We start from the raw sequence: 229806 nt of genomic DNA, 5'->3' as shown, positions 1-229806 counted from the left end.
TCGCAGTGAGGATTTAGTTAGGGGTGTGACATACGCAACGCTCATGGTGAGCAATATCTCTTTAGTCCTGGCGAACCGATCTAGGAATCTACCTATTAGCCTATGCAGTGTGAAGGCATCTGAGCTCGAGAGCGAAAGGTCGGCGATAGTCAGCGGACTCACTCTCAATATCATGAGCACTCGCTTAATCTCCTTGGGAATCCGAAAAGGAGTCCATATCCAGAAACTTCGCAAAACGACTGGCGGAGGAATCCTGTTTCGGGTCGAAGACCATCGCGTTGTCCTTCATAAGAGTTTGGCTGAACTCGTTGAAGTTCGTGAGGAAGCCTAATTGTGCTCTGAGTGCAAGAACGTAGTTCATGGCTCAGTTCTTGAAGATCGCAAGAATCCAGTAGTTGCGGTAGTTGGTCGCTCAAACGTCGGCAAGTCAACTCTCTTTACACGAATCTCCGGCGTTCATCGCAAAATGGGAAATTGGCCAGCGACGACTGTTGAGGTGGGAAGCGCGGAAGTTTCTATCAATGGAGACGACCTTACCCTGTTAGATTTACCAGGCATCGCTTCGATTCATCCAGTTTCACCAGATGAAGTTCTTGCCGTCGATATTCTTAAAAATGGTAAGCCAGATCTCGTTTTATTTATCATTGACTGCGCAAGTATGGCTCGTTGCCTCTTCTTGCTTTCGGAACTTATTGAACAGGGAGAAAAAGTTCTCGTTGCTCTTTCAATGAATGACGTAGCCCAACGACGAGGCATTGATGTCTCCACGCAAAAGTTAAGCGCTGAACTAGGATTGCCAGTCGTAAAAGTTAATCCTCGCAAAAATGAAGGCATTGAAGAACTAAAGAGTGCAATTACCGCGAACTTAGGTCTTTCACAGAACCCAGTATTGATTTCCTTTAACTCCATTGAAGAGCGTGTTGATTGGGTTCACTCAATTACTCAAGCAGTAACTACTAAGCACGTTGCCAAAAAATCTCTGTCAGATAAATTTGACCGCATCTTTATATCGCCCATCCTTGGACCACTTGCACTTCTGACGATTTTATGGCTTGTCTTTCAAGGCACAACAACATTTGCTGCACCGATGCAGGATTGGCTAGATATTGCAATAAACCAGAAGTTTGGCTCATTTGTTTCCGCTCAATTAGGCAGCAATGCGATTATTAATGGCTTGGTTGTTAATGGCATCTTGGCTGGCGTCGGTCTCTTACTTACTTTCCTGCCGGTAATGTCAGTGATGTTTTTCTTCTTGAGCTTTTTGGAAGACTCTGGATATATGGCTCGAGCAGCAGTTGTTGCTGATCGCATCATGCGCTTTGCTGGCTTACCAGGGCGTGCAATTTTGCCTATGTTGGTTGGCTTTGGTTGCAATGTGCCAGCAGTTAGTGCGACTCGAGCATTAAGTGATGCTCGGCACCGCCTTATTGCAGGTTTAGCTGTGCCGTTTACAGCTTGTTCGGCTCGTCTTGCAGTCTATGTATTCGTAGGAACTATCTTCTTCAGTAACAAAGCTGGCAGCGTAATCTTTGCGATGTACCTCATCTCAATCTCACTTGTCATCGGTTTTAGTTTTATATTTAAGAGTTTATTTGCAACAGATGCTCCTCGCGAACCTCTTTTAATTGAACTTCCACCTTACAAGCTTCCAACGTCAATGCTCATTGTCTCAGATGCATGGTTGCGAGTGAAGGGATTCTTGCGAGAAGCAGGTGGCATAGTCATCATTACAGTTATTGCAGTTTGGGCGCTGATGGCTATTCCATTCTCGAGTGGCTACTCATTTGGAGAAGTTCCAGTGGAAAGGAGCGCTTATGGTTCACTCTCTAAAGCTATCTCACCGATATTTGCACCAGCTGGTTTTGGTGATTGGCACACCACGGGTGCGCTCGTTACAGGATTTGTTGCAAAAGAAGTTGTAATCTCTTCTTGGGCACAGAACTATGCCGTAGATGCGGGAAGTGATGAAACTCAGCGCGAATCATTGGGTAAATTGCTCATGCGGGATTTCGAAAAATCTAGTGGTGGTGCAACTTTCCCTGCAATTTGGGCGTTCCTAGTCTTTCTCACGGCATACACCCCTTGTGTTGCGACAATTGGTGCGCAGAAAAAAGAGTTTGGTACAAAGTGGGCGCTAATTGGAGTGGGACTTCAACTTGCTATTGCTTGGATTCTGGCAGTTGCAATCTTCCAAATCGGTAGGTTTTTTGTATGAGCATGAAGGCATTAGATCGCGTCCGTGATGCCCTTTCAATGGGCGCTTCAACTCGCAAAGAGATAAGAGTATTAACCGGTTTTGATGAAGGGATTGTTGATCTCTGCGTGGATCTGTTAATTAATAATGGCGAAATCAAACCAACAGATATAAAGGGTGCGTGCACGATAGGTGGTTGTAATAGTTGTGCCGAGTACAATTCCTGCAACAAAAGCTTTGATTGAAATGAGAAAGGTTGATTTAGTACTCTTAGAAAGAGCCTACTTAGGTACTTAGACAATAATTGCCATTGCGATAGTGAATTTCATGCCCAATGGTTCACCAGACTCTCATAATTTTGCGAAATTCAACGACACTAAGACCAGCCAAAGTTATAAATACGAAGAAGACTAAATTTACAAGAGGAAAACCAGGGTCATCAGCATTTACAAAAATTACAATTAACCAGGCAAAAAATGAAACCCAAACTATGGCAATTATTCGAATTATTATGGTCAAAATCGGAACCGTCTCAGAAGTAAAGAATGTTCCATTCTCTGCCTTTGACACGAGTTTCCAAATACACACGAGCACAAATTCAAGTGCCAGAAACCATAAGAAAAACAAAACCGTCAAGGGCCATCGAAGTGGCGCATCTGTCGGGTTAACTTCGGCCATATATCGAAATTGCCCTGGGAATGACAAGGTTTGCAGCACAATAAGAAAAAAGAAGAAAACAAGAATAGATAATTTTAGAATTGTTGCAATTGGCAGTTTTTCAAGCATCATTAAACCTGCAATCTACATCTCGGATCCAGCAACTTCGGTGGGTTTGTAAAACTACACCTTTGGACTCAATTACTCGTTGCAACACTTAGATGAATTCGCCCTCGAGACATCACATGGTGGAGCTGAGGGGATTTGAACCCCTGACCCCCTGCATGCCATGCAGGTGCGCTACCAGCTGCGCCACAGCCCCAACTTATTGAGAAGATGCAAACCTTACCGCATGAATTACGGGGCAGTCGCGCCGCTTTCTTCGCCATAGACAGGCTCTGGAATTGAACCGGCGTTATGCTCCATTAAATTCCATTGACGCGGATTGCGTTCAAGGATTGACCATGAAGCATTTGAAAGTCCACCGATCACACCCCAGTGCGTAAGTGGAAGTTGTAAAAGCTGACCTAAAACACAGCGCGCAGTACCACCATGAGTGGCGACAATTAAAAGTTGATTGCTCTTTCCTTCGAGCTCTCTATTTATTACTCCAACGGCACGATCGGCGACTTCACTGCGCTTTTCACCAGTTGTTCCAGCAGGATTATCATCGCCATCTATCCAACGAATAAAGTTTTGAAAATCTTCGGCGCGATTTTCCGCACCTGTTTTCCCCTCCCACATGCCGCCATTTGTTTCGCGTAAGTTTTCATCGGTTCTGACGCTAAGACCGACTAAATCTGCTAACGCCTGAGCAGTATCGCGCGCACGTCCTAAATCACTCGAAATAATTGCAGTGGGATTCATGCCGGCCAAAATTTCAGCGGCATGTTTGACTTGATAGCGACCAACATCATTGAGTGGAATATCGGAGTGACCTTGGAAGCGATTGACCATATTCCAATCGGTCTGTCCGTGACGCCACAAAACTACGCGATTACCGGCCATTTACTACGCTGGCTTTCACGGCATCTAACTCAATTATTGGGCAATCATTCCACAGTCGATCGAGCATGTAATATTTTCGAAGTTCGGTGCTCTGAATATGCACAACTAAATCTGAGTAGTCGAGGAGAATCCACTCAGCACCTTTTTCGCGACGCGCAGGCTTTTCTCCGATTGCGATTAACTGGCGTTCAACTTCGTCGGCGATTGAATCGACCTGAGCAACATTTTGTCCCGTAGCAATTAAGAAAACTTCACTGAGGACTAACTGATCAGATAAGTCAATCGCGATGAGATCCGTACCGATTTTCTCAACTATTGCAGCAGCAGCTACTTGAGTGATTTCGAGGGTGCGTGCGCTAATTGTCATAGAGCTTATTCTCGCTTATAAATGCGGCAACGATTTCCGGTACATCTGCGCTCAAACCTGTGCGAACTTCGGAGGCAGAGACATCAAGTGCTTCTATATCAATGCCGTGTTGAGCAAAACCCGGCCGATTTATACAGATAATCGACGTTAGTTTATGAAGCTCATCGGCCCGATGCCACTGATCAATCTTTGAATATGCATCCGAACCCATGATCAGAAAAATCTCATCTTCAGGATGCGCGTTACGGATCGCTTCAACTGTATCTATTGCATAACTAGGACCGTCGCGCAGAATCTCAATGGGATTGACTTCTATGTGCTGTGAAATGCTTGTGGGAAGTGTTGAAACTGCAAGTTCGCACATTTTTCGTCGATCCGAGCCAGATGCAATAGGGCTGTGCTCTCTCAGCAATGGTTGGCCGGCGGGAACAAGGATCAATTGATCAATGATTTTCTTCTCAATAAGTTGGGAAATAACCTTCAAATGACCATTGTGAATCGGATCGAAAGTCCCGCCATAAATTCCTACTCGGGACAAATTAATCCCGGTCTAAGCGCAACGCTAAATATAGAAATATCGAGAGTATTGCGAAAGTTACAACACCATAAGCAATAGCTGGCATTGGTAATTCTCGAAGATTTTCTGCGGCGAGGTTAATCATGGCACAAATCCTACTACGAGCCTGCGAGCAATTCTTTAAATCTCATCTCATCAATGATTGGAACGCCCAATTCTTGAGCCTTAGCTAACTTAGAACCGGGCTCGATACCGACCAAGAGATAGTCGGTCTTCTTTGAGACCGCTGAAGCCGCTTTGCCGCCATGAGCCGTGATCGTTTCGGCGATTGAATCTCGGGTGTAACTCTCTAATCCCCCAGTTACTACAAAAGTTAAACCTGTAAGAGTTTGCCGATTTTGCGCAATTGTCTCGGCCTTAACGCGTACCCCAGCTGCTGCCCACTTGCGAATAATTTCTCGGTGCCAATCCAGTGCAAACCACTCGATGATGGATTCGGCAATTGTGGTGCCAACGCCATCGATTTCGGCAAGTTCGGCCGCCGTTGATGAAGCGATCTTCTCTATTGAACCGCAGTGAGTTGCAAGAGCCTGGGCAGCAGTTGGCCCCACGTGTCGAATTGAGAGTGCAACTAAAATTCGCCATAAGGGAGCGCTCTTTGCTTTTTCAAGTGCGGCTAGAAGTTTTTCAACATTTAATCCCAGTTCGCCATCTTTTTTAGTAAAGAAATCAGATGTAGCTAACTTTTCTTTATCCACGTCAAAGAGATCGGATTCATCGGTAATAATTCGTGCATCAAGTAGAGCCGTAGCTGCCTCATATCCTAAAACATCGATATCAAGGGCTGCGCGTGAGCCGATGTAATAAAGACGCTCACGAAGTTGGGCAGGACAACTTTGTGCGTTAGGACAGCGAATATCTACATCGCCCTCCGACATTGCACGCAGCGCAGATCCGCACTCCGGACAGTGCGTTGGCATTACAAATGCGACTTCACTGCCTGTGCGTCGCTCAACTACTGGTGCTAAAACTTCAGGAATCACATCGCCGGCTTTGCGAATTACGACAACATCACCGATTAAAACTCCCTTGCGCACAATCTCAGAAGCGTTGTGCAAAGTTGCATTAGTAACTGTTGAGCCGGCGACTTTAACGGGCTCCATAAAAGCAAAAGGCGTAACCCGTCCCGTACGCCCAATGCTCACTTTTATATCGAGTAATCGAGTCGTGACCTCTTCAGGAGGATATTTAAATGCAATCGCCCATTTAGGCGCGCGCGATGTAAAACCTAAGTGAGACTGCTCGGCCATTGAATCAACTTTGATCACTACTCCATCAATCTCATGTTCGACATCGTGGCGGTGAAGTCCGTAATACTCAATGTACTTTTCAACTTCGGTTCGGGACGCACATACTGAGAATCGATTGCTAGTTGGTAAACCAAGTTTCTTCAATACGGCATATGCCTGACTTTGAGATTTAAATTCAATTCCATCTCTTGCTCCAACACCATGAACTATGAGGGATAGTGGGCGCGTAGCCGTGACACGTGGATCCTTCTGTCGCAGTGATCCTGCAGCGGCGTTACGTGGATTTGCGAAAAGAGTTTTGCCTGACTCTTCAAGGCCATCGTTGAGTTCGTTGAAGGCAGCTAATGGAAAAAATACTTCTCCACGTATTTCAATCAGTGAAGGAATTTTCGTACCAGTTAATTCATGGGGTAGATTCTTAATTGTCTTAACATTGAGAGTCACATCTTCTCCTGTGACGCCGTTACCACGGGTTAATCCCCGAATTAATTGGCCATCTTTGTAAGTCAGGTTTATTGCCAATCCATCAACTTTGAGCTCGCACAGATATGTAGGGTGCTCAATCTCTTTTTCAACTCGATCAAACCAAGCCTCTAACTCATCCAGATCAAATACATTGTCCAAGCTCATCATCTTCTCAATGTGGTCATGCTGGGCAAACGTCGTTGAAAATCCCCCACCAATGCCAAGGGTTGGTGAATCAGGTTCGCGCAGTTCAGGGTTCTTAGACTCTAGATCTTTAAGTTGCACAAGTAATTGATCAAATGCGGCATCACTAATTGTTGGGGCATCTAAAACATGGTATTTAAATTGATGCTCTCTTATTTGCTTAGTTAAATCAGAGATTTTGTGACGTTCTTGATTACTCATTATTGCGTCTCACAGATTGTTGCCGAGCCCACTACACGGTCGCCATCGTAAATCACCATCGCCTGACCCGTAGCAAGTCCGAGGAGCGGTGTTTCCAAAACCGCTACAAGTAATCCATTCTCAATAAAGTACGTGCAGGCCAACGCCGCACCATGAGCACGAATCTGAACAAAGCCTTGATGTTTTTGATCATCAACGGCCGGTCCACACCAAACCGGCCTTTCACCGCGCATAGTCGTAATTGCTAAATCTTCTCGGGCACCAACGACCACAGTATTTGTAACGGGTTCAATTTTTAAAACAAAACGCGGTGAACCATCAGGAGTTGGAATCGTTAAACCTAAACCTTTTCGTTGACCGATTGTGTAGGTATAAGCGCCTTTATGCTCGCCGATTTTTGTACCGCTTTGATCAACAATGGGACCGACATCACTTCCTAAACGATCACGGAGCCACCCAGCATTATCGCCTGAAGGAACAAAACAGATGTCGTGACTGTCAGGCTTTTGCGCGACCGCCAAACCACGAGCTTCGGCCTCTTTTCTGATATCAACTTTAGTTGTATCACCTAATGGAAAAACTGCGCCAGAAATTTGCTCGACGGTTAATACCGATAGTACATATGACTGATCCTTCGAGTGATCGACTGCGCGATGCAGAGTTTTCCCGCTCTCACTCACCTGGGTACGGGCATAGTGGCCAGTGACAACTCCATCAAAACCCATTGCACGCGCACGATCTAAAACCGCTGCGAACTTAATTTTTTCATTGCACCGAAGACATGGATTAGGTGTGCGACCTACAGCATATTCAGCTAAGAAATCTTCAACGACTCCGTCATGAAACTCTTCAGCCATATCCCAAATATAGAAAGGGATTCCGATCACATCGGCGGCGCGGCGAGCATCATGTGAGTCCTCGATCGTGCAACAGCCTCGGGCACCAGAGCGATATTTCTGTGGGTTGGCCGATAGCGCTAAGTGCACTCCTATTACTTCATGGCCTGCCTCAACGGCTCGCGCTGCGGCAACTGCCGAATCAACGCCGCCGCTCATCGCTGCAATTAATTTCATAGTGAGTGTGCCGCCCTTCCCCGAGCAATTACATCGGGAAGTACTGACACAACAAAGTCACAGTCCTGTTCGGTACTCGTTGCACCAAATGAAAAGCGAAGCGATGACTGCGCTGACGCTTCATTGTGTCCCATTGCAAGCAGAACATGACTGGCCTCATGCACCCCAGCGCTACATGCCGATCCAGTGGAACAGGAGATGTGTTCTCCATCCATAAGTAAAAGCAGCGTATCGCTTTGAGTCCCAGGAAAAGTTACGTTCACAATTCCTGGTAAGCGCTCTGATGCAAGACCATTAATGATTGCATCTGGAAATAAGCGTTGAACGGCCAAGATAAAGAGATCTCTTAGTGCGCTGACTACAGAGGCGTTGTAAATGGCACTAACCGCCGCAGTGGAAAAACCCACAATTCCAGGGGCGTTGAACGTACCGCTTCGAATCTCTCGCTCTTGTCCGCCACCGTGTAATAGCGAAGGAATTTCAACAGTGCGTTTTAAAATTAGCGCACCGATTCCTAGCGGTCCACTGATTTTGTGCGCACTCAAACTCATTGCAGTCAGACCTAGTTGAGAAAATGAGAGTGGAACTTTTTTAAAACTCTGCACGGCATCACTATGGACTGGAATTTCACCGGCAATTGAAACAACATCCGAAATGGGTTGGAGCACGCCAGTCTCGTTATTAGAATGCATCACAGAAATAACGGCAATCTCGTTACCGCGTTTATCGACTAGATTCGAGAGAAACTCTAAATCAATGGTTCCGTTGTGATTGACTGGAATCTCAATTACTTCGGCCGCCTCGTGAGTTGCCAGCCAATGAGCCGGATCTAAAATCGCATGATGCTCAATGCTTGAAATTACAACAATATTTCGCCCGTTAACTCGCCCAGCCCAATACAGACCTTTCAGAGCAATGTTGTTTGCCTCAGTCCCTGATGCCGTAAATATGATTTCGCTGGGCAGGCATCCAATCTCTTTAGCTAAAATTTCGCGCGCATCCTCTAAAGTTTTTCTCGTTGCGCGACCATGCGTGTGCAGACTTGAAGGATTACCCAGTGCCGCAGCCTGATCTGACATGGCGGCAAGGGCGCGCGCATCAATTGGCGTTGTCGCTGCATGGTCAAGGTAAATCGATGGCATGTGGCTAATTCTAGGCTTTACGTGCGTTAATGCCCTCCGTGGCCTTTGGTAAGACCGAAAAGAGATCACCAACTACGCCAAAATCGGCGATTTCGAAAATCGGTGCCTCAGGATCTTTATTGATAACAAGGATCGCTTTACTAGTTTGCATGCCAGCTCTATGTTGAATCGCACCGGAAATACCGCAGGCGACATATAACTGTGGACTTACCGTCTTACCAGTCTGACCAACTTGGTGAGAATGTGGATACCAACCGGCATCTGTCGCCGCACGTGATGCACCAACTGCCGCGCCTAGTGAATCGGCAAATGCCTCTACTGCGGAGAAATCTCCATTTGTTCCACGCCCACCCGAAACTACGATGTCGGCTTCAGTCAACTCTGGACGTCCGCCTTCTTCGGGTGGCTGCACCGAAGTAACAACACTCTTTTTAGCATTATCCCCAATTTCCATTATGAGAGTTTCAATTATTGGATGAACCTCTTGCATATCTGGAGTGATGGAGTTTGGGCGCACAGTAATAATTGGTACTCCGTGAGAGATTTTGGAGTGCACTGTAGTAGAGCCACCAAAAACCAGCTGGGTGGCAATTAATTCGGCGCTAATGTCGACGGCATCGGTAATTATTCCAGAGTTACTTTTTACTGCTACTCGACCTGCGACTTCTTTTCCAAATGCATGCGATGCAATTAACACTGCACGTGGGGCTTTCATTGTAATTATTTGATTCAGAACATCGGCCGAAGCTGCTACCCCATGAGTTTCGAAACTATCTGATTCCACGACCAAAACTTTAGCAATTGGACCGTGAGAAACTGCGGCTGAATAAGAAGAACCTTTACCAACGGGTGCAAGTACTACTGCAGTAACCTCTGCAATTCGTGCAGCGGCGGTAGCAAGCTCGGCTGTGGTCCTACTCAATTTTGCACCGATAAAGTCGGCGAGAATTAATACATCGCTCATATCAGCTTTTTTTCTACTAGAAAGGCAACAATTTGATCTCCAGCGGTACCATCATCGGTAATTATGACACCCGCGGCGCGAACCGGTCTAAGTGATGCATCAACGACGACGGACCATTGGTTTTCAATTGAAATCCCAAGGCTTGCAATGTTTACCGTTTCAATTGTTTTTTTCTTTGCGGCCATGATGCCTTTAAATGATGGGTAACGTGGTTCATTAATCTTTTCAACTACCGATACAACAACTGGAAACTCCCCGTACATCTCTTCAACTCCAGTTTCAGTGACGCGAGTAATGGTCACTCTTTTTACCGAAGGGTCGACTGTTACCGCTGAGGCAAAAGTAAGCTGAGCACATCCAAGGCGTTCGGCAATCATTGCTGGTACAACACTCATTCGCGCATCCGTTGATTCTGTTCCGCAGATAATAAGATCAAACTCGCCCTGTGAAATAGCGGTAGACAAAACTTTCGACGTCATGAGCGCGTCGGCTCCTGCAAGCGCGGAATCGCTAATTAAGATCGCACCATTTGCCCCCATTGAGAGCGCCTTTCGAATTGATTCGCTTGCACGCTCTGGACCCATTGAAATCACAGTTACGGTATGTGGTCCGCCCTCATCGTTACCGCCATGTGCTTCGGCGATACGCAACGCCTCTTCAATGGCGTACTCATCGAGATCATTGAGGACTGCATCTACATGTACTCGATCTAGTAATCCATCAACCATCTTCTTCTCTGCCCATGAATCTGGGACTTGCTTAATGCAGACAGCAATCTTCATGGCGGATATGTTACTGATGAGTAACTGGATTGGCCAACCCATTCAATTACCAACACTTTCAATCTCCAATAGATCCAACCAATTAGGGCAGTATTGCCCCGTGCTTCCAGCAGATCCTCGAACCCTTGGCGCCACTGTTACCGATGGTGGAACTAATTTTGCTATCTGGTCCAACGCCGCCGATGCCGTGGAGCTCTGTTTATTCAATGAGATTAACGGCAACTGTGTTGAGACACGCTTTGCGATGTCGCATCGAAATGGGCCAATCTGGCATGGGTATTTAGCCGGAGTCCGTCCTGGGCAGTGCTATGGATATCGAATGTATGGGCCTTGGCATCCTGAAAACGGTGTTCGCTTTAACGCTGCAAAACTATTAATTGATCCCTATACCCATCTCTTAGATGGCGGTCTGACCTATGCACCTGAAATCTATGGACATGTCGCACACAATGGCACGGGCGGTGGCGATTTAAGCGTGCGCGATGGCCGTGATAGCGCCGGTTTTGTTCCGTACTCGGTCGTTACTGATCATCGAATTCGCGAGATAGTTCGCCCCCTAGTGCCATGGGCTAAAACAATTATTTACGAAGCTCACGTAAAGGGATTAACGGCCAAGAATCCAGATATTCCTGAGAATGAACGTGGCACGTATAAAGCGTTGGGACATCCCAGCACGATTGCACATTTAAAATCAATTGGAATTACCGCACTTGAACTTTTGCCAATTGCCGCATCGCTAACAGAGCCAGCAATATTTCATCGAGGTCGAATAAATTACTGGGGATATAACTCAATTGCATTTAGCGCACCCCATGCGGCGTACGCATCTAGCGTTGATCCAATTAGTGAACTGCAATGGGCAGTTGATCAATTACACGAAGCGGGAATCGAAGTTATTTTAGATGTTGTTTACAACCATACTGCCGAAGGTGGCGTTGGTGGACCAACGCTGTCTTACAAGGGAATAGATAATAAGGCTTACTACCGTCACGACAGCCACGGTAATTATGTCGATGTTACGGGTTGTGGCAATACATTTGCCGCAAATAACCCTCACTCGGTGCGCCACATAATAGATTCCCTTCGTTGGTGGATTGAAGTAATCGGTGTCGATGGATTCCGTTTTGATTTAACTACTGCGCTCTATCCAAATAAGAGCGCCTTTAACTCATCTTTGTTATCTGCAATCGGATCGGACTCTGTCCTTCGTAATTTTAAAATGATTGCAGAGCCATGGGATGTCACGCGTTATTCATTGGGTGATTTTCCGCATCCGTGGCGGGAGTGGAACGATGTCTATCGCGACTCAGCACGTCAGTTCTGGCTCGGTGACCTTGAACGCGGCTTCGGTGATGGAGTTTCCGATATTGCCAATAGTATTAGCGGTTCCAGCTCAATTTTTTATTATCGAGGTCCGACATCTTCTATTAACTTCATCACCGCTCACGATGGCTTCACGCTCCATGACTTGGTGACATATAACGAGAAAAATAATTTAGCAAATGGCGAGAATAATGCCGATGGAACTGGCTCCAATAGATCCTGGAATGTAGGAAGAGAGGGTGAAAGTGATGACCCAACTATCCAAGAAACCAGGCATCGAATAAAGAAATCACTTTTAGCGACTTTGATGCTCTCGTCAGGTGTTCCGATGCTCAATATGGGCGATGAGGTCAGCCGTACTCAAGCAGGTTCTAATAATGCCTATTCTCTTCCGATCGAAATGCTTCAGGATAGTGCCGCAGATTTCAATGGTGGCTGGGCGCTACCGTGGGAGTTAAATAGCCAGGCCGAAGATATTTTGGCAACAGTGCAGTCACTTGCCCAGATTCGTCAAACGTATTTGGCAGATGTTGCCTCTGAGTTCTTTACTGGGATGGTCGATCAAGGAACGCGCCGTAAAGATATTGCTTGGTTTTCTTTGGATGGCCGAGAAATGAGCAATGACCACTGGGCCGATGAGGAGAAGCGAAGCATTACCGTATTTGTTGAAGCCGATCCAACGCGAGGCCTATTGCTATTAATGAACTCGTCAAAGAATGAAACTCTTTTTACTTTACCTGATGCACAATGGGGTGAAACTTTTCGATGCATTTTTGATGCAAGCAAGAAAGTTGCAACGTATGAGCCTGTCATCGCTGCGCCAAATGCGAAGATTTCAGTTCCAAAGCACAGTGCCCAAGTCTGGCTGGTTTCGCGTACTAGGTAGTAAACGTGATTTATGGGTAATATTTAGAAATCATGTTGGCACTCATCGCACCCGGTCAGGGCTCTCAAACTCCCGGAATGCTCAACTCCTGGATTGCAGAATCGAGCTCGAAAAATTTATTGAGTGTCTGGTCAAAGGAGATTGATTTAAATCTCGAGCACCTAGGCACATCTGCTAATGCCGATGAGATTAAAGATACGACGAATGCCCAACCTCTAATTGTTGCAAATTCTTTATTGGCCGTACATGCGTTGGCTTTAGAAAATGTAGCGGTCACATCTGGTCACTCTGTTGGAGAACTTACTGCCGCCGCGATAAGCGGTGCCATAAGTGCTAGTGATGCACTCATGCTGGTCAGAGCCCGAGGTGTGGAAATGGCAAAGGCCGCGGCACTCATACCTACTGGAATGTCGGCAGTACTTGGTGGAGAGCGAAATGAAGTTGTCGCCGCAATTGCGGCGTTGGGATTAGTTGCTGCAAATGAGAATGGCGCTGGACAGATAGTCGCCGCTGGGGATCTGACTGCTCTGGCCGTACTTGGCGAAAATCCCCCGCTTGGGGCGCGAGTGCGCGCACTTTCAGTCGCTGGCGCTTTTCATACCCCATACATGCACTCAGCAGTTGCACCGCTGAGCGATTTAGCGGCCACAGTAACCACCCGCCAACCATTAATACCATTTATCTCAAATAAAGATGGTGTAGTAGTAAGAACTGGAAGTGAAATCGTGGCTCGAATAGTAAATCAGATTACTAATCCAGTTCGATGGGATCTTTGCATGCAGAGTCTAAAAACAATGGGAGTTACGGGTGTCATTGAACTGCCGCCGGCTGGAACTCTGGTTGGCTTATTTAAACGCGCATTTCCTGAAATTGAAAGCTTCGCCTTAAAGAGTGCGCTCGATATTGACGCTGCTCGAGAATTTGCAGGAAGGCACATATGAATTTAAAACTTCCCGCGATGGGTAACAGTCAAATTCTCTCAGTGGGTTCGTATCGCCCTAAACGACTTGTACCGAATAGTGAAATCGTGGATCGCATAGATTCCAGCGATGAGTGGATTCAACAACGCACCGGAATTCAATCCCGCCGCTTTGCTGGTCCTGATGAAACAATAATTACAATGGCACAAGCTGCCTGCGAAATGGCACTTAAGCGTGCAAATTTAACGATTGCTGATATTGATACTTTGATTCTCGCCACAATCACATATCCATTCCAAGCACCTAGCGCGGCAACAGATTTGATAAATCTTTTAGGTAACCCAAAAGCCGCGGCTTTTGATCTCAGTGCTGCTTGCGCCGGTTTTTGCTACGGAGTTGCAATGGCAAGTGACCTTGTTCGTACAGGTACTGCAAAAAATGTATTAGTCGTTGGAGTTGAAAAGCTCTCAGATTTTACCGACCCAAATGATCGAGCAACGGCATTTATCTTTGGAGATGGCGCTGGCGCAGTGGTTATTGGACGCAGTGACGAGGCACGTATAGGTCCAGTAGCGTGGGGCTCAGATGCCGATTCGCGAGATGCAATTTTGTTGAGCCCTGCTTATACAGAGTTTAGATATTCACCTGATAAAGGCGTTTCTGAAATTGGTTGGCCAAATATTTCACAGCAAGGTCAAGCAGTTTATCGATGGGCGGTATTTACCGTAAGTAAAGTAGGAATAAAAGCGTTAGAAGCCGCCGGTGTGCGTCCCGATGAACTTGGCGCTTTCATCCCTCATCAGGCAAATATGCGCATCATCGAATCCATGGCCAAGGAGATAAAAATCCCATCACATGTTGTGATCGCAGATGATATTCGGGTAAATGGAAATACTTCTGCCGCCTCGATTCCCCTTGCCATGGAAGTACTTCTAGAAAAACATCCGCAACTTCACGGCGAATTAGCACTACTTATCGGCTATGGCGCAGGCCTAGTATTTGCCGCTCAAGTAGTGCAATTGCCCCCAAAACCTTGAGATTTCCGCCACTCAAGGGCGCTATTACTCGTAAGTATCGTTTTTTTCATAGAGAATAACGACCTATTAGTATCAGTACTTAAACCAGCTAACGGATGGAAGAAATAAAATGGCACTTGCACAAGCAGATGTACTTTCAGGATTAAAAGAGATCGTTGAAGAAGTAGCTGGCATTCCTGCTGCATCAATTGAATTGGACAAGAACTTCACGGAGGATTTAGAAGTTGACTCACTGAGCATGGTTGAAGTTGTCGTTGCCGCAGAAGAGCGTTTTGGTGTGAAGATTCCAGATGAAGCTGTAACAGATCTCGTCACTGTTGGCGATGCCGTTAACTTCATTGTCAACGCAGCTAAGTAGCAAGTAGAAAACTTTCCTATGTCTGCCCGTCGGGTTGTCGTTACCGGACTCGGTGCGACTACGCCTCTAGGCGGTGATGTAGCAACGACATGGTCGGCGCTCTTAGCAGGCACTAGCGGTGTTCGATTACTCACTGAAGAGTGGGCACAAACTATTCCAGTTCGCTTTGCCGCTCGTGTTGCAGTTGAACCAAGTGAGCAGATGGAGCGCGTTGAAATGCGCCGCTTGGATAGATCTGAGCAGTTTGCCATTATTGCATCCCGTGAGGCATGGAACGATGCTGGCTCTCCCGAGATGGATAAAGAGCGTTTAGGTGTTGTCATTGCATCGGGAATTGGTGGCGTAACAACAATGCTCGACCAATATGACATCTTGCGCGAAAAAGGTGCACGTCTAGTGAGCCCGCATACCGTTCCGATGTTAATGCCAAATGGACCTGCGGCAAATGTCGGTCTTGAACTACAAGCAAAGGCTGGCGTTCATACACCGGTGAGTGCTTGTGCATCAGGAGCCGAGGCAATTGGTTATGCGCTTGAGATGATTCGACATGATCGCGCCGACATAGTCGTTAGCGGAGGCGTTGAAGCTGCAATTCACGTAATGCCGATGTCAGGTTTTGCCGCGATGAAGGCTCTCTCGACACGAAACGATGATCCTGCCCGTGCATCACGGCCCTATGATCTAAATCGAGATGGCTTCGTTTTAGGTGAGGGTGGCGGAGTATTAGTTCTTGAAGAGTACGAACATGCGCGCGCTCGCGGTGCGAGAATTTACTGTGAAATAGTAGGTCAAGGTTTAACCTCAGATGGATATCACATCGCAGCTCCTGATCCAGATGGTGCTGGAGTACAACGTGCGATTAAATTTGCGCTGCGTGATGCCGGTCTTTCCACGAAAGACATCGTTCACTTAAATGCACATGCAACTTCTACCCCTGCAGGAGATGTTGCCGAGGCCAACGCGCTGCGCGCAGCCCTTGGCGATGATGCCGATCACGTTGCGGTATCAGCTACAAAATCGATGACGGGCCATCTACTCGGTGGCGCTGGCGCAATTGAATCTGTCTTTATTGTTAAAAGTTTGCAAGATCGCCTGGCTCCCCCAACTATTAACATCGATGATTTAGATCCAGCAGTCACTATTGATGTCGTGCGCGATAAGCCCCGCGCATTGCCAGCCGGTGACATCGCCGCACTCAATGATTCATTTGGTTTCGGTGGACATAACGTGGTATTGGTATTTAAGAGCATATAGATGTCACTGACGGAAGTTGATCCTCGAGATCCAGAGATACGTATTGCACGTTTAGTCGATGATGGAAAATTTGAATTTCTGATTCCACGTACTGCATGTGGAATGATTGCGGTAACTTCCTTCATTAAAGGAAATAAGGTCGTAATTTTCGCATCCGATGCCACAATTAAAAGTGGAGCTCTCGGTATTGATGGCTCAAAAGTTATTGTCACTGCATATAAAGCGGCAATGGGCGCGCAAGTTCCAGTCATTGGTATTTGGCACTCCGGTGGAGCACGCTTAAGTGATGGAGTTGCATCTCTTGATGCATTCGGTGAGGTTTTCCAATCGATGATTTCTGCGAGTGGCCGAATTCCTCAACTTTCTCTTGTACTTGGACCAACTGCAGGTGGAGGTGCATATGGGCCAGCTCTGACCGACGTCGTAGTCCTTGCTCCAGAGGGTCGCATATTTGTAACCGGTCCCGATGTAGTAAAAAGCGTTACAGGTGAAGATATCGATATGGCATTGCTCGGTGGACCTGAAGCCCATAAGAAGAACAGCGGTCTTGCCCACATCATTGCAAGTAGTGAAGAAGCAGCTTTTGAAGATATTCGCGACTTAACTGCACTCTTTGCTAACCAGGGTTTTATGAAGCCAGATGTTGAAGATATAGATCTATCGGTTTTTGTACCAGATTCTAAGATTCGAACTTACGAAATTCGCCCTTTGATCAATGCCATTTTAGATACCGAAACCGAACACATCGAACTTCTATCCATGTGGGCGCCGAATATGACGACAATAATCGGGCGATTGGGCGGAGCAACTGTAGGTGTACTTGCAAATAATCCAGCCCACATCGCCGGAGTTTTAGATGCTGCCGCAGGTGAAAAAGCGGCACGTTTTGTTCGAACATGTGATGCATTTGGAATTCCATTAATCGTTATCGCAGATGTTCAGGGATTTTTACCTGGGGCTGGCCAAGAGTGGGAAGGTGCTGTCCGACGTGGCGCAAAGTTGTTGCATGCATTTGGCGAATCCGTTGTGCCTCGAGTTACGTTGATCACTCGGCGAGCATATGGTGGCGCTTATGTTGCAATGAACTCAAAGGCTTTAGGTGCAACGCGAGTCTTTGCTTGGCCACACGCTGAAGTCTCTGTCATGGGCGCAGTTGCTGCAGTTCGTGTTCTGCACAGGCGAATTCTTGCAGACTTACCTGCCGAACAACGTGAATCCATGGAGTTAGAGTTAGCGGCCGAACATGAAAAAGTTTCGGGTGGAGTAATTCGTGCAATTGAAATCGGCGCCGTTGATGAAATGGTCGAACCGCGATTAACGAGAAGCGCACTTGCAAAGACAATTGCCGATGCTCCGCATCGCCGTGGAAGCCACGGCAATATTCCGCTGTAAATTACTTAGTTGTACGGCGAAGAGTTAATGAACCTGCTCCGAGCAGAAATACCAAGAAGAGTGAAATTATCAAAAAGTCGCTAGTGATTGAACCCTGACCAATCAAAACCTTCTTTGTAGCATCTACAGCATATGACAATGGCAGGAAGTTCGAAATCTCTTCTAAAATTCGTGGCATAGTTTCCCTGGGTGCAAGCAGGCCGCTGAGTAGTAATTGTGGCAGGAGAACAATTGGTAAGAATTGAATTGCCTGGAACTCAGTTTTAGCAAAGGAGCTAACAAAAAGTCCCAGAGCCAGGCCGAGTAATGCATCGAGAATGGCAACACAGATTAATCCCGCCTGCGATCCGATAACGTTTAATCCAAGTGGTCCAATGGCGTAAGTAGAAACGATGACGGCCTGAACGGCACTCGCAATTCCAAAGGCGACTGCATAGCCAAATATAAATTCAAATTTTGTTACAGGTGAGATAAGAACGCGTTCGAGAGTGCCCGATGTACGCTCACGCAAAGTTGCAACTGAGGTAATTAAAAACATAACTAGCATTGGGAATACTCCAAGCAAAGAGCCTGCAACGTTTTGAAAAACCTGCGGTTGTGACCAGTACACGAATTTAAGAATGGTCATAAGTAGGCATGGTGCCACAATGATGAGTGCCATACTGCGTGGATCATGTTTTAACTGCAAAAGGATGCGCTTGGCTGAAGCAAAAGTGCGTACTGGGTTCATGGCTTTTCCACCAATGAGATAAAGACGGCATCCATATTTTCTACTCCCGTTTGGGTGCGAAGTTCGCGAGGCGTCCCTTTGGCTAAAATCGCGCCATCACGTAAAAGAACCAGCTCATCACAATGATCGGCCTCTTCCATCATGTGACTACTCACCAACAAAGTTTTGCCCTCATCGGTAAAACGATGAAATAAACTCCATAAATCTCGGCGCAACAATGGGTCTAATCCCACCGTTGGCTCATCCAAAATCAAAATCTCTGGTCTTCCCACTAACGCAGTTGCTAAAGCAAGACGCGCTCTTTCTCCACCCGACAATGTTGCGGCAATTTGTTTACGATTTCTACTTAAATCAACTAGCTCGAGAATCTCATCCGTAGAAGAGCTCGCACGCCCTTGAAGCGCGGCAAAATAATCGACGTTTTCACTGCATGTTAAGTCTCGATAGATGCTTGCATCCTGTGTCGAGTAACTGATTCGACTTCGTAGAGATTTATCCCCAGCCGGGTTTCCAAGAACTTTAATTGAACCGCCCGTTAACCTTTGCAGGCCTGCAACACTGCGCATAATAGTTGTCTTGCCACTGCCGCTTGGTCCAAGTAGGCCAAGAATCGCTCCAGATTCGACCTCTAAATTGAACTCACTCAAAATTCTCGTACGACCACGAATAACAGTTAAATCTGTTATCGAAATCGCCGATATCATATTAGTTAGTTTTAAATGTTACCGAAACCGTTGCAGTAACTGTTTTCTCAATTGTGCTCGTGTCGTAAGCACCATAATCTGCAGTCATAGTTGAATCAGGTGTTGTGATTTGAATTGGTCCGGCCTTGACATTGACGAGTGAGCCAAGATCACTGCCAACGGCCTTAGTCAACGCTAGCGCACGTACTTTGGCATCCTTCATAGCATCGCTCATCAATGCTGGGCGAAGATCCGGCAAGTTAGAGATGTAGTACTGAGGTCCGTAGTTATTAACGTTGATTCCGGTTTCAAGGAGCGCGCCGATTCCCTGACTTAGCTTTGATACTAATGAAACATCTTTAGTACGTACCGTGACATCGCGATTTGCGCGATATGAAAGGATCCTTCCAGTTGAATTTCCATTGACATACTCTTCGTTGGCATAGGTTGATACCGCACCCAGAGTTAATGCGTCGGCGGGAATTCCACCTTTAGTCAAATACTTAGATAAGGCAGCAACATCGGCATCGACTTTTCTAACGGCCGTACTTACTGCTGGTGATGAAAGACTTACTGAAAGCGTCCACACGGCATTATCTGCAGTGGCACTAGTCTTTGCCGAACCTGTAACGGTTATTCCATCGCTACTTCGTGATGCAAAACCCGAACCAACTTTGGTTAAACCAACACCGAGAGCTAATGCAACGATGACTGCTGAGATAATAATTGTTACCGCTTTGCGACGTTCAACGGTGATGATGGGAGATTCATGTAGTTGGCTCATGCTGCAACTATATTCGCTTAAATTGCGCGAAGGTGGGAAAGCTCCTGGTGATTGACCCCACGAAAGCGTTCAAGTTCAATTTCCCAGTCATTTCCAATAATTAAAGCTAATCCAGCACGAATTGACTCTTCATCAAAACTATTGGCTAAAACTGAATTAATTTGATTTTCACTCATGACAACAGCGCCAGTTAAGTCGGTCAATGCTCGATGAATTCCTAGATCAGGAGTAAATCGAAAGAGCTCTCCCCCATCGTTAGTGTCCTCAATAACTTCAAAGTAAATGTAGTGCCAACTTCGAAGCGCACTTGCAATCGCCGCCGCGACACCTTCACGATCTCGCCATGCGATAACTGATTTGAAAGTTCCGGCTTTGAGTATTTGCGGTGTCCAGTGAGGGGCGAGGGTGCTACCAAGCAGCTCTGCCAATGCCCAATCAATATGGCTGCGCAGCGCTGAAGGTGCGCTGTGAATGGTTAGTTGACCCCTGACGGCTAAAGCCTTCGAGGTGCGAGTTAATCGTTGCATTAAAAACTCCTAGCAAGGACGCCGATTGCGACCTTCCCCGGCCGCCTTATGCTCCTGCTAGTACCTTAATTAGACACCCGCACGACTCAAACTGTCCACTCCCACTTTAGGTATCCGAGCCTATAGGCGCTACAGTTGGTCTCAGTCCGACGCTTAATCAGTACCCGTTTCATGTAATACATATTCGGTATCGCTGGCGCAAGAGGAAGACCGTGGTCGAGGATCTCTCGAACACCCACATATCGAAGGAAAAGTAAAAACATGGCAACAGGCACAGTTAAGTGGTTCAACTCTGAAAAGGGTTTTGGTTTCATTGCAGTTGATGGTGGCGGACAAGATGTATTCGTTCACTACTCAGCAATTCAAGGAAACGGTTACAAGTCTCTTGAAGAGGGTCAGGCAGTTTCATTTGAGGTCGTACAGGGTCCAAAGGGTCCTCAGGCCGATGCAGTAAACCCTGCCTAATTAACACCGCTTTATAAATAACCCTCACTGGTGACAGTGAGGGTTATTTTTTTCTACTTCGGAACCGGTGGAATCTCACCAACTTTTAATTTTCTAGAGTCAACCTCTTTTACAGGCGATAAATCTCTGCCTTTTTTCCAGGCATCTAAATATTTCCAGGGCATAACCTCTCCACGACGCACCCACCATGTATCAGCGGCAGTCGGCCACGAGATTCCAAAGTGTAAGTGCGGCGAAGTTCCGCGAGCGCTACCGGTCGCCCCGATACTCCCCAGCCGACGGCCTGCAACCACTACTACCCCTGGCTCAATGCTGGCATGTATGGAACGCAGATGAGAGCCGTAGTAACGCACGCCATCTTCGCCAATGATAGAAACATATAGTCCGCCACGATCTATACCTAGATTCGACTTGCCACTCCACCGATCGACTCGATTTACCTCATCAATAACACCATTAATCGGAGCGACAAACTTGCACCCTGCCTTTGCCAAAATATCTGTGGCGGCGTAATCATGGTGGGCGCGCGCGTAGTTAACCGCGCAACCAGCGACGGGGAAAACATAGATTGGAGCAGCTACGGCGTTCACTGTTTGAGATATTACGAGGCCGCCCAAGAAAGTGAGAATAGAAAACCGTCTTAAGAACCTTGTCATAGGGTCGAGTTTAGTGGCATATCAAGATGAAGATCGCTCTTTTTAGTGCCATGATGGAGATATGGCGCGTGCAATTGTAGTTATGGGCTCTGGGGAAACCAGCCCAACGATGGTCACACCTCATCAGCGCATGATTTCGGATTTGAAGACCTCTAAAAATTCAGTTTTAAACGTTCTTGATACTCCATTTGGCTTTCAAGAAAATGCCGAAGTTTTAACCTCCAAGTTAAGTGAGTACTTTGAAATCTCAGTTGGTCACCCAGTTGGCGTAATCTCTTTACGAAACACTCATATAAGTAGCGCAGAATTAGCTAAAGCAGTCAACGCAGTTCGTGATTCTGACTGGCTCTTTGCCGGCCCTGGTAGCCCTAGTTATGCATTGAAAGTTTGGCGAGAGCTAGGGCTGACTCCGCATTTTAATGAAGTGCTAACTCGTGGAACTTTAGTTTTTGCCTCTGCCGCCGCTTTAACTGTTGGATCTCACACAATTCCGGTCTATGAGATGTACAAAGTTGGGCAGGACCCCCATTGGCTTGATGGACTGAATCTTCTTGAACATCACACTGGAATGTCAGCGGCAGTTGTCCCACATTTTGATAATTCCGAAGGCGCAAATCACGACACTCGTTTTTGTTATATCGGAGAAAAACGTTTGAGAGTGTTAGAAAGTATTTTGCCTTCAGAAACTTTTATCATCGGTGTCGATGGTCATACTGGAGTCAGTTTTGATTTAGATACACGTGTTGCCAGCGTTTTTGGTCTTGGTCAAATGACAATCCGCCATCACGGTGAATCATGGATTGTAAACAGCGGTGAATCAGCTACTTTTGAAGAGATAATCGCTCACACCGGAAGTTCTATTGTTCAAAAGACTCCAGCACAATTATTTAAGGTCAATCCCCGTCAAGTTGAAGCGCTCCTAGAATCTGGTGAAGTCAATGCCGCAGTTGAGGCACTTCTGGATTTAGATGAGTTAGATCGCGACATCCAGACTCGAGTTGCAGTGCACTCTTTAATCACCCGCCTTGGCAATATTGCCGCAAGTCCACGCGTTGACATTATGTCCGTAGTAGGTCCATATATCGAAGCACTTCTGCAAGCTCGACAGGCCGCGCGCACTGCTGGGCGGTGGGATGACGCCGATGCCATTAGAAATCGCCTTATGGAGTTAAAGGTCACAATCAAGGATTCAGAGGTTGGCTCGGACTGGAAAATCGAATCCTTTTAGAAGTTAATTCACGAACCTTATAAAGTACTCCCCTGTAGTGGCGGTAGCTCAGTAACAATAGAACTTATAAACGACATTATAAAAAGGAAATATTAATCGCTGCTGAAGTGGGCGAGGTATTTGCCTTCTTAGATGATCACACCCGTCTTTCGTCACACATGAGCAAGTCATCGTGGATAATGGGTGGCGGTCATATGGATACTACAGTCGATGCAGGACTCGGGCAAAAAATTGGATTGTAACTCAAATGATTGGAGATACCTCGGATTATTTCAAGAATTCCTCAAACCATTAGAATTCAATGGTAAGTGGGATTTGAATGGACTAGGTATCTATCTTTTTGTACCTACTCTTATTGTCGAATAATTTTGAACTTTAAATCGGGTTGCAATCCTTCAGTGCGCTCGGCCAAGATTTCCCCAAGCTTGCGGATAATTGATTAAAACGGACCTCTAATTGCTTTATACGGACCGCTTGGCCTCTGCTGGTCACAGATATGTTATTAACGACTTTCTTTAGCTCCTGATTGAGATAATTTAAATTAGTTCGAATTTTTGTGCAAGCCGACTTACCATTTGAAGGTGGTATAGGTATCGGGATAAAAGTTCCATCAAATGCCACCAATGATGGAGCCGTACCACAGGCTAAATTAGCATTCGTTTTATCCGTCTCTCGCATATCCGATACTTCACTCATCCATTCCGAATACCATGCTATTTTGGCTTTTAGTTTTATAGAAGGGATTTTTTCTTTCTTAAATTCTGTTTTCAACTTTTCGACTTCCATATTTATACCGGCAACTAAACGATTGCCAAGAGTTATACGGCTGCGAAGTATGAGACAAGGTACTGAGCCATTATCAACAGGTAACTTCATGGATGCAAGCTTCTCGAGATTAAAAGAGGCAGAGCTTGTCAAGGTAGTCAGTTGCACGACTGAGACGGCCGAATTCTCCCACATTCGTGTGCTTGGATATGGATCTTCATTATAAGTCTCAACCTGTACATAATATGTTCCGTCAGGAAATCGAACTGGATCTAGTGACTCAGAAATGAAAGTATATGATTCGGCATCTGGAGCGACCGGTAATGTCCATCGGATTAAACAGTTAGATTTTTTATTACAGTGCATAAAATCCCCATAATAAGTGTCTTTGATGGGGGCTGGAGCGTTCAATGGGTTATTATCTAAATAAACCTTTCCGCCATAGGTAAGGCCATCATCGGCTTTGTACTGCACTTTGAGTCTTCTCTGTTCATCAAAAACCGCGGATATAATCTGCGGTGGATGACCAGAGCGATACGCTTCAGCAGCCGATGCACTCACGCTCATTGAGGGTCCCATCGAGATAATGAGCACAAGGGTGATGAAGATTGTTCGACACTTTCTCGCCATTGCTACCATAGCGCTTCCCTGTCAATGCTTTCCCTATTTATGCCAAAGTACTCTTAAAACCATGGACCTGCAAGGTCACATTACCAACTATATAACTACTTAACAGAGGCCTCAAAGTTGCTCTGAATAGAACTATCTAGTAATTGATTAAACTCCTTCTCGCTCTGATTTATGTTTAAGCCCTCTGTCAAAACCCGCCAAGCCGCTCGCACTGGTGGGCGAAGGTAAGAGGCCGATGCCATTAGAAATCGCCTTATGGAGTTAAAGGTCACTATCAAAGATTCTGAGGCCGGTTCGGATTGGAAAATCGAATCCTCTTAAAAGTTAACTCGCGGAGCTTAAGAGCTTTTATTTATCAACGCGTGAAAATCGTCCAACCAATCTTTTCCGTAAACCTCTGCGCCATATGCGATGTTTGCTTTCAGCCATGATTCGGCAGACCCTAAGTCATGACGCATTCCTTGAGTAATTAGGCCTGAGAGTTTGCCTTGATGAGCCAATCCACGTAGAGCATCAGTCAACTGGATTTCTCCGCCTGCTCCTGGCTGAACTTTCTCCAAAAACGGCCATAGCTCTGGAGTAAGTACGTACCGACCGGTGACAGAGAGATTTGAAGGTTCCGTTCCGCTCGGTGGTTTTTCAACGAGATCTGAAATTTGGACAACACCGCCTTCGTTCATACCCGCTGCCACTCCATATAAATGTGCCTTTTCCTGGGGTACTTCAGTAAGAGCCAAAGTGGACTTGCCTGTGCTTGCAACGTGTTGAACCAATCGAGTCAATATTGGATCGCCCATCACAAGATCATCTGGAAGTAAGAGCGCAAAGGCGTCATCCTCACACCAATCACGCGCAACTTGCACAGCATGACCTAAGCCCTTGGGTTTTGATTGAATTAAATACGTGACCTGAATCGGAAGATCTTCGGTGTGGGCATACAGCGCGGCAAGTTTGTTAGCGCTCGTGACAATACATAGTTCTTCGATACCGGCCGACGTCGCTTCTTTAACAATCCAATCAATTGCGGGACGATCTACGAGGGGAATGAGCTCCTTCGCATTTACTAAAGTGATGCGCTCCAGTCGAGTTCCACGACCGGCTGCTGGAATGACCGCTTTCCGTATATGCATTGCACAAGCCTATGGGCACTTTCGGTCATTTACTAGATATTTATTGCTGAGCCCATCTATAATTGTGACAAATCTTTTTCCGCCATTTTCGAAAAGTCGCGTTCATTCTCTAATCGCCGGTCGAGTTAAAAAAGGACCTAAATATGAATCGAATGTTGGCGCTCCGAATCTCCATTGTCGCGTCGGCACTCCTTGGAACCACATACGTCACATGGAGATGGCTATTTTCTCTGAATATGAGCGCTTGGTGGATTGCGGTTCCGCTCGTCATCTGTGAGACATACAGCATCATTGATTCACTATTTTTCAGTATGACTGTATGGCGTGCAAAAACGAGACCTGCGCCGCCAGCGGCACCCATCGACCTTACTGTCGATGTATTCATTACCACATACAACGAGCCGATCGAAATGGTCATGAATACCGCCATCGCAGCTCAAAAAATTCGATATCCGCATAAAACTTGGATCTTGGATGACGGTGCACGTGAGGAGTTGCTCCATCAAACGCAGGCCCTAGGCATTGGCTATGTCTCTCGCGGCGCCGAATGGAAAAATCGCCCGCGGCATGCAAAAGCTGGCAATGTAAATAATGCGTTGATGCAAACAAGTGGTGAATTCATTCTTATCTTGGACGCCGATCAAGTTCCAGCACCTGAAATCCTCAATCACACTTTGGGCTACTTTCTTGATGATCGTGTAGCACTAGTCCAAACTCCACAAACTTTCGGCAATGTTTCAATCTCAGATCCTCTGGGCAGTCAGGCGCCTCTTTTTTATGGTCCTATTCAACAAGGTAAAGATGGTTGGGGTGCTGCCTACTTCTGCGGCTCAAATGCCGTTCTGCGGCGAGAAGCTCTCATGCAACTTGGAGTCAAAAGGTATGTCATCGAGTTGGAAGCTGCCATACAGAGGTCTCTCAACGATTCGGGGAAAATAATAAAGGCAGCGAAGAAAAAACTAACTCGATCTGATGAACAACTTCGCCAGGCGCTAGATCAAATTCTCGGAGCCGTAGTTGAAGCGCAAGAAAATATCAGCAATGGAAAAACTCTTGGAGAGGCAACTTTTATTCTGCGTGATCGAGTTGAATATATTTCTCATGCACTGGTCTTCGCCGACTTAGACCAGATCAAGCGCGACTTAGACATAATTGGAATTGAACAAAGTAGCGATGCAAACTGGGCCGCAGAGTGGATCGATGACTTAGAAAATACTCTCGATGGACTGCCAGCAGAAGCTTTGAGCCCACTCGCTGCTCTAAGTACCGTCATGGAGCTACTCAAGTCATTAGATGTTGACAGATCACACGAAGCGATTCCAATTATGCCAATTGCCACAATCTCCATTACCGAAGATATGGCGACTAGCATGCGCCTTCATGGAATGAAGTGGAAGAGCGTGTATCACCATGAGACTCTGGCGATTGGATTAGCTCCCGAAGACATGAGTTCGATGCTTACGCAAAGACTCCGATGGGCGCAGGGAACTATGCAAGTTTTCCTGAAAGAAAATCCAATTTTTCAAAAGGGTATGTCGGTGCCTCAAAGACTTATGTATTTTTCTACGATGTGGAGCTACTTCAGTGGATTTGCGGCTCTTTTCTACTTTGCCGCCCCAATCATTTTTCTATGTTTCGGCATACTGCCAGTTCGCACAGATCCGGTGGAATTCTTTTTACGATTTATCCCGTTCATGATTGCCAACCAACTGATTTTTCTCTTCGCCAGCCGTGGCATTTCAACGTGGAGAGGGCAGCAGTACAGCTATGCGTTATTCCCAGTGTGGATAAAAGCAACTACTTCCGCGTTCGCGAATGTTTACTTCAAAAGACCCATGACCTTCGTGGTTACTCCAAAAACTCGGAACGAAAACTCACCAAACTGGAAACTTATCTACCCGCAACTTGTATTTATTGCAGCATTCGTGATTTCTCTATTCGTAGGTACTGCACGATATGCCACAGGTCGAGCACCACTCCTGGCTACTGTCATTAACGTCATATGGGTACTATTCGACTTATCGTTACTCAGGGTCCTATTCCCGGCCATTTTGTACAGAGGTTCCGATTCGCAAAAGGAAGGTAGTCATGGAAATAACACATAAGGCTATTTCAGATGGAGTAGTCGTAGTAACTCCTGTTGGGAAGTTGAACATGGTTCATGCCCACCGTCTGCGAGAAGAAGTTGATGTAATTTTGGCCAAGGGTCAAAATCGCATAGTCGTAGATCTAACCAATGTCGAATTCTTAGATTCTTCTGGTTTGGGTGCTCTAATCGGCTGCCTTAAAGCTGCGCGCCAAGCGAATGGAGATTTACGAATCGCATCTCCCACGGAGCAGGTCAAATTGGTATTGCAACTTACTAATTTGGATCGCGTCCTGACTCCATACACAAATGTAGAAAGCGCGTATGTGATCGAATGAATGTAAAATCGCACACACTCTTAATCGATACTCCTCCAGATACTTTGGATGCGGTTCACAACCTTCTGCAAGCCATTTGGGTTAATTCTCCTGAAGTTGACATCCAAGATCAAATGAGATTTGAGACTGCCCTCATTGAATTGGCTTCGAATATCTTCCGCCACGCAGGTGATGGAAGTGGCGTCTCATGTTCGCTTTCGGTGCACATTTCAAGCGACAAGATAGAAGCAAGTCTGCGTGACACTGGACAACCCGGCGATATAGAAATAGTCGATGTCGAGATGCCAGATGTTCTCGCCGAGAGCGGAAGAGGACTTGCTCTTATTAATGCTCTAGTCGATGAATTCACGTATGAGCGGATTGACGACCATAATGTGTGGCACATTGCAAAAAAGACATCTAAGTCATGAAAAAATGTCAAAGAAACCGAAAATTTTGAAGTGAAGTTATTCGATGAAATTCTCCCAGAGGAACTTTTGTTAAGGCGAGATGCAGAATAGGAACAACGTCTTGAACACTTCACGACTGTGCCATTTAGTTCCATTTGGCTAATCACCCTACATATGCAATAAACTCTCCCCGCACGGGGCGGTAGCTCAGTTGGTTAGAGCCCAGAACTCATAATTCTGTCGTCGTCGGTTCGAGCCCGACTCGCCCCACTACAGTTAACCATGATTGCGACTCAAAGAGGTTGGAAGATAATTCTCGTTGCAGTTTTCGGCGGCTTAGTTTTAGGAGTTACTGCACGCCTCTGGATGAGATGGATTTCAACTGAACCAGATTTTACGTGGAGCGGGACAATATTCATAATTCTCGCTTTTACAATTTTTTCTTCTGCGCAAGCCACAGTCTATGTCTTAAGAAGGAGAATTAAAACTAGACGATTAACTTCAGTAATTAGAGGTGGTGGATTATTCCTTACCATTCCACTCTTTACCGGAGCAGGTGCAGGAATGTTTCCGACCGTCATTTTGGCGTCAATTGCACTTTGGCAAAAAAAGATAGATAGAAAAATACGTATTGCTCTCCTAATAATTAGCTTAGTAATACCCGTAATTGGAATCAAGGGAATTGGTTCTGATTTTGGTTGGAATATTCCGACTTTCGGAAGATCCTTGCTCGTCATTCTTATCTATTCCGTAGTAATTCTTCTCATGAAACCTACGGTCACCCCTTATATTGGCTCTGATTCAAGCATGTTGCCAAATAGTCGCCTCAAAAAAACTCTGACCTTCTTTTCCATTGTTTTGGTAGCGTTTCTCTTTCTCACAGCTATTGGAATATCTATTGACTTTTGACATACAAATAATATTTAAAACTGATTCAAGGATAGAATTAATACTGTGACGTACACTAACAAGACGCAACCAACTGCAATTACTCCTGAAATTTATTTGGAGGAAAACTTTGCCCAGGATTCGCAACTGCGAAAAGAAGCATTGGCACTAGTTGATTTCTATGCCAAAGTTACTGGCTCACCATGTGTAATGTGGAATAAGCTCTTCGGTTTTGGAAAATATCATTATTTTGACAGTAAGGGAGGGGAGCATGAATATATGATGACCGGTTTTGCAATTTCCTCAACTGGATTTACTCTATATAACTTAATGGGTTGGGAAGAATATAAAAAAGATCTCGAAAACCTTGGCAAGCACAAGTTCTCCGGCAAGTCTTGCTTGGCTATAAAAGGCATAGAAGATATTAATCTTAAGATACTCGGACTGGTGATAAAGCGATCACTTACCGACATGAAGAAAAGATACAGAACAGAGAAGTAGTATCAATCGGTATTTTTGTGTTTCGACTAATGTTCATTTTTGGTGTGGCCGATTTTCGGTCATATGAAATGCTGATTGCGAAAGTATAAATGAACGAGTGCCACTTCTTGCATTGCAGTCTGCATGAAAAAGAAACTCCCCTATTGTCTACTCACCTTCCGCAGAACCTAGAGAAATCATGCATTAACTTTAATTGTTGAGGCGTCAAATATGCTTTGAATAGATTCATCGAGAACTGAGTCGAATTCACTTTCACTTTGGTGAATGTTTAAACCCTCAGTCAAAGCCCGAGAAAAACTGGCCACCAGGCCATGATTGTGGGCTAATAGCTCGTTTGCTTTCAAGCGCGAATACCCTCCAGAAAGGGCTACGACTCTTAGAACGCGTGGGTGCGATACCAAATCCGAGTAAAAGCCATTTATGCTAGGAAGCGTTAACTTAAGCATCACACTTTGTTCCCCAGTAAGTGAATCTAGTTCAGATATCAAAGAATCCTTAAGAATGGTTTCTGCTTCAGCTTTTTCCGGGCTCCAGATATCTACCTCTGGCTCGATGATTGGTATTAGATATTCATCAAGAACCTCGGCAGCAATTTCAAACTGTTGTTTTAAGCAGGATTCAATACCTTGCCTATGTGCCAATTTGATTACTGAGCGCATCTTCGTCCCAAAGACCTGATGGGATTTAGCATGTTTGAGCCTTTGACTTAATTGTGGGATTGGTTTCATTAACTGAACGCCATTCACCACTTCAAGAAGTCCACTATCAATTTTGAGAAAGGGAACGATTCCTTTCCGATTCCATAGGAATTCGGCAGCCCCCATTCCATCGATTTCTCTATTCATGGTCATTTCAAAGAGAATGACACCAAGAATTCGATCACTGGTAAAAACTGGGCTTTTGATAATTCGGGAGCGCATCGCATGAACGAGGTCAAACATTTCCGCTTCGTTTGAGTAGGAACTCTCCTCAATACCATAAAGTTTTAACGCCTTAGGAGTACTCCCGCCACTTTGATCCAAGGCTGCAATGAAACCGTGACCTAAGCGCATTACCTGTAATTGATTCACATTCATATTTTCCTCACTTTCAAGAGAAATACAATCCCCTAGATGCTGTTTTTCCAATTAAAAATATGAGGAGGAGCAGAATTATCACTAGGATAAAAACGAAAAGCAATGATACTTCAATGAATTATGGTTTCGAGTACTTGTAGCTAATCGCTCGTTGCTCACTTGGTGCTTGGTATCCGCCACACTCCCAAGGATAGGCAAGAACTCCTTTTTCAAATACTGCATCTTTTGAAAAGCACTTCCAATAGAAGAAGACATCCCCCTGAACCCAATGTAGATTCTTGTCTCCGTTTTTTATTGTTGGATTGATACTATTATGTGGAACTTTCATAGTAATCGGCGCCTGCGAATGGGTGTCCACTCTCCCCGAATAAGCAATGACTTCGCCACGTTTTACCGTGCGACCTAACAGTGCTTGGCAACTAGCCGAGACTGCATCGCCAATCTTGTTATCGTCATTATTTGTGAAAAATTGCCACCCTTGCGCGCGTAAAGGACCTGGCCACTCCTTTGCATTTGAGCACAATGGAGACTTATCAATTCCCAGTAGAAGTGGTGAATTCTTCAGATGGTAGAAACAGAATATTAATCCCGGCCAGTCGGGATGGGTAGACTCAAAGCACAAAGCAAGATCATCAAATGGTTGACGTAATGGACCTAAAGCATCGGCGGCTCGGTAATCGGCATTACGATTATTGAAACCTATAAAGCGTGCATCAATTGGTGCCAAAATAGGAAGCCCATATCCGATCTCAATATTGACCCCGTTTTTTGAATCGTAGGTACCCATCTCGGGATGTGTACCAGTCTTTGGTCCTAAAGTTACGTAGTTAGGATCCATGCCGCCACTAAACTGTGCATGTTGATCGTTAATGCCCACCATACTTATAGGTGGTTGCGTGATTGCCGAAGCTGAACTCTCAGGAGGAAAAACTACTGTTGTTCGTGTTTGATTCGGCTGAGGGTTCGGTTCACTTGAAAGTGACGGAGTCGGCTTTACAATTTTTTTACCCTTACTCCACATGAGTTTCTTTCCAGATTTTATGCAGGTATAAATCACTCCGGCTGATTTTGAAGTTGCTCCAGCTTTAAGACATACCGCTCCGGGGATTGGTTTTGCCACCGCCGAGGTTGCAACAGAGTCAATCACAAACAAAAGTACTAGCAGAATAGCCATGCGGCGCTTCATATTTACATGTTACTCGTAAAGTTTAAAAATTTCGAAACTTTCAAAACAATGAGAGTTAGCCTTAACTTCCAGATAGGCCAACCGTAAAGATAAAGAAAATCCCGCCGATTGCTAGTATCGCCACGACTAAGAGAATCTTCTTGCGTTTGCTCAATTTCACCACTTCTGATGCTTCATTTCGATATGGTGACAAAGTAGGTTTAGTTGAGGAGATAACGACGGAATAAATAGATACAAAAAGTAGGATTCGGCCTATTGTGGCAAAACTCCATCCGAAATCGGAGATTATATCTCTTGAAATTATTACCGGAATAACTAGAGCTAGTAGGAGTAGTACTCCCCTTGTGCGTTTGCCAAGTGCAGTGTTCCATGTAGCCACTGATGCCAATGCCACAGCGGGAAACATCATTCCGCCAGCGGCAGTAAAGATGGGTAGTGAGAAAATAACACCACTTGTGCGAATGAGGAGCACGCTACGCCTGCCCTTAAACCGTTGACGAAGTAATCTCACCAAAGATTGATTGACCATAAAAATCATAAAAGCCATTACTATAAAAATCGATCCACTCCATGAGAACTCAGGATCTGTTGAAATCCATCTCATCCATGCCCGGGCGACTACACCTACAACAAAGCCCTTCACGAGAGCAGCGAGAATTATCTTTATTGTGCTTTTAACGGCCCCCGGTTGCATGGGGAAATCATAATATCCAGAAATGTGATTTACAACACAGCAAATCTGAGCGTAGTTTGTGCCTTAAATAAAGAGTAGTTGAGCGTTCGCTGATATCTCTATGAAATCTGAGGCACTAATAATGCCTTCGACGTCATCGCGCAAATCAAGTTCACTCACTTTGTTCATATCGGCAGATAAACGGCATGCCCACAAATGCCCTCCGGATGCCACAATTTGATCTAAGAAATCGGGGACATCGGGGATATGTAAATCTTCTAACTGTTTTTTCAACATCTTGGTTGCCATCGCAGTCATACCTGGTGCCGGCATAACAGCTTGAGGGATATGTAGATTGGTGCCTGGCAAATGCATTGCAGTGTTACCAGCGGGTGAGAATTGCAGATCGTTCATACGGGATTTAATAATCATGTCAAAGCCCCAGAAAGTAAAGAAGATATGTGTTTCAATACCTTCGCCTAAGGCGGCATTGCCCAAAATCAAACCTGGGTATGCCATATCAAGATTTCCCTTTGAACAGATAATTGCTAATTTGCGGTCAGTTTCTTCCCCGCCAAAATTTGGAACAATTGCAGGTGTAGTCATTTCATTCTCCTTTAGACGCAGCCCTTAGGCTTTGGAAGTCCAGCTATGTAAGACATTTTCTTGGCAGGTTTCTTTGGAAATAATTCAAACTGTTCTTTAATCGGAAAACCACCGACAGTTTGGGTATGGCGAGATGTGGATGATTCACCCTCTTTTTTAAAGTCATCTCGCAGAAAATGGATGACCTCCCAATGGCGGGGAGTTAATTCGATTTCTACTTGTGCAGCAAGTACTTTTGCAATTTCATCGTTCCATTCGTCATAGACGGTCATGAAACCCTCATCGTTGACGGTGACTTGCTTGCCTGCAATTTCAATTGTTGGCATTTAATCTCTCCTTTTCATTTTTGGTTACTTGGACTTTTCCAGCCATTGACATCAGTGCCGGAATTGGTAGATAACGACCTTTGAGCAAAATGTTCCAATAGATCCATCGGAAGGCTAACTTCCCGATGTGATTGAGGCGACTCTCCTTCAGCAATGCTAATGGACCAATCACTGGGATTGGGAATTTTCCAGTTAAGGGTTCCACCTCGTAATTAAAGTCAATTAATAAGCCTTTACCGTTTCCCGATTCTATAAAGCAGTTGGCATGGCCATCGAAGTTATGATTCATCGGGCGGCCATTGACATAGTCAACAAAGTTTTCTGAGAATAAGTCGACAGCAAAGTGCGCTACCGATCCAGCTTTAGATGCGGGAATATTGGAGGCATCACCTAAAACAAAGATATTGGGATATGCATCTGAAAGGAAATTACGCTTATTAACTGGAACATAGTTGAGTTCATCGCCCAATCCAGAGCGTTCAATAAAATCAGCACCCATATTAAGCGGAACAGTTACGAGTAAATCAAAGGCAATCTCGCGTTCATCCATTGAGACCATCGTCTTGGCTTCAACATCAATATGCTCGATTACAAAATCTGACTCCAATGATATTTTACGATCATTGAGCATCATCCCAAGCTGCTTAGAAGCAACGGGTTTCGTGAATGCACCTTCTAGAGGAGTCACAAAAACAATCTCAACCTTGTCGCGGATTCCGCGCTTTTCAAAGTATGCATTGGCGAGGAATGTAAATTCTAGCGGAGCAACTGGACACTTAATCGGCATCTCAGTGATATGAACAACTAAGCGGCCACCGTTAAAATTCTTAAGTGCGTCACGCAGCGCAGTTGAGCCTGCCAATGTATAGAAATCAAAAACGCTCTTATACCAAATGGCAGGATCACTCATGCCAAGAGTCTGATCCGGGCGTGGAGTCGTACCAGATGCAATTACTAAGTAGTCATACCCAATTTCACGTCCATCTTTCAAGAAGGTTTTATTGAGTGTTGGATCAACTTTTTCAATCTCGGCTTGAATAAAGTTAACACCCTTAGGAAAGAAACTTTGGCGTTTTTTAATTAACTGCTCAGGTTCATACGTTCCAAAGGGCATTAACAATAACCCTGGCTGATAAATATGTTCAGTCTCTTGATCGACTACTGTTATTTCCCATGCATCATTAGGAAGCTTTTTTCTAAGTTTATTCACGACCATCGTGCCAGCGGCGCCTGCACCTAAGACGAGTAATTTTTTCATTTATTTCCTCTCCGTCATGGCCCAATATACTCTTGGGTAAAAAGAGACATTGAGAAAAATTAGTGATTTAGGTCGCCTGCTACTTTTGCGCTCAATATCAATGGATTTTTATTGATTTTCGAAGGGCTATCTCTCAATAGTCAATTTGTGGGATAGTTGAGCATGAACCAAAAGTTACTAGTAAACAAAAAATGGAGTGCGCGTGATGCAAAGCGTTGCATTGTTATTCCGACGGATTTAGATCATAAGTATTCACGTGGAACTCTTGGAGTTATTACTGGCTCAGCTCAGTATCCAGGTGCGGCGGTACTATCAACGTCGGCCGCTGCTGCAAGCGGAGTTGGCATGGTTCGATTTCATAGCTCATCTGGTCTGGCACATCTCGTCCTACATGCAACTCCATCGGTGGTTGTACAACCCGGCAAAGTTGCAGCATGGTTAATTGGCTCCGGGATACCGTCTAAAAAATATTCAGATGTGTCTACCTGGCTTCGCCATCGTTGGTTCACACTTGCAAAATCTCAATCAGTTCCTACTGTTCTTGATGCTGGAGCACTCTTTTTGGCAGGATCATTGGAACAACCAACGCTAATTACTCCGCATAGCGCCGAACTTTCGGCCTTACTAACAGCGCGCGGTGTCCCTGTGTCATTGGAGGCAATTGAGGGTGATCCCAAGAAGTGGGTACAGGGAGCTGCAAAAACTTTAGGGGTAACGGTTCTCTTAAAAGGAGCAATAACTTTTGTAGCTAACGATCAAATTTGTATCGAACTTCCCGTTGCTACTCCATGGTTAGCAACCGCCGGAACTGGTGATGTGCTCGCTGGCATTATTGGAGCTTTGGTCGCAACAAACACAATTGAAATACTAAATGATACAAATCGTTTAGCCGAAGTTGCTGCAACGGGTGCGCTCATACATGCACAATCGGCGATGAATGCATCTAGGGGTGGCCCTATTTCGGCAGAAATGATTGTGAAAGAGATATCTGGTGCCATCTCTCAAATACTTAATTAGCATCTCTAAGTCGAGGTAAGAGTTTTCTTTCTTGTTACCCTGTTTAAATGAATGAGCGCGTGCTTGTTGTTATTGATGATGGGTTCGAACTTTCTACCTTAGTTCCTGCTCTCAGATTGCACGAGATGGATATCATCGGTGAAGCAAGAAGTGAAAGCGTGGCACTCAATCTCCTCAATAGGCTCCAGCCCGATGTAGTTCTGTTAGATATGCATATCGCCGGAATCTCTGCAATTCAAATTGCCGTGAATATTCGTAAATCAAAACCCAAAGTGGGGATTGTTATTTTAGAGAGTTGCTCAGATGTTCGCCTTCTAGGTGATCGCCACATTGATATACCTGTCGGCACAAAGGTAATCCTCAAGAAATCGGCCACGGATCTCTTAGTTTTATGTGCAGCAATTGCCGACTCCAAGGTTTCGGCCGATGAAAGCCATGAAGTTTCTTGGATAAATGGAAGTGTTTCCATAAAAGAAAACTCTCTGCACGGCTTGCTCGCACAACTCACTGATGTGCAAGTTCAAACGCTTCGATTGGTGGCCGATGGTTTAACAAATGCCCACATTGGTCGAGTTAGATATGTCAGTGACAAATCGGTTGAGCAGATCATCTCCCGTGTGGCTCAGGAGTTCAATATTCAGCAAGATCACAATAAAAACATGCGTGTTCAGTTAGTTAATGAGTATTACAAGTGGTTGGGCGCGCCTCACCACTAACACCGAAGGCTCACAGAAATGGCGGGTAAGGTCGCCCACTATGGAGCTAGAAGAGATGCGAGGGCGTTGGAACGAGGTTCTCGATGCGCTTTTGCTTCAAGATCGTGTTGCCTGGCTGGCTTTTTTCGATGCTCGGCTAGCCGATTTTGATGGAAAGATTCTCACTCTGGACTTTTCTGATAGTCGAAAACTAGGTGGGGCCCACGAGTACTCTGAGGCAAGAATTAGAGCACAGCAATTACTATCCCTCACCATACATTCTCTTTATTCTCTTGACGTTACAATTATAGAGAAATGAAAATTCGAGCAGCTATAACTGCGATCGCCCTTGGCATAGTAACTATTGGGATTCCAAGCACACAGGCGTCAACGGCTCAACTCTCACTTACGGTGCGACAAACACCATCGACTAGTGAGGCGCTTTTAACTTTTTATGGAACTATAAAACCTGCAAGAGCGGGCACTGCAGTAACGATTCAAATAAAAAATACTGGAGTGTGGGAGAACACTCGATTTAGTACTAAGACCACCAAAGCTGGAACTTGGAAGATTGTGGCACTTGCAACTGCACTTGAATCAAAAGTATCTTACCGAGCCAGTGCGATTGCGCGCGGAAATAGTATCTACTCACCGATGCGCACCATCATTATTAAACAGATGGACGTATTTTCAGAGAGTGACCCCGCACTTGTGATTGGTCAGTTTGGTCCTGGTGGGCGTATTCATGGCGCAGATATTAGCCGTTGGCAACATCCTGAAGACAAAGCTATTGACTTCGAGAAGATGTATAGCGCTGGTATTCGATTTGTCATGATTAAGGCCTCAGATACGCGAGATGAAGCCGATGCCCTTGCTTTAAAGTATTTGGTGATGGACCATAGCGCTGCGCAAGCTGCCGGAATTTACACAGGTTTTTATCACTACACAACTCTGCCCGATGTTGAAGATGCCGATGCGATTATTCGAGATGCCACCGCACAAGCGCAAAAGGTTATCTGGCGTTTAGCATCTATCGGCGGATATACCGAGCGCGATTTACCGTACGCCTTAGATCTTGAAAATAAGTGTGTTCGACTATCTTCTACTGGGGCTTGCCAAAAATACGCCTCACGTAGCGCCGTAACTCTCTGGGCGACTACCTTTCTAGCTCTTCTTAAAGAGAAGACTGGAAAAACCCCAATCATGTACTCATACGCCAATTTCCTTGAGGGTTCCATGATTCGAAGTGTTGAACTCGCACAGTATCCATTGTGGTTAGCCCACTATGCAATTGATCCAGCAAATCCCGTGAACCAACCGGGACTTAAATCCAATGGTTGTTACGTACATTCATGGACAAGTGCAAACTGTGATTCGCAGTGGACCATGTGGCAGTACTCATCATGTGGCATTGCACCTAAATATGGAGTACCCGGGTCACGTCTTGATCTAAATGTATTTAGAGGTACTGCGCAGGCATTCTTGGATCTCATTCAAGGTAGTTGGACGCCAACGCAAGTTGATTTAATGCCCATGTATGAGCCAACTTTCATAACTCTATTAGGACAGTCGGCTACAACCACTAATAAACCGGTGAGCTTCAATGTCAGCGTTGTGCGCCCAGATTTAACTCCAGTTGTGACAGGAGGCGTAAAGTTAGTCTTTGATCCACTGATTGCACCCCTTGAGAGACCAAAACAAAACCTTGTGCGTGCCACTAGCGGGCTTTGGACACTCTCGGTTAAGGGTCTGGCTGCAGGCACATATGTAGGAAATATTCTCTTTAATGATGTATCTAAAACACATGCACAAAGTTGGCTACCAGTAACTTTCACTCTTGAACAAGGAGCGATACCGACAATTACTCCAACTCCAACTGTGAAACCAACTCCTAAGCCTTCAGTTGATGGATGCAGAAACCAGATTAAGAATTAACTTTTTCGTTAACTTTTAAGATTTCATCCATCGCAGTTAGCTCGCGCTCAACGAGTGATTCGTAGGCTGCAACTGAACTCTTGCGCTCTTTTGTAGACCAACCCAAAACCGGAGCAATTATTTCAGAGATAGCCTCGGCAAGGTTTAATCCATGATTGTGGGCTTCGAAGGCGATACGAGTACGACGAGAAATCACATCGTCAATACTTTGAGCTCCCTCGTGGCTAGCTGCGTAGTAAATCTCAGCTCTTATATAAGGCAATTCGGGTGAGAGTCTCTTGCCTAAGGCTGGATTTCCCCTAATTAACTCTAAAACTTCGCTAATCATTGAACCATAACGGTTGAGAAGATGAATAATCGATTCAGCCAATAAACCGCTTTCTTCAGCAAGGCGATCAACTTGTTGCACTAAAGCAAAGTAACCATCAGCGCCAACGAGTGGAAGTTTATCTGTAACCGACTCTGGGATCAGTTTGCGAAGCTCAATTGCTGCAAGGTCAATTACATCCTTACTCATAATGCGATATGTGGTGTATTTTCCTCCAGCAATACTGACGAAGCCTGGTGCAGGTCTATCTACCGTATGTTCACGCGAGAGTTTAGTGGTAACAGAACCCTTGTTATTTGCTACTAACGGTCGAAGTCCAGCATAAACTCCAATTATCTCGTCAAATTTAATTTGTGGAGTAAGAACGCGATTGGCTTGATCCACGATGTATTGGACATCTTCACGATTAGCGAAAGGCTCAGCGCGATCTCCTGTATACGGAGTGTCGGTTGTTCCAACAATCCATTTATCACCCCAAGGAATAATGAAGAGAACTGAAACTGGGGTTTTAAGAATAATACCGGCGTCGGATTTAATCGCCGAACCAGGTAAAACGATATGGACACCTTTGCTCATTGTGACGTTATATCCAGCTTTTAAATCAAATTTTTCGTGAAGCGAGTCGCTCCAAATTCCAGCGCACATAACCGTCACTGTTGCTTTAATTGCAATGCTTTTCCCACTCACTAGATCCTTAGCATTTACGCCAATAATCTGCTTTCCTTCTCGAATGAGTGATTCGGCGCTCATGCGAGTTGCAATAATTGCTCCATGGCGCGCTGCAGTGCGAGCAACACTGAGTGTGTGGCGGGCATCATCTACTTGTGCATCAAAGTATTTTATTGCTCCCAAAATAATATCTGGCCGTAACGAAGGTGCGATCTCATTAATCTGTTTCTGGCTCAAGTGTTTGTGCCATGGCAAAGTGCGTGCAAATCCACGGAGCGCGTCGTATAGCGCTAATCCTGCCCCAACGTAGGTGCGTTCTTTAAACTTTTCGGTGAGCGGAAAAAGAAAGCCAACGGGTTTTACTAAATGTGGGCAGAGTGTCGAGACGAGAAGTTCTCGCTCATGTAGCGCCTCTCGAACTAATTTGAAGTCATACTGCTCGAGATAGCGAAGGCCACCATGAATTAATTTACTCGAGCGGCTGGATGTTCCTGCGGCAATATCTTGGGACTCGATTAATGCAACTTTCAATCCTCGAGAGGCGGCATCTAGAGCAGCACCAACGCCATTTACTCCCCCGCCGATTACCAAAACATCAAATCTCTCGCTGCCTAATGCAGCGATGGCGTTTTCGCGTTGTATTGGGTTTAAATCAAATAAAAACATATGCGTTGCATCTCCATTGCAGCCTTTGTAGAGTTAAGCCTAACCGAATAGAGACGGGTTTGCCTTATTGTGAGATACATCGGCAGTTTGGATCAAGGCACAAGTAGTACACGATTTATGATCTTTGACCATTCTGGAAAAGTTGTCGGACAGCACCAAGTGGAGCATCGTCAAATTCTTCCCCAAGCCGGCTGGGTCGAGCATAATGCCGCCGAAATTTGGGAGCGTACCCAGGAAGTAATATCTGCCGCATTGAGACAGGCCGATGTTTTGGGCTCGGATTTAGTGGCGATAGGAATCACAAATCAGCGTGAAACAACGGTCGTTTGGGATGCCGACACTGGGCGGCCCTTATCCAATGCCATCGTGTGGCAGGACACACGAACTACTAATTTTTTAGAGTCCCTGAGTGAGGGTGAGCGAAAACTCATCGTTTTCAAGACGGGCTTAACTATTGCGCCATATTTTGCTGGAAGTAAAATGAACTGGCTGTTAGAAAATGTTCCGGAAGCTCGCGGTGCCAGCGCTCGCTTTGGAACTATAGATTCCTGGCTACTCTGGAACTTAACCGGAGGAGTGCACGGTGGTGTTCACGCTACTGATGTCACGAATGCAAGCCGTACTTTGCTCATGAACCTTGAAACTCTGGACTGGGATGATGAGCTACTTTCAATTTTTGGCGTTACACGAAAGTCACTACCAGTTATTAAATCTTCATCGGAGACGTATGGGTTCACCGATCCCCACGGAGCCTTTGGTACAGCAATCCCAATCGCTGGAATTTTAGGTGATCAGCAGGCGGCAATGGTTGGCCAAGTTTGTTTCGAGCGCGGTGAATCAAAGACTACCTATGGCACAGGCAACTTTGCATTGCTCAATACTGGTACTGAAGTTGTGCGATCCAAAAATGGATTATTAACCACGGTTTGTTTTAAATTTGGCGATGAGCCGGCACGTTATGCTCTTGAAGGATCGGTTGCAGTTACCGGATCTGCCATCCAGTGGCTTAGAGATCAATTAGGCGTTATATCTAATGCAGCAGAGACTGAGACTTTAGCCTCCTCCGTTGCCGACACTGCAGGGGTTTATTTCGTCCCCGCTTTCTCAGGATTATTTGCTCCGTACTGGCGCAGCGATGCTCGCGGAGTCATTGTGGGTCTCACACGTGCGGCAACAAGGGCACACCTTGCACGTGCTGCTCTCGAGGCCATCTGTTATCAGACTCGTGATGTCATGGATGCGATGGTTGCCGACAGTGGCACGCCTATGAGTACGATGCGAGTAGACGGTGGAATAACAGCAAACTCTCTCTGCATGCAGATGCAGGCCGATATTATGGGCGTAGAGATTTCTAAACCATTAATTTCAGAGACAACTGCGCTTGGAGCTGCATATGCCGCTGGTTTAGCAGTAGGTTTTTGGGAATCAAAGGATGAAGTTCGCCGACAATGGCAAGAATCTCGTCGTTGGTCTCCAACTAGCACTTTTGAAACGCGTGAAATTGGTTATTCTCAGTGGAAAAAAGCCGTCGAACGCACGCTTAATTGGAGCGATTAAATCTCTGTAATCTCTATGAGAAATGCATTTGCCGGAGCAAGAATAGGTGCACTGACGCCAATGTGTGCCAATGCAGATCCTGAAAGTTTTATACCCTCCATCCAAAGCGGCGGAGAGATGAGCATAAAGCGAGGCTTTCCTGCCGGATAAACCGCCTTGATTGAATATGTAGCGCTCTGATTTAATCCGGGAAATTTCAATGGCGAAGGGTGAATGGCAACCGTTGGCGTTAACTGAACAAATGCAAAAATCCCTTGGGATTGATCGCGTGCGATTACACCATACAAATTACCGTGGACATCTGGATAATCGACACGAACCATTCGACCACTATGTAAGAGTCCTCGTTTAGTTTTGTAATAGGTCGCCCACGTCGCTAGATGTTGGAGTTCTTCATCCGTGGCCTCAGTAATGTTCCATTCAATTCCAGCATGGCCAAAAAGTGCAGTCGTCGCCCGCATTGATAATTCGAGAGTTCGACCAGTTTGATGGCCATGTGTGGGACCAATATGTGTTCCTAGCATTTCAGGGGGAATAACCTGAGCAGTCCATCGTTGAATTGTTTGACGTTCGAGCGCATCATTATTATCACTTGTCCAAAAGCGATCAACTAAATCTATAACACCTAAATCAATGCGTGCTCCTCCGGATGCACAAGACTCTATTTCTAATCCTGGATGGCGCGATTTTAACTCAGCAAATAAGCGGTAAATTGCTTGAGTTTGAGTTCGCACACCAGCATGACCTACGTGCCCAGCATCAACTAAAACTCGATTGTGATCCCATTTAATATATTCGATATTATGATTTTTTAAAATCTGCGATGTTTGTTCTAGTACATGGTTATAAGCACCCTCATGAGCTAAATCTAAAACAAGTTGGTGGCGCCATAAAGGTGGAATGCGATCGCCTTCATGCAAAATCCAATCCGGGTGAGCACGATACAAATCAGAGTCTTGATTGACCATTTCACCTTCAAACCACAAACCAAATTCAACTCCCTTCGAGTTTATGTATTCAATTATCGGGTTTAATCCGTTGGGCCAAACTTGCGAATCAATAACCCAATCGCCTAAACCGGCTCGATCGTTACGTCGAGAATGAAACCACCCATCATCTAAAACAACACGTTCAACTCCGATTTGAGCGGCCACATCAACTAACTCTCTTATAGCCTTCTCTTCATGATTAAAATAGAGGGCTTCCCACATATTGAGAGTGAGTGGGCGAGGACGTTTAGGGTGCATAGTCCGAGCACGAATGTGCGAGTGGAAAGCGGCACTAATTCCATCCAGGCCAGCATCTGAAAATACTGAAACTATGGACGGTGCTTTATATGTTTGTCCAGACGCTAAAACAACTTCGCCGGGCAGCAAAAGTTCGCCGGCACCAATAGATTGCTGCCCATCGAATCCGCGTTCGATTAAGTATTGAGAATTCCCACTCCAAGCAATGCTTGTTGCCCAAGCTGAGCCATTGTTGAAGTTAGTTTGCTTAGTTAAGGCGATTTCGGCAATTGAAAAATTGTGACCGCTTCTACCTTCTCGCGATTCGCGTATCCACGTGCCAATAGAGATATCGCGACGTTGGGGTTGACGTTCATTTGACCATCGACCAGCAAAATCTAAACTTTGATCTGCCTCTTGCGGCAATGGAAGCCAATGAATATATTCATTAAGGCAGTAATCGTTTTCACCGATATTTTTTACTGTCGCACTTTGGGTCAAAACACCGAATATATCTAAATCGAAGATAATAATAACTTCAAGTTCAGCGAAAAAATCGCGAAAGGTTACTGAGCAATGATTGTCAATATGGTGGAAATCCGTGACCTCAAACTTGGTTGACCATGCGCTCCCGCTTCGATGACCACTGAGTGTTGGCCGACCTAGGAATCCGCGTGCGCTCTCACGCATAATCCCTGAATTCGGCGATTGATCCCACGAGCTATTGGCAATTGAATGCTTCTGGGCAACTCCGATATCGGATATATTGCCAATGAGAGAGTGACCCCAATGGGCAATAACTAATGCGCCATCTCGCACTTCAAGAAGCAACGAACTGGTATCTGCGCTCAGAAGTGCCGATTGCTTAGTCACACAGGTAGAGTAACGACACTATGGCACAGAGTAAAAGACTCACTGCAGGCATCACGCGCAATAACCGAGAGATGGCCGATGGCCGAACAATTCGCTACTACGACACCGCAGGTCAATCACGTGTAGCAGTTGATCGACGCCCCGTCGAAGAACAGCCCGCTATTGGTGAACTTCGACTTGACGCTTTAGTTAATGAGTGGATTGCAATGGCTGCTCACCGTCAAGGGCGAATCTTTTTACCCCCCAAAGAACTCTGCCCACTGTGTCCATCAACTGGCGAGCTTTTAACTGAAGTACCGGAACAAGATTTTGAAGTTGTCGTCTTTGATAACCGCTCTCCTTCGCTTCGACCACCCTTTGGCGATTGGGCATTGCCTGATCTAGTAGGACCCGATACCGATACAGGAACAGCTGCTGGCAAATGTGAAGTAATTTGTTTCACGGCAGATCATGGAAAATCATTTAAAGATTTGACGCCTGCACGAGTACGGGTCTTACTCGAAGCATGGATTGATCGAAACGAAGAGCTATCACAAGTACCCTATATTGCACATATCGCACCTTTTGAAAACCGAGGCGAAGAGATTGGTGTCACTCTCTCCCACCCGCATGGGCAGATTTATGCATACTCTTATCTTCCACCCCGAGTTGAAAAAATGTTGGCCGCTGCAGTTGCGTATAAGAATTCAACCGGCAAAATCTTATTTGACGAAGTTATAGCCCGCGAAATTCGAGAGAAAGAACGCATTGTTGCTCAGAACGATCGCTGGATTGCATTTGTTCCGTATGCAGCACGCTACCCATTCGAAATTCATGTGGCGCCTCTCAATCCAGTGGCCGACTTGACCGGTCTAACGCAAGAGGACCGAACCGCCTTTCCTGAATTAGCGATAGAAATCATGAAGCGACTCGATGGCGTATTTGGAATCGAGATGGCCTACATAGCAGCGTGGCATCAAGCTCCTGTACACATTGGGCGCGATGTCTTGCGCCTACATTGGCAGATAACAAGTGTGCATCGGGCACCGGGAAAACTTAAATATCTGGCCGGTTCAGAGTCTGCGATGGGAGCATTTATTATGGACCTGCGTCCCGAAAAATCTGCAACTCAGCTTCGCGAAGTGGAGCTCTAATTATGCGCGTACTTGTAACTGGAGGAGCTGGCTATATTGGTTCGACGGCCGTTGAAATTATGCGCCACCAAGGATTTGAAATCAGCGTCTTGGATGATTGCAGCACGGGCCATGCCGACTCCGTACCTTCAGGCGTGCGCTTTGTTCAGGGATCACTCTTGCATGAAAACGAGATTGCCGAGGCGCTGATGGGTGTAGATGCCGTAATTCACTTTGCTGGTAAGTCGCTCGTTGGCGAGTCTGTAGAGAAACCTGATTTGTATCAAAGTGTAAATGTCGGTGGAACACGAAATCTACTTGATGGAATGCACACGGCGGGCGTTAAGAAAATAGTATTTTCATCTTCGGCGGCAACATATGGAGAACCTGCAGTAATTCCAATAAAGGAAAGTGCGCAGACTTCACCAACTAATCCCTACGGTGCAACTAAATTAGAGATCGATCACATGATCCATACTGAGGCAGAACAACACAACATCGCCGCGGTTTCGCTTCGTTATTTTAATGTCGCAGGCGCGCTCAAATGTGATAGAGGATGGTTAGCAGAGCGCCATAATCCTGAAACTCACTTGATTCCAAATGTACTTCGAAGTTCAAGTGATAATCCGGTAAGAATCTTTGGAGGCGATTGGCCTACACCAGATGGCACCTGCATTCGTGATTACGTTCATGTAATTGACTTAATCGATGCCCATATTAAAGCGCTCAACTCCCTCGAAAATGGCGTACACGAGATTTATAATCTAGGAAGTGGTGATGGATATTCAGTTCGACAGGTTATCGCTGCGGCAGCAAAAGCCAAGGGGCAAGAGATACCAACTATTGATTCACCTCGGCGTGCCGGAGATCCAGCGGTTTTAATTGCAGATATTAGTAAGGCTAGAAAAATTCTTGGGTGGAGCCCATCGAGGGGAATTAATGAGATGGTTTCTGACACTTTGGCTTCATTTGACTAGTATGTCGAATTCAAAAATTGAAAGGGAGTTTGTTCGTACTTTCGGTAAGGCACCGGAGGTTATTGCGGCAGCGCCAGGCCGAGTTAATTTAATTGGCGAACATATTGATTACAGCGATGGCTATGTCCTTCCCTTTGCGATTGCAGATCGAACGTACGCAGCTATCGGTAAACGCTCAGATAACTTAGTGCGGATTGCATCTGTCCAACGTAGAAATTCAACCATCACTATTAAAGTTGATGAGATTCAACCTGAACGTAAAGGCTCGTGGGAACGTTATGTTTTAAGCGTTATGTGGGCGATGGAGATAAGACATGGGGTCGATGTCATGATCGATGGACATGTGCCTCTCGGTGCCGGTCTATCTTCTTCAGCGGCACTGGAGTGCAGCGTTGCAACTGCCCTCAACGATTTATTTTCGTGCGGCTTTGATTTAGAATCTTTAGCAAGACTGACCCAAAGGGGCGAGAATGAATATGTAGGCGTTCCATGCGGAATTATGGATCAATCCGTCTCCTTAATGGCCAAAAGTGGTTCAGCGCTCTTGTTAGATTGCCGCGACTTAACATCGCGAAACGTTGCATTCGATGTCGCATCGCACGGACTTGAACTTCTTATTATCGATACTCAAGCCCACCACTCCTTAACCGATGGTGGGTATGCAGAGCGTCGCGCATCATGTGAGCGAGTTGTTACCAAACTATCCATTAGGTCTATGCGTGAATTAACTTTAGAAAAACTTGAAGAAGCCAAAGATGTACTGACTGAGGTTGAATTCATCCGGGCACGTCATGCAGTAACTGAAATTGCGCGTGTTTTAGATGCAGTTTTCGCTCTGGAGGCCAAGAATTTTAAGCGACTCGGAGAACTTCTCAATGCATCGCACGCATCTTTACGCGATGATTATGCAGTTTCTTGTCCAGAACTTAACACAGCCGTTGATGCATCTCTGTCTGCCGGTGCACTTGGTGCTCGAATGGTAGGCGGGGGTTTTGGTGGGAGTGCAATCGCATTGATTGAAGCAAAAAAAACCCAAGCAACGATTCAAGCCGTTGAGAGCGGCTTTGCCAGTAAGAAATTTAAAGCCCCACGTTTTTTTACTTCACTTCCAAGCCAAGGTGCAGAGATTATTCAACGGGGTTAATAGAGATAACTTCAACGCCACCGATTGAGTTAAGTAGCTCAATTAAGTCAGTTGGATCACTGCCAGGAACAGCAACAGTAATATCATCAAAGCCACGTCCCCCTTCGGACTTAAGAACAACGAGCTCTCTTATATCTCCACCTGCAGCACCAATGGCAGATGCAAGTAGACCTAAAGATCCAGGGCGATCCGGAAGAGCTACGTTAAGACGAAATAGAGCCATGGATAGATACTATCCTGACCCTATTTCGTCTACGTTACAGATTTCTTACAACTGGAGTTTCCACCTTAGTTTGATGGAGCTGAGCCGAGAAGAACTTTGAAGCTCTTCGCTCCCCCAGTCGGTAAATCAACAACGACGGTGACGGTAGTTCCAGGTGCATATGAACGTATTCGAACGATAGCTCCAACGGGATCGGCGATCTTTACACCATCAATCGACCTAATTACCGAACCTGCTGGAATGCCCGCCTTTTCAGCGCCCTCCCCAGGACTCAATCTTAGAATTCTTGCACCAGTGCCTGTGAAGGTTGCATCAAAAAAGATTCCCAAAACCGGTCTCGTTGATTTACCTGTCTGGATTAACTCATCAACAACACGTTTGGCCTCGTTAATGGGTATAGAAAATCCGAGTCCAATATTTCCGGCAGTACCATCGTTCGATAGAGATGCAATCGCGGAGTTAACTCCAATGATTCGACCCGAAGAGTCAAGAAGTGCGCCACCTGAGTTACCTGGATTAATCGCGGCATCGGTTTGAATCGCATTAACGTAAGACTCAGCGCCTAAAGTTCCTGCTGTTACAGGGCGATTGAGCGCTGAAACGATTCCGCTGGTAACGGTGCTAGCTAACCCAAGTGGAGAACCGATGGCAACGACCGCCTCACCCACACTAATTTTAGAGGAATCACCAATGCTAATAATGGGAAGATTTCCTTTGTCTACTTTTAGGACGGCTATATCGTATGTTGAATCGCGACCTACAATTGTTGCCGGAGATGTATCTCCATTTGAAAGTTCAACTAAGATTGTTCCAGTCGTTGCCGCATTTTCTATCACATGACTATTGGTAATAATGTAAGAAGTTGTTGAGTTGCTCTGATAAATAGAGCCAGAGCCCGTGCCTGAACCATTAATCGATGTGACTTTTATTGATACAACCGATGGAGTTACAAGAGCTGCAATTGACTTAACATCAATGGTCGACCCACCTAAAGTAACTAGAGTGCGAGATGCGGGGCAAGTTCCATTGCTTGATAAATACAAAACTTGAGTCCTTTTATCGACACAGGCCTTGGTTCCAAGTGGCTCACTTGTAGCCGCCGTTGCAACCCCGCCAACTACGGTTGCACCTAATAAGAAACCAACCCCTAGTTTGGCCATACTTGACTTCATGATTTATCCTCATTTCTTTGCCACCGATTGTATAAAGAGATTGTGAGAAGCGCTTTAAAGTTTACTGAGACTTAGGGTAAAAAATTAAACGAGTACTACCCAGGCTCCTTCGATTACCACTTTAACAGAGGGCAGCTTAGAAGTAGCAGGACCAGCAATTACATTGGCAGATTTAAAGGGGTCAAATTTAGAGCCATGACATGGACACTTGAGTGTTTTACTCGAAGGAAAGTAGGAAACAGTGCAACCTTGGTGTGTACATATGGCAGAGTATGCAAAGACACCGGTCTTGGTTCTAAATAGAATTGCGGGTGCGCCATTTGCCAACGCGAAGTTTTTGGTGGCCCCTACTTTAAGTGCAGTCAGTTTCACAATTCTTACCTTAGTTGCCGCCGAGGCGTTATCTTGATTGGAATTTGGAGTAAAGAACTTTCCAACACCAGCAAAAGCAATAGCTAGAGTTCCGATGATTCCAACGCGCATAACGCCTCTACGCTCAAGCGACATAGCAAAACCCTTTCGATTATTTTTAATGAGAAGTAAGTAGGACAACCAGAGAACTGCATATGCGGTATCACTAGCCAAAAAATACGGATCCACATAGAAACTACTGGCTAGCCACAATCCAACTGACATTGAAAAGCCTCCAAAAGCGGCCATGGTTGGAACTACCCAAAAAATCGTCGCCAATCCAATTGCGAACTCGGATATCATCACGAAAATGCCGACCTGAACTGAGTTTTCAATGAGCCTTTCAAGTACAAATCCAATGGGTGATTGAGTTGAATAGCCAGTGAGTTGAGTGCCTATGAAAGTCGTGGAGCCAGCCTTTAAAAAGCCAGGATCTGTGGCCTTATTCCACGCGGCAAATAACCAGGTAAATCCAAGCCAGAAACGTATTATTCGAGTAGGCCATAATTGAGATTGCCATGAAGCCGCAGCCGCCCTAAAGAATCTAAGATTCATGGAGGAAATAGTAAGGGCAAGGGGACGGTCCCGCGATAAATTGCGCTCCCTGACTTGGATTCGAACCAAGAACCTGCCGGTTAACAGCCGGCTGCTCTGCCATTGAGCTATCAGGGATCAATGAGTACGAGCGCAAACTCTAGCGCACGGGGGGCGTTCTTCGAAAATTGAGAGTAATTAAAGGCTTCCAAGGGCTAAATCATGCAACGAACGGCGTTTACTCTCAAGGGCAACTAGAGCGCCAAATGCTGCGCTATATTCGATTTCATTCTCAACTGGATTAAGCCGTTGGAGGCTCGATTTTAGTTCAGCGATAGATCGAGAGATCGCAACTTCACGTAAGCGAGCAATAATACTTGCAACATACATGGCCGTTGGTTTGCCATCGGCGCGAATCGGCTCAACTGTTAATTCAGTGAAAAGCGTTTTAATTTTTTCATCGGAGATTGAATCCATTGAAAGAGTTGGTTTCTTATCGATTGTTTTTCTCATCTCGCGGTATGCCGGGTGAGTAAAAGCATCTTGCTCAATATCGCTCCAAAGGCTCTCGGTGAAAAGCTGGGGCTCTTGCAAACGGGCTTTGAGAACCTCGCGCTCTAAAATTAATCGAGCATCATTAGCATCTGGCCGCCAATTATTATCTTCATGAGAATTCCCAGATGCGGCTTCAGCGCGAAGAGGTAATTTTACTCCTTGAGAAACCGCAGCTGAAACTATTTCGACTTCCACACCTAACCATCCGGCCAGCAAACGTGTGTATTCGGGACGAAGAGATTTATCGCGGATTTGAGCCACTAAAGGCGCAGCGGCGTTGAGTGCATTGATGCGGCCTTCCGCTGAATCTAACTTGTGATGTGCTAGTTCGCTGCGAATCGCAAACTCAAATAATGGGACGCGCCTGGCAATTAAATCCCTTAGTGCTAAATCACCTTTTTGCTGGCGTAGATCACACGGATCTAAACCATCGGGTTCGATAGCAACAAAAGTTTGAGTGACAAACTTCTGATCTTCGGTAAAAGCACGAAGCGCCGCTTTTTGCCCAGCTGTATCACCATCAAAGGTAAAGATAACTTCGCCTCTAAATGAATCATCATCCATTAACAATCTACGTAAAATTCTTATATGGTCGGCGCCAAATGCTGTCCCGCACGTCGCAACTGCCGTGGTTATCCCAGCAAGATGGGCAGCCATAACATCGGTGTAGCCCTCCACTATGACGGCTTGGCGCTTCTTTGCAATCTCTTTTTTAGCAACATCTAAACCATACAAAACCTGACTTTTTTTATAGACAGGCGTCTCTGGAGTATTTAAATATTTAGGCCCTTGGTCTTCGGTATCACTTGCTAATTTGCGTGCACCGAATCCAACAACATCACCTGAAATATCACGTATCGGCCACGTTAAGCGATTTCGAAATCTATCAATGGGGCCGCGTTGACCCATCTTTGATAATCCAGCGACCTCTAACTCGTCAGTTGTGTAGTCCATTGCTCGCAAATGCTTAGTGAGCGCATCCCATTCATCTGGGGCAAAACCAACACCGAACTGTATGCAGGCGGCTTTATCGAAGCCGCGCTTGGTTAATAAGTCGCGACCGTGTTGGGCGTTAGGGCTATTGAGTTGTGTTTGGTAAAACTTAGCGGCCTCGGTATTAACGGCGATCAAGCGTGAGCGAGCTCCGGCTGAATAAGTTGGAGAATGGCCGCTTCCTTCTTCATATCGAAGCGTGTAACCCAAACGATCGGCCAAGCGTTCAATTGTCTCCGTAAATGTTAAGTGATCTATTTTCATTAAGAAGGCGATGACATCACCACCGCTCTGGCAACCAAAGCAGTGAAAATATCCCTTACTTGGGGTTACATGAAAAGAGGGTGATTTCTCGTCATGAAAAGGGCACAGACCTTTCTTCTGTCCGCCGCCGGCGCTTTTTAACTGAACATAATCTCCAACAATCTCATCTATGGGTGCGCGATCTCGGATATATGCAACATCTTCGTCTCGAATACGCCCGCTCATAAGCTCACTTTAGCAATTTGCCAATAGGCGTGCATGTAAGACATACGCCCCAGGGTCGGTTAAGGCGGCGACTTGGTCGATTATTACACGCATGCGTGAGGTTTCATCAGCGGCCTCATTCCATGCTTTTATGAAAATCGAATCAAGTTCGCGCGGAGCACATTCTGTAAGCATCTCCACTAATTGCGCGATGATGATTTGTTGTTTTGCATATCGATCTTGTGAATGCGCGGCGTTAATTAAGTAATGCCCAGCTATAGCTTTGAGGAAATCAACCTCCACAACTTGATCACGTGGGATTTCAAGATTAGCTGAGTATCGCGAGAGGGGGCCATCACCATAAACTCTACGTGTTTCAACTTCGGCGGCAAGTACGAATCGACCAATTAACTGTGAAGTGGAGTCCTTTAACCTTGCTAAAGAGCGAAGAGTTCCATCGTAGTAATGTGGCCAGGCAGAAAGTGCCGCTAGACGTTTATGTGCATCGGCGGCCTCTTGCTCGGTTGCATCACTTCCGTAATCTTTTATCATCACGTCGTAAATTTGCGCCAAATCTCCTTCAAAGTTTTTGACCGAAATTTGGTCGACAAAGATCGCATCCTCTAAATCATGGACAGAATAAGCGCAATCATCCGACCAATCCATAATCTGAGCTTCAATACACTTCTTACCTACCGGTGCGCCAGTGCGCATCCAGTTAAAGACTTCAATATCATCTTCATAGACACCGAATTTTCGCGGGTTGTGCGAACGTGGCCATGGGTATTTTGTGGCACCATCTAGTGAGGCTCGAGTTAGATTTAAACCAATACTTTTACCATCTCCATCAACGGTCTTTGCCTCGAGGCGGACTAATAATCTAAAGCTCTGTGCATTTCCCTCGAATCCACCGAACTCTTTAGATATGTGCGCGAGAGCTTCTTCCCCATTGTGGCCGAAAGGTGGATGTCCTAAATCATGGGATAAACAAGCAGTGTCCTGTAAATCCGGATCGGCCCCAAGTGACTCACCTAATTCGCGTCCAATCTGTGCGCACTCTAGTGAATGAGATAGGCGTGTACGTTGAAAATCATTTTCCCAAGGCACTGCAACTTGGGTCTTGGCCGCTAATCTTCGTAGCGAAGCCGAGTGAATAACGCGCGCGCGATCTCGCATGAACTCAGTGCGTCCTGGACGTTTTGCCGGTTCATTTAAAAAGCGTTCCTTATCCTCTTCTCTATACGTCACGGCTTAACCTTAGTGAGGATATCTACGCCCGGTAAATGATCACTCACTTGTATGCCTCGACGCCCAAAGGTTATATATACCAAATATGCCCCAGCTTCACGAAGTAAATACTTGTATCCTGAGTTTGAAATCGTATTAGGACCGGTCTGCACCGGCGAGCAAGTACTAACTATCCCTTGATCATTTGCCATTGTCATTGCGCGTTGGCAGTGAAATGGATCGGTCACGATAATGACATCGCTAACCATTTCTTTTTTCATTTGCGCTGCGTAGGCCTTAGTACTCACTAAAGTGTCACGTCCCACTTCAATCGCAATAATTTTCGATGATGGAACTCCATGTGTTCGTAGCCATGCTTTACCTGATGCCGCCTCAGTCGTGCGATCTCCTGGGGCACCCGCACCAACGGTAATTATTCTTGGTGCAAGACCTAAATCAAAGATTCGCTTAGCTTCAATTAAACGTGCCTCTAAAGCATCCCCAGGTCTTCCATTCAACTGTGCAGCCCCTAAAACAACGATGACATCGGCGCTTCGGACAATTGGATTGTGTGCAGCTCGCCAGACTTTATTAACGGCGTAGCCAGGTGCGATTAGAGCGATGATAATTATCAGAGTCAATAAGCGGCCGATCCAGCGAAATAAAAACATCTATCCCCCTGAAAACGCATCTTCGAGTTCGACATGAACTAGCTCATCGGGATCATTGAGCCATCCATCTGGCAATGTTGGTGGGCGAGAATGGGTTGTTCGCCCCCGTGGCTTATCTCCAACTTCAGTTGGATATGGCTGATCTTCTAATTGATCGAGCAAGCCACGCATTTCCTCTAATGAACTTACCATCCCTAAATCGTGACGAATTTCGCGTGGAACTCGAAAGCCCTTTAAGTACCAAGCCATATGTTTACGCATGTCGCGCATTCCTCGATCCTGCGACTCTAAATACTCAACAATTAAATTTGCATGGCGAAACATTACTTCTCGAACTTGATGAAGTGTGGGCGTCATCTCTTTATCGCTGCCTTGCAAAGCCGATACTAAATCGGCAAATAACCATGGTCGTCCTAAGCATCCTCGCCCAACTACTACGCCAGCACATCCTGTTTCGGCCACCATATGCACGGCATCTCGGCCGGACCAGATATCGCCATTGCCTAAAACTGGTGTTCCACTTGGCTTTAAGTGCTCTACGAGGCGAGTTATCGCCGACCAATCAGATTTACCCTCATACATTTGAGCGGCGGTCCGTGCATGAAGTGCGACCCAAGCCACACCTAAATCTGCCGCCGATTGCGCCGCCTCTAAATAAGTATGGTGATCGCTATCGATTCCGATACGCATTTTTACCGTAACTGGGATTCCAAATGGCTTAGCCGCCTCAACTGCGGCTTGAACTATATGTGAAAATAGTCTTCTTTTATATGGAAGTGCTGCGCCGCCACCTTTGCGCGTAACTTTTGGAACAGGGCATCCAAAGTTCATATCGATGTGATCGGCAAGGTTCTCTTTACCTATTATTGTTACCGCCGCTCGCATCGTCGTTGGATCAACGCTGTATAACTGAACAGAACGGGGCCACTCACCTTTACCTGGCACAATCATTCGCAAAGTTTCAGGGCGACGCTCTACTAGCGCGCGTGCCGTAACCATTTCAGAAACAAATAACCCGGCACCTTGTTCACGACAGAGTGTACGAAATGGTGCATTTGTTATTCCAGCCATAGGTGCAAGAACAACCGGTGGATCAATGTAATGATCTCCGCTTGCCAGAGGCAGTAGAAGTGGTTTTAGCAACCTAGTAAACGTGCTGCAAGCCAAGCCTCGACATGGTCTATGCCGATACGCTCTTGTGCCATCGTGTCGCGTTCGCGAATTGTGACTGCATTATCTTCTAAACTTTCAAAGTCGATGGTAATGCAGTACGGCGTTCCGATTTCATCTTGTCGGCGGTAGCGACGACCGATTGCACCGGCATCATCAAAGTCGATGTTCCAGTTCTTGCGCAACGCGGCCGCCAAATCACGGGCTTTAGGTGATAAATCGGCGTTACGAGAAAGCGGTAAAACTGCGACTTTGATTGGCGCTAAACGATAGTCGAGCTTTAAAACGGCTCGCTTTTCCATCTCACCTTTGCTATTTGGTGCCTCATCTTCAGTGAAGGCATCCATCAAGAAGGTAAGCGTGCAGCGATCTACGCCGGCTGCGGGTTCGATGACAAATGGTGTCCAACGTTCACCCTTTTCTTGATCAAAATATGAGAGCTCTTTGCCTGAGGCAGCAGAATGCGCCTTTAAATCAAAGTCCGTGCGGTTAGCGATACCCTCAAGCTCGCCCCATTCGGTACCTGTGAATTCAAATTTGTATTCAATATCAGAAGTGCGCTTTGAGTAGTGCGAAAGTTTTTCTTGTGGGTGATCATAGATGCGTAAGCGCTCCGGATTAATTCCAAGATCTACATACCAGGCCAAACGGGTATCGATCCAGTATTGATGCCAATCCTCATCGGTACCTGGCACCACAAAAAACTCCATCTCCATCTGCTCAAATTCACGAGTACGAAAAATAAAGTTTCCTGGAGTAATTTCATTGCGGAATGATTTACCAATCTGGCCAATTCCAAATGGTGGTTTCTTGCGCGATGTTGTCATTACCTGATCAAAGTTAATAAAAATACCTTGCGCAGTTTCTGGACGCAAGTAAGCCAGCCCTGATTCATCTTCAACTGGTCCAAGGTAGGTTTTTAACATTCCGCTGAATTGTTTTGGCTCAGTGAACTGGCCTTTATTGCCACATGCTGGACAGTTAATCTCCGCCAACGAGCTGGCCTCTTTTTTATGCTTGGCCTCAAAGGCCTCCATTAAATGATCTGCGCGATAACGTTTATGGCATGCGGTGCATTCGGTCAGAGGATCGCTAAAGGTTGCAATGTGACCAGACGCTTCCCACACTTCTTTAGCTAAAATTATGCATGAATCAATTCCAACTACATCTGCTCGCCCAGTAACCATGGCTTTCCACCACTGACGCTTAACATTATTTTTTAGCTCAACACCTAAAGGGCCATAATCCCATGATGCTCGAAGTCCGCCATAAATTTCAGATGATGGATAGACAAAGCCTCTACGTTTTGCGAGGGCTACGATATTTTCTAAGCGATCCGTTGCCATGAATTCTGCTCCGTCCGGCTGGATGTCGGCGAAAAGCAACGAGCGTTACTTTGCGTAGCTCAAAGTTTACTCGTACGCGCCAGGTTCATCGATTGCACGGGCTAAAATTGGAATTGCCTCTAGCTTGGCACGGGTTGAATTAAGCGCTCTTCGATATGATCCGACATTTTCCCACTTAGTTAATAAGTGCCAGAGCGTTGGGTCATCAAGGTTTTGGCCGATTACTCCATCGATAAATCCAGGTGCTTGGGCTAAAACACTTTTGAGCCCTTCCAATTCAGAGCGAAACTCTCGTGCTTGGCCAAGTGGAATAGAGAAACGGGCGATTGCATGCATGGTGTGAGCCTAGTGGTGGGTGATTTGGTCAATTGAAAATGATAATCATTTTCATTTGTGCTAGGGTCAGGCTATGAATATTGCAATCGGACTGGCCGCCCTGACGGCTATCGCTACCGCTGCTGGTGGATTCCTAGCTATACGTTCACGAGATCGACTCCATCTAGTTCTCGGTCTTTCAGCTGGATTACTCCTTGGACTAGTCGCCTTCGATCTCTTACCTGAAGTTTTCGAACTCAACACCAGCACCTTTGGCAATGTTCGTGTCGTTGCAATTGCATTTGTTCTTGGTTTTCTCGCCCTTCACTTTGCTGAGCAGATTTTTGGTTCCCACGAACCTGCAGAGTCTGATTACGGGCATGAACACAATCACTCTGTAAATATCGCCGGAACTCTCGGGGCATTGGCGATGGGTGGACATGTCTTTTTGGATGGCGTTGCATTGGGACTATCTTTCAAGATTAGCAATTCGCTAGGGCTGGCCGTATTTATCGCAATTTTGTCCCACGCATTTTCCGACGGCCTCAACACCGTCTCTCTTTTAATTAGGAGCCGGCACTGGACCAAGAGGGCAATTGCATTATTAGCCCTCGATGCCATCATGCGAGTTAGCGGTGCCGCCCTCGGAACATATCTTGTAATTAGCGAAGCCTCATTAGCCCTCTACTTAGCAATGTTTTCAGGCTTTGTTATCTATCTGGCAACATCACACATTCTGCCCGAAGCTCACTCGCGTCACCCTTCCAAGATGACGATGTTAGCAACGGTAATTGGAGTGGTATTTATGTGGCTCATTGTTGGGAATATTGGTTGAGTCGATCTAATCCTCGAGTTCTACATACTCTTGAAAACGCAGGCGGATTTGCAAGCGCTCAAGAGGTATATCAGCTCATGCAACGTGAAGGTCAAAGCATTGGACTCACAACTGTTTATCGTACCCTTCAATCACTTGTTAATGAAAAAATCGTAGACATCTTGCGACGTGAAGATGGAGAAGCGATCTACCGATTATGCGGAGATACCCATCACCACCATATTGTGTGTAAAGGCTGCGGAGATACCATCGAAATTGAGGGCGGAGCAGTTGAAAAATGGGCACAGTCACTGGCGGCAGAACATGGTTATAGAGATGTAGGGCACTCTGCAGAGATTTTTGGTCTCTGCCCTAAGTGCTAAATTCTACGCTTTTCCGAATCTACGTTCGCGTTTTGAATACTCTTCGATAGCTTTCCACAGAGTTTTACGTGTGACATCGGGCCACAAAACATCCATGAAAACTAACTCGGCGTAGACCGATTGCCATGGCAAAAAATTACTGGTGCGTTGTTCGCCTGAGGAGCGCAAAAATAGATCCACATCGCTCATGGTTGGTGAATCTAAATACTTTGCAAAAGTTTTTTCGGTTATTGAATCAGCCATCACTTTTCCACGCTTTACATCACGAGCAAGTTCTGTTGCAGCATCAACAATCTCTGAACGGCCGCCATAATTAACGCACATATTTAACGTCAGAGCTTTGTTCCTCTTAGTTAACTCTTCTGCCGCTTCAAGTTCATTAATAACGCTGCTCCATAGCCGCTTTGGCCGCCCGACCCAGCGCACTCGCACGTCCATCTCGTTCATCTCATCGCGACGACGTCGAATAACATCACGGTTAAAACCCATTAAAAATTTAACTTCCTCGGGTGATCTGCGCCAATTTTCAGTTGAAAATGCGTATGCGCTAATCTCTTTTACTCCGTATTCAATTGCACCGGCCACCACGTCAAAGAGTGCCGCCTCCCCTGCCTCATGACCTGCAGTGCGAGCCAATCCCCGTTGTTTAGCCCAACGACCATTTCCATCCATAACTATCGCTACGTGATGTGGAATATGTAGGCTCATGCGCGTTCCACCATCGGCAAACTCCTTAAACCCCGCTCAAGATGCCATTGTAAATATGCCGCGATTAAACCACTAGCCTCTCTGCGAAACTTTCCAGCAGTTGCAGAGGCAATCTCCCAATCACTTCTAAGCAATGCATCCATGTGCAGCAGAGTTTCAGCTGCAGGAGTTGCGCAGGCTGAAGGTCTGCAATCTGCACAGACCGATCCGCCGCCGATCAATGAAAAGTAGCGATGCGGTCCAGGCTTTCCGCAATTTGAACATGCAGTCATAGATGGTGCATACCCTGCGACATCTAATGAACGTAACAAGAAAGCATCCAGAATGAGCAAAGGTTCGTAGCGATTTTCGGCCAAAACTTTCATTGCTCCGACAACTAATCCGAACTCTTTTACTGCAGGTTCGTGTTCATTGGGACTAAATCGTTCGGCTGCTTCCAAAATCGCTGAGGCCACCGTCCAGCGCTGATAATCATTTGTCAAAGCTTCTCCGTAGTTCATCATCGCTTCTACTTGCGTGATGGTGTCAAATGTTTTTCCAACGTAGAGTTGAATATCGATATGACTTCCAGGTTCAAGGCGGGCACCAAACTTAGACATTGTGCGTCGTACGCCCTTAGCAACCCCGCGAATTCTTCCGTGATCGCGCGTTAAAAGTGTGATGATGCGATCGGCTTCTCCGAGTTTTTGGGTACGCAGAACAATGGCTTCATCCCTATATAAACTCATACAGGTAAAGGTAGTGCCAAGACGTCGAAAACTTAGCTTAGCGAATCGCTCGATTAATGGCAGATACAACAGCCTTTAATGAGGCAGTGGTGGTGTTCGGGTCGATTCCAACACCCCAATAAACATTGCCGTTAATAGTGCACTCTAAATAGGCCGCTGCCGAAGCATCTCCACCTGCAGAAAGTGCATGTTCGAAATAATCCAGTACAAAGACATCAACTCCATGGCTTTGTAAGATATTTGAAAATGCCGCTATTGGTCCATTGCCCTGACCTTTGAGTTCGTGAACTTCTCCTCGATCGGTAATGGAAACCGTTAAGTGAACATCTTCACCCAGAACCGATGTTTGGCTCAAGCCCTTTAGACGAAAACGCCCCCACGGCGCGTTCTGTGTCGGAAGGTACTCATCTTCAAAAATGGACCACAACTCTTCGGCCGTGATCTCCCCGCCTTGAGTATCAGTTTTGATTTGAACGATTTTTGAAAATTCAATTTGGAGACGGCGTGGTAAGTCAAGGTGGTGCTCGCTTTTTAATAAGTAAGCGACCCCGCCCTTCCCGGATTGAGAATTTACACGTATAACAGCTTCGTAACTTCGACCAATATCCAGCGGATCAATTGGTAGATATGGAACGGCCCACGTTTGATTACGGACATCTTTGCCAGCTTCATCTGCATCTATCTCCATAAGATCAAAACCTTTCTTTATTGCATCTTGGTGAGAACCAGAAAAGGCGGTGAAAACTAAATCACCACCATATGGGTGACGCTCAGGGACACGAAGTTGATTTGCATACTCAACTATACGACGGACGACCTCAATATCTGAGAAATCGATATGGGGGTCAATTCCGTGCGTAACTAAGTTAACTCCAAGCGTTACAAGGCAGACATTTCCGGTCCGCTCCCCATTTCCAAAGAGAGTTCCTTCGATGCGATCAGCGCCGGCTAAATAGCCGAGTTCTGCTGCAGCAACACCTGTACCACGATCATTATGCGGATGGAGTGAGACAATTACACTGTCACGATTGTCTAAGTTTCGACACATCCACTCGATTGAATCGGCATAAACATTTGGCGTCGCCATTTCAACCGTTGCCGGCAAGTTCATAATTGTTTTCCAGGCTGGCGTTGGTTTCCAAATCGCATTGACAGCATTACATACTTCAACGGCGAATTCGAGTTCTGTGCCGGTATATGACTCAGGTGAGTATTCAAAAGAGACTCTAGTTTCGGCAACCGTTGGTACTAAATCCAAACAGATTTGAGCCGCATCGGTTGCGATCTTCTTTATGCCTGCTTTATCTAAACCAAATACAACGCGGCGCTGCAACGTCGATGTTGAATTATATAAGTGGACTATCGCCTGTTTTGAACCTTTAATTGATTCAAATGTGCGACGAATTAATGGTTCGCGAGCAGGAGTTAATACTTGAATTATTACGTCATTCGGAATTAAATCTTCTTCAATAATCTTTCGAACAAAATCAAAATCAGTCTGTGAGGCACTCGGAAATCCCACTTCAATCTCTTTATAACCCATCTCAATTAATAGTTTGAACATCGCTAACTTGCGGGGTGTGTCCATTGGATCAATCAAGGCTTGATTGCCATCGCGCAGATCTACAGAACACCACTTAGGCGCTTGGGTAATTTTCTTATTTGGCCATGTGCGATCAGGAAGATCTATGGGATGAAAAGGCTCATAGCGATGCACTGGCATTAACGATGGTGACTGCTTCGGAAAGTTCATTTACTGCTCCTTATGTACTCGGGGATTGTCATCTATGTACCGATACGACAAACCCCGCGGCGAGGAGATCGGTTAATTGACCCCGCCACGGCAGCTTAGGAGAAGACTGCGCAACATGGCTCTAGGGTAACGCGTAAACCTTTTATTGAGCAAACTTGCGCATTAAACTTACGATATGAATGACTACGAATCCCAAATTATCGCCCTGACTGAGTCGACCGATCGCTTAACCAGATCTGCCAAGGAGTGCACATTCAACGGAGAGGGTTGGGCTCCTGCAATCACCATTGGTCATATTTCTGATGTGGATACCGAAGTGTGGATGGCTCGATTTGAGTTGATGGTGAATGCTCAACTTACTGGACAGACACCTCCTGCCTTAGCGTGGTGGGAGCCAGATGGAGAGAAAACCGCGGCTACATATGCAGATTTTACATTAGATGAATCATTAGCTCTTCTGCATAAAAGCCGTACATCGATGGTAGTTTTTTTGAAATCTCTCACTGAAGCCGAACGTAACGCCCCTGCTATTCATAAAACCTTCGGCACAATAACTATTGAATCAATGCTACAAATTATTTTGAATCACGACGAGGAACATCGCGCCACTTTCAATTAAATTAAAGTACTGGTAAATATCTATCGAGTTCGTAAGCACTCACCTGACGACTGTAATCCTGCCATTCGGCGCGCTTATTTCGAAGCACATATTCAAAGACATGTTCGCCTAAAGTTTCACGTACCAATTCACTCTTTTCCATCTGAATTATTGCCTCATTAAGATCAGTAGGAAGTGAGATTGGGTCATTGGAATCACTCAATACATAGTTTTCTTCAACACCTTTCAATCCTGCCGCCACCATAACGGCATAGGCAAGATAGGGATTACATGCAGTATCGGGTGATCTAAATTCAATACGCGTTGAGTTTTCTTTGCCTGGCTTATACATGGGCAGACGAACGAGTGCGCCACGATTACTTGGGCCCCAGTTGATAACTGCAGGTGCCTCTCCCCCGCCATGGAGGCGCTTATACGAGTTCACCCACTGATTAGTAATTGCAGTGATCTCTGGTGCATGTTTAAGAATACCTGCTATAAAAGATCGGCCGACGTTAGATAAGTTGTACTGAGCGTTGGCATCATAAAAGGCATTTTCTTCGCCCTTAAATAGTGAGACGTGCGTATGCATTCCACTACCCGGATGATCGGTAAAGGGTTTAGGCATAAAGGATGCATGGAAACCTTGATCCATTGCGACCTCTTTGATGACATGTCGAAAAGTCATGATGTTATCGGCAGTTGTTAGCGCATCTGCATCGCGCAGGTCAATCTCTTGCTGACCTGGGCCACCCTCATGATGTGAAAATTCGACGGAGATTCCCATCGCTTCGAGCAGAGTGATCGCCTGACGTCTAAAGTCGTGTCCGACAACGGCTGGAGTATGATCGAAGTAACCACCTTGATCAACTGGTATCGGTGCAATACCAACTTCTGGCATTGATTTAAATAAGAAAAACTCAATCTCTGGATGGGTGTAACACGTGTAACCCATTTCGGCCGCTTTATCTAAAATTCGACGCAAAACATTGCGAGGATCGGCCGGCGATGGGCGTCCATCTGGCATCGTAATATCACAAAACATCCTCGCTGCCCCAGGGGATTCGGTGCGCCATGGCAGAACAGAAAAAGTTGTTGGGTCAGGCTTAGCTAACATATCGGACTCAGTGACACGGGCAAAGCCTTCAATCGCCGAACCATCAAAACCGATTCCCTCATCGAAGGCGTTCTCGAGTTCGGCCGGCGCTATGGCTACAGATTTAAGAAAACCCAAGACGTCGGTGAACCATAAACGTACGAAACGGATATTGCGTTCTTCAATCGTACGTAGAACGAACTCCTTCTGCTTATCTGTGTCTATGGACATGCAGGATATTATTCCAAATGCAGGTTACGGCTGTGTTAACTGATTAAATAACGAAAAACTCGCTACTTTCAAGCATACTTTGCGCCGGTATGTCCTTTGTAATGACAACATTTGCGCTTATACGCGCACCGTGCCCAATTGTGATATCTCCGATTACTCGAGCTCCAGCACCAATAACAACGTTGTTTTCAATTGTTGGATGGCGTTTACCCAGCACATATGTTCGGGCTCCTAACGTTACATCGTGGTACATCATGACATCATCACCGACAATTGCAGTTGCCCCAATGACAACTCCCATTCCGTGATCAATAAAGAATCGCCTCCCGATTGTCGCGGCTGGGTGAATCTCGATCCCTGTTGCAGCACGAATCCAGTTCGAAAAAATCCTCGCGATAAGTTTTAAGTTATGTCTCCACAGAAAATTAGCTGCGCGATAACCCCACACGGCATGTAGACCAGGGTATGCGAGTAATACCTCAAGACGATTTCGTGCCGCGGGATCCTTCACCAACGCGTTATCGAGGTCCTCTATTAATCTGGAAATCATCACATGCCTACTCTGTAATATCTTCGTAGAGAATCGTTGATAAATAGCGCTCACCAAAGGATGGAATAATTACCACGATATTTTTTCCAGCAAACTCTGGGCGGTGTGCAACAACAGATGCTGCCCACAGCGCCGCCCCCGAAGAAATACCAACCAATATTCCCTCTTCGACCCCTGAGCGGCGAGCATATTTAATTGCATCGGCGGCAGTCGCATCCAAAATTTCATCGTATACGGTTCGATCCAAAATCTCTGGAATGAAGTTAGCTCCGATGCCCTGGATAGGGTGAGGACCCGGTTCTCCACCATTTAAAATCGGAGATGCTGCGGGTTCGACACCGAATACTTTTATTGCAGGGTTGCGCTCCTTTAGCAACTGACCTGTACCTGTAATTGTGCCACCCGTGCCGATACCTGCGATTAAAACATCAACTGTGCCATCGGTGTCACGCCAAATTTCCTCACCAGTTGTAGCACGGTGAATCGCTGGGCCTGCTTCATTTTCAAACTGGCGAACCATTACGGCACCAGATGCGGCTAGCTCTTCAGATGCTGCAACTGCACCTTTCATTCCAAGCGCGGCAGGTGTTAAAACGAGTTCTGCACCAAAGGCCTTAATTAACTTGCGACGCTCTTTGGATACTGATTCAGGCATCGTTAATATCGCTTTATATCCGCGTGCAGCTGCGACCATTGCTAGTGCAATTCCAGTATTTCCAGATGTAGCTTCAACAATTGTTCCGCCAGGCTTTAATGCACCGCTTTTTTCGGCGGCATCGACCATAGCAATGCCAAGTCGGTCTTTAACCGTGGATGTCGGATTGTAAAACTCAAGCTTTGCAAAGACATTGGCTGGTGCGCCATCCATGATCTTATTGATGCGCACGAGTGGGGTGTTGCCGAAAACCTCAGTAATGTTGTTATAAATCTTCATAAATCTCCCTAGAAATAAAGTGAAATGGTCGATTGAAATTTAAAGCGGGCGAAGGTGCAATAAATGTCAGCAGCTGCAAGAAGTAGACAAGCAAAAATCAACTATCCGGTTGCGTGTAAAAAACCAGGTGATAATCGATTGCATGATCCCAAGTTTAGCGAGAATGCCGATTAAAGCCAGTTGCAAATGGTTTGCAAAGTTAGGACTGGGACCAACGAGAAGTCATCGGCAATCTTCGATCTTTTCCAAAGGCGCGTGCTGAGGTTTTGGTGCCGGGTGGATATTGGCGACGCTTATATTCGGCTCTATCTACAAGCGCAATGACGCGGGCGACGAGCGCTGGATCAAATCCATCTTTTATTAGTACTTCATAGCCATGATCTTCATCGACGTATAGGCGCAAAAGTTGATCCAGAAGAGTGTAATCAGGCAGAGAGTCGCTATCTTTTTGACCCGGTCGTAGCTCAGCGCTGGGCTCTTTAGTGATGGAGCGCTCTGGGATTGGAGGCGTGAGGCCCTCACTATGAGCCTTCGAATTGCGCCACATAGCTAATCTCCAGACATCAATTTTATAAATATCTTTAATTGGTGCAAAGCCGCCCACGGCATCGCCATACAAGGTTGAATATCCAACTGCGAGTTCACTCTTATTTCCAGTGGCTAAAACAATGTGTCCCTCAGAGTTAGAGATGCCCATCAAGGTTGTGCCCCGTACACGCGCCTGTAGATTCTCTTCAGCAACTCCGCGCAAATTTAAATTCGCCATATAGGAATCGACCATAGGAGCTATAGGGACTGTACGAAAGTTAATCCCTGTCGCATCGGCTAAAGCCTGTGCATCTTCAACTGAGTGGTGTGACGAATACTTACTTGGCATAGCAACTCCATAAACATTCTGAGCACCGAGAGCATCGATAGCGATGGTGGCAACCAGCGCTGAATCGATTCCGCCAGATAAACCTAGTACAACTGATGTAAAACTATTCTTAGCAATGTAGTCACGTAGACCAACAACGAGTGCCTGCCAGATTTCGGCCTCATCGCTCAATCGTTCAGCCACCGTGCCAGAAATTTCCTTTGTATAGATTGCTGCTTCACTTGAAATAATCACATCCGGATTGGAGGTACCAACTGCGCAGTCAACATCTACAATCACGATTAAATCATCGAACTGTGGTGCACGAGCAAGAAGGGCACCATTGCGATCGACCACAATAGAGTCACCATCAAAAACTAAATCATCCTGCCCACCAGTCATATTGACATAGGCAAGAGGCGCAGCGATTTCTTGCGCCCGCTTCTGTACAAGGGCCAAACGCACATCGTCCTTGTTTCGCTCGTACGGCGAACCATTAGGAACGACAAGTAAACCTGGAGTGCGGGCGGCGATATCGGCAACTGAGTGCCAGATGTCTTCACAGATTGCAACCGCGACATCGACGCCATGAATTCGCACCACAAGGCTCTGGGTGCCGGCTTTAAAGTTTCTGAACTCATCAAAGACACCGTAATTAGGTAGATCTCTTTTGACATATCGGGACAGTATGCGGCCCTGATGAATTACTGCAACGGCGTTTTCAGGTGCACCCTCGCGTGAGGTATCTAGATAGCCAATAAATGCAACGAGATCGCCATCTATGCCCAGTGCAATCTCGGCAATCGCCTCCTGGCTGGCGAGTTGAAATGAGCGACGTAGCGCTAAATCCTCAACTGGATATCCCGTAACTACCATCTCCGGAAAAACCACAATATCGGCCCCGGATTTTTGGGCGAAAGAAATTGATGCTGCTATCAAGGCGCTATTACCTGCAAGATCTCCAACGGTTGGGTTTATCTGAGCAAGAGCCACACGCAGCTTCATTTTTCAAGAGTAACAGGAGTATCCTTATCTCAAGTTAATCGGCGAGTTTACGAGCCGGTCAATCTAAATGGCCCGGGGACCAGCATTGTGCGGCACCGAGGAGAGGAAATCAGATGGAAGCCTTATATGGCGGTGCGATGCATCGACGCGTGACAATTCTGGATTTAGCTGCGGCGAAAAAACGCGGCGAAAAGTGGATAATGCTCACCTCATATGAACAGATGAGCGCTGAGATTTTTGATGAGGCCGGTACGCCAGTCTTGCTCGTCGGCGACAGTGCTGGAAATAACTTTCTTGGTTTCGAAAACACAATTCCTGTAACGGTGGACGAGCTAATCCCATTGACCCGCGCAGTAGTGCGCGCATCACACCAAGCATTGGTGATTGCCGACCTTCCCTTTGGTTCGTATGAAACTTCACCCGAACAGGCGTTAGCGACCAGCACTAGATTCTTCAAAGAGGCCGGGGCCATGGGAGTAAAACTAGAGGGCGCGCATATTAAAACTATTGAAAAACTGGTTAGTTCAGGAATTCCAGTTATGGGTCACGTTGGACTTACTCCTCAAGCCCTACATCAACTCGGCGGCTATAGAGTTCAGGGCCGCAGCGATGGTGATGCGATTGTAGAGGCGGCACATGCCATTGAAAAAGCTGGAGCATTTGCCATAGTTTTAGAGCTCATGACTGCGGAGCTCGCAGCGAGAATAACTGCGGAGTTAACGATTCCAACCATTGGAATCGGTGCCGGAATAAACTGCGATGCTCAAGTATTGGTGTGGACAGATCTGATGGGAATTACGAAGAATCCACCAAAACTGGCAAAGGCATATCGCAATTTGCGGGCAGAAATGTTGGCAGCGACAATTGAGTTTTCCCAAGATGTAAAAAACGGAAATTTCCCGGGTCCAGAGCAGATTTTCAACTAATCTTCCCGTTGTGGCTCGAATTGCGATAGATATTTCGCCTCTTAAAAAGTCGGCAGATTTCAGATATCTGTGGGCTGCAGGGCTCATTACCTACATGGGCTCGATGATTACTTATGTCGCTGTACCATTTCAGATTAAGGAGATGACCAACTCCTATGTGGCGGTAGCACTGAGCGCTACTGTAGAGATTATCCCCCTAATTATTTTCGGGCTTTATGGCGGAACTTTGGCCGATTATGTGGATCGCAAAAAGATGGTCTGGGCAACCGAAGCCGCATCTCTCATCTTGACCTCAATACTTTTAATTAATGCTCTCCTTCCTGAGCCGAATCTTGTTTTGATTTATGTGGTCTCTGGATTATTTGCCGCAGTAAATGGACTGCAGCGACCTAGCATGGATGCAGCCCTTCCTCGATTGGTGGAACATGAAGATTTGCCTGCAGCCAGTGCATTAATGAGCCTGCGTTGGCAGTTAGGTGTAATAGTGGGTCCGACTATTGGTGGGATTCTCATCTCAACTTTTTCGATTTCAGTAGGTTATGCCGCCGATGTTTTTACGTTTTTAATCTCATTAATTTTTCTCTCTCGAGTACGTTCAATTCCTGCATCTAAAGAAGGAGAAAAGCCATCTCTGGCTGCGTTATTAGAAGGAATCCGATATGCATTTAGGCGACAGGATTTATTAGGTACTTATCTCATAGATCTAGCTGCGATGTTTTTTGCGATGCCAACTGCCTTGATTCCTTTTTGGGCCGATCAACTCGGTACCCCATGGGCCTTAGGTCTGCTCTACGCCTCAGTTACGGTGGGTTCTGTCATCGTGACATTGACATCTGGTTGGACTAAAAACTATTCACACCATGGTCGAGCAATCATGTGGGCAGCTATGGGGTGGGGCACTGCCATCGCCCTGTCTGGTATATGGAACTCTCTCATCTTAGTTCTGCTCTTTCTGACCCTTGCCGGTGCATTTGATATGGTCAGTGCAATATTTCGATCAACAATGTGGAATCAAACAATCCCAGATAATTTAAGAGGTCGTTTGGCTGGAATTGAACTGCTTTCTTACTCGATTGGACCTCTAGCAGGGCAGATGCGCGCGGCCACCATGGCCGCTGCCACAAGTTTGACCTTCTCCGTAACATTTGGCGGGATTGCCTGTGTAATTGCCGTCGGATTTCTTGCCTTAATTTTGCCTAAATTTCGTCGATATGATGCTAAAACCAGTGAATTTGCTCTGGCGAAGATTCGGGAAAATGAATTGCGAGAAAATACTCAATAGTTTTACTTTACGATTTTCCATGAATGCATAAAAAAAGAAAAAAAGAATTTGCGACACGCACTAAATTATTTTTCGCACAATGTGGCATTTTCCCTCAAATAGTGTCACGCTTATCCACGAAAAGGTTTGGGTGACGGATCCGAACCATTCCGATAGGAGAAGTACGTGGCCGCAGCAAAGAAAGCAGCACCTAAGAAGCGCAAGAAGGCAGCTGTGAAAGCAGCAGCACCAAAGAAGCGCAAGAAGGCAGCTGTGAAAGCAGCAGCACCAAAGAAGCGCAAGAAGGCAGCAGCTAAGAAAGCTGCTCCAAAGAAGCGCAAGAAGGCAGCCGTTAAGGCAGCAGCACCAAAGAAGCGCAAGAAGGCAGCAGCTAAGAAAGCTGCTCCAAAGAAGCGCAAGAAGGCAGCAGCTAAGAAAGCTGCTCCAAAGAAGCGCAAGAAGGCAGCAGCTAAGAAAGCTGCTCCAAAGAAGCGCAAGAAGGCAGCAGCTAAGAAGGTCGTAGCTCCAGCAGCTGCACCAAAGAAGCGCCGCAAGAAGGCAGTAGCTAAGTAATTAGCAATTAAAAAACCCGCCACTTTATGTGGCGGGTTTTTTTATGAAGTTTTTCTACTCTTCACTTACCTCAGAACGAAATGACTCTTCAATTCGAGAAAAGATTCCTGCTAAAACTACTTGCTCCTGAGTTGATAAGTGATCAACAAAGCGAGAGCGCACACTTGCAACGTGATCTGGAGCGGCGGCGACAATTGCCTTCCATCCCTTAGGTGTCATCACCGCAAAGAATCCGCGTTTATCTGAAGGACAGGCTTCGCGCTTTACCCAACCAGCCTTTTCCATAACCTTCATTCGATGAGAAAGACGAGAGCGAGACAAGAGTGTGATTTCTGCGAGTTCACTCATTCGCAAACGCCGCTCAGGGGCATCACTCAACTGTGCCAAAATCTCATAATCTGGCATAGATAAATCGTGGCCAACTAAATCATTATCTAAAGCTTCAAGCAGATGGCGACTAGCAATTATGTAGCTTCGCCAAGCCTTCATCTCGGCTGGGCTAAGCCACTTCGGTGCGGTAGCGTTTTGGTCTGGCATAAGGAGATTGTACGCTAACAGTTGAACTTTCAACTACATTTATTAAGGAGTTGCGCATATGAGCATAGGTACCAGCGGCCTAGATGTGAGCCACATCGACCCAACAATACGTATTCAAGATGATCTCTACCGCTACTTCAATGGGGGTTGGCTTAGAACCGCGGTCATCCCCGCAGATCGCGCCAGCGATGGTGCCTTCATGAAGCTTCGTGACTTATCTGAAGAGCAGGTCCGCGCCATAATCGAAAGCGCCACTGGATCGGCTGAAGCTACAAAGATCAACGACCTCTACTCATCATTTATGGCAGAGGAGGTTATTGAGAAAAAAGGTTACTCACCTATTTTAGAAGATTTAGCCTTGTGTGATTCGATTAATAATGTGTCGGATTTTATTTCAACGATGTCGTGGCTTGAGGCTCGGGGTCTCGGAGGCATCTTCGGCTCTTTCATTTATGCCGACCAAATGGATGCCTCAACGAATATTTTGTATCTAGCTCAGGGCGGTATATCCCTGCCAGATGAGTCGTATTATCGGGAGGACCAGCATGCACACATTCGTACTGCCTTCTTAGCCCATGTTGAAGATATGTTTTTATTGGTTGGTATAAAAGAGGCCGCAGATTTAGCGGCGAAAATTCTGGCACTTGAAACCACCATTGCACGCTATCACTTTGATGCGGTAAAAAATCGAGATGCGACGCTGACATATAACAAGATGAGCCGAGCAGAGGTGTTTGCACTGATGCCCGCCTTTGATTTTGAGCTTTATTTAACAGCCGGAGAAATTCCATCTATAGTTTTAGATTCACTGATTGTTCAACAGCCGCCATTCTTTGCAGGTCTTTCCACAATTCTTTCAAACTTTGATCGCGATTCGTGGGTTGCCTGGCTCAAGTGGAAGATTATTAGTGGATCAGCCCCTTACCTATCTAGCGATTTAGTTAATCAAAACTTTGGGTTTTACGGCAAAACTCTCTCAGGTACTCCCGAGCTTCGCGAGCGCTGGAAGCGTGCCGTCTCACTCGTTGAAGGCAGCCTCGGCGAGGCGGTAGGTAAGGTCTATGTCGAGAAGCACTTCCCGGCAGAGGCAAAAGTGCGCATGGAGCAACTTGTAGCAAATCTGATTGAGGCCTATCGCATCAGCATCAACGCCATCGACTGGATGAGTGATGAGACAAAGCAGAAAGCCTTAGAAAAACTCGGCAAGTTCACGCCAAAAATTGGTTACCCAGATAAGTGGCGCGATTATTCGGCGTTACACACTGACCCTAGTGATCTCTTTGCAAATATTGGCCATGTAACTAAGTTCCAGCGCGATTTTGAGTTAGCCAAGATTGGAAAGCCGGTAGATCGTGAGGAATGGCATATGACTCCTCAAACGGTCAATGCTTATTACAACCCGGTCATGAATGAGATTGTCTTTCCTGCCGCGATTTTACAGCCTCCATTTTTCGGACTTAACGCCGATGATGCCGTCAACTATGGTGGAATCGGTGCGGTAATTGGCCATGAAATCGGCCATGGCTTTGATGATCAGGGCTCAAAGTACGACGGAGATGGCGCACTCAATAATTGGTGGAGTGATGCCGATCGCGCCGCCTTTGAACTTCGATCTAATGCGCTGATCGCTCAGTACAACGAACTACGGCCTGAAGAAACGCCTGACATCACAGTTAATGGTGCCCTCACTGTGGGTGAAAATATTGGTGATTTAGGCGGATTAGCAATTGCCTATAAGGCTTACCAAATTTCATTGGCCGGCAAGGCTTCGCCAGTAATTGATGGGTTAACCGGTGAGCAACGATTATTTCTTGGATGGGCACAGGTTTGGCGAGGAAAGGTTCGAGTTGAAGAGCAGCGTCGCCGTATCGCAACTGATCCGCACTCCCCTAATGAGTTTCGCTGCAATACTATCGTGAGTAACTTCACTCCATTTTATGAGGCCTTTGGCCTCACACCAAGCGATGCGCTCTGGTTGGATGAAAAACTCCGCGTTCAAATCTGGTAGCTAGTGAGTTTTTCATTTGAAATCACACATGCCGTAAGTAATTCTTTAGCGCGCGTTGGAACAATTACAACACCGCATGGGCAGATTCAAACGCCGGCGTTTATTCCAGTAGGCACTAAAGCCACCGTTAAATCAGTTCTGCCTGAAGCAATGGCCGATCTCGGTGCGCAGGCTCTACTTGCAAATGCTTATCATCTTTATTTACAGCCAGGTTCAGATATTCTCGATGAAGCTGGCGGGCTTGGCGAATTCATGAACTGGCCCGGGCCAACGATTACCGATTCCGGTGGCTTTCAGGTCTTATCTCTCGGCGTTGGATTTAAAAAAGTCATAGCGATGGATACTAAAACATTTCGCCGAGATGATGTCATCGCAGATAATAAAGAGCGCTTAGCTCATGTCGATGACGAGGGTGTAACTTTTAAATCTCACCTCGATGGTTCGATGCATCGCTTTACCCCCGAGGTATCAATGCAGGTTCAACATCAGATCGGTGCCGACATCATCTTTGCCTTCGATGAGTGCACGACTTTGCACAATACTCGCAAATATCAAGAGTCGGCTGTAGATCGTACTTTTGCATGGGCGATGCGTTGTTTGGATGAACACAAACGCTTGACCGATGAGCGAATTGGTAAGCAGTATCAAGCCTTATTCGGAGTAATCCAAGGCGCTCAATACGAAGATCTGCGCAAGAAAGCGGCATGCGATTTAGGGTCGATGAAATCATCAGGTCAGTCCTTTGATGGCTTCGGGATTGGCGGGGCCTTGGATAAGAGCGCTCTCGGCACCATCGTTTCTTGGGTCAATCAGAACTTGCCTGAAAATAAACCTAAACATCTATTGGGCATCGGTGCCCCCGAAGATTTATTCGTCAGTGTTGAAAATGGTGTCGATACTTTTGACTGCGTTTTAGCATCTCGAATCGCCCGCACCAGCGCCGTGTACACGATGGAGGGGCGTATTAACCTATCTAACAGCCGTTTTAAGCGCGATTTCACGGCGATAGATGATGAATGTGACTGTTATACCTGTACGCACTACACACGGGCGTATATGCACCATGTATTTAGAGGAAAAGAGATTATTGCCGCAACACTTGCAACGATCCATAACGAAAGATTCATTGTGCGCTTAGTCGATCAGATGCGCCAGGCGCTAATAGATGGAAACTTCGTCGATATGAAAGCCGACTTCCTTGGCCGCTACACGCATCGAAGCGGCCAAGCAAGCGACTAATACGCGGTTATGGGTTTTTATCTGCAGCTTTACCGCAGATAGCCCAACCCCCTGGCACTAAATCCAGGGCTTCGTCCGGACCCCAACTGCCTTCAAAATAGGGCTGCAACTTTGATGGAGATTTTAAGACATCATCAAAGATTGCCCATGATTGCAGTACGGCATCAATTCGAGTAAATCGGAAGTGGTCTCCGAGTATTGCTGCATCGAGCAGGCGTTCATAGGCCTCTTTGCGCTCTCCCAAAGCTGCGGCAAATTCAACTGTTAAGTCAATCGTGTTTGTAATCAAAGCAGAGCCTGGAGACTTTGCTTGAAGTGAGAGATCTACTCCATCATGGCGACCCATTCGAAATCGGACAATATTTGGCTCAGGCAGTTTCGAACTATTGAGTGAAAATAATTGACGTGGGGGTTGTTTAAATTCGACAACTGCCTCCATTGTAGTTTCAGACATTTTTTTGCCAGTACGTAAGTAGATAGGAACTCCAGCCCAACGCCAATTATCGATATATAATTTCATTGCAATAAAAGTTTCTGTCTGTGAATTTTTTGCGACACCGGTTTCTTCCAAGTAGCCGACGTACTGACCGCGAATTACATCATCTGGAATTTGTTTTCGCACGGAAGATAAAGTTTTTAACTTTTCATCTTGCAGAGCTCGAGAGCTCATGTCAATAGGTGGCTCCATAGTTAACATTGACAGAACTTGCAATAAGTGATTTTGCACAACATCGCGAAGTGCACCAACCTCATCGTAAAAATTGCCCCTACCTTCAATTCCAAATTCCTCAGACATAGTTATTTGAATATTTGAAATATAATTACGATTCCATACAGGTTCGAATAACGTGTTAGCAAAACGAAAAGCCAGAAGGTCTTCTACGGACTCTTTACCTAAGTAGTGATCGATACGGTAAATTTGATCTTCCGGCAATAGTTTTTTAAGTGATTCATCTAAATCGATGGCACTTGATAAATCCCGTCCGAAAGGCTTTTCGACCACCACACGTGCACTGGCAGTTAGGCTAACATTGGCCAAACCTTGAGTCACATCCGTAAACAGCCCAGGAGCAATAGCTAAATAGATCACGGGAAGTTTATATCCAGTGAGAGCCTGGCTCAGCTTTGTGAATGTCAGTGGATCTTTGTAATCTCCTACAACTAAAAACAGCTTGACTAATAGCTTACTTAAAACATCTTCATCGACAGGTTCCTCTAGGGCCTCTTTTCGCTCACGAATAGAGGAACTGGCGCGCATTTTAAACTCTTCCTGCGTCCACTTTGAGGAAGCTACTGCAAAGACGGGAATTTCTAACTCACCAGTCGCTTCCATTTCGTACAGAGCTGGAAATAACTTCTTCTTAGCTAAATCACCGGTAGCTCCAAATAGAACTAAAACATCGGCGCGTGACAATTAATGTCCACCAAATTTGCGACGCATCGCACTTAATACTCGGTTTGAAAAATCTCCGTTATTTCGAGAAGCAAAGCGGGAAAATAGAGAGGCACTTAATACATGTGCTGGTACCCCTGCTTCAACTGCGGCTTGAACTGTCCATCGACCTTCGCCGCTATCGCTAACTTCTGTTGAGTAAGCATTGAGATCTTTACTTTCATGCAAAGCTTGAGCAGTTAAATCTAGAAGCCACGATGAAATAACACTTCCACGACGCCACACTTCGGTGATTTCTGGCAGATTTAATGTGTAGGCCGGATCCAGTGTGTGCGCGGCATCAAAGATTGCTAAACCTTCGGCATACGCCGCCATCATCCCGTACTCAATTCCATTGTGAACCATCTTTACAAAGTGACCACTGCCTGCTGAACCACAGTGCAAATATCCACATTCACTTGGTGTTGGTTCACCTGATCGCCCAACGCTTCGCTCCACAGCATCAAAGCCCGGTGCAAGTGCTTTAAAGATAGGCTCCAAATCCTTAACTACGGCCTCCTTCCCGCCAATCATCAAGCAATACCCGCGCTCTAATCCGTAAATTCCTCCACTCGTTCCGACATCAACAAAATTAATTCCCTTTTCTGCGAGCAAGGCCGCATTGACAATGTCATTCTTGTAAAAAGAGTTGCCGCCGTCGATGACCGTGTCACCTGGCGATAAATAGCTGGCAATATCTGCAATAGTTGAATCAGTTACCCCTGATGGCACCATTATCCAGACCGTACGTGGGGTCGAAAGGGCTCCAACCAACTCAGCAAGAGTATTGGCGGGCGTAAAACCCTCATCGGCCAACGATTTAACCGCATCAGGGTTTACATCATGTACGACGCAAGTAATCCCAGAATGGGCCAAGCGACGAACAATATTGGCCCCCATTCGCCCTAGGCCGACCATTCCAAAGTTAATGTCGCGCTGCATGTGGCACAGTCTACCTGCTTAGATTTTCAACTCACCCGTTGGAAAAGGCTTCAGAATCAAGGAATAGGCGAGTTAATCCAGCGGCTTGTACGTGTCCAGCTGGTACGGATGTATCGGCCTCTAAAACCGCTTTAGCTGCAACGGCTTTGATTTTTCCGCTGGCAATTATCCAAACCTGGTCTGATGAGTTAATGAATGCCATTGAGAATGAAACGCGTTCAGGGGGCGGCTTCGGTGAATCAGCAACTGCAATAGCCGCTTCTGTTTCTTGCGAATTCCAGTGCATGGGGAAAAGAGAGGCTACGTGGCCATCGAAGCCGAGGCCTAATATGCACAAATCCATCGTGACATCTCGAAGTTGAGCTTCATACGAGTTAGCAGCTTCATAAACGCTCACGCCTTCATCAGATGACATCACTTCATGAACCGTAACTGAGAAGTTAATTAAACCATCCCGAACTGGCCGTGAATTACGCAATGGGCTATCTGAGGTATCGAAACGCTCATCGCTAAACCAAATATTTAAACCCGTTAAGTCGCCTGCGTGGTTTATTAATTTAACTAATTTTTGGGCAAACTCAGTTCCAAGTGGACCTCCAGTTAGAGCGATATGAAAAACTCTTTTTTCTGCAAGCCGGCTCGCAATCACTTCTATTGCTTCATTGGTTGCGCCAACAACTAATTCAGCAGAATCCTCATACAGAGTGAGCTCAAAGTTTTTGCGCACAAGCTGAACTAATTTTTAGCAGCTAAACGAGCCTCACGACGAATGCGCTGTTCGGCAGGATCAGGTACCGGAACGGCTGAAATTAATCGACGTGTGTAATCATTTTGTGGACGCAGCAAAATATCATCGCGATCGCCCTCTTCTACAAGTAGGCCGTTCTGCATCACCGCAATGCGGTGAGCTAAAATATCGACAACGGCTAAATCATGGCTAATGAAGAGACAGGCAAACTTTAATTTTTCCTGAAGCTCTGTAAGAAGATCTAAAAAGCGCGACTGCACCGATACATCAAGGGCCGAGGTAGGTTCATCTGCAATCAAAAGATCTGGTGTCAAGGCAAGTGCACGGGCAATTCCCACGCGCTGGCGCTGGCCTCCAGAGAGTTCATGCGGGTAGCGGTTTCGGTAGCTACGAGGAAGCTCTACTTGATCAAGTAGCTCCTCAACCATTCGTGCGAGGTCGGCGCCTTTTGCTATTTTTGCTAAATAGATTGGTTCACCAATGGATTCCCCAATAGGTAATCGTGGATTGAGAGAAGATGCTGGATCCTGAAAGACAATTCCTGTGTGGCGGCGAATGGCAGATAATTGAGCTTGGTTAGCGCCAGCGATTTCATTTCCGACGATTTCAATACTTCCCGTTTTTACCGGCAATAAACCAATCGCTGCGCGGCCGACAGTTGTCTTACCAGAGCCCGATTCGCCAACCAGGCCAACGATTTCACCAGGATAAATCTCTAGATTGAAGTTCTTGACCGCAGTAAATGCTGGAACACGTCCGCGTTTTGGGTACTCAATTGTGACATCGGTAAGTTTTAAAACAGGAGCTGGCTTTGCATCCTCCCTATAGGCAAGAACGCGTTTTACACTAGAACCTAATTTTGGTACTGCGCTTAATAGCTGCTGCGTGTATGGGTGTCGTGGCTTATTAAAGATTTGATCGGCGGTTCCATGTTCGACGGTAATTCCATCCTTCATAACAAGAATCTCATCGGCCATATCGGCCACAACTCCCATGTCGTGAGTGATGAGCAAGATTGCGGAGTTGAGTTTATCTTTGAGCCCCCGCATTAAATCGAGAATTTCAGCTTGAACCGTTACATCAAGGGCGGTAGTCGGTTCATCGGCAATGAGCAATGCAGGATCGCATGCGAGTGCCTGTGCAATCATTGCCCGCTGCCGTTGCCCACCAGATAGTTGATGGGGATATTTATTTATTGATTTCTCTGGTTCTGGAATATCAACCATTTCTATTAACTCTAGAGCTCGTTTTTGAGCTTCTTTTGGTCCCATATCAAAGTGATTCCTTAGGGTCTCAATTATTTGAAAACCTATCGTGTACAGCGGGTTGAGCGCGGTCATTGGCTCCTGAAAAATATATGCTACTTCACGCCCACGAAACCTATGTAGGATAGCGGATTTTGCATCGACCATCTCTTCGCCCTTTACCTTTACACTGCCATTAGTCCGTGCATTGGAGGCTAGTAAAGACATTAAACCAAGTGCAGTTGTGGATTTTCCAGAGCCTGATTCACCCACAATTGCAGTTACCTTGCCGGCGGCTAATCCAAGATTCATATCGATTACAGCTGGATACCAAACACCATCTACCCAAAAATCAACATTAAAATCCGATATCTCAAGAACATTTTCAGTACTCATATTTATGAACCTGCCTTTACTTCGAACTTAGCTTTAAGGCGATCCTTTTTAGTAATTCGGCGTCGCTGACGTGGATCAAATGCATCTCGCAGTCCGTCCCCAATAAAGTTAACGCATAAGGCAATTGTAATAATGAAGAATCCTGGCCACCAGAAAAGCCAAGGTCGCGTAGTAAATGAGGACTCGTATTGGCTAATCAGTAAACCTAATGACACATCTGGAGCAACTACTCCGAAGCCAAGGTAAGAGAGCGCAGTCTCTGTCAAAATAGCACCAGCCATCAATAAGGTCACAGAAACGATTATCTGACCAACTGCGTTAGGTAGGATATGTTTAAAGGCAATTCGAGCATTTGATGCACCAGCAACACGAGCGGCATCGACAAACTCCATTTCACGCAGAGACAAGAACTGCGCGCGAACCAAACGAGCCAGTCCAGTCCACACGAGTAACCCTAGGAAGAGCGCTAAAAAAACTGGACCAACCCGACCAGAGGCCTTGCCGATAACTGCCGCCATGATAATGATTGGGACGGTTTGGATGAAGTCAACTAAGCGCATAAGTACTGAATCGACACCTTTACCGTAAAAGCCGGAGATAGATCCAACAACGACTCCAATGAAGCCTGCGAGAATTCCAATAATAAACATAATCATGAGTGAGCGCCGTGCGCCATTCATCACTAGTGCAAAATAATCGCGGCCAATGTCATCTTGGCCAAATGGGTGAGTTCCCATTCCAAAATTTGAGAGAGGATTTATCGACAGAGTCGGGCATCCAGTTGTTCCCCCAGGGCAGTCTTCAAAACGTAGATCGGGAATATCCTCGACCGTCCATCTCCACCAGCCCGGAATCCTTAGCGGACCGATCTTGGTATCAAGGGCCGACATAACAAAAACAATGACGCTGGAAAGAAGGAAAAGTGCAATAACTGCAGCTCGATGTCGAAAGAAGCGGCGTCGAACAATCTGACCCAGACTTAATCCCTCTACCTCTTTATTTGCAATGGCGCTTTCACCACCACTGAGAATTTCGCCCATTGGCTTCTCTCTGCGACTAAATAGCTTCATTATTCTTTGACCAATCTAATGCGAGGATCCAATGCTGAATAGACCAAATCTGCTAACAAATTCCCTAATACAACTAATATGGACAAAAGTAAGTTAACGCCCATCAATAGATTCAAGTCGTAACTATTAATCGCCCTAATTCCTAGAGTTCCCATACCTTGCCATCCGAATACCCGTTCGGTAATGACCGCCCCGCCAATGAGACCGACAAACTCGCCAACGAATAAGCTTGATAGCGGGAGCATCATATTTCTAAGTGCGTGGCGAGTAATAACTGTACGTTCATTTAAACCTTTAGCTCTTGCCGTACGAATGTAATCTTGGTTGAGAACCTCTAAAAGCGCTCCGCGTGAGTATCTAATCCATCCAGCAAGAGAGATGAGGATTAGGGCTAAGGTAGGCAAGATTAAGTGCATAATAATGTCGAGATTATTTAGCCAGAAATCATCTGTGACTAATTGATCCTTGCGTTGGCCATACGTTGGTACGGGACGCCCATTGACAGCATCGGTTAGAAAATATGGCTGCCAACTCTGCATTACTCGGTCGATGAAAATAAGAAAACCCGAGATTACCCCTGTTATTATCGCTGTCCGGGCTATTGGGCCACGGTCAACTTTACTAAAGATCGATGCACAGATAAATCCTGTCCCGACAATTAATACCAGCATTAGAAGAGTAACAAGATAAGAGCCGTAGTTATTAAATACCCATTGCGCAGGGTAGTACCAGAGCACAGCTAACCCCGCCATGGTAAGTGCAGCGTTTCGAGCGGGAATATTTGTAAGGCCAGTTGAAATCGACGCAACACCCATGGCAATTCCAACGGATAGAAACCCGATAAGTATTGGACCAAGTCCCGGATGTAGATACCAATCCGTTAAATCAATTGCCCATAAAATCACAAAACTCGTTGCAAAGGCGCCAGCAAAGACGCTCCAAAACCGCTTGCGTTCACCGCCAAAGAGGGAGCTCCAAAAAACTCCAGTAAAGCAGGAGAAAATTAACATCCACTTGAGAGGGATATTTGGTTCACTCAAAAAATTGTTAAATTGAATCGCCATAAACTCTTTTAAAAGCACTGCAACCCAAAAAATTGGGAGGGAGAACAAAAGAAAGGCTAAAAAAGTCATTCCATAATCAAAGCGACTGTATTGACGCAGAGCAGAGATTATTCCAAGTGCGAGTCCCAGCAGAAGTGCGGTAATTGAGGCGACTAGGACCAATCGCAGGGTGACTGGGATAGCAAATGCCAGCTCTTCTTGAACTGATGAGGCATCACGAGTCATACCCATATTTAATTTTCCAACAAAGAGACCAAGAATGCCTTTTAGCCAGAGAAAGTAGCGAAGCGGGGGTGGAACATTGAGTTGTAGGTCACGAGTTAATGCGATTATCTGCTGTCGAGCGCCATCGTCGACGCTCAGGCGAAGCTCAGCAAGTGGATCACTAGCGTAAGCGGCTAAATTGTAAACTAAAAAACTAGATCCAAATAAAATCATTATGGAAACACCAATTCGGCGCATGATGTAGCCCAGCATCACTTCTCCTTCAAATCATCTTTTCTTGGAGTAATCAAACTCATTATTTCATCCAATCGTAGCGGAAGTGGCACCCGTATTTAACTTAACGAGTGCCACTCCACTTTTACGAATCTGGTCCTTACATAATCTCTATGCTCGGATAATAACTATTGAATAGTTATTAGTAGGCCCAATCCCAATAGTTCCACACGAGAGTTGGGCTTAGTGGTGCTGGCTTTACTCCCTTGAGTTCCTTGTTATAGGCGGTCACTGCTGGGAACTGGAAGACTCCAACTGTCAGTCCCTCACGGTGAATAATGCGCTCTGCTTGAATCATCAAAGAGACCATTTGGCGGTTCTCCAGAGGAAATTGCAATTTGTTGAGAATTGCATCCAACTCTGGCAATGCCACTCCGGTACGGTTATTTCCTCCACCGATGATGAAGTTAGCATTTGTGCCTGCCTGTGAAACAGCTGTCTGGCAGTATGCAAAGAACATTGCATCGTACTCAGAAAGCTGAATTCTTGGGCTCCACGCTGCTTGAACATCTCCTTGAAGATCTATGCCTGCCTTAATTGCATTTGCCTTAGCAAGAGCAAACTCTGCAGCACGGCGAGCGTTGTTTCCAGGAACAAGTACCTTCACCTTTATAGGATTACTTGGACTTGCCGTTGGGAAGTGCCTCTTAATTAAACGAAGTGCCTTGGCATTCTTTCGGTCCTGATCTCCATCATAGAAATTAGATCCATTTGTCGCCTTAAGGCGATCGTATCCCTCTTGACCTGGTGCAAGGAAAGTTGATCCAAGGACGACTGCATCAGAGTTGATTGGACGGATTAACTTCTCAGTGATCTCTTCACGAGGAATAGCAAGAAGGAATGCTTTACGAAGATCTGCACCCTTTCCTCCGTGTCCCTTGAAGATTCCGTTGTAATCAGGCTGCCCTGGGGCTGCATTTACGCGAGTGTCCCAGTGCTCGTAGCAGGATTGAATTCCACCCTTAATGGTGACGTTCGTTAGCTTCTTTAGCGCAGCAACAGCATCGGCCGTTGCTTGGCCTTGATAGATATCAATCTCACCGTTGGCTAGCGCTTGTGCTGCCGCAGTTCCATCTGAGATGAACTTAAAGATAACTGTATCTATTCCTCCGCTTAACGCAGGACCTGAGTTGTACTTAGGGTTGACCTTCAAGGTAACCGAAGACTTTGTCACTGCGCTTTCAACTAAAAATCCACCGTTACCGACAAAAAGAAGTGGGTTAGTAGAAGCATTTACCTCAGTGATGTTGTAAGCCTCTGACCAGACCTTGCCGATTGCCTTCAAGGTTGCAGTGTTCTTTGTGTTGTACGCTGTCAGGAAGCGATCACGTGCTGCATTGTTTTCAGCAACTGATCCAAGAGCTTTCTTTCCTTCAGAGATCAAGACCAGTGTGTGAACTGGTGATGGTCCAGGACCAAATAGATCCCAGTTTGCAATTCTCTTCTTGTATTGCAGTGTCACTGACATTTTATCGGAAGAGAGAACTGGCTCTCCAACGATATTGTCGCTATATGTTCCACCATAACCATTTGAGTTAAATGCTGGAACTGCATCACCGTCAGGATCGCCTAATCCAGCAGCCTTTGAATAGGCGTTACTACTTAGTACATGTGATAGTAGAAGATCCACAGCTGTAATTGGTGTTCCATCTGACCAGACACGTCCAGGCGCAACTGTGTACTGGACACGGAAATCATCGGACTTATTCTTGACTATCTTGTACGAACCGAAGACCTTATTCTGAACCACATTCTTCTGATCATTATAGTAATTGAAACCTATTCCTGAAAGATAACCAACAGCCGCATTGATTGTGAGGTTGGTATCAGGAGTGCTTGAGTTAAATCCAGTTAATGAGTTTGTATCATGAACAACTACGGTTGAACGAGTTGCCGCATGTGCTGGAGTTAACAGTGATAACGCCAACGCACTTGAAGCAGCAACAGCGAGTGCAAACTTTGCACTGCGTGTTAGTTTCATTTGATCTCCTCGAGGGTAATTGAGGCTTGATGTGGAGAGTCGACCCACCCCACACCTTTGCCTTTGGTGGAATGAGTCTGCCCTAGGTTAAGCGTGTTTTGCAAGATATACGAGCCTGTTATGAGGCTACAGTTCTGTAACGATTTCGCTACAGTTCTATAACGATTTCGCAAGTAGTTACTCCTTACTTAATTAATTCTCAGAATTGACCCTGGATGCATCAATTTTCGCCGTGGTCAGACGGGGGGAGGCTATGACAAGTAAGACCAAACCCAATATGGCTGAGGCGAAAAAGGGCGCTCGTAAGGCGCTCTCGCGAGAAAAGTAGTGAGCTAAAACCGTGACCATTCCACCACCAAGAAGCATTCCAATTGGAATCGATCCCCATGCAAAAAAACGATAGACGGAGTTCACCCTCCCCAGTAAATGCGTTGGAATGATGCTTTGGCGAAGCGAAACGGTGATTGTATTCCAGAGAACAGCTATGAGAGTTTCAAAGGCGGTCACTACCCAAACAACCTGCCAAGAAGTAGTCATGCCGATAATGAGATTACCAATTGGCCCCGATGCAAGAGCGAGAGATAACGAAGGGCCACTACCTAATGCAGCAGAGATTTTAGGAGCAAAAATTCCACCAAGGATTCCGCCAATAGCAGCACCTGTTCCAAGAATTGCGAAAATGAATACGGTGGTATGTAAAACCTCTTGAGCATAAAGAATAAAGACGGCACCGACCATAGTTCCTAGTCCATTTAAGCAGCCCAGAATAATTGCCATGGGACGCAGAAGTGGATGTGCCCATAACCATGCAAAACCCTCCTTAATTTCAGCTTTAAAATTAATTTTTTCCCGAGGCTCATCGCTTTCAATTGGTCTAAAGCTTCCAGCAAGAGATGCGACTAAGGCCACTGCAATAAAGAAAGAGATTGCATCAAAGAAGAAGGGCAGGAATATCGCTACACCAATTAAGAGTGAGCCCAATGGTGGACCGATAAAACTATTGGTCAGAGCTTCAGCCGACCACATTCGACTATTAGCTTGTTCTAAATTCTCTTTATCAACCACTGCTGGCATCAATGTCTGTGCGCTGTTATCTCTCAAAACTTCGGCAAGGCCAAATAGAAATGCAGTAAACACAAGCGTTAAATAGAGAGACCAGTTAGTTTCCAGATCGGTAATCGTCGTTAAGTCATTGAGTGAGGGAAGTGTGTCTTTATTACTCCACACAATTACACCAACAAAAACCGTGAGAATCCCCCGCATGAAATCCATACCGACAATGAGTTTGCGCCTATCAAAGCGATCGGTGAGTACACCTGCATGCAAAGTAAATATCAGCCACGGTAAACGGGAGGCAAAACCGGCGGCGGCAATTAATAATGGCGAGCGCGTAACGGCGGATGCGAGCCAGGGGTAGGCCACCATAGACACGCCATCACCCAGGTTTGACACTGCAGTGGCGATCCACAACTTCCAGTACGAAGCTCCGAGAGGTTTAGACATCCTCGGATTTTAAGGCCACGCAAGTAAAAATATAAGTAGGGATTTAAAAGGTTTCGGAGTTATTTGTCCTTCAAAACCGTGAGTGCCCAGAGAATGGCGACTACATCAATGAGCTCTTGAGCAAGTGCACCTTCGCTAGCTGTTGCAAAGCCAAAAGCTCCCGCAAGCATGACCAGAAAGGAAAGTGACATACCTATCGACGCGGCTTCAATGGCTTTACTTCTCGAACGTTGAGCAATCTCAACTGCCTGAGCAAGATTTTCAATTGAATCATCAACAATGACCACATCAGCGGCTTCACTTGCTGCCGTTGCACCACGTGCCCCCATTGCAACCCCAACATGAGCCATCGCTAATGCAGGTGCATCATTGATTCCATCGCCCACAACAATCACACTTCCACGAGAGTTCTCCATCAATTTTTCAGTTAAATCTAACTTGCCCCGTGCGCTCACATGTGAATACACCTCTGTAATACCCACCGAGGTCGCAACTTCCTTGGCGGTCGAATCTTTATCCCCAGTCACAAGTGCGATTCGCTGCACTCCCATGCGCCGAAGATGTTCAATCACAGATTTAGATTCTGGACGAAGCGGATCGTTTAGTCCGATTGCACCAATTAATACGCCGTCACGTCTGACTGCTACCACTAAAGGATGTGTCAGAGTCAGCCAGTCGGGTGCAACCACGGTTAATTGACCAACAGTGATTTCAGATCCATCGATAACTCCAGAAATATGGTGACCCGGAACCTCCTTAACCTCGCTGACCACTAAAAGTTCTAACTTCATCTCTTGTGCAGAAAGCACCAGTGCCTTAGCAACAATATTTTGACTGTACTGATCCACTGAGGCAGCTAACTGCAAAACCTCTTGACTGCGTGATCCAGCTGGAACAACGATCTCATCGATAATTGGACCACCGTGGGTGATGGTTCCAGTCTTATCAAGTAAAACAACTTCAGCGCGGGCAAGGGCTTCAAGAGTTCCACCTCCCTTTATTATCGCGCCGTGCTTGGCCGCCTTAGATAACCCTGAAACAACTGCGATTGGCACTGCCAAAATTAACGGACATGGCGTTGCGGCAACCAGCACTGCAACTGCTCGGCTTACCTCACCAGTTATCGCCCACGCCAAACCTGCAGTAATAAGTGCAAGTGGAATGAATGCCATGGCCCACTTACTTGCAATCCTTACACCGGGAGATGTTCGAGCTTCGGCCGACTGCACCATTTTGATTATTCCCGCATAAGTACTTTCTTCCGCCGTATTTGTTGCAAGGTACTCGAAAACATCTCCTGCATTTACAACTCCACTGAGAATATGTGCATCCACGTGTCGAACCACTGGCAGTGGTTCGCCAGTTAAAGCCGCCTCATCAAGAGTGGCGGAAGTAAGCAACGTGCCATCAACTGGTGTGATTTCACCTGCACGCACTAATAAGTGGTCATCAACTTTAATCTCACGGATATCAATCTCTTCAATTGCACCAGTTAATGTAAATCTGCGAGAAAGTTGTGGAACTCTTGCGAGCAACGATTTGAGTTGTCGTTCAGCCTGGCCTTCTGCCCAACTTTCCAAAACGCGACCAGTGGCTAACATTAGTGAAATCACTGCGCCTGCGAAAAACTCTTGAGTTAACAGCGTTGCCCACAGAGAAAGAACTGCAAGCAAATCAGAGCCAAAAGTTTTTCTACGTAAATCTATTAATACCCACGCAAATGCGGGAACTAACCCAAGAATGGCAGCTATCCCCCACAACACTTCATTGAAAAAACCAAGTGATAACAAGGTCAATGCTATGAGTAATAGCCCTCTATTTAGAACTCCCGCCCTCATAACTACAGACTACTTCCTAGGTCAAGGGATAGGCTTAAAACCATGAGTGATGTAACAATCACATTTTTAGGAGCCACTGAAACAGTCACAGGTAGTCGCTTCTTAGTTACTACGTCGTTAAGTAAAATACTTGTGGACTGTGGAATGTTTCAGGGAACTAAAGAGATCAGAAAGAAAAACTGGGAGGCATTTCCAGTTGATGTGAAAACGATCGATGCAGTTGTGCTCACTCATGCGCACTTAGATCACTGTGGCTATCTACCTTTATTAGTGCGACAAGGGTATAGAAATCCAATCCACTCGACACATTACACCAATGAGCTTGCAACAATAATTTTACGAGATTCTGCCCATCTTCAGGAGTTAGATGCAAAATTTGCTGCTGAAAAAAAATACTCCGAATATCTCGATCCAAAACCGCTATATGGTAGCCAAGATGTAGAAGCGACACTTAAGCTTTTCAGCGAACACCAATTTAGAATCTCGGTGCAAATTACTCAAGATGTGACGGTTACATTTTTCCCGTCAGGACATATTCTCGGCTCTAGTTTTATCGTTCTGAAAGTCGGGGATAAAACCATCCTCTTCACAAGTGATCTTGGACGCGACAACCATCCGATTCTCTCTGTTCCAGATAAACCTCCTGCTTCTGGAATCGACGCGGTTGTAACCGAGTCAACGTATGGAGATCGAGTGCACGATACAACGGCCGAAAGTTTTGCCAATGAGATTAATGCCGGCATAAAACGCGGTGGCAAGATTCTGATCCCTGCCTTTGCCGTTGATCGCACCGAAGTAATTTTAATGGCCCTTCGTGCACTTATTGAAGAGAAAAAAATTCCATCACTTCCTATATATGTTGATTCACCAATGGCAATCGCTGCACTCGAGCTTTACAGGCGGGCAATTGCTGAAAATTCCCAAGAGATTCGTCCAGGTGTTAGCCAACAATGGAGCAACCAAGATCCATTTGATGCAGGTGCGCTAAAACAGTTAGCCACTACCGAGGATTCTAAATCCCTCAAAGATCAAGAGGGAATAGGAGTTTTGATTGCCGCAAGTGGCATGTCATCTGGCGGTCGTGTAGTTCACCATCTTAAAAATCTTTTGCCAGATGAAAAGAACACCGTCATTTTAGTTGGATTTCAAGCTTCAGGAACACGGGGACGCCAATTAGAGGATGGTCAAAAAGCGGTCAAGATTCATGGTGGATGGATTCCAGTCAATGCCCACATCTGTAAAGTTGAGAGTTTTTCAGTCCATGCCGATTCTGACGAACTAATCTTATGGTTGGGTCAGATTTCCAAACCTACTAATACTTTTATAGTCCACGGTGAGGCGGATTCGCAGGCGACAATGAAGTCGCGGATAGAAAAAGAACTTGGGTGGAAGGCAACAATTCCCAAAAGCTCACAGGTTTTTACAGTCTAGTCAATGAAAGGGCGGCCGCATCGCTGCGGCCGCCCTTTCATTATCAACCCTCGAAAGTTAAAGAGTGTAAACCTCTTACTTATTCATCTTTGCAATGAGTGACTTCGCCTTAGCAAGGAAAGTACCTTGGATAACAACATAGCCAAGCTTTGGATCACTAGCTGAACATGCAGGAGAAAGAATAAATTCAGCCAACTCCTTAACTGCCGCCCCTCTTGCTTTATCTGCATAAGAGGTTTCAATTAACATATAGGAAACGATTCCTAGTGTGTATGCGCCAGCAACCTTGGTTGAGTAATCGTATGTAACGATTCCGTTTTCATCTTGATTGGCTTCACCTAAAAATGCAGAGACAGCGGCAGAATCTGGGAAAACGAACTGACCTGTTGAGTTACTTACATATGCTGCTCGAAGACCATAAGCATCGCCCCAGTTCTTCTCTGCATAGGTTATTGAATAAGGTGTCTTTGCTGCGAGAGTTGCAATACCCTGAGAAGCATTTGCCCCGACTATTCGACCGATATTTGAAGGAGCATTAATGTCGCCAGGGAATGCAGTGGTAAACGCATCATTACCCTTTTTAGTCCAAACAGTAGGTGCCACACCATTTAACCAAGTCGTGAAGTTATTTGAAGTTCCAGAGCCATCGGCACGAAAGACCACCTTGATTGGCTTGTTAGGAAGTGTGTAATAAATAGTCTTTTTACCAGTTCGGAGAACTATTGGATTTCCTTTGCTGTCTTTTTTGACGTTTCCAGTTGAGTCTTTGCGATAAATAGTAGTTGTAACGGAACGGTTATTATCGGCAGCAATTTCTTGATCATTCCACTTTGTAATTTCACCCGCAAAAATCTTTGCAACTGTTGTAGAACTCAAATAGATATCTTTCTTTCTTGGAAGATTAACCAGTACTGCAATAGGTGCAGCGATGATAGGCGCATGGAAGACTGTTGAACGCTTTGTTGATGCAGTGTGAGCTGAGTCAGAAAACCAAAAATCTCCTATTTTAGAGTCTGCATTTTTCTTACCAGTGCCCGAACCAGTTGATGAGTAAACATATGAATGGCCAGTTGCCTTGGCAAAATCTGCCTTACATGCTTGCAAAAGCGGATCCACAAATGATGCACCGGATCCAGTTAGATCAATTGCATGTGCAGGCTGAGCAGTTGCGACTGCAATTAAAGCGGCAAGAGCAAACGCTTTTGCTTTTGTAGAAAACTTCATAGTGAACCTTTCGTTGGAGGGTAGATCATTTACCTCTATAAAGGTATTGAGCGCTGGTGACCAAAGAGTGAGAAGCAGGTTAAATCTGAGTATGCCTTAAGTGAACAATTAGAGTTAACCAAAACGACCAGTGACATAGTCCTCAGTACGTTTATCAACAGGTGCCGAGAAAATTTTGCTGGTCGGTGCCACTTCAACCATGACCCCCGGGCCGCCATCTGAGAGGAAGAATGCTGTGTAGTCAGAGACTCGGGCGGCTTGTTGCATGTTGTGGGTTACGATGATAATCGTCATCGTTTTTGCTAGTTCAGAAATCGTCTGCTCGATTCTAAAAGTAGATCCTGGATCAAGAGCCGAGCAAGGCTCATCCATCAATAGAACTTGTGGTTCAACTGCCAGTGAACGAGCAATACATAAGCGTTGCTGTTGACCGCCTGAGAGAGATCCGCCATGCTCGTGGAGTCGATCCTTAACCTCACTCCACAATCCTGCCCGCTCCAAACAAGACTCCATCAAATCATCTGTGTTGCTTCGCTTTATCTGGGCAAGTTTGAGGCCTGATAAAACGTTTTGACCAATTGTCATTGATGGAAATGGATTGGGCTTCTGGAAAACCATTCCAACGTTAAGGCGAATCTTCGTCACATCGGTGCCAGGTGCATAAATATCTCGACCATCAAGTAATACCTGTCCTGCAAGGGCGGCTGTCGGAATAAACTCGTGCATTCGATTGAGAGTCCGTAAAAAAGTTGATTTTCCACAGCCTGAAGGTCCAATTAATGCAGTGACAGTTCCAGCGGCAAAATCTAGAGATACATCTGCTAGAACGTGCTTTTTCCCAAACCAGGCATGTACTCCCCGGGTCTCAAGCCCTATTCCAAGCATTTCACTGCCTGGAATTCTCGCTTCACGATTTCCAGCAACCGTTGCAAGGGAGCTGGGAGTTACTTGAGTTTGCATATTTTTCTCCACTGCCTTGTCATTGTTGTGTTCCTCTTGAATTGCATTCTCATCAGTACTCTCAATACCCATGTCACATAACCTTTCTTCCACTTATTAAGCGCGCTGAGCCAAATAAAATAAAGATGAAGGCAAGGAGAACTAAAAGTCCTCCCCATGCTCGAGCGAAGGCCTCGTCGGTGCCACCAGTTAGAAATGCCTTCCAGATGTAATATGGAAGAGATCCCATTGCTCCGGAGGTCGGATTCAAGTTAAGTGAGTCTCCACCACCAGAGACCAGGAGAAGAGGCGCAGTCTCACCAATAATTCTCGCCATGCCCAAAATAACTGCCGTTACTAGCCCACTTTTTGCAGCAGGCAGCACAACTCCTGCAACTGTTCGCCACTGAGTTCCGCCAAGTGCTACACCTGCCTCACGAAGTTCATGGGGAATCAAACGCAGCATCTCTTCTGCGGTGCGCGCAATTGTTGGAATCATTAAAATCGACAGCGCAAATGAGCCCATCAATCCAGAGAGAGATTTTGTTACCGGATATACAAGACTCGAGAGAATAAATAACCCTGCCACAATGGAGGGAACTCCACTCATTGCTTGAACTAAAAACTTAATCGGCTTAGATAACTTGCCTTGGATTTCAGTTAAATACAATGCGGTTAAGACTCCAATTGGGAAACTAATTATTAGAGCACCGCCGACCATAATGATTGTTCCAACCAAAGCGTGAAGCAATCCACCTTGATTTATTGGATCGTTAACTGAGTTCAAAGACATATCATTAAAAAATAGACCGAAGTGAATTCCTTTGTAACCTTTCACGATGACTGTCGCGACGATACTCACAATTGGAATTACGGTAATCACCATACCGAGGAGTGCAAAACTGCTAAGTAGTGAGTCTTTCGCCGCTGCTAAATTGCGTAATCTCAGTTGCTGAATAAAAACTAGTGTGGCTGCAGTGACGAAAAATGCAGAAAAATATCCCGCCTTTCCGTTTAAACCCGTTACAGCAATTAGTAACCAACTCAACGCCGCAGCAATAGCAAGAAGCGATGCGGTAGAAGCACGTTGTTTGTTGGTTGTTTCCCAAGGTTTTTGTGGTTGGGGTTCAACATTTACACTCATCGTCCCTTACCTCCAAAACGGGTTATCAACAGGTCCGCGGAGGCATTAACAAATAATGTGAGAACAAAGAGAATCAGTCCGGCCGCCATGAGAGCGTCTACCTCATATGGACCGGCCTCACCAAATTTAAGCAAGATAAGTGAAGCTACATTTCCTCCAGCGCCAAAGAGCACCTGCCAGTTGATTTGATAGACAACATTGAGGACTGTATATACAGCCACAGTCTCACCCATCGCTCGACCCAGACCAAGCATCGCACCACCGATAACTCCACCCCGACCATAAGGAATCACAACTGCACGAATCATCGCCAATTTTGATGCACCGAGTGCGTATGCCGCCTGAATCCGATCAAGAGGTGTTTGATCAAAAATCTCTCGTGATATCGATGTCACGATTGGAATGATCATGATTGCCAGAACTAAGCCTGCAATAAAGGGTGACCGCTCAAAGATTGGTGCCGGCACTTTGAAAAAAGGTATGAAATCAAAGTATTTATTTAAAAGTTTTGCCCAATATTCAGCACTTGACATAAAGATAAAAAAGCCCCAAAAGCCATATAGCAAGGATGGGAAGGCAGCCATCAGGTCGATAAGTGAGACCAGAATTTTCTTGGCAGCCCCTTTTGCATAAAAAGTAAGGTAGAGCGCACTCAATACTGCAATTGGGACGCCAACGATTATTGCAATGAGTGCACAAAGGAATGTACCAACCAACATCGCACCAATCCCAAATGAGGACTCTGCAATGGAACCCGTGTCATCAGTGATGACTTCCCACTTAGAGCTAGTGATGAAATTAAATTTCTCCTCACGGAGAATGTGAATTCCTTTGAGTGAAAGAAATAGCGCAATCAAGCCAAGAATTACTAAGGAAGCCATTCCCCCAACAGTTACAATTCCACGGAAAATCTGATCCGAGCGCCGGGGTTTTGTTGTTAACTCTCTTGGAGTCGGATTGACTAACTCTCGAATTGACATTTATGAGGCGTACTTTCCAGTCACAAGGAAGTACACTCGGCGAGAGATCGATACTGCATGATCTGCATATCGTTCGTAATACCGACCCAACAAAGTTAAATCGATAGCGCTTTCTATACTGTGCTTCCAATTAGGTTCGATCAAATAGCTAATGAGTTTACGATGAAGGTCATCCATCTCGTCATCATCGCGTTCAACTTCAAGAGCCATGTCAGTATTTCTCGTTGCAATTACCACGCCTGTCTTATTAGTAAGCGCAACTGCAACCTTACCTTTTTCAGTAACTAACTGAATTAACTCAGACGGAATAGCACATTCTGGATGGCGAAGTCTTGCGAGCTTAGCAACATGATGGGCAAGATCTCCCATTCGCTCTAAATCCGAACCCATACGCAGGGCGGTGACAAGTGCACGTAAATCTGAGGCAACAGGCTGCTGGCGCGCGATAATATCAATGATTCGTGAATCTATTTCATGCTGGTAATTATCTATTTTTTCATCATTTGCAATTACTTCTTCAGCTAGTTTTAAATCGCAGTTCAATATTGCCGAAGTTGCCTTTGACATTGCAGTTGATACCATTTCGGTAAGATCTACAAGTGATTGGGAAACATTGTCGAGTTCGTCTTGGAAAACCGATCTAATAAGTGCCATAGAGCAAAACCTATGTGTAGATAGTGAATAGCGGGCCACGCTTCGGTGAACGGAAGGTAAACTGGCGTTTTTAGCCTATAGAGTTGCGGCATGAAGTTCTTGCGTAGGGACTCAGTTGATTTTGACCCGCGCGCCTTACCAGAGATGCTTCTGGAAACACTTAATCTGCTCGACGGCGACTCAATGATTTTAGCCCCTGGCGAAATCCCAATCTTCACCACCCCAGGTATAGAACTTCTTGGGGTACTCAAGGATGAGCGGATTCAGAGCTCTGAACTATTGGCCACTATCCGTGTAGTTCGTCGCACTCATAGCCAACAAGTTGGAAAGATTGATTTTCCCCGCGGCCCAATTGGTGAAGGTAAGCACGAATTGACTGTAAAGGTTTTACCTCTAACAAAAGATGACTTAGTTTTAGTTTTAGTTAGTGATGAAAGTGAAGCCCAACGTGTGCACGATGTGCGACGTGACTTCGTTGCAAATATTTCTCATGAGTTAAAAACCCCCATTGGAGCATTATCGCTTTTGAGTGAGGCAGTCTTAGGGGCCAAAGATGACCCTGATGCAGTTGCTAAATTCGCTACACGAATGCAGTCTGAAGCTAGACGCTTAACAGATCTGGTTCAAGAGATAATTAACTTATCACGCGTACAAGACTCTGACCCATTACAACTCGCTCAAGAAGTTGGCGTGGAGTACTTGATTCGCGAAGCAATAGATCAATGTCAAATATCTGCTGATAATCGGAGTATAACAGTCACTTATTTAGAGTCTACATCGGCAGTAGTTCTCGGAGACCGAGATCAATTGATCATGGCGGTTCATAACCTGATTGAAAATGCAATTAACTACTCCCCTGAGGGAACTAAAGTCTCAATATCTACAAATATTGAAAATGGAATAATTGATATTTCAGTTACTGATCAGGGAATTGGAATTTCGGAGTCTGAGCAAGATCGAATCTTTGAGCGTTTTTATCGAGTTGATCCGGCACGCTCACGACAAACTGGTGGAACAGGGTTAGGGCTTTCGATCGTAAAACATGTCGCCTCTAAGCATGGTGGCGAGGTAACACTGTGGAGTGTTGAAAATGTGGGAAGCACTTTTTCACTTCGATTACCAATTTATGATTCACAAGCAGAAGGTACACAATGACAAAAATACTGATCGTTGAAGATGAGAGTTCGTTTTCGGAGGCGTTGGCTTTTCTACTTGGTAAAGAAGGCTTTGAAGTCAGCGTTGCCGAAGATGGACGCGCCGCACTCAATACCTTCGCCAAAGAGGGCGCTGATTTAATTCTCCTTGATCTCATGATTCCTGAAATCTCAGGGGTCGACGTATGCCGTACTATCCGGACAACCTCACAAGTGCCAATAATTATGTTGACGGCCAAAGATGCTGAAATAGACAAGGTGGTTGGGCTCGAGCTTGGTGCCGATGATTATGTAACTAAGCCATACTCTTCACGCGAGTTAATAGCACGTATCAAAGCCGTACTTCGCCGCGGGATTTCAGATGCTGATTTAAATGGTGATCTGGAAGTAATTACTGTTGGAGCGATTAAGTTGGACACCGCTCGCCACCAGGCTTTTAATCATGGCATACCTATCGCGCTTCCGTTAAAGGAGTTTGAGCTTCTCGAGTTCCTGATGCGTAACTCTGGACGCGTTTTAACGCGTTCGCAGTTAATTGATCGCGTGTGGGGTGGAGATTACTTTGGAGATACCAAGACTCTAGATGTCCACATTAAACGTTTGCGCTCGAAGTTAGAAGTTGACCCTGCCAATCCAGTATTGATTCAGACAATTCGAGGACTAGGGTACAAATTAGAGAGTTGATGTTGAGCGCCAACACTCTCTGAAGCGCTTCGCATCGTGAATGAGTGCTATTTCTAGCGTTTTATCATTGATTTGAACTTAAAATAAAAGCATGACATCGCTAGAAGATATTCGTTCAATGGTGACAAATCCAAAATTTACATATCGCCAACGTGTTGCAGGACTTGCAAACTTAGCTGAGAATCTCTTGGATCCACCCGCGGTTCGAAAACAGTGTAGTGATGCACTTTCGAGTCGAATTATCTGCGATATGTATGAGGGAAGCGCGCCGTACAGGCCACGTTATTTACTGCCAGACTACAAAAAAGTGTTAGTCAGTGGCTCGGAGTTTTTAGAGCTTCCACCAGCTAAAGATTTAGATGATGCGTTGGCTTTTTTACTTATTATGTACTCGGCTACACCTTCAATTACTGGATATCCAGTTTACTTTGGCGATTTAGACACGTTATTGCTGCCCTATGTTGAAGGTGTTGTTGATGAAGATTTGTATTCAAAATTGAAGCGCTTCTGGATCAGCCTTGATCGCATGTTCCCCGATGCATTTGCGCACACGAATTTGAGCCCCGTTTATAACCGTGTTTCAAAGATGATACTTACTCTGGAAAGAGAGCTCTTACAAGTTGTTCCAAATATTTCTCTTAAAGTTGATCCTGTTCTTACAAGTAATGAATACATTCTGGATGCGGTTAAAACCGTCTTTGCATGTGGAAAACCTCACTTCATCAATGACCCCATGATGCAATCTGATTTAGGCCCCGATTACGCTGCGGTGAGTTGCTATAACTCACTTAAAATCGGAGGCGGTTCGCACACTCTTGTCCGAATAAATCTAAAAGCGACGGTCGACGCCGGAGAGGGCGGAGTTGAATCTTTTTTTGCCACAACTCTTCCTTACTACCTAGATTTGACGGCCGAATTGATGGAATCACGAATTCTCTTTCTCGTTGAAGAGTCGCACTTCTTTGAATCTAACTGGCTCGTTGCAGAGGGTTTACTTGAATTAGATAAGTTTTCTGCAATGTTTGGGATCTTCGGCTTAGCTGAAGCAGTTAATGCGTTAATGGTGCGCGATGGCAAGGAGGGTACGTATGGACATAGTCTGCTCGCCGATGACTTGGGCTATCGAATTACATCCTTTATATCTGCTTGGGTCGCCGAGCGCAAAATGCCTTATTGCAAGGGCAACAACGGTTTCGCCTTCTTGCATTCACAATCGGGTATTGATTTAGATATTGGTGTTACGGCAGGAACACGTATTCCTATCGGCACTGAGCCTTCGCTAATCTCCCACTTAAAAACCGTCGCTCGCCACCATCACTTATTCCAATCGGGAATCAGTGATGTTCTATCCTTCGATGAGACTGCTGTTAAAAATCCACAGGCCGTCGTCGATGTTATTCGTGGGGCATTCAAAAGCGGGATGCGTGATTTCACTTTCAATTTAGATAGCAACGACTTCATACGTATAACAGGCTATTTAGTACGCAAATCAGATCTTGCGAAAATGCCGAGTGCGCGCCATTCAAGTACGTATTTAGGCGCTGGTTCGGTTGCAGATTCACATGTTGATCAACGCATAGTGAAAAGGGTGACGAGTGCTGAGAGCTCACCAAGCACAAGTAGCTAGCATCATCCCTTTTTCCTGGGTAGATGGTCCTGGAAATCGATTCGTTCTCTTTCTGCAGGGGTGCAACTTCAACTGTTTACCCTGCCATAATCCACAAACAATTCCACTTCACACGCCACAGGCACGAGTGATGGGCGTGTCCGAAGTCCTCGATGATATTCGAGTAGCGATGCCATATATCTCAGGGATAACAGTTTCAGGTGGTGAGGCAACAGTCCAACATGAGTTTGTTCTCGAACTCTTTACAGAGATTAAGAGTTCACCGGAGTTTGCCCACCTAACAACTTTTATTGACAGTAATGGCAATGCACCAGAATCTATTTGGGAGACACTCGCACCTTTTACCGATGGTGTCATGCTTGATTTAAAGGCGCTCGATAATGCTAGTCACATCGCCTTGACGGGAAACTCAAATGAAGTTGTTCTGGAGTCAATTAAATTTCTTGACTCAATCAATAGACTTTTTGAAGTGAGATTACTGCTTGTGCCAGGCCACAATGATTCAGATGAAGAGTTAATTAAGACCGCGGTCTGGCTTAAAAGTATCAATCCTGATATGAAAATCAAAATAAACGCTTTCAAAAACCACGGAGTCCGAGCAGCCGCTCGTGATTGGCCCGAAGTAAGTGAAGAGGATTTAGCCCGATACCACTCACACTTGGATTAACTCCAAATATCGTCCCCGCGTAAGGTGACATCTGAGCCACCATCGATATAAATTGTCTGTCCGGTTGTATGTGTATTCTCTAAACTTGTAAGCCAGACCAAGAGATATGCAACTTGGCGTGGCTTTAAGTAGTGATTCAATGGCATAGGCACCATGGTGTCGATTGCTGCGCGCGCCTGCGCCGTTGCAATCATGTTGGCAACCATTGGAGTCTCTACGATTCCAGGGCCGACAGCATTTAGTGGAATTCCTGCTCCTGCCCACTCTGGCTTAATAGATTCTCGACGAACCCAGCGACTCACGGCTCGCTTTGTAGATACGTAAATCAGGGATGCCTCAGAATGGCCTTTATCAACTAAGCCCTGAGCAATGGCAACTGCTTTGTTCTCATCGAGTGTCAACATGGCATCAACTAGTTCAGATGAGTTAGGCATCAGCGATGCCATTGAAGATGTAATTGCTACTCTAGGCGAGGAGCTCTTAGTTAACGCTGGTAATATTTCTGTCAGATATTCGCTTACGCCGAAGAAGTTAACCGATACGGTCTTTGCAATTGGATGCACCAATCCAGCACATGCGATAACCGCATCGATTGTTCCACCACAAATTTCAATTGATTTTGCCGCAGCATCCAAGCGGCCTTTTTTGGTACTTAAATCAGCATTAATATCGGCGTTATGAATATCTATGCCAAAAACGATTTCGTTTCGCTCTTTTAATAAAGCAACGGTCGCTGCACCGATTCCTGAAGCTGCACCAGTCACAATATATTTTCTGGTCATTTCAAACCCCCTTCAATATGTGTATAGTTTCTGCACAGTTAAATTCTCCTCTCACCGGTTGAAAGCGCTAGAGGATGATCAAGAGATATCAAGCACAGAACTAATGATTAGAGTGAGGCAAAGCCCTCTTCAAGGACGTTGAGCGCATCTTTTAGTAGTTCGTCGGTAATGACAAGCGGTGGTAAGAATCGAATCACATTTGAATACGTTCCAGCGGTTAAAACTAAAACGCCTTTACTCTGGCAGTATTTAACAACTGAGTTCATAGCTGCAGTATTTGGATTCTTTGTCCCAGCCTCGACTAATTCAATTGCCTGCATCGCACCACGTCCGCGAACTTCGCCAATAATTGGATATTTCTTTTGCAGAGCCCGCAATGAATCACCCAAGATTTTCCCAATGTGTTGGGCACGAGCGACGAGGTTATCTTCCTCCATCGTTTCAAGTGCCCCGAGGGCTGCGGCGCATGAGATTGGATTTCCACCAAAAGTTCCACCGAGTCCTGCGGCATGTACTGAATCCATTATTTCGGCCCGACCAGTGATGCCAGCCAGCGGAAGTCCGCCGGCAATTCCTTTAGCGGTCACCATAATGTCGGGTACGACGTTTTCATCTTCGACGGCAAACATATGACCAGTACGGGCAAATCCTGTTTGCACCTCATCGGCGATAAATACGATTCCATTTTCCGCCGAGTACTTGGCGAGCGCGGGCATAAAACCCTTAGGTGGAACTATGAACCCACCTTCGCCCTGAATTGGTTCAATTAAAATTGCGGCAACATTGTGTGCACCAATCTCTTTATCAATTTTATGTGTAACCATTTCGATCGCATCGTGGGCAATCGTTGCGGAATCGCCAACCCAGTGAAATGAATACGGCATAGGCACGCGATAAATTTCAGGGGCAAATGGACCGAAGCCCTCTTTGTAAGGCATGTTCTTGGCAGTCAATGCCATCGTTAAATTTGTTCGTCCGTGATAGCTGTGTTCGAAAACGACAATGGCCGGACGCCTAGTGTAATGACGCGCAATTTTGACGGCATTTTCGACGGCTTCAGCACCTGAGTTAACGAGAAGCGACTTCTTCTTATGAGTTCCCGGTGTAATTGCATTTAATTTTTCGCAGACTTCTATGTAGTTCATGTAAGGAGCAACGGTGAAACATGTATGCGTAAATGCCTGCACCTGTTCTATAACTCTATCCACTACGCGGCTAGCTGAGTTGCCGACATTTACAACACCGATACCTGAGCCCAGATCGATAATTTGATTGCCATCAATGTCGAGCAGGATCGCATCACTAGCCCGCTCGATGATGACAGGAATAGCCATTCCCAATCCTCCAGAAGTCGCCTCACTGCGACGCTTAAGCGCCTCAATAGATTTTGGTCCCGGTATTGCAGTAACCAGACGACGTTCTTGGGTCAGATTAGTCAATGTGTTCATGGTCAAAGTCTAAGGCCATATTTCCCATGCATCGCCCTAAAAGTTAGGCTAGTGCCATGAGTTCACTGAGAGTTTCGGCACCGTTATTAGATGCCTATCTTTCATATTTCGAACACAAGCGCCTTCCTTTCACAATTCCGGGACACAAGCAGCGGGCGGCACGCTTAGATGAGGGGTTTGGTTTAGTAGTTGATGGCGATACTCCTTTATATGGTGGTCTTGATGAAATTAAGTTGACCAATCAGGTATTACGACGAGCAGAAACATTAGCTGCCGCACTGTGGGGCGCTAACTACGCTCGATTTTCAACGGGTGGATCCACTCATGCAAATCAAGCGATTATTTTGGCCCTTGGAAAACCTGGAGATAAAGTCGCTTTATCTCGCACCGCCCACCGCTCAGTCTTAAGCGCACTTGTGTTAGCTGGACTAGAGCCCATCTGGTTATCACCTGAAATCGATGTGGCAACTGGCATACCCATTGGGATTCGAGTTGCCGAGTTTGAAAGAGTAATTGAACAAAAACCAATCGCACTTTTATTAACCGAACCTGGCTACTTAGGTACCTTGTCAGATCTTCCATCACTAATTACTGTGGCACACTCCCATTCAATCCCAGTCATAGTCGATGCAGCATGGGGCGGCCACTTTGGTTTTTCTACCTCCGTTCCTGCACACTGTTTAGCTATGGGGGCCGATGCGTTAATTACAAGCACACATAAAGCACTACCCGGCTATAGTGCATCGGCGCTTCTAATCGCACAAGGAAAATATTTAAATCTTGATCGAATCGAGCAAAGTTTCGAAACAACCCACACAACTTCCCCAGCCGGTGCTCCTTTGGCATCCATTGATGGCTGCCGAGCGCTCTTGCAAACTCGTGGTCAGGAGTTAATTGCACAACTTGTTGCAGATGTTAAAGCTTTCAAAAACGAAGTTCAGTCGCACTTTGACCTTCCTATCTTTCTCAACCCTAGTGACTTTCCGATTGGCCGCTTTGATCCCACAAAAGTTGTCTTACGCGCTAATCAATTAGGTGCCTCAGGAGTTGAGATAGAAAAAGCACTTCAGCTGCACAACATTCGAGTAGAAATGGCAGACAACGACACCATTGTCTTTTTAGCCACCCTTGCCGATTCAATGCTGGAATTCGATGAACTAGCCAAAGCGCTGATCCCAATCTTAAAAGCAGAGCAAAAAGCCCCTCGCACTTCAGCTACATCTCTTAGCTGGTCAGTCGTTCCCACCGTTGCACTGTCAATGCGCGATGCATACTTTGCCGACACTGAAATGGTGGCTGCTACGCGGGCCATTGGCCGAATATCTGCCGACTTAATTGCGCCATATCCCCCAGGTGTTGCTGTGGTAGCGCCAGGTGAATTATTAACTAAAGTTATAATTGAAGGTTTAGCGGCTACAAACGCCGCTGGAGTGCGAATTGCCTACGCCAGCGATCCAACTTTGACTACTTACCGGGTCACGAAAAGTTAACCAAATAGCCACACGAACTATGCATTGAGTTGTAGACGAACTCATCCTTTGCGGATAGGTTATGTCAATCTCATCTCCAGATCTCTTGCAGTCAACACGTGTATTGCAAGAGAGAAAGATAAATGAGCTAACAAAAACCCCTTACATTTATAGGAGGAACTGAGTGAAGTTTTCAAAGTTTACAAGCGGATCTCTTGCAGTTGCACTCGCAGTTGCAATTTCAATCCCTGTACTAAGTATTTCAACTGCATCGGCAGCCGGACGTGATTACAGTAAAATCAAAAACGCCTCTGCCGGTGGTGGTATGGCAGCTTTAATTGCCGCTTGCCAAAAAGAGGGCCAACTAAATGTCATCGCACTTCCACACTATTGGGCAAACTACGGGGAAATGATTGATGGTTTTAAAAAGACTTATGGAGTAAAGATTGATGAAGCTAACCCAGAAGGTTCTTCTCAAGAGGAGATTGATTCTGCGATTCAACTTAAAGGTACAAATCGCTCTCCAGATGTTTTTGACATCGGCTTAGCAATTGCCGTTAAGTACGCAGGTACCGGTACTTTTGCGCCATACAAGGTAAAGACATGGAACTACTTGTTAAATGCCGCAACTACATCACCTACGGGTGAATTTACTCCTAATTACACTGGGACTCTGACAATTGGTTACAGCGGGGCGCTAGGAACGATCACCAAGATCGAAGATCTTCTTGATCCAAAGTTCAAAGGTAAAGTCGCACTTAATGGAGATCCACTAGGTTCTAGTACTGGCCTTAACGGAGTCTTCATGGTTAACAAAGCAGTCGGTGGAACTTTTGACGATGTCTCTAAGGGAGTCGCCTTTTTTAAGAAGTTAAAGGATGCTGGAAACTTCATTAATGTGAATCCAACTGCCTCAACAATCGCCTCAGGTCAAACACCAGTTGTAATCGACAATGGTTATGTTCAAGCTGGAGTTGTCAAGCAGTTCGCAGCGGCTGGTCAGGTATGGAAAATGTTCACTCCTGCATCAGTTGGATCGACATACAACAGTGCAGTCTCTGCTTGGGCTCCACATCCAGCCTGTGCCCGTCTCTGGTTGGAGTACACACTTGGTGAAACTGGTGCAAGAGTCTTTGCAATCGGTGGAGCAACACCAACGCTCTGGGTGTGGCTTGTAAAGACTCGACGTGCCCCGGCTGATGGAATTGCCTCAATCGGCAGAAGCAAAGTTAGTGCAGAGGCACCAACAGCTGCACAGGCTGCTGCAGCACGTGTTTATCTCAAAACCGCTTGGCCTGCCGCAGTTGGAGGCTAACTAAAGCGATCGCGAGTTAAACAATTGACTCAGATACCTATCCAAGGAACTGGTCCTACCGTTGGTAGGACCAGTTCTAGGTATTGGCGCAGCAAGTCTGCTTACCTTGGCGTCCTTCCTTTTATACTTTTCTCAGGTCTTTTCCTTATCTATCCAACATGGAATGTCATCTCTGGCGCTTTCCAAGATGAGTCTGGAAAATTTGGAACAAGAGTTCTCGTAGAGGTTTTTAACTCTTCATCTGCCCGAGCTGGATTTAGGAATTCACTTGAGATCTCTGCTCAAACAGCCATTGCTGGTTCGATACTAGGTGGGTTATTTGCATGGGCGATGGTCTCGGGCAAACAGGGGGGTTTTTTTTATCGCTTCTCAGTTGCTTTAAGCTCAGTACTTGCACAATTTGGTGGAGTGATGCTTACGTTCGCATTTTTAGCAACTTTTGGCTTCAACGGTCTGGTATCAACATTCGCCATTAAGTTTGCTCCAGGTAGTTTTTTAGCGGAGTCATCCTGGCTTTATGGAAAAGCGGGCATCGCTGTGCTCTATACGTTTTTTCAGATCCCGCTTATGGTTCTCGTCTTTTTACCAACTTTAGAGAACATGAAAACTCAATGGCGTGAGGCATCCGATGCATTGGGTGGAAAAACTTATGAGTACTGGCTACGTGTGGGTATTCCTATTTTGACGCCATCATTTGCTGGAGCGGGACTTTTACTCTTTGTTAACTCCTTCTCTGCTTATGCCACTGCGGCCACACTTATCAATCTCTCAGATTTTTTAACTCCTCTAGCGATTGCAACAGCTTTAACTAGTGAAGTTGGTGGTGCAAATCCTGCGGAGGCGAAATCCCTGTCGGCTTACATGGTCATTGTGGTGATTATTGCTATGAGTTGCTACGCACTACTACGGCGCAAAGTAAGTAAGTGGGAGCAGAGTCGATGAAAAAATCTATTGGGGTTCGGATCTGGCGCATTTCAATTATTGCAGTAGTCTCTTTTTACCTTTTAATGCCGCTCTACGCGATGTTTGATTTTTCGACCAAACAATTTGGCTTAGGTGGGAAATCTAGGAACTTAGATTCCTGGAGAATCATTCCATCACAACCTGATTTAGCAATTGCAATCACTCGCTCTTTGTTAACTGCATTGATTGTAATGGCTCTTATTCTCTTTCTCATAGTACCGACGGCAATTTGGGTGCATTTAAAACTTCCTCTTCTTCGGCGCCCTTTTGAACTCTTGTGTCTCTTGCCTCTTGCAATTCCAGCCATTGTAATTGTTGTGGGAATCGCACCTTTGTATCGCTGGATTTCAATAAATTTGACTGAATCTCCAATAACTCTTTCTGGAGTCTATTCGATGTTAATTTTGCCGTATACATATCGATCACTCTCGGCCGCTTTAGATGCGGTAGATATTCACACTTTAGCTGAGGCGGCAAGAACGCTCGGTGCATCAATCGGAAGAGTCATTTTTGGGATAATAATGCCAACCATTAAGACTGGAATTATCAATGGCTCTTTCATAGCGATCGCATTAGTGCTTGGAGAGTACACAATTTCTAATATTCTCAACTATAAGACTTTCCAAGTTGTAATCGCTCAAATTGGAAGAGCAAATGGAAATGTTGCTGTTGCGGTATCCCTTGCATCACTTCTCTTTGTTCTGTTCTTGCTCTTACTCATCCCAAACAAAAAACGTCTTGGTACAGTCCTTGATGTTGATGTAAAATGATACGAAAGGATTAATACATTGAGCTCATCACCCTATGTACAATTGAATAACCTTGCAAAGCATTTTGGCAAAGTTAAAGCACTCGATGGGTTGAGCCTTGATATTGCTGAGGGCGAACTTGTAGCACTTCTTGGTCCTTCGGGTTGCGGTAAGACAACTGCATTACGTGCTTTGGCGGGATTACAAGAGCTTGACCGCGGTCTAATGATTGTCGACGGCAAAGATGTAACTTTCCAAAGCGCTAACAAACGTGGGATGGGAATGGTTTTCCAGGCTTACTCACTTTTTCCTCACATGACCGCGCGAGATAATGTTGAATATGGATTGAAGCTTAAAGCTCACAGGACATCAAAAGATAAACGCAAAGCACGTTCATCTGAACTATTGGAACTTGTGGGTTTATCTTCCCATGCCAATCATTACCCACATCAACTTTCGGGGGGCCAGCAACAACGAATCGCTCTAGCCCGCGCGCTTGCAATTTCTCCAAAGGTATTGCTTCTTGACGAACCGCTTTCAGCCCTTGATGCAAAAGTTCGCACACAATTGCGCGAAGAGATTCGCAGAATTCAATTAGAACTTGGCACCACTACGCTGTTTGTAACCCATGACCAAGAAGAGGCACTGGGGATCGCCGACCGGGTAGGTGTAATGAGAAATGGCCAACTTGAACAGATTGCAGCGCCGGACGAGCTGTATGACCGCCCTGGCACTGCATTTGTAGCTGAATTCGTTGGGCTCACAAATCCAATCTCCGGTGTCGTCTCAAAAGGCGCAATTGAATTACTTGACTCAACTGTTAAGACTCTCAAAGGGTCAATCACAATTGGTCAAGGTATTGCACTTGTGCGTCCAGAAAATATTGAAGTTGTTGCAAGCGAGTCAGGAAATGCAACGGTTTTTTCAGCTAGTTTCCTCGGTGCATCATGCCGCTTAAGTATTACCTTAAATGATGGAACACGTGTTACTGCGCAACTTCCTAGTTCTGATGCCGCTGGGTTGAGTGCAGGCGCTCTCGTAAAGGTATCACTTTTAGATAGGCCTGTTTTTGTAAAACCAACAATCTGATGTTGGTGTTTTTCACTGATTTCACATAGATTCATCTCATGACAACGGAGTCAGCTTTCGAAACTGCGCGCACGCAATTACGCACTGCAGTTGATCAATTAGGCCTTTCAGAAAATGATTGGCAAACACTTTCAACCCCACGGCGAATTTTAGAAGTAGCCGTTCCCTTACGACGAGATAATGACAAAGTCGAAATGTATAAGGGATACCGAGTCCAATACTCAACCACAAGAGGACCTTCTAAGGGTGGAGTTCGTTTTCACCCACAGATCGATCTCGAAGAAACTATCGCCCTTGCCATGTTAATGACATGGAAATGCGCGCTCACTAACCTGCCATTCGGTGGTGCTAAAGGCGGAATAGCTGTCGATGCTTCTACTTTATCGGATCGCGAAAATGAGCGCTTAACTCGTCGATATACATCAGAGATTTTGCCAATCATAGGACCAGAGCGCGACATTCCAGCACCCGATGTTGGAACCGATGAACGTAACATGGCCTGGATGATGGATACCTACTCAGTTAATGCAGGCTTCTCGGTCCCAGGAGTTGTTACAGGTAAGCCAATCGTTTTAGGTGGTTCACTTGGTCGAAACTCAGCAACAGGCGATGGTGTTGCAATCTCAACGCGGGAAGCGCTGCGGATGAGAGGGATTAATCCAATTGGTGCAACTGTTGCGATTCAAGGCTTCGGAAAGGTCGGCTACTGGGCCGCCATAGCACTTGAAAATATGGGGCTAAAAGTTGTTGCGGTAAGTGATGTGAATGGCGCAGTTATTGGCTTTGAAAACGCGACTGCGCTATGGTCACATTTCTTAGTGCACAAAAATCTAGATGCACCGGGCACCGATCGCCTCAGCAACGAAGAACTCCTTCACTTAGATGTAGATGTTCTCATTCCCGCCGCGCTCTCAGATTCAATCACTGGGTATACCGCCCGTGGCATCAAGGCCAAGATTGTCGTGGAGGGTGCAAATGCTCCAACATCTCCTGAAGGTGATGCGATATTAAATGACAAGGGAATACTTGTAGTTCCCGATATTTTGGCGAACTCAGGGGGTGTGATTGTTTCCTACTTTGAGTGGGTACAAGATAAGCAGAACTATGCCTGGGATGCCGATGAGGTTAAGACAAATCTCAACCGTATTCTGATGAAAGCCTTTAGTGAGGTTGAAGAAATGGCTACTGGTCGAAAAGTGACTTGGCGCGAGGCTGCGCATATGTTAGGTGTAGCTCGAGTGGCCGAGGCGCACCATCTGCGAGGTCTCTATCCATAGAAAAATTGAATAAAAAAAGGCAGAGGTGAGAAACTCACCTCTGCCTTTTTTATAAATAATTATTGAGCAACGGCCTTCTTAAGCTTCGTGCCGGCACTTACCTTGACGCCAGTGCGGGCAGGGATCTGTAGAACTGCACCTGTCTGTGGGTTACGGCCTGAGCGTGCCGCGCGAGCTACCGCCTCAATTGAGATAAAGCCTGGAATTACCAGCTTCTCCTTGCGCTGGAGCATTGAGATAGCAAGGGCTTCAAGGGCCTCCAGCATTGATAAAACTGCGCTCTCGCTCTGCTTTGAATCTGCAGCTAACTTTGCAACGATCTCTTTTTTATTCATTGTTAATTCTCCAGTACTTGTTTGGTGTTAATACGGGTAATCCTGCCAGCAATGGCTTGGTAACGTGGCTAAACCACGCTACTTTGACCATAAATTCATGCAATTCCCGCCTTTATTTGCCGGTTTTCTCGTCTTGAGCGGTGATTCGACCCGCATGAGCATGTGCCGTTGGATCGGATTTACTCTTGATGATGCTCGCAATTGTTGCAACGGCCAGAATTGACGCAATTACACCGAGGCTAAGAACCGTTGGAATCTTAGGAATTTGAGCGAACTCCTCGTGGGCGAAAGTCAGGATTAACTTGACGCCAATGAACATCAAAATTATTGACAACCCCAGGGATAGGTATACCAACTTATCAAGCAAGCCTTTGAGTAGAAAGTAAAGGGCGCGAAGGCCAAGAAGTGCGAATGCGTTAGCGGAAAAGACTAAAAAGGTCTCTGAGGTGACACCAAAAGTCGCTGGAATCGAATCGAGGGCAAAGAGCAAGTCAGTTGAGGCGATAGCAATAATGACTAAGAACATAGGGGTCGCAAATCGTTTGCCATCAAACTTAATAAAGAGCTTAGATCCGTGGAACTCATCGACCATGGCAATAGATGATCGAAGTTTGCGAACCAAAAAATTATCATTTGGATTCGGATCCTCATCCCAGTGCTTGAATAGACCTATTCCGGTCCAGATAAGAATGGCTCCGAAGATTACGAAAGTGAATGAGAATGCAGCTATCGCTGCAGCTCCAATTGCTATAAAAATCGCGCGTAAAATTAAGGCGAGAATTACACCTATAAGTAGGACTCTCTGCTGGAAGATACTTGGCACGGCAAACTGAGCCAAAATGATGACGAATATAAATAGGTTATCAATTGAGAGTGAGTATTCAACTAAGTAGGCGGCAAAGAACTCGGTTCCGTATTTGGAGCCATATGAGCTAAAGACCCAGATTCCAAATCCAATTGAAATACCTACATAAAACAGCGTCCACAAAATCGCCTCTTTGAACTTCACATCATGTGGTTTTCTACTGGCCGTAAACAAATCTATGCTGATTAATAGCGCCACCAAAGAAACTGTGACAACCCATACTGTTAGTGAAACTTGCATTAAAACTCCCTTGATTGCCATGAGTAGTACATGGTCAAGGTCTCCCTAACCGAATGATCGGCCAGCGCCCCGGGTTTTTACACCGTATTGACGAGGTAGCTGTAGCGAGGTACTCCCCTTTAACTGGATAAGAGTAAGTGCGTAGCAGTAAATCCACAAATCATTAGACTCGTGCCCATGATGGGGTTATGGGTTCGGGTCGTAATCCGCCACCGCTTAATCATCATCGCTGTGTGGATTGCACTATCGGCTGCTGGTGCATTTGCTAGCGCCAATATTGATCAGCACTTGACTACATCTCTTGAAGTTCCGGGTAGTCAATCAGCTCAAGCCGATGAGATTCTTACAGCTCATTTTAACGAGAACATCCAAGGCACATTTACAGCGTTGTATAAGTTCAAAACCTCCACCCCAGATGAGATAGAGGGGTACAAATCCTCCATCGAAAAAGCCACTGCGGAAATTGCCGGGGCAGAGGTGGTTCAACAGCGAGCAATGAGTGGGATTCTCATTGCGAGCATCACCACTCCATACTCGCTGCTAAATGCCGCCGCTCAAACTGAAGGCCTTCGCGCCGCCATAGAAAATGCGGGATTGCACGGTGTACTGGTAACTGGTCCCCCAGCGATCAACCATGATGTCTCACCAGTACTTGCAAGTGATTTACATCGTGGCCGATTTGTCGCTATCGCAGTGGCACTATTACTTCTCCTTCTCATGCTTGGGTTTTCGATAGCTGCGATTATTCCGATTATTTTTGCGATGGCATCGATCTCTCTGGCAATGGCCTTGGTATATCTGTTAGCACAGCAGATGCTCATGGTTTTGTATATTCCAAATATCGTAGAACTTATTGGTCTTGGACTTGCAATCGATTACTCACTACTTCTACTTCATAGATTTCGTCGCGAGTTACGCAAAGGTTCTGAAGGCTCTGTAGATAATGCAATTCTTGCCACAATGGCAACGGCAGGCCGTACGGTTTTAATTTCAGGAACAATCGTGTGCATCGCCTTGGCAACTTTGCTTCTAGTTCCTGTTCCCTTTGTTCGCTCACTTGGAGCTGCCGGTTTAATTGTTCCTATGACATCGATGCTGGCGGCCATCACCTTGGCACCTGCACTACTTTCTCTTCTCGGCAGAAAAGCGGTTTCAACTGCAGGTTTCCATGGTCTCATCGGTCGCAGGGATGTTTTATCCGGTTCATGGGCAAAGATTGCAGGTTTTGCAGTTAAAAAACCTAAGAGTGTCTTTTTCGGTTCGCTGCTAACACTAGCAATAATGGCATCCTCCATCTTTTGGCTCGCAATTACCCCTAGTTCGTTAACGGCGATTCCAACCAATCTTGAATCCTCACAAGCATTGTCGTTAATCACTAATCGCGCCGGTCCTGGTGTCATCACTCCTCATGAGCTTGTCATTGATCTTGGCGCCGAAGGGCAAGCAAATTTACCGACTGTAATTACGGCTCGCATGAAGTTAGCAAGAATGTTAACTAAAAACTCCGAAATCTTTATTGTTGCAACTGACAATAAAGCTCCTTTTATTGATGACACTGGACGGTACCTTAGAATTTTCGTAGTCGGCCAACACGCCCTCGGTCTGCCCGAGAGCGATGAATTAGTCAACACTCTTCGCACAATTGATTTAGAGGCAGCAGGATTTTCTCCTCAATCCACTTCCTATTTGGGTGGAGCACCCGCTCAAGGCGTTGATTTAATCAGGGCAGTTCTTGACTCAATACCTTGGATTATTGTGCTTGCACTACTTTTGACGTACATCTTATTAACTCGTGCTTTACGTTCTTTAATATTACCGATTAAAGCAATCGCTCTGGACTTGATTTCGATTGCCGTCGCTTTTGCTGCCTTAGTGGCGGTCTTTCGCTTTGGATTTGCATCGTCAATTCTGCAAACGTATAGGCTCGATCAGATTGAAGTTTGGGCACTTATCTTTTTGAGTGCAGTTCTCTTTGGTTTATCGATGGACTACGAACTCTTTCTTGTCTCCCGAATGCGCGAAGCACGAGAGCGAGGAGCAACAAATAACGATGCAATTGTGGAGGGCATGGTACAGACCGGAGGTGTGGTGAGCGCGGCGGCGATTATTTTTGTTGCTGCAATGAGTGGTTTTGTTATGGGTCATTTCGCAGGCTTGCAGCAACTCGGTATTGGTCTTGGTGTTGGAGTTCTCATTGATGCAACGATTATTCGAGGCCTTCTTCTACCCAGCACAATGCTCTTACTAGGACGCTGGAATTGGTGGCTTCCAGTTTGGGCGGCTCGATTACTAAAAACTAAAGCCTCCCCCCTCGAGATCCGAGAGGTGAGGCTTTAGCCTCTTAACTTTCTCTTACTTAGTTACAGTAATTGCGAAGCGAATAGTTGGAACTGTATATCCAAGTGCTAATCCAGCAAAGTCACGGTCGGCCGACAAAATCGGGACCATTCCATATGGAGTATTAGCAAATGATGGCTGTTGTGTATAAAGGATTGGATGTAAATCAATTATGTGAGTACCTGGTGCACCTGTTGCCGTTATGTGAATGACCATGTATCCATTTGAGTTAAATCCGCAACCATAGCCCACGTAGCTATTGTCATATGTGACAGCCATTGTGTTATCTAGTTGAGTCCAACCAACACCTTTGATGCTGATTGTTATTTCTTCGCCTGCCTTGAAGGTGGTTGAAGGAGCTCCAGCGCCACCTTTAGCAAATGCTTCTACTGAACCTGAGTTATCAGCTTTGGCAAGTCCCATTCCAATTACTTTGCCGGCCTTGTTATAGAAGGGCATGATGCTGTGCTTTACATAGAACGCAGCTTGTGCCTCGATAACGTCGCCCTGCTTTAATTGGATTACATGCCATCCACCTAAATTATCTGGGATTGTAATGTCGCTGCTCATAGAACTTCCAGTAACGTTCACGGTTGCAAGTGGGATGGAGTTATAAACCCAGCAAGTGCCGGTGCAGTTCACACGGTTACCGACAACAGAGGCCCACACTAGTTGGTGAGTTCCAGTTGAAGTAAGCCCTGTTGCGCTGAACGTTGTCTTTGTAAGTACTGGGCCACTGTTCTTTGACAATTTGGCAACAGCTTTTGTATTTGGATTTAAGCCAACGTTTGAAAGCGTTGTACGAAGTTCAACCGTTGGTTCTACAACTGCAGGCCAAGAGATGTAGGGTTTACCTGGACCCTTATCAGCTGTAACTTTAAACATTGCGCGACCACCATTTGCATATGGAACTGGCGACTGCAAGATATTTAAGTATGCAAAAGTGATTGCATCCTTAACATCTATAAAGTGTTTTCCGACTGGTCCTGCCGCTCTAATAACTACCTTACCCGTGCCCCGAGTCCAGAGAGCTTGAACTTCACCGGCATAAGAACTATCCCAGTGAACTGCCGCTCCTGCGGTGTAAAGGCTTGCGCCCATACCTGTGTAAGTGATCGTGATTGGTGTGCCGATTGGACCGCTTTTTGGTGAAATCTTCAACTCACGAGTGGTTTGGAAGCCACCGTGTGCGACTGCAACACCGCTCTGGACAGCATAAATATCGTGTACTCCGCCGAAATCAGATGGGACTTTAGTCTTATAGACGAAAGCTCCAGTTGAATCGGTCGTAACAGATGCAATGTTCACGTTGTACTTAGTGTATTTGGTTCCAAGATAGTTAACGCTATTAGGCTGGATATCGGCTACCCATGTGCCATCGAGCGTTGACCATGTTAGAGGCAACGTTGTGTTTACCGGTAGACCTTTACCTGTAATTGTTATCGGAGTTCCGATAACTCCCTGACTTGGAACAACATCTAAGTTGATCATCGTCGAAGGTGTAGTAAAGACATCTGACTTAACGCCAGTAAATGGTAGAGCCGGAATTCCAGGTAACCCAGAAGGTGCAACTAAATTTATTGGCGTAACTGGATTAGTATCGGCCGCATTTGCTGGTGAGATTGTCGTTGCCGCCAGTGCTGCGACTGCGATTGCACATGCAATCACAGACCCACTTCTGCGGGATTTAATCTGTATTTTCATTTCTAGTTCCTCTCTCCGATTGATTTCTTAAGCTTTTGGTAGTGCAAATAGTGTTAGAAGTGAAGCAGCAGTCCAGTTTGGAACATAGGTTGCTGTTGCACCTTTTAGTGCAGGTGAAACCAGCCTTGTGCGGTAGTAGCTGACGCGCTCATAGACGGTACGACCATCATCGCCAATTACGCGTTTGCCATCAACTTTTTTAGGAACTAGCTTTGTAGATAGAACCTTCATTGAGTTCTGATCTTTAGCAATCATTGTCACCTTGTAATTGATAACTCCAAGAGTGTTGTAGAGAGGTGCAGCACCAGTTTTTAAAACTGCAACCCAGAATGCAATTCCAGCGTGGTTTCCATAGGAAAGCGGAAGTGGATCTTTTACTCCAGCGATTTCAATATATGCCTTAGCAGTGTTATTGGTAGTCATCGGCTCACCACCTTGGTCGGCATTATTAGCATAGATACGGAAAACAATTGTCTGTCCAACTAAATACTCATTAGTGATGGCGCAACTTATTCCAAAACGTGGTGCAAGTGGGCCTGAAGTACCGCTAGCTAGGACAGTATCCACATAAATATGAATTGGAGATACAACTCCTTGGCCTGGAACACCCACCTTGGCGATGAGTTGAGCATCCACTACTGTGAAATTAACTGCATCGGTTGGCGTAAGAGTTCCAGAAAGAACCGTTGGCCCGCCTTTTGTCGGAGTCCACGAACATTTTGCAATAAATGGCGATACCGTGGTGGTAGCCACTGCTTCACAACCTTTAATGACTAGTCCAGCCTCTGAGAACTTAACATTTCCTGCGGTGCTGGCTGTTGCTGTGATGAACACTGGCCCCATATCAACAACCGCAGCTCTTTCAGCAAGTACAAGTGTTGGGGTAACCGCTGCATAAGCAGTTGAGCCTCCGACGAATACGCTGCCAAGTAGTGCAACTGCACCAATGACCGCGGATGAGATCTTTTTATTCATTGCTTGCTCCTTCTATCGTTTATTTCGCGTGGGTTATAAAAATTATTTGGTGACAATATTTCCTGCAATTGTGAACTTAAAGGCATTGATCTCCTTAGCGCCAGCTGTTGTTGATTTGATGCTAAATGAACCACCAGTAACTTTTAGTGTTCCTGTCGCGCCGGCATATTTACCTGTACCGCCGTTAATAATTGCATTGCCTGTAAAAGTGATAGTGGTGGGTGCATCTGCATCTTCAGCACATGCTTTAGCCGATGAATCAAATGTGACCTTCAAAGTATTTCCGCCACCACTTAATGTGCCAGAACCATTGAAATTATCGCACTGATTTGCTGGGGCAGATGATCCAGTTCCCGCCAGATCAGTAAGTCCTAGAACATTTCCAGTTCCTGTACCATCCACGGAAGTGGCTTGTACGAAACTATCTCCCCAGAGAAGACTAATCTTTCCACTGTATGTTCCTGAGAATGCAATGGTTTCTACAGTAGTAGGTGCGGTTGAAGTTGGCTTGACTGTTGGCTTGACTGTTGGCTTTACAACTGGTTTTTTAATTGTAAATCCTTTAGGGCACTTTGGTTTGACTGCAGTAACTTTCTTTACAATCTTTCCTTTGTAGCATGTGATTGTTTTTGTGGCAGCATTTGCAGTGGGTGTAACAACTGTAATTGCTGTTAGCGCCATCAGTGCAACCAAAATCCTTGCGAATTTCGATTTTTGTGTTGATTTCATTGTAAATCCCCATCTCTCCCTGAAGTCATACCGTTTGCTTACATGCGAATCCTTTCAGTCTGGCTATTTGTAAAGTAAGGAATCCTGAGGGGTACCCCTAACGCTTGTATTACCTCAATCACGTTCGTAGGCTCAACTATTCCCTGTGTCACATTTGCCCCACTCTTGCCACTTATTCACCTCAAATTTGTCGAGAATTCAAAAGTTACTTGCTAGAAATACGCTCACAATCGCCCTAGGGGGCTTAGGGTTCTAGGGTGAATAAAACCGTAGATGCAGATTTCTTAGCCCTTCCACTTTCGAAGGTTACCGATGCAGCGATCAGCACGGCCAAAGACGCCGGCGCCTCACATGTTGATGTTCGAATCGAGCGTACTCGAACTGGCCTGCTTTCTTTACGCGATGCAAAACCTGAAACGCAGAGCGATGAGACTATTGCAGGCCTAGGTGTTCGGGTAATTGTTAATGGCGCGTGGGGTTTTGCATCATCACCTGAAATAACTGTCGAAGTTGCGAAAAAATTAGCTTCAACTGCGGTGGCAATGGCCAAAACATCGAAACCACTGTCGACTGAATTTGTTTCACTTGTAACCGAACCTGTCTATGCCAATCAAATGTGGGTATCTGATTATGAGATAGATCCATTTACAATTTCAGATTCTGAGAAAAAGGACCGGCTTGCACATTTGAGTAATGAGTTACTAAGAAGTGAGATTGTAAATCACACATCGGCTCATTCTATGTATGTCAAAGAACAGAAACACTATGCCGACTCTTACGGAACTAGTACGACTCAACAGAGAGTTCGCATCCAGACTCAGATTGAAGCAATTTCAATCGGTGCACACGGTTTTGAATCTATGCGTACATTGGCTCAACCTGCAGGCTTTGGTTGGGAGTGGATGGGAAATAAGCATTGGAACTGGGATGCAGAAATTGCGGAGCTTCCAACTTTATTGGCCGAAAAGGTTGTTGCGCCTTCAGTTGAAGCTGGTCGATATGACATCTTGGTTCATCCTTCTAATCTCTGGTTAACAATTCATGAATCGATTGGTCATGCAACTGAGTTAGATCGTGCAATTGGATATGAGGCCAACTATGCAGGCACATCTTTTGCTACGCCAGATAAGTTAAATTCTTTAAAGTACGGTTCATCTCTCATGAACGTTACTGGAGATCGCAACACTGCACATGGCTTGAGTACCGTTGGCTTTGATGATGAAGGCGTCGCAGCACAAAAGTGGGAGCTCATAAAAGACGGAGTATTGGTTGGTTACCAGCTCGATCGTCGCATAGCTGCCCGTGTTGATCGCGATCGCAGTAACGGTTGTGCCTTTGCTGACTCCCCCGCACATGTGCCTATTCAACGAATGCCCAATGTCTCATTAGCTGCTAACCCAACTGGACCAACTTACGATGAGATGGTTTCATCGATGGAGGATGGGATAATTATTAAAGGTGATAAGTCGTGGTCGATTGATATGCAGCGTTATAACTTCCAATTTACCGGTCAGCAGTTCCATCGAGTTAAAAATGGTGAAATCGTTGGCCAATTGAAAGACGTGGCTTATCAGGCGACAACAACAGATTTCTGGGGCTCAATGAAAGTCGTTGGTGGCCCATCGACCTACGTTCTTGGCGGTGCTTTCAACTGCGGAAAGGCCCAACCTGGACAAGTTGCTGCCGTGAGTCATGGCTGTCCGGCGGCGATTTTCGACAAAGTAAATATTCTTAACACCGTAGCGGAGGCTGGCAAATGATTTCTGCGCAAGATTTAATTGAAAAAATTACATCGGCTGCCACGTGTGATGACTGCATCGTTGTGATTAAGGATAAAACTCAAGCAAATTTACGGTGGGCGGGTAGCACTTTAACAACTAATGGAGTGATACAAGAGCGCAATGTCACCGTAATTGCATTTGTTGCAACCGAGGGAGGAATGGCCTCTGGTGGCGTATCGCGAACGGATGTTGGCCTTGGCGATGTTGCACCGTTACTAGCTGAAGCAGTTGCTGCGGCTAAAGCTTCTGGTAAGGCCGAAGACTTCGCGCCGTTAGCTACGAATGTAGCCATTGGTGATTGGAGTACACCCCATACTCCAACTGGCCCTGAAGTTTTTTCTACTTTTGCACCTGCACTTGGTGATATGTTTTCACGATCAGTTGCCGATGCAATTGAACTCTTTGGATATGCCGAGCACACTCATGAAACTACATGGATAGGTTCAAAGGGTGGACTGCGCTTGCGCAAAGACACGCCAATTGGCCGAGTAGAGATGACTGGAAAATCGCACGCACGTTCACGTTCAACCTGGAACGGTGTTGAAACCCGTGATTTTAAGGATGTTTCTGTGGCTTCAATCGATGCTCAAATTCGTCAACGTTTAACATGGCAGGGCACCAGAGTTGATCTACCTGCAGGTCGCTATGACACCGTGCTTCCTTCGGGATCGGTCGCTGATTTATTTATATACATGATGTGGGTATCGGCAGCCCGTGATGCACATGAAGGTCAATCGGTATTTTCCAAAAAAGGTGGCGGTACCCGTGTCGGGGAGAAACTGTCGAATGTTGGTTTCCAGTTCTTTAGCGATCCCGATTACAAAGCCCTGCCGGCGGCTAACTTCGTTGCGACATCGGTTAGCTCTCCATTTTCCTCAGTCTTTGATAATGGCCAACCGATAAAGCGCGTTGATTGGTTCAAAGATGGAGTGTTGCAGGCGTTAATTCAGACACGTGCAACAGCGGAGTTAACAAAATTAGATTTCACACCTATTGGCGAGAATGCAATTATCAGCGTCGATTCAGGCGCAGGCGGGTTAGAGGATTTAGTAAAGAAGGTTGACAACGGTCTGTTGCTAACCACTTTCTGGTACATCCGCATGGTTGATCCAAACTCTCTACTGCTCACTGGACTCACCCGAGATGGTGTTTATCATGTGAAAGGTGGCGAAGTAGTTGGTGCTACCAATAACTTCCGCTGGAATGACTCTCCAGTTTCTGCCCTCAACCGAATACTTCATGCAGGTGCAACTGAATGGACTCAGCCTCGCGAATGGGCTGGCGATATGGGAAATATGGCAGTTCCACCTTTAGTGATTAAAGATTTCAATATGTCTACTGTGAGCCCAGGAAGTTAAAGCTCTCTACATAGAGAGAGCTATGGGTTAATCACTCCAGTTGATAGGAGCAACAAAAGAGTTGACCCCAAAACAACACGGTAAATTATAAATGGCAAAAAACTCCTTGTTGTAACGAATTTCAGTAACCAGGCAATAACTGCATAACCAACTACGAAAGCAACGCTGGTTGCAATAAATGTTTGAGAAAGTGAGTAGACCTGAGTTCCAGCGTCCTCGCCCAGCGCACCTTTAAGTTCATATAAGCCACTTCCAAAAACCGCTGGTATCGCTAATAAAAAAGAGTATCGAAGTGCTGCTTCGCGGTTGTAGCCCAAGAACCGTCCCATTGCAATTGTTGCACCTGATCGTGAAACCCCTGGAATCAGAGCAAGTGATTGAGCCAAACCATACAAAATACCGTGTGAAAAATTTAAATCCTTAAGCTCACGATTATTTTTTCCGTAATGATCTGCCAACCCAAGTACGATGCCAAAAACGATTAAGACAGTGGCTATCAACCAGAGTGAACGAAGTTCAGTTGTAATAATATCTTGACCTACGTATCCAAGAATAGCTATTGGAAGCGAACCGATAATTATTAACCAGCCCATACGAGCCTGTGGTGTTTCGTCTGCAGATAGTGTAACGCGAAAGACGTTTTGTCGAAACCAAGCAACAATGATCTTTTTGATATCATTCCTAAAGAAAATAAGTACAGCTAATTCAGTTCCTATTTGTGTGATCGCAGTAAATCGCGCGCCGGGATCCTGGGCATTTGAAAAAAACTCTCCAGCAATTCTTTGGTGAGCACTTGATGAGATCGGTAAGAATTCGGTGAGGCCTTGCAACATCCCTAAGAAAATCGATTCAAACAGTGAAACCATCTTCTCTCCTTATCGATCGAGTTCCAATACTAACTTCCACCAGCCTTGTACAAGTCAGAAAGAGCACAGCGCCTATACAGAGTCGCAGAGATTCTTTTCAGACATTGGTCAATGTTGGCTTTCTCATAGGAGGGCTGGCCTTAGGCATTTAGGTAGAAACGAGAGCATGAAAGTACTATGGTGTGAATCATGAACTTGATGCGACGCAGTATCTTGGCGCTAATGTCAGCATCACTCCTGTCGGTATTTGGACAAAACGCACAAGCAATGGTCGGGCCAACAATCAAGTGTACGAAGGTTGGCCAAAAGGTTATTTTTCGTGGATACATTTATAGCTGCGTTAAATCAAAGGGTAAACTAACCTGGAAGCGTGGTGCTAAGGTTGTAAAGCCAGCGGCTGGCGAATTGAAAACTTCAACCGTGATTACATTTGTGGCTAAAAGCGATGAAATTATTGAGGGCGAGATTAAAATTGTAATGGTGCAGCCAGACCTGGTTGCCAGTTTTCCAGTCTCAGTTGTGCGAATTAATGGTGCGGTAATAGTGCTTAGCGCAATTTGCACCCATAAAGGTTGCATTGTTGATGCGGATCAGGGTCGGCTGGTTTGTCCGTGCCATAACGCAGCCTTTAATGCCATCAATGGCAATGCAACCCGTCAACCTCATGCGGGGCATGCATTGAAACCATTACCTAAATTTATTGCCAATGAAGATGCAGGATCTATCTATATTAAACACACCATTAGTTCATAGCTGAATTCGGCACTGCCTGAGACTATTCTTTAATACATTCTCACTTAGCAACACTATCCCTGACCATATGAATGTAAAAACGGCCAGGTTGACGTTGACTAGCCTGCCTTTCTCCGACTTCGTTAAATCCAATCGATTTGTATGCTGCAATCGCACCGTCATTATCAGTCCACACACCTAAACCTTGTCGTGTCCAGTCTTTAATGAGAGCTTGCTCATCAAGGAAATCAAACATTGCTCTCAGTGCACCTTGTCCTCGATATTGAGGATCACTCCAACACCCACCAATCCAGCATGTTGCGCCGTGATCACCGGTTAAAACCTCTACCGACATTATTGCGATATCTTTTTGACCCATTGAGACAATAAGAAAATCAAGGCTATTGAATTTGGCTTCCCATTCGCCCTGTGTCATCTGCGCTTCGACCTTAAAAGTGCCGCCAAAAGCATCTGGGCTATCCTTCAAAGAGTTTAAGCGAATTTCACGTAACCTCTGCCATTGATTTGGTTCAAGCAGTTCAACTCTCAATTTCAAACTCATAGGTGAATTCTGCCGTATAGATAGTCATTGCCGTGCAAAGAAATTTAATAATATCCCCGTTATACACTTGGCTCGTGGGTGAGGATTTCAATCAGGTGATTACGGCACGTAGAGCAATTACTGAATTGCGTGCATTGGGCAAGCCCGCGAGGGTTCAGGCTTTACAGAGTTTCTATAAAACAGCACCTGGTGAATATGGAGAGGGGGATGTTTTCTTAGGGTTATCCGTGCCTCAAAGTCGATCAATCGCGAAGGCTTTCCGTGCAATGGAGTTGTCTGAAATTGAGAAACTATTGGCCTCAAAATTCCATGAAGTCCGCCTCTGTGGATTAATAATTCTTACGAATCAATTCAAAGCAAGTAAAGAAGTGAAAAAGAAGAGAGAGCTTTTTAACTTCTACGTGAAACAGTTGAAATTGGGGCGGGTGAATAGTTGGGATTTGGTTGATGTCAGCGCTCCAACAATTGGCGAATATCTTCTGGAAATTGAAAATCCGCGACCCACGTTAATTAAACTGGCAAAAAGTAGATCTCTGTGGGAGCGTCGATCGGCAATACTATTTACTTTCCCCTTCATTCGAGCGGGTTATTTTGCTCCGACACTTGAAATCTCTGAACTACTACTGAAAGACGAGCATGATCTCATTCATAAAGCATCGGGGTGGATGATTCGCGAGCTAGGAAAAAGAAATCCCTCTTTGCTTCGAAGTTTTCTCAGCGAACATGTTGTAGAAATGCCTCGAACAATGTTGCGTTATAGCATCGAAAAACTTCCCGAAACTGAGCGTCAGAAATGGCTTAAAAAGATTAAGTAGAGTTTTCACTTTACGAAATCATCGGTTCAGATATCTAATCGCTGCCAATACTCTTCGATGGTTGTTTTCTTCATTAATTAATCCAAGTTTGCTTAAAATATTGGATATGTGTTTTTCAACTGCTCCTTCAGTGATAAAGATTGTTGTAGATATTCCTACATTTGATTTACCTTGTGCCATAAGCGCTAGGATTTCTCTTTCTCGAACGGTCAAGGATTGTAGAGCTAAGTCCTTGGCACTATGCATGAGAGAACTCACAACTTCGGGATCTAGGACGGTTCCTCCATTAGCTATTTCATCAAGGGATGTCATGAATTCATTGATGTTTGTTACTCTGTCTTTTAAAAGATAGCCGACACCGGATTGATCATCATCTAATAAAAGTGATGCATAAAAAGATTCAATATATTGCGACAAAATGAGGACTGGGATCTTTGGAGATATCTTAGTTCGAACTTCTATTGCCGCACGAAGCCCGTCATCTGTGTGGGTCGGGGGCATACGTATATCTACAATCATGAGGTCGGGGTGAAGTTCTTTAGCGGTTTTTAGTATTTCGCGAGCATCACTGATTTCTGCTACGACTTCGTGACCCCGTTCCAAAAGCAAACGCACGATTCCTTCTCGAAGAAGCGCGACATCTTCGGCAATAACTATTCGCATGGCACAATAATCTTGATTTTTGTAGGCCCACCCTCTGGACTCATGAGGATGAACTCACCTCCAAGAGAATCGGTGCGATCTTTCATGTTTTTAAGTCCGGTGCCATTCGACTCTTTCGCCCCGCCTCGACCATTGTCCACAATATCCAACGTAATAAGTTTCCCATTACTCTTAATATCTATAGACATCGAGCTCGCTTTAGCATGGCGGCCGACATTGGTCATTGCTTCAGAACAGATTAAATACAGAGCAGATTCAATTTCTGCCGAAGGTCGTTCAATTTCGGCGTTGATACTAACCGTGAACTTTTGCTGAGCTCCTAAAGAGTTCAGAGCCGCTGCCAGACCACCCTTTTCCAATAACGCTGGCCTTAAACCCTTTACAAGATTTCGAATCTCCTGCATGGCATGTGATGTCTGCAATGCCGCCCGTTCTAACGTCTCTGCTAACTCTTTATCCTCAGCTTTCTCAGCTAACTGCCGAGCACGATCGATTTCCATTCCTGAGATGGTGAGCCTTGCTTGCACTCCATCATGTAAATCACGCTCAATTCTGTTTCGATCTTGAGATCCAACATTGACCGCTGTCTTTCTGCGTCGATCTGAACTGTAGAAGATTTCAGCTATTGAGCGTGCACTTAAAAACCTGACCACTAACTCTTTTTGCCATTTGGCAATCACTGGGACCAGAGCAACTGCAGCAACAATTAATAGTATAGAAAGAAAGAGGTAAAGTGGTGATGAGTAAGTCCAATTAAAACTTCCATCGATTGGTCCCTCTTGTATATCAAAACCCAAAAAGTGTGCTTGAAAATTCTTTGAATCAAGGTTGATATTGAGATCTCCGCTAAAACTACCCTGGTTAAGATGGAACGTTCCGCTCGTTGGATTCAAAATAATCACTCCTACTACGACCAATACACCGGCAACTGCAGTGAGGGCTAGGAGAGCAACAACTAACCCCAAAATTGAAAGACCAAAAGCCAAAAAGACATAGGCAACTGCCAGCCAGCTACGTGCCGAAGTTGCTCGCTCTTTAGCGCCCTCCCACGAGAAGAATTTCTCCTTGAACCATGAATCATGTGAAGGCTCAATACCGCTCTTTAGTAGCCAGTTAGTTCTCTTAACCTCAAAGCGCGCTAAAAACTCCATCGCTGTGAGCAAGACCAAAATCACCAGTACCGCCAGGGGAATGAAGCCTCCTGTCGATAAGGCTGTAGTCACGATAAGAAATAGGGCTAAGAGAATGGGGAAACTTGAGAGGATGTAAATTAACTCTCGGAGCCTTCGAGAAACGAACTGGTATGCACGCTTAAAATAGTGTTTTTCATCTGTTTTCATGGGTTAAGCATCCCTTGAAACTCTAGGTGCTTCCAAGGGTGCTAGCAGGTGTTTCTCACGTGACTGGATGCAGTTTTTTGACATAGGCAAAGAATGGAATAGGAATCAATACTCCGATCACCATTAATACGACCCACAGCTGCTCGAGATTGGCACCAATGAGGATTCCAGCCATAGCAGGGCCAACTATCCCTGATAACCCCCATTGCAGAGAGATTAAAGCGCTGGCGCGGCCACGAATGTGTTCGGGAGTCAACTCTTGAAGCAGAGCTGGACTAGTGGGCGCATGAACCATTTCTCCGAAAGCAAAAATAAGTTGACTCACACATAGAGCAATTCCTCCAACAAAGAGAGGAACATATGGCGAGATTCCTACGGCAAGCCAAGAGAGCGCCCAAATTATTCCAACCGACATAAGTGCTGAGTATTTTGAGTATTTTTCGAGAACTCTAAGTACAAATGGTTGGAATATAACGATTGAGATTGTATTGACGCCGAAAATTACACCTAGCCATTTAGGTGAGAGACCAAGATATTGGGTTGCATAAATTGGAATTCCAGATTGAAGTGGTCCATAACCAAAAGTCAAGAGAATTACTCCAGCAAAAGTAAGGATAGTCAGATCTTTTCTGGAAAATATTTCACGATAACTTCCACTTTTAGGTTCATGGTCCTTCGCAATATATTTACCTGCATGCGGGGTCTTAAGCCCTAGAATAATTAGGAAATACAAAAGATAAGTGAGTGAGTCCACCCAATACATAAGCTGGAATGAGATAACAGAGCTTTCTTTAATAATCAGAGATGAAAGCAGACCTCCAATACCAAGGCCTAAATTAAGAAACATAAAATTAAAGCCAAATATTTTTGCGCGATCTGTCTCTGGTGTTACGCGCGTTAAAATAACCATTTGGGCGGGCCAAATACATTGACCTCCAAGAGAAAAAAGCGTCATTGAAATTATTGCTTGGCTATGAGTTGTGACCTCTGAAAATGAGAGCGCCGCATATGAAGCGATTAACAGACCCGGAATAAGTACTTTTTTTGGACCGATTCGATCGACTAGGGCACCTAATGGTCCTGTGCCGATAATCCCCGTAAAGGCACCCCAAGCCATCAGTAATCCGCCGAAAGTAGTTGTAAAGCCCCGAATATCGTGAAGATAGACCATTAAGAGCGAAAGCGTCATGCCTCCCCCTATAGCGTTCAAAGAGATTCCTAGAATTATGCGGCGAGAATGGGGATTGAGAATTGAAGTGAACTCTTTAAAAGGAGTGAACTTGATGGGCATCACCCAAGTCTAACTTGCTGAATCAGTGGCAGGCTGAGCAATAACTTTCCGAAATCTTTATAGAAACAACATCAAATTCACGCGCTCGCTAGCGAGAATTAGCCCATGGAAGCGATGTACAGGTCTCAAAAGGGAGAGAGATGAAGCGAAAAGCCTTAGTAACAGCCGTAATTGTGAGTTTAATAGTTGTGGTTGGTGTGAGCATCCAATTGAACCGAACGGCCAAAGACACAGGCGCATTACATGGATCCGATGCGCCTGCCGTCCTGGTGGGAGGTGATTTGCACACATTGACGATTAACAATAGCGAGATGATAATTTCAGGCCACGAGAGCACTGCAATCTCGAATGATTCCGGAAAAAGTTGGACGGCTATTAATGCGCTAAACAACGCCGACATCATGGCATGGGCAACGAGCTCATCAATGGTGCTAGCCGGTGGACACGATGGCTTGTACTCATTGCTACCAAATGAGAATACATTTATGAGAACCGATTTTTATAAAGAGCTGAGCGATGTTCATGCACTTGGAGCCTCTGGAGAGTACGTCTATTTAGCTACCCCTGAGTTCGGAGTTTTTGCCTCCTCAGATGGTGGACGTAGTTGGGAGGCACGCAATTCTCAGATTGGTAAGGGATTTATGGGAAGCATGTTGGTCGATCCCAAGAATCCCATGCGAGTTTTAGCACCCGATATGCAGATGGGTCTTTTGCAGAGTCTTGACGGTGGCACAACCTGGGAAACTTTAGGCGGTCCTTTAGGCTCTATGGCTATCGCTTGGAACCCAGTAAACACAAATGAAATCACAGTTATTGGAATGGGCGAGAGTGGAACAACTTTTGATGCGGGTAAGACGTGGCGTGAAATCTCGCTGCCCGACGGGGCGGCCGTTGTGGCTTACTCCTCTGATGGAAACTCCCTCTTCACCGGAGTTTTAACTGAACCACCTTACGCGCAAGTTTTCAAAAGCACTGATAGTGGAGGGAGCTGGTCAACAGAGATAATTTCTTCATCTACTAATGATTTAGGTCTAGGTGATGCGCACACAGAGGAAGCAGATGCGCACACAGAGGAAGCAATGGATCCAGAAATGCCAGGAATGGATCATTCAAACCCACAAGTTGACGAAACTGATGCAGATCGTCCCCTAAAGGCAACATTAGGCACATTCGGAGTTGCTACATCAATAGTTCTTTCTGGAGCGCTAATACTCAGACGAAGAGATAACAACCAGCGCAAGAACAAAATTGAAGCGAGGAAAGGCCGTGGTGAATCACTATGAAAGTAATCGAGACGTCACAAGAGATAGAGGATCAGGGAATTGAACCAAAGGGATTTGATTTACTAACAATTCCTCCAGTAAAAGCAATGTTGAAGAGCAAATATTTCCCGAAAATATTTCAAATCCCCGTAGCCGCAGTATTTGGTCTCATTGGATATCAACTCCTGGCTGGTCCAAGTAGTGCCCACGATAATCCAGGCACTGCCTTAATGTGGGTTTTGTGGTGGCCGCTAATACCAATAGTTTTTCTTTTTCTGGGTAGGTTTTGGTGTGCAATCTGCCCATTTGCGACGTTATCTGATTTTGTACAAAAGTTAGTTGGGGTAAATCGTCCAGTTCCAGTATTTCTAAAAAAATATGGAATTTGGCTCATCGATGCAATGTTTATCATAATTACTTGGGCCGACCATGTCTTTGGAATTGTCGCTTCTCCTTGGGGTTCAGGAATTCTCTTACTTCTCATCACTTTCGCGGTTATTGTTTCAGGGGCATTCTTTCAACGACGAACCTTCTGTCGTTACCTTTGCTTTCTAGGTGGCCTCTCAGGTAACTACGCGCGAACAGGTATGATCTCGCTCCGAGCAAATACCGACATCTGCCAAACCTGTGCATCTAAAGCCGCTTGTTTTAATGGGACGGATAAAGCACCAGCCTGTCCCCTCTTTATGTTTCCTCGAACAATGGATTCAAATGCAAACTGCACGTTGTGCGCAAACTGCATTAAAAACTGTCCAAATGACGCAATTACTTTAACGCTTCGCCCACCTACAAAAGAGCTTTGGTTTATTCGAAACCCAAAGATTGAAGAGTCATTTCTTGCTATGGCAATTATGGGAATTGTGCTCATTCAAAACATCACAATGCTTGAAATTTGGGAGAAAATCTTAAATAGAGTTGAAAGCTTTACTGGGATAACTAATACAGCATTAATCTTTACCGCTGTATTCGCTATTGGCGTCATGTCTCCCGTTCTACTTCTCTCGCTCAGTTCGAAAATAGCAGCGCGACGAAATACGGAGAACTGGGTCAAAAATTTCGCGCGCTTTGGATACGCCTTGATTCCTCTAGATATAGCCGGGCATGTTGCACATAACCTCTTCCATCTTCTTGCAGAAGGAAAATCAATCTATTACTCAGTGGCATCAATGTTTGGGAGCCAGGCATCAGGTTCAGCTGCACTTGTTGGAAATGGAACAATTCAAATTCTGCAGTTTGTAATCCTAGCTTTAGGGTTATGGGGCTCGCTATATACCGCCTACCGAATCACTAAACGTCGTTACAGTGCAGCTAAAGTCCGTACAGCAACTCTTGCGCCTTTTGCAGTTTTGATTTGCGTACTAACAGCACTAAATGTTGTGCTATTTCTACTGCCTATGGCCCATCGCGTATAGAATAACCAATCACGAGAGGTAAATATGAGCTCTTCCGATCTTGCAGTAATCTCAATAAGTAGTGCCCTGCTACTCTTCATTGCTTGGTTTTTCTTTGGTCCACGTCGCATCACTCAAACTAAAGAGAGCGAATCAGAACAAAGCATTCTCATAACACTCAAAGGTGGATATTCACCTGACACTATTGAGGCAATTTTGGGTGTTCCATTACACATTACATTTGACCGTCAAGAGTCCGGCTCCTGTACTGAAAAGGTTGTTTTTTCAGACTTTGGTATTGTTGCCGATTTACCCGCCTTCAAAAGCACTGTTGTGACTTTAATCCCTAATAAAGAGGGCGTTTTTGATTTTGCGTGTGGAATGAATATGGTGCACGGAAAACTAATAGTAAAATCTGGGAGACACTCGGTTCCCGCTGATTTGGAAAATAAGAGTTTAAATACCATTGAAATCCAAGAGCTGGAACATCCAAAGGATTCGAATGTTGAAATAAACGATAATTCTATTGAGAGATTAACTGAAATTCGCGGGCTCAGGCGCCGAGTACTTGCAGGTTCAATTTTAACATTGCCAATATTACTGGCTATTACTGGAAATGCCATTGGAATTTGGACTCCCGCATTTCTCGTCAATCATTGGACACAATTCATTTTGATTACACCAGTGATGTTCATTGTTGGGGCTCCAATTCACAGAATTGGGTGGCTCACTCTCCGCCATCGTACGGCGGAAATGAACACACTTATAACCATTGGAACTAGCGCAGCCTATGCATTTAGCACTTTTGTAACATTTGCTCCAAACCTATTACCAGCGAATATGAGAGACGTTTACTTTGAAGCTGTCGGAGTAATTATTACTCTCATTCTTTTGGGTCGTTATTTAGAGGAAAAAGCAAAGGCTGGGACTGGAGAGGCGATTCGACTTCTGCTAAATCTTCAACCACAAACAGCCCGTGTAATTCGAAGTGGTGTTGAAGTCGAGCTTGCTATAGATTCAGTAGTCGAAGGTGATGAGATCCTTGTGCGGCCAGGAGAGAAAATTCCAGTGGATGGAAAAATTATTTCTGGTCACTCATCGGTTGATGAATCTATGGTTACCGGTGAGTCAATACCAGTTGAAAAAATATTGGGAAACTCCGTTATTGGAGCAACCATTAATGGAACAGGAGCATTGCATATTCGCGCGACGAGAGTCGGTTCAAATTCTGTCCTCTCGCAGATAATTGGTCTGGTCCGCGCAGCTCAAGCGTCAAAAGCGCCAATTCAACGCTTGGTTGACTCAATTAGTTCAGTGTTTGTGCCTCTCGTAATTGCAACATCAATAGTTGTGTTTGCCATTTGGTATGTAGTTGGCCCTAGGCCAACATTTACTAGCGCTCTCATTGCTGCGGTTTCCGTATTAATTATTGCCTGCCCTTGCGCCTTAGGGTTAGCGACACCATTATCAGTAATGATTGGAACAGGCAAAGGCGCAACTTCTGGAATTCTCATTAGATCAGCTAAAGCACTTGAAACGTCTCTGAAAATATCAGCGATAATTCTCGATAAAACGGGAACAATAACTTATGGGAAGCCGGTTTTGACAGATGTAATCGTCTTAAGCGGATTTAACGAGACTGAAGTTTTATCCCTTGTTGCAAGTGCCGAATTTCAGAGTGAACATCCTCTTTCCACCGCCATTGTCCATACAGCACGCGAACGGGGACTTACATTTTCAGCTGTAACGGATTTCCAATCTATAACAGGTCAAGGTATACGAATCAAGATTGGAATCGATGAAATCCTGATCGGTAACCAGTTACTACTGACTTCAAACTCAGTAGAAGTTAAAGAATTGTTAAAATTCTCCGACCAACTTTCGCGAGAAGGTAAGACTGCAATGCTAGTCGCGGTTAACGGTATTGCCGCTGGAGTTTTGGGAGTGGCAGATGTGGTTCGGCCGACAAGTTATGCATCAATTGCAGCTTTGCACCGTCTTGGTATTCGAACTCTCATGATAACGGGTGATAATCAACTTACGGCAAATGCAATCGGTGCACAGATTGGAATCACTGAAACCGATATTCGAGCACAAGTACTTCCAGCAGGCAAAGTTGATGCGGTCATTGAGTTACAAAAACTTGGGCTCTCGGTGGCTATGGTCGGTGATGGAATTAATGACGCGCCTGCTCTTGCGCAAGCCAATGTTGGCTTCGCAGTTTCTTCTGGAACTGATGTCGCCATTGAAGCCGCCGACATAACTCTCATGTCTGGTTCGATTCAAGGCGTCGTCACGGCTATAGCACTGAGTCGAGAGACAATGAAGAACATTAAGCAGAATCTCTTTTTTGCTCTTATTTATAATGGCATTGGAATTCCAGTGGCTGCAGGAGTTTTTTATCCCTTCTTTGGATTAAGACTTAGTCCAATGATTGCAGCCGCAGCCATGGCGCTAAGTTCTCTTTCAGTGGTACTTAATGCGAATCGACTCCGTGGATGGAAACCGGTGAGCTAAGAGATTATCTGTGTAAGTATCGGCAATGAGAGTGTAAATGTTGACCCTAAATCACGACCTTCGCTCATCGCAGTTAGTTCGCCACCATGGCTCTGGGCAATACTTCGCGCAATTGTTAAACCTAAACCTGATCCAGAGTCACCGGAGTGTCTAGCGGCATCGCCTCGATAGAGGCGATCGAAAATATGGGGCAACTGATGTTCTTCAATTCCCTGTCCAGAATCAACGACGGTAAAAAGAACTCGGTCAGTAGTTCTTACTACAGTGAGTTCAATTTTTCCTCCGATTGGCGTGTATCGCAGGGCATTTTCTACAAGATTGGATAGCACTTGCCCAATTCTTTGAGGATCAACATATATTTGAGGTAAATCCGGCTCTATTTCCAACTCAAAATTGATTCCCTTTCGTCCAATTCGTGGATTCCAGGCCGCGTATGCCGCCCTGGCCATATCGCCTGGATTAGCTGCGCTGCTCATTGTGCTAAGGAGCTTCTCAGAATTTTGGGTTACTTCGCGAACATCGTGTGAGAGCCTATTAACTCTCTCCAGTTGATCACGAATCGTTTTCCATGTGCGCGCATCAGGCTGTATTACTGAATCTTCAATTCCATCGACGATAGCGAGAACAGTGGATATCGGAGTTCGCAACTCATGCGCTAAATCACTCAACAGTCGTGACTGTTCTTGCCTGCTTAACGCCAAATCTACTGACATTCCTGCCAAGGCTTCAGTTAAACGATTGAGTTCGGGAATTGAGTTTTCAATGGGTGCTTGAGCATCTAAATCACCTGAAGCCAAGATTTCAGCAAAATCGGTCACTTCCTTTATTGGTTTAACGATTCTCACCATGAAATACCAAGCTAATCCACCCGAAATAACTATTGAAGAAAAAGCGGCGATAAGTAAGGATGCGTTAAAGGAGCTGATATAGGCCTCCAACACATGCGTACGTGCATTTGCCGACACCACACCAGCATCATGAAGGTGCTCATTAAATATTGAGGGAGCAACAGCGAGGGCGGTAACTACAAGAATTAAGCCGTTGACGATAATAAGAAAAGATTGTCCCACCAACATTTGAGTCATGACACTCTTCTTTTTAGAGGCACTCACCCTAAATCCATTCCATAACCAACTCCACGAATTGTTCTAATTGCAGATTCACTTGCCCCTGCATCGACAAGTTTCTTGCGCAGATGGCCAATATGGACATCCACAACGTGGATTTCACCATACCATTCGCCCCCCCAGACCGATTCAAGCAGAGCGCGGCGTGAGAAAACAGATTTTGGACTTTCCATCATAATTTCAAGGAGATCGAATTCGGTTTTTGTTAAATCGACAAGAAGATTTTTGCACGTTACGGTACGCGAATTTGAATCAAGTGTAATGTCTCCGAAGTAAATCTCACTGGAAGAAGATTCCGCAGCATCAACCGATCCCTGTGCGCGCGGTCTACGCAGGATTGCCTTGGAGCGAGCAATTAATTCTCGTGGTGAAACAGGTTTCACCACATAATCATCAGCGCCAACTGCAAAGCCGACAATTTTATCTATCTCTTCTTCTCGAGCGGTCAGCATGAGAATATATGCATCTGAAAAAGTACGTACCTGTCGGCACACTTCAATGCCATCAAAGCCTGGCAACATCAAATCCAAAATTATGAGATCCGGTAGCCCAACACGTGCTTTTTCTACGGCACTAGGTCCATCTACTGCACTATCAACTAGATAGCCTTCTCGCTCAAAATAACTGATGACGACAGCTGCAAGTTCGATTTCATCGTCAACTACCAGAACCCGTAGGGCATCACTCACGACCAGCCATCCTCAACTCCACCTATAGTAGAGCTAAGGTTACTGGATTTTATCTGAATCTATTGAGTGGCCATCAATTAATCGTCGAGCTTTAGCGTATTCACTTGCATCAATTTCACCTGCCGCGAATCGCCGATCCAAAATCTGGCGTGGTGTCTCTTTACTCCCGCTTGCCTTATCTCTTTGCGTAAGTCGAGTAACAAACCAGATTCCAAGCCCAATAATAATGACCCAGAAAAACCACATGAATACCATCCAACTGCCGTTCATTCCACCTTGATCATACCAATCCATCATTTTGAGACCTCCATTGCTTTGTGATTGAAGAGTACGCTTTGAAAGCATAGAAATACCCTTATAAATCCTAAAGATTGAGTAAAGAATTTTTCTTTATCGAAACTTCACAAAAAATTTGCCCTTCCTTTGAGAGTTTTGGGAAGAATGTCCTTATGAATCAAATTAGCAGAAGAGCACTCCTCACTGGAATTGTTGGCGCTGGACTAGCCACTGGCCTTGCTGGCTGTGGCGTCGGGGAAACTAAAAAATATTTGGGAGCATCCTCAGTCCAATTTAGAGAAGACTCGCTCATCAAAAGCGGAAAAGTCAAAGCATTTGACTTAACGGCACAACTAAATGAAATTGACCTTGGTGGTGTAAATGCTAAAACATGGACATACGGGGATTCATTTCCTGGCAAAATAATTAGAGCCAATGTAGGCGACCGAATTACAGTAAATTTTAATAACAAGCTTCCGAAACCTACAAGTGTCCACTGGCATGGACTGGCCATTCGAAATGATATGGATGGCGTCCCCGGTTTAACAACTCCAGAGGTATCGCCGGATGGAAAATTCAAATTCGACTTTACACTTCCCGATTCAGGAACCTATTGGTTTCATCCTCATAGTGGTTCTCAACTAGATAGAGGGCTGTATGCCCCCCTCATCATCGATGACCCAAATGAAAAGGTGAGATACGATCAAGAGTGGATTGTGATTTTAGATGACTGGAGTGATGGAGTTGGAAAAAGCCCTGACGAAATTCTTGCATCTCTTTTAGAAGGGACTGGAAATTCCTCAGGTATGGGTGGTATGGGCGGTATGGACCATGCTGGTGGAATGGATTCTGGTGATGTTACTTATCCTCTGTATTTAATAAATGGAAGACCAATTAATGATCCAGAGGTCTTTACTTCTAAGCCCGGGCAACGCATTCGAATTCGAATAATTAACGCCGCTGCCGATACTATTTTTAACGTTGCGATGTCCCAACACACCATGACCGTAACTCATACCGATGGTTTTCCTGTAAAGGGTTACCCAACTGCCTCACTTCAAATCGGCATGGGAGAGCGTTATGACGTAATAGTTACTTTGGGAAGGGGAGTATTTGCTTTTGTCGCCGATGCCGTTGGTAAATCAGCTATTGCCAGAGCACTCATTCGAACTAGTAGTGGCGCCGCCCCTACACAACTATTTAAGCCTGCCGAACTAAATTCAAAGCCACTAACCTCCGATATGTTGCAGGCTAGCGAGCAAGCAAAACTTCCATCTAAAAAACCTGATCGAACACAGGACCTAATATTAAGTGGAAGTATGAAGCCTTATCGATGGAGCATAAATGGTCGCACCTATGACAAAACGGAGGCCTTAGTAGTTCGGCTTAATGAAATGGGAACTCTAAAGATTAGAAATCGAACTATGATGGCGCATCCCATGCATTTACACGGCCATACTTTCCAATTAGGTTCGGCCGGTGGCAATGGAGCTCGTAAGGACACTGTTTTGATTCCACCTATGGGTGGAATAAACGTCGATTTTGCCGCAACTAATCCGGGCAACTGGATGATTCACTGCCATAACGCTTATCACGCTGAGGCAGGAATGATGACACGTTTAGAGTACATCCTCTAAAAAATTAATCGTTCGCTTCCAAGCAAGCTCTGCCGCTATCGAGTCATAAACAGATTCGTTGCCCCATTTTCGAGAATCCTCACTTCCTAACCGTTAATTTGTTTGTTTGGAGGGACATAATGCATCTGCATAGGAACAAAATACGCAACAGTCACCCGAGAGAGGTTTTAAAATCTCTTGGCATTTGGTGCAGGTATAGAAAAACTGGCAGGCATCAAGCGGCATTATTTCGCTTTTCTTATGACCGCACGTAGGGCAAGAAATAGTGGCTTCGAGAATCATTCTATTTAACGCCGAAGATATGGCAATAGCACCCGTATTGAGTAATGGGTAAAACCTGCTCGGAACTTCGACTGGTTACCATGTTAATTAGCCTCTATTCCCGTTCTGCCATTTCTTTAAGTCGAACCAAGGTTTTAGCAACTGCAATTTGTGTCCAAGGGTAGGCTTTTCTTGCTTTCAGCCAGAGCTGTGAAATTGAGGTAGTTCCATCAAATGATTCAGTAACTTCAGTTTGGGTGGGAGAAATTGCTTTAAGTTCATATCTCCATCGCCAACGTCCTAAGTGTCGCCATGCAATCAATCGATTCTCTTCGAACTCAACTACTTTGTTTAGGATTTTATAATTAATGCCAAGTTTCATGTGCATACCAAATTTCGAACCAAGCTCTAATCGCTCGGGACCGCTAAAATTACTTTGAATTGTTTTTGTACCATCAAAATCTACATGTCGTTTTGGATCCGTTAACAAATTGAATATCTTGCCAACTGGGGCATTAATGGTTATTCGGGCAGATTTAATTTTCGGATTTCCAGAATTGATAATTTCAGCTCTAACAGGATTAGGAGTGGAACTCATTCTATAATTCTATCCTTAAATCTCCATCTCGCTCTTTTTGTAAACTTAGCCCACACATTCATAAGTAAAGCTTTTAGTATGAGTGAAGGCACTCACAATAAAAGAATTTGGATAAATTTATTGGATACACATTACTACAAATACTCCGGCAGGCGTAGAGTCATGGGCGAAACCATATTGTGTGGTTCACTCTGGAGCACATCATGTTTACCAAACCAATTTCTTCAAGAGCCAAAAGTAAATCTCTCTTAATTTTGAGTTTAGCTCTCTCATTTACACTCACGGCTTCGCTGTCATTCGTACAAGCCTCGTCCGCAGATTCAGGATGGAGACTAATAAAAGAGAGTTGTGCCTGTAGTTTTGCAGCGATGACTCCCGATGGCTCAACAATTATAGGAGCCGAAGCGACTGGGTGGGTCGGCGGTGGTCGATTGCTGGTTTCTAGCGACCACGGAAACACATGGACTGTCCGAGAGACATTTAGATACTGGACCGGAGTTGCAATTTCCAATGATGGATCTCGAATGGTGGCAGTTGCACAAGATAGCCAAATAATGACTTCAGCTGATTCCGGAAAGACTTGGAACGCTCATGAGAGTAAACGGCCTTGGTCTGGCGTTGCAACTTCTGCAGACGGTTCAAAGTTAGTGGCAATTGTCGAACCTGGCCAAATCTTTACATCTTCTGATTCGGGAAACTCGTGGTCTGCTCATGCATCAACTTTATTTTGGCGCTCAGTTGCATCATCCAGTGACGGAACGAAATTAGTGGCGGTTACACGTGACAATCAAATCTATACATCTTCGGATTCTGGTAGTTCATGGATTGCAAGAGACCAAGTTCGGCTTTGGTATGCAGTTGCCTCAAATCCAACTGGTAATCTCTTAGCCGCCGTCACATATGCAAACCCTGGATATATATTTACATCTGTTGACTCAGGAGCAACCTGGGTTATGCGTGCACCAGAGTTAAACAAGTATTGGCAAGGTATTTCGATCTCGACTGATGGGAAATTTCTGATAGCCGGGGCATATAACGGAAATGTCTATAGTTCAAATGATTTTGGAGCTTCATGGTTTATAGATAGCCCGGTTACTAGCACTTACCAAGTACTAATTAGTGCTGATGGAGCAAAGAAGGTTGTAACTTCTCAAACTGGGATTTATACATTTGGAATGCCAGAGGCGGCTAAGCCACTTCCAAGTAGTTCATCTACCAAAAGTACTACTCCTGCCCCAACAAAAGAAGATTCAAATTCTGCGACTCCTAAGGGAACTGTGACGGCTAAGAAAATCACTTCTTCAATTTATATCTTAACAATAAATTCAAGTGCAAAAAACTTTCGATTTAAGGTGATTGCCACGAAGAAGGGTTCAAAAACTATTTCAATTGCTGGTAAAACATCCTTAACAGGGAATGCATCGATATCAGTCAAGAAAAATCTCGCTGGATATACCTTCAAACTTATTTTTTAGATTAAAGGCGGCCGCACAACTACAAATTATTCAGCATGCACGCGATCCATCCAGAATAGCTCGCAAGTGTGAGCATCGAGATCCTCGAATCCCGCCTAGCAATTGGCTTGTTAAGAATACTTAAAAACTTCTCTTCTAAATAAGCATCGCACAGATGCTTGGCCCAATTATTATGTTGAGGGAATTAACTTTGCGCTGACAATATATCTTTTAGGGGCATTACCAATATATGAAAATGGAAAACAGGTAGAGAGAGTCAAGGTTGCATCAGGGGTTGGAACAATTACGGTTCGATCATTTTTATCTACAATGCGAATTGCTGACACTTTATAAACAAAACTGCCTTCACGTACTCTTATTTTAATCAATTCGCCAAGTTTTACTTTACCTAACTCCGCAAAAACTGTGTCTCGGTGACCCGCTAATACAGAGTTGTCTGCGACTCCAGGCATCACACTTTTTACGTAATGCCCAACACCTTTATCCAGTTGTTTCGATTCTGTACCCTCAAAAATATTGAATGTTTTATTGATAGTGGGGATATTTATTGTGCCTAAAAAAGTTCCGGTAGTAACGCGTGATTTAACAGCTAACTCTTCGTTTGCTTCTTTTATCCAACTCAACTCGGCTGCATCAATGTAAGTTTTGCCAATTTCAGCCTTAGTGGATTGAATTTGATATCCAGCATATGCCGAGACCGCAACCCCTGCAGTTAATGAAATAACTGAAAGGGTTACGATCAATCGGGCATACTTTTTACGAGCCATCGGCGTAGGTTTATAGATTACTTATTTGACCCAGATTTTACGTGAAGTAAAACCAGCGCCACTTAGCAAAATTAATCCTCCACCAGCGAGTAATAGATTCCCCCATGGTGAAGACGTTGCTGGGAGTTCTCCACCCGTTGTTGTCTCATCCACAGGTGTTGGTGTTGGTGTTGGTGTTGGTGTCACAACTGGTGCAGCACAGGAGTTATTGACAATTGTAGTGCCTCCGAGAGTGACAGCGCCTGTAGTTCCAATCAGTTGACCATTCACTGTAGTACTTGTACCTGTGGTTACCGATGCAGAGGCGATTACATGTCCAACAATCGATGAACTAGTACCAAGTGTTGCAGAACTTCCGATCTGCCAAAAGACATTACAGGCTTGTGCGCCATTTGTTAGTAGAACGGAACTTGATGAACCAGTAATTAATGTCGATGCTGAACGAAATATAAATACCGCGGTCGAGTCGCCCAGTCCATCTAGTGTTAATACACCATTGATTGCAAGTGTTGGATTGTTATATGCACCAGGTGTAATCGTTCGACCTGCACCTAGTTCAACTCCAGTTACAGTTCCGCCACGACTTTCGGCCAAAGCTCCAGAGGCAGCCGTGAGTGCTGCAAGTGATGCTCCTCCAAGAACAGTTGATCCAGTTAAAGCGATGGTGCCAGATGGCGCAGTTGCATTACCCACGCCTATATTTCCTCCTGCGGTACCGGAAATTCCTGAAGCGGTAGCGCTTGTAATTCCTGCACTAGCTAGGACCGCATATGAAGAAGCTGTGCCCATATTCAAAGGTGTCTCTGCTGCACTTGCAGTGCCAGGAAAGAAGCCTACAAATAGAGCTGCAGTGAAACCTATGACAGCAAATATTTTAAATTTAGAAATTCTTGTTTGGGTATTGCTCATTTTTTTTCGATTCTAAGAATGATGCTTGATGCACGCGATGGCGCTGTAATTTTCATGATACACCAAAAAGCTGTCTATATGGTGTTTTCTAAGGTAATGCAAATTCTAAGCAGGTGCTTGAGTCTCAAAGTCACATATCCGCAAAGAAAGATACAAAAACTCATGAAAGATTCATATAATTGACACGGTATTCGCAATTTTAAGCCCTCTTAATTTACATTACTCGATGAATAAGTTTGATATCCAAGATATGCCACGACCGCAACCCTTGCAGTTAAAAAAATAACTGAAAGGGTTACGATCAAGCATTCCTTCTTTTTGCTAGGCATTACTTTGGATTGATAGATTGTTCACTTAACCCGGATCTTTCGTGAAGCAAAACCAATCCCGCTTAGCAAAATTAGCGCTCCTCCAATTAGCAATACATTTCCCAGAGGAGTTGAGGTTTTTGGAAGTTTTCCACCAGTAACAGTTTCAACAACTGGTGTTGGTGTTGGAGTCACCACTGGTGTTGGTGTTGGTGTTGGTGTTGGTGTTGGTGTTGGTGTTGGTGTCACAACAGGTGTTGGTGTTGGAGTTGGTGTCACGACTGGTGTAGGTGTAGGTGTTGGTGTAACTATTGGGACAATGACTGCAGGTTTAATGCAGTCAAAATACTGGAAAGCCATTACCGGTGCTCGACCATTAAAGATTCGAACGAAAAAGGATTTCTTGGAGGTCGGTGGAATTGTTATCACTACTTGCGAAGATGTCTGCGTCCATCGACTCGGAACGATATTTATGCCGTCAACACCAATGTTCGTAATTTTAGTTGGGAAGAATCCATTCACCAACACTTTGTATCCAGCAGTGGAGCAAATAATCGGTGTAACTGAAGTAATTTTTGAGTCCTGAGGTGGAACCGGTATCGGTACAAATACCGAAGTGCCCGATGAAGTTGGTGTTGGTGTTGGTGTTGGTGTTGTACAAGAGTTATTGACAATTGTTGTGCCGCCGAGTGAAACACCGCCTGTGGTTCCAATGAGTTGCCCATTAACTGTAGTGCTTGCACCAGTGCTTACCGATGCTGAGGCGATGACATGACCGACTATTGTTGAACTAGTTCCAAGTGTTGCCGAACTACCAATCTGCCAAAAGACATTACAGGCTTGTGCGCCATTTGTTAGTAAGACTGTACTCGATGCTCCAGTAGTTAAAGTTGAAGCCGCACGAAAAATGAAGACAGCAGAAGAGTTGCCCAGTCCATCTAATGTCAATGCGCCATTGATTTCAAGAGTCCCATTGGTATAAGCGCCAGGTGTGATCGTTCGACCTGCACCAAGTTCTACGCCGCTTACCGTTCCACCACGAGTATCTGCCAAAGCATTAGATGCTGCTGTGAGTGCAGTAATTGCTGCCCCACCAAGAATGGTCGCTCCAGTTCGAGTAATAGTTCCAGTTGGTGAGATTGCATCACCGGAACCTAAATCTCCTCCACCTGTTCCAGATATTCCGGATGGAGTAGAACTTGTAACTGCAGTTTTTGCTAACACCCCATACGTGGAAGCTGTGCCCATGTTTAATGCTGTCTCTGCGGCAAGTGCAGTGCCAGGGAAGAAGCCTGCAAATAGAGCTGCAATGAAACCGATTGCTGTAAATATTTTAAATTTAGAAATTTTTGTTTTGGTGTTGCTCATTTTTTTTCGTTTCTAAGAATGAATCTCGATGCACTCGATGGTGCTGTGATTTTCAGAATACATCTAAAAGCAATGTATATTGGGTTTTCACAGTACAAACAAAATCAATTAAAGTTCTTTATATTTAAAGTCACGTTTTCGCAAAGAAAGGTACTAAAGGCCATGAAGGATTCATCTAATTCACACTGTATTTGAAATTAGAAGCCCACTCATAACTATATAAATCAGGATACTCAAAGCCATAACTCCAACTACCCGATACGTAAGTTTACCGATTCTAGTTATGCGCCAATCTTTGGCACCTTCTTTTCCAAACAAAGCCAAAATCTTCAGAGTAAATCCGGGGAGACTCAGAATGACAAAACTAGTAAGCACATATGTACGTGCATTTGGGTATCGATCCTGAATTGCAATTGCTATGAAATATCCACTTATCGTCATCACAAGCATTTCAATAATACCTGTAGGCATCCATCGCTCTATCTTTTCGGATTTTGGGAATCTGTCTTCAAATATTCCCATAAGAAGAGGAAGGCTAAATAAAATAACACCAATAACAAGTGCAATGGAGATTCCGATAAATTTTCCTGCAACTACGCCAAATACTATGACTTTGAACATTGCAGCGAAGCCCTGCTGGGCAATTGTTCTTTCTCTGTATGAAGGCTGAAGCGCTATTAAGCGAAGTGGGAAGAGAGTTGTTGACAAATCTTCTAGAGCAAATCTTACGATTACTAAACCTGCAGCAAAAAGTGCAAGCGTACGAGCATGAATTGTTAATGGTAGTTGTAAACCAGCAAGTCCCGGGAGTCCCAATACGATTTGTTGTACTACCCAGCCAGTCAAGACACTCGCCACCACATAGTCGGTTCCACGTTCCCAAAGAGAAGTAAAATCCCATACAGTTCTTCTGAACGGCCGAAATGCACCAGCAAGAAGTGCTGGGCTAAAAGCTAAAAGGCAAACACCGGCAACAGTTAAAACCGAGTTGAGGTCCGTGTAATGACCTCCCATCAATACAGATAAGGCAAATGTGGTGGATGCTAGGAGCCCAGCCAAAGCATCTAGTGTTCCTACAATCATCATCATAAGTATTAGTCCGAGACTTGGTGGTAATGCGTCTTGTTGAAGACTCAGACTAGAAAATATTCCTAATCCAATAGCGAAGGGATAGATTAGTAAGGAGTATGGACCAATGAGTGAGCGCTGATAGTTTCCATCAGAGAGAATTCGAGTTGCTAAGGGAGAAAAACCAGAGATGCGATTGCCGATCCTGGTTACGAGATTATCCATCTTTTGATTTATTGGCTTGGTCCACAGTTTTGACTTATCACCACGACCCAAATGGGTAGTTGCAATAAGAGCAGCCCCTTTTGAAAGGCCAGTTAAGTATCCTTGTGAATCACTCTCCGATGGGGTTATAGGTGTTGATCTATCCAAAATCTGTGTAGCTAGAGCTCCGGCCCCAGTTACAACAGACAGTGCAGCAAAAGCAACGATTGCGGTATTCGTGGTTTGTTTTGGATTTTTAAATGGATCATATTTTGGAAGTTCACTTCTTTTACTTGCATTCTCTAGCGAAGTTTGCGCAGCAAGTGCTTTTAAGTCCTCACAAATATTATTCCAGTGAATTACACCATCAATATTTTTACAAAACAAAATTCTCTTGAACTGCGCCTTCTTGCCCATTCCGGAAATTTGTACTTCAAGGCTTTTATAGCCTGAAGGTTCATTCGATGGGATTTCAATATTGAGTTCCTCAGCCTCTGCCTGAGTGATACTTTGATATAAAATTTCATCAGGGTTCTGAGCAGCTTCTGCGACAGTTGCAAAATTAAGAAGAAAAAATGCCCCAAGGAGGATTTTCCTAATCATGGCTTTACCGATTTCAAAGTGATTAATATCTGTTGCCCCGGGACCAAGTTATTCAGAATTATTCGAAGCGAGTCCTTATCCGTAGGGGTTATTGACGCAATTGATGGCAGTTCTAGGATCACAAACGTTGGCGTTGGGGTTGGCGTTGGCGTTGGCGTTGGCGTTTGAGTTGGCGTTGGGGTTGGCGTTGGCGTTGGAGTTTGAGTTGGCGTTGGAGTTTGAGTTGGGGTTGGCGTTGGCGTTGGCGTTGGGGTTGGCGTTGGCGTTGGCGTTGGCGTTGGGGTTGGCGTTGGCGTTGGCGTTGGCGTTTGAGTTGGCGTTGGCGTTGGCGTTGGCGTTGGCGTTGGCGTTGTGCAAACAAAATTAATTGGGGCTAGCACCGGTGCCCGGCCATTAAATAACTGGATAGTAAAAGTCGTTTTGCTGCTTGCGGGAATGCTAACCGCTATCTGGGTAGGAGTCTGTGACCAGGTATTTACGGCGACGTTGATGCCATTAACGCCAATGTTATTTACTGGTGAAAGAAAATTTCCGCTGATAACTGCTGTGTAACCCGTAGATATTGAGCATTCGGCTGATGTTATTGAAGTGATTGTGGAATTTTGTGGAGGATCCGGAACGGGTATAAAAACTTGAATGCCAGCTGCTGGAGTAACCGTTGCTGCTGGTTGAGGTTGCACTGCATTATGAACGATTGAAGATGAAGCACCGATATTCACATCTCCAAGCCCTAAGACCGATCCGTAAATTGTTGATGATGCACCAGTTGAAATTGCCGCACCCGATATGAAATTGCCGGGGATTACTGTATTTGCACCGATAGTGGTTGCGGCCCCAGATACCCAATAGATATTAGATGGCTGCGCGCCATTTATATATGAAATCGTCAGATTTGCCGCAACATTAAATGCGGCAGTGGTTCTAAATATGAAGACCGAGCTATAGTTGCCGCCTCCATCTAATGTCAGAACCGTCGCAATACTTAGCGCCCCGTTACTTGGAGTGTCATAAACCCCGGGAGTAAAAGTTTTTCCACCTATTTCTGCCGTAGTCGTAGTTGCCGTCAAAGAGTTAATCAAGTTGCGCGCCGTTGTTATATCGGCGAGAGCTGTTGCGGCGGCAGAGGTATTGTTTTCAAATGCTATGAGACCTGCAGTAGTAAATGCACTTACGATTGCAGGGCTCGTAGATCCAGGAGAAATAGCACCTTTTATAGGCGCAACCCCAGTAAATGAGGTGGAAACACCCAGAACAATTACCCCACCCGAGACAAGTGAATAATTTGCACTTATTCCGAGTGTTACATCTGCCGACGTGCTCGCAAAAGTAGGCATCAGAGGAATAGCTATGAATAAAGCAAATCCTGCTATAGCTGTGATGGCAACTCTCTTAGTTGCACTTCTTGTATTCATCTGCTGATTCAGGCAGATAGTTTCTAAGGTTTGGTTACTGGATCTTTCTTTGTAACTTCTTCATGAACTTTGTCAGCTGCGGCACCCACCGAGGCCGCGATATTTCCTACTACTTCATTTACCCTATCTTTAGCTTGATCAATTCCTGCGTTCAAATCTGCCTTAGTGATCTCTAAAGCACCTTCGGCTGCATTTTTTAACTCTTTTTTCGCTTTATCTAAGTGACCTTGAATTTTTTTTTCTTTGGGATCCATTGTGTGTTCCTAATAACCATTCACGATCGCCCTTCAATGAGCTATCTGCTCGAACGCCGTAACTAATCTTTTTGAGTGTAGCACTTGCTTAGTTCAAGGGATGCAAATAATTTTTACAGAATATTTAATGTTTAGTAATGATTAGTAATGATTCTCGTTGAACTTTAACGACCAGTTGTGCGATATGTAAACTTCATTATTCGCACGCGCCCTACTCGAAACTCACTTGAGTTTTGTAGAACTCATCCTTTTCTTCTTCAACCTCCAAGGCGTGATTTGGAAGTTGCATCTCATCGTCTAAATCTCCACATTTGGTACATTTAACTTCTTTTGTATCTTGATCTAAGAGGAATTCATGCTCGCACTGTGTCATTTTAGGAACCAACCTTCTTGGAATTACCTTGAAAAACTTATGTTGGCGAGCAAGTTCTCGCAAAGGTATTTCAAAGGCTTCACCAAATGTCGGAAAGGCATGAACTACATCTTCTAGAACTGCTAGCGAAATTTCTACTCGAATAGCTAACGTTGCCTCAGCCATCCACTCATCTGCATGCGGGCCGATGGCGGATGCACCAATCAAAGTGCCTTTAGCTATATTTGCGGCGAGGATGAGCAATCCGCCATTTTCGCCATCTGTAGAGTTTCGAGAGACTTCCGAAAGTTCGATTTTTGAAATAGCAATCTCTGGATTCATCTCTTCATTGGTGAGGTCACCCACACTGGCAACAGGTGGATCGGTATAGATAGCACGTGGGATAGCCGAATAGTTTGCTTTTCGTGATCTCCCAAGAATATTTTCGGTAATTACTCTCGCTTGGTAATTTGCAGTGTGAGTAAATGGCGCAATTGCAGTCACGTCTCCGGCGGCCCAAATATTACTTTTTCCAGCCACACGGCACTCATCATCTATAAGAATTTCATTCTTCTTTCCAAGTTTAATTTTCAAGAGATCTAGATTTAATCCGATTGTCTGGGGGTGACGACCCGCAGCGATGATTACACGATCACACGTAAGAGTCTGGCCATTCGACAGTGTAAGGCGAGTACTCTTCTCTACGGTGAGTTCTGCCTTCTTAACTTCAGTGCTGAGAAAGATAGTGATGCCATCTTTTCGCAGGTTTGCAGCAAGTCTTGATGCGACCTCGGGGTACTCCTTGCCTGCAAGTTGCCCACCAAACTCAATTATTGTTACCTCAGAACCAAAGCGAGAAAATATCTGAGCCAATTCGCAGGCAACCGGCCCGCCACCAATTATCGCTAAAGATTTGGGAGCTTCGGATATCGAAAGGGCCTGATCGCTACTCCAATAGTCGATCGAGGAAAGACCAAGGATTTCAGGAATAGTAGGTGCAGATCCCGTTGCAATTACTAAATCGCGCCAACTCAAAATCTCGTCATTAACACTCAAACTCTCTGGACCAGTAATAACTCCTTCGCCACGAAATAGTTGAATCCCCGAGTTTTGTAACTCTCCAGAAGCAGACTTATCGCTTCTATGAGACACGATTTCATCCCTGCGTTGCGCGGCAATGTGAAAAGCCTCAAACGCATCGCCTAGATCAGGGGCTTTTATGGCAGCGCCAAGAGTGGTCAAATTTTCAGCTAAAGATCTAACGTGAGCACTTCGAAGCATCGCTTTGCTCGGCATGCACGATACGTAGGCACACTCTCCACCAACACGAAGTTTCTCAACAATTGCAACAGATTTACCTGCGGCAACTAAACTCTTGGCAACGGCTTCTCCTGCGGACCCAGCACCTAGAACAACTACATCAAAAACCGTCATCTTTTCACCATACGCTTAAAGGTTCGCAATCACAATAGATTTTATATATAGATTAATCTGTTCTTAATCAAAACGGTAATAAGAAGGTCGCCTACCTTTGCGGGTAAGCGACCTTCTATGGGAACGATTCAGGCTGAACGATTAATTGATCTCGATTTGACGAGGCCTCTTCTCTTCAGGAAGGTCTCGCTCAAGTTCTATAGTCAGGATCCCATCCTTCAATTCAGAGCTGACAACTTTCACATGGTCTGCAAGTGCAAAAGTTTGACGGAATTGACGTCCGGCGATTCCTCGGTAGATAAAACCATTTGCACCGGAATCTTCATTTGTTTGCTTGGAGCCCTCAATCGAAAGTTGATTGTTATGCAGTTCGACTCGAAGCTCTGACTTTGAAAAGCCAGCAACTGCCATCTCAATTTTGTAGTTGTCCTCTGAAAGTTGCTTGATGTTGTATGGTGGATAAGAGGATGTTCCGCCCATCAATGCATTCTGCATTTCTTCTAGTAAGCGCCACTCACGATCAAACCCAACTGACCACGCTTCCAAGTTTGGAAAATAGTCAGTGATGGAAGTAAGCGCAGTAGGACGTTCATTTTTTACTACTGTGTAAGCCATTTTAGATTTCTCCTTCTTTGCGAGATACCTAGTGACATCGGTTTCACACCGTTAACAGCCGGTAGATGAACCCGATGTTTTCGGTGAACCCCCACTTTGGCAGGTTCGCTCCAAGTAACGGCTAATGCCAAATAAATATTCCCGTCCCGGGTGGGTTTTTTTAAAAAAAATCCTTAAAATTTCCTGAGAATAAAATGGCGAGAGAAGGCGCCGAGTTCAGTATCCCAGTGCCAGATTGAAAATTATTCCTACTAATACTATTCCTAGAGTAACTACCCCAAAATAAGCTGCGAGCAGTTTTGGCTTCATAACTTTTCGGAGAAGCAACGCTTCCGGAAAAGAAAGTGCAGTTACGCTCATTGCAAAAGCAAGCAGAGTCCCCATCGGCAATCCCTTTTCAGAAAGTGCCGTGATGATCGGAATCACCGTTGCAATTCCCGAATACAGAGGGACTCCGATTGCCGTTGCAGCGAGAACTCCGAACACTGGACCCCATGCTGAAATGGTCTGGATGGCTGAAGTTGGAACCCAACCATAAATAAGAGAGCCGACTCCCACGCCAATCAAAATAAAAACATACGTTGTTTTCACGGTATCTCGTGCCTCAAGAAGGGCTGCATTCGCTCTTTTTTGCAGAGATGGCTTAACAATTTTTCCCTCTGGATCAATGAGATTGAGGCTCTTTACTTGAGTTACTTCAGTCAAACTCGGTTTTGCATATCTACGAAGTGAGATGCCCGCCCCTACGGCAATTGCAAACCCCATGCCTGCATACGCTCCTGCAATTCCCCAACCAACAGTGGTAGCAAGCATGATCACTGCAATTTCATTAACCAGCGGGCTTGCGACAAGGAAAGACATAGCTTGGCTGACCGGAACCCCTGCCCGTACAAAGCCCGTAAATACGGGAACCGCGCTGCATGAACAGAAAGGGGTGGCCATCCCAATGCCAGCGGCGACACCGTGCCCACGCAAAGTGTTTACCTTTTCCATGTGGTTGCGGACTTTGTCGGCATTAATAAAAGATCGAATAAAGACAGCAAAAGTAGTTATCGCAGCCAACAAACCCAAGAGACCAATTGAGTGGGAGATAAAGAATGACAGGGAGTCTGTGGCGGCTTGGCTAAATACATTTAAGTGAGAGTTCAGAAAGCCTCCGAACCAATAGTTCGAAACTATGAAGATCCCAACCAGACCTAGGAATAGTGCAAGAGATTTCCAGAGGGCAATTCCATCCCACTCATCAAGAGGTGAAGAGCAGCATGTTGACGAGCCTATTTCAGTGTTCTTGAGCGGAATTACCATTCGTTTCTCCCATCGAATATCTTCGATGCTTAGGTTAAATGACATATCGAAGATTGTCAATGTATACTTTCCCCATGGTGTCCACATTGAATCTCATTAGATCTCCCAAGGTTTTATCGACTCTTGCCGAGCAATTTAAAGCCCTTGGCGATGAAACTCGACTGAAGCTCATGATGGCTGTGGCTGCTAGTGATGGAGCCGAGGCATGCGTTTGTGACCTCACTCCTGAAACCGGTTTAGCTCAAAGCACGGTGAGTCATCACTTAAAGCTCTTAGTGGATTCTGGATTACTCGAAAGGGCTCAGCGAGGAAAATGGGCATATTACTCAATGACTCCCGCTGCAAAGAAACTTCTTAGTTAAAAGAAAGAAGAACCACTCTATAAACCGGAACGTAGGATTTTGCTCATTGGGCGTCCTTGCCCAATTTCATCGACTAACTTATCTAAGTACCGAATCTTTTTCATTAACGGATCATCGATTTCTTGAATTTTTACACCGCAGATTGAGCCTGTAATTAGCTCGGCTTTCGGATTGAGGGTTGCGGCTTCGAAGAAATCCCTGAAAGAGGTTTTTTCGGCTAAGTGCTTTTTAATAGTTGGTGCTTCAAATCCGGTTAACCACGTAATGACCTCGTCGAGGTTTTCTAACTTTTGACCCTTTCTTACAATCTTATTGACATAGTGCACGTAGACATCAGCGACCGGCGTATCGAATAATTTCTCGGCTCTTGAGCTCATAGTTAAAGACCCATCTACTTTCGAAAATCTGCCACGAGGGCATTTGCCTGGCCAAGTCCCAATTCAAACGTCTCTATAAGGTGAGCAACTTTCATGCACTAAGTATAAAAGAAGAGCCGCCCTATGAACCGAAAACGGGCATTACACTTTTGGCTTGTGGACGTAGTAATCACCGTTGAAAAATCCCTGAGCGAAGAATTAGCTCAGCTCCTTCAAGCGCATTGGGTATTTTGCACGACTACCACGCCAATGGAGCATGTCTATGCACTTGATGCATCAAAATTATTCACTCCAGATATTACGGTGTTCGGAGCGAGAGTTTTTGGGGAGTTAGTCGGCGTGGGGGCAATTAAAAGATTAGATGCAGCCCACGCTGAGCTTAAGTCAATGCACACGTTAGCTAAATCCCGAGGAAATGGAATTGGTAAAGCGATGGTGACCCATATTGAAGAATTCGCCAAAGTTCAAGGTATTAAACGCATCAGTCTGGAAACAGGTCCAAGCGAACCCTTTAAGCCTGCGCGAGATCTTTACACATCCTTAGGGTATGAGGAATGCGAACCCTTTGGTGAATATGTCTTAAGCGAGCACAACATGTGTATGACAAAATTTTTTAATTGAGAAGAACCGCCCTATTAGCCGGATCCTGTCGTTCCCGCTACCCTCGCAGCTAAAACGGATCACCATACATCTAAATCTGTAATTACAGACAAGTTCAAACAACCTACCCGTTGACTCGAGCGAGCAGCCCTCCAACTCCATCTCACTTTGGTCTCCTAAGCCTATAAATCGAAAACAAAACCGACAAAATCAAGATCATTCCAATTCCCTGAAGTCCAGGTGAATCATCGAACTCACCGAACACCATCGCAAACACGCCAATCACGATTCCTACAACTTGTAGCGGTTTTCTACTCAATTTTCTGAGGCTCTTTCATATGACCAGAGATCTAGCTCATCTAAATCAACTGGAGCAAAACCTTTTGCCTCCAGTGCGGAGGCTATTTGAGCTCGATGCTCGGTTGCATGATGAATCGCCTGCGAAAGAATTGTTGAACGCCACCTGGTGACAATCCCTCCTTCTCCATTCTTCAACTCAAGTTTGAGATCATCAAGTTTTACACACTCTAAAAGAGCCTTATCTACGATCGCAGCTTGATCCTTAATCCGTACCAGATCTGAAATCTGTTCTATGTCATCAATACAGGGATCTTCTGGCCGTGTTAATGCTGGTGTATCGCTGATTTGAAAGACGTAGTGATCGGCTGAATCAACTATGTGATGAGCAATTTCTGCAACATGCCACTCTGGGTCTGTGGCGAAGGCTTTCAAAGAGTCCTCGGGTAACGATTGAAGATAGGTAAAAGTCTTCTGATTTGCCCATGCCATGTGCAATAAAAGTCGATTAAGTGAAATTGTCATGGCTCAGTTTAAAGCCTGCTCTTCATTGGTGTAAAGAAGAGTTGCCATACAAGCTGGAGGCTTTCGATTCACGTTCAATACAAATGATTTTCCACAAATTTGCCCACAGAGATTTGTATGGCCCTGTAAAGTTCTAGAGATTTCTATCGGCCCAGATGTAGACGGCATTGTAATGTTGCTTAACAAGTTCCTGAACACTCTCATCCCCTTCAGGCGCTCCTTCTTTTTTTGAATGTTTGTTCTGGTATTGCTCGGAATGAATGCCAAATTTCATAAATTCAGTCTAGTTCTTACCCACGTTTTAGCTCACAAATGTTCGCAAATTTTGTTTAAGTTTTGTTTGAATCTGTAATCGAAAAGTGACCATCCCAGCACGGGAAATGACCACTAATCACTAAATTAAAGATGAGTCGCCCTATAAGCCGGATGACATCTAGATTCCCGTGCCTACGAAGACTATGATCAAAGCATGTCTACTTACAAAGTTTCAGAAATATATTTCAAGGAACACACTGGAGCAATCGAGAAGGTAATCAACGAGGAAGCGAAAGACGGCTGGGAACTTCAAACGCTTTCAACTTACTCAACCATCAATGATCGCTGGAAAAAAGCTCATGCGGTAATTGTCTTTTCTAAAGACTGATAGCCAAATAATAGAAGAGTCGCCCTATAAGCCGGATCCTGTCGTTCTTGCGAACGGATCACCATCCATCTAGATCTGCAATTACTTGCAGATTCAAGCAACCTACCCGTTGACTCGAGCGAGCAGCTCTCAAACGCCAACTGCATGGTCTTGCTCCAAGTGGGGTTTACATAGCTAACTACATTGCTGCAGTTACTGGTGGTCTCTTACACCGCCGTTTCACCCTTACCTTTTATTGCTAAAAGGCGGTTTGCTTTCTGTTGCACTAATCCCGCGGATTGCTCCGGGTGGGCGTTACCCACCACTGTGCTCTATGGAGTCCGGACTTTCCTCGGTACCTTGCGGTAACGCGGTGATCCGGGCGACTCTTCTTAGAGTTAAGGATACGGCTAAAGAGCGTGTTCTTGTAATTGCTCTCAATGTGAGAAAGAGTGCGCATGTGCAAACAGGGCGGAGCGTTATTTACTCTAAAAAAGGTGGAGCGGCAGCAAGTGCACCTTTGGCAGTGAGTGCGGCAATCACAATCCTCAATCGAGGTGGCTCATTTATCGATGCAGGTATTGCGCTATCTGCGGTGATCTGTGTTGTTGAACCCGGAGCCTCACACCTTGGTGGAGATGCATTCCTTATCACTCATCATGCCAAGTCAAAGGAAAATCTCGCGTTTAATGGAAGTGGCGAGGCGCCGCATCGTGCAACGGTGCAGGCCTATCCAAACGGCATTCCTCTGCATGGATTTAAATCTGCAACTGTTCCTGGATTAGTTTCAACGTGGTTTGAAGCCCATGAGCGCTACGGAAAACTCTCCTTTGCCGAACTGTTGGCACCTGCCATTGAATATGCAGAAAATGGATTTGCAGCAACGCCGGGTTTTATTAAACGAATCGCTGCCCATTTAGCTATAGCTCCCGACACTGAGTTATTTAAAAATATGGGAATCGATACCAACTCTAAAGTTGGAGATTTAATAGTTCAAAAAGATCTCGCCGCTTCACTTCGTGCAATTGCCAACGAAGGCCGCGCAGCATTTTACGACGGTGAAATTTCAAGACAGTTGATTATCGCTTCAGATGGATGGTTTAATGCGCAGGATTTGGAATCACATGCGACGCGTGTATTAGCTCCACTCTCAATTAAATATCGCGATTTCACTATCTATGGCCAGCCTCCCCCAACTCAGGGAATGATTTTGATGGAAGAGCTTCTGCTCTGTGAGCGATTTAATATCTCCTCCTTGGGTCAGGCCGATCGCATTCATATTGGCGTCGAGAGTAAAAAAATTGGCTTCACTGATAGAAATCTTATCCTGGGCGATCCTGAGTTTCTCGACGTCAATGTTGAGCAGGCATTATCAAAGGAGAATATTGATTGGCGGCTTTCACAAATTAATCTGACAAAGGCAAATAATGAGAGTGGGGCAACAGCCGAGGGTAGCGATACGACCTATTTTTTAGTCGCTGATGTCGAGGGTAATGCCGTCTCCTGGATTCAATCGGTCTTCCATGGTTTTGGCAGTTCGTGGGTGATTCCTGGAACTGGAATCGTATTAAACAACCGATTAACTGGCTTTTCTTTGAACTCTCAATCCCCCAACTTCATTCAACCTGGAAAACGCCCCGCTCACACGCTGAATGCATGGCTGGCTACACGAGATGATGGCTCGCTTTATCTCGTAGGTGGAACACCAGGGGCTAATATCCAAGTTCAAACGAATCTGCAGTTAATAATTAATGTCGTGGATTTAGGAATGAATGTTCAAGAGGCGATTGAATCTCCGCGATGGCAACACTTAAGGGCTGCTGGACAAAGTTCGCTGGAAGAAAATGGGAGCGGGGTTTTAGAGATAGAAGATCGAGTGAGTGCAGAAATAGTTGAAGATTTGAGAGCAAGGGGCCATGAGATCTCCGCAATAGGAGCATGGGCACATGGATCTTCAGTTCAAATGTTAGAGGTCTCACCAACGGGCACATACATGTTCGGCTCCGACCCACGTTGTGAAGGCCTAGCCTCCGGAATTTAGTTGCTAGAGCAATACAGTAGACAGCCTCTACGATAACTCTATGTCGCCTCCCGAGCTACCTCACGATCCACAGTGGATGCGCGCTAATACTCTTTTTTCAGTAGGCAACGCTAAGGCCGAAATCGCACTCATTGGAGTACCCGCACATGAGAGTTCGATATCTGCAACGAATGCGCATCTAACCCCTTCTGCAGTCAGAGCGGCGCTTGCGCGTTATTCAACTTTTTCTACATCGGCCAACGTTGATTTAGCTGGACATACTTTTATTGATTTAGGTGATGTGGAATCCCCCGATGGAGTTGATGGTCATGAGCGAGTGAAGAAAGCGGTTAATGGTTTATTGAGTGTGCACAAGTTAGTTATTGCACTCGGTGGCGATAATTCAATTACCTACTCAGTTGCATCTGCTTTATGGCCAGGTTTATCTAACGTTGGTCTTATCACCTTTGATGCCCACCATGATCTGCGAGATGGTCATTCAAATGGCTCTCCCGTGTGGCAGCTAATTCAAGCAGGTTTACTAGGCAAAAATATTGTTCAGATAGGTATCACCGACTTTGCAAACAGTACTGAATACTCAGCGCGCGCTAAAGAAAATGGCATCACCGTTATCTCTCGAGCAGAGTTACGTACGCGCACAATTTCCGATGTCGTTCAACAAGCTCTAGAAGTTGCAGGTGCGGGTGGTCGTGAAATCTATGTTGACCTAGATGTCGATGTGTGTGATCGCAGCGTTGTGCCAGCGTGTCCCGCCGCAATGCCAGGTGGAATATCTGCCGATGAACTGCGACAGGGCGCGTTCCTACTTGCTGCCGATAAGCGGGTTCGCGCTATCGATATTACTGAAATCGATGCCGCCCTAGATTCCCCAGATCAACGCACAGTGAGACTTGCTGCGCTATTAGTTTTAGAGGCCGCTAGCGGTTTTGCATCTAGGTAAGTTCTGGAACAACTTCTTGAGCCGCAGTTAAAACTGCTCCAGAATTGATTAATGTTGTTGCAGCCTCCAGCTCAGGAGATAAGAAGCGATCTGGACCGATTCCTGGCACAGTTTTACGTAGTTCTTTAATAACACGGGCAGTGGCTGGTGATGGTGTTAAACCTTTGCGATACTCGATTGCACGGGCCGATGTCAACAACTCAATTGCCAGAATTCGTGAAAGATTTTCAACTACCTTTCGCAGTTTGCGCGCAGCCGACCAGCCCATCGACACGTGATCTTCTTGCATCGCAGATGATGGAATTGAATCCACACTCGCTGGTGTCGACAGACGTTTATTTTCACTGACTAGCCCTGCCTGTGTGTACTGGGCGATCATGAGCCCGGAATCTACTCCTGGATCATGGGCGAGAAACGGTGGCAGACCAGCTGATCTGTGTTGATCTAGCGCTCGGTCGGTACGACGCTCTGACATTGAGCCTAAATCTGTCGCTGCGATCGCCAGAAAATCTAAGACATAAGCAATGGGTGCGCCGTGAAAGTTACCATTTGATTCAACTCGACCGTCGGGCATAACGACTGGATTATCAATCGAACTTGCAAGCTCGCGTGCCGCAATAGTCGATGCATGAGAAATTGTGTCGCGTACCGCGCCATTTACTTGTGGGGCACAACGAAGAGAATAGGCATCTTGCACGCGCGAATCATTTTCTAAGTGCGATGCAACGATACCTGAACCCCTTAACATTGCATAAATATTGGCCGCACTTACGGTCTGGCCAATGTGTGGCCGAAGTGGTGCATGCAAATCAGGTGCAAAGACGCGATCGGTACCAAGCAGACCTTCGATACTCATCGCCGTTGTTATGTCGGCAACAACACATAAGTGTTCAAGGTCTGCGCAGGCCATAATCAACATACCGAGCATTCCATCTGTGCCATTAATTAATGCCAGACCCTCTTTAGCCTCTAGCTCGATTGGTTTAATCCCAGCTGTATCTAAAGCCTGCATTGTTGGCATTTCAATCCCATGAGCATCGTGAACCCGACCTTCACCCATTAATGCGAGAGCGCAGTGAGATAGTGGAGCTAAATCACCACTGCATCCCAAAGATCCGAACTCTGGAACTACTGGGGTAATTCCTTTGTTAAGGAAATCAACATACGTTTGTGCTAGATCTACGCGCACGCCAGTACGTCCCGATGCCATTGTGCGAAGGCGCAGAAACATCAACGCCCGCACTACTTCGCGTTCAATCGCCGGGCCTACGCCTGCGGCGTGGGATCTAATGAGAGATTTTTGCAGTTGAACGCGATCTTGCACATCGATGTGACGATTAGCAAGTGCGCCAAAACCAGTTGATACTCCATACACAGGAACTCCGCCAGCGGCATAATCCTCAATGAAAGCACGTGTTGCATTCATCGCATCGATTGCGTGTTGCGAAAGTTGAACGTGTGCGCCGAATCTAGCAACGGCAATCACATCATCGAATGTGACGCCCGAAGTTGACAGCGTGATTGTTTTAGATGAGCTGGAGGCCATTGCGCCAAACCTGTTCTATTAAGTTAACACCTGGGCGATATGCCACATGAATATATGAGGGAGCGTTGAGAATTTGGAAATCTGCGCGTGCTCCTTCAACTAAATGGCCAATGTCAGTACGACGCAAGGCTTTAGCACCGCCCATTGTGGCCGACCAGATTGCTTGCTCTGGAGAAAAATGCATCTCACGCACGGCAATTGCGATGATAAATGCCATGCTCGTTGTATACGAAGATCCCGGATTGCAGTCCGATGCAAGTGCCACCGTAATACTTGCCTCTAATAGTGGGCGAACATCAGGATATGGGGATCTCGTTGAGAACTCAGCACCGGGCAACAAGGTTGCAACCGTTTTTGACGTTGATAGCAGTTCAATATCCCTCTCACTAACATATGAAGCGTGATCGACAGATGCGGCATCTAATTCAACGCCTAACGAAATGCCCTGGCCCTCTTGAAGTTGATTTGCATGAATGCGCGGCATCAGACCTTTTGCAATACCTGCCTTCAAAATTCTGCGTGCATCATCGACTCCAAATGCGCCTTTGTCACAAAAGACATCTATCCACTTTGCATGAGGTTGTACGGCATCAAGCATTGCCCCACATACTAAATCAACATAATCCTTAGGTGAATCTTTGTACTCGATAGGTACAACGTGTGCGCCAAGGAAGGTTGTTTCATCGCTAATTTTATGGGCGATTTCAAGTGACCTGCGTTCATCATTTACCGTTAAACCGTAGCCCGACTTGATTTCAACGGTGGTGGTGCCACCCGCGTTTGCCTCAGCTAATAAAAACTTGGCGTGAGTGAGCAAGAGTTCATCGCTGGCTTTGCGAGTTTTTTCAACTGTAGATGCAATACCGCCTGCCGTGTAACTCTCCCCCAACATTCGTGCTCGGAATTCGTTACTACGATCTCCCGCAAAGATCATATGTGTATGGCTATCAACGTATCCAGGCAAAACACACATTCCCTCGGCATCGATAGCTTTCTTAATCTGTTTCGTTGGAGCATCAGTAGTTGATCCAGCCCACGCGATAACGCCATCTTCAATTAACAGCGCGCCATCTTTAATTAAACCAAGCTTGGTTCCATCGTAGGTGGGGTCATTAGTAACTAACTGACCGATATTTGTAATGAGGGTACTTGTCATGTTTTACTCGATATCTAACATTGGAACATGGACGTGGAGTTTTCGCGCTGTATCGATTGCACTTTCATATCCCGCATCGGCATGTCGGATAACTCCCATGCCAGGATCATTAGTTAATACGCGTGCTAACTTTTTCGCCGCTAACTGTGTGCCATCGGCGATAGAGACTTGACCTGCGTGAATTGATCGGCCCATTCCAACGCCGCCTCCATGGTGAATCGATACCCATGATGCCCCGGATGAGATATTGACCATGGCATTGAGCAGGGGCCAGTCGGCGATGGCATCGGATCCATCCAGCATCGCCTCAGTTTCGCGGTATGGAGAAGCAACGGAGCCACAATCTAAGTGATCACGCCCAATAACAATCGGCGCTGATACTTCGCCGCGTGCAACTAATTCATTAAATGCCAACCCTGCTTTGTCACGTTCGCCGTAGCCCAGCCAACATATACGAGCGGGCAGACCTTGGAAGGCAACTTTTTCCTGTGCCAGCGTTATCCAGCGATGTAGAGCTTCATTGTCTGGAAATAAGTCAAGGACAGCCTTGTCGGTACGGTAAATGTCTTTGGGATCACCTGATAAAGCAACCCAGCGAAATGGACCTTTGCCTTCACAAAATAGCGGGCGAATATAAGCTGGCACGAAGCCCGGAAAGGCAAAGGCGCGCGCGTATCCACCTTGACGTGCCTCATCGCGGATTGAATTACCGTAGTCAAAGACTTCAGCGCCTTTATCCATAAAGCCCACCATGGCTTCAACATGCTTAGCCATAGAGTTTTGAGAACGCTTAGTGAAATCGGCCGGATCATCTTTTGCCAGTTGAGCCGCGCTATGAAAATCGACGCCGATTGGAATATATGAAAATGGATCATGGGCCGATGTCTGATCGGTGACGATATCGATGGGAACATCCATTGACAGTAGAAGTGGAAATAGCTCAGCGGCATTTCCAACTAATCCAACCGATAGGGGAAGGCCAAGGTTTTTTGCTTTTAAAACCCGTTCGATGGCATCATCGACGCCATCGGCAATTTCATCTAAGTATTGTGTCTTAATCCGTTTTTCAAGACGAGAGTTATCGACATCGATTATTAAACAGACGCCACCATTCATGGTCACAGCAAGCGGTTGGGCACCGCCCATTCCACCGCAACCGCCCGTTAAAGTGAGCGTACCCTGCAAAGTTCCATTAAAACGTTTTTGTGCAACGGCTGCGAATGTTTCATAAGTGCCTTGCAGAATTCCTTGGGTACCGATGTAAATCCATGAGCCGGCAGTCATCTGACCGTACATCGTGAGACCTAACTGTTCTAAGCGCCGAAACTCTGGCCAGTTAGCCCAATCGCCGACAAGATTTGAATTTGCGATTAAGACTCTCGGTGCCCATTCATGTGTTTGAAAAACTCCAACTGGCTTACCTGATTGAACCAGTAACGTCTCATCATCTTTTAAATTTGTCAGAGATTTTACGATTGCGTCAAATGCCGGCCAATTGCGTGCAGCTTTTCCGGTGCCGCCATAGACAACTAAATTCTCTGGGTGTTCGGCCACTGCCGGATCTAAGTTGTTGTGCAGCATACGAATTGCAGCCTCTTGTGCCCACCCTTTAGCCGTTAAATTCGAGCCGGTAGCTGCGTGGAGGATTCGAGCAGTACTTGTCATGCAGGCAAGGTTATCGCGACGAGCATTCCAATAGATAGCCTTACAAATTAAGGTTTTTAGCCCACTCTTGGTACTTCGTTGAGAGCTCTTTTACCTGCGAAATTTCTTGTACTTTTGAACGTTCGCCATTTTTTGCCGCATATAAATCGGCAATTGTTACTCCATGCTCTGGAACTTTAATTACATTAATTGAATCTCCAGACGTGATTTCACCCTCTTGAATTATCCTCAAATATGTTCCGGGTCTGCCAGCGGCCATAAACTCTTTGATCAAAGTCGGGCGTTGCCAAAAACCCGCAAATACACGACATGGGATTCGTGGCTGTGAAACTTCCAGAATTACCGAACCAATCTCCCACTGCTCACCGATTACTGCCGCGTTTACATCAATACCGAGCGTTGTTAAATTTTCACCAAAGCGTCCATTATCAATACTGGTACCAATCTCACCTTCCCACCAGTCAGCATCTTCACGGGCATATGCATATACGGCCTGGTCATATCCCCCGTGAGATTGTGTGTCGACGATGACATCATTGGCTACGTGCTCCTGCGCGAATACAACCGCACCATTAACAGAACGTTTATCTATTCCAGTTTTGCCTTCGCTACCTGTCCACTCACCCTCATGAACAATAGAGGCGATGTTTATTGATAAAACTTTCAAGAATTAAACCTCTGGATAGTGGCAAGCAACTTGCGAGCTACCGACCTGTAAAAGTTCGGGCACATCTGTGCGGCACTTGTCAGTAGCTTTCCAACAGCGAGTATTAAAGACACAGCCGGTAGGAGGATTTACAGGGCTAGGTAAATCACCAGAGAGAATAATTCGCTCGCGGGTTTTTTCAGTGCGTGGATCTGGTTGCGGTACGGCAGATAATAAAGCCTTTGTATATGGGTGGTGTGGGGAGGCGAAAAGGGCATTAGTTTCGCCAATTTCCATAATCTTGCCCAAGTACATCACCGCGACACGATCTGAGATATGTTGGACCACCGATAAGTTATGTGCGATAAAAACCATACTGATTCCATCTTGCTCTTGCAGATCTTCAAGTAAGTTAATTACTTGTGCTTGAATTGAAACATCAAGAGCGCTAACTGGCTCATCAGCGATAATAAAACGGGGTTTCAGGGCGATTGCGCGGGCGATACCAATGCGTTGGCGCTGACCGCCTGAGAACTCATGTGGATAGCGATTAAAGTGCTCGGGGTTTAAGCCAACGCGCTCCATTAAAGATTGCACTGCGTTCTTGAGACCACCCTGCGGATCTATACCTTGAATTTCAAAAGGCGCTGAAATGATCTTGCCTATAGTCTGACGAGGATTTAGCGCTGTGTATGGATCTTGAAAAATAATCTGCATCTGCGAGCGAAGTGGCCGCATTTTGCCAGGTTTAAAATTAGTAATATCTTGACCTTCAAAGATTAAACGACCAGAAGTAGGCTCATTTAATTTCAATATTGTTCGTCCGGCAGTTGTCTTTCCGCAACCCGACTCACCAACTAATCCAAGAGTCTCTCCGGCACGAAGTTCGAATGAGATTCCATCAACGGCCTTAACTACCTCTTTTTTACGCGAGCCCCCCACAGGAAAATGCTTGGTGAGGTTATCAACTTTCAAAATTACATCGTTGCTCATTAGCGAACCTCTTTGAGTTCTTCTACAAAGAGACGATCTCGTGTGGCTTCGGCAACATGGCAACGCGAAAGATGAGAAGGGCTATTACCCAATAATTCCGGCCGATCGGTTGCACAAATATTGCCAACTGCATACGATGTGAATTCGCAACGAGGTGCAAATGCGCAACCAATGGGTAAGTTGATCAATGAAGGCGGCTGTCCAGGGATAGCCTTTAATCGTTCAGAGCCATGAGTTGAAATTCGAGGAACTGATTTGAGTAAACCTAATGTGTACGGAGCAGCTGGCTTATAAAAAACATCATCTGCAGACCCTTGCTCGACAATGCGCCCGCCATACATGACCGATACTTTGTCGGCTACCTGTGCCACTACACCAAGATCATGTGTGATCAGCAAAATTCCCATATTGAACTCTTTTTGTAGCGAGGCCAATAAAATCAAAATCTGCGCCTGCACCGTCACATCTAACGCTGTAGTTGGTTCATCGGCGATTAATACACGTGGCGAGTTCATGAGCGCCATCGCAATCATCACTCGTTGGCGCATACCACCTGAAAATTGATGTGGGTATTCATGAGCTCGTTGATCAGGTTCGGCTATGCCAACTAGATCTAACATCTCAATGGCGCGCTTAAGCGCCTCTTTTTTCTTGCCAGGATTGTGAACTAAGTACGCTTCAGCTAATTGATTACCGATTCGGTAATAGGGATGAAGTGAAGACATGGGATCTTGAAAGATCATCGCCACTGCGCGTCCGCGTACCAATCGAATCTCTTCATCACTTGCTGTGACGATATCTAGACTGCTATCTCCAACTTTTAAATGAATTGAGCCAGAAAGTTGAGCCGCCCCTTTTTTATGCAGACCCATCACAGAAAGACCAGTAACGGTTTTACCTGAACCTGATTCGCCGACAATAGCTACGGTTTCGCCTTCATTCAAGGACAATGAAACACCGTCAACTGCTCGCACTAGGCCATCATCGGTCGGGAAGGCCACGTGAAGATTTTCAATTCTTAAAAGTTCAGCCATTAGATCCTCACACGCGGATCAAGAACGGCATAAAGCATGTCAACAATTAAGTTCATTACAATAACTACCGATGCCGCCAAAATCGTGGTTGCAAGTACAACCGGAAGATCAAATTCAAAGACCGAGCGCAGCGTTAAGCGGCCTAAACCTGGAAGATTAAAGATAGTTTCTGTAATAATCGCGCCACCAATGAGTCCGGCAAAGTCCAACCCTGCCAAAGTAATAATAGGCGCAAAGACTGCGCGCATAGTGTGCTTGAATAAAACTGTACGCTCTTTAACGCCTTTAGCTCGAGCGGTACGAATGTAATCTTCCCCCAACGTTTCCAATACGGCGGCGCGCGTAAATCGGGTATAGAGCGCAGCATAAGCAATCGCCAAAGTGATCCACGGCAAGATGAAGAATTGGAAGAATTTAAATGGATTTTCAATTATAGAGGTATAACCAACTAATGAGAGTGGAACTAACTTCCATTTAATAGTCACCCAAATCAATAACGCTAAACCTGTAACAAAAGTTGGAAGCGATGTCCCCAATAAAACAAAGACAGAGCTCGCTCTGTCAGGCCACTTATTCTTAAATCTAGCGGCGACAATGCCAAGACTCACTCCGACAATTAGCCAAAGAATGAGTGCTCCAAGTGCCAAGCTCACTGTTACTGGCAATGCCTCGCGCAGTAAATCGGTAACACAAGCATTTTCATTAAATGAATACCCGAAAGCTGGCGCTGGGCAGCTGAATGCGGCGCTTCCTGCTCCGTATGAACGCCCGAAGAAAATTCCACTTAAAAAAAGAAAGTACTGCATATAAAGAGGTTTATCGAAGCCAAGTTTAATTCGATTACCTTCAATTATCTGTTCGGTACAACGCTGTCCGCACGTCAAGGCTGCTGGATCAAAGGGAATCAGCGAGAAGATTGCAAAGACGACTGCCGAAACAATCAAGAGTGTAATAATTGCAAAGAAAATTCGACGAATAAGAAAATTCCGCATTGTCACTCCTCTCGTAACTCATTCAAGCTCTACACTCATGTAAATACTCCTGGCGCTCATCGAAATGTGCGCCAGGAGTACTGTACTTCGAACTTCTTAACTTTTCTTACATAATTGATGTGAGATTATTCGTTAACCCACATCTTGCCGAATGCTGGGTTGCCCTGAGGTACCCAGAAGAACACACCGCGTACTTGTGATCCCCAAACAAACTGAGCCTTACCAAAGATTGTTGGTAATACCCAGAAGTTCTTCATGGCCTGTGCATCTAGTGCCTTCCACATCTTTGCCTGCTGGGCACGATTAGTGGTCAACATGGCTTTGTTGACAGCATTCTCGAAAGCAGGATAGGCAGGATCGCTTGTGTTCTGTGAGATGTTGAATCCACCGAATGAGGCGAAGAGCTCAGGAATAACTGTTGATGCATTTGCCCAGTCAGCTCCCCAACCTGAAATTGATAGGTCGCTCTGCTTGTCAGGGTTCATAACCGTTGGGTAGTAACCGGATGCGATTGGATTGAATGTGACCTTAATTCCGGCACGTGCATAAGCTGCAGTATCGATTGGAATTGTGTCGTTGAGTGTTACCGACGAGCGAACGTCGATCTTTAGTCCTGTCTCAGTTGCCTTCTTGTAGTCTGCAGGACACTTAGTCTTTGCAGTTTCCATGAGAGCTAGAGCCTTTGGAATATTTCCAGTTGGAATAAAGTCCGGGCTTCCTGGACCAACGACCTTGGTCGGTGCATAATCAGTTGCAAGAAGTGGGCTAATTACACCAGTTGCATATGAACCCGCATATGTTTCTCCACCTGCATAGTCAAGTAAAGCCTTAGCGTTGCGTGAGTAGTACATGGCCTGTCGTATTTCGATACATGGCATTGCTTTTACGTTGAATGCATAGTAACGAGCATATGGATCTGGATTGTTCATGCGACGGTTCTTAAATTTAGGATCATCGAAGAACTTGTCATTATTTGTTGACAAAGGCTCAGAGAAGTTAACTGCCGATGGAATTGTGTCTCCCAAAATAATCTGGTCAATTACTTCCTCATCGTAGCCAAACATGATGACAACTTCATCAGGGTATGGAGTACGAACTGGATCTGAAGACTTTTTCCACTTTGAGTTACGAACAAGCTTTAACTGAGTCTTGCTATTTTCTGCGATCTTGTAAGGACCCGTTGATTGTGGACGTAAGTCGTACTTGTCACCCTTATCTAACTTCTTTTGAACTGGAGAGATGACTCCATATGTTGCAAGGTAGTTGAAGTCGGCAATTGATTTATTTAACTTGAATGTAATTGTTCGGTTATTTTTTGAGCAACTTACTGCCTTCTTGAAAGCTGCAAGTCCGGCTGGATCCTTTTTGTAAGGACCCTTGAAAACTGAGTTGCCATCGGCATCTTTTGGAATATTTAACCAAGCCTGTAGGTAGCCAGGACCGTCGGTGATGACATCAGTTGCGAAGACGCGTGAGACACCGTATTGAACATCGGTACACGTGATTATTTTGCCATCTTCAAAAGTTGAACCTGGGCGAAGTGTGAACTTCCAGGTCTTAGCTGCATTGCTTGGAATACCGGTGTTAGTTGCAAGGTCGGGAACAAGCGTCGCACCTTTTGCACCTGGAACTGGATTGTAGGCAACGAGCGTACGAGTCATGAATGAGTTCATGAACGCTAAATCGCGACCTGTATAGATACGTGATGGGTCGTAGTGATCTAAGCGCGGATTGTGCTCAAGAAAAGTGAGAATTCCACCAGTCTTTGGTTTTACAACGGCGGCGGCAGATGTTGCGCCAGCAACCATCACGGCGCTGACGGCAAGTGCGCTTGCAGCCGTGATTACAACGGCACGGCGAAGAGCAGAGTGATTGCTCATTGACGTTTTTCCTTTCATTGGGGGGCGCAAAGAAGACGCCATTGGGATAGATTCAAGCATGTTTTGCTTGATTACACCACAAAACTTGCGGATGAGTTAAAGATAAAAGCCGCTTTGGTGAAGATTCGGGGCGTTCGTTGTGCCTAATTTGTGGATTATCAGCGATCGGCCTTCGGATCTAAGGCATCTCGAAGAGCGTCACCAACAAGGTTAAAGGCCAAAACAACGATAACTAATGAGCCTGCCGCAATTAAGAAGAAACTAGGCATAACGGTTACATAACGTGTCGCATTTGAGAGCAAGATTCCCCAGGTTGATGCTGGGGGTTGGACGCCAAGGCCTAAGAAAGAGTACACAGCTTCCGCAGCTAAATAACCGGGCAATGAGAGAGAAACAACAACGATGACCGGAGCCCATAAATTGGGAATGAGTTCTTTTGTAATAATTCGCCAGCGTCCAGCGCCCATTGCTTGCGCAGCGGTTACAAACTCACGCTCACGCAAACTTAGAACTTGGGAGCGGATAAGACGAGAAAAGCCAGGCCAACCAAAAAATGAGAGAAAGAACACTAAGAAAATAATGCGAGCGTTATTTCCTTGAGCAATACCTGACTCTTCAATACGCGCCACCATTGGTCGATTGAGTGCAACAATCATGAAAAATGCTGGGAAGGCGAGCAAAAAGTCGGTTGTGCGTCCAAGATAGTTATCGATTCGGCCTCTAAAATATCCACCGATAATGCCTACGAATAATCCAATAGTCAAAGCAGTCACAGTTGTTAAAATCGCAATCAAAAAAGATATTCTTGAACCGTAGAGGAGTTGCGCAAGAAAGTCGCGACCCGTACCAGGGATTAACCCAAGTGGATGATCCCAACTGAATCCAACTTCGGGAATTCCACTTGTGTCTAAAACATCTAAATTTAGAGTATCTGGATCAACTCCGACAATTTTTGCTACGAGTGGAGCAAAGAGTGAGAGCAAGAGAATTGTAATACTCACAATTGCCGCGCCTACACCGACTTTATTGCGCTTAAAGCGCATCCAAGCGATTTGGCGGGGACTACGCCCTTGGATTCCCCCAATATTCATCGAGGTTTGGGCGATCGCTGATTTTGTACTCACGGTACCTACTCTATACTTGGCACGTTGATTCTGGCACCATTTCTGGTGTGGATAAATTTCAAGAGGGGTTTAAGTTCTATGAAAAATTCTCTGACTACATTTAAAGCGGTTGCGGCTACCTTTGCCCTTCTTTTGCTACTGACTGCATGTGGAGGTAAAGCCGCCGAATCAACTACAACGACCGAAGAGGGACAAGCTTTGACTGAGCCTGTAGAAACCACCCCTCAAGCCACAGGTGGATTTGATGCCCCTGTTATTACCCCTGACCAAGTCAGCTACACGCTCTCATCCCCAACAAACTTTGAAACTGGACAATTTGCCGCAGGACAACTTCCAGGACAGCTCAATGAGAAATTTACAGTCTCAGTTACTAATAACTCCGCTGCAGCTTTAGATCTTGCAACGTTGATAGTTCAGGGGAGCACCGCCGCTGGCACATGCGCCGATATTTTTGATGGCGATAACGCGATGGAAGGTGCACCAACTAATCCATTGGCAGTTGGGGCGACCAAGGTTTTTGATTGGGGATTGTCGTGCCCAGGTGCTGTTGGTGATGAATTTACCGTCGCTCTGTCAAATGCCGGTGCGAATATCGTAGAAGTAAAAGGCAAGCTCGCATAAATCTCTAACGAAGATGGGCCTGTTCGTTAAGGCTTCGCAATGCTCGCAAGCCATCACTTGGCCATATTGAAATCGTCGTGATTGAACATGGCGAAACGTCGATGTGAAAAATCGATTCGGCTGGAGCACCAACTGCTAACTTCGCCGCGGTTTTAATAGTTCCATTGTGCGTAACCACAGCAACTCGCTGGCCAGGATATGTCGCAACAATCGCCTCTAGTGCCGCATCGATACGAAAAGAAACTGCGTCATATGACTCACCTTCTGGGACTGAAAAAGCCGTTGAACTAACCCATGCTTGATAATCGGCTGGATACTTCTCTTTTACTTCATCGATTGACAAACCATCCCAGATTCCGAAAGAGCATTCAATCCAAGCCTCATCGAAATAAATCGGCAAACCAGTGGCCTTTGAAATTGCTTCGGCCGTCTGCCTCGTACGATTAAGTGGCGATGCAATAATAATCTCTGGACTCAATTTAGCAATTGCTGTAGCTACAAGTTCGGCTTGAGCTAATCCCTCTTCAGTCAGCTGCGGATTAAGCGGACCATCGCCTGAAAACTTCTTCATCGGTGTCAAAGGTGTTTCGCCGTGGCGGATGAGAAATATAGTTGTTGCTTTTTCATTTGATAATAAGCGTTCAGTTAAATAGTTTTTACGAACTGAGATTACCTCTGCCCCACCCACCTGTAGATCGAGGGCCTTATTAGCTAAGCGGTCGGCGTGAGAGTTTTCATCGCGCGGTATCCAACTATACGTTACCAGGGCAGGAGTATGTGCAGCACGAGCATCTTGGGCAAGGGATCGCATATCTGCATGCTTTATCTGCCAACGGCCAGACATTTGTTCGACAACTAATTTACTATCCATCTTTACATCAACGGTTGCGTTTGGGTCCATAGCGTTAATCGCGGTTAAACCTGCAATAAGTCCGCTGTATTCTGCGACATTATTAGTTCCTATTCCAATAAAGTCATAGAGCTCTGCAATTATTGCGCCATTTTCAGTAATAACCGCGCCATAACCTGCAGGACCAGGATTGCCTCGCGAACCACCATCGGCAGTTAAAAGAAAATGGCGCGCCATTTCATTAAACTCCGCGCACCAAAATACATCGACACTCTTCGCATCGAACAACTTCATCTTCGGCTATATCGGTGATTCGCTTAAGTTCAACGGCGTTTATTGATAGATGGCAACCATTACAACTTCCAGCGATTAACGCCGCCGCCCCAGTGCCATTATTTGAAGTTCGAATTTTTTCGTACAGCGCAATTAATTCCGGGTTAACTGAAGCCAGGTTTTCACTGCGCTCTTTGGCTATTATTTCTAGTTCGGAGTTAATGGCGGCGAGCGCATTTTCTTTGCGAATCTCTAGATCGTCGATTTCGGCGGCACAATTAGCCTCCTGTTCACTCAATTCGCTGATACGAGCATTAATCTCATCGATTCGCATCATGACTTCAAGTTCAACCTCTTCGAGCTCTGCTCTGCGCGTACTTAATGTTCCCACTTCATGTTGGAGCTGCTCTAGCTCTTTGGGAGAAGCAGATCCTCCGTTTAGGCGAGCCTCATCACGTACTATGCGCATAACAATCTGTTCCACATCGGCCTCAGCACGCAGAAGTTCGCGCTTTACATCACTGAGTTCGGTCTGTGCACCTATTCGAAGATCACGAACGTTGTGCGACTTTATTCTCACATTAGCTAAGAGAGCGTGCTCGACAAGCGTCTGCGCCTTGTGGTTTAGCGCCGTTGTTCTTTGGTCAAGGCTGGCCGTATTGAGTATCTGTCGTTGATCATGTGGGCTTGCCTTCAAGGTCAACTCCTTCACGAACTTCTTGTGGGCGCTGAGGGTTTCGAACCCCCGACATTCTCGGTGTAAACGAGACGCTCTACCACTGAGCTAAGCACCCGCGCGCTCTTAACGAGCACTGGGGAATCTTACTTCAGCTACGTTGAAAAGGTAAATCCTCTTTACAGCGCTGCAATTGCCGCTTTGTAATCGCCTACATTGCGAGCATCACCGCTGCCATTAATGACGTGCCAGCGCACAATGCCCGCTTTGTCGATAACAAATGTTCCGCGAGTTGCTCGACCCCGTTCTTCATCAAAGACACCAAAGCTCTTTGAGACCGCGCCATGCGGCCAAAAATCACTGAGTAATGGAAATGTGTAGCCCTCGTGATCGGCAAATGCACGTTGTGAAAACATAGAATCACATGAAATTGCTAGTAATTGAACGCTCTCATTTTGAAAAGCTGATAGATCATCGCGCAATGCACATAACTCACCAGTACAAATTCCAGAGAAAGCAAAGGGGTAAAAAAGAACAACTACATTCTTTTCGCCCTTAAAAGATGCAAGCGATACTTTCTCGCCGTGCTGATTCACTAATTCAAAATTTGGAGCGGTCTGGCCAATTGTTATAGTCATAGATATAAATCTATCGTTTGCCCGATTTGCGTGCCACTAGACGTGTTGCGCACCAATCAGGTGCCACCGAGATTGTTGAGGTTTGACTTAATCCAGCAGTGGGAGCTGCATCTTGAATATCGCTTGGTTCGACATGACCTGCTCGATTAACCTTTGGCGTGAGGACCCAGATCACACCATTGTCAGATAAATATGTGAGTGAGTCCATTAGCTCATCGACTAAGTCACCATCGCCATCACGCCACCAGATGATTACCGCATCGACAACCTCTTGAGAATCTGAATCTAAGAAATCGGTTCCTGTAATCGCAGAGATCTCGTCTCGAACTTTGATATCGCAATCATCACCACGGCCGACCTCTAAAATCAGGTCACCTTTCTTTATCCCCATTCTGGTTGGCACGGGATAAGTCCACACAATCTATGTGAGATATGCAAGAGGTTTTGAGCCTAGATTTTTCATTTCGACTTACAGAGCAGTTCGGGCAAGAATAGGGGCATGAGCGAAAACTTCGAAGCGCCCGACCAGATTATCGACCAGTTGGTCGATACCGACCCTGCTGAAACCGCTGAATGGCAGGCATCTTTTGATGCAGCTCTTGCCCATTCTGGACCTGTTCGAGCACGATATTTAATACTCTCTCTTTTAAATCGTGCGCATGAGAAAAATATTGGAATCTCAGCACTTCGCACTACTGACTACATAAATACAATCTCACCTGAGAATGAGCCAGAATTTCCTGGGGATGAAAATATTGAACGTCGAATCCGAGCGATAAATAGATGGAACGCTGCAATGTTGGTGCACCGTGCCCAGCGTCCAGGGGTAGGAGTTGGTGGCCATATTTCAACGTATGCCTCATCGGCATCGCTCTATGAAGTTGGATTTAACCATTTCTTCCGTGGTCAAGATCATCCAGGTGGCGGAGATCAAATATTTTTCCAAGGTCATGCAAGTCCTGGAATGTATGCACGCGCATTTCTTGAGGGACGACTCAGTGAAATCCAGTTAGATGGCTTTAGACAAGAGCTATCGCATCCATCTGGAAGCCTCTCTTCATATCCGCATCCGCGTTTGATGCCGGATTTTTGGCAGTTCCCCACGGTGTCGATGGGTATTGGTCCGCTGAATGCAATTTACCAAGCACGATACAACCGTTATCTTCACAACCGTGGTTTCAAAGATACAAACGACCAACATGTATGGGCCTTCTTAGGCGACGGTGAGGTTGATGAGGTTGATACTCTCGGTGCTATTGGACTAGCCACACGAGAGAAATTGGATAATTTAACTTTTGTTATTAACTGCAATTTGCAACGCCTAGATGGTCCCGTTCGAGGCAATGGCAAAATAATCCAAGAGCTCGAATCAATATTTGGTGGCGCTGGATGGAATGTTATAAAAGTTGTATGGAGTCGTGATTGGGATCCATTACTTGCTCAAGATCGTGAAGGCGCTCTCGTTAAGTTAATGAACGATACGCTCGATGGCGATTACCAGACATTTAAAGCTGAATCCGGTGCATTCGTTCGCGAAAATTTCTTTGGCCGCGATCCTCGGACTGCGGCAATGGTTGCCGACTGGAGCGATGATAAAATTTGGAGCTTAAAGCGTGGCGGTCACGATTATAAGAAATTATTTGCCGCCTATACCGCCTCAGTCCAGCACAATGGCCGACCAACTGTGATTTTAGCTAAGACAATTAAAGGCTGGACTCTCGGTTCATCTTTCGAAGGCCGTAACTCAACTCATCAAATGAAAAAAATGAGCCTTGAGGATATTAAAGGCTTCAGAGACACGCTCCACTTGGAGATTCCAGATGAAGTCTTAGACAAGTATCTTCCTCCCTACTTTAAGCCTGCAGAAGGCTCGGCTGAGGCGCAATATATTGCAGAACGTCGGGCCGCTCTTGGAGGATCAATTCCGCGTAGACGTTCGATATCAAGGCCCCTTCCTCAGCCCGATGATTCAGTCTATGAATCGGTTAAGCGTGGATCGGGACAACAAGAGATTGCTACAACTATGGCATTTGTTCGAATGCTTAAAGATATTGTGAAAGATCCAGGTTTGGGCTCTCGCATCGTTCCTATTATTCCCGATGAGGCACGCACCTTTGGAATGGATTCACTCTTTCCAACGATGAAAATTTACTCACCCAATGGCCAGCAGTACATGGCCGTTGACCGAGAACTCATGTTGTCGTATAAAGAATCAACATCTGGCGTAATTTTACATGAAGGAATTAATGAGGCGGGATCAGTTGCCTCATTTACAGCGGTTGGATCTTCTTATTCAACACACGACGAGCCAATGATTCCGATGTATATCTTTTACTCAATGTTTGGCTTCCAACGCACGGGAGATGCATTTTGGGCGGCGGCCGATCAATTGGTGCGAGGTTTTGTGATTGGCGCAACTGCAGGACGCACAACGTTAAATGGCGAAGGCTTACAGCATGAGGATGGACATTCACATCTTCTGGCATCAACAAATCCAGCAGTCGTTGCATATGATCCCGCATTTGCTTTTGAACTTGGTCACATCGTAAAAGATGGACTCCGGCGTATGTACGGCGAAAATAGCGAAAACGTATATTTCTATATCACTGTTTACAACGAGCCATATATTCATCCAGCCGAACCAGAGAATTTAGATGTTGCAGGTCTGCTTAAGGGAATTTATTTATACTCTCCAGCAAAAAATCAAAGTAAAAAATCAGCACAGATTTTGGCATCTGGAGTCGGAGTGAATTGGGCGTTGAAAGCGCAGATACTTCTTCGTGAAGATTGGGGGGTTGAAGCCTCGGTTTGGTCGGTTACTTCGTGGAATGAACTTCGACGAGATGGGCTAAAAACCGATCGCCATAATCTCCTTAATCCGGGTGATAGGCGACGTGCATATATTGAAAGCAAGTTATTTGGACACAACGGTCCAGTCATCGCTGTTAGTGACTATATGCGCTCGGTTCAAGATCAGATTGCGCCATGGATTTCTGCGCCATTCATCTCCCTTGGCACCGATGGCTTTGGACTATCTGACACACGAGGTGCGCTTCGTCGACACTTTAAAGTCGATGCTGAATCCATCGCAATTACCACCTTGCAAGAGCTAGAAAAACTCGGTCACATCAAATTTAGCGTTGTGAAAGCCGCGATGGAGAAGTATCGTATTGATGACATATCGGCAGCTGATGCTGGTAACACGGAAGGCTCAGGTTGATTTCAAGAATTGCTATTAGCGATATCTCCCCCGCAGTATTCTTCGGGGGAGAATTTCTTCCCGTTAAGGCAGTTCCTGGGGAGAGAATTACTGTCAGTGCAACGGTTGTAATTGAAGGACATGAAAAACTAACGGCTGAAATTGTTTTGCACTCTGATAATGGAAAAGTGGTTTCGCGCAGCGCAATGGTCGAAAACTGGCCTGGCTCCAATCGCTTTGTAGGTGGAGTTAAAATTCCTACTGAAGGCAATTTCTTTTTTGTAGTTGAGGCAGATAGCGTTTCGAAATACCGCACTGTTTTTGGCTCGAGTGAAAAATATCCAATCCGTGCAGATCGAAAGCGTGCGCTCTTTGGTTCATGGTATGAATTTTTTCCGCGCAGCGAAGGTGCGATAAAAAACAAAGATGGGACGATTACGAGTGGAACTTTTAAAACGGCCGCTCAACGGATACCGGCAGTTGCCGCTATGGGCTTTGATGTTTTGTACTTACCTCCAATCCATCCCATTGGCCTTTCGCACCGTAAAGGCGCGAATAACTCACTCACTCCAAAAGAAAGTGATCCGGGTGTTCCCTGGGCGATTGGCAGTGCCGACGGCGGCCACGATGCAATCAATCCAGAGCTTGGAACTATGGATGATTTTGAAAACTTTATATCTATCGCAACTAAAAACGGAGTTGAAGTCGCTTTAGATCTCGCTCTACAAACGTCGCCGGATCACCCTTGGGTGAATTCAAACCCCCAGTGGTTTAACAAACGTCCTGACGGAACGATCGCGTATGCAGAAAATCCTCCAAAGAAATATCAAGATATCTACCCCCTTAACTTCGATGATGATTATGAAGGTTTACGAGATGAAATCCTGCGCGTTATTCGTTTATGGGTTTCAAAGGGAGTTTCAATTTTTCGGGTAGATAACCCACATACTAAGCCCGTTCACTTTTGGCAGGATTTACTAGGGATTATGCGAATTGAAAGCCCTGAAGTCGTTTTTCTTGCCGAAGCTTTTACAGCCCCTGCCATGATGCACGCGCTTGGAAAGGCGGGATTCCACCAGTCCTATACCTATTTCACGTGGCGAACAAGTAAATCTGAACTAATCGATTACGGGCGAGAAGTTTCGACTCAATCCGATGCATATTTTCGTCCGAATTTCTGGGTCAATACCCCCGATATCAATCCCTTTCATTTACATTCAGGTAACCCTGCAGTATTTGCACTTCGCGCTGTCTTGGCTTCTACACTTTCACCATCGTGGGGAATGTACGCAGGTTACGAGCTTTACGAACACATACCATTTAAATTAGATGGCGAAGAGTATCTCGATTCAGAAAAATATGAGATTAAAGTTCGTGACTGGGATGGTGCTGGTAAAAAGGGAGTTACTCTGGCTCCATTTATAACTCAATTGAATGCAATTCGAGCATCGAATTCTGCTCTGCACCAACTTCGAAACTTGGTTTTCCATAATACTGAATCCGATGCGATCATTGCCTATTCAAAACGTGATGATAATAATTTGATTTTAGTGATTGTCAATCTCGATCCAAATTATGCGCAAGGAACGATAGTTCATTGGGATATGAAATCATTGGGAATTAACGGAACTCATTTTGAAGTTGAAGATCTACTTGATGGCTCACACTTTAACTGGTCACCTGACACGTATGTATCTTTGGATCCAACACGGCCTGTTGGAAAAGTTGCCCATATTTGCAGAGTGAAAATCTAATATGGGTTTCTTCTCGAAGTTTCTTAGCAAAAAACAGATTCAGGAGATTGTGCCCGCGAGTTTTCTCAATCCTCACTCAACATTGGGGGAGCTTGACCTCCATTTAATCTCTGAGGGCCGCCATGAACAATTATGGAGAGCGCTAGGTGCACACGTCCGTCGTGATAAAGAAGGCACACTCCTTGGCACCGCATTCTCAGTCTGGGCTCCAAATGCCCGTGCCGTCTCTTTGATAGGAGATCACAATTTTTGGGATAGAAATACCAATCAAATGCTGCGCATAGGCTCTTCAGGCATCTGGGAGATATTTGTTGCAGATATTGGTAGTGGAATTAAATATAAGTTTGCCATCTGTGGCTTCGATGGCGCATGGGTCGATCATGCCGATCCAATGGCACGAGCTACACAAACCCCACCCCTGACAGCCTCAATTGTGGAAGAGTCAGAGTATCTATGGAGCGATGCCGATTGGATCGAAAGACGTAAAGAGTTTCAATCATGGCGCGCTCCCATAACTACTTATGAAGTTCACTTAGGGTCATGGAGGTTAGGTCTGACATATCGCGATTTGGCAGCTCAATTAGTTGAATACGTTAAAGAGCAGGGTTTTACTCATGTCGAGTTTATGCCAGTGACCGAACATCCCTACGGCCCATCATGGGGCTATCAAGTCACCTCTTTTTTTGCTCCTACATCGCGTTTTGGTGGACCGGATGATTTTCGGTTTTTAATAGACGCTCTTCATTTTGCAGGCATTGGAGTGATCCTTGATTGGGTACCGGCGCATTTTCCAAAAGATGAATGGGCGCTTGCACATTTTGATGGAACCGCGCTGTATGAACATTCAGACCCTAGACTTGGTGAGCATCCCGACTGGGGAACTCTAATTTTCAATTTCGGACGCAATGAAGTCCGCAACTTTCTGGTAGCGAGTGCGCTGTATTGGTTGACTGAGTTTCATATTGATGGTTTAAGAGTAGATGCAGTTGCATCTATGCTCTACTTGGATTATTCGCGTGAAGAAGGACAGTGGTTACCTAACAAAAATGGTGGTCGCGAAAACTTAGAGGCAGTGAAGTTGCTTCAAGAAGCCACATCAACGGCTTATCGAACTCACCCAGGAATCATGATGATCGCTGAAGAATCTACCGCCTGGTCAGGTGTAACTCGCGATACTTCCTCAGATGGCCTTGGTTTTGGTTTCAAATGGAATATGGGTTGGATGCACGATACTTTAAAATACCTAGAACACGACCCGATCCACCGCAATTATCACCATAACGAAATTACTTTCTCAATTCTTTATGCTTGGAGTGAAAATTTTGTATTGCCGCTTTCCCATGACGAAGTTGTACATGGGAAAGGTCAATTAGTAAATAAATTCCCCGGAGATCGTTGGCAAAAATTAGCTACATTAAGGGCACTCTATGGATATATGTGGGCTCACCCTGGCAAGAAGCTTCTCTTTATGGGAAGCGAGTTTGCCCAAAATGATGAGTGGAGTGAAAGCGCTGGTCTGCAGTGGTATCTAACTGAATTTGATGAACATAATGGCCTACAAAAAACAGTTGCTGCACTCAATAAAAAGTACTTGGGCACGCCTGCGTTGTGGCAAAAAGATACTTCCCCAGAGGGTTTTACGTGGCTTGTTAATAATGATGGCGCCGCTAATGTATTAGCTTTTGCGCGCTGGGATGATGCTTCTAATCCGCTAGTTTCTGTCACAAATTTTTCTCCAATGCCACATGAGCGTTATCAGCTCCCCTTTCCAACGACCGGTATATGGCACGAAGTTCTCAATACCGACGAGTTAGCATTTGGAGGAAGTGGAATTGCGAACCCAGCGATAACCCTAGAAGATGCTAGTCATCTGATCGCCCACATTGCTATTCCACCGCTTGCTACAGTTTGGTTTCAACGTTCTTAAAGATTTTTGCAAAATAGGGAACAGTAAGTAATAGGAAAGCTGGAATCAATAAGGCCAGAGAGAGTGAAAATACTTGTGCCGTCCAAGCTATCACTAACCTCAAAACAAAAACTGCAATATTATTTATAACTCCCATCTGACCGATGACGACACTTGATGGCGAACTAGAACGTATATTGGCTGCATTCATGATGCTTGGACCTAAAAATGATGAGCCAAGGCCGGCGATAGTGAAAGTTATACTTAAAATTATTAGTGAAATTGTTTTGTTTTCTACTCCAATGATTTGTGTTGCAAGAATTCCTATCAGAAAAGAGATTCCGGAAATGAGCGATGCACTTTTCACTAAGAATTCCATAGAAAATTTTGAGTATAAGAGGTGAATTGTTAGTCTGCCCGCAATCATCGCAAAAGTAAAGAGAATATAAGGAAGTGTGTGCGCTCCGCCTTTAATCCCAATATCTTCCTTTACAAATATTGCCGCCCAATCCCCCACACTGAATTCAAGAAAAATTGCACAGATAAGTCCACCGGAGACCATTCCATCGATTTTAAATCCCTTGAATAAGTCCGTGATTTTGTAATCAGTCTCAGAGTTCTGGTTAGGTTTAACTAGACTTTCATTGAGTTTAGTGATCGTAATTAACATAATAATTGAAACTAATAAAGAGAGAATAAGAATGTGTATTTCTAATGAAATTCGGTCAACGAGCAGCCCTGAAACAACTGCCGTAGCCAATGCGCCACTGCTCCAAAAGCCGCTTAAAAGCGTTACTACATGCCTTTGTGTGCGATCTTGAAAACTAAAGCCTTGGGCATTAATTGAAACATGGAAGGCAGATATCCCTGCTGCGTGAATTATGATACTAATGAGAAAAACAAGAGTTGAATTAGTATTGGTAAGCAGAATTAGACTAATGGCCATTGAAACGGCGGCAATACGCATTACTAACTTAGCTCCGAAATTATGCACAAGATGACCAACCGTAAAGAGTGATACAAGAGAACCTACGGCTGAGATACTGATTAATGATCCGAATTCGCCATTTGAAAGTGCTAAGTTAGCTTTTACCTCTGGAAATCGAGGCAACCAAGACATAATCAGAAATCCAAATAGAAAGAAAATGAGCTTCAAATAATTGAGCTCCCGATGGGAATTTAATTTCTTCACTAGAATAGTGCGTTCGCAAGTGCGCTGCGAGCTGCAGCAAGACGAGAATCTGATGGATCGACGAGTGCAAAAAGCCCCACTAAGTGCTCTCGCACCTTACTTCGATCTTCGCCAGAAGTTTCCTTCACTACATGTACTAAACGTGCAAATGCCGCTTCGACTCTGCCATTTACCATTTCCATGTCGGCAGCCATTAGTTGAATCGAAATATCACCAGGGTTCTGAACCGCCCGCTCAATCACCGTTGCTAGTTCTAAACCCTCACTTCTGATGAGCAACTGTGTTTGAGCCAAACCTAACTTTGCAAAATTATCTGAAGGTTTACGAGCGAGAAGCTTCTTATAGGCCGCTTCAGCAGCAACAAAATCGCCGACTTCAAGGGCGATCATCGCCTCATCTTCCTCAGGCTCACTTACTTCAACTGGGGCGGCCCCAACACCTTGCTCTGATGCAAGAGTTAAGACCTTATCGAGCACTAATCGAATCTGCGCTTCTGGGTAATTTTGTTCAAAAAGTGGAACCATCTGTTCACCTATCAAGGCGATTGCATATGGAATGCTCTTAGTCTGAAACGCTTGAGCAACATTTGGCTCGGCATCTACATCTAGGCGTCCTAAGGCCCAACTACCTTGATAGGCCGATTCAAGTGATCCAAGAAGTTTTACCATCTCCATCGACTCTGGCGAACGTGTAGACCAGGCAATTACAATGATGGGTTTTTTGTGCGAAAGTGGTAAGAATTCGGAGGTCAAATTCGCCGTCGTGACCTCTAACCCCGGCATTGGCCCAACCGGTGCCGCTTTAGGCTTTCCAAGTGAACTTAAATCTACCGCGCGAGCAAAATTTGGCGGATTACTCATCTGGCAATCTTACAGTGCCTCAACTTCAACACCCGAATCGCGGCGATAGGGCAAGACCTCTGTGACGTAGTTATCAGTGGCGAACTCAAGTCCAACGTCAACTCCTCTTTTCTCGCTTAGATACCAGCGATTTTCAAGAATCTCATGGAACATTTGTGCATGTTCAACGCGACCGCGTAACGCCTCAGGAACTCGATTAATTGTTGGTTCGAAGACTTCCACAAACCAGGTTTTAGCCATCTCAGTAACTGAGGCTCCTAACTTTTCTTCACGCGCGCAGTATCGATCAAAAGATGCAAGTAATCGCTTCGCTTGCAACTCCTCAGTCTCTAATCCCATTAACTCGCGCAGACGTGCACTGTGATATCCAGCTGCAACTAACTTAGGTTGAAAAGAGAGCATCTGTGTATCCCCATCTATGGTGATAGAAACCTCTTCAACGGCAAAACCTAAATCGTGCAAAGCGCGCATCGCTCCTTCAACTGCATGGCGATCTTTAGGATCTAACAGCTGACGCTCTTTTAGCGCCGCCCAGATTCGACGATAACGTCTAATAACTGCCTCTGCGGCACGTACTGGATCAATCCCGGGATTTAGAACTCCTGAAAGCGAAAGGTCCTCGAGCTCTGCGGCGACATTAAACATAGCAATATCCAAGTCATGTTCGCGTTGACCGTCACTGAGAGTTTTTTGAAACTCTCCAGTCTCGGCATCTACAAGATATGCGGCGAAGCCCTCGGCATCTCGCCTAAACAAAGTATTTGACAGCGAACAGTCACCCCACCAGAAACCAAGTAAGTGCAGACGAACAATTAATAGAGCCAGCGCATTTGCCATGGTGGTGATGTCATGGGCCGTTACAGATCCTGACAGTAAGACTCGATAGGGCAGGGAGTATGGCAGAAAGCGCGTAACGATTGCACAGGGAAGTTCTTCCCCATTTTTATCGGTTCGCCCTTCAACGACGGCAATTTGTTCGACACAAGGGGCGTGTACGTGTGTGAGTTCACGAAGGATTTTATATTCGCGATTGGCGAATTCACTGACCGTTTCCTTCACGGCATAGACATGAGAATCTGGATCCTTTGTCGCTCGCACCAAACGAACAACGTGGCGGGAAATACCTCTTTTTTCGGCTAAGGCTGGATCCTCTGGCCACTCCTCTAGGCTCAACTGCCACGGAAGGCCCGTGACAGCGGCAATCTCCTCGCCTAAACCAGTTATCCGTAGCGCCATAGAGCCTATTCTTGCCTAACAATGTAACGATTGGGTGAACTATCCGTCACTACTGATGTGTTGCTCACTTTAGAATAAGCCTATGGCTATTTCTGGACGAGTTAAGAAGGTCTCAAAGAAGGCAGTCACGGCACCACTACCAATATCAGATTTTGGAACTCTCGGTGCCCCGATTAATAGGGCCCACCCTTTCTACTTCGGTTTCATTGCAACACTTGGAGCTTTAACTGCCATCGTTCTAATGCGAGCCTTAGCAAGTGTGAGTCAGATATTTGTTCTCATCCTCATTTCCCTTTTTCTTGCAATTGGATTTAATCCTGCCGTCGAAGCATTGCGAGGTAAGAAACTATCTCGTGCAATGGCCGTCACAATCATATTCACTTCGGTGATTGCATTCGTAGTTTTCTTTGCATTTGTCGTAGCGCCACCAGTAGTCACTCAAGGGACTCAGCTCATAAATAAAGCGCCCCAACTAATCAATGACCTAACTAATTATGAAGCAATAAATAAACTAAACGAACAATTTGGTCTAATCGATACATTGCAGGCAAAATTGAAGTCAGTAACTTCAGATGGCACGTTGCTGGTGACTACTTTCGGTGGTGTGCTCGGAGTCGGCAAAACTATCCTCTCAGGCTTTTTTTCTTTTCTAACTGTTTTAGTCTTAACGCTCTACTTCATAACCTCCTTGCCTCAGGTCATTGAATTAGGACTTTCATTAGTTCCAGCAAGCAGGCGAGATCGCGTTGGCAGTCTAACTAATGCAATTATTGGCCGCGTTGGATCATTCGTTGGAAGCCAATTAATTATCGCAATTATGGCTGCTATTTTTGTCTTGGGTCTCTCAGTAATTATAGGTCTCCCTTCACCGTTTGCAATCGCGATGATTGTGCTTGTCTGTGGATTAATTCCACTCATTGGCCACTTCATCGGCTGCTCAATAGTTACCATAATCGCCTTAACACAATCGGTTTCACTTGGAGTTATTGCATTTGTTGCATATGTTATTTATGTGCAGATAGAAAACTATGTAGTTACCCCGCGAATTATGAAAAAGACGATGTCGGTACCTGGTGCGGTAACTATCATCGCCGCACTTATTGGATCTTCACTATTGGGACTCGTCGGTGGACTTTTGGCCGTCCCGGTTGCTGCAGCAATTATCTTAATTCTGGATGAAGTGGTTATTCCTCGGGCAAAATCGGCTTAAAATTCAAGGGGTAAGTCTTCGAAAACTCCCGTAACAGTAGCAGTGATTTGCGATAGTACACGGTGAACAAAAGGCTCACCAAGCCACAAGTGTTTTGCGCCTTCAACAGCGATAACTTTGATTGAAGGAATTTTGGAAAAACGTTTTCGTGCTTCATCGGGTTTGAGAAATTCATCAAATTCAGGAATGAGCGCTGTGATCGGTCGAGAGTCGCTGTTCCAGTACAGCAAATCACTTTCGATTGTAGTTCGAAGTGGTGGACTCAAAAGAATGAGACCCTTATGTCGATGATCTTTAGCATGTCGCAGAGCTAAGTCAGTTCCAAATGACCAACCGACTACCCAAACATTTTCTAATTTCAACGAGTCAAAACAGTATGCAAGCATTGCTTGAACATCTAATGCTTCGGCAGTTCCATTATCGAATTCGCCTGTACTAGTTCCGGCTTCACTTGCCGTCCCACGCGAATTGAAACGAACAACGGTAATTCCTGCCATCGCGGGTAATCTATTGGCTGCCTTTTTAAATACATGACTGTCCATCATTCCACCAGCTGTTGGTAATGGATGCAAACAGAGAATCGCCCCGCGTCTAGCCCCGAGTGGAGATGCAACTTCGCCTACGAGTTCCACACCATCAGTTGTTAGCACATGAAATGGAGTTCGAATTGAGGGCAAGACTGTACTGGGTCTAATAATCTCGGCCATGCTTCAAATTGTATCGACACACCACTACGCTTCTAACCATGGTAACTAAAGAAAGGCCCTCATTTAATTCGCACAATCCAGTAACTGGAGATGCACTTGGTACGTATCCAATTTTTAGCACGAGCGAAATCGAGAATGTTGTTAGCCGCGCGCGCACTACAACGGTGAAATGGCAGAGGATTGGTTTCAATAGTCGCCGGCAGGTATTGCTCGCATGGAGTTCTCTCATCATGAGACGTATAGAGCAGATTGCCGAATTAATTAGCTGTGAAACTGGAAAGCCGATGAGCGATGCTAAGTTAGAAGTCAGTATCGCTGTAAACCACATTGAATGGGCGGCGCGGCATGCCGAATCGATTTTGCGCACCTCACATCGCCGCCCCGGATTATTAATGGCCAATATGGCGGCAACTGTTGAGCGCTCCCCACTTGGAGTTATTGGCGTAATTGGACCCTGGAACTACCCCATTTTTACTCCAGTTGGTTCAATTTCATATGCATTAGCTGCCGGTAATACCGTTCTCTTTAAACCCAGTGAGTTCACGCCAGGTGTAGGAATGTGGCTCGAGGAGAGTTTTAATGAGGTTGCACCTTTCGCCGATATTTTCACGACGGTTACGGGTTTAGCGCAAACTGGTAGTGCACTCTGTGTAAGTGGAATCGACAAGCTCTCATTTACTGGCTCGACTCGTACGGCAAAGTTAGTAGCTGCCCAGTGTGCATCTGTAATGGTCCCTGTCGTTCTCGAGTGTGGGGGCAAGGATCCGGTAATTGTGGCAGCCGATGCCGATATTAAACGTGCAGTTGATGCAACTATGTGGTCTGCCATGGCTAATGCTGGTCAATCATGTATTGGTGCAGAGCGCGTATATGTCGATGAAAAAGTTGCCGATGAGTTTATTGCTCGAGCAATTGAACTTGCCGCAACGATTCACGCAGGTGCGCCAGGGGAAGGCAACTATGGTCCTATAACGATGCCTTCCCAGATTAAGGTTATTCGCTCCCACATCAAGGCGGCGATTGCAGATGGTGGTATTTGTGTTTATGGAGGACCACAATCGGTGAAAGCGCCATTCGTACAACCAGTTGTGCTAATAAATGTTCCCGAGAGTTCGAGCGCGGTACGCGAAGAAACGTTTGGTCCTATTATTATTATTAATCGGGTTACAACAATGCGCGAAGCGATCGATCTTTCAAATGCATCACGCTATGGCCTCGGTGCAAATGTCTGGTCTAAACGACAAGGAAAGAAAATAGCGTCTCAACTTCAGTGCGGAATGGTTGCAATTAATTCGACTTTCGCCTTCGCAACAATTGCTTCTGTACCTTTTGGGGGTGTCAAAGATAGTGGCTCGGGCCGAGTTCATGGTCCTGAAGGTCTCTTGGAATATACCTTCGCACGAACAGTTGTGCGTACCCGCTTTCATTTACCGTTGAAGCTTTTAAGTTTTAAGCGCAGCCCACACGATGATGCACTAGTAATTAAATTAACCAAACTACTCAAAGGACGTCTAGGCTGAAATACACCTAGAGTTAATATCTAGGGGCGTTGCGTGTACGTTCAGTATTAGGCCTTCGTTGATCTTTTTTAGACCAACATGCACTGTGCCAATGACGGCGACTCTCCTGATCATCTTCAAGCCAGGCAACAATGTGCGGAACCGCAAGGGGAATCATCTGATCACAGCCAGGACAGCGATATGGTTTATTTGATCCAGATCCAGTTAATTTGCGAACTGTATACAGACCTTCTTGGTGCTCTTCAAAGCTTTGATTCGATGATGTGCCTTCACGATCATCTGACTTCGGCCGCCTATTTTTGGGATAGTTTCTGCGCGGACTCATACCGATATTTTCTCACAGTATTGGCATAGTACTATCGCACCATGAATGCGATTGAAGTAACTGGCCTACGAAAGAGTTATGGGCCAATTCAGGCGGTCAGAGGGATCGACTTATCAATTTCATCGGGCGAAATCTTTGCTCTACTAGGACCAAATGGTGCAGGAAAAACAACCACCGTTGAAATTCTGGAGGGCTTTCGAAGCCGTGATGGCGGACAAGTCAGCGTCCTAGGTTTTGATCCCCGCAACGAAGGACACGCTGCCCGTGAGTGGCGTAATCGAATCGGAATTGTTTTGCAGTCAACCTCGGATTCAGGTGATTTAACGGTTGTTGAAACTATCGATCATTTCAGTGGTTACTACTCCAATCCTCGAAAAGTTAATGAAGTGATACATGCCGTTGGCTTGGATGACAAGGCCGGCTCGCTCATTCGTGAACTTTCGGGAGGTCAACGCAGACGTTTAGATGTCGCACTCGGCATAGTTGGCAATCCAGAGCTTCTTTTTCTGGATGAACCTACGACTGGCTTTGATCCAGAGGCAAGGCGAGCATTTTGGACACTGATTGAAAACCTACGAGGAAGTGGCACCACAATTTTGCTTACAACCCATTACTTAGATGAGGCAGAAGCGCTCGCCGATCGCGTCGCAGTTATAAATAATGGTCAGATTATTGAAATCTCTTCACCAACTGAGCTCGGTGGACGAAGTACTTCTAAGGCACTTGTTACGTGGCGCGAGTCTGGTGAGTTAAAGTCCGAGGCGACTGATAATCCAACAGCTCTAGTTAATAAACTAACCTCTATCTTTAATGGTGAAATTCCAGAACTCACTGTAACTCGCCCATCTTTAGAAGATATTTACCTTCGCATGATTGGTAAAACCCATGAATAAGATTCCTAGCGCCATCTCACTCGGCATTCGGCGCGGGGGTTTTGAGATTCGACAGTTTTCAAGGCAACGCGAGTCCGTTGTTTTTACACTTTTTTTTCCAGTAATTTTGCTGACAATTTTCGGATCGGTCTTTAAAGACACAATTGCTCCAGGAGTAACTTTTTCCCAGTACTTTGCGGCGGGAATGATTGCATCAGGTCTGGTTAATACTGGCTTTCAAGCACTTGCAATTACAATTCCACTAGAGCGCGACTTCGGAGCGCTCAAGCGGTTGCGCGGAACACCAATGCCGGCATCTAGTTATTTTATTGGAAAGGCAATTCTTGTCACAGTTAGCATGGTCATACAGATTTTCATGCTTTTTGGATTCGGCTTACTCTTCCTTGGTCTTGAAATGCCAACTGGCACTGATAAATGGATTACTTTCGCCTGGTTGGTTGTACTTGGAAGTGCATGTTCGACCGCACTCGGAATCGCATTTTCAATTATTCCAAAGAGTGGCCGAGGAGCATCGGCAGTTGTTTCGCCCATCGTAATTATTTTGCAGTTCTTCAGCGGCGTATTTTTCATTTTTACACAACTTCCACCCTGGATGCAACAAGTCGCTGCAATTTTTCCACTTAAGTGGCTCACCCAAGGCATGCGATCAGTCTTTTTACCAGATTCCTTTGCAGCGCAAGAGATCGCAAAATCTTGGGAAAATGAACGAACTTTTGCGGTACTAATAGTCTGGCTCATCATCGGTACCTTCTTTTCAGTCCGCAAATTTAAGTGGGACCGTGATTAAGCGCCTATTAATCCTTGTTATTGCGCTAACGTTAATAACACCAGTAGCGACAAGTGCTACTCAATCACCGACTCCAACGCCGAAGGCCACAGCAAGCAAGAAAATAACGCCAATTAAAAGGCCAGTTGTAAAAAAGATTGCGGTTATAAAAAAGAACGTCGTTACAAAAAAGGGCAAAAAACGCATCTCCCCTTCACCCTCTCCAAAATGGCCACCCGTTGGTTTCAAATCTAGCGGTGAGGTTTTTGCCAAAATTCCGAGTGCTAAGGAGTTAATTGGAACGGCATCGAATGATAAGAAATTAGCTAAAGCGCTGGCTCAAAAAGTTGATGGGGTGCCAATTTGTGAGAAATTCTCGTGTGGCGCAATTCAAGTTGCATCTCTCAATGGCTGCACGTGGTGGGAGGTTAATGCCAAGCTAGCAGGTGAGGTTTCCACTGAAGATGCAACAAGGATCACTTTTGGAACTATCCGAGCTTTAGTTAGAGCGACGGCGCCTAAAGAAATTGTGACTGTTCTACTTGTTAGCCAAGAGCCTTTAGAGCTCCATCACCGAATATCAGGGATTTCTGCAAACTGTCACCATGATGCTGCAAGTGAGAAAATACCAAGTTCAACATATACAGCGAGCAATAATTAGCGATTAGCTCCTGGAACCCATAGCTGATCACCAATATCTTTATTTACATATCGTGCTAAAACAAAGAGTAGATCTGAGCAACGATTTAAATACTTTGCTGTTATTGGACTAACTCCGCCACCAAATCCATGTATTGCAGCCCATGTACAACGCTCTGCACGGCGCACAACGGTGCGAGCGACATGAAGATGTGCAGCCGCTGGTGTGCCCGAAGGTAACACAAATGAGCGCACAGGTTCTAATTCGCTGTTGTATCTATCGATTTCCTCTTCTAAAAATTTAATCTGGGATTCAAGAACGCGAAGTGGTTCAAAGGCAGGCGAATCTACCACCGGCGTGCACAAATCGGCACCAACATCAAAGAGATCATTTTGAATTCGCACTAACAATGCGCGGACATCTTCACTCAAATTTTCTGTAGCAAGCACTACCCCGATGGAGGAGTTAGCTTCATCCACGGTGGCGTACGCTTCAAGGCGCGGATCATTTTTCGATGTTCGGCTCATGTCGCCTAATGAGGTTGTTCCATCATCGCCGGTCTTAGTGTAAATACGCGTCAAATTAACCATGCCTATAGCCTATAAGTAGACTGCGGGCATGGCATCTCTCGATCGTTTCCGCGTCACGGGAGGAGCAAGTCTGCGTGGAGAAGTTACCGTCACCGGAGCAAAGAACTCCGTCTTAAAACTCATGGCGGCATCGATTTTAGCCACTGGTACGACAACAATCGAGAATGTGCCAGAGATTGCCGATGTCGACATCATGTCAGATCTCTTAACGCGTCTGGGCTGCACAGTAATCCACGAAAAAGATACCGTGACAATTGATGTTCCTGAAAACCCAGGACACCGTGCAGATTATGATCTGGTGCGAAAAATGCGTGCCTCTATAAATGTTTTAGGTCCACTTGTCGCTCGAATTGGTAAAGCTGAGGTAGCACTACCTGGTGGGGATGCAATTGGTTCGCGAGGTTTGGATTTTCACATAAAGGGATTAGAGGCATTAGGTGCGAGTGCGCATATTGAACATGGTTATGTAATCGCCGAAGCAGTACATGGATTATCTGGAGCCTTAATAGAACTTGATTTTCCAAGTGTAGGCGCTACAGAGAATATTATGACGGCAGCCGTCTTAGCTAAAGGTGTAACTACAATCGAAAACGCCGCACGTGAACCAGATTTAATCGATCTCGGCGAATTCTTACTTTCAATGGGTGCAAAGATTCAAGGCCTCGGAACTCCACTCATCACCATAACTGGAGTGGATAAATTGAATCCTACAACTCATGTAACAATTCCAGATCGCATCATTACTGGGACCTGGGCATTTGCTGCGGCAATGACACGAGGTGACATTACAATTCATGGTGCGCGTGCTAAGGATTTAGAACTGCCCCTCGAAAAACTCGTTAGCGCTGGTGCGATCGTGACATCGACCTCCGACGGCATACGCGTACGCATAGATTCAAGGCCACACGCTATCGACGTGGTAACTCTTCCTTATCCAGGTTTTCCTACAGATTTACTTCCTATGGTTATTGCCTTGAACTCGATTGCCGATGGACACTCTTTAGTTACTGAAAATGTTTTTGAGTCACGTTTTATGTTCGTCAACGAACTCATACGACTTGGAGCACAGATATCGATCGATGGCCACCATGCATCAATTAACGGAGTGCCAGAGCTATCTGGGGCACCAGTTGAGGCCACCGATATTCGTGCCGGCGCGGGTTTAGTTCTAGCAGCTCTCGTAAGTGAGGGTGAAACTACTATAGATGCCGCCTTCCATGTAGATCGTGGCTATCCTAACTTTACTGAGCAACTTGTCAGCCTAGGAGCGAAAGTGAGCCGTGAATAATGCCTGCAATCCCAGATCGCAACTTAGCCCTCGAACTAATTCGAGTAACAGAAACTGCTGCGATTGCCGCAGCGCCGTGGGTAGGTCGTGGTGAGAAGAATTTAGCTGATAAAGCTGCAGTCGAAGCAATGCGCGAAATGATTAATACAGTTGATATGGCAGGTGTTGTAGTTATTGGTGAAGGTGAAAAAGATGATGCTCCAATGCTCCATAATGGTGAGAACGTTGGAAATCAGCAAGGGCCATCGTGTGATGTTGCAGTCGATCCGATAGATGGGACCTCATTAACTGCAAATGGAATGAATGGGGCAATCTCCGTAATCGCCTTATCTCCTCGCGGAACTATGTTTGACCCTACGACCTCTTTTTATATGAACAAGATTGTCACTGGTCCAGAGGCCGCTCATGTTATTGACATACAGGCAACGACTGCCGAGAACATACATGCAGTTGCGAAGGCAAAAAATTTGGCGATTAGTGACATTACAGTTGTGGTACTAAATCGTCCACGACATGCGCAATTAATTGCAGAGATCCGCGCTGCAGGTGCGCGCATCCGCTTAATTCAAGATGGTGATGTTGCTGCCGCGATTGAAACTGCACGGCCCAACACAGGCATTGATTTATTGATGGGCGTCGGTGGGACTCCAGAGGGAGTAATTGCTGCGGCTGCGATGATTTGTTTAGGCGGGGCTATTCAAGGTCAGTTGTATGAAGATGGCAAGCCAGTTGGTGCAATCTTGTACACCAAGGATCTTGTGAACTCCGAAGATGTTTTCTTAGCGGCAACTGGAATAACCGATGGTGAGTTAATCAAGGGAATCCGCTATACAAGTTTTGGTGCTGTTAGTCAGTCCATCGTGATGCGTGGTCAGTCAAAGACGGTTCGCGTCATTGAGACTGAACATCACATAAAGTAAGTTACTTGCTCACAGTTTCAGTAAGAATAGAAACCCGATTATTTGATACCGATATGAAGCCACCACTTACAGTAAATGCAGTGGTGCTTCCATCAATACCTTTTATGCTCACAGCTCCATCGACAAGTACTCCAAAGAGCGGCGCGTGATCGCTCAAAATTCCAAGATCACCTTCAACGGTACGGGCAGAGACAAATGAAGCCTGCCCCGACCAGACGCGCTCTGTTGGAGATACGAGTTCGACGTTGAGTGTCATGTTTTTTTTACTTTCCAACGCTTGCCGCTAGTTCGGCAGCACGACGCTCTACATCATCTAGACCACCGCACATGAAGAAGGCCTGCTCTGGAACGTGATCGTACTTTCCATCGGCAAGGGCCTCAAAAGCTGCAATTGTGTCGACTAATGGTACGAATGAGCCTTCAATGCCAGTGAAAACTTTGGCAACGAAAGTATTCTGAGACAAGAAGCGTTGAATACGTCGTGCACGGCCCACCAGAACTCGGTCATCTTCCGATAATTCATCGATACCAAGAATCGCGATGATGTCCTGAAGATCCTTATAACGCTGCAAGATCTGTTTAATTCGGTTAGCGACACGGAAGTGGTGCTCACCGATGTAGCGTGGATCCAAGATGCGTGATGTTGAGTCGAGGGGATCCACAGCAGGGTAGATACCAAGCTCTGAAATCGGACGGGACAAAACAGTTGTGGCATCTAAGTGAGCAAATGTTGTATGTGGGGCTGGGTCAGTAATGTCATCGGCAGGTACATAGATCGCCTGCATAGATGTAATTGAGTGACCACGTGTAGATGTGATGCGCTCCTGTAGCTGACCCATTTCATCGGCCAAAGTTGGCTGATAGCCCACAGCAGATGGCATACGGCCAAGAAGAGTTGATACTTCAGAGCCAGCTTGAGTAAATCGGAAAATATTGTCAATGAACAAAAGAACATCCTGCTTTTGTACATCGCGGAAGTACTCGGCCATGGTGAGCGCTGAGAGTGCAACGCGAAGACGTGTGCCAGGTGGTTCATCCATCTGGCCAAAGACTAAGGCGGTCTTATTGATAACGCCGGTCTCGGTCATTTCCAAAAATAAGTCGTTACCTTCACGAGTTCGCTCACCAACACCGGCAAATACAGATACTCCACCGAAGTTTTCAGCGACACGGTAAATCATCTCCTGAATCAAAACAGTTTTACCAACACCAGCGCCACCGAATAGACCGATCTTGCCACCCTTTACATATGGTGTTAAAAGATCGATAACTTTAATTCCAGTTTCAAACATCTCAGTTTTAGACTCTAACTGATCAAATGCTGGAGCATTGCGGTGAATTGGCCAACGCTCTTTTATGTCAAGGGAGGATGTTGGAACATCCATTGATTCGCCAAGTGTGTTAAATACATGTCCCTTAGTAACATCGCCGACAGGCACTGAGATAGCAGAGCCCGTGTCAGATACCTCTGTACCACGGACCATCCCATCAGTTGGCTGCATAGAAATTGCACGCACGAGGTTGTCACCAATGTGTTGGGCGACCTCCATCGTCAAAGTACGTGTAGTACCTGACATGGTTACGTCTACGTGTAGCGCGTTGAAGATCGATGGCATTGAATCGGCTGGAAATTCAATATCCACGACCGGTCCAATAACGCGAGCTACGCGACCTTTACCTGTTGATGCCGACATCATTCACTCCCTGCACTAGCTGAGGCCAACGCGTCTGCGCCGCCAACAATTTCACTGATCTCTTGGGTAATTTCAGCTTGACGGGCTGCATTTGCACGTCGCGTAAGCGACTTGATTAAATCATCGGCATTGTCAGTTGCCGATTTCATTGCCCGACGCCGCGCAGCATGCTCAGAGGCCGCCGACTGCAACATCGCGTTAAATACTCGAGCCTCAATATAACGAGGCAAAAGTGCATTGAGCACAACCTCGGCATTAGGTTCGAATTCATACATTGGTAGCAAACCAGTTGGTGCTGGCGAATCACTTTCTACAACTTCTAGAGGAAGCATCCGCTTTGCCATCGCGTTTTGTGTAAGCATTGATTTAAATTCAGTAAATACTATGTGAATCTCATCGACACCGGCAGGATCGACCTGTGCATCGGCGATGAAGGCCTTAATGAGTGCGTCGGCAACTTGCTTGGCATCCTCATACGTTGGGTTATCTGAAAAACCCGACCATGAACCAGCGATTGCACGATTCCGGAAACGGTAGTAATTAGCTGCTTTACGGCCGACTAGATACGAAGTCGTTCCAAGTCCGCGCTCTTTCAAAAGAGCCGCTAACTGCTCACCCTCTTTAATTGCATTATTTGAATAAGCCCCGGCCATTCCGCGATCTGCTGTGATAATCAAAACCGCGGCACGAATAGGATTCTCACTTGCAGTGGTTAAAGGATGGTTAATTGATGAGAACGATGCAACTGCAGATACCGCCCGAGTCAACTCATTGGCATAAGGAGTCGAAGCACTGACTCGTTGCTGCGCTTTAACGATACGAGATGCCGAGATTAACTCCATGGCTTTCGTAATCTTTTTAGTCGCTTTAACGGATCGCATGCGTCTGCGATAAACGCGAAGTTGGGCACCCATAGGTTACTTCTTCACCGGTGCCTGAACATACTTCGTAACTTGCTCATTAACTTCTGAATCGAGAGCGTCTGCAGGCAACTCGTAAACCGCTTCTGCATGGCTCGGTGCAAAACGTGCCTTAAAGAAAGTTACCGCTTCTTCCATCGCCTTGATTGTGTCATCTTCGAGTGTTTTCGTCTCTGCAATCACCGTGAAGATATCTTTACGTTCGCGACCAATGAACTCAAGGAGTTCGGCCTCAAATCGACGGATGTCGGCAACTGCAACTGAGTCCAGCGCACCTGAAGTACCGGCCCAGATTGAAACAATCTGATGCTCAAGAGAATAAGGTGAGTACTGACCCTGTTTTAAGAGTTCAACCATGCGCGCGCCGCGCTCAAGTTGTGCCTTTGAGGCCGCATCTAGATCTGAACCAAATGCCGCGAAAGCTTCGAGCTCACGGAACTGTGCCAAGTCAAGGCGCAGTCGACCCGCGATCTTCTTCATCGCCTTAGTCTGTGCAGAGCCACCTACGCGCGAAACAGAGATGCCCACGTTAATTGCTGGACGAACGCCGGCGTTAAATAGATCTGTTTCAAGGAAGCACTGACCGTCAGTAATTGAAATAACATTTGTAGGAATAAAAGCGGAAACGTCATTTCCCTTAGTCTCAATAATTGGAAGACCAGTCATCGAACCACCACCGAGTTCATCTGAGAGCTTTGCACAACGCTCTAATAAACGTGAGTGCAAATAGAAAACATCTCCAGGATATGCTTCACGACCTGGTGGGCGACGAAGGAGCAATGAGACTGAACGATAAGCCTCGGCCTGCTTTGATAGATCATCAAAGACGATAAGTACATGTTCGCCGTTATACATCCAGTGTTGGCCAATTGAAGAGCCAGTGTATGGAGCTAAGTATTTAAAACCTGCAGGGTCTGAGGCGGGAGATGCAACGATAGTTGTGTACTCCATTGCGCCGGCCTCTTCGAGTGCGCCCTTAACTGCCGCGATCGTTGAACCCTTTTGCCCGATAGCGACATAAATACATTTAACTTGCTTCTTCTTATCTCCAGATTTCCAGTTTTCCTTCTGGTTAATAATTGTGTCTACTGCAACGGCAGTTTTACCAGTCTGACGATCTCCAATAATTAACTGGCGTTGTCCGCGACCAATTGCTGTCATCGCATCAATCGCTTTAATTCCAGTTGCGAGTGGCTCTTTTACAGGTTGGCGCTGAACTACAGAGGGAGCCTGAAGTTCAAGTGCTCTACGTGCATCGGCCTTGATCTCACCCTTGCCATCGATGGGACGACCTAGAGGATCGACAACGCGACCTAAGAAGCCATCGCCTACTGGTACTGAGAGAATCTCACCTGTGCGGCGCACTGATGTTCCCTCTTCGATTCCTTCGTAACCACCCAAGATAACAACGCCGATTTCACGTACGTCGAGGTTGAGTGCCAGGCCGAGTGTGCCGTTTTCAAACTGCAACAACTCATTTGCCATCGTCGATGGCAGCCCTTCAACGCGTGCGATTCCATCGCCGGCTTGGCTTACAGTTCCGACTTCGTCGCGAGCTGCAACGCCTGGATCGTAAGACTTAACAAAGTTCGCTAAGGCTCCCTGGATTTCAGCCGGGTTGATCGTGAGGTCTGCCATGTGATTCTCCCTTTATTTGCTTCCGACTACGGCGCGTGCGGCCCCAGCCAAACGATTTGAAACAGTTCCATCAACTAACTCATCTGCAAACTTGATTGAAATTCCACCAATTACTGCCGGTTCGATCTCAATATTGATACGTACAGGCTGACCTACTTGATTGTTAAGTGCAGTAGATAAGCGTTTTTGTTGAGCAGTGCTCAGTGGTGCAGCCACGCGGACCAGAGCAATTACGCGATTACGGCGTGCGGCAAGGGCATGGGCATAATCATCAAAGGCTGATTCGATGCTGCGTCCACGCCACGTGTTTGCTAACTGCGAAACAAGCTTCACGGTTGAACCAGATGCACCCTTAAGAATCTCGCTAACGAGTGTTGCTTTAGCAAGCTTTGCATCCGATGTCAGTGCCTTGCGAAGTTCGGCTGAGCCGGCGATCGCACGTGAGGCAGTAAAGATTTCATCTTCTACGCGATCGAGTTCACCGGCAATGTTGGCAGCTGATGCTTCTGCCTCAATAGCTAACTGCTCAATCACAAGTACAAGATCCTTTGGTGCAGACCAACGCATCGCCGATATCTCAGTTGTAATGGCAAGTGCCAACGCGCCGATCTTTGTGCCGAATAACTCTGAAAGAAATACTGACTTAGATTTATCATCACGAGAAGAGTCGGTTAGAGCGCGACGCACTGCGATATTTGTATCCAGTACATCGGCGACAAAGAAAAGTTCAGCGCTCAATGTAGATGCATTTGATGCATCTACTCCTTTTATGGCAGCATCTAACGCTGCGCGCGCAGTCACGAGTGACTGACGGCTGCTGCCTCCGAGGTGAGCTCTCATCTATTACTGCTTCCTTTTCGCTATGTTTACTTAGATTTTTCTAGATCTTCTAAAAAGCGATCGACAACACGAGATTGGCGAGCTTCATCATCGAGTGACTCACCCACAATCTTTGAGGCAAGCTCAACGGCTAGGGCGCCAACTTCGGTTCGAAGTGAAGTAATCGCTTGTTGGCGCTGTGCCTCAATTGAGGCGTGCGCAGTTGCCGTAATTCGAGCAGCTTCTTCTTGTGCTTTAGTACGCAGATCTTCAATAATGGCTGCTCCTTGAACGCGTGCATCTTCGCGCAAAACTTGAGCTTCCGCCTGGGCATTAGCGAGCTGTTCGGTGTACTGAGCAAGTGCGCGCTGAGCCTCAAGTTGTGCCTTTTCTGCACGTTCGATGCCACCTTGAATGGCATTGGTGCGCTCTGTAAATGCCTTTTCAAACATTGGAGTTACAAATTTACGTAGAGTTAAGAAGAGAAGGGTGAAAGCGATCGCACCCACAACAAGCTCTGCAGTGTGTGGAATGAGCGGATTAATCTTCTCCTCCGCGGCTAAGTTAAGAAATTGCATCAGTTGTCCTTAAGTTTCAATTAGTGAAATCGAATATGTATTAGAGAACGAATGCGAGAACGAGGCCGAAGAGTGCAAGGGCTTCAGCAAGTGCGAAACCAAGGAATGCGATTGGCTGTAGAACGCTACGTGCCTCTGGCTGACGTGCGACGCCGTTGATATATGCGGCGAAGATTAGACCAGTTGCGATTCCGGGACCGATAGCTGCGAGGCCAAAACCAACGAGGTTGAGTGTGCCTTCCATTTTTTCTCCTTATTTCCTATTAGTGTTCGTCGGCAAGGGCGCCGGCGATATAGAGAGCTGCGAGCAGAGTAAAGATGTATGCCTGCAGGACTTGAACCATGAATTCAAAGAAGGTCAACACAATGCCTACAGCGAAGGCAAATGGGCTGATCAACTTTAAACCAATAACTCCTTGGAGAAGATGTTCTCCACCCAAGATAAATACGAGCAACAACAAGTGACCTGCAAACATATTTGCAAAGAGACGAAGTGCCAGAGTCAGAGGACGCACGACAAAAAAAGTAAGAATTTCAAGTGGAGTAATAAGAATGTATGCCGCTTTTGGAACGCCTGGCATAAACATGATGTCTTTGAAGTATTTAAATGCACCCTGTTTACGAATTCCAACATAGTGAAAAACGAGGTAAATGGTAAGTGCTAATACGTAGGGGAAAGATACGCGCGACATTGTCGGAAACTGCAGAAGCGGAATAATTCCAAAGAGATTGTTAACTAGAATAAATGTAAAGAGTGTAAAGAGGTAGGGCACAAAACGCAGAAAGTCATGTCCAATTACATCTTTAGCTAAATCATTCCGGACAAAACTGTAAACGGATTCGCCAGCGAATTGAAGCTTCGAAGGTACAACTGCAGCTTTTCGCGAAGCGATAATGAAAAATGTTGAGATTAGAACTACTGAAAACAAAACTAAAAATATTGGTTTAGTTGTATAAGCGTTATCACCAAAGATTGGTGGGAGTTCGAAATCGGAGCTGCTTGGTGGGACAAAGCCACCACCTGTGCCAGAACGCAGTAAATCGCGCACTCATAACTCCTTCAGAGGTTGAAAATGTTGACTACAACGGGCAAGACGAGGGAAGCCTATGGCAGAGGCGGCCAGGTTGAGAAATCCAACTGCCCACTAAAAAAGTGTGGCGGCTCACTCCCGCCCGAAGCGCAGCCACACGAGATAAATGGCACCACTGATGCCCACTAAGAGGCCAAGCAAAGTGAAGTAGCCCTGATTAAGCCATTGATCGAGGCCATATCCAATTGCGCCCCAAAAGAGCAGGCCAGAAAGGAGGTAGCCAAAAATCGACCACATTGCACTCTCTTCACGCTTTGCCATCAAGGCCTCCTTAAGCTTTCGTATCCGGGAGGGGTAAATGTAGGCGAAGTTTCATGAAACTGGCAATCTCGCCCCAAAGCCAAGAGATTGTGAGTAATACTGCCGTAATTCCAAAAGCGGTTCGGCTAATCGTAGCCCGGTCAGTGAACTTGGCAATGGCCCATAGCAATAGGCCAAGCGCAAAGAGCTTGGCAAAGTATGAAAAGAGCGCCAAAGCCATAGTGGAGAGTGGATCTAAGTTTCGGACCATTCGTGAAACGATGATGTGAATAACAAAGAATATTACGACTACGAATTGGGCAAGAAGTGCGCCATAAAAACCACTGAGACCGCTCAGAATCGTAGCTACTGTAATTGCAATAACACTAACTGCCAGCGTTGGAAGGAAAGCGCCTCGCAGCAAACGTGATTCATTACTGCTCATACAATTACCTTTTTCCCTATTTTGGAAACCACTACCGTTACTAGGAAAAGAAATACTGCAGTAGTCAAAGCTACCCACCACGGTGCAAATGCTAATACTGTAACTGGAAAGGCGATCATTGCCGTCCATAAATAGAGGATTGATGCCGTTTTTAACTGTGAGTTTCCGGCACTAAGTAACCGGTGATGCAGATGTTTATTATCGGGAGCAAAGGGAGATTTACCGGCTTTGACTCGACGAACAACTGCAAGTAATAAATCCACCAAGGGAATTGCAAGAACTGCAAAAGGCAAAAGCAGTGGTAAGAGTGTTGGACCCGCGGACTCGGCCGCGATGGCATTTGGGTCGACCTGGCCCGTTAACGTAATGGCAGCTGTTGCTAATAAAAGTCCGAGCAACATTGAGCCGCTATCACCCATGAAAATTCTTGCTGGGTGCGCGTTATGTGGCAGGAAACCAATGCAAATTCCGACGAGAACTGCCGTCACCAATGAAGGAGTACCTGCACGACTAAAACCGAATTCAACGGCTAGCAAATATGCGAAGGCAAAAAATGCAATCCCAGCAATCGCAACTATGCCAGCGGCTAAGCCATCCATGCCATCGATAAAATTAACTGCATTGATAGTAGTGACTACTACGAGGACAGTGAGTAACTGGCCAATACTGGGCGGCAAAGTAATTACTCCGTTAATTGGGAGCCAGAGAATCTGAATTCCATACATAAGTAAAATACTTGCTGCAAAAACTTGTCCCGCTAGTTTTGTAAGGGCATCTAGTTGGAAGCGATCATCGGCCATGCCCAATAAAACGATGACTGTGGAAGCCAAAAAAATACCTTGAGATTCATGGCCAAAGGATTTACCCACTAGCGGAAGATGATTCACGATCATGAAAGTCACCGCCATCGCCAACCACATTGCAACTCCACCCCAGCGAGCAGTTGGTACCGTGTGAATGTCGCGACCACGAATTTGCGCTACGGCTCCACATCGAATCGCTTGAGTGCGTACCAAGGGAGTAATTGAGTAACACAAAGCTGCGCAAATAAACAGTGTTACCAAGTACTCTCTCATGAGATCTATTACGCCTGATAAATAGGGAAGCGCGCTGTCAATGCATGGACTTCAGTTTTTATCTGCGCGTGCACACTGGGTTCATCACTTGCAATGGCACGTGCGATTAAAGTAGCAATCTGCTTCATCTCAGGCACGCCCATACCTTGGGTAGTCGTAGCTGGTGTACCAACACGAATTCCGCTTGTTATTCCAGGCTTCTCTGGATCATTTGGAATTGAGTTCTTATTCATGACGATACCAGCCTGTCCACAGCGCTCATCGGCAACCTTGCCAGTAACGCCTGTGCTGCGAATATCCATCAGAGCTAAATGGGTTTGAGTTCCACCAGAGACGGCACGCATCCCTTCAGCCTCAAGTGACGCAGCTAAGGCTTGTGCATTCACAATTACATCCTTGGCATATTTTTGATAGCCAGGAGTTGCGCACTCAGCTAAGGCGACGGCCTTGCCGGCAACTGCCGACATAATTGGCCCACCCTGGATTCCGGGAAAGACGGCCTTATCAATTGCAGAGCCGTGTTCGGCCTTAGCTAAAATCATTCCTCCTCGAGGGCCACGTAGGACTTTGTGCGTAGTAAATGAAACAACGTCGGCGTATGGCACAGGAGATGGAATCGCTTTACCGGCAACTAATCCAATGAAGTGTGCGGCATCTACCCACATGATTGCGCCGACTTCATCGCAAATAGCGCGAATTTTTTCAAAATCAATGAGCGAAGGATATGCCGTTGCTCCTGAACAGATCATTTTTGGTTTAGTCGCAACTGCTTTTTCTCTTAATTCATCATAATCAATAAGCTCATTGTCGACGCGAACGCCATATGACTCAACGTTAAACCATTTACCGGAAAAGTTAACCGCTGATCCATGTGTTAAGTGACCTCCGTGAGGTAACGACATAGCCAGAATAGTGTCACCAGGCTTAGTAAATGCTTGATAGACCGCAATATTTGCACTTGCTCCTGAGTGCGGCTGAACATTTGCATGCTCGGCTCCAAATAGGTTCTTTGCACGCTCTATTGCAAGAAACTCTGCTTTGTCCACTTCCTCGCAGCCACCGTAATAACGTCTACTTGGATAACCCTCTGCATATTTATTAGATAACGTCGATCCCATCGCCGCTAATACAGCAGGCGAAGTAAAGTTTTCGGAGGCAATTAACTGGAGGTTAGTTTGTTGGCGTTTTAGTTCAGATAATAGAACTGCGGCAATCTCCGGATCTTGTGCAGTAAGAGCTTCAAAATCAGGACCATAGAAAGTAGACATACTCCAATCTTATAGTGCAGTAGCGCTAGGTACGATCTTTTGAATCTCCTCCAATGAGATAGCACCAACTCTTAGCACTCGTATGCCAGTTTCATCGGCCTCAATGACCGTTGTTAAAGGACCTTTTCGCAGATTTCCATAATTAAACTGCAATGCTAAATCTGCATCCAAAACAAAGATTTCGCTCAAAGACTTTGGTCCTGGACGGCCAACACGCCCACCGCTTGCAATTGCCAAAGGGCCACTAACTTGCAGTAAAGCCTTTGCAAATTTACTTCTTGGTACTCGAACACTCACTCGATCTAATTGATTCGAATCTCCCAAATCCCAATTCAAGCCAGTTTGAGGGCGAAGATTCATCGACAACATACCAGGCCAAAACCTCTTCATGAGCGCGGCTATGTCTGGAGTAATTTCACGCACAACCCCTTGCGCAGTTTTTGCACTGCCGACGCCAACTTGCGCGGCAGTAAATAAAGTGTCCCCGCGCAAGACATGCATTGCGCGTACTGCATCGTGCTTAAATGCATCACAGGCAAATGCATAACTATGTTCAAGAGGAATAGCAATGATGTACCCATCAGAAATTGCCTTGACGGCTTTTTTGACATGACGAGAAATTTCACCGGTTTTTAAATCTATCTCTTTACCCATATCTACTTCCTAACCGCACTTGTCCAACGAGGGCGTCCAACAAGGTCATCATGGAGTGTAATACTCTCAAAATCTAGGGCTAATTCGTGTGCAATAGAGTTCGCTTGTGTTTCGGTATGTTCAATAACTAAAACTCCACCAGGTTTTAACAATCGTGCAGCTGCGGCAATAAATACTCTTGGTAATTCCATTCCCGTGGGACCGCCAAATAATGCTGAGTGTGGCTCAAAATTCGCTACATCGCGGGGCAATAGTTGTGAGTCAGGAATATATGGAGGATTAGCGATAACTACATCGCATTTAATTCCGGGTAAAACATCGGCAACATCACCTTCAACGACTCGGACATTTTCGGCGATTACCGAGACATTTCGTTTCAGCCAATAAATAGCTTCAGGTGAATTTTCAACTGCGATCACGCGCGTGTCAGGAGCTTCAGTTGCGATAGCAAGTGCCAAGGCACCAGAGCCTGCACCTAAATCGATAACACTCACAGGTGCAGGTAAGTTTTTAATATGCGTCAGAACCGCATCAACCAGAAGTTCGGATTCGGGTCGTGGAACTAAAACACCAGGACCAACTTCAAGCTCTAAATATCGAAAAGGTGCGAGGCCAGTTAAGTACTGAACTGGTTCGTGGTTGATCCTACGATCTAAGAGCGAAAAGAACTGCGCTTCAATGACCTCATCCTCGTTGACTGCCTCTACAGTTGTTTCAACCAAGACCGGGTTATGTAAATCCATTCGCGAGATCCCGAGAACATGAGCCAATAAATGCTCGGCATCAACTTCTGAGATGCCAGATTCTGCTAGTTCAGATTTGGCAGCACGTAGCAAAGCCTTTATATCCATGAAGAGTTACTTTGTATGTGCTAAACGGGCAGCTTTATCGGCATCAATGAGAGCTTGAATCATGTCATCTAAATCGCCATTTAAGACGGCATCTAAATTATTAGATTTGTAATTTATACGGTGATCACTAATACGGTTTTCGGGATAGTTGTACGTACGAATTCGTTCGGATCTATCGACCGTGCGAACCTGACTTTTACGCTCGGCAGATGCTGCCGCTTCCTGTGCCTCTTGGGCCGCAGCTAACAGGCGAGCTCTTAGAATTCGAAGCGCTGACTCTTTGTTTTGCAGTTGACTCTTTTCATTTTGGCAGGAGACCACGATTCCCGTTGGAACGTGAGTTAAGCGAACTGCCGAGTCGGTTGTATTTACCGACTGCCCGCCAGGGCCAGATGAGCGAAAAACATCAACGCGCACATCATTCATATTTAACTCAACATCGATCTCTTCGGCCTCGGGCAAGATTAAAACGCCGGCCGCCGATGTATGAATTCGTCCTTGGCTCTCGGTCTCTGGAACGCGTTGAACGCGATGGACTCCACCTTCAAATTTTAACCGTGCATATGGCGACTCTCCCGGAGCAGGAACACCCTTTGACTTAACTCCTACGGAGATATCTTTATAACCACCCATCTCACTTTCCGTGGCATCAATGATTTCAACTTTCCAGTTATGGCGCTCGGCATAACGCATATACATCCGCAGTAAATCGCCTGCAAAGATTGCCGATTCATCTCCACCAGCACCGGCCTTGACCTCCAAAATAACATCGCGATCATCGTTGGGGTCTCGCGGAAGCAGTAACTCCTCTAACTTCTCCCCTGCAATTTCCGCCGTCACTTCAAGGGCAGGAATCTCAGTGGCAAAATCCGCATCTACTAACGCTAACTCTTTGGCCGCGGCTAAATCATCCTCTGCCGACTTCCACGCTTTAAAACCGGCGACCACTGGACCTAACTGGGCATAGCGTCGTCCAAGTTTGCGCGCATTATCTTGATCATTATGAATACTGGGATCGGCCATTTTAGCTTCGAGTTCGGCGTATTCACGAACCATCTCATGTGCTGATGCAAAGCGATCGTTGCTCACGTGGCTTCTCCTTTTCTATATATCGTGGTGAGTTTGGGGGTTAGTGAAATAAAAAAACCGCGGTCGCAACCGTTAAGGCTGCGATGCGGTCTCTTTAAAAAGCTACTTGGCGTCAGTCGAAATCGCAGCGTTTTCTTTGTTGACGAGTTTTCCGAAGCGCTCTTCGAACTTAGCTACACGTCCACCAGTATCTAAGATGCGCTGCTTGCCGGTGTAGAACGGGTGGCAGACAGAACAAACTTCAACATAGATTGAACCGCTTGCAACAGTTGAGCGAGTAACAAACTTCTCACCACAACCACAGGTCACTTGGGTCTCTTTGTACTCTGGGTGGATCTCTGGCTTCATAGTTCTTCCCTTTTTTATGTTTGGATCTCGGCTAGCGAGTGAACCAAACGGATTGGTTAACGTGGATAAGAGTAGGCCAAAGCCCAATTTTTATGAAATTTACGCCTATTTACTTACTATCATCAGGTCCAGAAGTTGTCTTCTGGATTTGCATCAAGAACTCAACGTTGGACTTAGTGCCCTTCATCTTCTCAAGGAGAAGTTCGAGCGCCGCCTGTGGTTCGAGTGCGTGAAGTACGCGACGTAGCTTCCAGACAATGTTGAGCTCTTCAGAACCCATAAGAATTTCCTCCTTACGAGTACCAGATGCAACAACGTTCACCGCTGGGAAGATGCGCTTATCGGCAAGACGACGATCGAGAATTAACTCCATGTTTCCAGTGCCCTTAAACTCTTCGAAGATAACTTCATCCATACGAGAGCCTGTGTCAACGAGTGCGGTAGCAAGAATTGTTAATGATCCGCCATCTTCAATATTGCGAGCGGCACCGAAAAACTTCTTAGGTGGATATAGGGCAGCTGAATCAACACCACCAGAGAGGATTCGACCTGATGCCGGTGCTGCGATGTTGTAAGCGCGTCCCAATCGAGTGATTGAGTCGAGCAAGACAACTACATCATGACCGAGTTCGACCAGACGCTTTGCGCGCTCGATAGCTAACTCGGCAATAGTTGTGTGATCGTCGGCAGGGCGGTCGAAAGTTGAAGCGATAACTTCACCTTTAACTGAGCGCTGCATATCGGTAACTTCTTCGGGGCGTTCATCAACGAGAACAACCATCAAATGACACTCTGGGTTATTAGTGGTGATGGCATTTGCAATCGCCTGCAGCACCATTGTCTTACCAGCTTTTGGCGGTGAAACAATAAGCCCGCGTTGTCCTTTACCAATCGGTGCAATCAAATCAATAACGCGCGTAGTCAGGACATTTGGTTCGGTCTCAAGTCGCAGACGCTCCTGCGGATACAGTGGAGTTAATTTGCCGAATTCAACGCGGTTTCGCGCCTCATCGGGGCTCATTCCATTGACGGTTTCAAGAGTAATTAGTGCGTTGAACTTCTCTTTGCGCTCACCTTCGCGAGCCTGGCGAACTTGACCTGTAACGACATCACCTTTTCGCAGTCCGTTGCGGCGAACTTGCTGCAGGGTTACATATACATCGTTTGGACCTGGCAGGTAACCAGATGTGCGAATAAAGCCATAGCTATCGAGAATATCAAGTAGACCACTTACGGGTACTAAGACATCGTCCTCACTCAGAACTGGCTCGCGCTCTTCGCGTGGTGCACGGTCGCGATTGTTACGATCGCGGTTGCGATCACGACCACGAGTTCGATCATTGCGATCTTTGCGGTTGCCGCGATCATTTGAGCTAGATGGTGCCTCATCATCTGAGCCATCATCTGAATCTTGATTACTATGAGCTGCCGGCTTGCTCTCTTTCTTGCGGCTATTACGGGCTTCACGGCGCGCCTCACGCTCGGCTTTAGCAGCTTCGCGATTCTTAGCCTGTAAATCGGCGATCGCTCCTACTAATGCATCTTTCTTCATCTTTGCCGCACCCTCAACACCAAGTTGCGTTGCAACCGTTTTTAACTTTGGCAGGGTCATTGCGGCAAGCTCTGGACTTTGTGAACGTACTGGTTCTTGTGTTGTTGTCATCTGTTTCTTTTCGCTATTGGTCTACGGGCCGATTTCTATAACCCGTTAGACCGTGGATTGTTGTTAAAACTATCTGATGTGTTACTGGCCGATTAAAAGGCCTAGCAGATGGCTACATGCTAGCAGTGCCCGTGGCCAAGGGCAAAATTACCGATCAAAGTATTCTCGCTCCCCCGCGCGATATCCCAAGTGCCATTGTGGTGAAACTATCGCCGGCGGCTCGGGTGAGCTCTTCAACCTCAATATCTCCCCCTGTATGAAGGACGAGAACACTGGGACCTGCACCGGAGATAAAGGCTGCCACCCCGGCGTTTCGAAGCTTCATGAGGAGCTCAAATGAGCTGGGCATAGCATCTGCGCGATAGGACTGATGCAGGAAATCCTGCGTCGCCGTGAAGAGAAGATCTGGGCGCTCTTGCAGAGCATGAACTAGTAAGGCTGCATGTGCGGAGTTTGTAACTGCGTCGGAGTGTGTAATTAACTCGGGAAGCATTTTACGCGCCTTTGCGGTTGATACCGATGTCGTTGGAATAAATACCACGGCGTTTATTCGCGGATCTACCACCAACTGAACTGACAAAGCGACGTTGTGACCATGTTGATTTTCCTGCCAGGCAATAGTTGCCCCTCCATAAATTGCCGCAGCCACATTATCTGGGTGGCCTTCCAACTCATTAGCTAAGTTCAACAGATCATCATTACTCATCCGCTCGTTGCCACCTAATACAAGTGCGCGCGCCAATGAAAGTCCACCGACGATGGCACTTGCTGAAGATCCCAGACCGCGAGAATGTGGAATAACATTTAAAGCCCGAAGTGCAACTCCTCTTGGCTTTCCACCTAAGAACTCAAAACCTTTATACATCGACTTAATTACTAAATTTTTTTCATTGCGAGGAACGTCATCTGCGCCTTCGCCGGTTACATCGATATCGATAATCGCCTCATCGAGAACTTGTGCAATATATCGATCGTGCATGGCAAGAGCTAATCCCAAACTATCAAAACCGGGTCCTAAGTTGGCACTCGTTGCAGGTACGTGCACCTGCATCGCCTGGGCTTTGAAAGTTGGTTTCATGTTATTTAAGCCCTAGAGCCTTTGCCGCAGCCTTCACGTTGACTGGGACTACTACTGGCTTCTTAGCAGTTTCTAAAGCATGAGAAATTTCTTTTAAACCATGCCCAGTAACAGTTATAACGATTGTCTGATCTTTAGGAAGCTTGCCGGCTTTTTTGTATTTAATAAGGCCGGCTAATCCTGCAGCTGAAGATGGCTCGACAAAAATGCCCTCTTTAGCAGCGATTAAACGGTAAGCGGCAAGGATTTCTCGATCGGTAACGCTATCGATAATTCCCCCAGATGAGTCACGCGCATCTAATGCCTGCGTCCACGAAGCGGGATTTCCAATTCGAATTGCTGTGGCAATTGTCTCCGGATTTTTAATTATCTTGCCCTTTACAATCGGTGCTGAGCCGGCCGCTTGGAATCCATACATTTGCGGCAGACGCGCAGACATTCCATCTTTGAAGTACTCCTTATAGCCCTTCCAGTAGGCGGTGATGTTTCCAGCATTGCCGACTGGGAGTGCGTGAATGTCGGGAGCGTTGCCTAACATATCTACAACCTCAAAAGCTGCCGTTTTTTGACCCTCAATCCGAAATGGATTTACTGAATTTACGAGTGCCACTGGGTAATTTTCTGAAAGTTCGCGGGCAAGAGTTAAACAATCATCAAAGTTTCCATCTACTTGCAAAATCGTAGAACCGTGAATTACAGCTTGTGCAAGTTTGCCCATTGCGATTTTGCCTTGTGGGATCAGAACTGCTGGAACCATTCCAGCTTTAACTGCGTATGCGGCAGCCGATGCCGATGTATTTCCCGTAGATGCGCAGATTACGGCCTTGGCACCATCTTCGGCAGCCTTTGAAATCGCCATTGTCATTCCACGATCTTTAAAGGATCCAGTTGGATTTAATCCTTCGTACTTAATCCAAACATTATTATCTAATAACTCTGAAAGAAAAGCTGCGTGGATGAGCGGTGTTCCGCCTTCGCGTAAGGAGATAACCGGAGTATTTCCACTCACTGGTAGGCGATGGCGATACTCCTCTATTACTCCGCGCCACTGATGAGCGCCTTTTTTATTTCCGCTAAATATCGCCATTTACGAAACCGCTCCCTCAACACGAATAGCAGATTCAACTTTTGTAACGATCTCCATTGATTCAAGTTTACTAAGACAGGATGTAAGTGCCGCCTCTGTCGCACTATGAGTAACAACGATAAGTTCGGCATCTTTACCAATACCGGTCTGACGGACGGTTTGAATCGAAATACCTTCACTGGCAAAGGTCTGCGCGATTGAAGCTAAAACACCTGAAATATCGGCAACATGAAGACGCACAAAGAATTGGGATTTAACCTCACTCATTGGTGCAATATCTAAATCAGCATAATCTGATTCGCCGTAACCGACGGTTGAGTATGCCCGATGGCGTGTAACTGCCACTAAATCGCCCAGAATTGCCGATGCAGTTGGTGCTCCACCTGCTCCACGTCCGTAAAACATTAACTCACCTGCCGCCTCTGATTCAACGTAGATAGCATTAAATACATCCCGTACCGATGCCAATGGATGCGAATGAGGAAGCATCACTGGATGCACGCGAACCGATATCTCATCCTTAACCGTAATTTCTGCGATAGCTAGAAGTTTAATGACGGCATTCATCGCCTTTGCTGCGTTGATGTCCTGAATTGAAATCTTTGAAATTCCCTCGCAGTAAACCTCATCAATTGTTACGGTGCTATGAAAAGCTAAACTTGCTAGCAGAGCGGCTTTTGCTGCAGCATCGAAGCCTTCAATGTCGGCCGTTGGGTCGGCCTCGGCATAACCGAGGGCTTGTGCCTCTTTCAGAACATCGGCAAATTCTCTGCCTTCTTCATGCATTTTCGTTAAAATATAATTTGTTGTTCCATTAACGATGCCCATTACGCGTGTGATTTGATCTCCAGCTAATGACTCGCGCATTGAGCGGATAATAGGAATCGCCCCAGCTACGGCGGCTTCGTAATACAAATCAACTTTCGCAGCATCGGCTGCATTAAAGAGTTCGTGTCCATGCGTTGCCAGTAAGGCTTTGTTCGCCGTTATAACTGATTTCTTATTTCTAATCGCTTCTAAGATCAAAGTACGCGCCGGTTCGATTCCACCCATTACCTCAATAACAATATTAATTTCGGGATCGGTCACAATTGAATGCAAATCGCTCGTGATCATTGATGCATCTATTCCCTCACGGGGGGAATTACTACGTACACCAACTCTTTTCAACTCCAACAGTGCACCTGATCTATCGGAGAGTTCTTGGCGATCTGATTGCAGCAGGCGGGCTACTTGACTGCCGACTACACCAGCGCCAAGCATGCCAATTGAGATAGTTTTTAAACCTGCGTCCATGCGGATTATTCTTTCACAGATGAGAGTTACGGCGTTAAATATCCAATCCCAGTAGATCGGCCTCGCTCTCTCGACGCACAATAATGCGAGCTTTTCCATTATTTACTGCAACAACAGGCGGTCGCGGAACATGATTGTAATTACTCGCCATACTTCGACCATATGCACCCGTTGCGGGGGTTGCCAGTAAATCACCTGGCGAAATATCACTGGCTAATTCAATTTCGCGAATCAGAATATCCCCAGTTTCGCAGTGTTTTCCAACTAATCGAGACGAAGTTGGAGCTGCACTACTGGTGCGATTTGCCAGCACCGCGCTGTATTCGGCGCTATAGAGTGCTGGTCGAATATTTTCACTCATTCCACCATCTACCGATATGTATCGACGATTATCGCCATTGTCCAGAAGTACATCTTTGATTGTGCCAACCTCATAAAGCGTAAACATTGTTGGGCCAACAATTGCTCTACCTGGTTCGATGGAAATCTGAGGTATTTTTAATGTATAGATTGCGCAATTCTTAACTACAGCGGCTGCAAGAGAGTTCATTACAACCGATGGCTCTAACTCATCATCGCCCGGCAGATAATGGATCCCGTAACCCCCGCCTAGATCTAACTCGGCAAGTTCAACACCAAAGGCATCCCTATATTTACCTAAAAGTGCGATAAGTCGCTGCGCACTGATTTCAAATGAATCGGTCTCTAAAATTTGAGAGCCTACGTGAGCGTGAAGACCTCTGAGCTCAATTGAAGGAAATGTGCGAACCGCTTCTATCGCACTCCATGCCGCTCCACTTGCAATTGAAAAGCCGAATTTCACATCCTCATGGGCGGTGGCAATAAATTCATGAGTATGAGCCTCTATGCCAGGAGTTAAGCGAAGTAATACCTTTTGAATTTTCCCATGCTTGCTTGCAGCTGCCGCGACTCTTTCGATTTCAACCAGTGAGTCAATCACAATGCTTCCTACGCCAACTGAAACTGCCCTATCGATTTCAGTTAATGATTTGTTGTTACCATGAACTTGAATGAGTGAGGGATCAATTGCCCCCGCTAATGCAACTGCAAGTTCTCCACCCGTGCACACATCGATTCCGATTCCAATATCTTTAATCCAACGTGCAACTTCTGTGCAGATAAAAGCCTTAGCCGCGTAGTACACCGTGCCTGCATCGTTTCCAAAGGCCTTCTTTAATTCACGATCCCAATTTCTTGCACGCAGATGAAAATCGGCCTCATCCATAATAAATACTGGAGTACCAAACTCTTGTGCTAAATCGGTTGCAGTGATGCCAGAGATTGAAAGCTCATCGCCCAAAGAAACACTAGAGGACCACATAACTACATCCTCTCCGGTGCGCTTACACCTAATAAATGCAATCCATTGGCAACAACTATTTTTGTAGATGTACACAGTAGTAGCCGAGCCGTATGAAGCGCAGTCGGCTTTTCTTCGCCCATCGGAAGTACACGACAATCGGCGTAGAAACCATGATATGTACCGGCTAGATCCTCAAGGTAACGTGCGATGCGATGAGGCTGGCGCAGTTGTGCCGCAGCTGCCACTACGCGCGGATACTCTGCGAGCTTGCCGAGTAGTTCATTTTCTCGATCGTGGATTAACTGCGAAGAATCGAAAGTATCCAAATTAACGTTGATGTTTAGTTCGGCGGCGTTACGTAAGACTGCAGCGATTCGAGCGTGAGCGTACTGAACGTAATAGACAGGATTCTCATTAGTATTTCGCTTTAGAACATCGACATCCATGACCATAGGTGTGTCTACGGGATACCTAATCAATGTATACCGAGCTGCATCAACACCAACTTTTTCTACTAACTCTTCTAAGGTAATTATTGTGCCGGCGCGTTTGGAGAGCTTCACCTCTTGGCCGCCCTCCATAATCTTTACTAACTGGCCAATTAAGACATGAATGTTGTACTCAGGATCATCACCGGCACATGCGGCAATCGCCTTTAACCGACCAATATATCCATGGTGGTCAGCGCCTAACATATAAATACAGATTTCAAAACCTCGCTCGCGCTTATTTATATAGTAAGCAGTGTCGGATGAAAAGTAGGAAAACGAACCATCAGACTTTGTTAATACCCGATCCTTATCATCGCCAAAGTCAGTTGTACGCAACCAAATTGCACCTTCTTCTTCATAAACATGTCCTTGTTTCCGAAGTATTTCGATTCCATGTTCAACTGCGCCTTTGGCATGAAGAGAGCGTTCTGAAAACCACACATCAAAGTGTGTTCCTAAAATATTCAGAACTCGTTGCTGATCTTTTAACTGAAGTTCATAAGCGGCTTCACGAAAGGCCTCTCGTCGTTGACCTTCGGGAAGTGAAATCAATGCAGGGTTATCAGCAACAATGGCAGTAGCTAGATCGCCTATATATTCACCTTTATATCCATCCTGTGGAATTGGCTTGCCGAGCGCGGCCGCTTCCACCGATGCACCAAATAAATCCATCTGATTTCCGCGATCATTTATGTAGAACTCGCGCGTGACATCGGCACCTGCCGCACTAAGAACTCGGCCAAGCGCATCTCCCACAGCCGCCCACCGCGTGTGCCCTAAATGCAAAGGCCCTGTTGGATTGGCGCTTATAAACTCAAGATTTATGCGAACTCCGGCAAGTTCATCTCCATGCCCAAAACTTGAGCCGGCGGTGATAATTGCAGATACAAGTTCGGCTTGATTAGCCCGATTGAGTGTGATGTTAATGAATCCTGGCCCAGCAATTTCTAGCCCAGAAATTCCATCAGCGCCTGTCAAGTGCTTGCAGATAATTTGAGCAATTTCACGTGGATTCTTTCCCGCAGCCTTAGCTAGTTGTAGGGCAATCGATGTGGCGTAATCGCCATGATTTCGGTTCTTGGGCCGCTCTAACACGATAGATGTAGGTGCCACACATGAGATTTCTCCCGAGGCGATTGCTCGATCAATGGCCGATTTGATGGCCGATTCGAGTGCTTGCACCTGTGATGACATCTGCCAAGGTTACCGTCAGAGGCTTAATCCACGTGACCTAATAGTTGGTGTATGCGTGAAATTTCATGGATTTTCCTAGTGACCTTTACAGTGATTTCAACTACCGTGAGCCTACAGATTCACTCTCCTCATCTGGGCAGAACTCCTTTGCCCTGGGGTGTCTCTCCTTTCGAAAGGTGTTTCACATATGACAAAGCGCCGCCTCGCGATTACTGCAGCCTTAGCTGCAGTTGCAATCGCACTCACAGGTTGCTCAAAGGCTGAAGAAGTGAAAGAAAGCTTCGTCGGAGTAATCCTTCCAGATGCAGCATCATCAAATCGTTGGGAAACTGCTGACCGCGGATTCCTACAGGCAGCTTTTGATGCAGCCGGAGTTAAGGTCGATATCCAGAATGCAAACGGCGATGTAGCTGCATTCGCAACTATTGCAGACCAGATGCTTACTGCTGGTGCAAAAGTTCTCATTCTTGTAAACCTAGATTCAGATTCAGCTAAAGCTGTTCAGGATAAGGCCGCTGCACAAGGCGTTAAGACGATTGACTATGACCGTCTAACACTCAATGGTTCTGCTTCATACTACGTTTCATTTGATAATGAAGCTGTTGGTCGCTTACAAGGTGAAGGCATCAAGGCATGTCTCGATGCTGCTGGAAAAACGACTGCACGAATCGTGTACTTGAATGGTTCACCAACAGATAACAACGCAACTCTTTTCAAGGCTGGCTATGACTCAGTGCTACGTCCTTTGATCGATTCAAAGGCATACACACTTGTCGATGACACAGCCGTCCCAGATTGGGATAACGCAAAGGGTGGAGCTATTTTCGAACAGCAGCTTTCAAAGGCTGGCGGAAAGCTCGATGCCGTTGTATCAGCTAACGAAGGTCTTGGTCTTGCAGCGATTGCAATACTTAAGAAGAACAAGCTCAATGGCAAGGTCTGTGTATCTGGTCAAGATGCCACTGTCGATGGATTGCGTGCAATCCTTACAGGAGACATGTCGAACACTGTTTATAAGGCAATCAAGGCAGAGGCCGAAGGCGCTGCAGCCCTTGCAATCACTTTGCTTAATGGCGAAGAGGCAACAACAGCTACTGGCTCTGTAAATAACGGAACCATAGATGTACCTTCAGTTCTCTTGGTACCAGTTGGAATCACAAAGGCTAACGTGAAAGATGTCATCGCCGATGGCTTCCAGACACGTGAAGCTGTCTGTGCCGACATCGAAGACATCTGCGTAGCTAACGGACTGTAATCTCCATACCTGATAGGCAGTAAAGAACAAAAGTTGCGGCTTGGGGTAAATTCCCTGAGCCGCAACTTCTTTACTATGTTTTTAACCCAATTAATCAAAGAGATATAAAGAATTGTAGGTAGTTTAATGAGCACACCAATTCTCTCCCTGCGCGGAGTAAATAAATCCTTTGGACCGGTCCACGTTCTTCGCGACGTCGACTTTGATATTGCAGCGGGTAAAGTAACTGCTCTTGTTGGAGACAATGGCGCTGGGAAAAGCACGCTAATTAAATGTATCGCCGGAATTTACACTCCAGACCACGGAGACTTTCTCTTTGAAGACAGAAAAGTTGATATCACAGGCCCCCGAGATGCCACCGCCCTAGGGATTGAGATCGTGTATCAAGATTTAGCGCTCTGTGACAATTTAGACATTGTTCATAATATGTTTTTAGGGCGTGAAAAAAAACGCGGCCCGGTTTTAGATGAGACTGCCATGGAATCTCTTGCGCGTAAGACATTAGATGGTTTGAGTGTGCGCACCGTTAAATCAATTCGCCAAACGGTTGCATCTCTTTCTGGTGGTCAACGCCAGACAGTTGCAATCGCCCGCGCGGTTTTATGGAATAGCAAGATTGTAATTTTAGATGAACCAACGGCCGCTCTTGGCGTTGCTCAGACCGAACAAGTTTTAAATCTCGTGCGCCGCTTAGCCGATAATGGTTTAGCTGTCGTATTAATTAGTCACAACTTAAACGATGTATTTGAGGTCGCCGATAATATCGCCGCGCTTTATTTAGGCCAGATGGCGGCGCAGGTTGATAAAAACGAGGTTATACCGCGGCAAGTTATTGAATTAATTACTACAGGAAAGTCTGCTGGCGTAGAAAGTGCAGGTGCTAAGAAATGACTTCTCCAACAACTGCCGATACTTCAACTGCCGATGCAACGTTAAAAGGTGCAATGCACGACTACTGGTCCAGAATAAAGGCCGGAGATATTGGTTCATTGCCGGCGGTGCTTGGTCTTATTGCTCTTTGTATAGTCTTTGGCTCAATGTCGAGCGTCTTTTTAACTCCTGGAAACTTTGCAAATTTATTGACTCAAGCCGCTGCAGTAATTGTTATTGCTATGGGTCTGGTTTTTGTACTTCTCCTTGGAGAGATAGATCTATCGGCTGGATACACGGCCGGTGTAACAGGTGCGGTTCTGGTCATTCTGATTACTAATCATGATGTTCCGTGGTATGCGGCTTTGCTTGCAGCGATTTTTGTCGGTGTTGTCTTAGGTTTTGGTCTCGGAACTTTAGTTGCTCGACTCGGAATTCCATCCTTCGTTGTAACTCTTGCCGCCTTCTTGGCTTTCCAAGGAATCCTGCTTTTACTGGCCGGTGAAGGTGGAACGATCCGCGTTGAAGATAAGGTTATTTTGGCCGTTGAGAACTCAAATCTCACACCGACGCTGAGTTGGATTTTCTTTATCTCCGTTTCGACCATTTATGTCCTGGTTGGTCTTAACCGAATGAACACCCGTCGCAAAGCTGGTTTAAAATCCGAGCTTATTAATCTCTGGATATTAAAAACTGCGGGACTTCTTGTTATCACTGGTCTTGCTGTCTTTGCGCTCAACGTTGAACGCAGCAATAATCCAGACTTAGTAAGTCTTAAGGGCATTCCATATGTCGTTCCAGTAATTTTGTTAATTCTAGTTATCGGAACTTTCGTGCTTGGTCGCACTGCCTTTGGCCGACATATTTACGCAGTTGGTGGAAATGCCGAGGCCGCACGTCGTGCCGGCATTAACGTTAAGCGGGTTCGGATCGCGGCGTTCATGATCTGTTCGGGTCTCTCTGCAATTGCGGGAATGATCTTTGCATCTCGTCAAAACTCGGTGTCTCCAACAACGGGTGGAAGTTCAACACTTCTTTACGCAGTTGGCGCAGCGGTCATCGGCGGTACCTCGTTGTTTGGCGGAAAAGGAAAGATGCGCGATGCAATCCTTGGAGGTCTCGTCGTTGCCGTCATAGATAACGGCATGGGTCTATTGGGTTATGCCGCTGGAATCAAGTTCATTGTTACTGGTCTGGTCCTCTTGATCTCCGCAGGAGTTGATGCGATTTCACGAAGAGGCGCCAGCGTTTAGCTAACCGTTGCAATCATGATCGATAGAGTGTTATTTGAGTACCACTAAATTGCATAAATTGACACTATCTGGTAATTTACTGTCACTCAGATATTGGAGGATGCTTTGAAGCCTGCATACCGTAATAGGGATGAGATCCGATTGCTTCTTGCTCATGCTCCTGAGATATTTACAAATGAACAGGCCCGGTCAATCCTCTCAATGCAGGCTGGGTCGGTCAATCAAAAACTCTCCAGATGGGCGAAGGCAGGGTATCTTCGGCGAATTCGTAAAGGTGTTTATCTGCAAGTTCCAAACTATATAGAAGAACCACAAGAATGGTTTGGAGACGAATTCAAACTCGCGCTTAGCACTTGGCCGAACTCATATTTTACTGGATGGACATCTGCAAATCACTGGGGATTAACAGAACAAGTTTTCAGAAAACTCGTTTTAGCAACAGCAGAACGGGTGCGAACGGAAACAAAGTCGGTACCCGCCTCCAAATTTCTAGTCAAACGAATTAAAAAACTCGACCTGACATGGGGCATCGTTGATGAATGGCGAGATGGATCCAAAATCTCTTTTGCCAATCCGAGCAGGACCTTACTGGACGTGATGACATATCCAGAATTGGGCGGCGGGATTCGACTCGGATCTGAATTCTTGAAGGCGTACTTAGATGATTTCAACATTCATGAATTAGTTAAGGACGCTGAATTGCATTGTTCACGAGCTGGGATCAAGCGACTTGGCTTCCTACTTGAATTGAATGGTTATAGCAACCATTCCGAAATCGAAAGATTGAGAACAAGAATTTCGAAAGGAATCATCTCCTTGGATCCATCTAAGCCTTCAGTTGGTTCTCGAATTATGAGGTGGAACATTTTAGTAAACACACTCATTGAGACGAGAGAACGGTCATGATCTCTATTCGAGAAATTCAAACTGTGAGCACAAATTGGCCGAGGGGCGTATATTCATTCGCTATTGAAGAGCAAAAGTGAATTCGTAGGAATTTTGACACCTACTCTTGAGTTAGTTCAAACTGAGGAAAATTATCAGAATATTGTGACAGACTGGGAAGGGATGTTGGGTCATCAACTCCCACCGCCTCTCATCCCAGCCGACCTCTTTTGGAACAAACTCCCTGAGTTATTTGAGTGGTTGGCTGGACAATCTCTTATTGCCAAGTTGAGTCCTGCTGAGATTGGCAATGATGGTTCAGTACTGCTAAATCCAAGTTCTGTGAATTTTGCGCGATTTGGATTCGACATGAAACTGCTTCGTTATTGTGCTTTCAATCTTGTGAAAATCGCACTGTATTACGTTCCAGAGAAGGGCGAAGAAGGTTGGCGTCTCGTCGAGCCATACTCTTTGAGGCAAACACAAGACGGCAAGATACTTTTGTATTTGGTTAATGATAGAGGATGCCTCCGAAGTTACAGATTGGATCGAATTCAAGGCATTCGAGCATCGAACGAACCGTTCATCCCGAAATTCAAAATTGAAATCTAGGTTTATTTTCTTCAATTTGAGATACGGCATATTCCACGGATGAACACATCAAGTTTGTGCTCATAATAAATTCTCGGCATTCCTGATTCTCTGATGGGGCACCGCCGGTGCACTTGACTAACTGACCAACAGCACGAGGCTTAGGCTTCACGCAACAAACTAGTTAGCTCTGAACGCCCATTAAGTGCTCGAGTGCTAACTGGTCAATGGCTTCGTATCCATATCCACGTGTGCCTGCCGCTTCGACATCTAATGAATCATCGGCAAGATCTCTCCATGTTTCGCCGCTACTAAGAGTTGGTTCGCTCAACCCCGGGATATTTGATTCGGCCATGGCCGCGATAACTCGTGGATCGGCACGGAAAGCAAGCGCGCGCTCCTTGAGCGCCAAATACGTCCGCATATTTGCCGTTGCTGATTCCCACACACCTTTATCGCTTTCAGTGCGAGCCGGCTTATAGTCAAAGTGCTTCGGTCCGTCGTATCTATATCGCTCCAGCAAATCTACTAAGAAGAATGCAGACTTTAAATCACCATGCCCAAAGACTAAATCTTGATCAAACTTTGGACCATGTTGGCCATTTAAATCGATGTGATACAACTTTTTCTGCCATAACGCTTGTGCAATTCCATGGACGAAGTTAAGTCCTGCCATTTGTTCGTGACCGACCTCTGGATTTAATCCAACGAGTTCTGGGCGATCAAGAGTATAAATAAATGCGAGCGCATGACCAATCGTTGGCAAGAAAATATCTCCACGTGGTTCATTTGGTTTAGGTTCAATTGCAAATTTAATGTCATAACCATTCTCTGTTACGAACTCACCCAACGTGTTAAAAGCCTCTCGGAAACGATCTAATGCAACATAAGCATCTTTTGCGCCATCGGATTCGGCCCCTTCCCGCCCACCCCAACACACATACGTCTTAGCTCCAAGTTCGACTGCAAGTTCAATATTTTTCATTACTTTACGCAGAGCAAAGCGGCGAATATCTCTGTCATTTGAAGTAAATGCGCCATCCTTAAAGACTGGATGGGTAAAGAGATTTGTGGTAGCCATCGGTACTTTCATACCGGTTTCATCCAGCGCTTTCTTAAAACGATCGATATGGGTACGACGTGCGCCATCATCGCTTCCAAAAGGGATCAAATCATCATCATGAAAAGTCACGCCATGTGCGCCTCGTGCCGCTAACTCATTAACGGTACGAACTGGATCCAAAGGGCCGCGCGTTGCATCGCCAAAGGGATCGCGCGCCTGCCAACCAACGGTCCAGAGCCCAAAGGTGAACTTATCTGCAGGTGTGGGTGTTAGTGACATGGCTTCGTGCCTTTCGATTTCGCCGTTAAGTGCTGGCCGTTTTGGTACATCGCTAACTTACCTCTAATCTTGGGACCTATCCATTCAGAAGCACAAGTGGTTTCTGTGTGGATTTAGCGGGAGTGGTGAAATGGCAGACACGCAGGTCTTAGGAACCTGTGTCTTCGGACGTGAGGGTTCAAGTCCCTTCTCCCGCACAAAAGTTAGATAAATTAAATTCCGTTTGCCTTACAGAGTTCCTCTATGCCGGCACAGACATCTTCTCTCTTTTGGTAGCCATCTGCGATGACATCCTTAACATTGACTTTTGTAATTCCAATTGGTACTAAGAGAACTGAAGGCACATTAATTTTTCCATTATTTACAGAACCTGTAATTGTGGTTGGAACCGCTCCCATAAGTAGTGCCATTGCTAAATCTGCTGCGGCCTCTGCCTCTTCCCTGACCGCCTTGTAAACAGTGTTGGACAGCTCACCGGTTAGAATTGCCCGTAATCCTTCAACTCTTGCACCTTGCCCTGAAACACAGACCTTGCCATTTAGATTACTTCTCTTAAGAACTTCAATTGCGGCAAGTCCAAGACCTTCGGCGGCTGCAACTACTGCATCGAGCTTTCCGCCCGCCTTTAATAGCTGTTGCTCGAAGATAGTTCCAGCTTGAACTGGGTCCCAATCTGGAACCGATGCATCATCAACGAGTGTGTATCGCTTTGAATCAATCAATGGACGGAGTACTGAGTCATAGCCAGCCTTGAAAAGCGTTGCTTTGTAATCAGTTGGTGAACCGTTCAAATACACGATACGAGCAGTTGTCTTTCCAGCTGCATCAAGACATGCCTTGATGCCTTCACCCTGCAATTCGCCAACTCTTAGGTTATCAAATGAAACGTAGTAAGAAGCTGTGCCATTAAGAGTTAGACGGTCATAGTCAATCGTCTTAACGCCTTGGACAGCAGCCTTATCCTGAACAGCCTTAGCGGATTCTGATTCTAAGTTTGCAAGGATTAGAACAGTTGCACCATCCTCCATCATCTGGTCTGCAATGCTTGCAAATGCAGTTACGTCGCCGTTTGCATTCTGAATATCAACTGTAACTCCAGCTGCATCAAATGCCGCCTGTAGAAATCCGCGATCAGCACTTTCCCAACGCGGCAATATTGTGTCAGGAAGAATCACTCCGACGAAGCCCTCCGTGTGTTCTCCACCATTCAACATTCCTGAAGCCTTGCCAAGAGTTGAGCAACCTGTCAAAGCGATTGCAACTACAGCAAAAACTGCAGTAATCACAAGGCGGTGCTTTGTCATATATGGAAGACCTTTCGATAAAGGTAGAGCACCTCATCGGCAAGATTTTCCTGCTCAGATGAGGGAACATCTGATATCTAAGGGTAGTTGAGATTTCGCGATTAAACTCGCTATTTGTTAAATTGCCTTGACCGGAGAGATATTTTGAGTGCTGCTACTGTGGTGGCACTCACTGAAACCACTTTTGATGAAGCGAAGAATTAGATTCCGTTAGCTCTGCAGAGAGCTTCGATGTCCTTACAGACATCATCTCTCTTCTGGAAGCCATCGGCGATAACATCCTTAACTTTTGCCTTTGTAATTGCAACTGGCGTTAAGAGAACAGTTGGCACATATATTGCTCCGTTAAATTCTGAACCTGTAATATTAGTTGGGACCGCGCCCTTAAGTAGTGCGACGGCTAATGTTACCGCAGCCTCTGCCTCTGCCTTAATTGCCTTGTATACGGTGACTGATAAATCCCCTGTAAGAATTGCACGTAATCCATCAACAGTTGCATCTTGTCCAGATACACAGACCGTGCCGTTTAGTTTTTTCTTCTTAAGAACTGCTACAGCCTCAAGTCCAAGACCTTCATTTGCTGCGACAACTGCATCAATCTTTCCGCCAGCCTTTGAGAGCATCTGTTCGAATATTACTCCAGCCATACTTCTATCCCAATCTGGAACGTCCTGATCGTCGACAAGTGTGTAGCTCTTTGAATCGATAAAGGGGCGAAGTACTGAGTCATAGCCAATCTTGAAAAGTGTTGCATTGTTATCAGTTGGTGAACCGTTTAAGTAAACAATACGTGCCGACTTCTTTCCAGCGGCTTCTAAACAGGCCTGGATACCCTCACCTTGCAAGCGTCCGACAATAAGATTATAAAAAGAAACATAGTACGATGCCGAGCCATTAAGAGTCAGTCGATCATAATCAATTGTCTTCACACCTAGTGTTGCAGCTTTATCCTGAACGGTTTTGGCTGAGTCTGAATCAAGGTTCACGAGAATTAGAACTTTTGCTCCGGAAGATATCATCTGGTCTGCAATGGCTACAAATGCCACTTTGTCACGGTTTGCGTTTTGAATATCTACTTTAACTCCTGCTGCATCAAACGCAGCCTGTAGGAATCTGCGATCTGAGGTTTCCCAACGTGTCCCTGGTTCGGATCCGGGAAGAATCACTCCGACGAATCCTTCCGTATGTTCTCCACTTTTTAATATTCCTGACGTCTTGTCAAGAGTTGAGCAACCTGTCAGTGCGATTACAGTTGCTACTAAAACCGCAGTAATCACAATGTAGCGCTTTGTCATCTATGGAAAACCTTTCGATAAGGGAAGAACTCCAGGACAAAGACTTTTCGGCCCAGACGGGAATATCTGATATCTAACGGTAGTAGTAAAGGTGCGATTAAATCAGCTATTTAATGAAGTGTCTTTATTGGAGAGATATTTTGAGTACTAGTTCTGAAGAGACCTGCACTGAAAACTACTTTGCAAAAATTTCTCCTGCACATCAGTCGGTCATATTCGCTAAAAACTTCCCAATCTCTGCAAGAGTCATCACTTGCGCACTGGGCACCGCCGCCAGTGCAGCCAGAGGCATGCTTGATGCAACGGCATCGTGTGGGGACTGCACCACGGCCGCTCCACCATGGCGATGGATTGCCGCCAATCCGCGCGCCCCATCCCGCATCATGCCAGTCAGAACAATGCCAGTTACATTCGCACCGTATGCATCCGCCGCACTTTCAAAGAGCACATTAATTGACGGGCGAGCATAATCTTCTGGTTCATCTATTGAGTAGGCGAAATGGTCACCTTCGATTAATAAGTGGTAGTTAGGTGGGGCAACATATACGTGACCGGCCAGAATGGGCTCTTTGTCTAATGGAAACCCAACAGGTAGTGCGCACATAGAATCAATTGGCGGCAACAAGTCACCGCTTTCCTCCTTGTCCCGATGGAGAACGATAATTAGGGCCGCCGAAAAATCCTCTGGTAGCGCAGGCAATAAAGTGTTTAGTGCTTGCAGACCACCCAGCGAGCTCCCCATTGCCACTAAATGAAGTGCCATTAGATCATCCGCTGGAAAATTTTTTCTCGACGATTCAGAGTTCGATAATGTGATTCATGCGGCGTGAGTTGCATGGTTTCTGCTCGTCCCAACACTAATACTCCACCTTTTGTCAGGCTCTTGTAAAACAGGCGATGGGCGCGCTGCTGCAAACGGGTGTTAAAGTAAATCAACACGTTACGGCAGAGAATCAGGTGGAACTCATTAAATGAGGCATCGGTGACAAGATTGTGTCGGGCCCAAACAATCTTCTTCGAGAGATCCTTACGCATCACCGCGTGACCATGACCAGCCTGGTAGTACTCGGAAAATGCAGCCTTGCCACCTCCTGCTTGGTAGTTCTCGGTGTATTCCTTCATGAGACCCAACCTGTAGATGCCCTCCTTGGCTTTTTCAAGAACCGCTTGATCAAGATCGGTGGCATAGATACGGGTGCGATCAAGTAAACCTTCCTCCTGTAATAAAATGGCCATGGAATACACCTCTTCGCCTGTAGCACAACCGGCATGCCAGATACGTAGCGAGGGTTGCTCTTTCAACAATGGCACGACCGTAGCGCGAAATGCCCGATAGAAACCGGGATCACGGAACATTGAGGTGACGTTTACGCTCACTTCATCAAGAAAGCGTTGCATGCAGGCCGAATCGCGTAATATCTCTTCTTGCAAGGCAGATATTGATGAGAACTTTTCCAACTCAACTATACGTCGAATGCGCCGCTTCAATGATGTAGGAGCATAGTCGCGGAAGTCATAACCCCAACGCTGATATATGGCTTCCGTCAATAACAAAACTTCGATATTTTCTATTTCGATAGCCACACCTGCATCAATGAGGAGAGTTGCACGATATTGACTGGCTTACTTAAGTAATCCGAGGCTCCTGCCTCAAGACATTTTTCCCGATCTCCGACCATGGCATTGGCGGTCAGAGCAATGATTGGTAACTTCTTAAACTTCCCTAACTTACGAATCTCATGCATGGTTTCGTACCCGTCCATGTCGGGCATCATGATGTCCATTAGCACCAAATCCATGTCGGGTACTCTCTTCAGGAGATCTATAGCAGTAGCACCATTCTCGGCCGATAACACAACAACACCTCTTCGCTCTAACGCGGCGGTGAGTGCGAAAATATTGCGCGCATCATCATCCACGATTAGTACTTTTTTGCCATCGAGATTGTTCGCGGCCTCCTGAAGTTGCAGGAGCAGTTTGCGTTTCTCTTCCGGCAGGCGCGATACCACGCGGTGCAAGAACAGAGCAGTCTGATCAAGTAGATGCTCGAGTGATTCAGCGCTTTTTATTACACTGGAACTGGCAAGTTTTCTCAGCGTGGCTTGGTCGGAATCGGTAAGCGGCACACTAATAAATATGACCACAGGTATGCCTATCAGTAATTTATCCTGGCGCAGCGCAGCGATGAAATCGGTGCCACTCATATCAGAGAGTTTCGTTCCAACTACCACGCAATCAAAGGATTTTTTACTCATAGCAACCAGCCCCGACTTGCCACCAGCGGCATGGTGGATTGTGATGTCGCCATCACCGAGCAGGTCGGTAATTTGTTTATCCTCACCCTTATCGGCAGCCACTAATAACAGGTTTTTCATTGGCCGATCGAGGAAGGCATACATTGCATCCATTGCCGCAGCGAGTTGATCGCGGCTCACCGGCTTGGTGAGATGCTGGAGGGCGCCCTGCGAGAGGCCAGGCAGTGGGTCATTTTCCATGGAAATAATATTCACCGGAATATGGCGCAAGTCATGATCTCGTTTAAGTATGTCCAGAATTGTCCATCCATCCAAATCTGGGAGATGGATGTCAAGGGTAATAGCATCGGGTCTGTAGCTGCGCACCAGTTCCAGCGCCTGTATTCCGCGCATCGCAACAATTCCCTTGAATCCTTTCTCTCGTGCCAGATCAAGAATAATTTTTGCGAATATCGGATCGTCCTCGATGATTAGCAGAACGCGATCACCGTCTTTAATCGTGGCCCGATCATCCGCCGCTTCCGATTCGTGTAGCGCCCGCAGTGCCCGCTCTGAAGCATCTAAGTTCACCGCACTGTCTGCGTTAACTGGTTTGGAATGCTGTTCGCTAAGTAGTGTGCGCCCACTTTCGAGAATCGGCGTTGGAGCATCGGTATTTAAGCTCTTCTGTGGCACATAAAGCACGAAGGTGCTGCCCTGTTGAGTTGCACTTCGCAGCAATTTGAGTTCGCCACCCATTAGCCGAGCAATTTCACGGCTGATCGAGAGCCCCAAACCAGTACCACCATACTTACGGGCAGTTCCACCATCGCCCTGTTGGAAGGCCTCAAAGATCATGAACTGTTGGTCGGCTGAAATGCCGATGCCAGTATCCTCGACGGTGAAGGCGAAGACTTCATCTGCCTTGTTAAGATTCTGGTTGTCTGTGCTCCAACCAGAGGTGGCTCGATTCACGCGCAACGACACCTGTCCCTTCTCAGTAAATTTGAAGGCGTTAGAGAGCAAGTTCTTTATCACTTGCAGCAGCCGCATCTCATCGGTGATGATGGCCGGAGGCAAGTCACCTGCAACAATTACTTCGAAGCCGAGCTTTCTACTCTCCGCTGCATGGCGGAAAACGTTCTCAATCTGGTCATGCACCACAGCAAAAGGTAGCTCTGATAGATTCAAAGAGACCGTACCCGATTCGATCTTGGATAGGTCAAGAACCTCGTTGATCAACGAGAGCAGATCATTGCCCGAGGTGTGAATTAATGTTGCGAATTCCATCTCCTTCAAGTCAAGATGGCTGCTCTTGTTCTCTGCAAGAAGTCCGGAGAGAATGAGCAAATTATTCAGTGGTGTGCGCAACTCATGCGACATATTGGCAAGAAACTCGGATTTATATCTGGAAGTAAGCTCCAATTGTGACGCTTTTTCTTCAATCGCTGCCTTAGCCTGCCCAACCTCAAGGTTCTTGGTTTCCACCTCCATTTTCTGTTCTTCCAACATTTGTGCTTGACCTGCTAGTTCGTCGTTAGTCTGGCGTAGTTCTTCCTTCTGGAGCTGAAGTTCTTCAGTGAGAGTCTGTGACTCCTTGAGCAGCTCTTCTGTGCGCGTACTGGCTTCAATCGTATTCAACACTGTCCCGATGGACTCAGCGAGTTGATCTAGGAAAGCTACTTGGGTCGAAGAGAATTGCGTGAAGGCTGCCAACTCGATAACGGCTTTAACCTTGCCCTCGAAGATAATCGGCAGCACTAGGATATTCAGTGGTTTTGCCTGGCCCAGCCCGGAAGTGATCTGTATGTAGTCGTCAGGCACGTTTGTGAGCAGGATGCGCTTTTTCTCAATAGCACATTGCCCGATTAAGCCCTCGCCCATCTTCCATACTTTTGGGATGTTTTTCCGTTCTTTGTAGGCGTAAGAAGAAAGCATCTTTAGCCGAAGTTCACCGCTTATTGATTCGTTCATAACATAGAACACGCCATGTTGGAAATTCAGCAGCGATGCAAGTTCAGAGAGCACAGTCTTCGATACAATCACGCGGTCCCGCTGACCTTGTAGCATCACTGCTAACTTAGTTAAGTTTGAATTGAATTCATTTCTCTCATTATCCAAATTTCTCAATTCTGTCACAACAACCTGAGTTCTCTCCAATTCCTCCGTGTTTAACGAAAGATCATCCATTTGAGTCTTAATTGAATCTTTGATTGACTTGTATCCCGCTGAAAAAGTAACACCAACCCATATAATTAAAATTAAAAGCATCAAAAGAAAGAGATAAACAATCAATAGGTTTCTCGTGAGGGTTTTTTGGCGCCCTGATGTGGCCAATTTAAACTGCACTTCCATTTCTTTCTGAAAAGAAATGAACAATTCTGTAGCAATTCCTGTGATATTTTTTAAACTCGGAGTGATTGCAGCATGGGTGGTCACCTGCAATTGGAGGGGAAGAAACCCATTGGGCGATTTTTGAATCACGACATCTGCGGTCTTTAAAGCTTGGAAAGATGATGGACTCACTAGGTTGCTAACGGATGTGCCGCTTAAATTATTAAAGGTATTCAAGCGTTTGGCGAGCAAAACTCGGGCGTCCTCTACCTCTCTTTTGGATACATTGCCCCTCAACCATCGTTTGGCTATTGCTACATACCCGAGCGCCTCTCGCTGAGCAAAAATGATTGATGACGAAGAAGCGCCGGCCTCGGAAAAAATCTTATTAATTTTTGCTGGTACGCGAGACGTGGAAAGCATAGAAAGTGTCATCACTACTAGCATGACCACAGTTAGTATCGCAAGAATTAGCTGCGCGCGCTTGAAGCGGATCATTGTTTAATGACATACGAAGTCGCGCCATACAACAGGGTGATTTCAATATCCTGCCGTTGGGATCTCAGTGTAATCATCACCACTAGAGCCTCTCTCGGTTCCTGATCTTTGCCATTTATTACCTCTTGAAATTGAGTTGAAGTGGGAGACCCCTGGCGCGCTCTGCGACAATGCAATATGCGTAGCACCGTTCGTTTAGATCGTAACTGCGATGTTCTTGTCGTCAATTCCCCCGACGAGACTCATCTATTGGGCCTGTGAAATAAAGTGCATCTCGTCGCATGGTTGACGTAACTTAGTGAATTGAAGGATACTCGTATACCATGAAAACGGAAGAGCCGGCAAATCTAATAGATTCAGATGGGTCGCCTATCCGCGTCCTTGTTGTGGATGATCACCCAATTTTTAGGTTCGGTGTCTGCGAGCGGATCAAGGCAATGGGCGGGCGCGTCATACTGGTCGGTGAGGCCAGTGATGGAATTGAGGCCCAATCATCGACTGCTGCTCTGCGGCCTAATGTAATTTTGCTAGATCTGAATATGCCAGGAATATCTGGAATTGAGACCACTAGAAATATCAAGGCGGATTTTCCTGAGACCCACATTATTATCCTCTCCTCTGATGACAAAATGGAGGATATTAAATTAGCGCTCAAGGCAGGAGCTAGCGGATATTTGCTCAAATCCGTCGCCGCGCCTGAACTGCAAGAGGCTATCTTCAAGGTCGTCCAGGGCATTCCAATTCTCTCTTTAGCGGTGACCCGGGATATGTTAACTGCCTTGAGCCAACCCCCTGTTACTGCCAGCGTTCTTTCTAGGCGCGAGATAGAAATTCTCAAAATGGCCTCCATCGGCGCGAGCGACAAAGATATCGCTAAGGCGCTCTCTATTAGTAAGCGCGACGTGGAGTCAGATATACGCACAATCTCCCAAAAGTTGGGAACCTCATCGCGCACCGAAGCAATCACTCAAGCTATTCGAAATAAAATAATTAAAAGCCCTAAAAATTATTGACTGGCGAATGCTCTAAGAGCTTTTGTATATCTGCGGTGCCTTCGATAATGCACGATAGTATTTAACAGAATAACGAAAGTCACGATGAAAAATTGCACGAAAAACATATCAAGTAACATCTTCGCAGTGCCTAGCGTCGGAACAGATTTTACAACTTTATAGACTTCTGAATCTCCATTTAGAGTATAAGAAAGACTAAGAGTCTGACCTGCTCGAGGTGGTATGGCTAAAGTTATTAGGCCATTTTCACCCGGAACTGAAATTTCGCTAACTTGGACTATCTCAGATGTACCCGAAAAAGCATCGCGGAGAGAAAGAACATCACCAACGACTAAGTTGGACGCTAGTGCCTCTTCCGTAATAAGTAGATCTCCTTTTTGAATTCCAGCGACTTCATAACTTGTTAAGGCGGGAATAACTTCTGTGCCGAGAAAGCTGTGTAAACCCGCGGGCAAAAGTAGCGAGAAGAGAATTAAGGAGATATACATCAAGTTGAAGGCGTGCATCCAATCGAAGTGATGCCCAATCGATAAGGAATTTTTTTCAACATCATGCATATCTGAAGAGATCGCGCTCTTCTCTTCAATCGCTTCAACACCATGTGTGTGTGAATTGACCGAATTTGTCGGTTGAACTTCATGGACTAATTCCATTGGTTGAGCTTCATGGTCTAACCGTTTGGTGATTACATCCAACATCTCGCTGATGCGCAGAAGAACTTGTTGCTCACTCACTAGTGCGCTATCGGCAGAGAGAACCTTTGAATTGCTCTGTTCCTTTACTCCACCGTATTCATCACCTGTGTAAATGTTGATGACGGAACCAAGTGATTGAACTGAATCAACTCCTGTTTTTGGAGCAGCTGGTTTTGTCTCTGAAGGATTTTGGGTAGCCGAATTCACTCGCTCTTCCTGCTCTGATTTTTCAATAATTACAGCGCCTTGCGGCATATAGATAGTCATCTTCTGACCTTGCGCTTCATCTTCTGGTCTAACTTGACTTGATGCGGGAATTTCATCAGTCATTTCGGCGTACCTCCTTTCGCTTAAATTAGCTCCATTTACATCTCGCCCCTGTCATTTAATCACTTTAAGTATACCTGGGGTTGTAGCTATTTTAAGCGCTTCACCAGGGGTTGGATCGAAAATTTCGATTTGATATCCAAAATTTTTAAAGGCGAGATAGACGTGCAAAGGAGAGGCTTTTAGGTAATAAACGATCGAACCATCAGGATTAGTAAAACTTACGCCATTTGTAGTTTCTCCCGCTTTTTTCATCGTTTCATAAGCCGTGGGATCTGTATATGTAGCGATAATTCGATAATTTTCCGCTGTGTCTGCTAGTCCGGTGCCACCAGGAAGATAGCGAATGAAATTTTGATCTTCCGAGACACGATTAAAGGTGTACTTAGCGCCTGCAGATGGTCCAATCCAGTAAATTGAACCCCCAGCGGCTTTTACGGCAGAGATTAACTCGGATTCAGTGAGTGCCACTTGTCCTGAGCTATTTGGATTGGCAGTTGGTGTAGGTGAAACTGAGGTTCCATCGGGTTGAACAAGGGCGAGGTTGACCGTTCTTGAGCCTGAAAAAGCCGCCAAAGTCACTGAAAAAGTTAATAGTGAGAAGAATATCGCGACTCCAGCATACTTTAAAAACTGTAATTTGCGCCTATTTTGAGCAATTCGATCTACTGGAGCTACAACCATGAACTAGTTCCTTTGTTTAAGCTTTGACTATTACGTACATTGTAGTTTTATTTGATTCCTCGTCACCTGATTCCTTTTTACAAGCGCCCCACTTCATTTCGCCGCTAGAATTATTGACACAGACAGGGAACGCTGGTCCACTAGATCCAGCAGGACCGGCAGGACCCTGAGGACCAGTATCGCCCTTATCGCCCTTATCGCCCTTATCGCCCTTTATGCCCTGTGGGCCAACGGCCCCAGTTGCACCAGTTAGGCCAATTGGACCTTGAATCCCTTGTAAACCAATTGGGCCTTGTGGGCCAGTTGCACCAGTTGCACCAGTTTCGCCTTGAATACCTTGAATACCCTGATCGCCCTTTTCGCCCTGAATACCCTGATCGCCCTTTTCGCCCTTTTCGCCCTGAATACCTTGAATACCTTGAATACCTTGTTCACCTTGTGCACCTTGTGCACCAGTTTCACCCTTAGCGCCGGCAACGCCCTGCGGACCTTGTGGGCCAATTGCGCCTTGCATTCCCTGTATACCTTGAAGACCAGTTTCGCCCTTATCGCCCTTTGGACCAGTTGCTCCAGTTGCTCCAGTTGCTCCAGTTGCTCCAGTATCACCCTTTGCTCCAGTTGCTCCAGTTGCTCCAGCAGGGCCTTGTGGGCCAGCAGGGCCTTGTGGGCCACTTGCTCCAGCTTCACCGGTTGTAACAGTCGTTCCAAGCGCCTTCGCCTCTCCATTAGAGGAAATATTAATTGGGCCAGCTAACAAACCCGATGGATCGGAGTTTGAATTATTATTCTGCACTGGAGAAGGAGTTGATGTCTTAGAAACAGAGGCAGAGCCCGTCGAAGATATCTTTATAGGCCCATCTAATAAGTTCTTCGTACTTGAAGCCGCCGGAGAAACTTTAACGGTACTTGAGCCACCTAAAACTATAGGGCCATTGAGCACGTGATTTGAAGCAGATGCCGAGGTTGAAAAGGAGGCAGAAAAAAACAGAGAAATAAGCGACAAAACAACTATCTTTTTAGTGGTTCCTAAAAATTGCAAGCGCGAACGCCATAGATGTATTGACATAGCCGCCTCCTTGCTTTCGTTGCCGAGATTATCGCATAAATATATGAATTTTACCTCACGAATTCCTCACGGCAAGGTCACATTTACTACACAGTAACATCGCCCTCAAGAAAATCCTAGGTTCATCTTTTCCATCTTACCCCTTATGAGCAGGCAAAACAAGTCATAACAAAGATCGGGTTAATTCTCACCGCACGTGCACTCGGCCTTGGCTTCCGACTGTGTACCAGTATCAGAACAGCACTTGCCACCCTCGGCAGAACATCCGCACTGCTTTTCGATGAGTTCAATTGTGGCTTCGGTCATTTTCATCTCCTATGTATGTCGTTTTTCACGTTGGATTTACATCTTTCAATGCAGCAAGGTTACTCGTGATAGGCACGAGAATAGCCCGAGATTGGGCAAAGAGATACGCTTCACAAAAATCTAGAGTGCTAGCCGTCCCAGCGGGATTGAGCTCTTTGGCACTGAGTGCTCTTACCCGTAAAAAGCTGCAGAAAACAATTAACCTGCGGCCTGCTGGCGCACCGCGCTGGATGCTCTTGGGAACCCTCTGCATTTCGTGAAGCACGCCATCGATACGATTGTGCACTCGGAGATCATACTCGGCCGGCTCGATATGAATATCAGACTTTAGATCCCAAAACTGTGTTCGATTCTGCCTGGGAGGCTACTGCGGCAGCAGAGAGAGCTTGCTCGTAAGCGTTAATTGCCCGCTCCTGTAAACCCATCTCCACAAAAACCCTGGCAACTTCTCCCCAATATATGGCCACTTCCTTCGAAGGTTCCATATCAACTGCATGTTGTAGTGCGCGTTCTAATTGAATTTGCGACTCTTCAACCATGCCTAACTTAAAGAGGACCTTCGCCTCAAGGCAGAGCAACCTAGCCCTTGGACCAGGAACATCTTCTGGTAACTCAGTTAAGCCTTTTCGAACAAACATCAAGGCAGTGGAGGGATTGCCTCGGAGTAGTTCAACCTCAGAAAGAGTGAGACAGGCATAGGCTGCAGGGACAGGATTGTTCTGTGCGGCTAAATCAAGGTAGGCAGCTTCGGCGAGATTGTGAACCCGAACCAAATCCGGATTAGGCAGTTCTAGTAAAATCCTTGCAGCGTTATTATTCAATACGGGCACAACATTATTGAGTTCGGCCAACTTGGACCAATGCAACGCATTTGTGATGTGGTTAAGGGAAAGAGCGAGGTCGCCACGGCTCTCGGCCAGCATGGATGCTTGCCACTGTGACTGAACCATCGCTTTCGGAGATTTACACGCCTCGGCCAGCTCCAATGCGCGTGCAACTAATTCGGATGCTCGCTGAGTGTCTCCGCGGTGAAAATGACACCTTGCTACAAGGCAGAGCAGCTCAACGACCTCTGTTTCAGGCCAGGCGGTTGCAAACTCCCGTAACATTTCCTCACCTCTCTGGGCCCCCATCCCGAAATTCCCAGATCGAAAACAGACTCTGACAATTTCATTTCCGATACGGACGCGGAGATCCGGCGCCGCTTTGGGATGATCATCAAAGAGGCGTTCAAGTTCATCCAGAACGCCTTCAACTTCACCTTGCCGAACCCGTACCTGGAGGAGCACCACCGAGGCAGTCAGTCTGGCGCCATTATCGTCTCTACTCGATTCAATAATTAGTCTGGCGTAATTTTCGGCATCATCTAGATTGCCAGAACTCAGGGCTACTTGAGCCACATTTAAGCTCCAGTCAACCTCTTGATCTGCCTGATCAATGATTAACTCCGCGACCGAGACACCCAACCGAGAAGCAAGCTGGCCGACCAATTCCTGCTTTGGCTTTCTCTTTCCAGCTTCCAAGAGTGAAATATAACTGGCCGCCGAAATACCATCGGCTAACTCGGCCTGGGTTAGACCAGCCACCCCGCGCAGATTTCTTAACCTAGTGCCAAAATCCATTGGGCTTCCTTTTCTCTTTGTTTTGGTATATCTTACAATCAATCTTTACAAATTGTGAAGTCTATTAGGGAGATATTGTGAAGAAGATAATTGCCGTAATCCTGACCGTTTCGTTCTTGGCCGTAATGCCTGCACAGGCAGCTAGCCCAGATCGCAAAGTTGTGACAACTCAATCCGTTGGTGGCGGAATTTGGTGCTGCGACGCTATTCCGGCCTGAGCATTTCATTGCAGAACCTATTTTTGAAGGGAAGGCTCTACATGTTGATAGGTGGTTCGTTCATTGGGCAAGAAACATTTGTCGCGCGCAGCAAAGGTTTCTTGCCTGCAAATTCACCCACGCCTTGGTTCTTAACTAAAGGTCTCATAACAACTTCTAATTCAATGTTGCCCCACTTTTGGTCAGTTGGCGCAGTTTTAGTTAGGAAGGCAGAAAAACTCTTGATTAAGGCTCTTTCAAAATTACTCGTCAGATTGGGACTCACTTCAGACGAAAGATATTTGCTGCAAGTTGACATTGAGGCACTCGCCAATCTGATACGAGTTCGCTATGGTGCTATCGGGATTCTCAATGAATCAGATGAATCAGGAAAAACGTTCAAGTATTTCATCCACACTGGCATCACTCCGGAAATAGTTAAATCAATCGGGATACTGCCAATGGGACGGGGTCTGCTCGGAGCAGTGATTCTTGAGAATGCCGGCATACGCATTGAAGATATGTCTAAAGATCCACGGAGTACTGGATTCCCGCCCGGCTACCCTCCCATGAAATCACTGCTCGCTGTGCCAATTTTCTATGAGGGTCATATGTATGGACGCATTTACTTAAGTGAAAAATTAAATGGCCTGCCTTTTAACGAGGATGATGAGGTGCTGGTTCAGAATTTTTCCAATTCGTTAGCGAAAACTTTGGATGAAAGCATTAGATCAAGATTAAGCGCTCATGTGTAGTCGGTCCCTTACTCATTAAGCTGCGGCAAAGCCCAGTTTAATATCGTTTTTAATATCTTCAATGTTCTCTAGTCCAATACTCACACGCACCATACCTGGCGTGATTCCCGCCTTAATCTGTTCATCTGGGCTTAACTGCGAATGCGTCGTTGATGCTGGATGAATAATGAGTGAGCGAACATCACCGATATTGGCAACGTGGCTAAAGAGCTTTAAACTTTCAACAAATTTCCGACCCGAGGGTGCACCGCCTTTTAACTCAAAAGAAAAGACTGCGCCAGCACCTTTAGGAGCATATTTTTTCGCAAGGGTGTGCCAGGCAGATGAAGTAAGTCCTGCATAACTCACGTGTGCGACTTGGGGTTGTTTTTCTAACCATTGGGCTAATTCCAGTGCGTTGCGCAGGTGGCGATCCATGCGCAAATTAAGCGTCTCTAAGCCATGTGCCAATAGCCAGGCATTAAATGGTGAGACCGATGCACCAATATCGCGAAGCAGTTGCAAACGGGCTTTGACGATAAAGGCAATGTTTGCACCAAATGTGCCGTTAACGCCGAGAGTTTGCGCGTAAATCAAGTTGTTGTAACTTGCATCGGGTTGATTAAAGCCGGGGAATTTTTCTGGATCCTTAGCGAAATCAAAGTTTCCTGAATCAACAATCGCACCAACCATTGCATTGCCGTGGCCAGATAAAAACTTTGTTGCAGAGTGTGTGACGATATCGGCGCCGTATTCAATTGGCTTAGTTACATATGGAGTTGCAATCGTGTTATCAACTATCCAAGGAACGCCTACCTCGTGAGCAATTTTACCGATCGCTTCAATATCTAATATGGAGCCAAGCGGGTTTGAGATTCCTTCACCAAAAAACGCCTTTGTATTTGGTTTAACGGCCTGACGCCAAGCATCCATATTTCCAATGTCGTTGATGAAAGTGGTTTCGATACCGTATTTAGGAAGCGTGTAATTAAATAGATTAAATGTGCCTCCATATACATTAGAGCTAGATACAACGTGATCGCCAGCTTGGGCAACGTTCATAATCGCAAATGCTGTTGCGGCCATTCCAGATGCAACTAATAATGAAGCGACACCACCTTCGAGGGCCGCTATGCGCTGTTCAACAGCATCTTGAGTTGGATTGTTAATGCGTGTGTAAACATTCCCAGCCTCGGCAATGCCAAAAAGATTTGCTGCATGTTGTGTATCGCGAAACTGATAGGCCGTCGTTTGGTAAATTGGAAGCGAGCGCGAACCTGTTGTCGGATCTGGCGTTTGACCAGCATGAATTTGCAGGGTCTCAAAGGCCCAATCATTTGCGTTGCTCATGGGCATCACTCTTTCTCAGCTTAGTTAGTAGTACAAGGGGTCTAACTTTAGTTTCCGTCCCAATTAGCCATCTCGGCAGCAAATGGATCTAATCCCATAGGACCAATCTTCAATGCATATGTATGGAATTTTTTCATATTGAAGTTAGCACCAAGGCGGAGCTTTGCATCTTCGCGAGCGGCCATCCAGACGCGTTCTCCAACTTTGTATGAAATCGCTTGTCCTGGCCACCCGAGATAACGATCGGTCTCACTTCGAGAATGGTCCTCATCGAGTAAAGCCTGTTCGTTAAGGAGTTTTCGTGAGGATTCGGCGTTCCAGATATTGCCATCAAAATCGGTATAACCAAGGTGCATGCCAATGTCGACGACGATCCGTGCGGCGCGTAAAGCCTGTGCAGATAAATAACCCATTTCAATTCCCGGTTCATCAAATGCACCGAGTTCATTCATGAAACGTTCGGCATACAAAGCCCAACCTTCGCCATAACCACTAATCCATGCCGCGGTGCGTTGGAATCGCGTAAGGCGATCTTTTTCGATTGTCACTGTTGCAACTTGTAAGTGATGTCCAGGTACAGCTTCGTGATACCACGTTGACACTAAGTGCCAGTTACTCACGTGATCTTTGCCAAGCATTGGGATCCACGTAGTACCGGGGCGCGACAAATCCTCCGATGGAGGGTTGTAGTAAGGCGCTGATGCGCTGCCTTCTGGGGCTAATCTGGCTTCGCAAATCTTTATGCGCTCATCGATTTCAAAGAACTCGCCATCCATGCGAGCTATAGCTGCATCAGTAAAATCCTGCAGGTACTTAATAACGTTTTCTTTGCCTTTAATGACGTATTTTGGATCGTGGTCTAAAACATCGGCAACCTCGCGCAACGTTTTTGCACCAGGCTTAATCTGCTCGGCCAGAACCCACATGCGATCGTTAATCGCCTTTAAATCTGCAACTCCCCACTCATATGTAGCTCGCAAATCTAATTGGGCGCCAGTGAAAAAGCGTGCCCAAACCGAGTAACGCTCGGCACCGACGGCATCCTCTGGATTTGCAATTTTCATGTACTCAGTTTTCAAATACTTCGCAGTCTGCGCCGATGATTCCTCCGCCGATTTAGCTGCGACAAGTAAGTCTGGGTATTTATTGTCAGGATCAATTTTTGTACACATCTGGCTATAGCCACCATTGGCATAGCTTTCCAACTGTTCGATGACGCCCCGCACTTGGCGTTGAGCTGTAGTTTTACCGGCTTTTGCAACAGCAGCAATAGTTTCAATCCATTGTGCATGTGCAGTTTCAACTGCACGCAAACGGCTAGCGATATTTTCAAAATCCTTCGCGTTATTTTTTGGCATTAACTCAAAGATTGAGCGAATATTGGATGGTGGCGAAGTCAGAACATTCCAAAGTACAAATCCCTCTTGGCTATCATGCAGGGCGAGTTGAGATTCCAAACGTTCAGTCATCACCGTTTTAGCGATGCGATCAATTTCATCGATTGGTTGCATCGCCGCCAATTTTTTAAGCGTTTGTCGAGTTAAATTCGCGATGGCTTCGGCACCTGCGATTGAGAAATCATCTAGTTTGTCTTGATTCACACCATTACCTAAATAAGTGCAATCCATTGGACTCAGGGCCGCAGCCTCATCAATGAAAACATCACTAATTTCGAAAATCTCTGATCGATATGTCATTGGATATTCATATCAGTCTCTTTTGCCTTTGTCGATAGATATGCTTTCGGAGTGATTACATCCCAACTGCGAAATCTCAGTATGCACCGCGGTTTTGTGCAGCTATTGTCGGCACGTTTCATTTCAAACATTGGCAATGGGCTCTCTCCGATTGCACTGGCCTATGGCGTGTTAAGTCTGGATGGGGCCACTGGAAAAGATTTGAGTTTAGTTATGTCTGCTCGGATTTTTCCAATGATTGCGCTGATGCTATTTGGTGGCGTTATCGGAGATCGCTTTAAGCGAAATCGCATCGTTGGTGGAGCAGATATTCTCGGAAGTATTTCCGTGGCAATAAGTGCGGCATCTTTTATTTTCGGTTTTGCCTCAGTATCCCTGCTTGTATTTATGGGTTTTTTATTTGGAATTCTTAATGCACTGTGGTGGCCGGCAATGACTGGAGTCCTTCCAGCGATTGTGCCTAAGGAAAAACTAAAAGATGGCAACGCTCTTGTAGGTTTATTAGGGAATTTTGGATATGTAGTTGGAGCCCTTCTAGGTGGCACTATTGTCACCCTCTTTGGTTCAGGTCCGGCTCTGTTGGTCGATGCAGTTTCATTTCTAGTTGCTGGCATATTAATTTGGCGACTTAATGTTCCGCCGATGGGGAAACGTGTACGGACTTCAGTATTCACCGAACTTAAAGATGGTTGGTTTGAATTCAAATCTCGCCCTTGGGTAGTTGCAACGGTTATTGCATTCACCGGAATCAATGCATGTTTTGAAGCGTTGCTTCAAGTTCTTGGACCGCTTGCATTCAACGAAAATGCAAATGGCCCCCGTAACTGGTCTTTTAACTTAGCGAGTTTAACTGTGGGAATGATTTGTGGCGGAGTTATTGCTTTAAAGATTCACTTCAGTAGACCTCTGTTTTTTGCGATGATCGTGATTGCTCTCGCATCTGCATGGGATTTTTCTTTGGCTTTGAAGAGTCCACTCCCATTTACTCTATGCGGAGCTTTTGTTGCAGGAATCGCTATAGAAATCTTTATGGTCAACTGGAGCACAGCTTTGCAATCTCATATCCCTGAAGAGTCTTTCTCCCGCGTTAGCGCCTATGACGCATTTGGTTCTTTCGCACTCGCCCCTCTTGGAATCGTGGTTGCTGGTCCTCTGGCAATGTATTACGGCGTACACACAGTTCTTTGGTTTACTGGCACTATCACTTTGATGTCTGCATTGCTAGCTCTGTTAGTCAAATCCGTTCGGGATCTCAAAGCGGTTGTGCCGTCAGATTAACTAGTTACGAACTAGGAAAATGGCCGTACTCTTAATCCATGGATCAGCAACCTATAGCGCCACCGAAACTTCGAGGTTGGTTTCATCTGGGCGCAACTCCAGTTGTAATCATCGCATCTTTAGTTTTATTTATATTAAGCAAGGAATCTTTTAAATTTGCCGTTGCAATTTATTCAATTACCGCAATTTTACTTTTTAGTGTTTCAGCTATTTATCACCGAGTCCCCTGGTCTCCTTCAAAGAAAAAGATTTGGCGCAGATTTGATCATGCCAATATCAACTTACTTATAGCTGGCTCGTGTACGCCTTTTGCAGTCACACTTCTTGAAGGGCGAGATCGCACCATTCTTCTATCGGTTGTTTGGATAGGAGCAGCGCTCGGAGTCGGAATGCGTATTTTTTGGCTTGGCGCTCCCCGCTGGCTATACGTTGCTAGCTACCTTCTTCTAGGGTGGGCCGCAGTTGTATATATGCCACAGCTCTATCGTGCCGGTGGCCTTTGGGTATTGCTTCCCATCGTTATCGGAGGTCTTTTTTATTCGGTGGGGGCGATTTTTTACGCGCTTAAACGCCCTGGACGTGAAGCAAAGTACTTTGGTTTCCATGAGCTCTTCCACATATTCGTACTTGCCGCTTGGATTTCGCAGTACATAGCGATTTCAGTAGCGATTTACAGTAAGTAAGGCCTTGCTCTAACCTAAGGCTCTATTCACACGAACTGCGGGGTACAAGGTGGCCGAGAAAAGTTCATTTTTAAACTGGGTTGGATTTAAAGGTGAAGAGCCGAACCAGCCATCCTCAGTAGATCGAATTCGTGAACTCGAAGCACAGTTGGCCGATCTTCGATCACGCCGTGACATTAATGCTTTGACTAAAGAAGAGTTTGAAATTCTTGCCACGGAAACTGCAATGGCAATGATTAAGTCGGCTCAAGCGCGTGAAAGTAAGGCGCAATCAACTGCATCTCGCCTAGTATCTGAAACTACTCGCATTACTAAAGAGGAGCTTGAGGCAGCTGATACCAAAGCCCGTGCAATTCTAAGTGGTGCAGAATCCCGTGGACGAAAATACATCTCTGCCGCCGAAGAGGAGGCGGGGCAGATGCTCGCGCAGGCCGAGGCCGAGGCTTCAGCCCTGTTAGAGAGTAAAAAGCGCGAAGTCGCTGCCCTTACTTCTTCAGCACGCCGCGAGGGTGAGCGGATCATCGGTGATGCAACACATGAGGTCTCTAATTACCGCCAATGGTTAATCGGTGTAATGGCCGAGGCCGAGCGTCTTTACAAAGTTCAAACCGCTTCATTAGATGCAGCCCAAGGTGCGATTCATCAATCCCGTGCCAGACTTGAAACTGCTTTTGAGCGTTTAGCAGATCTCCATAAAAGTGTGATGGAAAATCTCAATCCAGATAACACGATTATTAACTCAGGTCCAATAAAGGTTACTAGTGAACGCACGAAGACCGCGATCGCGGCTCCAAAGAAAACTGCTAAGAAATCAGTTGCTAAGAAATCTGCCGCACGTAAGTAGTTAGCCATGGCAACGCTTCGCGGTATCCGATACATCCCTGCCATTGATGGTTTGCGCGCTATAGCTGTTATAGCGGTTATGTTGTATCACTTAGGTTTTACGTGGATTCCAGGTGGCTTCTTAGGTGTAGATCTATTCTTCGTAATCTCAGGCTATGTCATCACACGTCTTCTTCTCGATTCGATTGCACGAAGTGGTGGTTTAGATTTGCGCGCTTTTTATAAGGCCCGTGTGCGTCGACTACTACCGCCGCTAGCTTTTATGATGATTACGACCGCGATTTTTATTGGCCTTTGGGCACCTGAAACTGCTCGCCGCTTTGTCAGTGATTCTCCCTTTGCTTTTATAGGAGCGATGAATTGGTGGTTAGTTTTTCGCCATACAGATTACTTCGATTCAATTGCGCGACCGCCACTTTTACAACATACCTGGTCACTTGGCGTTGAAGCCCAGTTCTATCTTATGTGGCCCTTGATTTTACTTCTTGTTCTGCGCTATTTAGGCAAGAACAAGATTCCTGGAGCAGCGCTGATAATCGCTA

219 protein-coding genes, 5 tRNA genes, 1 other RNA gene and 1 pseudogene (1 of these 226 cut by a window edge) are annotated in these 229806 nt (G+C 45.8%); 82 read left to right on the top strand and 144 right to left on the bottom strand.

What is annotated here, in order from left to right; translation table 11 throughout:
• From Q8K48_05005 to Q8K48_04995, 3 genes are all read left to right on the top strand, one after another.
• Positions 1–331 (top strand): FeoA family protein (locus tag Q8K48_05005; protein ID MDP1851755.1); only part of this gene is annotated, 331 nt, incomplete at its 5' end.
• A complete protein-coding gene (locus Q8K48_05000; GenBank protein ID MDP1851754.1) occupies positions 332–2215 on the top strand; it encodes a ferrous iron transporter B in 1884 nt (627 codons plus the stop codon).
• On the top strand, positions 2212–2439 hold the full coding sequence (locus Q8K48_04995) for a hypothetical protein (GenBank protein MDP1851753.1): 228 nt from the start codon (positions 2212–2214) through the stop codon (positions 2437–2439). The genes Q8K48_05000 and Q8K48_04995 overlap by 4 nt, the downstream gene beginning before the upstream one ends.
• Before the next feature lie 94 nt (positions 2440–2533).
• Here the strand turns inward: Q8K48_04995 and Q8K48_04990 are convergent, their stop codons facing one another.
• The 11 genes from Q8K48_04990 to Q8K48_04940 all read right to left on the bottom strand — a co-directional run bounded on the left by Q8K48_04990 (position 2534) and on the right by Q8K48_04940 (position 10884).
• Positions 2534–2983: a DUF2975 domain-containing protein gene (locus Q8K48_04990; protein ID MDP1851752.1), complete on the bottom strand. Its 450-nt coding sequence runs from the start codon at positions 2981–2983 to the stop codon at positions 2534–2536.
• A gap of 114 nt (positions 2984–3097) precedes the next feature.
• Positions 3098–3173, bottom strand: a tRNA-Ala gene (locus tag Q8K48_04985).
• A gap of 35 nt (positions 3174–3208) precedes the next feature.
• The gene (locus tag Q8K48_04980; protein MDP1851751.1) at positions 3209–3859 is read right to left on the bottom strand and encodes a histidine phosphatase family protein; all 651 of its coding nucleotides are present in this window, start codon (positions 3857–3859) and stop codon (positions 3209–3211) included.
• A complete protein-coding gene (gene rsfS, locus Q8K48_04975; GenBank protein ID MDP1851750.1) occupies positions 3849–4226 on the bottom strand; it encodes a ribosome silencing factor in 378 nt (125 codons plus the stop codon). The genes Q8K48_04980 and rsfS overlap by 11 nt, the downstream gene beginning before the upstream one ends.
• Positions 4216–4764, bottom strand: a complete 549-nt coding sequence (nadD, locus tag Q8K48_04970) for a nicotinate (nicotinamide) nucleotide adenylyltransferase (GenBank protein MDP1851749.1) — start codon at positions 4762–4764, stop codon at positions 4216–4218. The genes rsfS and nadD overlap by 11 nt, the downstream gene beginning before the upstream one ends.
• Before the next feature lies 1 nt (position 4765).
• A complete protein-coding gene (locus Q8K48_04965; GenBank protein MDP1851748.1) occupies positions 4766–4888 on the bottom strand; it encodes a hypothetical protein in 123 nt (40 codons plus the stop codon).
• Between the two features lie 13 nt (positions 4889–4901).
• A complete protein-coding gene (gene ligA, locus Q8K48_04960; protein MDP1851747.1) occupies positions 4902–6923 on the bottom strand; it encodes an NAD-dependent DNA ligase LigA in 2022 nt (673 codons plus the stop codon).
• A complete protein-coding gene (gene mnmA, locus Q8K48_04955; GenBank protein MDP1851746.1) occupies positions 6923–7996 on the bottom strand; it encodes a tRNA 2-thiouridine(34) synthase MnmA in 1074 nt (357 codons plus the stop codon). Before mnmA ends, ligA begins: the two co-directional genes overlap by 1 nt.
• Positions 7993–9138, bottom strand: a complete 1146-nt coding sequence (locus tag Q8K48_04950) for a cysteine desulfurase family protein (protein MDP1851745.1) — start codon at positions 9136–9138, stop codon at positions 7993–7995. The genes mnmA and Q8K48_04950 overlap by 4 nt, the downstream gene beginning before the upstream one ends.
• A gap of 10 nt (positions 9139–9148) precedes the next feature.
• Positions 9149–10102, bottom strand: a complete 954-nt coding sequence (locus Q8K48_04945; protein ID MDP1851744.1) for an electron transfer flavoprotein subunit alpha/FixB family protein — start codon at positions 10100–10102, stop codon at positions 9149–9151.
• Entirely contained in the window at positions 10099–10884 is a 786-nt protein-coding gene (locus tag Q8K48_04940) for an electron transfer flavoprotein subunit beta/FixA family protein (protein ID MDP1851743.1), read from the bottom strand. The genes Q8K48_04945 and Q8K48_04940 overlap by 4 nt, the downstream gene beginning before the upstream one ends.
• A gap of 16 nt (positions 10885–10900) precedes the next feature.
• On the opposite strand from Q8K48_04940, the gene glgX reads away from it, so the two are divergent.
• From glgX to fabF, 5 genes and pseudogenes are all read left to right on the top strand, one after another.
• A complete protein-coding gene (gene glgX / locus Q8K48_04935; protein ID MDP1851742.1) occupies positions 10901–13093 on the top strand; it encodes a glycogen debranching protein GlgX in 2193 nt (730 codons plus the stop codon).
• A gap of 32 nt (positions 13094–13125) precedes the next feature.
• The gene (locus Q8K48_04930; protein ID MDP1851741.1) at positions 13126–14034 is read left to right on the top strand and encodes an ACP S-malonyltransferase; all 909 of its coding nucleotides are present in this window, start codon (positions 13126–13128) and stop codon (positions 14032–14034) included.
• Entirely contained in the window at positions 14031–15050 is a 1020-nt protein-coding gene (locus Q8K48_04925; GenBank protein MDP1851740.1) for a beta-ketoacyl-ACP synthase III, read from the top strand. The genes Q8K48_04930 and Q8K48_04925 overlap by 4 nt, the downstream gene beginning before the upstream one ends.
• 109 nt (positions 15051–15159) lie before the next feature.
• Positions 15160–15408, top strand: coding sequence for an acyl carrier protein (locus Q8K48_04920; protein ID MDP1851739.1), 249 nt, complete (start codon positions 15160–15162; stop codon positions 15406–15408).
• Between the two features lie 18 nt (positions 15409–15426).
• Positions 15427–18054 (top strand): annotated as a pseudogene (gene fabF, locus Q8K48_04915) (beta-ketoacyl-ACP synthase II).
• Between the two features lies 1 nt (position 18055).
• Here fabF and Q8K48_04910 read toward each other — a convergent pair.
• Genes Q8K48_04910 through Q8K48_04895 form a run of 4 tightly spaced genes read right to left on the bottom strand, consistent with a single transcriptional unit; the run spans position 18056 to position 20778 of the window.
• Entirely contained in the window at positions 18056–18784 is a 729-nt protein-coding gene (locus tag Q8K48_04910; protein ID MDP1851738.1) for an ABC transporter permease, read from the bottom strand.
• Complete coding sequence (locus Q8K48_04905; protein MDP1851737.1) at positions 18781–19488, bottom strand: ABC transporter ATP-binding protein; 708 nt, start codon at positions 19486–19488, stop codon at positions 18781–18783. Before Q8K48_04905 ends, Q8K48_04910 begins: the two co-directional genes overlap by 4 nt.
• A gap of 1 nt (position 19489) precedes the next feature.
• Complete coding sequence (locus Q8K48_04900) at positions 19490–20251, bottom strand: SIMPL domain-containing protein (GenBank protein ID MDP1851736.1); 762 nt, start codon at positions 20249–20251, stop codon at positions 19490–19492.
• 17 nt (positions 20252–20268) lie between these two features.
• The gene (locus Q8K48_04895; protein MDP1851735.1) at positions 20269–20778 is read right to left on the bottom strand and encodes a DUF3145 family protein; all 510 of its coding nucleotides are present in this window, start codon (positions 20776–20778) and stop codon (positions 20269–20271) included.
• 261 nt (positions 20779–21039) lie between these two features.
• On the opposite strand from Q8K48_04895, the gene Q8K48_04890 reads away from it, so the two are divergent.
• Positions 21040–21243, top strand: coding sequence for a cold-shock protein (locus Q8K48_04890; protein ID MDP1851734.1), 204 nt, complete (start codon positions 21040–21042; stop codon positions 21241–21243).
• A gap of 53 nt (positions 21244–21296) precedes the next feature.
• On the opposite strand, the gene Q8K48_04885 is transcribed toward Q8K48_04890, so the two are convergent.
• A complete protein-coding gene (locus tag Q8K48_04885) occupies positions 21297–21860 on the bottom strand; it encodes a M23 family metallopeptidase (protein ID MDP1851733.1) in 564 nt (187 codons plus the stop codon).
• A gap of 100 nt (positions 21861–21960) precedes the next feature.
• On the opposite strand from Q8K48_04885, the gene Q8K48_04880 reads away from it, so the two are divergent.
• Positions 21961–23127, top strand: coding sequence for a hypothetical protein (locus Q8K48_04880; protein ID MDP1851732.1), 1167 nt, complete (start codon positions 21961–21963; stop codon positions 23125–23127).
• 375 nt (positions 23128–23502) lie between these two features.
• On the opposite strand, the gene Q8K48_04875 is transcribed toward Q8K48_04880, so the two are convergent.
• Together Q8K48_04875 and Q8K48_04870 are read right to left on the bottom strand one after the other, a co-directional pair.
• Positions 23503–24459 carry a hypothetical protein gene (locus Q8K48_04875; protein ID MDP1851731.1) on the bottom strand — a complete coding sequence of 319 codons (957 nt, stop codon included), beginning with the start codon at positions 24457–24459 and terminating at the stop codon, positions 23503–23505.
• A 401-nt stretch (positions 24460–24860) separates the two neighbouring features.
• Positions 24861–25652, bottom strand: coding sequence for a UTP--glucose-1-phosphate uridylyltransferase (locus Q8K48_04870; protein ID MDP1851730.1), 792 nt, complete (start codon positions 25650–25652; stop codon positions 24861–24863).
• 143 nt (positions 25653–25795) lie between these two features.
• Between Q8K48_04870 and Q8K48_04865 the strand changes: the two genes are divergently transcribed.
• The 6 genes from Q8K48_04865 to Q8K48_04840 all read left to right on the top strand — a co-directional run bounded on the left by Q8K48_04865 (position 25796) and on the right by Q8K48_04840 (position 29854).
• The gene (locus Q8K48_04865) at positions 25796–27757 is read left to right on the top strand and encodes a glycosyltransferase (GenBank protein MDP1851729.1); all 1962 of its coding nucleotides are present in this window, start codon (positions 25796–25798) and stop codon (positions 27755–27757) included.
• Positions 27741–28076, top strand: coding sequence for an STAS domain-containing protein (locus Q8K48_04860; GenBank protein ID MDP1851728.1), 336 nt, complete (start codon positions 27741–27743; stop codon positions 28074–28076). Before Q8K48_04865 ends, Q8K48_04860 begins: the two co-directional genes overlap by 17 nt.
• Entirely contained in the window at positions 28073–28486 is a 414-nt protein-coding gene (locus Q8K48_04855) for an ATP-binding protein (protein MDP1851727.1), read from the top strand. Before Q8K48_04860 ends, Q8K48_04855 begins: the two co-directional genes overlap by 4 nt.
• A 175-nt stretch (positions 28487–28661) precedes the next feature.
• Positions 28662–28735, top strand: a tRNA-Ile gene (locus tag Q8K48_04850).
• A gap of 12 nt (positions 28736–28747) precedes the next feature.
• The gene (locus Q8K48_04845; protein MDP1851726.1) at positions 28748–29374 is read left to right on the top strand and encodes a hypothetical protein; all 627 of its coding nucleotides are present in this window, start codon (positions 28748–28750) and stop codon (positions 29372–29374) included.
• Positions 29375–29419: 45 nt separating this feature from the next.
• Entirely contained in the window at positions 29420–29854 is a 435-nt protein-coding gene (locus Q8K48_04840) for a hypothetical protein (protein MDP1851725.1), read from the top strand.
• 176 nt (positions 29855–30030) lie between these two features.
• Here Q8K48_04840 and Q8K48_04835 read toward each other — a convergent pair whose 3' ends face one another.
• From Q8K48_04835 to Q8K48_04810, 6 genes are all read right to left on the bottom strand, one after another.
• Positions 30031–30924: a fructose bisphosphate aldolase gene (locus Q8K48_04835; protein MDP1851724.1), complete on the bottom strand. Its 894-nt coding sequence runs from the start codon at positions 30922–30924 to the stop codon at positions 30031–30033.
• Positions 30925–31048: 124 nt separating this feature from the next.
• The gene (locus tag Q8K48_04830; GenBank protein ID MDP1851723.1) at positions 31049–32116 is read right to left on the bottom strand and encodes a hypothetical protein; all 1068 of its coding nucleotides are present in this window, start codon (positions 32114–32116) and stop codon (positions 31049–31051) included.
• Between the two features lie 61 nt (positions 32117–32177).
• On the bottom strand, positions 32178–32810 hold the full coding sequence (locus Q8K48_04825) for a hypothetical protein (protein ID MDP1851722.1): 633 nt from the start codon (positions 32808–32810) through the stop codon (positions 32178–32180).
• A 63-nt stretch (positions 32811–32873) separates the two neighbouring features.
• Positions 32874–33395 (bottom strand): DsrE/DsrF/DrsH-like family protein, encoded by a 522-nt coding sequence (locus Q8K48_04820; GenBank protein ID MDP1851721.1) that lies wholly within the window; start codon positions 33393–33395, stop codon positions 32874–32876.
• A gap of 11 nt (positions 33396–33406) precedes the next feature.
• The gene (locus Q8K48_04815; GenBank protein ID MDP1851720.1) at positions 33407–33721 is read right to left on the bottom strand and encodes a TusE/DsrC/DsvC family sulfur relay protein; all 315 of its coding nucleotides are present in this window, start codon (positions 33719–33721) and stop codon (positions 33407–33409) included.
• Positions 33708–34979: an FAD/NAD(P)-binding oxidoreductase gene (locus Q8K48_04810; GenBank protein MDP1851719.1), complete on the bottom strand. Its 1272-nt coding sequence runs from the start codon at positions 34977–34979 to the stop codon at positions 33708–33710. Before Q8K48_04810 ends, Q8K48_04815 begins: the two co-directional genes overlap by 14 nt.
• 162 nt (positions 34980–35141) lie before the next feature.
• Between Q8K48_04810 and Q8K48_04805 the strand changes: the two genes are divergently transcribed.
• Genes Q8K48_04805 through Q8K48_04790 form a run of 4 tightly spaced genes read left to right on the top strand, consistent with a single transcriptional unit; the run spans position 35142 to position 38626 of the window.
• Positions 35142–35996: an ADP/ATP-dependent (S)-NAD(P)H-hydrate dehydratase gene (locus Q8K48_04805; protein MDP1851718.1), complete on the top strand. Its 855-nt coding sequence runs from the start codon at positions 35142–35144 to the stop codon at positions 35994–35996.
• Positions 35997–36043: 47 nt separating this feature from the next.
• Positions 36044–36712, top strand: a complete 669-nt coding sequence (locus Q8K48_04800) for a response regulator (protein MDP1851717.1) — start codon at positions 36044–36046, stop codon at positions 36710–36712.
• Between the two features lie 40 nt (positions 36713–36752).
• Positions 36753–37010, top strand: a complete 258-nt coding sequence (locus tag Q8K48_04795; GenBank protein ID MDP1851716.1) for a hypothetical protein — start codon at positions 36753–36755, stop codon at positions 37008–37010.
• The gene (locus Q8K48_04790) at positions 37007–38626 is read left to right on the top strand and encodes a glycoside hydrolase family 25 protein (protein MDP1851715.1); all 1620 of its coding nucleotides are present in this window, start codon (positions 37007–37009) and stop codon (positions 38624–38626) included. The genes Q8K48_04795 and Q8K48_04790 overlap by 4 nt, the downstream gene beginning before the upstream one ends.
• Here the strand turns inward: Q8K48_04790 and Q8K48_04785 are convergent.
• Positions 38616–40289, bottom strand: a complete 1674-nt coding sequence (locus Q8K48_04785; GenBank protein MDP1851714.1) for a glycerol-3-phosphate dehydrogenase/oxidase — start codon at positions 40287–40289, stop codon at positions 38616–38618. The two genes, Q8K48_04790 and Q8K48_04785, sit on opposite strands and share 11 nt — an antisense overlap.
• Before the next feature lie 69 nt (positions 40290–40358).
• Between Q8K48_04785 and glpK the strand changes: the two genes are divergently transcribed.
• Positions 40359–41846 (top strand): glycerol kinase GlpK, encoded by a 1488-nt coding sequence (gene glpK / locus Q8K48_04780; GenBank protein MDP1851713.1) that lies wholly within the window; start codon positions 40359–40361, stop codon positions 41844–41846.
• Here glpK and Q8K48_04775 read toward each other — a convergent pair.
• Complete coding sequence (locus Q8K48_04775; protein ID MDP1851712.1) at positions 41843–43945, bottom strand: alpha-galactosidase; 2103 nt, start codon at positions 43943–43945, stop codon at positions 41843–41845. The two genes, glpK and Q8K48_04775, sit on opposite strands and share 4 nt — an antisense overlap.
• A 20-nt stretch (positions 43946–43965) precedes the next feature.
• Between Q8K48_04775 and galT the strand changes: the two genes are divergently transcribed.
• The 3 genes from galT to galK are packed head-to-tail and all read left to right on the top strand — an operon-like array spanning position 43966 to position 47178.
• Positions 43966–45078 carry a galactose-1-phosphate uridylyltransferase gene (gene galT, locus Q8K48_04770; protein MDP1851711.1) on the top strand — a complete coding sequence of 371 codons (1113 nt, stop codon included), beginning with the start codon at positions 43966–43968 and terminating at the stop codon, positions 45076–45078.
• A 2-nt stretch (positions 45079–45080) separates the two neighbouring features.
• Positions 45081–46034 (top strand): UDP-glucose 4-epimerase GalE, encoded by a 954-nt coding sequence (gene galE / locus Q8K48_04765; protein ID MDP1851710.1) that lies wholly within the window; start codon positions 45081–45083, stop codon positions 46032–46034.
• 1 nt (position 46035) lies between these two features.
• A complete protein-coding gene (galK, locus tag Q8K48_04760) occupies positions 46036–47178 on the top strand; it encodes a galactokinase (GenBank protein MDP1851709.1) in 1143 nt (380 codons plus the stop codon).
• Here the strand turns inward: galK and Q8K48_04755 are convergent.
• The 10 genes from Q8K48_04755 to Q8K48_04710 form a co-directional block, all read right to left on the bottom strand.
• Positions 47162–47401 carry a hypothetical protein gene (locus tag Q8K48_04755; GenBank protein ID MDP1851708.1) on the bottom strand — a complete coding sequence of 80 codons (240 nt, stop codon included), beginning with the start codon at positions 47399–47401 and terminating at the stop codon, positions 47162–47164. The genes galK and Q8K48_04755 overlap by 17 nt on opposite strands.
• A gap of 65 nt (positions 47402–47466) precedes the next feature.
• Complete coding sequence (locus Q8K48_04750) at positions 47467–48573, bottom strand: trypsin-like peptidase domain-containing protein (protein MDP1851707.1); 1107 nt, start codon at positions 48571–48573, stop codon at positions 47467–47469.
• A gap of 84 nt (positions 48574–48657) precedes the next feature.
• The gene (locus tag Q8K48_04745) at positions 48658–49539 is read right to left on the bottom strand and encodes a Rieske 2Fe-2S domain-containing protein (protein ID MDP1851706.1); all 882 of its coding nucleotides are present in this window, start codon (positions 49537–49539) and stop codon (positions 48658–48660) included.
• Between the two features lie 45 nt (positions 49540–49584).
• Positions 49585–49656, bottom strand: a tRNA-Asn gene (locus Q8K48_04740).
• 60 nt (positions 49657–49716) lie between these two features.
• The gene (gene dnaG / locus Q8K48_04735; protein MDP1851705.1) at positions 49717–51555 is read right to left on the bottom strand and encodes a DNA primase; all 1839 of its coding nucleotides are present in this window, start codon (positions 51553–51555) and stop codon (positions 49717–49719) included.
• Positions 51556–51564: 9 nt separating this feature from the next.
• Positions 51565–52782 (bottom strand): deoxyguanosinetriphosphate triphosphohydrolase, encoded by a 1218-nt coding sequence (locus Q8K48_04730; GenBank protein MDP1851704.1) that lies wholly within the window; start codon positions 52780–52782, stop codon positions 51565–51567.
• On the bottom strand, positions 52779–53432 hold the full coding sequence (locus Q8K48_04725; GenBank protein MDP1851703.1) for a YdcF family protein: 654 nt from the start codon (positions 53430–53432) through the stop codon (positions 52779–52781). Before Q8K48_04725 ends, Q8K48_04730 begins: the two co-directional genes overlap by 4 nt.
• Positions 53433–54575: a tRNA dihydrouridine synthase DusB gene (gene dusB, locus Q8K48_04720; GenBank protein MDP1851702.1), complete on the bottom strand. Its 1143-nt coding sequence runs from the start codon at positions 54573–54575 to the stop codon at positions 53433–53435.
• Positions 54569–55948, bottom strand: coding sequence for a glycine--tRNA ligase (locus Q8K48_04715; GenBank protein ID MDP1851701.1), 1380 nt, complete (start codon positions 55946–55948; stop codon positions 54569–54571). The genes dusB and Q8K48_04715 overlap by 7 nt, the downstream gene beginning before the upstream one ends.
• 66 nt (positions 55949–56014) lie before the next feature.
• Complete coding sequence (locus Q8K48_04710) at positions 56015–56284, bottom strand: antibiotic biosynthesis monooxygenase family protein (protein ID MDP1851700.1); 270 nt, start codon at positions 56282–56284, stop codon at positions 56015–56017.
• A gap of 73 nt (positions 56285–56357) precedes the next feature.
• Here Q8K48_04710 and Q8K48_04705 point away from each other — a divergent pair, with 73 nt between their 5' ends.
• Together Q8K48_04705 and Q8K48_04700 are read left to right on the top strand one after the other, a co-directional pair.
• A complete protein-coding gene (locus Q8K48_04705; GenBank protein MDP1851699.1) occupies positions 56358–57098 on the top strand; it encodes a ZIP family metal transporter in 741 nt (246 codons plus the stop codon).
• Entirely contained in the window at positions 57095–57460 is a 366-nt protein-coding gene (locus tag Q8K48_04700) for a transcriptional repressor (protein MDP1851698.1), read from the top strand. Before Q8K48_04705 ends, Q8K48_04700 begins: the two co-directional genes overlap by 4 nt.
• Positions 57461–57463: 3 nt before the next feature.
• Here the strand turns inward: Q8K48_04700 and Q8K48_04695 are convergent, their stop codons facing one another.
• Genes Q8K48_04695 through leuA form a run of 3 tightly spaced genes read right to left on the bottom strand, consistent with a single transcriptional unit; the run spans position 57464 to position 60649 of the window.
• Positions 57464–58168, bottom strand: a complete 705-nt coding sequence (locus tag Q8K48_04695; protein ID MDP1851697.1) for an isoprenyl transferase — start codon at positions 58166–58168, stop codon at positions 57464–57466.
• Positions 58165–58896: a DNA repair protein RecO gene (gene recO / locus Q8K48_04690; GenBank protein ID MDP1851696.1), complete on the bottom strand. Its 732-nt coding sequence runs from the start codon at positions 58894–58896 to the stop codon at positions 58165–58167. The genes Q8K48_04695 and recO overlap by 4 nt, the downstream gene beginning before the upstream one ends.
• A 37-nt stretch (positions 58897–58933) precedes the next feature.
• On the bottom strand, positions 58934–60649 hold the full coding sequence (gene leuA / locus Q8K48_04685; protein ID MDP1851695.1) for a 2-isopropylmalate synthase: 1716 nt from the start codon (positions 60647–60649) through the stop codon (positions 58934–58936).
• A gap of 175 nt (positions 60650–60824) precedes the next feature.
• Between leuA and Q8K48_04680 the strand changes: the two genes are divergently transcribed.
• Positions 60825–61268 (top strand): DinB family protein, encoded by a 444-nt coding sequence (locus tag Q8K48_04680; GenBank protein ID MDP1851694.1) that lies wholly within the window; start codon positions 60825–60827, stop codon positions 61266–61268.
• Between the two features lies 1 nt (position 61269).
• Here Q8K48_04680 and Q8K48_04675 read toward each other — a convergent pair whose 3' ends face one another.
• The 4 genes from Q8K48_04675 to Q8K48_04660 form a co-directional block, all read right to left on the bottom strand.
• On the bottom strand, positions 61270–62574 hold the full coding sequence (locus Q8K48_04675; protein MDP1851693.1) for a glutamine synthetase family protein: 1305 nt from the start codon (positions 62572–62574) through the stop codon (positions 61270–61272).
• A 43-nt stretch (positions 62575–62617) separates the two neighbouring features.
• Positions 62618–63124: a serine O-acetyltransferase gene (gene cysE, locus Q8K48_04670; protein ID MDP1851692.1), complete on the bottom strand. Its 507-nt coding sequence runs from the start codon at positions 63122–63124 to the stop codon at positions 62618–62620.
• A gap of 7 nt (positions 63125–63131) precedes the next feature.
• A complete protein-coding gene (gene cysK, locus Q8K48_04665) occupies positions 63132–64058 on the bottom strand; it encodes a cysteine synthase A (protein MDP1851691.1) in 927 nt (308 codons plus the stop codon).
• A gap of 199 nt (positions 64059–64257) precedes the next feature.
• Positions 64258–65919 (bottom strand): NAD+ synthase, encoded by a 1662-nt coding sequence (locus Q8K48_04660; GenBank protein ID MDP1851690.1) that lies wholly within the window; start codon positions 65917–65919, stop codon positions 64258–64260.
• Positions 65920–66032: 113 nt separating this feature from the next.
• Here Q8K48_04660 and panB point away from each other — a divergent pair, with 113 nt between their 5' ends.
• The 3 genes from panB to Q8K48_04645 all read left to right on the top strand — a co-directional run bounded on the left by panB (position 66033) and on the right by Q8K48_04645 (position 68679).
• Positions 66033–66845 (top strand): 3-methyl-2-oxobutanoate hydroxymethyltransferase, encoded by an 813-nt coding sequence (gene panB, locus Q8K48_04655; protein MDP1851689.1) that lies wholly within the window; start codon positions 66033–66035, stop codon positions 66843–66845.
• Positions 66846–66855: 10 nt separating this feature from the next.
• Positions 66856–68127 carry an MFS transporter gene (locus tag Q8K48_04650; GenBank protein MDP1851688.1) on the top strand — a complete coding sequence of 424 codons (1272 nt, stop codon included), beginning with the start codon at positions 66856–66858 and terminating at the stop codon, positions 68125–68127.
• Positions 68128–68292: 165 nt separating this feature from the next.
• Positions 68293–68679 carry a hypothetical protein gene (locus Q8K48_04645; protein MDP1851687.1) on the top strand — a complete coding sequence of 129 codons (387 nt, stop codon included), beginning with the start codon at positions 68293–68295 and terminating at the stop codon, positions 68677–68679.
• 54 nt (positions 68680–68733) lie between these two features.
• Here Q8K48_04645 and Q8K48_04640 read toward each other — a convergent pair whose 3' ends face one another.
• Positions 68734–69216, bottom strand: a complete 483-nt coding sequence (locus Q8K48_04640) for a MarR family transcriptional regulator (protein MDP1851686.1) — start codon at positions 69214–69216, stop codon at positions 68734–68736.
• Between the two features lie 58 nt (positions 69217–69274).
• Here Q8K48_04640 and Q8K48_04635 point away from each other — a divergent pair, with 58 nt between their 5' ends.
• Together Q8K48_04635 and tgt are read left to right on the top strand one after the other, a co-directional pair.
• Positions 69275–71224, top strand: a complete 1950-nt coding sequence (locus Q8K48_04635; protein ID MDP1851685.1) for a M13-type metalloendopeptidase — start codon at positions 69275–69277, stop codon at positions 71222–71224.
• A 3-nt stretch (positions 71225–71227) separates the two neighbouring features.
• On the top strand, positions 71228–72463 hold the full coding sequence (gene tgt / locus Q8K48_04630) for a tRNA guanosine(34) transglycosylase Tgt (protein MDP1851684.1): 1236 nt from the start codon (positions 71228–71230) through the stop codon (positions 72461–72463).
• 7 nt (positions 72464–72470) lie between these two features.
• Here tgt and zwf read toward each other — a convergent pair whose 3' ends face one another.
• The 9 genes from zwf to Q8K48_04585 all read right to left on the bottom strand — a co-directional run bounded on the left by zwf (position 72471) and on the right by Q8K48_04585 (position 85179).
• On the bottom strand, positions 72471–73877 hold the full coding sequence (gene zwf / locus Q8K48_04625) for a glucose-6-phosphate dehydrogenase (GenBank protein MDP1851683.1): 1407 nt from the start codon (positions 73875–73877) through the stop codon (positions 72471–72473).
• The gene (gene gnd, locus Q8K48_04620; GenBank protein ID MDP1851682.1) at positions 73878–74837 is read right to left on the bottom strand and encodes a decarboxylating 6-phosphogluconate dehydrogenase; all 960 of its coding nucleotides are present in this window, start codon (positions 74835–74837) and stop codon (positions 73878–73880) included.
• 31 nt (positions 74838–74868) lie between these two features.
• Complete coding sequence (gene pgl, locus Q8K48_04615) at positions 74869–75564, bottom strand: 6-phosphogluconolactonase (GenBank protein MDP1851681.1); 696 nt, start codon at positions 75562–75564, stop codon at positions 74869–74871.
• A gap of 8 nt (positions 75565–75572) precedes the next feature.
• Positions 75573–77225 carry an ABC transporter ATP-binding protein gene (locus Q8K48_04610; GenBank protein MDP1851680.1) on the bottom strand — a complete coding sequence of 551 codons (1653 nt, stop codon included), beginning with the start codon at positions 77223–77225 and terminating at the stop codon, positions 75573–75575.
• Positions 77226–77227: 2 nt separating this feature from the next.
• A complete protein-coding gene (locus tag Q8K48_04605; GenBank protein ID MDP1851679.1) occupies positions 77228–78295 on the bottom strand; it encodes an ABC transporter permease in 1068 nt (355 codons plus the stop codon).
• Positions 78295–79836, bottom strand: coding sequence for an ABC transporter permease (locus Q8K48_04600; protein MDP1851678.1), 1542 nt, complete (start codon positions 79834–79836; stop codon positions 78295–78297). The genes Q8K48_04605 and Q8K48_04600 overlap by 1 nt, the downstream gene beginning before the upstream one ends.
• A 163-nt stretch (positions 79837–79999) precedes the next feature.
• On the bottom strand, positions 80000–81838 hold the full coding sequence (locus Q8K48_04595; GenBank protein MDP1851677.1) for an ABC transporter substrate-binding protein: 1839 nt from the start codon (positions 81836–81838) through the stop codon (positions 80000–80002).
• A 192-nt stretch (positions 81839–82030) separates the two neighbouring features.
• The gene (locus tag Q8K48_04590; GenBank protein MDP1851676.1) at positions 82031–83341 is read right to left on the bottom strand and encodes an MFS transporter; all 1311 of its coding nucleotides are present in this window, start codon (positions 83339–83341) and stop codon (positions 82031–82033) included.
• A 59-nt stretch (positions 83342–83400) separates the two neighbouring features.
• On the bottom strand, positions 83401–85179 hold the full coding sequence (locus tag Q8K48_04585) for a heavy metal translocating P-type ATPase (GenBank protein MDP1851675.1): 1779 nt from the start codon (positions 85177–85179) through the stop codon (positions 83401–83403).
• Between the two features lie 42 nt (positions 85180–85221).
• On the opposite strand from Q8K48_04585, the gene Q8K48_04580 reads away from it, so the two are divergent.
• The gene (locus Q8K48_04580; protein MDP1851674.1) at positions 85222–86610 is read left to right on the top strand and encodes an MBL fold metallo-hydrolase; all 1389 of its coding nucleotides are present in this window, start codon (positions 85222–85224) and stop codon (positions 86608–86610) included.
• A 75-nt stretch (positions 86611–86685) separates the two neighbouring features.
• Here Q8K48_04580 and Q8K48_04575 read toward each other — a convergent pair whose 3' ends face one another.
• From Q8K48_04575 to phoU, 5 genes are all read right to left on the bottom strand, one after another.
• On the bottom strand, positions 86686–87834 hold the full coding sequence (locus Q8K48_04575) for a substrate-binding domain-containing protein (GenBank protein MDP1851673.1): 1149 nt from the start codon (positions 87832–87834) through the stop codon (positions 86686–86688).
• A 114-nt stretch (positions 87835–87948) separates the two neighbouring features.
• Entirely contained in the window at positions 87949–88719 is a 771-nt protein-coding gene (gene pstB, locus Q8K48_04570) for a phosphate ABC transporter ATP-binding protein PstB (protein ID MDP1851672.1), read from the bottom strand.
• Positions 88720–88867: 148 nt separating this feature from the next.
• Complete coding sequence (pstA, locus tag Q8K48_04565; protein MDP1851671.1) at positions 88868–89917, bottom strand: phosphate ABC transporter permease PstA; 1050 nt, start codon at positions 89915–89917, stop codon at positions 88868–88870.
• Positions 89914–90897 carry a phosphate ABC transporter permease subunit PstC gene (gene pstC, locus Q8K48_04560; GenBank protein ID MDP1851670.1) on the bottom strand — a complete coding sequence of 328 codons (984 nt, stop codon included), beginning with the start codon at positions 90895–90897 and terminating at the stop codon, positions 89914–89916. Before pstC ends, pstA begins: the two co-directional genes overlap by 4 nt.
• Entirely contained in the window at positions 90898–91551 is a 654-nt protein-coding gene (phoU, locus tag Q8K48_04555) for a phosphate signaling complex protein PhoU (protein MDP1851669.1), read from the bottom strand.
• Positions 91552–91641: 90 nt separating this feature from the next.
• On the opposite strand from phoU, the gene Q8K48_04550 reads away from it, so the two are divergent.
• From Q8K48_04550 to Q8K48_04535, 4 genes are all read left to right on the top strand, one after another.
• Positions 91642–92706, top strand: coding sequence for an ATP-binding protein (locus tag Q8K48_04550; GenBank protein ID MDP1851668.1), 1065 nt, complete (start codon positions 91642–91644; stop codon positions 92704–92706).
• A complete protein-coding gene (locus Q8K48_04545; protein ID MDP1851667.1) occupies positions 92703–93389 on the top strand; it encodes a response regulator transcription factor in 687 nt (228 codons plus the stop codon). The genes Q8K48_04550 and Q8K48_04545 overlap by 4 nt, the downstream gene beginning before the upstream one ends.
• 91 nt (positions 93390–93480) lie before the next feature.
• A complete protein-coding gene (locus tag Q8K48_04540; GenBank protein MDP1851666.1) occupies positions 93481–95016 on the top strand; it encodes a YjjI family glycine radical enzyme in 1536 nt (511 codons plus the stop codon).
• On the top strand, positions 94985–95683 hold the full coding sequence (locus Q8K48_04535; protein ID MDP1851665.1) for a radical SAM protein: 699 nt from the start codon (positions 94985–94987) through the stop codon (positions 95681–95683). Before Q8K48_04540 ends, Q8K48_04535 begins: the two co-directional genes overlap by 32 nt.
• Here Q8K48_04535 and Q8K48_04530 read toward each other — a convergent pair.
• Both Q8K48_04530 and gabT read right to left on the bottom strand, forming a co-directional pair.
• Complete coding sequence (locus tag Q8K48_04530; GenBank protein ID MDP1851664.1) at positions 95680–96465, bottom strand: SDR family oxidoreductase; 786 nt, start codon at positions 96463–96465, stop codon at positions 95680–95682. The genes Q8K48_04535 and Q8K48_04530 overlap by 4 nt on opposite strands.
• A gap of 107 nt (positions 96466–96572) precedes the next feature.
• A complete protein-coding gene (gabT, locus tag Q8K48_04525; protein ID MDP1851663.1) occupies positions 96573–97913 on the bottom strand; it encodes a 4-aminobutyrate--2-oxoglutarate transaminase in 1341 nt (446 codons plus the stop codon).
• A gap of 56 nt (positions 97914–97969) precedes the next feature.
• Between gabT and Q8K48_04520 the strand changes: the two genes are divergently transcribed.
• The 6 genes from Q8K48_04520 (at position 97970) to Q8K48_04495 (ending at position 104775) form a co-directional block, all read left to right on the top strand.
• On the top strand, positions 97970–99403 hold the full coding sequence (locus Q8K48_04520) for an aminotransferase class V-fold PLP-dependent enzyme (GenBank protein ID MDP1851662.1): 1434 nt from the start codon (positions 97970–97972) through the stop codon (positions 99401–99403).
• 163 nt (positions 99404–99566) lie between these two features.
• Positions 99567–100697: an ABC transporter substrate-binding protein gene (locus tag Q8K48_04515; GenBank protein MDP1851661.1), complete on the top strand. Its 1131-nt coding sequence runs from the start codon at positions 99567–99569 to the stop codon at positions 100695–100697.
• A 24-nt stretch (positions 100698–100721) separates the two neighbouring features.
• On the top strand, positions 100722–101639 hold the full coding sequence (locus Q8K48_04510; protein ID MDP1851660.1) for an ABC transporter permease subunit: 918 nt from the start codon (positions 100722–100724) through the stop codon (positions 101637–101639).
• A complete protein-coding gene (locus Q8K48_04505) occupies positions 101636–102430 on the top strand; it encodes an ABC transporter permease subunit (protein ID MDP1851659.1) in 795 nt (264 codons plus the stop codon). Before Q8K48_04510 ends, Q8K48_04505 begins: the two co-directional genes overlap by 4 nt.
• Positions 102431–102448: 18 nt before the next feature.
• Entirely contained in the window at positions 102449–103498 is a 1050-nt protein-coding gene (locus tag Q8K48_04500) for an ABC transporter ATP-binding protein (protein MDP1851658.1), read from the top strand.
• Between the two features lie 38 nt (positions 103499–103536).
• Positions 103537–104775, top strand: coding sequence for a Glu/Leu/Phe/Val dehydrogenase (locus Q8K48_04495; protein ID MDP1851657.1), 1239 nt, complete (start codon positions 103537–103539; stop codon positions 104773–104775).
• A 59-nt stretch (positions 104776–104834) separates the two neighbouring features.
• Here the strand turns inward: Q8K48_04495 and Q8K48_04490 are convergent, their stop codons facing one another.
• Entirely contained in the window at positions 104835–105110 is a 276-nt protein-coding gene (locus Q8K48_04490) for an HU family DNA-binding protein (protein ID MDP1851656.1), read from the bottom strand.
• A 112-nt stretch (positions 105111–105222) separates the two neighbouring features.
• Positions 105223–106215, bottom strand: a complete 993-nt coding sequence (locus Q8K48_04485) for a TerC/Alx family metal homeostasis membrane protein (protein MDP1851655.1) — start codon at positions 106213–106215, stop codon at positions 105223–105225.
• Positions 106216–106392: 177 nt separating this feature from the next.
• On the opposite strand from Q8K48_04485, the gene Q8K48_04480 reads away from it, so the two are divergent.
• Positions 106393–108552, top strand: coding sequence for an MMPL family transporter (locus Q8K48_04480; GenBank protein ID MDP1851654.1), 2160 nt, complete (start codon positions 106393–106395; stop codon positions 108550–108552).
• Between the two features lie 15 nt (positions 108553–108567).
• Here the strand turns inward: Q8K48_04480 and Q8K48_04475 are convergent, their stop codons facing one another.
• From Q8K48_04475 to Q8K48_04465, 3 genes are read right to left on the bottom strand one after another with little or no spacing between them, the layout of a single operon-like run.
• Positions 108568–110256: a hypothetical protein gene (locus Q8K48_04475; protein MDP1851653.1), complete on the bottom strand. Its 1689-nt coding sequence runs from the start codon at positions 110254–110256 to the stop codon at positions 108568–108570.
• Between the two features lie 27 nt (positions 110257–110283).
• A complete protein-coding gene (locus tag Q8K48_04470) occupies positions 110284–111231 on the bottom strand; it encodes a hypothetical protein (GenBank protein MDP1851652.1) in 948 nt (315 codons plus the stop codon).
• A 42-nt stretch (positions 111232–111273) separates the two neighbouring features.
• Complete coding sequence (locus Q8K48_04465; GenBank protein MDP1851651.1) at positions 111274–111960, bottom strand: hypothetical protein; 687 nt, start codon at positions 111958–111960, stop codon at positions 111274–111276.
• 257 nt (positions 111961–112217) lie between these two features.
• Here Q8K48_04465 and Q8K48_04460 point away from each other — a divergent pair, with 257 nt between their 5' ends.
• Entirely contained in the window at positions 112218–113720 is a 1503-nt protein-coding gene (locus tag Q8K48_04460; GenBank protein MDP1851650.1) for a TldD/PmbA family protein, read from the top strand.
• Positions 113717–115099, top strand: a complete 1383-nt coding sequence (locus Q8K48_04455; protein ID MDP1851649.1) for a metallopeptidase TldD-related protein — start codon at positions 113717–113719, stop codon at positions 115097–115099. The genes Q8K48_04460 and Q8K48_04455 overlap by 4 nt, the downstream gene beginning before the upstream one ends.
• A 20-nt stretch (positions 115100–115119) precedes the next feature.
• Here Q8K48_04455 and Q8K48_04450 read toward each other — a convergent pair whose 3' ends face one another.
• Positions 115120–115965, bottom strand: coding sequence for an undecaprenyl-diphosphate phosphatase (locus tag Q8K48_04450; protein ID MDP1851648.1), 846 nt, complete (start codon positions 115963–115965; stop codon positions 115120–115122).
• Positions 115966–116187: 222 nt separating this feature from the next.
• On the opposite strand from Q8K48_04450, the gene Q8K48_04445 reads away from it, so the two are divergent.
• A complete protein-coding gene (locus tag Q8K48_04445; GenBank protein ID MDP1851647.1) occupies positions 116188–116718 on the top strand; it encodes a Rieske (2Fe-2S) protein in 531 nt (176 codons plus the stop codon).
• A gap of 40 nt (positions 116719–116758) precedes the next feature.
• Here Q8K48_04445 and Q8K48_04440 read toward each other — a convergent pair whose 3' ends face one another.
• The gene (locus Q8K48_04440; protein MDP1851646.1) at positions 116759–117259 is read right to left on the bottom strand and encodes a GNAT family N-acetyltransferase; all 501 of its coding nucleotides are present in this window, start codon (positions 117257–117259) and stop codon (positions 116759–116761) included.
• A 74-nt stretch (positions 117260–117333) separates the two neighbouring features.
• On the opposite strand from Q8K48_04440, the gene Q8K48_04435 reads away from it, so the two are divergent.
• Positions 117334–118074: a DNA alkylation repair protein gene (locus tag Q8K48_04435; GenBank protein MDP1851645.1), complete on the top strand. Its 741-nt coding sequence runs from the start codon at positions 117334–117336 to the stop codon at positions 118072–118074.
• A gap of 18 nt (positions 118075–118092) precedes the next feature.
• Here Q8K48_04435 and Q8K48_04430 read toward each other — a convergent pair whose 3' ends face one another.
• Genes Q8K48_04430 through Q8K48_04420 form a run of 3 tightly spaced genes read right to left on the bottom strand, consistent with a single transcriptional unit; the run spans position 118093 to position 121368 of the window.
• On the bottom strand, positions 118093–118737 hold the full coding sequence (locus Q8K48_04430; protein ID MDP1851644.1) for a response regulator transcription factor: 645 nt from the start codon (positions 118735–118737) through the stop codon (positions 118093–118095).
• Entirely contained in the window at positions 118728–120077 is a 1350-nt protein-coding gene (locus tag Q8K48_04425) for a sensor histidine kinase (GenBank protein ID MDP1851643.1), read from the bottom strand. The genes Q8K48_04430 and Q8K48_04425 overlap by 10 nt, the downstream gene beginning before the upstream one ends.
• Positions 120078–120132: 55 nt before the next feature.
• Entirely contained in the window at positions 120133–121368 is a 1236-nt protein-coding gene (locus Q8K48_04420) for an MFS transporter (GenBank protein ID MDP1851642.1), read from the bottom strand.
• A 140-nt stretch (positions 121369–121508) separates the two neighbouring features.
• Here Q8K48_04420 and Q8K48_04415 point away from each other — a divergent pair, with 140 nt between their 5' ends.
• The 3 genes from Q8K48_04415 to Q8K48_04405 are packed head-to-tail and all read left to right on the top strand — an operon-like array spanning position 121509 to position 126538.
• Positions 121509–122651 (top strand): hypothetical protein, encoded by a 1143-nt coding sequence (locus Q8K48_04415; GenBank protein ID MDP1851641.1) that lies wholly within the window; start codon positions 121509–121511, stop codon positions 122649–122651.
• Entirely contained in the window at positions 122648–124042 is a 1395-nt protein-coding gene (locus Q8K48_04410) for a 4Fe-4S binding protein (GenBank protein MDP1851640.1), read from the top strand. The genes Q8K48_04415 and Q8K48_04410 overlap by 4 nt, the downstream gene beginning before the upstream one ends.
• A gap of 24 nt (positions 124043–124066) precedes the next feature.
• The gene (locus Q8K48_04405; GenBank protein ID MDP1851639.1) at positions 124067–126538 is read left to right on the top strand and encodes a heavy metal translocating P-type ATPase; all 2472 of its coding nucleotides are present in this window, start codon (positions 124067–124069) and stop codon (positions 126536–126538) included.
• On the opposite strand, the gene Q8K48_04400 is transcribed toward Q8K48_04405, so the two are convergent.
• Genes Q8K48_04400 through Q8K48_04390 form a run of 3 tightly spaced genes read right to left on the bottom strand, consistent with a single transcriptional unit; the run spans position 126535 to position 128699 of the window.
• On the bottom strand, positions 126535–127650 hold the full coding sequence (locus Q8K48_04400; GenBank protein ID MDP1851638.1) for a HAMP domain-containing sensor histidine kinase: 1116 nt from the start codon (positions 127648–127650) through the stop codon (positions 126535–126537). The genes Q8K48_04405 and Q8K48_04400 overlap by 4 nt on opposite strands.
• A complete protein-coding gene (locus Q8K48_04395) occupies positions 127647–128354 on the bottom strand; it encodes a response regulator transcription factor (GenBank protein ID MDP1851637.1) in 708 nt (235 codons plus the stop codon). Before Q8K48_04395 ends, Q8K48_04400 begins: the two co-directional genes overlap by 4 nt.
• Before the next feature lie 39 nt (positions 128355–128393).
• Positions 128394–128699 (bottom strand): hypothetical protein, encoded by a 306-nt coding sequence (locus tag Q8K48_04390; GenBank protein ID MDP1851636.1) that lies wholly within the window; start codon positions 128697–128699, stop codon positions 128394–128396.
• A gap of 104 nt (positions 128700–128803) precedes the next feature.
• Between Q8K48_04390 and Q8K48_04385 the strand changes: the two genes are divergently transcribed.
• On the top strand, positions 128804–130267 hold the full coding sequence (locus tag Q8K48_04385; protein MDP1851635.1) for a multicopper oxidase family protein: 1464 nt from the start codon (positions 128804–128806) through the stop codon (positions 130265–130267).
• Positions 130268–130360: 93 nt separating this feature from the next.
• Here the strand turns inward: Q8K48_04385 and Q8K48_04380 are convergent, their stop codons facing one another.
• Both Q8K48_04380 and Q8K48_04375 read right to left on the bottom strand, forming a co-directional pair.
• Positions 130361–130549 (bottom strand): GDCCVxC domain-containing (seleno)protein, encoded by a 189-nt coding sequence (locus Q8K48_04380; GenBank protein MDP1851634.1) that lies wholly within the window; start codon positions 130547–130549, stop codon positions 130361–130363.
• 94 nt (positions 130550–130643) lie between these two features.
• Positions 130644–131126, bottom strand: coding sequence for a hypothetical protein (locus Q8K48_04375; protein ID MDP1851633.1), 483 nt, complete (start codon positions 131124–131126; stop codon positions 130644–130646).
• Positions 131127–131329: 203 nt separating this feature from the next.
• On the opposite strand from Q8K48_04375, the gene Q8K48_04370 reads away from it, so the two are divergent.
• Entirely contained in the window at positions 131330–132601 is a 1272-nt protein-coding gene (locus tag Q8K48_04370; GenBank protein MDP1851632.1) for a hypothetical protein, read from the top strand.
• A gap of 170 nt (positions 132602–132771) precedes the next feature.
• Here the strand turns inward: Q8K48_04370 and Q8K48_04365 are convergent, their stop codons facing one another.
• The 9 genes from Q8K48_04365 to Q8K48_04325 all read right to left on the bottom strand — a co-directional run bounded on the left by Q8K48_04365 (position 132772) and on the right by Q8K48_04325 (position 143245).
• Positions 132772–133368, bottom strand: a complete 597-nt coding sequence (locus Q8K48_04365) for a class D sortase (protein ID MDP1851631.1) — start codon at positions 133366–133368, stop codon at positions 132772–132774.
• Positions 133369–133389: 21 nt separating this feature from the next.
• Entirely contained in the window at positions 133390–134277 is an 888-nt protein-coding gene (locus Q8K48_04360; GenBank protein MDP1851630.1) for an ice-binding family protein, read from the bottom strand.
• A gap of 350 nt (positions 134278–134627) precedes the next feature.
• A complete protein-coding gene (locus tag Q8K48_04355; protein MDP1851629.1) occupies positions 134628–135953 on the bottom strand; it encodes an ice-binding family protein in 1326 nt (441 codons plus the stop codon).
• Between the two features lie 180 nt (positions 135954–136133).
• Positions 136134–137828: a hypothetical protein gene (locus Q8K48_04350; protein ID MDP1851628.1), complete on the bottom strand. Its 1695-nt coding sequence runs from the start codon at positions 137826–137828 to the stop codon at positions 136134–136136.
• A complete protein-coding gene (locus Q8K48_04345) occupies positions 137825–139240 on the bottom strand; it encodes an ice-binding family protein (protein MDP1851627.1) in 1416 nt (471 codons plus the stop codon). The genes Q8K48_04350 and Q8K48_04345 overlap by 4 nt, the downstream gene beginning before the upstream one ends.
• A gap of 23 nt (positions 139241–139263) precedes the next feature.
• On the bottom strand, positions 139264–139494 hold the full coding sequence (locus Q8K48_04340; GenBank protein MDP1851626.1) for a hypothetical protein: 231 nt from the start codon (positions 139492–139494) through the stop codon (positions 139264–139266).
• A 211-nt stretch (positions 139495–139705) separates the two neighbouring features.
• Positions 139706–141280, bottom strand: a complete 1575-nt coding sequence (locus Q8K48_04335) for an NAD(P)/FAD-dependent oxidoreductase (GenBank protein ID MDP1851625.1) — start codon at positions 141278–141280, stop codon at positions 139706–139708.
• A 141-nt stretch (positions 141281–141421) separates the two neighbouring features.
• Positions 141422–141895 (bottom strand): Hsp20 family protein, encoded by a 474-nt coding sequence (locus tag Q8K48_04330; protein ID MDP1851624.1) that lies wholly within the window; start codon positions 141893–141895, stop codon positions 141422–141424.
• A gap of 216 nt (positions 141896–142111) precedes the next feature.
• Positions 142112–143245 (bottom strand): permease, encoded by a 1134-nt coding sequence (locus tag Q8K48_04325; protein ID MDP1851623.1) that lies wholly within the window; start codon positions 143243–143245, stop codon positions 142112–142114.
• A gap of 29 nt (positions 143246–143274) precedes the next feature.
• On the opposite strand from Q8K48_04325, the gene Q8K48_04320 reads away from it, so the two are divergent.
• A complete protein-coding gene (locus Q8K48_04320; GenBank protein MDP1851622.1) occupies positions 143275–143562 on the top strand; it encodes a metalloregulator ArsR/SmtB family transcription factor in 288 nt (95 codons plus the stop codon).
• 17 nt (positions 143563–143579) lie between these two features.
• On the opposite strand, the gene Q8K48_04315 is transcribed toward Q8K48_04320, so the two are convergent.
• Positions 143580–143939 (bottom strand): DUF2200 domain-containing protein, encoded by a 360-nt coding sequence (locus Q8K48_04315; GenBank protein MDP1851621.1) that lies wholly within the window; start codon positions 143937–143939, stop codon positions 143580–143582.
• A gap of 156 nt (positions 143940–144095) precedes the next feature.
• Here Q8K48_04315 and Q8K48_04310 point away from each other — a divergent pair, with 156 nt between their 5' ends.
• On the top strand, positions 144096–144560 hold the full coding sequence (locus Q8K48_04310) for a GNAT family N-acetyltransferase (protein MDP1851620.1): 465 nt from the start codon (positions 144096–144098) through the stop codon (positions 144558–144560).
• A gap of 142 nt (positions 144561–144702) precedes the next feature.
• Here Q8K48_04310 and Q8K48_04305 read toward each other — a convergent pair whose 3' ends face one another.
• The 3 genes from Q8K48_04305 to Q8K48_04295 form a co-directional block, all read right to left on the bottom strand.
• Positions 144703–144858 carry a hypothetical protein gene (locus Q8K48_04305; protein MDP1851619.1) on the bottom strand — a complete coding sequence of 52 codons (156 nt, stop codon included), beginning with the start codon at positions 144856–144858 and terminating at the stop codon, positions 144703–144705.
• Positions 144855–145361, bottom strand: coding sequence for a DinB family protein (locus Q8K48_04300; GenBank protein MDP1851618.1), 507 nt, complete (start codon positions 145359–145361; stop codon positions 144855–144857). Before Q8K48_04300 ends, Q8K48_04305 begins: the two co-directional genes overlap by 4 nt.
• A gap of 133 nt (positions 145362–145494) precedes the next feature.
• A complete protein-coding gene (locus Q8K48_04295) occupies positions 145495–145635 on the bottom strand; it encodes a hypothetical protein (protein ID MDP1851617.1) in 141 nt (46 codons plus the stop codon).
• Between the two features lie 195 nt (positions 145636–145830).
• Between Q8K48_04295 and Q8K48_04290 the strand changes: the two genes are divergently transcribed.
• Positions 145831–146004, top strand: coding sequence for a DUF4177 domain-containing protein (locus Q8K48_04290; protein MDP1851616.1), 174 nt, complete (start codon positions 145831–145833; stop codon positions 146002–146004).
• An 11-nt stretch (positions 146005–146015) separates the two neighbouring features.
• On the opposite strand, the gene rnpB is transcribed toward Q8K48_04290, so the two are convergent.
• Positions 146016–146373: RNase P RNA component class A (rnpB, locus tag Q8K48_04285), an RNA gene on the bottom strand.
• 70 nt (positions 146374–146443) lie between these two features.
• On the opposite strand from rnpB, the gene Q8K48_04280 reads away from it, so the two are divergent.
• Both Q8K48_04280 and Q8K48_04275 read left to right on the top strand, forming a co-directional pair.
• Positions 146444–148024, top strand: a complete 1581-nt coding sequence (locus Q8K48_04280; protein MDP1851615.1) for a gamma-glutamyltransferase family protein — start codon at positions 146444–146446, stop codon at positions 148022–148024.
• A gap of 40 nt (positions 148025–148064) precedes the next feature.
• The gene (locus Q8K48_04275) at positions 148065–148964 is read left to right on the top strand and encodes an agmatinase family protein (GenBank protein MDP1851614.1); all 900 of its coding nucleotides are present in this window, start codon (positions 148065–148067) and stop codon (positions 148962–148964) included.
• Here the strand turns inward: Q8K48_04275 and hutH are convergent.
• The 9 genes from hutH to Q8K48_04230 all read right to left on the bottom strand — a co-directional run bounded on the left by hutH (position 148957) and on the right by Q8K48_04230 (position 160000).
• The gene (gene hutH / locus Q8K48_04270; protein ID MDP1851613.1) at positions 148957–150510 is read right to left on the bottom strand and encodes a histidine ammonia-lyase; all 1554 of its coding nucleotides are present in this window, start codon (positions 150508–150510) and stop codon (positions 148957–148959) included. The two genes, Q8K48_04275 and hutH, sit on opposite strands and share 8 nt — an antisense overlap.
• A complete protein-coding gene (gene hutI / locus Q8K48_04265; protein ID MDP1851612.1) occupies positions 150491–151666 on the bottom strand; it encodes an imidazolonepropionase in 1176 nt (391 codons plus the stop codon). The genes hutH and hutI overlap by 20 nt, the downstream gene beginning before the upstream one ends.
• A 3-nt stretch (positions 151667–151669) precedes the next feature.
• Positions 151670–153331, bottom strand: a complete 1662-nt coding sequence (gene hutU / locus Q8K48_04260; protein MDP1851611.1) for a urocanate hydratase — start codon at positions 153329–153331, stop codon at positions 151670–151672.
• A 40-nt stretch (positions 153332–153371) separates the two neighbouring features.
• A complete protein-coding gene (locus Q8K48_04255) occupies positions 153372–153998 on the bottom strand; it encodes an MOSC domain-containing protein (protein MDP1851610.1) in 627 nt (208 codons plus the stop codon).
• Between the two features lie 3 nt (positions 153999–154001).
• Positions 154002–154970 carry a dipeptide ABC transporter ATP-binding protein gene (locus Q8K48_04250; GenBank protein MDP1851609.1) on the bottom strand — a complete coding sequence of 323 codons (969 nt, stop codon included), beginning with the start codon at positions 154968–154970 and terminating at the stop codon, positions 154002–154004.
• Positions 154970–156004, bottom strand: a complete 1035-nt coding sequence (locus Q8K48_04245) for an ABC transporter ATP-binding protein (GenBank protein ID MDP1851608.1) — start codon at positions 156002–156004, stop codon at positions 154970–154972. The genes Q8K48_04250 and Q8K48_04245 overlap by 1 nt, the downstream gene beginning before the upstream one ends.
• The gene (locus Q8K48_04240; protein ID MDP1851607.1) at positions 156004–156996 is read right to left on the bottom strand and encodes an ABC transporter permease; all 993 of its coding nucleotides are present in this window, start codon (positions 156994–156996) and stop codon (positions 156004–156006) included. The genes Q8K48_04245 and Q8K48_04240 overlap by 1 nt, the downstream gene beginning before the upstream one ends.
• A 125-nt stretch (positions 156997–157121) precedes the next feature.
• Entirely contained in the window at positions 157122–158876 is a 1755-nt protein-coding gene (locus Q8K48_04235) for an ABC transporter substrate-binding protein (GenBank protein ID MDP1851606.1), read from the bottom strand.
• Positions 158877–159034: 158 nt separating this feature from the next.
• Positions 159035–160000 (bottom strand): ABC transporter permease, encoded by a 966-nt coding sequence (locus Q8K48_04230; GenBank protein ID MDP1851605.1) that lies wholly within the window; start codon positions 159998–160000, stop codon positions 159035–159037.
• Positions 160001–160078: 78 nt separating this feature from the next.
• Here Q8K48_04230 and Q8K48_04225 point away from each other — a divergent pair, with 78 nt between their 5' ends.
• Complete coding sequence (locus Q8K48_04225; protein MDP1851604.1) at positions 160079–160621, top strand: hypothetical protein; 543 nt, start codon at positions 160079–160081, stop codon at positions 160619–160621.
• A gap of 4 nt (positions 160622–160625) precedes the next feature.
• Here the strand turns inward: Q8K48_04225 and Q8K48_04220 are convergent, their stop codons facing one another.
• The 5 genes from Q8K48_04220 to Q8K48_04200 form a co-directional block, all read right to left on the bottom strand.
• Entirely contained in the window at positions 160626–161708 is a 1083-nt protein-coding gene (locus tag Q8K48_04220) for a histidine phosphatase family protein (protein MDP1851603.1), read from the bottom strand.
• 4 nt (positions 161709–161712) lie between these two features.
• Positions 161713–162441, bottom strand: coding sequence for a hypothetical protein (locus Q8K48_04215; protein ID MDP1851602.1), 729 nt, complete (start codon positions 162439–162441; stop codon positions 161713–161715).
• Between the two features lie 25 nt (positions 162442–162466).
• Positions 162467–162538 (bottom strand) — tRNA-Val (locus Q8K48_04210).
• 61 nt (positions 162539–162599) lie between these two features.
• Positions 162600–163058: a peroxiredoxin gene (locus tag Q8K48_04205; protein MDP1851601.1), complete on the bottom strand. Its 459-nt coding sequence runs from the start codon at positions 163056–163058 to the stop codon at positions 162600–162602.
• 10 nt (positions 163059–163068) lie between these two features.
• Positions 163069–163461, bottom strand: a complete 393-nt coding sequence (locus Q8K48_04200; protein ID MDP1851600.1) for a DUF3052 domain-containing protein — start codon at positions 163459–163461, stop codon at positions 163069–163071.
• A 96-nt stretch (positions 163462–163557) separates the two neighbouring features.
• Here Q8K48_04200 and aceE point away from each other — a divergent pair, with 96 nt between their 5' ends.
• Genes aceE through glgB form a run of 3 tightly spaced genes read left to right on the top strand, consistent with a single transcriptional unit; the run spans position 163558 to position 169938 of the window.
• Positions 163558–166278 carry a pyruvate dehydrogenase (acetyl-transferring), homodimeric type gene (gene aceE / locus Q8K48_04195; GenBank protein ID MDP1851599.1) on the top strand — a complete coding sequence of 907 codons (2721 nt, stop codon included), beginning with the start codon at positions 163558–163560 and terminating at the stop codon, positions 166276–166278.
• Positions 166275–168011: a DUF3416 domain-containing protein gene (locus Q8K48_04190; protein MDP1851598.1), complete on the top strand. Its 1737-nt coding sequence runs from the start codon at positions 166275–166277 to the stop codon at positions 168009–168011. The genes aceE and Q8K48_04190 overlap by 4 nt, the downstream gene beginning before the upstream one ends.
• Before the next feature lie 49 nt (positions 168012–168060).
• Positions 168061–169938, top strand: coding sequence for a 1,4-alpha-glucan branching protein GlgB (gene glgB, locus Q8K48_04185; GenBank protein ID MDP1851597.1), 1878 nt, complete (start codon positions 168061–168063; stop codon positions 169936–169938).
• Here the strand turns inward: glgB and Q8K48_04180 are convergent.
• Genes Q8K48_04180 through Q8K48_04170 form a run of 3 tightly spaced genes read right to left on the bottom strand, consistent with a single transcriptional unit; the run spans position 169913 to position 173205 of the window.
• Positions 169913–171109, bottom strand: coding sequence for an MFS transporter (locus tag Q8K48_04180; protein MDP1851596.1), 1197 nt, complete (start codon positions 171107–171109; stop codon positions 169913–169915). The two genes, glgB and Q8K48_04180, sit on opposite strands and share 26 nt — an antisense overlap.
• Positions 171109–171969: a tetratricopeptide repeat protein gene (locus tag Q8K48_04175; protein ID MDP1851595.1), complete on the bottom strand. Its 861-nt coding sequence runs from the start codon at positions 171967–171969 to the stop codon at positions 171109–171111. Before Q8K48_04175 ends, Q8K48_04180 begins: the two co-directional genes overlap by 1 nt.
• Before the next feature lie 9 nt (positions 171970–171978).
• Complete coding sequence (locus Q8K48_04170) at positions 171979–173205, bottom strand: DUF4032 domain-containing protein (protein MDP1851594.1); 1227 nt, start codon at positions 173203–173205, stop codon at positions 171979–171981.
• Between the two features lie 82 nt (positions 173206–173287).
• On the opposite strand from Q8K48_04170, the gene Q8K48_04165 reads away from it, so the two are divergent.
• Positions 173288–174415, top strand: coding sequence for an AI-2E family transporter (locus Q8K48_04165; GenBank protein ID MDP1851593.1), 1128 nt, complete (start codon positions 173288–173290; stop codon positions 174413–174415).
• Here the strand turns inward: Q8K48_04165 and Q8K48_04160 are convergent.
• The gene (locus Q8K48_04160; protein MDP1851592.1) at positions 174412–175122 is read right to left on the bottom strand and encodes an alpha/beta fold hydrolase; all 711 of its coding nucleotides are present in this window, start codon (positions 175120–175122) and stop codon (positions 174412–174414) included. The two genes, Q8K48_04165 and Q8K48_04160, sit on opposite strands and share 4 nt — an antisense overlap.
• 38 nt (positions 175123–175160) lie before the next feature.
• Between Q8K48_04160 and Q8K48_04155 the strand changes: the two genes are divergently transcribed.
• The gene (locus Q8K48_04155; protein ID MDP1851591.1) at positions 175161–176642 is read left to right on the top strand and encodes an aldehyde dehydrogenase family protein; all 1482 of its coding nucleotides are present in this window, start codon (positions 175161–175163) and stop codon (positions 176640–176642) included.
• A 13-nt stretch (positions 176643–176655) separates the two neighbouring features.
• On the opposite strand, the gene Q8K48_04150 is transcribed toward Q8K48_04155, so the two are convergent.
• A complete protein-coding gene (locus tag Q8K48_04150; GenBank protein MDP1851590.1) occupies positions 176656–176967 on the bottom strand; it encodes a hypothetical protein in 312 nt (103 codons plus the stop codon).
• A gap of 41 nt (positions 176968–177008) precedes the next feature.
• On the opposite strand from Q8K48_04150, the gene Q8K48_04145 reads away from it, so the two are divergent.
• From Q8K48_04145 to Q8K48_04135, 3 genes are read left to right on the top strand one after another with little or no spacing between them, the layout of a single operon-like run.
• Complete coding sequence (locus tag Q8K48_04145) at positions 177009–177860, top strand: ABC transporter ATP-binding protein (protein MDP1851589.1); 852 nt, start codon at positions 177009–177011, stop codon at positions 177858–177860.
• Positions 177853–178647 carry an ABC transporter permease gene (locus tag Q8K48_04140; GenBank protein MDP1851588.1) on the top strand — a complete coding sequence of 265 codons (795 nt, stop codon included), beginning with the start codon at positions 177853–177855 and terminating at the stop codon, positions 178645–178647. Before Q8K48_04145 ends, Q8K48_04140 begins: the two co-directional genes overlap by 8 nt.
• Positions 178640–179287: a hypothetical protein gene (locus tag Q8K48_04135; protein ID MDP1851587.1), complete on the top strand. Its 648-nt coding sequence runs from the start codon at positions 178640–178642 to the stop codon at positions 179285–179287. Before Q8K48_04140 ends, Q8K48_04135 begins: the two co-directional genes overlap by 8 nt.
• Here the strand turns inward: Q8K48_04135 and Q8K48_04130 are convergent.
• Entirely contained in the window at positions 179284–179856 is a 573-nt protein-coding gene (locus Q8K48_04130; protein ID MDP1851586.1) for a cob(I)yrinic acid a,c-diamide adenosyltransferase, read from the bottom strand. The genes Q8K48_04135 and Q8K48_04130 overlap by 4 nt on opposite strands.
• Positions 179857–179884: 28 nt before the next feature.
• Here Q8K48_04130 and murA point away from each other — a divergent pair, with 28 nt between their 5' ends.
• Positions 179885–181144 (top strand): UDP-N-acetylglucosamine 1-carboxyvinyltransferase, encoded by a 1260-nt coding sequence (murA, locus tag Q8K48_04125; protein ID MDP1851585.1) that lies wholly within the window; start codon positions 179885–179887, stop codon positions 181142–181144.
• Complete coding sequence (gene glpX / locus Q8K48_04120; GenBank protein ID MDP1851584.1) at positions 181144–182064, top strand: class II fructose-bisphosphatase; 921 nt, start codon at positions 181144–181146, stop codon at positions 182062–182064. Before murA ends, glpX begins: the two co-directional genes overlap by 1 nt.
• A 1-nt stretch (position 182065) precedes the next feature.
• Here the strand turns inward: glpX and Q8K48_04115 are convergent, their stop codons facing one another.
• The 22 genes from Q8K48_04115 to argS form a co-directional block, all read right to left on the bottom strand.
• Positions 182066–182320: a F0F1 ATP synthase subunit epsilon gene (locus Q8K48_04115; protein MDP1851583.1), complete on the bottom strand. Its 255-nt coding sequence runs from the start codon at positions 182318–182320 to the stop codon at positions 182066–182068.
• A 7-nt stretch (positions 182321–182327) separates the two neighbouring features.
• Complete coding sequence (gene atpD / locus Q8K48_04110) at positions 182328–183758, bottom strand: F0F1 ATP synthase subunit beta (protein MDP1851582.1); 1431 nt, start codon at positions 183756–183758, stop codon at positions 182328–182330.
• Positions 183758–184672 carry a F0F1 ATP synthase subunit gamma gene (locus Q8K48_04105; protein MDP1851581.1) on the bottom strand — a complete coding sequence of 305 codons (915 nt, stop codon included), beginning with the start codon at positions 184670–184672 and terminating at the stop codon, positions 183758–183760. Before Q8K48_04105 ends, atpD begins: the two co-directional genes overlap by 1 nt.
• Before the next feature lie 3 nt (positions 184673–184675).
• Positions 184676–186316, bottom strand: coding sequence for a F0F1 ATP synthase subunit alpha (gene atpA / locus Q8K48_04100; protein ID MDP1851580.1), 1641 nt, complete (start codon positions 186314–186316; stop codon positions 184676–184678).
• Positions 186317–186328: 12 nt separating this feature from the next.
• Positions 186329–187156 carry a F0F1 ATP synthase subunit delta gene (locus tag Q8K48_04095; protein MDP1851579.1) on the bottom strand — a complete coding sequence of 276 codons (828 nt, stop codon included), beginning with the start codon at positions 187154–187156 and terminating at the stop codon, positions 186329–186331.
• A gap of 26 nt (positions 187157–187182) precedes the next feature.
• A complete protein-coding gene (locus tag Q8K48_04090) occupies positions 187183–187713 on the bottom strand; it encodes a F0F1 ATP synthase subunit B (GenBank protein MDP1851578.1) in 531 nt (176 codons plus the stop codon).
• A gap of 40 nt (positions 187714–187753) precedes the next feature.
• Positions 187754–187957: an ATP synthase F0 subunit C gene (gene atpE / locus Q8K48_04085; protein ID MDP1851577.1), complete on the bottom strand. Its 204-nt coding sequence runs from the start codon at positions 187955–187957 to the stop codon at positions 187754–187756.
• Between the two features lie 19 nt (positions 187958–187976).
• Positions 187977–188762, bottom strand: coding sequence for a F0F1 ATP synthase subunit A (gene atpB / locus Q8K48_04080; protein ID MDP1851576.1), 786 nt, complete (start codon positions 188760–188762; stop codon positions 187977–187979).
• A 114-nt stretch (positions 188763–188876) separates the two neighbouring features.
• On the bottom strand, positions 188877–189065 hold the full coding sequence (locus tag Q8K48_04075) for a hypothetical protein (protein ID MDP1851575.1): 189 nt from the start codon (positions 189063–189065) through the stop codon (positions 188877–188879).
• A gap of 10 nt (positions 189066–189075) precedes the next feature.
• Positions 189076–189489, bottom strand: a complete 414-nt coding sequence (locus Q8K48_04070; GenBank protein ID MDP1851574.1) for a hypothetical protein — start codon at positions 189487–189489, stop codon at positions 189076–189078.
• A complete protein-coding gene (locus Q8K48_04065) occupies positions 189486–190565 on the bottom strand; it encodes an MraY family glycosyltransferase (GenBank protein MDP1851573.1) in 1080 nt (359 codons plus the stop codon). The genes Q8K48_04070 and Q8K48_04065 overlap by 4 nt, the downstream gene beginning before the upstream one ends.
• An 8-nt stretch (positions 190566–190573) precedes the next feature.
• The gene (glyA, locus tag Q8K48_04060; GenBank protein MDP1851572.1) at positions 190574–191833 is read right to left on the bottom strand and encodes a serine hydroxymethyltransferase; all 1260 of its coding nucleotides are present in this window, start codon (positions 191831–191833) and stop codon (positions 190574–190576) included.
• Positions 191834–191842: 9 nt separating this feature from the next.
• Complete coding sequence (locus tag Q8K48_04055; protein MDP1851571.1) at positions 191843–192487, bottom strand: Sua5/YciO/YrdC/YwlC family protein; 645 nt, start codon at positions 192485–192487, stop codon at positions 191843–191845.
• A gap of 2 nt (positions 192488–192489) precedes the next feature.
• The gene (gene prmC, locus Q8K48_04050; protein MDP1851570.1) at positions 192490–193338 is read right to left on the bottom strand and encodes a peptide chain release factor N(5)-glutamine methyltransferase; all 849 of its coding nucleotides are present in this window, start codon (positions 193336–193338) and stop codon (positions 192490–192492) included.
• Positions 193339–193344: 6 nt separating this feature from the next.
• The gene (gene prfA, locus Q8K48_04045; protein MDP1851569.1) at positions 193345–194427 is read right to left on the bottom strand and encodes a peptide chain release factor 1; all 1083 of its coding nucleotides are present in this window, start codon (positions 194425–194427) and stop codon (positions 193345–193347) included.
• Between the two features lie 102 nt (positions 194428–194529).
• Positions 194530–194775, bottom strand: coding sequence for a 50S ribosomal protein L31 (gene rpmE, locus Q8K48_04040; GenBank protein ID MDP1851568.1), 246 nt, complete (start codon positions 194773–194775; stop codon positions 194530–194532).
• A 109-nt stretch (positions 194776–194884) separates the two neighbouring features.
• Positions 194885–196438 (bottom strand): transcription termination factor Rho, encoded by a 1554-nt coding sequence (gene rho / locus Q8K48_04035; protein ID MDP1851567.1) that lies wholly within the window; start codon positions 196436–196438, stop codon positions 194885–194887.
• A gap of 154 nt (positions 196439–196592) precedes the next feature.
• The gene (thrB, locus tag Q8K48_04030; protein ID MDP1851566.1) at positions 196593–197516 is read right to left on the bottom strand and encodes a homoserine kinase; all 924 of its coding nucleotides are present in this window, start codon (positions 197514–197516) and stop codon (positions 196593–196595) included.
• Position 197517: 1 nt separating this feature from the next.
• Positions 197518–198603 (bottom strand): threonine synthase, encoded by a 1086-nt coding sequence (gene thrC, locus Q8K48_04025; protein ID MDP1851565.1) that lies wholly within the window; start codon positions 198601–198603, stop codon positions 197518–197520.
• Positions 198604–199899 carry a homoserine dehydrogenase gene (locus Q8K48_04020; protein ID MDP1851564.1) on the bottom strand — a complete coding sequence of 432 codons (1296 nt, stop codon included), beginning with the start codon at positions 199897–199899 and terminating at the stop codon, positions 198604–198606.
• 34 nt (positions 199900–199933) lie between these two features.
• Entirely contained in the window at positions 199934–201241 is a 1308-nt protein-coding gene (gene lysA, locus Q8K48_04015) for a diaminopimelate decarboxylase (GenBank protein MDP1851563.1), read from the bottom strand.
• Between the two features lie 2 nt (positions 201242–201243).
• Entirely contained in the window at positions 201244–202908 is a 1665-nt protein-coding gene (gene argS / locus Q8K48_04010) for an arginine--tRNA ligase (protein ID MDP1851562.1), read from the bottom strand.
• Between the two features lie 187 nt (positions 202909–203095).
• Between argS and Q8K48_04005 the strand changes: the two genes are divergently transcribed.
• The 5 genes from Q8K48_04005 to Q8K48_03985 all read left to right on the top strand — a co-directional run bounded on the left by Q8K48_04005 (position 203096) and on the right by Q8K48_03985 (position 207783).
• On the top strand, positions 203096–204163 hold the full coding sequence (locus tag Q8K48_04005) for a substrate-binding domain-containing protein (protein MDP1851561.1): 1068 nt from the start codon (positions 203096–203098) through the stop codon (positions 204161–204163).
• A 126-nt stretch (positions 204164–204289) separates the two neighbouring features.
• Positions 204290–205054, top strand: a complete 765-nt coding sequence (locus tag Q8K48_04000; protein MDP1851560.1) for an ATP-binding cassette domain-containing protein — start codon at positions 204290–204292, stop codon at positions 205052–205054.
• Positions 205051–206286 carry an ABC transporter permease gene (locus Q8K48_03995; protein ID MDP1851559.1) on the top strand — a complete coding sequence of 412 codons (1236 nt, stop codon included), beginning with the start codon at positions 205051–205053 and terminating at the stop codon, positions 206284–206286. Before Q8K48_04000 ends, Q8K48_03995 begins: the two co-directional genes overlap by 4 nt.
• A 105-nt stretch (positions 206287–206391) precedes the next feature.
• Entirely contained in the window at positions 206392–207192 is an 801-nt protein-coding gene (locus tag Q8K48_03990; protein MDP1851558.1) for a type IV toxin-antitoxin system AbiEi family antitoxin, read from the top strand.
• A 63-nt stretch (positions 207193–207255) separates the two neighbouring features.
• Positions 207256–207783 carry a WYL domain-containing protein gene (locus tag Q8K48_03985; protein MDP1851557.1) on the top strand — a complete coding sequence of 176 codons (528 nt, stop codon included), beginning with the start codon at positions 207256–207258 and terminating at the stop codon, positions 207781–207783.
• A 163-nt stretch (positions 207784–207946) separates the two neighbouring features.
• Here the strand turns inward: Q8K48_03985 and xylA are convergent, their stop codons facing one another.
• Positions 207947–209104: a xylose isomerase gene (xylA, locus tag Q8K48_03980; protein MDP1851556.1), complete on the bottom strand. Its 1158-nt coding sequence runs from the start codon at positions 209102–209104 to the stop codon at positions 207947–207949.
• Positions 209105–209220: 116 nt separating this feature from the next.
• On the opposite strand from xylA, the gene Q8K48_03975 reads away from it, so the two are divergent.
• Positions 209221–209301: transfer RNA gene (locus Q8K48_03975), tRNA-Leu, on the top strand.
• Positions 209302–209316: 15 nt separating this feature from the next.
• Here Q8K48_03975 and Q8K48_03970 read toward each other — a convergent pair.
• The 5 genes from Q8K48_03970 to Q8K48_03950 form a co-directional block, all read right to left on the bottom strand.
• Positions 209317–210408: a substrate-binding domain-containing protein gene (locus Q8K48_03970; GenBank protein MDP1851555.1), complete on the bottom strand. Its 1092-nt coding sequence runs from the start codon at positions 210406–210408 to the stop codon at positions 209317–209319.
• A 200-nt stretch (positions 210409–210608) separates the two neighbouring features.
• On the bottom strand, positions 210609–211703 hold the full coding sequence (locus Q8K48_03965; GenBank protein ID MDP1851554.1) for a substrate-binding domain-containing protein: 1095 nt from the start codon (positions 211701–211703) through the stop codon (positions 210609–210611).
• Between the two features lie 202 nt (positions 211704–211905).
• Complete coding sequence (locus Q8K48_03960; protein ID MDP1851553.1) at positions 211906–212466, bottom strand: chemotaxis protein CheB; 561 nt, start codon at positions 212464–212466, stop codon at positions 211906–211908.
• Positions 212466–213287 (bottom strand): protein-glutamate O-methyltransferase CheR, encoded by an 822-nt coding sequence (locus Q8K48_03955; protein ID MDP1851552.1) that lies wholly within the window; start codon positions 213285–213287, stop codon positions 212466–212468. The genes Q8K48_03960 and Q8K48_03955 overlap by 1 nt, the downstream gene beginning before the upstream one ends.
• Positions 213272–216769: a response regulator gene (locus Q8K48_03950; GenBank protein MDP1851551.1), complete on the bottom strand. Its 3498-nt coding sequence runs from the start codon at positions 216767–216769 to the stop codon at positions 213272–213274. Before Q8K48_03950 ends, Q8K48_03955 begins: the two co-directional genes overlap by 16 nt.
• Before the next feature lie 323 nt (positions 216770–217092).
• Between Q8K48_03950 and Q8K48_03945 the strand changes: the two genes are divergently transcribed.
• The gene (locus Q8K48_03945) at positions 217093–217782 is read left to right on the top strand and encodes a response regulator transcription factor (protein ID MDP1851550.1); all 690 of its coding nucleotides are present in this window, start codon (positions 217093–217095) and stop codon (positions 217780–217782) included.
• Here the strand turns inward: Q8K48_03945 and Q8K48_03940 are convergent.
• The 5 genes from Q8K48_03940 to Q8K48_03920 all read right to left on the bottom strand — a co-directional run bounded on the left by Q8K48_03940 (position 217776) and on the right by Q8K48_03920 (position 222482).
• On the bottom strand, positions 217776–218807 hold the full coding sequence (locus Q8K48_03940) for a hypothetical protein (protein MDP1851549.1): 1032 nt from the start codon (positions 218805–218807) through the stop codon (positions 217776–217778). The genes Q8K48_03945 and Q8K48_03940 overlap by 7 nt on opposite strands.
• Positions 218808–218858: 51 nt before the next feature.
• Positions 218859–219488, bottom strand: a complete 630-nt coding sequence (locus Q8K48_03935) for a hypothetical protein (GenBank protein ID MDP1851548.1) — start codon at positions 219486–219488, stop codon at positions 218859–218861.
• A gap of 16 nt (positions 219489–219504) precedes the next feature.
• The gene (locus Q8K48_03930) at positions 219505–220554 is read right to left on the bottom strand and encodes a hypothetical protein (GenBank protein MDP1851547.1); all 1050 of its coding nucleotides are present in this window, start codon (positions 220552–220554) and stop codon (positions 219505–219507) included.
• Between the two features lie 180 nt (positions 220555–220734).
• Positions 220735–220860 (bottom strand): hypothetical protein, encoded by a 126-nt coding sequence (locus Q8K48_03925; protein MDP1851546.1) that lies wholly within the window; start codon positions 220858–220860, stop codon positions 220735–220737.
• Positions 220861–221180: 320 nt separating this feature from the next.
• Positions 221181–222482: a helix-turn-helix domain-containing protein gene (locus Q8K48_03920; GenBank protein MDP1851545.1), complete on the bottom strand. Its 1302-nt coding sequence runs from the start codon at positions 222480–222482 to the stop codon at positions 221181–221183.
• Between the two features lie 77 nt (positions 222483–222559).
• Between Q8K48_03920 and Q8K48_03915 the strand changes: the two genes are divergently transcribed.
• Together Q8K48_03915 and Q8K48_03910 are read left to right on the top strand one after the other, a co-directional pair.
• Positions 222560–222700, top strand: a complete 141-nt coding sequence (locus Q8K48_03915; GenBank protein MDP1851544.1) for a hypothetical protein — start codon at positions 222560–222562, stop codon at positions 222698–222700.
• A gap of 41 nt (positions 222701–222741) precedes the next feature.
• A complete protein-coding gene (locus Q8K48_03910; GenBank protein MDP1851543.1) occupies positions 222742–223434 on the top strand; it encodes a GAF domain-containing protein in 693 nt (230 codons plus the stop codon).
• Between the two features lie 15 nt (positions 223435–223449).
• On the opposite strand, the gene Q8K48_03905 is transcribed toward Q8K48_03910, so the two are convergent.
• Positions 223450–224763: an aminotransferase class I/II-fold pyridoxal phosphate-dependent enzyme gene (locus tag Q8K48_03905; protein MDP1851542.1), complete on the bottom strand. Its 1314-nt coding sequence runs from the start codon at positions 224761–224763 to the stop codon at positions 223450–223452.
• Positions 224764–224810: 47 nt separating this feature from the next.
• Entirely contained in the window at positions 224811–226460 is a 1650-nt protein-coding gene (locus Q8K48_03900) for a DUF885 domain-containing protein (GenBank protein ID MDP1851541.1), read from the bottom strand.
• A gap of 51 nt (positions 226461–226511) precedes the next feature.
• On the opposite strand from Q8K48_03900, the gene Q8K48_03895 reads away from it, so the two are divergent.
• The 4 genes in view from Q8K48_03895 to Q8K48_03880 are tightly spaced (at most 49 nt apart) and all read left to right on the top strand, a layout consistent with a single transcriptional unit that may run on beyond the window.
• Positions 226512–227738: an MFS transporter gene (locus Q8K48_03895; protein MDP1851540.1), complete on the top strand. Its 1227-nt coding sequence runs from the start codon at positions 226512–226514 to the stop codon at positions 227736–227738.
• Positions 227739–227776: 38 nt separating this feature from the next.
• Positions 227777–228421: a hemolysin III family protein gene (locus Q8K48_03890; protein MDP1851539.1), complete on the top strand. Its 645-nt coding sequence runs from the start codon at positions 227777–227779 to the stop codon at positions 228419–228421.
• 49 nt (positions 228422–228470) lie between these two features.
• On the top strand, positions 228471–229265 hold the full coding sequence (locus Q8K48_03885) for a hypothetical protein (protein ID MDP1851538.1): 795 nt from the start codon (positions 228471–228473) through the stop codon (positions 229263–229265).
• Positions 229266–229271: 6 nt separating this feature from the next.
• Positions 229272–229806, top strand: partial view of an acyltransferase family protein gene (locus Q8K48_03880; protein ID MDP1851537.1) — the 5' end (the start) only. The gene runs 1235 nt beyond the window's last position; only the first 535 of its 1770 coding nucleotides appear in the window; its start codon is at positions 229272–229274; its stop codon lies beyond the right edge, outside the window.

The organism is Candidatus Planktophila sp., assembly GCA_030681675.1.
Taxonomy (GTDB): domain Bacteria; phylum Actinomycetota; class Actinomycetes; order Nanopelagicales; family Nanopelagicaceae; genus Planktophila.
The sequence above is the reverse complement of the archived record's forward strand: the minus strand, read 5'-3'. Positions and strand labels throughout refer to the sequence as shown.

Coding starts and splice junctions, on each gene's coding strand:
- Q8K48_03995 (MDP1851559.1), top strand. CDS start 205,051: ATGACTTCTCCAACAACTGCCGATACTTCAACTGCCGATGCAACGTTA.
- Q8K48_04930 (MDP1851741.1), top strand. CDS start 13,126: ATGTTGGCACTCATCGCACCCGGTCAGGGCTCTCAAACTCCCGGAATG.
- pstA (MDP1851671.1), bottom strand. CDS start 89,917: ATGAGTGTAAATGTTGAACCCCAACCACAAAAACCTTGGGAAACAACC.
- Q8K48_04245 (MDP1851608.1), bottom strand. CDS start 156,004: ATGGCTGAACTTTTAAGAATTGAAAATCTTCACGTGGCCTTCCCGACC.
- Q8K48_03965 (MDP1851554.1), bottom strand. CDS start 211,703: ATGACAAAGCGCTACATTGTGATTACTGCGGTTTTAGTAGCAACTGTA.
- Q8K48_04000 (MDP1851560.1), top strand. CDS start 204,290: ATGAGCACACCAATTCTCTCCCTGCGCGGAGTAAATAAATCCTTTGGA.
- Q8K48_04385 (MDP1851635.1), top strand. CDS start 128,804: ATGAATCAAATTAGCAGAAGAGCACTCCTCACTGGAATTGTTGGCGCT.
- pstC (MDP1851670.1), bottom strand. CDS start 90,897: ATGTCAATTCGAGAGTTAGTCAATCCGACTCCAAGAGAGTTAACAACA.
- argS (MDP1851562.1), bottom strand. CDS start 202,908: ATGTCATCACAGGTGCAAGCACTCGAATCGGCCATCAAATCGGCCATT.
- gabT (MDP1851663.1), bottom strand. CDS start 97,913: ATGAACACATTGACTAATCTGACCCAAGAACGTCGTCTGGTTACTGCA.
- Q8K48_04360 (MDP1851630.1), bottom strand. CDS start 134,277: ATGAGCAATACCCAAACAAGAATTTCTAAATTTAAAATATTTGCTGTC.
- Q8K48_04925 (MDP1851740.1), top strand. CDS start 14,031: ATGAATTTAAAACTTCCCGCGATGGGTAACAGTCAAATTCTCTCAGTG.
- panB (MDP1851689.1), top strand. CDS start 66,033: ATGGAAGCCTTATATGGCGGTGCGATGCATCGACGCGTGACAATTCTG.
- glgX (MDP1851742.1), top strand. CDS start 10,901: ATGAGTAACTGGATTGGCCAACCCATTCAATTACCAACACTTTCAATC.
- Q8K48_04320 (MDP1851622.1), top strand. CDS start 143,275: ATGGTGTCCACATTGAATCTCATTAGATCTCCCAAGGTTTTATCGACT.
- Q8K48_03900 (MDP1851541.1), bottom strand. CDS start 226,460: ATGACATATCGATCAGAGATTTTCGAAATTAGTGATGTTTTCATTGAT.
- Q8K48_03910 (MDP1851543.1), top strand. CDS start 222,742: ATGTTGATAGGTGGTTCGTTCATTGGGCAAGAAACATTTGTCGCGCGC.
- Q8K48_04175 (MDP1851595.1), bottom strand. CDS start 171,969: ATGAGTAATCCGCCAAATTTTGCTCGCGCGGTAGATTTAAGTTCACTT.
- atpA (MDP1851580.1), bottom strand. CDS start 186,316: ATGGCAGACCTCACGATCAACCCGGCTGAAATCCAGGGAGCCTTAGCG.
- Q8K48_04090 (MDP1851578.1), bottom strand. CDS start 187,713: ATGCAATTTCTTAACTTAGCCGCGGAGGAGAAGATTAATCCGCTCATT.
- Q8K48_04095 (MDP1851579.1), bottom strand. CDS start 187,156: ATGAGAGCTCACCTCGGAGGCAGCAGCCGTCAGTCACTCGTGACTGCG.
- Q8K48_03950 (MDP1851551.1), bottom strand. CDS start 216,769: ATGATCCGCTTCAAGCGCGCGCAGCTAATTCTTGCGATACTAACTGTG.
- Q8K48_04485 (MDP1851655.1), bottom strand. CDS start 106,215: ATGCAAGTTTCACTAACAGTATGGGTTGTCACAGTTTCTTTGGTGGCG.
- rpmE (MDP1851568.1), bottom strand. CDS start 194,775: ATGAAGCCAGAGATCCACCCAGAGTACAAAGAGACCCAAGTGACCTGT.
- Q8K48_04695 (MDP1851697.1), bottom strand. CDS start 58,168: ATGAGCCTACATATTCCACATCACGTAGCGATAGTTATGGATGGAAAT.
- Q8K48_04450 (MDP1851648.1), bottom strand. CDS start 115,965: ATGGTTTCACTGTTTGAATCGATTTTCTTAGGGATGTTGCAAGGCCTC.
- Q8K48_04660 (MDP1851690.1), bottom strand. CDS start 65,919: ATGAAGCTGCGTGTGGCTCTTGCTCAGATAAACCCAACCGTTGGAGAT.
- Q8K48_04355 (MDP1851629.1), bottom strand. CDS start 135,953: ATGAGCAACACCAAAACAAAAATTTCTAAATTTAAAATATTTACAGCA.
- Q8K48_03970 (MDP1851555.1), bottom strand. CDS start 210,408: ATGACAAAGCACCGCCTTGTGATTACTGCAGTTTTTGCTGTAGTTGCA.
- Q8K48_04710 (MDP1851700.1), bottom strand. CDS start 56,284: ATGCATGCAATCGCCCGTTTCTCTATTCCACTTGGCCAAGCACGAGAG.
- Q8K48_04475 (MDP1851653.1), bottom strand. CDS start 110,256: ATGAAAATACAGATTAAATCCCGCAGAAGTGGGTCTGTGATTGCATGT.
- glpX (MDP1851584.1), top strand. CDS start 181,144: ATGCCTGCAATCCCAGATCGCAACTTAGCCCTCGAACTAATTCGAGTA.
- Q8K48_04855 (MDP1851727.1), top strand. CDS start 28,073: ATGAATGTAAAATCGCACACACTCTTAATCGATACTCCTCCAGATACT.
- Q8K48_04370 (MDP1851632.1), top strand. CDS start 131,330: ATGTTTACCAAACCAATTTCTTCAAGAGCCAAAAGTAAATCTCTCTTA.
- Q8K48_04865 (MDP1851729.1), top strand. CDS start 25,796: ATGAATCGAATGTTGGCGCTCCGAATCTCCATTGTCGCGTCGGCACTC.
- Q8K48_04785 (MDP1851714.1), bottom strand. CDS start 40,289: ATGTTTTTATTTGATTTAAACCCAATACAACGCGAAAACGCCATCGCT.
- Q8K48_04055 (MDP1851571.1), bottom strand. CDS start 192,487: ATGGGTAAAGAGATAGATTTAAAAACCGGTGAAATTTCTCGTCATGTC.
- Q8K48_04365 (MDP1851631.1), bottom strand. CDS start 133,368: ATGGCTCGTAAAAAGTATGCCCGATTGATCGTAACCCTTTCAGTTATT.
- Q8K48_04820 (MDP1851721.1), bottom strand. CDS start 33,395: ATGACTACACCTGCAATTGTTCCAAATTTTGGCGGGGAAGAAACTGAC.
- galT (MDP1851711.1), top strand. CDS start 43,966: ATGGCACAGAGTAAAAGACTCACTGCAGGCATCACGCGCAATAACCGA.
- Q8K48_04905 (MDP1851737.1), bottom strand. CDS start 19,488: ATGATATCGGCGATTTCGATAACAGATTTAACTGTTATTCGTGGTCGT.
- glyA (MDP1851572.1), bottom strand. CDS start 191,833: ATGTCTACTTTCTATGGTCCTGATTTTGAAGCTCTTACTGCACAAGAT.
- Q8K48_04105 (MDP1851581.1), bottom strand. CDS start 184,672: ATGGGTGCCCAACTTCGCGTTTATCGCAGACGCATGCGATCCGTTAAA.
- Q8K48_04860 (MDP1851728.1), top strand. CDS start 27,741: ATGGAAATAACACATAAGGCTATTTCAGATGGAGTAGTCGTAGTAACT.
- thrB (MDP1851566.1), bottom strand. CDS start 197,516: ATGAAACCAACTTTCAAAGCCCAGGCGATGCAGGTGCACGTACCTGCA.
- Q8K48_04075 (MDP1851575.1), bottom strand. CDS start 189,065: ATGGCAAAGCGTGAAGAGAGTGCAATGTGGTCGATTTTTGGCTACCTC.
- Q8K48_04520 (MDP1851662.1), top strand. CDS start 97,970: ATGAGTTCACTGAGAGTTTCGGCACCGTTATTAGATGCCTATCTTTCA.
- Q8K48_04415 (MDP1851641.1), top strand. CDS start 121,509: ATGAAGCGAAAAGCCTTAGTAACAGCCGTAATTGTGAGTTTAATAGTT.
- Q8K48_04895 (MDP1851735.1), bottom strand. CDS start 20,778: ATGCAACGATTAACTCGCACCTCGAAGGCTTTAGCCGTCAGGGGTCAA.
- Q8K48_03960 (MDP1851553.1), bottom strand. CDS start 212,466: ATGGCACTTCATTTAGTGGCAATGGGGAGCTCGCTGGGTGGTCTGCAA.
- Q8K48_04530 (MDP1851664.1), bottom strand. CDS start 96,465: ATGACCAGAAAATATATTGTGACTGGTGCAGCTTCAGGAATCGGTGCA.
- pstB (MDP1851672.1), bottom strand. CDS start 88,719: ATGCTTGGAATAGGGCTTGAGACCCGGGGAGTACATGCCTGGTTTGGG.
- Q8K48_03945 (MDP1851550.1), top strand. CDS start 217,093: ATGAAAACGGAAGAGCCGGCAAATCTAATAGATTCAGATGGGTCGCCT.
- phoU (MDP1851669.1), bottom strand. CDS start 91,551: ATGGCACTTATTAGATCGGTTTTCCAAGACGAACTCGACAATGTTTCC.
- Q8K48_04805 (MDP1851718.1), top strand. CDS start 35,142: ATGAACCAAAAGTTACTAGTAAACAAAAAATGGAGTGCGCGTGATGCA.
- Q8K48_04170 (MDP1851594.1), bottom strand. CDS start 173,205: ATGGCGCTACGGATAACTGGTTTAGGCGAGGAGATTGCCGCTGTCACG.
- Q8K48_04990 (MDP1851752.1), bottom strand. CDS start 2,983: ATGATGCTTGAAAAACTGCCAATTGCAACAATTCTAAAATTATCTATT.
- prmC (MDP1851570.1), bottom strand. CDS start 193,338: ATGGATATAAAGGCTTTGCTACGTGCTGCCAAATCTGAACTAGCAGAA.
- Q8K48_04275 (MDP1851614.1), top strand. CDS start 148,065: ATGTCGCCTCCCGAGCTACCTCACGATCCACAGTGGATGCGCGCTAAT.
- Q8K48_04965 (MDP1851748.1), bottom strand. CDS start 4,888: ATGATTAACCTCGCCGCAGAAAATCTTCGAGAATTACCAATGCCAGCT.
- Q8K48_04585 (MDP1851675.1), bottom strand. CDS start 85,179: ATGAGGGCGGGAGTTCTAAATAGAGGGCTATTACTCATAGCATTGACC.
- Q8K48_04810 (MDP1851719.1), bottom strand. CDS start 34,979: ATGAAAAAATTACTCGTCTTAGGTGCAGGCGCCGCTGGCACGATGGTC.
- Q8K48_03905 (MDP1851542.1), bottom strand. CDS start 224,763: ATGAGCAACGCAAATGATTGGGCCTTTGAGACCCTGCAAATTCATGCT.
- Q8K48_04410 (MDP1851640.1), top strand. CDS start 122,648: ATGAAAGTAATCGAGACGTCACAAGAGATAGAGGATCAGGGAATTGAA.
- Q8K48_04250 (MDP1851609.1), bottom strand. CDS start 154,970: ATGAGCAACGATGTAATTTTGAAAGTTGATAACCTCACCAAGCATTTT.
- Q8K48_04380 (MDP1851634.1), bottom strand. CDS start 130,549: ATGATTCTCGAAGCCACTATTTCTTGCCCTACGTGCGGTCATAAGAAA.
- Q8K48_04745 (MDP1851706.1), bottom strand. CDS start 49,539: ATGAATCTTAGATTCTTTAGGGCGGCTGCGGCTTCATGGCAATCTCAA.
- Q8K48_03925 (MDP1851546.1), bottom strand. CDS start 220,860: ATGACCGAAGCCACAATTGAACTCATCGAAAAGCAGTGCGGATGTTCT.
- Q8K48_04920 (MDP1851739.1), top strand. CDS start 15,160: ATGGCACTTGCACAAGCAGATGTACTTTCAGGATTAAAAGAGATCGTT.
- Q8K48_04490 (MDP1851656.1), bottom strand. CDS start 105,110: ATGAATAAAAAAGAGATCGTTGCAAAGTTAGCTGCAGATTCAAAGCAG.
- Q8K48_04705 (MDP1851699.1), top strand. CDS start 56,358: ATGAATATTGCAATCGGACTGGCCGCCCTGACGGCTATCGCTACCGCT.
- rho (MDP1851567.1), bottom strand. CDS start 196,438: ATGACAACAACACAAGAACCAGTACGTTCACAAAGTCCAGAGCTTGCC.
- Q8K48_04890 (MDP1851734.1), top strand. CDS start 21,040: ATGGCAACAGGCACAGTTAAGTGGTTCAACTCTGAAAAGGGTTTTGGT.
- Q8K48_04755 (MDP1851708.1), bottom strand. CDS start 47,401: ATGGCTCTATTTCGTCTTAACGTAGCTCTTCCGGATCGCCCTGGATCT.
- Q8K48_04330 (MDP1851624.1), bottom strand. CDS start 141,895: ATGGCTTACACAGTAGTAAAAAATGAACGTCCTACTGCGCTTACTTCC.
- Q8K48_04235 (MDP1851606.1), bottom strand. CDS start 158,876: ATGAGCAATCACTCTGCTCTTCGCCGTGCCGTTGTAATCACGGCTGCA.
- Q8K48_04295 (MDP1851617.1), bottom strand. CDS start 145,635: ATGAAATTTGGCATTCATTCCGAGCAATACCAGAACAAACATTCAAAA.
- atpD (MDP1851582.1), bottom strand. CDS start 183,758: ATGTCGGCATCAACAGGTAAAGGTCGCGTAGCTCGCGTTATTGGACCG.
- thrC (MDP1851565.1), bottom strand. CDS start 198,603: ATGGCGATATTTAGCGGAAATAAAAAAGGCGCTCATCAGTGGCGCGGA.
- recO (MDP1851696.1), bottom strand. CDS start 58,896: ATGAGTTTATATAGGGATGAAGCCATTGTTCTGCGTACCCAAAAACTC.
- Q8K48_04130 (MDP1851586.1), bottom strand. CDS start 179,856: ATGGTTAATTTGACGCGTATTTACACTAAGACCGGCGATGATGGAACA.
- galK (MDP1851709.1), top strand. CDS start 46,036: ATGTCGAATTCAAAAATTGAAAGGGAGTTTGTTCGTACTTTCGGTAAG.
- Q8K48_04795 (MDP1851716.1), top strand. CDS start 36,753: ATGGAGCTAGAAGAGATGCGAGGGCGTTGGAACGAGGTTCTCGATGCG.
- murA (MDP1851585.1), top strand. CDS start 179,885: ATGGCATCTCTCGATCGTTTCCGCGTCACGGGAGGAGCAAGTCTGCGT.
- Q8K48_04070 (MDP1851574.1), bottom strand. CDS start 189,489: ATGAGCAGTAATGAATCACGTTTGCTGCGAGGCGCTTTCCTTCCAACG.
- cysK (MDP1851691.1), bottom strand. CDS start 64,058: ATGAAGATTTATAACAACATTACTGAGGTTTTCGGCAACACCCCACTC.
- Q8K48_04880 (MDP1851732.1), top strand. CDS start 21,961: ATGGCGCGTGCAATTGTAGTTATGGGCTCTGGGGAAACCAGCCCAACG.
- Q8K48_04995 (MDP1851753.1), top strand. CDS start 2,212: ATGAGCATGAAGGCATTAGATCGCGTCCGTGATGCCCTTTCAATGGGC.
- Q8K48_04790 (MDP1851715.1), top strand. CDS start 37,007: ATGAAAATTCGAGCAGCTATAACTGCGATCGCCCTTGGCATAGTAACT.
- Q8K48_04480 (MDP1851654.1), top strand. CDS start 106,393: ATGATGGGGTTATGGGTTCGGGTCGTAATCCGCCACCGCTTAATCATC.
- Q8K48_04455 (MDP1851649.1), top strand. CDS start 113,717: ATGATTTCTGCGCAAGATTTAATTGAAAAAATTACATCGGCTGCCACG.
- Q8K48_04375 (MDP1851633.1), bottom strand. CDS start 131,126: ATGAGTTCCACTCCTAATCCTGTTAGAGCTGAAATTATCAATTCTGGA.
- Q8K48_04900 (MDP1851736.1), bottom strand. CDS start 20,251: ATGAGCCAACTACATGAATCTCCCATCATCACCGTTGAACGTCGCAAA.
- Q8K48_04870 (MDP1851730.1), bottom strand. CDS start 25,652: ATGCATATACGGAAAGCGGTCATTCCAGCAGCCGGTCGTGGAACTCGA.
- Q8K48_04800 (MDP1851717.1), top strand. CDS start 36,044: ATGAATGAGCGCGTGCTTGTTGTTATTGATGATGGGTTCGAACTTTCT.
- Q8K48_04580 (MDP1851674.1), top strand. CDS start 85,222: ATGAGTGATGTAACAATCACATTTTTAGGAGCCACTGAAACAGTCACA.
- Q8K48_04390 (MDP1851636.1), bottom strand. CDS start 128,699: ATGCTTTCAAAGCGTACTCTTCAATCACAAAGCAATGGAGGTCTCAAA.
- Q8K48_04550 (MDP1851668.1), top strand. CDS start 91,642: ATGAAGTTCTTGCGTAGGGACTCAGTTGATTTTGACCCGCGCGCCTTA.
- Q8K48_04945 (MDP1851744.1), bottom strand. CDS start 10,102: ATGAGCGATGTATTAATTCTCGCCGACTTTATCGGTGCAAAATTGAGT.
- Q8K48_04340 (MDP1851626.1), bottom strand. CDS start 139,494: ATGGATCCCAAAGAAAAAAAAATTCAAGGTCACTTAGATAAAGCGAAA.
- Q8K48_04940 (MDP1851743.1), bottom strand. CDS start 10,884: ATGAAGATTGCTGTCTGCATTAAGCAAGTCCCAGATTCATGGGCAGAG.
- Q8K48_03930 (MDP1851547.1), bottom strand. CDS start 220,554: ATGTCAATACATCTATGGCGTTCGCGCTTGCAATTTTTAGGAACCACT.
- ligA (MDP1851747.1), bottom strand. CDS start 6,923: ATGAGTAATCAAGAACGTCACAAAATCTCTGATTTAACTAAGCAAATA.
- Q8K48_04440 (MDP1851646.1), bottom strand. CDS start 117,259: ATGAGTTTGAAATTGAGAGTTGAACTGCTTGAACCAAATCAATGGCAG.
- Q8K48_04150 (MDP1851590.1), bottom strand. CDS start 176,967: ATGAGTCCGCGCAGAAACTATCCCAAAAATAGGCGGCCGAAGTCAGAT.
- Q8K48_04325 (MDP1851623.1), bottom strand. CDS start 143,245: ATGTCATTTAACCTAAGCATCGAAGATATTCGATGGGAGAAACGAATG.
- Q8K48_04160 (MDP1851592.1), bottom strand. CDS start 175,122: ATGGCCGAGATTATTAGACCCAGTACAGTCTTGCCCTCAATTCGAACT.
- Q8K48_04165 (MDP1851593.1), top strand. CDS start 173,288: ATGGCTATTTCTGGACGAGTTAAGAAGGTCTCAAAGAAGGCAGTCACG.
- Q8K48_04115 (MDP1851583.1), bottom strand. CDS start 182,320: ATGACACTCAACGTCGAACTCGTATCTCCAACAGAGCGCGTCTGGTCG.
- Q8K48_04020 (MDP1851564.1), bottom strand. CDS start 199,899: ATGGACGCAGGTTTAAAAACTATCTCAATTGGCATGCTTGGCGCTGGT.
- Q8K48_04155 (MDP1851591.1), top strand. CDS start 175,161: ATGGTAACTAAAGAAAGGCCCTCATTTAATTCGCACAATCCAGTAACT.
- Q8K48_04590 (MDP1851676.1), bottom strand. CDS start 83,341: ATGTCTAAACCTCTCGGAGCTTCGTACTGGAAGTTGTGGATCGCCACT.
- Q8K48_04430 (MDP1851644.1), bottom strand. CDS start 118,737: ATGCGAATAGTTATTGCCGAAGATGTCGCGCTTCTTCGAGAAGGAATC.
- Q8K48_04345 (MDP1851627.1), bottom strand. CDS start 139,240: ATGAATACAAGAAGTGCAACTAAGAGAGTTGCCATCACAGCTATAGCA.
- Q8K48_04815 (MDP1851720.1), bottom strand. CDS start 33,721: ATGCCAACAATTGAAATTGCAGGCAAGCAAGTCACCGTCAACGATGAG.
- Q8K48_04495 (MDP1851657.1), top strand. CDS start 103,537: ATGACAACGGAGTCAGCTTTCGAAACTGCGCGCACGCAATTACGCACT.
- Q8K48_03940 (MDP1851549.1), bottom strand. CDS start 218,807: ATGACTGATGAAATTCCCGCATCAAGTCAAGTTAGACCAGAAGATGAA.
- Q8K48_04505 (MDP1851659.1), top strand. CDS start 101,636: ATGAAAAAATCTATTGGGGTTCGGATCTGGCGCATTTCAATTATTGCA.
- Q8K48_03935 (MDP1851548.1), bottom strand. CDS start 219,488: ATGGTTGTAGCTCCAGTAGATCGAATTGCTCAAAATAGGCGCAAATTA.
- Q8K48_04240 (MDP1851607.1), bottom strand. CDS start 156,996: ATGCGGAATTTTCTTATTCGTCGAATTTTCTTTGCAATTATTACACTC.
- Q8K48_04470 (MDP1851652.1), bottom strand. CDS start 111,231: ATGAATAAAAAGATCTCATCCGCGGTCATTGGTGCAGTTGCACTACTT.
- Q8K48_04980 (MDP1851751.1), bottom strand. CDS start 3,859: ATGGCCGGTAATCGCGTAGTTTTGTGGCGTCACGGACAGACCGATTGG.
- Q8K48_04065 (MDP1851573.1), bottom strand. CDS start 190,565: ATGAGAGAGTACTTGGTAACACTGTTTATTTGCGCAGCTTTGTGTTAC.
- Q8K48_04145 (MDP1851589.1), top strand. CDS start 177,009: ATGAATGCGATTGAAGTAACTGGCCTACGAAAGAGTTATGGGCCAATT.
- Q8K48_04635 (MDP1851685.1), top strand. CDS start 69,275: ATGAGCATAGGTACCAGCGGCCTAGATGTGAGCCACATCGACCCAACA.
- Q8K48_04680 (MDP1851694.1), top strand. CDS start 60,825: ATGAATGACTACGAATCCCAAATTATCGCCCTGACTGAGTCGACCGAT.
- Q8K48_03890 (MDP1851539.1), top strand. CDS start 227,777: ATGGATCAGCAACCTATAGCGCCACCGAAACTTCGAGGTTGGTTTCAT.
- Q8K48_04640 (MDP1851686.1), bottom strand. CDS start 69,216: ATGCCAGACCAAAACGCTACCGCACCGAAGTGGCTTAGCCCAGCCGAG.
- Q8K48_04300 (MDP1851618.1), bottom strand. CDS start 145,361: ATGACAATTTCACTTAATCGACTTTTATTGCACATGGCATGGGCAAAT.
- Q8K48_04425 (MDP1851643.1), bottom strand. CDS start 120,077: ATGAAAACAGATGAAAAACACTATTTTAAGCGTGCATACCAGTTCGTT.
- Q8K48_04005 (MDP1851561.1), top strand. CDS start 203,096: ATGACAAAGCGCCGCCTCGCGATTACTGCAGCCTTAGCTGCAGTTGCA.
- hutI (MDP1851612.1), bottom strand. CDS start 151,666: ATGACAAGTACCCTCATTACAAATATCGGTCAGTTAGTTACTAATGAC.
- lysA (MDP1851563.1), bottom strand. CDS start 201,241: ATGTGGTCCTCTAGTGTTTCTTTGGGCGATGAGCTTTCAATCTCTGGC.
- Q8K48_04610 (MDP1851680.1), bottom strand. CDS start 77,225: ATGAGTACTGAAAATGTTCTTGAGATATCGGATTTTAATGTTGATTTT.
- mnmA (MDP1851746.1), bottom strand. CDS start 7,996: ATGAAATTAATTGCAGCGATGAGCGGCGGCGTTGATTCGGCAGTTGCC.
- Q8K48_04420 (MDP1851642.1), bottom strand. CDS start 121,368: ATGCCCATCAAGTTCACTCCTTTTAAAGAGTTCACTTCAATTCTCAAT.
- Q8K48_04350 (MDP1851628.1), bottom strand. CDS start 137,828: ATGATTAGGAAAATCCTCCTTGGGGCATTTTTTCTTCTTAATTTTGCA.
- xylA (MDP1851556.1), bottom strand. CDS start 209,104: ATGTCACTAACACCCACACCTGCAGATAAGTTCACCTTTGGGCTCTGG.
- Q8K48_04750 (MDP1851707.1), bottom strand. CDS start 48,573: ATGAAGTCAAGTATGGCCAAACTAGGGGTTGGTTTCTTATTAGGTGCA.
- Q8K48_04910 (MDP1851738.1), bottom strand. CDS start 18,784: ATGAACCCAGTACGCACTTTTGCTTCAGCCAAGCGCATCCTTTTGCAG.
- Q8K48_04675 (MDP1851693.1), bottom strand. CDS start 62,574: ATGTCCATAGACACAGATAAGCAGAAGGAGTTCGTTCTACGTACGATT.
- dnaG (MDP1851705.1), bottom strand. CDS start 51,555: ATGAGCGGGCGTATTCGAGACGAAGATGTTGCATATATCCGAGATCGC.
- gnd (MDP1851682.1), bottom strand. CDS start 74,837: ATGCAGCGCGACATTAACTTTGGAATGGTCGGCCTAGGGCGAATGGGG.
- Q8K48_04715 (MDP1851701.1), bottom strand. CDS start 55,948: ATGGCAACGGATCGCTTAGAAAATATCGTAGCCCTCGCAAAACGTAGA.
- Q8K48_04405 (MDP1851639.1), top strand. CDS start 124,067: ATGAGCTCTTCCGATCTTGCAGTAATCTCAATAAGTAGTGCCCTGCTA.
- hutH (MDP1851613.1), bottom strand. CDS start 150,510: ATGGCCTCCAGCTCATCTAAAACAATCACGCTGTCAACTTCGGGCGTC.
- Q8K48_04725 (MDP1851703.1), bottom strand. CDS start 53,432: ATGTTTTTATTTCGCTGGATCGGCCGCTTATTGACTCTGATAATTATC.
- Q8K48_04205 (MDP1851601.1), bottom strand. CDS start 163,058: ATGACTATAACAATTGGCCAGACCGCTCCAAATTTTGAATTAGTGAAT.
- Q8K48_04825 (MDP1851722.1), bottom strand. CDS start 32,810: ATGCAACCGGGGGCCGTTAAAAGCACAATAAAGATAATTCTCGCTGCT.
- rsfS (MDP1851750.1), bottom strand. CDS start 4,226: ATGACAATTAGCGCACGCACCCTCGAAATCACTCAAGTAGCTGCTGCT.
- Q8K48_04845 (MDP1851726.1), top strand. CDS start 28,748: ATGATTGCGACTCAAAGAGGTTGGAAGATAATTCTCGTTGCAGTTTTC.
- Q8K48_04335 (MDP1851625.1), bottom strand. CDS start 141,280: ATGACGGTTTTTGATGTAGTTGTTCTAGGTGCTGGGTCCGCAGGAGAA.
- hutU (MDP1851611.1), bottom strand. CDS start 153,331: ATGACAAGTACTGCTCGAATCCTCCACGCAGCTACCGGCTCGAATTTA.
- Q8K48_04600 (MDP1851678.1), bottom strand. CDS start 79,836: ATGCTGGGCTACATCATGCGCCGAATTGGTGTTTCCATAATGATTTTA.
- Q8K48_04465 (MDP1851651.1), bottom strand. CDS start 111,960: ATGAAATCAACACAAAAATCGAAATTCGCAAGGATTTTGGTTGCACTG.
- Q8K48_04575 (MDP1851673.1), bottom strand. CDS start 87,834: ATGAAGTTTTCTACAAAAGCAAAAGCGTTTGCTCTTGCCGCTTTAATT.
- Q8K48_04540 (MDP1851666.1), top strand. CDS start 93,481: ATGACATCGCTAGAAGATATTCGTTCAATGGTGACAAATCCAAAATTT.
- Q8K48_04315 (MDP1851621.1), bottom strand. CDS start 143,939: ATGAGCTCAAGAGCCGAGAAATTATTCGATACGCCGGTCGCTGATGTC.
- Q8K48_04830 (MDP1851723.1), bottom strand. CDS start 32,116: ATGAAGCGCCGCATGGCTATTCTGCTAGTACTTTTGTTTGTGATTGAC.
- Q8K48_04875 (MDP1851731.1), bottom strand. CDS start 24,459: ATGAGCGTGAGTGCATCGGCTGCTGAAGCGTATCGCTCTGGTCATCCA.
- Q8K48_04220 (MDP1851603.1), bottom strand. CDS start 161,708: ATGGCGCGCCATTTTCTTTTAACTGCCGATGGTGGTTCGCGAGGCAAT.
- galE (MDP1851710.1), top strand. CDS start 45,081: ATGCGCGTACTTGTAACTGGAGGAGCTGGCTATATTGGTTCGACGGCC.
- Q8K48_04595 (MDP1851677.1), bottom strand. CDS start 81,838: ATGAAACTAACACGCAGTGCAAAGTTTGCACTCGCTGTTGCTGCTTCA.
- Q8K48_04545 (MDP1851667.1), top strand. CDS start 92,703: ATGACAAAAATACTGATCGTTGAAGATGAGAGTTCGTTTTCGGAGGCG.
- Q8K48_03920 (MDP1851545.1), bottom strand. CDS start 222,482: ATGGATTTTGGCACTAGGTTAAGAAATCTGCGCGGGGTGGCTGGTCTA.
- Q8K48_04950 (MDP1851745.1), bottom strand. CDS start 9,138: ATGCCATCGATTTACCTTGACCATGCAGCGACAACGCCAATTGATGCG.
- cysE (MDP1851692.1), bottom strand. CDS start 63,124: ATGATTTCCAGATTAATAGAGGACCTCGATAACGCGTTGGTGAAGGAT.
- Q8K48_04605 (MDP1851679.1), bottom strand. CDS start 78,295: ATGAAGCTATTTAGTCGCAGAGAGAAGCCAATGGGCGAAATTCTCAGT.
- Q8K48_04445 (MDP1851647.1), top strand. CDS start 116,188: ATGTCAGCATCACTCCTGTCGGTATTTGGACAAAACGCACAAGCAATG.
- atpE (MDP1851577.1), bottom strand. CDS start 187,957: ATGGAAGGCACACTCAACCTCGTTGGTTTTGGCCTCGCAGCTATCGGT.
- aceE (MDP1851599.1), top strand. CDS start 163,558: ATGAGCGAAAACTTCGAAGCGCCCGACCAGATTATCGACCAGTTGGTC.
- leuA (MDP1851695.1), bottom strand. CDS start 60,649: ATGAACTTTCCGAAGCAGTCACCATCGTTAATGCCAGTGCATCGCTAT.
- Q8K48_04140 (MDP1851588.1), top strand. CDS start 177,853: ATGAATAAGATTCCTAGCGCCATCTCACTCGGCATTCGGCGCGGGGGT.
- Q8K48_04225 (MDP1851604.1), top strand. CDS start 160,079: ATGAAAAATTCTCTGACTACATTTAAAGCGGTTGCGGCTACCTTTGCC.
- Q8K48_04290 (MDP1851616.1), top strand. CDS start 145,831: ATGTCTACTTACAAAGTTTCAGAAATATATTTCAAGGAACACACTGGA.